207 protein-coding genes, 4 tRNA genes, 2 rRNA genes and 13 pseudogenes (2 of these 226 cut by a window edge) are annotated in these 229,105 nt (G+C 59.4%); 88 read left to right on the top strand and 138 right to left on the bottom strand.

Translation table 11 applies throughout. The annotated features are described in order from the left end of the window. The 3 genes and pseudogenes from minD to ACJ2A4_RS11960 form a co-directional block, all read left to right on the top strand. Positions 1-346 (top strand): annotated as a pseudogene (minD, locus tag ACJ2A4_RS11970) (septum site-determining protein MinD); it begins 466 nt to the left of the window's first position. A 4-nt stretch (positions 347-350) separates the two neighbouring features. After that, positions 351-629: a cell division topological specificity factor MinE gene (gene minE, locus ACJ2A4_RS11965; RefSeq protein ID WP_408872998.1), complete on the top strand. Its 279-nt coding sequence runs from the start codon at positions 351-353 to the stop codon at positions 627-629. Between the two features lie 60 nt (positions 630-689). Further along, positions 690-1,073, top strand: a pseudogene (locus ACJ2A4_RS11960) (YidB family protein); the annotation flags it as partial. Positions 1,074-1,145: 72 nt separating this feature from the next. Here the strand turns inward: ACJ2A4_RS11960 and ACJ2A4_RS11955 are convergent. Continuing rightward, positions 1,146-2,341 (bottom strand): annotated as a pseudogene (locus tag ACJ2A4_RS11955) (L-dopachrome tautomerase-related protein). Between the two features lie 258 nt (positions 2,342-2,599). On the opposite strand from ACJ2A4_RS11955, the gene ACJ2A4_RS11950 reads away from it, so the two are divergent. After that, positions 2,600-5,032 (top strand): TonB-dependent receptor plug domain-containing protein, encoded by a 2,433-nt coding sequence (locus ACJ2A4_RS11950; RefSeq protein ID WP_408872997.1) that lies wholly within the window; start codon positions 2,600-2,602, stop codon positions 5,030-5,032. A gap of 60 nt (positions 5,033-5,092) precedes the next feature. Here the strand turns inward: ACJ2A4_RS11950 and ACJ2A4_RS11945 are convergent, their stop codons facing one another. From ACJ2A4_RS11945 to ACJ2A4_RS11920, 6 genes and pseudogenes are all read right to left on the bottom strand, one after another. Continuing rightward, positions 5,093-6,109, bottom strand: coding sequence for an SDR family oxidoreductase (locus tag ACJ2A4_RS11945; protein WP_408872996.1), 1,017 nt, complete (start codon positions 6,107-6,109; stop codon positions 5,093-5,095). 141 nt (positions 6,110-6,250) lie between these two features. Beyond that, positions 6,251-7,252, bottom strand: a complete 1,002-nt coding sequence (gene holA / locus ACJ2A4_RS11940) for a DNA polymerase III subunit delta (RefSeq protein ID WP_408872995.1) — start codon at positions 7,250-7,252, stop codon at positions 6,251-6,253. Between the two features lie 14 nt (positions 7,253-7,266). Further along, a pseudogene (locus ACJ2A4_RS11935) lies at positions 7,267-7,937 on the bottom strand (hypothetical protein). Then, positions 7,937-10,534 carry a leucine--tRNA ligase gene (gene leuS / locus ACJ2A4_RS11930; RefSeq protein WP_408872994.1) on the bottom strand — a complete coding sequence of 866 codons (2,598 nt, stop codon included), beginning with the start codon at positions 10,532-10,534 and terminating at the stop codon, positions 7,937-7,939. Before leuS ends, ACJ2A4_RS11935 begins: the two are co-directional and overlap by 1 nt. A 7-nt stretch (positions 10,535-10,541) precedes the next feature. Then, positions 10,542-11,060, bottom strand: coding sequence for a DUF3576 domain-containing protein (locus ACJ2A4_RS11925; RefSeq protein ID WP_228124132.1), 519 nt, complete (start codon positions 11,058-11,060; stop codon positions 10,542-10,544). 134 nt (positions 11,061-11,194) lie between these two features. After that, entirely contained in the window at positions 11,195-12,307 is a 1,113-nt protein-coding gene (locus ACJ2A4_RS11920) for a hypothetical protein (RefSeq protein WP_408872993.1), read from the bottom strand. Between the two features lie 302 nt (positions 12,308-12,609). Between ACJ2A4_RS11920 and ACJ2A4_RS11915 the strand changes: the two genes are divergently transcribed. From ACJ2A4_RS11915 to acs, 8 genes are all read left to right on the top strand, one after another. Next, on the top strand, positions 12,610-12,825 hold the full coding sequence (locus ACJ2A4_RS11915; RefSeq protein ID WP_408872992.1) for a hypothetical protein: 216 nt from the start codon (positions 12,610-12,612) through the stop codon (positions 12,823-12,825). Between the two features lie 12 nt (positions 12,826-12,837). After that, entirely contained in the window at positions 12,838-13,107 is a 270-nt protein-coding gene (locus ACJ2A4_RS11910; RefSeq protein ID WP_408872991.1) for a hypothetical protein, read from the top strand. Positions 13,108-14,580: 1,473 nt separating this feature from the next. Next, entirely contained in the window at positions 14,581-14,745 is a 165-nt protein-coding gene (locus ACJ2A4_RS11905) for a hypothetical protein (protein WP_408872990.1), read from the top strand. A 68-nt stretch (positions 14,746-14,813) separates the two neighbouring features. Then, positions 14,814-17,072 (top strand): hypothetical protein, encoded by a 2,259-nt coding sequence (locus ACJ2A4_RS11900; protein ID WP_408872989.1) that lies wholly within the window; start codon positions 14,814-14,816, stop codon positions 17,070-17,072. A 184-nt stretch (positions 17,073-17,256) separates the two neighbouring features. Continuing rightward, on the top strand, positions 17,257-18,336 hold the full coding sequence (locus ACJ2A4_RS11895; RefSeq protein ID WP_408872988.1) for an IS5 family transposase: 1,080 nt from the start codon (positions 17,257-17,259) through the stop codon (positions 18,334-18,336). A gap of 177 nt (positions 18,337-18,513) precedes the next feature. Then, positions 18,514-18,651: a hypothetical protein gene (locus ACJ2A4_RS11890; protein WP_408872987.1), complete on the top strand. Its 138-nt coding sequence runs from the start codon at positions 18,514-18,516 to the stop codon at positions 18,649-18,651. Beyond that, positions 18,648-18,800, top strand: a complete 153-nt coding sequence (locus ACJ2A4_RS11885; protein ID WP_408872986.1) for a hypothetical protein — start codon at positions 18,648-18,650, stop codon at positions 18,798-18,800. Before ACJ2A4_RS11890 ends, ACJ2A4_RS11885 begins: the two co-directional genes overlap by 4 nt. A 676-nt stretch (positions 18,801-19,476) precedes the next feature. Next, entirely contained in the window at positions 19,477-21,384 is a 1,908-nt protein-coding gene (gene acs, locus ACJ2A4_RS11880; protein WP_408872985.1) for an acetate--CoA ligase, read from the top strand. A 20-nt stretch (positions 21,385-21,404) separates the two neighbouring features. On the opposite strand, the gene ACJ2A4_RS11875 is transcribed toward acs, so the two are convergent. Next, entirely contained in the window at positions 21,405-21,716 is a 312-nt protein-coding gene (locus tag ACJ2A4_RS11875; protein WP_408874167.1) for a hypothetical protein, read from the bottom strand. 160 nt (positions 21,717-21,876) lie between these two features. On the opposite strand from ACJ2A4_RS11875, the gene ACJ2A4_RS11870 reads away from it, so the two are divergent. From ACJ2A4_RS11870 to ACJ2A4_RS11860, 3 genes are read left to right on the top strand one after another with little or no spacing between them, the layout of a single operon-like run. Beyond that, positions 21,877-22,857 (top strand): AEC family transporter, encoded by a 981-nt coding sequence (locus ACJ2A4_RS11870; RefSeq protein WP_408872984.1) that lies wholly within the window; start codon positions 21,877-21,879, stop codon positions 22,855-22,857. After that, positions 22,854-23,321, top strand: a complete 468-nt coding sequence (locus ACJ2A4_RS11865) for a low molecular weight protein-tyrosine-phosphatase (RefSeq protein ID WP_408872983.1) — start codon at positions 22,854-22,856, stop codon at positions 23,319-23,321. The genes ACJ2A4_RS11870 and ACJ2A4_RS11865 overlap by 4 nt, the downstream gene beginning before the upstream one ends. 36 nt (positions 23,322-23,357) lie before the next feature. Then, a complete protein-coding gene (locus ACJ2A4_RS11860; protein WP_408872982.1) occupies positions 23,358-24,290 on the top strand; it encodes a 2-hydroxyacid dehydrogenase in 933 nt (310 codons plus the stop codon). 4 nt (positions 24,291-24,294) lie between these two features. Here ACJ2A4_RS11860 and ACJ2A4_RS11855 read toward each other — a convergent pair whose 3' ends face one another. The 13 genes from ACJ2A4_RS11855 to edd all read right to left on the bottom strand — a co-directional run bounded on the left by ACJ2A4_RS11855 (position 24,295) and on the right by edd (position 38,624). Next, complete coding sequence (locus ACJ2A4_RS11855) at positions 24,295-25,053, bottom strand: NAD kinase (RefSeq protein WP_408872981.1); 759 nt, start codon at positions 25,051-25,053, stop codon at positions 24,295-24,297. A gap of 166 nt (positions 25,054-25,219) precedes the next feature. Next, positions 25,220-27,259, bottom strand: coding sequence for a flagellar biosynthesis protein FlhA (gene flhA, locus ACJ2A4_RS11850; protein ID WP_408872980.1), 2,040 nt, complete (start codon positions 27,257-27,259; stop codon positions 25,220-25,222). A gap of 147 nt (positions 27,260-27,406) precedes the next feature. Further along, a complete protein-coding gene (gene fliN, locus ACJ2A4_RS11845) occupies positions 27,407-27,721 on the bottom strand; it encodes a flagellar motor switch protein FliN (protein ID WP_408872979.1) in 315 nt (104 codons plus the stop codon). 9 nt (positions 27,722-27,730) lie between these two features. Beyond that, entirely contained in the window at positions 27,731-28,381 is a 651-nt protein-coding gene (locus ACJ2A4_RS11840) for a hypothetical protein (RefSeq protein ID WP_408872978.1), read from the bottom strand. Further along, positions 28,381-29,394, bottom strand: a complete 1,014-nt coding sequence (locus ACJ2A4_RS11835; protein ID WP_408874166.1) for a flagellar motor switch protein FliG — start codon at positions 29,392-29,394, stop codon at positions 28,381-28,383. The genes ACJ2A4_RS11840 and ACJ2A4_RS11835 overlap by 1 nt, the downstream gene beginning before the upstream one ends. Further along, entirely contained in the window at positions 29,391-31,070 is a 1,680-nt protein-coding gene (fliF, locus tag ACJ2A4_RS11830) for a flagellar basal-body MS-ring/collar protein FliF (protein ID WP_408872977.1), read from the bottom strand. The genes ACJ2A4_RS11835 and fliF overlap by 4 nt, the downstream gene beginning before the upstream one ends. A 175-nt stretch (positions 31,071-31,245) precedes the next feature. Next, positions 31,246-31,983, bottom strand: coding sequence for a flagellar hook assembly protein FlgD (locus tag ACJ2A4_RS11825; RefSeq protein WP_408872976.1), 738 nt, complete (start codon positions 31,981-31,983; stop codon positions 31,246-31,248). Positions 31,984-31,998: 15 nt separating this feature from the next. Beyond that, a complete protein-coding gene (locus ACJ2A4_RS11820) occupies positions 31,999-33,348 on the bottom strand; it encodes a hypothetical protein (RefSeq protein WP_408872975.1) in 1,350 nt (449 codons plus the stop codon). A 184-nt stretch (positions 33,349-33,532) separates the two neighbouring features. Next, the gene (locus tag ACJ2A4_RS11815; protein WP_408872974.1) at positions 33,533-33,883 is read right to left on the bottom strand and encodes a hypothetical protein; all 351 of its coding nucleotides are present in this window, start codon (positions 33,881-33,883) and stop codon (positions 33,533-33,535) included. After that, entirely contained in the window at positions 33,880-35,457 is a 1,578-nt protein-coding gene (gene purH / locus ACJ2A4_RS11810) for a bifunctional phosphoribosylaminoimidazolecarboxamide formyltransferase/IMP cyclohydrolase (RefSeq protein ID WP_408872973.1), read from the bottom strand. The genes ACJ2A4_RS11815 and purH overlap by 4 nt, the downstream gene beginning before the upstream one ends. Then, complete coding sequence (locus ACJ2A4_RS11805; protein ID WP_194260389.1) at positions 35,454-36,017, bottom strand: metal-dependent hydrolase; 564 nt, start codon at positions 36,015-36,017, stop codon at positions 35,454-35,456. Before ACJ2A4_RS11805 ends, purH begins: the two co-directional genes overlap by 4 nt. A gap of 123 nt (positions 36,018-36,140) precedes the next feature. Further along, positions 36,141-36,764 (bottom strand): bifunctional 4-hydroxy-2-oxoglutarate aldolase/2-dehydro-3-deoxy-phosphogluconate aldolase, encoded by a 624-nt coding sequence (gene eda, locus ACJ2A4_RS11800; RefSeq protein ID WP_408872972.1) that lies wholly within the window; start codon positions 36,762-36,764, stop codon positions 36,141-36,143. Between the two features lie 12 nt (positions 36,765-36,776). After that, a complete protein-coding gene (gene edd, locus ACJ2A4_RS11795) occupies positions 36,777-38,624 on the bottom strand; it encodes a phosphogluconate dehydratase (protein WP_408872971.1) in 1,848 nt (615 codons plus the stop codon). 413 nt (positions 38,625-39,037) lie between these two features. Between edd and ACJ2A4_RS11790 the strand changes: the two genes are divergently transcribed. After that, positions 39,038-39,733: a YfdX family protein gene (locus ACJ2A4_RS11790; protein ID WP_408872970.1), complete on the top strand. Its 696-nt coding sequence runs from the start codon at positions 39,038-39,040 to the stop codon at positions 39,731-39,733. An 84-nt stretch (positions 39,734-39,817) separates the two neighbouring features. Here ACJ2A4_RS11790 and ACJ2A4_RS11785 read toward each other — a convergent pair whose 3' ends face one another. The 4 genes from ACJ2A4_RS11785 to aroQ are packed head-to-tail and all read right to left on the bottom strand — an operon-like array spanning position 39,818 to position 42,658. Further along, positions 39,818-40,387: an NIPSNAP family protein gene (locus tag ACJ2A4_RS11785; protein ID WP_408872969.1), complete on the bottom strand. Its 570-nt coding sequence runs from the start codon at positions 40,385-40,387 to the stop codon at positions 39,818-39,820. Positions 40,388-40,401: 14 nt separating this feature from the next. After that, positions 40,402-41,754, bottom strand: a complete 1,353-nt coding sequence (gene accC, locus ACJ2A4_RS11780; RefSeq protein WP_408872968.1) for an acetyl-CoA carboxylase biotin carboxylase subunit — start codon at positions 41,752-41,754, stop codon at positions 40,402-40,404. Next, positions 41,754-42,212 carry an acetyl-CoA carboxylase biotin carboxyl carrier protein gene (locus ACJ2A4_RS11775; protein ID WP_408872967.1) on the bottom strand — a complete coding sequence of 153 codons (459 nt, stop codon included), beginning with the start codon at positions 42,210-42,212 and terminating at the stop codon, positions 41,754-41,756. Before ACJ2A4_RS11775 ends, accC begins: the two co-directional genes overlap by 1 nt. Continuing rightward, complete coding sequence (gene aroQ / locus ACJ2A4_RS11770) at positions 42,209-42,658, bottom strand: type II 3-dehydroquinate dehydratase (protein WP_041112562.1); 450 nt, start codon at positions 42,656-42,658, stop codon at positions 42,209-42,211. Before aroQ ends, ACJ2A4_RS11775 begins: the two co-directional genes overlap by 4 nt. 153 nt (positions 42,659-42,811) lie before the next feature. On the opposite strand from aroQ, the gene ACJ2A4_RS11765 reads away from it, so the two are divergent. After that, complete coding sequence (locus ACJ2A4_RS11765; protein WP_408872966.1) at positions 42,812-43,435, top strand: septal ring lytic transglycosylase RlpA family protein; 624 nt, start codon at positions 42,812-42,814, stop codon at positions 43,433-43,435. Between the two features lie 24 nt (positions 43,436-43,459). On the opposite strand, the gene ACJ2A4_RS11760 is transcribed toward ACJ2A4_RS11765, so the two are convergent. Next, positions 43,460-44,371 (bottom strand): YihY/virulence factor BrkB family protein, encoded by a 912-nt coding sequence (locus ACJ2A4_RS11760; protein WP_408874165.1) that lies wholly within the window; start codon positions 44,369-44,371, stop codon positions 43,460-43,462. Between the two features lie 537 nt (positions 44,372-44,908). On the opposite strand from ACJ2A4_RS11760, the gene ACJ2A4_RS11755 reads away from it, so the two are divergent. Both ACJ2A4_RS11755 and ACJ2A4_RS11750 read left to right on the top strand, forming a co-directional pair. After that, a complete protein-coding gene (locus tag ACJ2A4_RS11755) occupies positions 44,909-46,048 on the top strand; it encodes a type III PLP-dependent enzyme (protein ID WP_408872965.1) in 1,140 nt (379 codons plus the stop codon). 132 nt (positions 46,049-46,180) lie between these two features. Next, the gene (locus tag ACJ2A4_RS11750) at positions 46,181-46,387 is read left to right on the top strand and encodes a molybdopterin-binding protein (RefSeq protein ID WP_408872964.1); all 207 of its coding nucleotides are present in this window, start codon (positions 46,181-46,183) and stop codon (positions 46,385-46,387) included. Between the two features lie 31 nt (positions 46,388-46,418). On the opposite strand, the gene ACJ2A4_RS11745 is transcribed toward ACJ2A4_RS11750, so the two are convergent. Next, the gene (locus tag ACJ2A4_RS11745; RefSeq protein WP_408872963.1) at positions 46,419-46,559 is read right to left on the bottom strand and encodes a hypothetical protein; all 141 of its coding nucleotides are present in this window, start codon (positions 46,557-46,559) and stop codon (positions 46,419-46,421) included. Between the two features lie 217 nt (positions 46,560-46,776). Between ACJ2A4_RS11745 and ACJ2A4_RS11740 the strand changes: the two genes are divergently transcribed. After that, a protein-coding gene (locus ACJ2A4_RS11740; RefSeq protein ID WP_408872774.1) for an IS3 family transposase occupies positions 46,777-47,963 on the top strand; the annotation gives its coding sequence in 2 pieces (ribosomal slippage) (positions 46,777-47,047 and positions 47,047-47,963; 1,188 coding nt in all). 21 nt (positions 47,964-47,984) lie between these two features. On the opposite strand, the gene ACJ2A4_RS11735 is transcribed toward ACJ2A4_RS11740, so the two are convergent. From ACJ2A4_RS11735 to ACJ2A4_RS11710, 6 genes are all read right to left on the bottom strand, one after another. Beyond that, complete coding sequence (locus tag ACJ2A4_RS11735; RefSeq protein WP_408872962.1) at positions 47,985-48,524, bottom strand: hypothetical protein; 540 nt, start codon at positions 48,522-48,524, stop codon at positions 47,985-47,987. 112 nt (positions 48,525-48,636) lie between these two features. Next, positions 48,637-49,149: a molybdenum cofactor biosynthesis protein MoaE gene (locus ACJ2A4_RS11730; protein WP_408872961.1), complete on the bottom strand. Its 513-nt coding sequence runs from the start codon at positions 49,147-49,149 to the stop codon at positions 48,637-48,639. Further along, the gene (locus ACJ2A4_RS11725) at positions 49,146-49,985 is read right to left on the bottom strand and encodes an NTP transferase domain-containing protein (RefSeq protein ID WP_408872960.1); all 840 of its coding nucleotides are present in this window, start codon (positions 49,983-49,985) and stop codon (positions 49,146-49,148) included. Before ACJ2A4_RS11725 ends, ACJ2A4_RS11730 begins: the two co-directional genes overlap by 4 nt. Continuing rightward, on the bottom strand, positions 49,982-50,464 hold the full coding sequence (moaC, locus tag ACJ2A4_RS11720) for a cyclic pyranopterin monophosphate synthase MoaC (RefSeq protein WP_062447451.1): 483 nt from the start codon (positions 50,462-50,464) through the stop codon (positions 49,982-49,984). The genes ACJ2A4_RS11725 and moaC overlap by 4 nt, the downstream gene beginning before the upstream one ends. A 45-nt stretch (positions 50,465-50,509) precedes the next feature. After that, positions 50,510-51,544 (bottom strand): GTP 3',8-cyclase MoaA, encoded by a 1,035-nt coding sequence (gene moaA / locus ACJ2A4_RS11715; RefSeq protein WP_408872959.1) that lies wholly within the window; start codon positions 51,542-51,544, stop codon positions 50,510-50,512. Then, positions 51,534-52,730 (bottom strand): molybdopterin molybdotransferase MoeA, encoded by a 1,197-nt coding sequence (locus tag ACJ2A4_RS11710; RefSeq protein ID WP_408872958.1) that lies wholly within the window; start codon positions 52,728-52,730, stop codon positions 51,534-51,536. Before ACJ2A4_RS11710 ends, moaA begins: the two co-directional genes overlap by 11 nt. 169 nt (positions 52,731-52,899) lie before the next feature. Between ACJ2A4_RS11710 and ACJ2A4_RS11705 the strand changes: the two genes are divergently transcribed. Together ACJ2A4_RS11705 and ACJ2A4_RS11700 are read left to right on the top strand one after the other, a co-directional pair. Then, positions 52,900-53,871: an XdhC family protein gene (locus tag ACJ2A4_RS11705; RefSeq protein WP_408872957.1), complete on the top strand. Its 972-nt coding sequence runs from the start codon at positions 52,900-52,902 to the stop codon at positions 53,869-53,871. After that, positions 53,868-54,464, top strand: coding sequence for a nucleotidyltransferase family protein (locus ACJ2A4_RS11700; protein WP_408872956.1), 597 nt, complete (start codon positions 53,868-53,870; stop codon positions 54,462-54,464). Before ACJ2A4_RS11705 ends, ACJ2A4_RS11700 begins: the two co-directional genes overlap by 4 nt. 36 nt (positions 54,465-54,500) lie before the next feature. On the opposite strand, the gene ACJ2A4_RS11695 is transcribed toward ACJ2A4_RS11700, so the two are convergent. Further along, complete coding sequence (locus ACJ2A4_RS11695; RefSeq protein WP_408872955.1) at positions 54,501-55,580, bottom strand: branched-chain amino acid aminotransferase; 1,080 nt, start codon at positions 55,578-55,580, stop codon at positions 54,501-54,503. Between ACJ2A4_RS11695 and ACJ2A4_RS11690 the strand changes: the two genes are divergently transcribed. Further along, the gene (locus ACJ2A4_RS11690; protein WP_408872954.1) at positions 55,579-55,824 is read left to right on the top strand and encodes a hypothetical protein; all 246 of its coding nucleotides are present in this window, start codon (positions 55,579-55,581) and stop codon (positions 55,822-55,824) included. The genes ACJ2A4_RS11695 and ACJ2A4_RS11690 overlap by 2 nt on opposite strands. 5 nt (positions 55,825-55,829) lie before the next feature. Here ACJ2A4_RS11690 and rpsI read toward each other — a convergent pair whose 3' ends face one another. Together rpsI and rplM are read right to left on the bottom strand one after the other, a co-directional pair. Continuing rightward, positions 55,830-56,321, bottom strand: coding sequence for a 30S ribosomal protein S9 (gene rpsI / locus ACJ2A4_RS11685; RefSeq protein ID WP_062496006.1), 492 nt, complete (start codon positions 56,319-56,321; stop codon positions 55,830-55,832). 10 nt (positions 56,322-56,331) lie between these two features. Further along, the gene (gene rplM, locus ACJ2A4_RS11680) at positions 56,332-56,805 is read right to left on the bottom strand and encodes a 50S ribosomal protein L13 (protein WP_408872953.1); all 474 of its coding nucleotides are present in this window, start codon (positions 56,803-56,805) and stop codon (positions 56,332-56,334) included. Positions 56,806-57,131: 326 nt separating this feature from the next. On the opposite strand from rplM, the gene ACJ2A4_RS11675 reads away from it, so the two are divergent. Together ACJ2A4_RS11675 and ACJ2A4_RS11670 are read left to right on the top strand one after the other, a co-directional pair. Then, positions 57,132-58,538, top strand: coding sequence for a hypothetical protein (locus ACJ2A4_RS11675; protein ID WP_408872952.1), 1,407 nt, complete (start codon positions 57,132-57,134; stop codon positions 58,536-58,538). Further along, on the top strand, positions 58,535-59,458 hold the full coding sequence (locus tag ACJ2A4_RS11670; RefSeq protein ID WP_408872951.1) for an SDR family oxidoreductase: 924 nt from the start codon (positions 58,535-58,537) through the stop codon (positions 59,456-59,458). Before ACJ2A4_RS11675 ends, ACJ2A4_RS11670 begins: the two co-directional genes overlap by 4 nt. Positions 59,459-59,488: 30 nt before the next feature. On the opposite strand, the gene ACJ2A4_RS11665 is transcribed toward ACJ2A4_RS11670, so the two are convergent. Continuing rightward, positions 59,489-60,910 carry a mannose-1-phosphate guanylyltransferase/mannose-6-phosphate isomerase gene (locus ACJ2A4_RS11665; RefSeq protein ID WP_194260406.1) on the bottom strand — a complete coding sequence of 474 codons (1,422 nt, stop codon included), beginning with the start codon at positions 60,908-60,910 and terminating at the stop codon, positions 59,489-59,491. 240 nt (positions 60,911-61,150) lie between these two features. Between ACJ2A4_RS11665 and ACJ2A4_RS11660 the strand changes: the two genes are divergently transcribed. Next, on the top strand, positions 61,151-62,083 hold the full coding sequence (locus ACJ2A4_RS11660) for a DMT family transporter (RefSeq protein ID WP_408872950.1): 933 nt from the start codon (positions 61,151-61,153) through the stop codon (positions 62,081-62,083). Positions 62,084-62,117: 34 nt separating this feature from the next. On the opposite strand, the gene ACJ2A4_RS11655 is transcribed toward ACJ2A4_RS11660, so the two are convergent. Further along, positions 62,118-62,193, bottom strand: a tRNA-His gene (locus tag ACJ2A4_RS11655). A gap of 101 nt (positions 62,194-62,294) precedes the next feature. Further along, positions 62,295-63,158, bottom strand: a complete 864-nt coding sequence (locus ACJ2A4_RS11650) for an SDR family oxidoreductase (protein WP_408872949.1) — start codon at positions 63,156-63,158, stop codon at positions 62,295-62,297. Positions 63,159-63,388: 230 nt separating this feature from the next. Between ACJ2A4_RS11650 and ACJ2A4_RS11645 the strand changes: the two genes are divergently transcribed. The 3 genes from ACJ2A4_RS11645 to ACJ2A4_RS11635 all read left to right on the top strand — a co-directional run bounded on the left by ACJ2A4_RS11645 (position 63,389) and on the right by ACJ2A4_RS11635 (position 66,847). After that, complete coding sequence (locus ACJ2A4_RS11645) at positions 63,389-64,843, top strand: SulP family inorganic anion transporter (protein ID WP_408872948.1); 1,455 nt, start codon at positions 63,389-63,391, stop codon at positions 64,841-64,843. 91 nt (positions 64,844-64,934) lie between these two features. After that, positions 64,935-65,585, top strand: coding sequence for a hypothetical protein (locus ACJ2A4_RS11640; RefSeq protein WP_408872947.1), 651 nt, complete (start codon positions 64,935-64,937; stop codon positions 65,583-65,585). A 74-nt stretch (positions 65,586-65,659) separates the two neighbouring features. Continuing rightward, on the top strand, positions 65,660-66,847 hold the full coding sequence (locus ACJ2A4_RS11635; protein ID WP_408872946.1) for an OpgC family protein: 1,188 nt from the start codon (positions 65,660-65,662) through the stop codon (positions 66,845-66,847). On the opposite strand, the gene hflX is transcribed toward ACJ2A4_RS11635, so the two are convergent. The 6 genes and pseudogenes from hflX to dusB all read right to left on the bottom strand — a co-directional run bounded on the left by hflX (position 66,828) and on the right by dusB (position 74,099). Next, entirely contained in the window at positions 66,828-68,141 is a 1,314-nt protein-coding gene (gene hflX / locus ACJ2A4_RS11630) for a GTPase HflX (protein ID WP_408872945.1), read from the bottom strand. The genes ACJ2A4_RS11635 and hflX overlap by 20 nt on opposite strands. After that, entirely contained in the window at positions 68,138-68,386 is a 249-nt protein-coding gene (gene hfq / locus ACJ2A4_RS11625; protein ID WP_062509763.1) for an RNA chaperone Hfq, read from the bottom strand. The genes hflX and hfq overlap by 4 nt, the downstream gene beginning before the upstream one ends. Before the next feature lie 48 nt (positions 68,387-68,434). Next, the gene (locus ACJ2A4_RS11620) at positions 68,435-69,847 is read right to left on the bottom strand and encodes a sigma-54-dependent transcriptional regulator (protein WP_408872944.1); all 1,413 of its coding nucleotides are present in this window, start codon (positions 69,845-69,847) and stop codon (positions 68,435-68,437) included. Continuing rightward, positions 69,837-72,150: pseudogene (locus tag ACJ2A4_RS11615) on the bottom strand (ATP-binding protein). Before ACJ2A4_RS11615 ends, ACJ2A4_RS11620 begins: the two are co-directional and overlap by 11 nt. A gap of 68 nt (positions 72,151-72,218) precedes the next feature. Continuing rightward, the gene (locus tag ACJ2A4_RS11610) at positions 72,219-72,959 is read right to left on the bottom strand and encodes a sigma 54-interacting transcriptional regulator (RefSeq protein WP_408872943.1); all 741 of its coding nucleotides are present in this window, start codon (positions 72,957-72,959) and stop codon (positions 72,219-72,221) included. A 24-nt stretch (positions 72,960-72,983) separates the two neighbouring features. Continuing rightward, positions 72,984-74,099: a tRNA dihydrouridine synthase DusB gene (dusB, locus tag ACJ2A4_RS11605; RefSeq protein ID WP_408872942.1), complete on the bottom strand. Its 1,116-nt coding sequence runs from the start codon at positions 74,097-74,099 to the stop codon at positions 72,984-72,986. Positions 74,100-74,229: 130 nt separating this feature from the next. Between dusB and ACJ2A4_RS11600 the strand changes: the two genes are divergently transcribed. Next, on the top strand, positions 74,230-75,039 hold the full coding sequence (locus ACJ2A4_RS11600) for an alpha/beta fold hydrolase (RefSeq protein WP_408872941.1): 810 nt from the start codon (positions 74,230-74,232) through the stop codon (positions 75,037-75,039). 4 nt (positions 75,040-75,043) lie between these two features. Further along, positions 75,044-75,895, top strand: a complete 852-nt coding sequence (locus ACJ2A4_RS11595; protein ID WP_408872940.1) for a sugar phosphate isomerase/epimerase family protein — start codon at positions 75,044-75,046, stop codon at positions 75,893-75,895. Between the two features lie 15 nt (positions 75,896-75,910). Here the strand turns inward: ACJ2A4_RS11595 and ACJ2A4_RS11590 are convergent, their stop codons facing one another. Continuing rightward, positions 75,911-76,147 (bottom strand): hypothetical protein, encoded by a 237-nt coding sequence (locus ACJ2A4_RS11590; protein ID WP_408872939.1) that lies wholly within the window; start codon positions 76,145-76,147, stop codon positions 75,911-75,913. Between the two features lie 116 nt (positions 76,148-76,263). On the opposite strand from ACJ2A4_RS11590, the gene ACJ2A4_RS11585 reads away from it, so the two are divergent. From ACJ2A4_RS11585 to ACJ2A4_RS11575, 3 genes are all read left to right on the top strand, one after another. Further along, the gene (locus tag ACJ2A4_RS11585; RefSeq protein WP_408872938.1) at positions 76,264-77,337 is read left to right on the top strand and encodes a quinone-dependent dihydroorotate dehydrogenase; all 1,074 of its coding nucleotides are present in this window, start codon (positions 76,264-76,266) and stop codon (positions 77,335-77,337) included. A gap of 162 nt (positions 77,338-77,499) precedes the next feature. Beyond that, complete coding sequence (locus tag ACJ2A4_RS11580; protein WP_408872937.1) at positions 77,500-79,926, top strand: DUF3772 domain-containing protein; 2,427 nt, start codon at positions 77,500-77,502, stop codon at positions 79,924-79,926. Positions 79,927-80,020: 94 nt separating this feature from the next. Further along, positions 80,021-80,506 (top strand): hypothetical protein, encoded by a 486-nt coding sequence (locus tag ACJ2A4_RS11575; protein ID WP_408872936.1) that lies wholly within the window; start codon positions 80,021-80,023, stop codon positions 80,504-80,506. Positions 80,507-80,536: 30 nt separating this feature from the next. On the opposite strand, the gene ACJ2A4_RS11570 is transcribed toward ACJ2A4_RS11575, so the two are convergent. From ACJ2A4_RS11570 to ACJ2A4_RS11560, 3 genes are read right to left on the bottom strand one after another with little or no spacing between them, the layout of a single operon-like run. Next, positions 80,537-81,550, bottom strand: coding sequence for a zinc-binding alcohol dehydrogenase family protein (locus ACJ2A4_RS11570; RefSeq protein WP_408872935.1), 1,014 nt, complete (start codon positions 81,548-81,550; stop codon positions 80,537-80,539). Between the two features lie 41 nt (positions 81,551-81,591). Then, the gene (ubiM, locus tag ACJ2A4_RS11565; protein WP_408872934.1) at positions 81,592-82,776 is read right to left on the bottom strand and encodes a 5-demethoxyubiquinol-8 5-hydroxylase UbiM; all 1,185 of its coding nucleotides are present in this window, start codon (positions 82,774-82,776) and stop codon (positions 81,592-81,594) included. A gap of 4 nt (positions 82,777-82,780) precedes the next feature. Further along, positions 82,781-83,383, bottom strand: coding sequence for a nitroreductase (locus ACJ2A4_RS11560; protein ID WP_062509781.1), 603 nt, complete (start codon positions 83,381-83,383; stop codon positions 82,781-82,783). A 199-nt stretch (positions 83,384-83,582) separates the two neighbouring features. Here ACJ2A4_RS11560 and hisB point away from each other — a divergent pair, with 199 nt between their 5' ends. From hisB to ACJ2A4_RS11520, 8 genes are all read left to right on the top strand, one after another. Beyond that, positions 83,583-84,179, top strand: coding sequence for an imidazoleglycerol-phosphate dehydratase HisB (gene hisB, locus ACJ2A4_RS11555; protein ID WP_408872933.1), 597 nt, complete (start codon positions 83,583-83,585; stop codon positions 84,177-84,179). After that, on the top strand, positions 84,176-84,580 hold the full coding sequence (locus ACJ2A4_RS11550; RefSeq protein ID WP_062509785.1) for a hypothetical protein: 405 nt from the start codon (positions 84,176-84,178) through the stop codon (positions 84,578-84,580). The genes hisB and ACJ2A4_RS11550 overlap by 4 nt, the downstream gene beginning before the upstream one ends. Beyond that, positions 84,565-85,203 (top strand): imidazole glycerol phosphate synthase subunit HisH, encoded by a 639-nt coding sequence (hisH, locus tag ACJ2A4_RS11545; RefSeq protein WP_408872932.1) that lies wholly within the window; start codon positions 84,565-84,567, stop codon positions 85,201-85,203. The genes ACJ2A4_RS11550 and hisH overlap by 16 nt, the downstream gene beginning before the upstream one ends. Beyond that, on the top strand, positions 85,200-86,552 hold the full coding sequence (gene hisA, locus ACJ2A4_RS11540) for a 1-(5-phosphoribosyl)-5-[(5-phosphoribosylamino)methylideneamino]imidazole-4-carboxamide isomerase (protein ID WP_408872931.1): 1,353 nt from the start codon (positions 85,200-85,202) through the stop codon (positions 86,550-86,552). The genes hisH and hisA overlap by 4 nt, the downstream gene beginning before the upstream one ends. Beyond that, positions 86,546-87,307, top strand: a complete 762-nt coding sequence (gene hisF / locus ACJ2A4_RS11535; RefSeq protein ID WP_408872930.1) for an imidazole glycerol phosphate synthase subunit HisF — start codon at positions 86,546-86,548, stop codon at positions 87,305-87,307. The genes hisA and hisF overlap by 7 nt, the downstream gene beginning before the upstream one ends. A 4-nt stretch (positions 87,308-87,311) precedes the next feature. Beyond that, a complete protein-coding gene (locus tag ACJ2A4_RS11530) occupies positions 87,312-87,713 on the top strand; it encodes a phosphoribosyl-ATP diphosphatase (RefSeq protein ID WP_011252065.1) in 402 nt (133 codons plus the stop codon). Positions 87,714-87,727: 14 nt separating this feature from the next. Further along, a complete protein-coding gene (locus ACJ2A4_RS11525; RefSeq protein ID WP_408872929.1) occupies positions 87,728-88,096 on the top strand; it encodes a histidine triad nucleotide-binding protein in 369 nt (122 codons plus the stop codon). Positions 88,097-88,144: 48 nt separating this feature from the next. Then, positions 88,145-88,220 (top strand) — tRNA-Glu (locus tag ACJ2A4_RS11520). 57 nt (positions 88,221-88,277) lie between these two features. Here the strand turns inward: ACJ2A4_RS11520 and ACJ2A4_RS11515 are convergent. From ACJ2A4_RS11515 to ACJ2A4_RS11435, 17 genes and pseudogenes are all read right to left on the bottom strand, one after another. After that, positions 88,278-89,306: a tyrosine-type recombinase/integrase gene (locus ACJ2A4_RS11515; RefSeq protein ID WP_408872928.1), complete on the bottom strand. Its 1,029-nt coding sequence runs from the start codon at positions 89,304-89,306 to the stop codon at positions 88,278-88,280. 17 nt (positions 89,307-89,323) lie between these two features. Further along, a pseudogene (locus ACJ2A4_RS11510) lies at positions 89,324-89,479 on the bottom strand (helix-turn-helix domain-containing protein); the annotation flags it as partial. Continuing rightward, entirely contained in the window at positions 89,472-89,672 is a 201-nt protein-coding gene (locus ACJ2A4_RS11505; RefSeq protein WP_408872927.1) for a hypothetical protein, read from the bottom strand. The gene ACJ2A4_RS11505 and the pseudogene ACJ2A4_RS11510, both read right to left, overlap by 8 nt. Next, complete coding sequence (locus tag ACJ2A4_RS11500; RefSeq protein WP_408872926.1) at positions 89,669-89,965, bottom strand: hypothetical protein; 297 nt, start codon at positions 89,963-89,965, stop codon at positions 89,669-89,671. Before ACJ2A4_RS11500 ends, ACJ2A4_RS11505 begins: the two co-directional genes overlap by 4 nt. Next, positions 89,962-90,147: a hypothetical protein gene (locus ACJ2A4_RS11495; RefSeq protein WP_408872925.1), complete on the bottom strand. Its 186-nt coding sequence runs from the start codon at positions 90,145-90,147 to the stop codon at positions 89,962-89,964. Before ACJ2A4_RS11495 ends, ACJ2A4_RS11500 begins: the two co-directional genes overlap by 4 nt. After that, positions 90,147-90,674 (bottom strand): hypothetical protein, encoded by a 528-nt coding sequence (locus ACJ2A4_RS11490; protein ID WP_408872924.1) that lies wholly within the window; start codon positions 90,672-90,674, stop codon positions 90,147-90,149. The genes ACJ2A4_RS11495 and ACJ2A4_RS11490 overlap by 1 nt, the downstream gene beginning before the upstream one ends. A gap of 238 nt (positions 90,675-90,912) precedes the next feature. Beyond that, positions 90,913-91,086 carry a hypothetical protein gene (locus tag ACJ2A4_RS11485; RefSeq protein WP_408872923.1) on the bottom strand — a complete coding sequence of 58 codons (174 nt, stop codon included), beginning with the start codon at positions 91,084-91,086 and terminating at the stop codon, positions 90,913-90,915. Continuing rightward, positions 91,083-91,676 carry a 3'-5' exonuclease gene (locus tag ACJ2A4_RS11480; RefSeq protein ID WP_408872922.1) on the bottom strand — a complete coding sequence of 198 codons (594 nt, stop codon included), beginning with the start codon at positions 91,674-91,676 and terminating at the stop codon, positions 91,083-91,085. The genes ACJ2A4_RS11485 and ACJ2A4_RS11480 overlap by 4 nt, the downstream gene beginning before the upstream one ends. After that, a complete protein-coding gene (locus ACJ2A4_RS11475) occupies positions 91,673-92,536 on the bottom strand; it encodes a recombinase RecT (RefSeq protein WP_408872921.1) in 864 nt (287 codons plus the stop codon). Before ACJ2A4_RS11475 ends, ACJ2A4_RS11480 begins: the two co-directional genes overlap by 4 nt. Before the next feature lie 4 nt (positions 92,537-92,540). Further along, positions 92,541-92,828, bottom strand: coding sequence for a hypothetical protein (locus ACJ2A4_RS11470; protein ID WP_408872920.1), 288 nt, complete (start codon positions 92,826-92,828; stop codon positions 92,541-92,543). A gap of 28 nt (positions 92,829-92,856) precedes the next feature. Next, entirely contained in the window at positions 92,857-93,045 is a 189-nt protein-coding gene (locus ACJ2A4_RS11465) for a hypothetical protein (RefSeq protein ID WP_408872919.1), read from the bottom strand. Next, positions 93,045-93,362 (bottom strand): hypothetical protein, encoded by a 318-nt coding sequence (locus tag ACJ2A4_RS11460; protein WP_408872918.1) that lies wholly within the window; start codon positions 93,360-93,362, stop codon positions 93,045-93,047. The genes ACJ2A4_RS11465 and ACJ2A4_RS11460 overlap by 1 nt, the downstream gene beginning before the upstream one ends. Next, positions 93,362-94,084, bottom strand: a complete 723-nt coding sequence (locus ACJ2A4_RS11455) for a phage antirepressor (RefSeq protein ID WP_408872917.1) — start codon at positions 94,082-94,084, stop codon at positions 93,362-93,364. Before ACJ2A4_RS11455 ends, ACJ2A4_RS11460 begins: the two co-directional genes overlap by 1 nt. Positions 94,085-94,436: 352 nt before the next feature. Continuing rightward, positions 94,437-94,844 carry a hypothetical protein gene (locus ACJ2A4_RS11450; RefSeq protein ID WP_408872916.1) on the bottom strand — a complete coding sequence of 136 codons (408 nt, stop codon included), beginning with the start codon at positions 94,842-94,844 and terminating at the stop codon, positions 94,437-94,439. A gap of 2 nt (positions 94,845-94,846) precedes the next feature. After that, positions 94,847-95,257 (bottom strand): multiprotein-bridging factor 1 family protein, encoded by a 411-nt coding sequence (locus ACJ2A4_RS11445; RefSeq protein WP_408872915.1) that lies wholly within the window; start codon positions 95,255-95,257, stop codon positions 94,847-94,849. Next, the gene (locus ACJ2A4_RS11440) at positions 95,232-95,855 is read right to left on the bottom strand and encodes a hypothetical protein (protein WP_408872914.1); all 624 of its coding nucleotides are present in this window, start codon (positions 95,853-95,855) and stop codon (positions 95,232-95,234) included. The genes ACJ2A4_RS11445 and ACJ2A4_RS11440 overlap by 26 nt, the downstream gene beginning before the upstream one ends. A 54-nt stretch (positions 95,856-95,909) precedes the next feature. Further along, complete coding sequence (locus ACJ2A4_RS11435; RefSeq protein ID WP_408872913.1) at positions 95,910-96,611, bottom strand: LexA family protein; 702 nt, start codon at positions 96,609-96,611, stop codon at positions 95,910-95,912. A gap of 98 nt (positions 96,612-96,709) precedes the next feature. On the opposite strand from ACJ2A4_RS11435, the gene ACJ2A4_RS11430 reads away from it, so the two are divergent. From ACJ2A4_RS11430 to ACJ2A4_RS11420, 3 genes are all read left to right on the top strand, one after another. Then, positions 96,710-96,934 (top strand): hypothetical protein, encoded by a 225-nt coding sequence (locus tag ACJ2A4_RS11430; RefSeq protein ID WP_408872912.1) that lies wholly within the window; start codon positions 96,710-96,712, stop codon positions 96,932-96,934. Then, entirely contained in the window at positions 96,927-97,400 is a 474-nt protein-coding gene (locus ACJ2A4_RS11425) for a hypothetical protein (RefSeq protein WP_408872911.1), read from the top strand. The genes ACJ2A4_RS11430 and ACJ2A4_RS11425 overlap by 8 nt, the downstream gene beginning before the upstream one ends. 75 nt (positions 97,401-97,475) lie before the next feature. After that, positions 97,476-97,985, top strand: a complete 510-nt coding sequence (locus ACJ2A4_RS11420; protein ID WP_408872910.1) for a hypothetical protein — start codon at positions 97,476-97,478, stop codon at positions 97,983-97,985. A 185-nt stretch (positions 97,986-98,170) separates the two neighbouring features. On the opposite strand, the gene ACJ2A4_RS11415 is transcribed toward ACJ2A4_RS11420, so the two are convergent. Genes ACJ2A4_RS11415 through ACJ2A4_RS11385 form a run of 7 tightly spaced genes read right to left on the bottom strand, consistent with a single transcriptional unit; the run spans position 98,171 to position 105,698 of the window. Continuing rightward, positions 98,171-99,250, bottom strand: a complete 1,080-nt coding sequence (locus ACJ2A4_RS11415) for an IS5 family transposase (protein WP_408872354.1) — start codon at positions 99,248-99,250, stop codon at positions 98,171-98,173. Positions 99,251-99,266: 16 nt separating this feature from the next. Further along, positions 99,267-100,316, bottom strand: a complete 1,050-nt coding sequence (locus ACJ2A4_RS11410; RefSeq protein ID WP_408872909.1) for an aldehyde dehydrogenase family protein — start codon at positions 100,314-100,316, stop codon at positions 99,267-99,269. Between the two features lie 11 nt (positions 100,317-100,327). Next, positions 100,328-100,744: a DUF2141 domain-containing protein gene (locus tag ACJ2A4_RS11405; RefSeq protein WP_408872908.1), complete on the bottom strand. Its 417-nt coding sequence runs from the start codon at positions 100,742-100,744 to the stop codon at positions 100,328-100,330. After that, positions 100,741-101,832 carry a glycosyltransferase gene (locus tag ACJ2A4_RS11400; RefSeq protein WP_408872907.1) on the bottom strand — a complete coding sequence of 364 codons (1,092 nt, stop codon included), beginning with the start codon at positions 101,830-101,832 and terminating at the stop codon, positions 100,741-100,743. Before ACJ2A4_RS11400 ends, ACJ2A4_RS11405 begins: the two co-directional genes overlap by 4 nt. Beyond that, positions 101,829-102,590, bottom strand: a complete 762-nt coding sequence (locus tag ACJ2A4_RS11395) for a lysophospholipid acyltransferase family protein (protein WP_408872906.1) — start codon at positions 102,588-102,590, stop codon at positions 101,829-101,831. The genes ACJ2A4_RS11400 and ACJ2A4_RS11395 overlap by 4 nt, the downstream gene beginning before the upstream one ends. Beyond that, positions 102,587-104,119, bottom strand: a complete 1,533-nt coding sequence (locus tag ACJ2A4_RS11390) for a phytoene desaturase family protein (RefSeq protein WP_408872905.1) — start codon at positions 104,117-104,119, stop codon at positions 102,587-102,589. Before ACJ2A4_RS11390 ends, ACJ2A4_RS11395 begins: the two co-directional genes overlap by 4 nt. After that, positions 104,106-105,698 carry a phytoene desaturase family protein gene (locus ACJ2A4_RS11385; RefSeq protein ID WP_408872904.1) on the bottom strand — a complete coding sequence of 531 codons (1,593 nt, stop codon included), beginning with the start codon at positions 105,696-105,698 and terminating at the stop codon, positions 104,106-104,108. The genes ACJ2A4_RS11390 and ACJ2A4_RS11385 overlap by 14 nt, the downstream gene beginning before the upstream one ends. A gap of 770 nt (positions 105,699-106,468) precedes the next feature. Between ACJ2A4_RS11385 and ACJ2A4_RS11380 the strand changes: the two genes are divergently transcribed. Together ACJ2A4_RS11380 and ACJ2A4_RS11375 are read left to right on the top strand one after the other, a co-directional pair. After that, entirely contained in the window at positions 106,469-107,758 is a 1,290-nt protein-coding gene (locus ACJ2A4_RS11380) for an MFS transporter (protein WP_408872903.1), read from the top strand. Next, positions 107,755-110,148: a TonB-dependent receptor gene (locus ACJ2A4_RS11375; RefSeq protein WP_408872902.1), complete on the top strand. Its 2,394-nt coding sequence runs from the start codon at positions 107,755-107,757 to the stop codon at positions 110,146-110,148. The genes ACJ2A4_RS11380 and ACJ2A4_RS11375 overlap by 4 nt, the downstream gene beginning before the upstream one ends. Positions 110,149-110,276: 128 nt before the next feature. On the opposite strand, the gene ACJ2A4_RS11370 is transcribed toward ACJ2A4_RS11375, so the two are convergent. Next, positions 110,277-111,473 carry an acyl-CoA dehydrogenase family protein gene (locus tag ACJ2A4_RS11370; protein WP_408872901.1) on the bottom strand — a complete coding sequence of 399 codons (1,197 nt, stop codon included), beginning with the start codon at positions 111,471-111,473 and terminating at the stop codon, positions 110,277-110,279. 363 nt (positions 111,474-111,836) lie between these two features. Between ACJ2A4_RS11370 and ACJ2A4_RS11365 the strand changes: the two genes are divergently transcribed. The 9 genes from ACJ2A4_RS11365 (at position 111,837) to ACJ2A4_RS11325 (ending at position 125,134) form a co-directional block, all read left to right on the top strand. Continuing rightward, positions 111,837-113,066, top strand: coding sequence for an acyl-CoA dehydrogenase family protein (locus ACJ2A4_RS11365; RefSeq protein WP_408872900.1), 1,230 nt, complete (start codon positions 111,837-111,839; stop codon positions 113,064-113,066). Continuing rightward, positions 113,066-114,433, top strand: a complete 1,368-nt coding sequence (locus ACJ2A4_RS11360) for an LLM class flavin-dependent oxidoreductase (protein WP_408872899.1) — start codon at positions 113,066-113,068, stop codon at positions 114,431-114,433. Before ACJ2A4_RS11365 ends, ACJ2A4_RS11360 begins: the two co-directional genes overlap by 1 nt. Before the next feature lie 52 nt (positions 114,434-114,485). After that, the gene (locus ACJ2A4_RS11355) at positions 114,486-116,933 is read left to right on the top strand and encodes a TonB-dependent receptor (protein WP_408872898.1); all 2,448 of its coding nucleotides are present in this window, start codon (positions 114,486-114,488) and stop codon (positions 116,931-116,933) included. Between the two features lies 1 nt (position 116,934). Continuing rightward, on the top strand, positions 116,935-118,230 hold the full coding sequence (locus ACJ2A4_RS11350) for an MFS transporter (RefSeq protein WP_408872897.1): 1,296 nt from the start codon (positions 116,935-116,937) through the stop codon (positions 118,228-118,230). Then, on the top strand, positions 118,227-119,120 hold the full coding sequence (locus tag ACJ2A4_RS11345) for a TauD/TfdA dioxygenase family protein (protein ID WP_408872896.1): 894 nt from the start codon (positions 118,227-118,229) through the stop codon (positions 119,118-119,120). Before ACJ2A4_RS11350 ends, ACJ2A4_RS11345 begins: the two co-directional genes overlap by 4 nt. Positions 119,121-119,141: 21 nt before the next feature. Next, the gene (locus tag ACJ2A4_RS11340; protein WP_408872895.1) at positions 119,142-119,672 is read left to right on the top strand and encodes a flavin reductase; all 531 of its coding nucleotides are present in this window, start codon (positions 119,142-119,144) and stop codon (positions 119,670-119,672) included. A gap of 255 nt (positions 119,673-119,927) precedes the next feature. Beyond that, positions 119,928-121,574, top strand: a complete 1,647-nt coding sequence (pgm, locus tag ACJ2A4_RS11335) for a phosphoglucomutase (alpha-D-glucose-1,6-bisphosphate-dependent) (RefSeq protein ID WP_408872894.1) — start codon at positions 119,928-119,930, stop codon at positions 121,572-121,574. 635 nt (positions 121,575-122,209) lie between these two features. Continuing rightward, a complete protein-coding gene (locus ACJ2A4_RS11330; RefSeq protein ID WP_408872893.1) occupies positions 122,210-123,601 on the top strand; it encodes an NAD-dependent succinate-semialdehyde dehydrogenase in 1,392 nt (463 codons plus the stop codon). A 240-nt stretch (positions 123,602-123,841) separates the two neighbouring features. Next, positions 123,842-125,134 carry an NAD(P)/FAD-dependent oxidoreductase gene (locus ACJ2A4_RS11325; RefSeq protein ID WP_408872892.1) on the top strand — a complete coding sequence of 431 codons (1,293 nt, stop codon included), beginning with the start codon at positions 123,842-123,844 and terminating at the stop codon, positions 125,132-125,134. Between the two features lie 70 nt (positions 125,135-125,204). Here the strand turns inward: ACJ2A4_RS11325 and ACJ2A4_RS11320 are convergent, their stop codons facing one another. The 3 genes from ACJ2A4_RS11320 to ACJ2A4_RS11310 all read right to left on the bottom strand — a co-directional run bounded on the left by ACJ2A4_RS11320 (position 125,205) and on the right by ACJ2A4_RS11310 (position 129,783). After that, positions 125,205-127,589 (bottom strand): TonB-dependent receptor, encoded by a 2,385-nt coding sequence (locus ACJ2A4_RS11320; RefSeq protein ID WP_408872891.1) that lies wholly within the window; start codon positions 127,587-127,589, stop codon positions 125,205-125,207. Positions 127,590-127,841: 252 nt separating this feature from the next. After that, a complete protein-coding gene (locus ACJ2A4_RS11315) occupies positions 127,842-128,918 on the bottom strand; it encodes a putative zinc-binding metallopeptidase (RefSeq protein WP_408872890.1) in 1,077 nt (358 codons plus the stop codon). Continuing rightward, positions 128,905-129,783, bottom strand: coding sequence for a transglutaminase N-terminal domain-containing protein (locus ACJ2A4_RS11310; RefSeq protein WP_408872889.1), 879 nt, complete (start codon positions 129,781-129,783; stop codon positions 128,905-128,907). Before ACJ2A4_RS11310 ends, ACJ2A4_RS11315 begins: the two co-directional genes overlap by 14 nt. Positions 129,784-130,158: 375 nt before the next feature. On the opposite strand from ACJ2A4_RS11310, the gene ACJ2A4_RS11305 reads away from it, so the two are divergent. Both ACJ2A4_RS11305 and ACJ2A4_RS11300 read left to right on the top strand, forming a co-directional pair. Next, complete coding sequence (locus ACJ2A4_RS11305) at positions 130,159-131,589, top strand: circularly permuted type 2 ATP-grasp protein (protein WP_408872888.1); 1,431 nt, start codon at positions 130,159-130,161, stop codon at positions 131,587-131,589. Next, positions 131,571-132,620, top strand: coding sequence for an alpha-E domain-containing protein (locus ACJ2A4_RS11300; RefSeq protein ID WP_408872887.1), 1,050 nt, complete (start codon positions 131,571-131,573; stop codon positions 132,618-132,620). The genes ACJ2A4_RS11305 and ACJ2A4_RS11300 overlap by 19 nt, the downstream gene beginning before the upstream one ends. On the opposite strand, the gene ACJ2A4_RS11295 is transcribed toward ACJ2A4_RS11300, so the two are convergent. Further along, entirely contained in the window at positions 132,607-133,434 is an 828-nt protein-coding gene (locus ACJ2A4_RS11295) for a DeoR/GlpR family DNA-binding transcription regulator (protein WP_408872886.1), read from the bottom strand. The two genes, ACJ2A4_RS11300 and ACJ2A4_RS11295, sit on opposite strands and share 14 nt — an antisense overlap. Further along, positions 133,431-134,219, bottom strand: a complete 789-nt coding sequence (locus ACJ2A4_RS11290; RefSeq protein ID WP_408874164.1) for a triose-phosphate isomerase — start codon at positions 134,217-134,219, stop codon at positions 133,431-133,433. Before ACJ2A4_RS11290 ends, ACJ2A4_RS11295 begins: the two co-directional genes overlap by 4 nt. A 302-nt stretch (positions 134,220-134,521) precedes the next feature. Between ACJ2A4_RS11290 and ybaK the strand changes: the two genes are divergently transcribed. The 3 genes from ybaK to ACJ2A4_RS11275 all read left to right on the top strand — a co-directional run bounded on the left by ybaK (position 134,522) and on the right by ACJ2A4_RS11275 (position 137,416). After that, entirely contained in the window at positions 134,522-135,001 is a 480-nt protein-coding gene (gene ybaK / locus ACJ2A4_RS11285) for a Cys-tRNA(Pro) deacylase (RefSeq protein WP_062500700.1), read from the top strand. Further along, a complete protein-coding gene (locus ACJ2A4_RS11280; protein ID WP_408872885.1) occupies positions 134,988-136,217 on the top strand; it encodes a DUF2075 domain-containing protein in 1,230 nt (409 codons plus the stop codon). The genes ybaK and ACJ2A4_RS11280 overlap by 14 nt, the downstream gene beginning before the upstream one ends. Before the next feature lie 74 nt (positions 136,218-136,291). Then, a complete protein-coding gene (locus ACJ2A4_RS11275) occupies positions 136,292-137,416 on the top strand; it encodes an SMP-30/gluconolactonase/LRE family protein (protein WP_408872884.1) in 1,125 nt (374 codons plus the stop codon). A gap of 22 nt (positions 137,417-137,438) precedes the next feature. Here ACJ2A4_RS11275 and ACJ2A4_RS11270 read toward each other — a convergent pair whose 3' ends face one another. After that, a complete protein-coding gene (locus ACJ2A4_RS11270) occupies positions 137,439-137,726 on the bottom strand; it encodes a hypothetical protein (RefSeq protein WP_408872883.1) in 288 nt (95 codons plus the stop codon). A 327-nt stretch (positions 137,727-138,053) separates the two neighbouring features. On the opposite strand from ACJ2A4_RS11270, the gene ACJ2A4_RS11265 reads away from it, so the two are divergent. After that, entirely contained in the window at positions 138,054-140,084 is a 2,031-nt protein-coding gene (locus ACJ2A4_RS11265) for a hypothetical protein (protein WP_408872882.1), read from the top strand. Here the strand turns inward: ACJ2A4_RS11265 and ACJ2A4_RS11260 are convergent. Beyond that, a protein-coding gene (locus ACJ2A4_RS11260; RefSeq protein WP_275877879.1) for an IS5 family transposase occupies positions 140,015-140,771 on the bottom strand; the annotation gives its coding sequence in 2 pieces (ribosomal slippage) (positions 140,015-140,447 and positions 140,446-140,771; 759 coding nt in all). The two genes, ACJ2A4_RS11265 and ACJ2A4_RS11260, sit on opposite strands and share 70 nt — an antisense overlap. 62 nt (positions 140,772-140,833) lie before the next feature. On the opposite strand from ACJ2A4_RS11260, the pseudogene ACJ2A4_RS11255 reads away from it, so the two are divergent. After that, positions 140,834-144,127 (top strand): annotated as a pseudogene (locus tag ACJ2A4_RS11255) (Hint domain-containing protein); the annotation flags it as partial. Positions 144,128-144,221: 94 nt separating this feature from the next. Here ACJ2A4_RS11255 and ACJ2A4_RS11250 read toward each other — a convergent pair. After that, on the bottom strand, positions 144,222-145,130 hold the full coding sequence (locus ACJ2A4_RS11250; protein WP_408872881.1) for a LysR family transcriptional regulator: 909 nt from the start codon (positions 145,128-145,130) through the stop codon (positions 144,222-144,224). A gap of 160 nt (positions 145,131-145,290) precedes the next feature. Here ACJ2A4_RS11250 and metF point away from each other — a divergent pair, with 160 nt between their 5' ends. Beyond that, positions 145,291-146,259 carry a methylenetetrahydrofolate reductase [NAD(P)H] gene (metF, locus tag ACJ2A4_RS11245; protein WP_408872880.1) on the top strand — a complete coding sequence of 323 codons (969 nt, stop codon included), beginning with the start codon at positions 145,291-145,293 and terminating at the stop codon, positions 146,257-146,259. Between the two features lie 304 nt (positions 146,260-146,563). Here metF and ACJ2A4_RS11240 read toward each other — a convergent pair whose 3' ends face one another. The 9 genes from ACJ2A4_RS11240 to ACJ2A4_RS11200 all read right to left on the bottom strand — a co-directional run bounded on the left by ACJ2A4_RS11240 (position 146,564) and on the right by ACJ2A4_RS11200 (position 153,794). Then, complete coding sequence (locus ACJ2A4_RS11240; protein ID WP_408872879.1) at positions 146,564-147,592, bottom strand: methionine synthase; 1,029 nt, start codon at positions 147,590-147,592, stop codon at positions 146,564-146,566. A gap of 27 nt (positions 147,593-147,619) precedes the next feature. Further along, positions 147,620-148,603: a DUF1852 domain-containing protein gene (locus ACJ2A4_RS11235; RefSeq protein WP_408872878.1), complete on the bottom strand. Its 984-nt coding sequence runs from the start codon at positions 148,601-148,603 to the stop codon at positions 147,620-147,622. Positions 148,604-149,317: 714 nt separating this feature from the next. After that, positions 149,318-149,677: a hypothetical protein gene (locus tag ACJ2A4_RS11230; RefSeq protein WP_408872877.1), complete on the bottom strand. Its 360-nt coding sequence runs from the start codon at positions 149,675-149,677 to the stop codon at positions 149,318-149,320. 11 nt (positions 149,678-149,688) lie between these two features. After that, a complete protein-coding gene (locus tag ACJ2A4_RS11225) occupies positions 149,689-149,829 on the bottom strand; it encodes a hypothetical protein (RefSeq protein WP_408872876.1) in 141 nt (46 codons plus the stop codon). Positions 149,830-149,861: 32 nt separating this feature from the next. Next, complete coding sequence (locus ACJ2A4_RS11220; RefSeq protein WP_408872875.1) at positions 149,862-150,389, bottom strand: recombinase family protein; 528 nt, start codon at positions 150,387-150,389, stop codon at positions 149,862-149,864. Positions 150,390-150,450: 61 nt separating this feature from the next. Then, the gene (locus ACJ2A4_RS11215; protein WP_408872874.1) at positions 150,451-150,672 is read right to left on the bottom strand and encodes a hypothetical protein; all 222 of its coding nucleotides are present in this window, start codon (positions 150,670-150,672) and stop codon (positions 150,451-150,453) included. A gap of 391 nt (positions 150,673-151,063) precedes the next feature. Then, positions 151,064-151,966, bottom strand: coding sequence for a ParB/RepB/Spo0J family partition protein (locus ACJ2A4_RS11210; RefSeq protein WP_408872873.1), 903 nt, complete (start codon positions 151,964-151,966; stop codon positions 151,064-151,066). Between the two features lie 68 nt (positions 151,967-152,034). Further along, positions 152,035-153,579: a hypothetical protein gene (locus tag ACJ2A4_RS11205; protein WP_408872872.1), complete on the bottom strand. Its 1,545-nt coding sequence runs from the start codon at positions 153,577-153,579 to the stop codon at positions 152,035-152,037. 129 nt (positions 153,580-153,708) lie between these two features. Further along, positions 153,709-153,794 (bottom strand) — tRNA-Tyr (locus ACJ2A4_RS11200). Between the two features lie 159 nt (positions 153,795-153,953). On the opposite strand from ACJ2A4_RS11200, the gene rlmB reads away from it, so the two are divergent. Further along, positions 153,954-154,712 (top strand): 23S rRNA (guanosine(2251)-2'-O)-methyltransferase RlmB, encoded by a 759-nt coding sequence (gene rlmB, locus ACJ2A4_RS11195; RefSeq protein ID WP_408872871.1) that lies wholly within the window; start codon positions 153,954-153,956, stop codon positions 154,710-154,712. A gap of 45 nt (positions 154,713-154,757) precedes the next feature. Here the strand turns inward: rlmB and ACJ2A4_RS11190 are convergent, their stop codons facing one another. Then, a complete protein-coding gene (locus ACJ2A4_RS11190) occupies positions 154,758-155,843 on the bottom strand; it encodes an alkene reductase (RefSeq protein ID WP_408872870.1) in 1,086 nt (361 codons plus the stop codon). 94 nt (positions 155,844-155,937) lie between these two features. On the opposite strand from ACJ2A4_RS11190, the gene ACJ2A4_RS11185 reads away from it, so the two are divergent. Further along, complete coding sequence (locus ACJ2A4_RS11185) at positions 155,938-156,237, top strand: ArsR/SmtB family transcription factor (protein WP_408872869.1); 300 nt, start codon at positions 155,938-155,940, stop codon at positions 156,235-156,237. An 8-nt stretch (positions 156,238-156,245) separates the two neighbouring features. Here ACJ2A4_RS11185 and ACJ2A4_RS11180 read toward each other — a convergent pair whose 3' ends face one another. Further along, positions 156,246-156,722 (bottom strand): TspO/MBR family protein, encoded by a 477-nt coding sequence (locus ACJ2A4_RS11180; RefSeq protein WP_062507862.1) that lies wholly within the window; start codon positions 156,720-156,722, stop codon positions 156,246-156,248. A 55-nt stretch (positions 156,723-156,777) separates the two neighbouring features. After that, positions 156,778-157,161, bottom strand: coding sequence for a hypothetical protein (locus ACJ2A4_RS11175; protein ID WP_408872868.1), 384 nt, complete (start codon positions 157,159-157,161; stop codon positions 156,778-156,780). Between ACJ2A4_RS11175 and ACJ2A4_RS11170 the strand changes: the two genes are divergently transcribed. Both ACJ2A4_RS11170 and rpoH read left to right on the top strand, forming a co-directional pair. Further along, entirely contained in the window at positions 157,160-158,128 is a 969-nt protein-coding gene (locus tag ACJ2A4_RS11170; RefSeq protein WP_408872867.1) for an RluA family pseudouridine synthase, read from the top strand. The genes ACJ2A4_RS11175 and ACJ2A4_RS11170 overlap by 2 nt on opposite strands. Before the next feature lie 244 nt (positions 158,129-158,372). Continuing rightward, a complete protein-coding gene (rpoH, locus tag ACJ2A4_RS11165) occupies positions 158,373-159,266 on the top strand; it encodes an RNA polymerase sigma factor RpoH (protein ID WP_062507856.1) in 894 nt (297 codons plus the stop codon). A gap of 57 nt (positions 159,267-159,323) precedes the next feature. On the opposite strand, the gene ACJ2A4_RS11160 is transcribed toward rpoH, so the two are convergent. Together ACJ2A4_RS11160 and ACJ2A4_RS11155 are read right to left on the bottom strand one after the other, a co-directional pair. Then, complete coding sequence (locus ACJ2A4_RS11160; protein ID WP_408872866.1) at positions 159,324-159,881, bottom strand: SDR family NAD(P)-dependent oxidoreductase; 558 nt, start codon at positions 159,879-159,881, stop codon at positions 159,324-159,326. Then, positions 159,841-160,098, bottom strand: a complete 258-nt coding sequence (locus ACJ2A4_RS11155; protein WP_408872865.1) for an SDR family NAD(P)-dependent oxidoreductase — start codon at positions 160,096-160,098, stop codon at positions 159,841-159,843. The genes ACJ2A4_RS11160 and ACJ2A4_RS11155 overlap by 41 nt, the downstream gene beginning before the upstream one ends. A 174-nt stretch (positions 160,099-160,272) precedes the next feature. On the opposite strand from ACJ2A4_RS11155, the gene ACJ2A4_RS11150 reads away from it, so the two are divergent. The 3 genes from ACJ2A4_RS11150 to ACJ2A4_RS11140 all read left to right on the top strand — a co-directional run bounded on the left by ACJ2A4_RS11150 (position 160,273) and on the right by ACJ2A4_RS11140 (position 162,733). Continuing rightward, entirely contained in the window at positions 160,273-160,923 is a 651-nt protein-coding gene (locus ACJ2A4_RS11150; protein WP_408872864.1) for an IclR family transcriptional regulator, read from the top strand. 147 nt (positions 160,924-161,070) lie between these two features. Next, positions 161,071-161,469, top strand: coding sequence for a GlcG/HbpS family heme-binding protein (locus ACJ2A4_RS11145; protein ID WP_408872863.1), 399 nt, complete (start codon positions 161,071-161,073; stop codon positions 161,467-161,469). 28 nt (positions 161,470-161,497) lie between these two features. Further along, on the top strand, positions 161,498-162,733 hold the full coding sequence (locus ACJ2A4_RS11140; protein ID WP_408872862.1) for an MFS transporter: 1,236 nt from the start codon (positions 161,498-161,500) through the stop codon (positions 162,731-162,733). A 254-nt stretch (positions 162,734-162,987) separates the two neighbouring features. On the opposite strand, the gene ACJ2A4_RS11135 is transcribed toward ACJ2A4_RS11140, so the two are convergent. Both ACJ2A4_RS11135 and gap read right to left on the bottom strand, forming a co-directional pair. Then, positions 162,988-164,202, bottom strand: a complete 1,215-nt coding sequence (locus ACJ2A4_RS11135; protein ID WP_408872861.1) for a phosphoglycerate kinase — start codon at positions 164,200-164,202, stop codon at positions 162,988-162,990. Positions 164,203-164,205: 3 nt separating this feature from the next. Then, the gene (gene gap / locus ACJ2A4_RS11130) at positions 164,206-165,228 is read right to left on the bottom strand and encodes a type I glyceraldehyde-3-phosphate dehydrogenase (RefSeq protein ID WP_408872860.1); all 1,023 of its coding nucleotides are present in this window, start codon (positions 165,226-165,228) and stop codon (positions 164,206-164,208) included. Between the two features lie 207 nt (positions 165,229-165,435). Between gap and ACJ2A4_RS11125 the strand changes: the two genes are divergently transcribed. Continuing rightward, complete coding sequence (locus ACJ2A4_RS11125; RefSeq protein ID WP_408874163.1) at positions 165,436-165,867, top strand: hypothetical protein; 432 nt, start codon at positions 165,436-165,438, stop codon at positions 165,865-165,867. A 3-nt stretch (positions 165,868-165,870) separates the two neighbouring features. On the opposite strand, the gene ACJ2A4_RS11120 is transcribed toward ACJ2A4_RS11125, so the two are convergent. Beyond that, positions 165,871-166,905, bottom strand: coding sequence for an exodeoxyribonuclease VII large subunit (locus ACJ2A4_RS11120; RefSeq protein WP_408872859.1), 1,035 nt, complete (start codon positions 166,903-166,905; stop codon positions 165,871-165,873). Between the two features lie 93 nt (positions 166,906-166,998). Here ACJ2A4_RS11120 and ACJ2A4_RS11115 point away from each other — a divergent pair, with 93 nt between their 5' ends. Beyond that, positions 166,999-167,397, top strand: a complete 399-nt coding sequence (locus ACJ2A4_RS11115; RefSeq protein ID WP_408872858.1) for a DUF4186 domain-containing protein — start codon at positions 166,999-167,001, stop codon at positions 167,395-167,397. 4 nt (positions 167,398-167,401) lie between these two features. Here the strand turns inward: ACJ2A4_RS11115 and ACJ2A4_RS11110 are convergent, their stop codons facing one another. Both ACJ2A4_RS11110 and ACJ2A4_RS11105 read right to left on the bottom strand, forming a co-directional pair. Next, positions 167,402-168,700, bottom strand: a complete 1,299-nt coding sequence (locus tag ACJ2A4_RS11110; RefSeq protein ID WP_408872857.1) for an amino acid permease — start codon at positions 168,698-168,700, stop codon at positions 167,402-167,404. A 53-nt stretch (positions 168,701-168,753) separates the two neighbouring features. Continuing rightward, positions 168,754-169,215: an Lrp/AsnC family transcriptional regulator gene (locus ACJ2A4_RS11105; protein ID WP_011252091.1), complete on the bottom strand. Its 462-nt coding sequence runs from the start codon at positions 169,213-169,215 to the stop codon at positions 168,754-168,756. Positions 169,216-169,338: 123 nt separating this feature from the next. Between ACJ2A4_RS11105 and ACJ2A4_RS11100 the strand changes: the two genes are divergently transcribed. After that, a complete protein-coding gene (locus tag ACJ2A4_RS11100) occupies positions 169,339-170,814 on the top strand; it encodes an aminotransferase class V-fold PLP-dependent enzyme (RefSeq protein ID WP_408872856.1) in 1,476 nt (491 codons plus the stop codon). A gap of 20 nt (positions 170,815-170,834) precedes the next feature. Here the strand turns inward: ACJ2A4_RS11100 and ACJ2A4_RS11095 are convergent, their stop codons facing one another. Continuing rightward, entirely contained in the window at positions 170,835-171,725 is an 891-nt protein-coding gene (locus tag ACJ2A4_RS11095; protein WP_408872855.1) for a transporter, read from the bottom strand. A gap of 76 nt (positions 171,726-171,801) precedes the next feature. Continuing rightward, a complete protein-coding gene (locus ACJ2A4_RS11090) occupies positions 171,802-174,273 on the bottom strand; it encodes a membrane-bound PQQ-dependent dehydrogenase, glucose/quinate/shikimate family (RefSeq protein WP_408872854.1) in 2,472 nt (823 codons plus the stop codon). A 429-nt stretch (positions 174,274-174,702) separates the two neighbouring features. On the opposite strand from ACJ2A4_RS11090, the gene ACJ2A4_RS11085 reads away from it, so the two are divergent. After that, complete coding sequence (locus tag ACJ2A4_RS11085) at positions 174,703-175,608, top strand: helix-turn-helix domain-containing protein (protein ID WP_408872853.1); 906 nt, start codon at positions 174,703-174,705, stop codon at positions 175,606-175,608. Here the strand turns inward: ACJ2A4_RS11085 and ACJ2A4_RS11080 are convergent. Continuing rightward, positions 175,583-175,963, bottom strand: coding sequence for an ArsC family reductase (locus ACJ2A4_RS11080; RefSeq protein WP_408872852.1), 381 nt, complete (start codon positions 175,961-175,963; stop codon positions 175,583-175,585). The two genes, ACJ2A4_RS11085 and ACJ2A4_RS11080, sit on opposite strands and share 26 nt — an antisense overlap. 210 nt (positions 175,964-176,173) lie before the next feature. On the opposite strand from ACJ2A4_RS11080, the gene ACJ2A4_RS11075 reads away from it, so the two are divergent. Next, positions 176,174-179,485 carry a Hint domain-containing protein gene (locus tag ACJ2A4_RS11075; RefSeq protein WP_408872851.1) on the top strand — a complete coding sequence of 1,104 codons (3,312 nt, stop codon included), beginning with the start codon at positions 176,174-176,176 and terminating at the stop codon, positions 179,483-179,485. A gap of 107 nt (positions 179,486-179,592) precedes the next feature. Here the strand turns inward: ACJ2A4_RS11075 and ACJ2A4_RS11070 are convergent, their stop codons facing one another. Continuing rightward, on the bottom strand, positions 179,593-180,903 hold the full coding sequence (locus ACJ2A4_RS11070) for a lipase family protein (protein ID WP_408872850.1): 1,311 nt from the start codon (positions 180,901-180,903) through the stop codon (positions 179,593-179,595). 45 nt (positions 180,904-180,948) lie between these two features. Then, complete coding sequence (gene ggt, locus ACJ2A4_RS11065; protein WP_408872849.1) at positions 180,949-182,709, bottom strand: gamma-glutamyltransferase; 1,761 nt, start codon at positions 182,707-182,709, stop codon at positions 180,949-180,951. Between the two features lie 149 nt (positions 182,710-182,858). Between ggt and ACJ2A4_RS11060 the strand changes: the two genes are divergently transcribed. The 3 genes from ACJ2A4_RS11060 (at position 182,859) to ACJ2A4_RS11050 (ending at position 187,725) form a co-directional block, all read left to right on the top strand. Further along, positions 182,859-183,800, top strand: a complete 942-nt coding sequence (locus ACJ2A4_RS11060; RefSeq protein ID WP_408872848.1) for a LysR family transcriptional regulator — start codon at positions 182,859-182,861, stop codon at positions 183,798-183,800. 32 nt (positions 183,801-183,832) lie between these two features. Next, positions 183,833-185,059: an MFS transporter gene (locus ACJ2A4_RS11055; RefSeq protein ID WP_408872847.1), complete on the top strand. Its 1,227-nt coding sequence runs from the start codon at positions 183,833-183,835 to the stop codon at positions 185,057-185,059. Positions 185,060-185,235: 176 nt separating this feature from the next. After that, positions 185,236-187,725 carry a TonB-dependent receptor gene (locus ACJ2A4_RS11050; RefSeq protein ID WP_408872846.1) on the top strand — a complete coding sequence of 830 codons (2,490 nt, stop codon included), beginning with the start codon at positions 185,236-185,238 and terminating at the stop codon, positions 187,723-187,725. A 42-nt stretch (positions 187,726-187,767) separates the two neighbouring features. Here the strand turns inward: ACJ2A4_RS11050 and ACJ2A4_RS11045 are convergent, their stop codons facing one another. After that, entirely contained in the window at positions 187,768-188,499 is a 732-nt protein-coding gene (locus ACJ2A4_RS11045; RefSeq protein WP_408872845.1) for an SDR family NAD(P)-dependent oxidoreductase, read from the bottom strand. A 135-nt stretch (positions 188,500-188,634) separates the two neighbouring features. Here ACJ2A4_RS11045 and ACJ2A4_RS11040 point away from each other — a divergent pair, with 135 nt between their 5' ends. Continuing rightward, a complete protein-coding gene (locus ACJ2A4_RS11040) occupies positions 188,635-190,323 on the top strand; it encodes a SulP family inorganic anion transporter (protein WP_408872844.1) in 1,689 nt (562 codons plus the stop codon). Here the strand turns inward: ACJ2A4_RS11040 and ACJ2A4_RS11035 are convergent. Beyond that, positions 190,310-190,660 (bottom strand): zinc ribbon domain-containing protein YjdM, encoded by a 351-nt coding sequence (locus ACJ2A4_RS11035; RefSeq protein ID WP_408872843.1) that lies wholly within the window; start codon positions 190,658-190,660, stop codon positions 190,310-190,312. The two genes, ACJ2A4_RS11040 and ACJ2A4_RS11035, sit on opposite strands and share 14 nt — an antisense overlap. A 154-nt stretch (positions 190,661-190,814) precedes the next feature. Between ACJ2A4_RS11035 and ACJ2A4_RS11030 the strand changes: the two genes are divergently transcribed. Further along, the gene (locus ACJ2A4_RS11030) at positions 190,815-191,744 is read left to right on the top strand and encodes a Dyp-type peroxidase (RefSeq protein ID WP_408872842.1); all 930 of its coding nucleotides are present in this window, start codon (positions 190,815-190,817) and stop codon (positions 191,742-191,744) included. On the opposite strand, the gene ACJ2A4_RS11025 is transcribed toward ACJ2A4_RS11030, so the two are convergent. The 6 genes and pseudogenes from ACJ2A4_RS11025 to ACJ2A4_RS11000 form a co-directional block, all read right to left on the bottom strand. Continuing rightward, on the bottom strand, positions 191,720-192,586 hold the full coding sequence (locus ACJ2A4_RS11025) for an NmrA family NAD(P)-binding protein (RefSeq protein WP_408872841.1): 867 nt from the start codon (positions 192,584-192,586) through the stop codon (positions 191,720-191,722). The two genes, ACJ2A4_RS11030 and ACJ2A4_RS11025, sit on opposite strands and share 25 nt — an antisense overlap. Before the next feature lie 38 nt (positions 192,587-192,624). Then, positions 192,625-193,458 carry an energy transducer TonB gene (locus ACJ2A4_RS11020; protein WP_408872840.1) on the bottom strand — a complete coding sequence of 278 codons (834 nt, stop codon included), beginning with the start codon at positions 193,456-193,458 and terminating at the stop codon, positions 192,625-192,627. Continuing rightward, positions 193,458-193,892, bottom strand: coding sequence for a TonB system transport protein ExbD (gene exbD, locus ACJ2A4_RS11015; RefSeq protein WP_408872839.1), 435 nt, complete (start codon positions 193,890-193,892; stop codon positions 193,458-193,460). The genes ACJ2A4_RS11020 and exbD overlap by 1 nt, the downstream gene beginning before the upstream one ends. 6 nt (positions 193,893-193,898) lie before the next feature. Next, positions 193,899-194,624, bottom strand: a complete 726-nt coding sequence (gene exbB / locus ACJ2A4_RS11010) for a tonB-system energizer ExbB (RefSeq protein WP_408874162.1) — start codon at positions 194,622-194,624, stop codon at positions 193,899-193,901. A gap of 158 nt (positions 194,625-194,782) precedes the next feature. After that, entirely contained in the window at positions 194,783-195,331 is a 549-nt protein-coding gene (locus ACJ2A4_RS11005; protein WP_408872838.1) for a hypothetical protein, read from the bottom strand. A 52-nt stretch (positions 195,332-195,383) separates the two neighbouring features. Continuing rightward, positions 195,384-195,782: pseudogene (locus ACJ2A4_RS11000) on the bottom strand (O-methyltransferase); the annotation flags it as partial. Positions 195,783-195,861: 79 nt separating this feature from the next. Here ACJ2A4_RS11000 and ACJ2A4_RS10995 point away from each other — a divergent pair. Then, positions 195,862-196,941 (top strand): IS5 family transposase, encoded by a 1,080-nt coding sequence (locus ACJ2A4_RS10995; protein ID WP_408872354.1) that lies wholly within the window; start codon positions 195,862-195,864, stop codon positions 196,939-196,941. 130 nt (positions 196,942-197,071) lie between these two features. Here the strand turns inward: ACJ2A4_RS10995 and ACJ2A4_RS10990 are convergent. From ACJ2A4_RS10990 to ACJ2A4_RS10980, 3 genes and pseudogenes are all read right to left on the bottom strand, one after another. Then, positions 197,072-197,284 (bottom strand): annotated as a pseudogene (locus ACJ2A4_RS10990) (methyltransferase); the annotation flags it as partial. A 104-nt stretch (positions 197,285-197,388) separates the two neighbouring features. After that, the gene (locus tag ACJ2A4_RS10985; protein ID WP_408872837.1) at positions 197,389-198,060 is read right to left on the bottom strand and encodes a tetratricopeptide repeat protein; all 672 of its coding nucleotides are present in this window, start codon (positions 198,058-198,060) and stop codon (positions 197,389-197,391) included. Between the two features lie 91 nt (positions 198,061-198,151). Further along, a complete protein-coding gene (locus ACJ2A4_RS10980) occupies positions 198,152-200,476 on the bottom strand; it encodes a TonB-dependent receptor (RefSeq protein WP_408872836.1) in 2,325 nt (774 codons plus the stop codon). Between the two features lie 354 nt (positions 200,477-200,830). Between ACJ2A4_RS10980 and pstS the strand changes: the two genes are divergently transcribed. From pstS to ppk2, 3 genes are all read left to right on the top strand, one after another. After that, entirely contained in the window at positions 200,831-201,808 is a 978-nt protein-coding gene (gene pstS / locus ACJ2A4_RS10975) for a phosphate ABC transporter substrate-binding protein PstS (protein ID WP_408872835.1), read from the top strand. 118 nt (positions 201,809-201,926) lie between these two features. Then, positions 201,927-203,360 (top strand): carbohydrate porin, encoded by a 1,434-nt coding sequence (locus ACJ2A4_RS10970; protein ID WP_408872834.1) that lies wholly within the window; start codon positions 201,927-201,929, stop codon positions 203,358-203,360. 122 nt (positions 203,361-203,482) lie between these two features. Beyond that, a complete protein-coding gene (ppk2, locus tag ACJ2A4_RS10965; protein WP_408872833.1) occupies positions 203,483-204,400 on the top strand; it encodes a polyphosphate kinase 2 in 918 nt (305 codons plus the stop codon). 111 nt (positions 204,401-204,511) lie between these two features. Here the strand turns inward: ppk2 and ACJ2A4_RS10960 are convergent, their stop codons facing one another. The 10 genes and pseudogenes from ACJ2A4_RS10960 to ACJ2A4_RS10915 all read right to left on the bottom strand — a co-directional run bounded on the left by ACJ2A4_RS10960 (position 204,512) and on the right by ACJ2A4_RS10915 (position 215,651). Next, a complete protein-coding gene (locus tag ACJ2A4_RS10960) occupies positions 204,512-206,269 on the bottom strand; it encodes a dihydroxyacetone kinase family protein (RefSeq protein WP_408872832.1) in 1,758 nt (585 codons plus the stop codon). A 21-nt stretch (positions 206,270-206,290) separates the two neighbouring features. Continuing rightward, entirely contained in the window at positions 206,291-207,313 is a 1,023-nt protein-coding gene (locus tag ACJ2A4_RS10955; protein WP_408872831.1) for an ABC transporter permease, read from the bottom strand. Then, positions 207,303-208,808 (bottom strand): sugar ABC transporter ATP-binding protein, encoded by a 1,506-nt coding sequence (locus tag ACJ2A4_RS10950; RefSeq protein ID WP_408872830.1) that lies wholly within the window; start codon positions 208,806-208,808, stop codon positions 207,303-207,305. Before ACJ2A4_RS10950 ends, ACJ2A4_RS10955 begins: the two co-directional genes overlap by 11 nt. A gap of 25 nt (positions 208,809-208,833) precedes the next feature. Beyond that, entirely contained in the window at positions 208,834-209,775 is a 942-nt protein-coding gene (locus tag ACJ2A4_RS10945) for a substrate-binding domain-containing protein (RefSeq protein WP_194260641.1), read from the bottom strand. A gap of 54 nt (positions 209,776-209,829) precedes the next feature. Then, on the bottom strand, positions 209,830-210,312 hold the full coding sequence (locus tag ACJ2A4_RS10940; RefSeq protein ID WP_408872829.1) for an RpiB/LacA/LacB family sugar-phosphate isomerase: 483 nt from the start codon (positions 210,310-210,312) through the stop codon (positions 209,830-209,832). 84 nt (positions 210,313-210,396) lie between these two features. After that, positions 210,397-211,224, bottom strand: coding sequence for a triose-phosphate isomerase (locus ACJ2A4_RS10935; RefSeq protein ID WP_408872828.1), 828 nt, complete (start codon positions 211,222-211,224; stop codon positions 210,397-210,399). A 121-nt stretch (positions 211,225-211,345) separates the two neighbouring features. Next, entirely contained in the window at positions 211,346-212,338 is a 993-nt protein-coding gene (locus tag ACJ2A4_RS10930; RefSeq protein ID WP_408872827.1) for a hypothetical protein, read from the bottom strand. A 3-nt stretch (positions 212,339-212,341) separates the two neighbouring features. Beyond that, positions 212,342-212,842, bottom strand: a complete 501-nt coding sequence (locus ACJ2A4_RS10925) for a glycerol-3-phosphate dehydrogenase C-terminal domain-containing protein (protein ID WP_408874161.1) — start codon at positions 212,840-212,842, stop codon at positions 212,342-212,344. 102 nt (positions 212,843-212,944) lie between these two features. After that, positions 212,945-214,050: pseudogene (locus ACJ2A4_RS10920) on the bottom strand (FAD-dependent oxidoreductase); the annotation flags it as partial. Then, positions 214,047-215,651 carry an FGGY-family carbohydrate kinase gene (locus tag ACJ2A4_RS10915; protein ID WP_408872826.1) on the bottom strand — a complete coding sequence of 535 codons (1,605 nt, stop codon included), beginning with the start codon at positions 215,649-215,651 and terminating at the stop codon, positions 214,047-214,049. The gene ACJ2A4_RS10915 and the pseudogene ACJ2A4_RS10920, both read right to left, overlap by 4 nt. A 231-nt stretch (positions 215,652-215,882) precedes the next feature. Here ACJ2A4_RS10915 and ACJ2A4_RS10910 point away from each other — a divergent pair. Further along, positions 215,883-215,999 (top strand): annotated as a pseudogene (locus ACJ2A4_RS10910) (IS5/IS1182 family transposase); the annotation flags it as partial. Positions 216,000-216,484: 485 nt separating this feature from the next. Here the strand turns inward: ACJ2A4_RS10910 and ACJ2A4_RS10905 are convergent. From ACJ2A4_RS10905 to ACJ2A4_RS10870, 8 genes and pseudogenes are all read right to left on the bottom strand, one after another. Next, a complete protein-coding gene (locus ACJ2A4_RS10905) occupies positions 216,485-217,564 on the bottom strand; it encodes an IS5 family transposase (protein WP_408872825.1) in 1,080 nt (359 codons plus the stop codon). Positions 217,565-217,600: 36 nt separating this feature from the next. After that, on the bottom strand, positions 217,601-218,251 hold the full coding sequence (locus tag ACJ2A4_RS10900; RefSeq protein ID WP_408872824.1) for a hypothetical protein: 651 nt from the start codon (positions 218,249-218,251) through the stop codon (positions 217,601-217,603). A gap of 66 nt (positions 218,252-218,317) precedes the next feature. Beyond that, positions 218,318-218,905 (bottom strand): annotated as a pseudogene (locus ACJ2A4_RS10895) (IS3 family transposase); the annotation flags it as partial. A 78-nt stretch (positions 218,906-218,983) separates the two neighbouring features. Next, positions 218,984-220,063, bottom strand: a complete 1,080-nt coding sequence (locus ACJ2A4_RS10890; RefSeq protein WP_408872273.1) for an IS5 family transposase — start codon at positions 220,061-220,063, stop codon at positions 218,984-218,986. Between the two features lie 77 nt (positions 220,064-220,140). Beyond that, a pseudogene (locus tag ACJ2A4_RS10885) lies at positions 220,141-220,799 on the bottom strand (IS3 family transposase); the annotation flags it as partial. A gap of 24 nt (positions 220,800-220,823) precedes the next feature. Beyond that, a complete protein-coding gene (locus ACJ2A4_RS10880; protein ID WP_408872823.1) occupies positions 220,824-221,477 on the bottom strand; it encodes a UvrD-helicase domain-containing protein in 654 nt (217 codons plus the stop codon). Next, on the bottom strand, positions 221,474-222,508 hold the full coding sequence (locus ACJ2A4_RS10875) for an ATP-dependent nuclease (protein WP_408872822.1): 1,035 nt from the start codon (positions 222,506-222,508) through the stop codon (positions 221,474-221,476). Before ACJ2A4_RS10875 ends, ACJ2A4_RS10880 begins: the two co-directional genes overlap by 4 nt. A gap of 29 nt (positions 222,509-222,537) precedes the next feature. Then, on the bottom strand, positions 222,538-223,767 hold the full coding sequence (locus tag ACJ2A4_RS10870) for an AAA family ATPase (RefSeq protein WP_408872821.1): 1,230 nt from the start codon (positions 223,765-223,767) through the stop codon (positions 222,538-222,540). A gap of 475 nt (positions 223,768-224,242) precedes the next feature. Here ACJ2A4_RS10870 and ACJ2A4_RS10865 point away from each other — a divergent pair, with 475 nt between their 5' ends. Continuing rightward, positions 224,243-224,431 carry a hypothetical protein gene (locus ACJ2A4_RS10865; RefSeq protein ID WP_408872820.1) on the top strand — a complete coding sequence of 63 codons (189 nt, stop codon included), beginning with the start codon at positions 224,243-224,245 and terminating at the stop codon, positions 224,429-224,431. Between the two features lie 13 nt (positions 224,432-224,444). Next, positions 224,445-226,127 carry a recombinase family protein gene (locus ACJ2A4_RS10860; protein WP_408874160.1) on the top strand — a complete coding sequence of 561 codons (1,683 nt, stop codon included), beginning with the start codon at positions 224,445-224,447 and terminating at the stop codon, positions 226,125-226,127. Here ACJ2A4_RS10860 and ACJ2A4_RS10855 read toward each other — a convergent pair. The 3 genes from ACJ2A4_RS10855 to ACJ2A4_RS10845 all read right to left on the bottom strand — a co-directional run. After that, positions 226,084-226,160, bottom strand: a tRNA-Met gene (locus ACJ2A4_RS10855). The two genes, ACJ2A4_RS10860 and ACJ2A4_RS10855, sit on opposite strands and share 44 nt — an antisense overlap. 52 nt (positions 226,161-226,212) lie before the next feature. Beyond that, positions 226,213-226,327 (bottom strand): 5S ribosomal RNA (gene rrf, locus ACJ2A4_RS10850). Positions 226,328-226,410: 83 nt separating this feature from the next. Then, a 23S ribosomal RNA gene (locus ACJ2A4_RS10845) occupies positions 226,411-229,105 on the bottom strand; it runs 40 nt beyond the window's last position.

Raw genomic sequence — 229,105 nt, 5'->3', positions numbered from 1 at the left:
TCGGCCTGCTCGACAGCAAGACCCAGAAGGCCGAACGGGGGAGAAGGTCGACAAGCATCTGCTTCTGACCCGTTACGACCCGGCCCGCGCCGCGCGCAAGGAAATGCTGAGCGTTGAGGACGTCCTCGAGATCCTCTCCATTCCGCTGCTCGGCATCGTTCCGGAAAGCGAGGATGTGCTGAAATCCTCCAATGTCGGTGCTCCCGTGACGCTCGCCGCGCCCACGAGCCTCTCCGCCCGCGCCTATTTCGAAGCAGCCCGTCGCCTGAGCGGCGAGAAGCTCGAGGTCTCGGTTCCAGTCGAGAAACGCGGTTTCTTTGACTGGCTCTTCAAGAGGGACGCATGAGTTCATGAGTTTTCTCTCAAACATCTTCGCCCGGCGGCAGCAGTCCAGCAGCGTCGCCAAGGACCGTCTGCAGATCCTGCTCGCGCATGAGCGTGGTGCGGGTGAGGCCGGTGAGTTCGATCTGATCCGCCAGCTCCACAAGGAAATCATGGAAGTGATCGCCCGCCATGTCGCCGTTGATCAGGACAAGGTCCAGATCAAGGTCGACCGTGGCAGCGGCTGCTCCATGCTCGAAATCGACGTCGAGGTTCCGCAGGAACTCAGCGGCAAGCGGGGTTCGTGATCCGGAGCCTTCCGGACACAACCCAGTTTTAGAGATACCGGCTGCGGCCCTGATGCCGCATCGGCAAGAGACGGAACAATACGGATGAGCGGCTTTCTCGGAAACCTCATGAACCAGGCTGTCGGCGCCATCGGCGGACAGCTGGGCGAAAAGTTTGGTGGCAGCATTGGCGACTTCCTCAAGGGAGATGGCCTGAACATGCTCATCAGCCAGGCCCAGAGCGCTGGCCTGACGGACAAGATCCATTCCTGGATCGGTAATGGCGAGAACCTGCCCATCACCACCGATGAACTGCGCAGCCTCCTGACGGATCAGCAGATCCAGATGATCGTCAGCAAGACGGGTCTGCCCGCCAACACGATCCTGCCGGCACTGGCACAGCTTCTTCCCGCCGCCGTGGACAAGCACACGCCGGACGGTCAGGCGCCCTCTACGACGGCCTGAAGCAGAACTTCTACAAAGAAGCTACAGAAAGCCCCGCTGGATGACTCCATCGGGGCTTTTTCGTATCCTCGATCAGGTTTTCTGCCCCTGCGGCAGGGCGTTGTAAGGTTGTGGCTGTTCGATCGGAAAGCGGATCAGAAGATAGGGCGTAACTCTGCGATCGGTCCCCTCGTTGAATGATGCGAGGCGGTTCCACTGCCCGAACGTGCAATAGACATGATCCGCTGTCGCAAAGATCCCGTCCGGAGACAGGGCCCGGGGATCGCGGAACATCATTTTGAACGAGCCATCCTGATCGCGCCGCAGGATGCAGTCATGTTCGTAATTCGTCGTATCGAGCCGGTCCCGATCATCCAGAGCCAGACCATCAGCAACCCCCTTCTCACCCTCGTCGCGGATCGCAGGGGCCAGAACCGCATCGTCCGATGCCGGATCGGCCAGAAGATCCACCGGCAGGCTGTAGAGCCGCCGACTGGTCAGAGGGGCGAAATAGAGGCGTTTCTCGTCTTTCGTCAGGGCAATGCCGTCGACCCCGCCGGATACGAGTTGTGGGTGACCGGGGATGTAGCGGCGGGGCTCCCCTTCCACGATCGTCAGAAAGCCGGTCTCCGGCAGGATGGCGGGATGCGTTGTCAGAACCCGGCGCGCCTGCTGGTCGCGACATCGACGATCACCAATCCGGGCTTTGTCCCGAAAGATGAGTCCGTCACGAAGACCGTTCCCTGCGCACCATGCGAGAGGGAAACCCGCAGGTCGTTCATGTGACTGTCCGACAGAAGCACGGGTGCCTTAAGGATGATCTTGTGGGCGACCCGGTTTGTTGCGGGGTCGATGCAGACGATCTTTGCCGCTCCCGGCTGCAAAGGGTGTCCGGCCCGCTTGCCGTCATCAATGACCCAGAGACGGCCCTGCCGATCCATTGTCATCCCATGAACGGAGACAAGACAATCTGCCGGAACATCTGCGGGCAGGCTCATGGCCGCGGAAGGATAAGGCATGACCTTTCCGTCCACGAGTTCCCCCAGCGTGGCGCCCTTGTGATCGACGGCATGACGGGGAAAACCGACAAACGTTCTGCCATCCGGAAGCACTACGATCCCCGAGGGGCCCGGGCCATCAAACTCGGCAACAATGTCGAGGTCTCCCAGAGTGCCTGTTCCATTGTCCTCATTGCCAGCGGCATGCGCCTGAGCGGCTGGCAATGCTGCCGAAACGGCAAGAGAGGCTGGGGCTGCCGAAGCGGCCCGCAGGAAATGACGTCGCTTCATGCACGAGCTCCCGTAATCCATTTACAAGACAAACCGTTTCCATAACGCCCGATCCGTGTAAGGAACGCCACAGCCCTGACAAAATGTGATCGAAATCTTTCCGGAAGCGGAAAATTGTGTTGACCTTCCGCAAATACGAAACAATTTTGTATTTCGTATAAATTACTAACTTATTGCGTGGTAAAAGTGCTGACCCAGCTTTCTCTTCGTCACCTGACCCTCCTGGGGACCTCTCTCCTTGGCTCTACGTTTGTCCTGATGACGGACGAAAGCCGGGCTGCGACCACGCAGTCCGTTCCGGTTCAGCACAAACAGGCCCATACAACACCGGTTACCAAAAAGACGGCGAAACCAGCCCCCAGACAGGTCGCAAGGCCCACGCCCGAGGTTTCGGGGGGTAGCGAGGCTGTGGTTGTGACGGGAACGCGCGAGTTCGGCAAGAAGGCCCGGGATTCGATCGCTCCGGTCGATATCGTCACAAATCGCCAGCTGACAGGGACTGGCCAGCCTACGCTGCGGGACTCTCTGGCGCTGCTGCTTCCATCCCTGACCGTACCGACTGGCGGTTTTGATGCCGGTGCCCTGACCGACAGCATCTCGCTGCGTGGCCTGAATCCCAACAAGACGCTGGTGCTTGTGGATGGCAAGCGCCGTCACACTACAGCCAACATCTATGCCGATGCCGGCCCGTCGCAGGGCTCGACACCTGTCGATATCGACATGATCCCCATGTCCATGATCGACCATATCGAAGTCCTGCGTGATGGCGCATCCGCCCAGTATGGTTCGGACGCCATTGCGGGCGTGGTCAACATCATCCTGAAAAAGCAGAACCATGGTCTGACCATGCGCTCGAACACCGGCATTACGAGCGAAGGCGACGGTTTCCAGCAGGGCGTGTTCATCGACGGTGGCGCGAACCTGAACAATCGTGGCTTCGTGCATATCGGTGGCGATTTCGTGCATCAGGACCATACGGTCCGCTCGGGTGCCGACAACCGGACCAATACTTACGTCAACCAGCTTCTGGGCCAGCCGGAGCAGACCCGTGAGAGTGTTGCCGTCAACGCGGGCTACGACATCACCGACAATGTGCAGGCCTATGCCAGCGCGACCTATGCGCATCGTCACGCGGAATCGTACCAGAACTATCGCCTGCCCTCCTCGCTCGCGAAATATCCCGGTTATTCAGCAATCTATCCGTATGGCTATGCGCCGATCGAAGAGCTGAACGAGAATGACTACGAGCTGACCGCAGGCTTCAGGGGAACGCTGGCGGGCTGGCACTGGGACGTATCGTCGGTCTTTGGCCGGGATTACGACGCCGTTAATGCCCAGAGCACGACGAATGTGGGTCTCTATGCGGCCACGGGTCAGACCCCGACCTCCTTCGCCGCACAGGCCTATAACGACACGCAGTGGACGAACAGCGTCGATCTCAGCCGCAAGTTCCGCACGTCCTTCTGGCCCTACGCCATCAACGTCGCGGGCGGTGCATCCTATCGCTATGAGGCCTATGCGATCGGTACGGGTTCTCCGGCCAGCTACACCTATTCCAGCTCGGACGGCTTTCCTGGCACCAACCCTGCCAATGCCGGCAAGTGGTCCCGTGACGTTGCGGCAGGCTATCTCGACATTTCCACGAACCTGATGAAGCACTGGCAGCTCGATCTGGCCGGGCGCGTCGAGCATTATACGGATGTCGGCAATACCAAGACCGGCAAGGTCTCGACCCGTTACGATTTCAGCCCGCGCTTTGCGGTCCGTGGTACGTTCAGCAACGGCTTCCATGCGCCGACGCTGGCGCAGGAACATTATTCGGCGCTGTCCGTCTCCCCGACGGCGGCAAGCGGCATCATCGCGGCAAACTCGGCCGGCGCACTTGCCAATGGTGCTTCGGCCCTGAAGCCGGAATCTTCCACAAGTGCTGAAGGCGGCATCATTGTCGAGCCGATCAAGAAGCTGCACGTCACCGTTGACGTCTATCAGATTGATTTGCGCGACCGGATCATGCCGGGTGGAACGATCTATGGAACACAGGCTTACCAGGCGCTTCAGGCTGACAATTACAATCTGCCCCCTGGTTCTGAAAACTGGACAGGCAGCCAGCTTGCCACACACTGGTTTGCCAATGTCGCCAATACCCGGACGCAGGGCCTCGACCTGACGGCGAACTACCCGACCGATTTCGGCCGTTATGGTCATGCGGACTGGGATGTTGCCATCAACCTGAACCGCACGCGTCTGCGCCATCAGGCCAACAGCATGACCGGTGCGCCTCTGCTGAATGCCCAGAATATCGCCTACATCACCACGGCCTATCCGCGCAGCAAGATCATCTTTGGTGGGACCTGGCGTTCGGCCCATAACAAGTGGGCCGTCTCCGTCCATGAGATCCGTTACGGTGAGACGACGTCCCAGCTGACCTATTACACGGGACCTTATACCTACTCCACGAGCCACTTTCTGCAGTTCCAGAACGTGCCCAAATGGACCACGAATGCGTCCGTTACGTACAATATCACGCCGAAATGGAGTGCCACGATTGGTGGCAACAACATCTTCGCCAAGTTCCCGTCAGTCGTGCCCGAAGGGAACCGCTATCTTGGCGTTCCCAAGTACTACATGAGCACGTCACAGCTCGGCATGAATGGCGGCTATTACTATCTGGACGTCTCGGCACGTTTCTGATCAGCCACAAAAAAAGCGGAAGGCTTCGGCCCTCCGCTTTTTTCATGGTTTCGATGACTGTTAGCCCGGAATGCCGGTTCCGCCGGTGGCTCCGAAGATCTGTCCGGTCAGGTAGCTGCCGTCCGTGCTGGCAAGCTGCACATAGAGCGGTGCGATCTCGGCGGGCTGGCCGGGGCGCTTGAGCGGGACGGTCGAGCCGAACTTCTCGACCGCGGACATGGGCTGGCCGCCGCTGACCTGAAGGGCCGTCCAGAATGGTCCGGGTGCGACCGCATTGACGCGGATACCTTTGGGGACGAGCTGCTTGGCGAGGCTCTTCGTCAGATCCGCAATGCCCGCCTTGGTGATGCTGTAATCCACAAGGATTTCGGAAGGATTATAGGCGTTGGTCGAGCTCGTATTCACGATCGAACTGCCCGGCGGCATATGCGGGATGGCCGCCTTGATGATCCAGAAAAGTGCATAAAGATTGGTCTTCAGAGTCCAGTCGAAATCCTCTGTCGTCAGATCGAGGATGCTCTCGTGGTAATGCTGACGTCCGGCGCAATTGATCAGACAGTCCAGTCCACCCAGCTCGCGCGCCGCATTGGCCACCAGCTTCTGACAGAATTTCTCCGAGCGGATGTCGCCGGGCAGTGCCACCGCCTTGCGTCCGGCACTCCGGATGAGATCCATGACTTCCTTTGCATCCTCTTCCTCAGCCGGAAGATAGGAGAGCGCCACATCAGCGCCTTCGCGGGCAATGGCAATGGCCGCGGCACGTCCCAGACCGGAATCTCCGCCCGTCACGAGCGCCTTGCGGCCCGCCATGCGACCGGATCCCCGATAGGAGGTTTCACCGTGATCGGGGCGCGGAGACATTCTGGAAGCAAGACCGGGCCATGGCTGCGGCTGGGCCTGAAAGGGGCCATCCATATAGCGCTTGGCAGGATCAGAGAGCGGAGGTGCTCCGTTCTCGGCAGACATGGAGGGATCGGCAGCTCTGGCCCTGCTTCCCGCTGCCACGGCGGCAGCAAGTCCCAGAGCAGCACCTTTCATAACATTGCGGCGGGAATCATCGGAATTCCGTTCAGTCATGGACCTGTCCTTTTCCGTTCTCCGCAAACCGGTCCATCCGGGCCAGCGCTGCGGATCATTGATTTCTGACGGAAAGGAAACAGTCTCGCGGAACAGGAAGTTGCCATAAAAACTCGGCTTCGCAGCCAGGTACCGATCTGATCAGACTTTCCTGACCGTACAGAGAGACGCGATATGGCGTCTGCACAGTGCCATGTCAGGCGATGCGCTCTGCTTGCAGGCCAGTTCAAAAGCCTGCGTTTCCTGCGCTGCCATGGCCAGTGCGGCAGGAGACCAGCGGTCCAGCGCCTGACCGAAAGCAGCCGTCCGTTTGAAGAACACGGGTGGCTTCAGGGCTTTCATGGCCTCGGCCCGGCCATGGCCCTCCTGCACGCTCTGCGCAACCTTCTGGAGCCGGACCAGAATACCCAGAACCGTCCGTGCGACAGCAACGGGATTGGCTCCGTCCGCCAGGGCACGTTCGAGCGCCTGATCGGCCATCATGCGATTTCCACACAGGGCGGAAAAAGCGGCGTCTTCCAAAGAATTGCCGCCAGCATCTCCCACGCAGTCCTGAACCGCCTGCAGATCAAGACGACCGCCCTCGCCCGCATAGAGGACGAGCTTTTCGATTTCGCCCCGCACACCACTGCGATCGGCGCCGAGCACACCCAGCAACCAGACCAGTGCATCACGATCGATTGTCACACCGGCCTGACCGAGTGCATCTGTGACGGTCTGGGATAATGCCCGCCCTTCTTCGGGATAGCAGGCAATGGATGCGACCTGTTTATGGGCTTCGGCCAGCGCACGCAGCTTTGAGCGCGCCGTAATTCCCGGTGCTTCGATAACGATCAGCGCGTCTGTTGCGGTCTCCAGCACCCGCTTGAACAATGGAGCTATGCTGTCCTGTCCATCCCGCACCCAGACGACGCGCCGCCCGCCGATCAGGGAGAGCGCCGTGGCTTCCTCTTCAAGCCGGTCCTGCGTTTCCCGGTCCAGCTGGGCGACCTGAAACGGATCATCGAGCGTTCCGGCTACCAGCCTGACGGCCTGAGCAGCGCGTTCGCGGATAAGGCCGGTGTCATCGCCATAAAGCACGATTGCCCGCCAGGAACCGGCATCGGCCAGAGTGCGCCCGATACTCCGTGCGTCGATCTTCACGTGGCAGACTTCACTTACTGCGGGGACGCGCTGGACGTACCCCGGGACAGACGGCCTGTTGCGGAAGCCGGGAAGCCGTCCACGCCGGTCCGATCGGTTGCTGCATTTCCGTTATCGTCGGGCATGCGGTCCGTATTCAGATAACGCGGCAGTTCGTCAGGCGCGGCCTTCTCGGGCATGTTGTGGTTGCGGAACCAGATCGCGATCTGCTGGGTCACGGTCTGGGCCAGGGTATCCGAAACACGCGCCTGAAGGGTTTCATCATTCAGGGTCTGGGCAAAATACTGCTCGAACGTAGTGTTGAAACCATCCAGCGTCGTTGCGTCACCCTGCGCCAGCATGCGCGGATTCTGTTCTACCGTAATAAGAACCCAGTGGGCCGAGCCAGTGCTTCGCGTACGACCGGAGGTGTTATCCTCATGGATATCGACCGCTTCCTCATTCATGCCGGAAGAGACTTTCAGCATGTATTTATGAGGATCCTCCGGCCCGGCGCCTGCCAGATCCTTCTGAAGAGCCAGACGCAGCAGCTGACCATACCGGCCTGGAATGTTGTCCACATAGATCTGGGCCAACTCTTCCGACATGTCGGTTTTCGGCGTCAGCTTTCCGTAGAGGGGGAAAAACCGCACCCCCCAAGAAAAAGACAGGCCGTGAGAAGAAAAATGCTGCGCCGGTCAGACATCAGCCGGCCACCACGAAATTGACGATCCGGTTCGGAACATGGATTTCCTTTACCAGCCGCTTTCCTTCCAGCAGACGGGCCACGTTCGGCTCGCTCTTCGCTGCGGCCAGTACGTCTTCCTTGGGCGCATTGGGCGGGACCTCGATGGTTCCACGCAGCTTGCCAAGGATCTGCACGCCGATCGTCACACTCTGTACAGCCAGCCATTTTTCTTCGGCTTCCGGCCAGGGACGTTCCACAACCAGCGCACTGCCCGGCTCCAGAACCGCCATCATGTCTTCCGCAAGATGCGGCATCATCGGCGCGGTCAGCAGACATAGCACGCGTGCCGCTTCACGGCGGGCCGCGGCAATGCCGGCGCCTTCGATGCGTTCGGCCTCGGCCAGTGCCGATGTCAGTTCATGCAGACGTGCCACGGCGACATTCGGCGTGAAAGCTTCAAGCGCTTCGCCGACTGCCACAATGGTCCGGTGCGTCACACGCCGCAGATCATCCCCAGCGGCACCATGCTCACTGTCAGCTGCGTCCCTAGCAGCCACGGCCGAGACAAGACGATGCAGGCGCTGACCAAAGCGCGCAGCCGCCGCGACACCCGAAGCCGTCCACTCCATGTCTCTCTCGGGCGGGCTGTCGGACAGCACGAACCAGCGGGCCGTGTCGGCACCATAACGCTCAATGATGTCGACCGGAGACACCGTGTTGCGCTTGGACTTGGACATTTTCTCGGACCGGCCGACCTGAACCGGCGTTCCGGAATCACGCCGTACGACACTGTCGCCCTGGCGTTCGACTTCTTCGGGATACAGCCAGCCACTGTCATCCCGATAGCTCTCATGCGTCACCATGCCCTGCGTAAACAGACCGGCAAACGGCTCGTCCACATCCAGGTGTCCGGTCTCGTGCATCGCCCGGGTGAAGAACCGCGCATAGAGCAGATGCAGGATCGCGTGCTCGATGCCGCCAATATACTGATCGACCGGAAGCCAGCCATTGGCCGCGGCCGGAACCGTCGGGGTCTCGGCATGCGGACTGGTGAAGCGGGCAAAATACCAGGAACTGTCAACGAAAGTGTCGAACGTGTCCGTCTCGCGAACGGCAGGCTTGCCACAGCAGGGGCAGGCCACATGCTTCCATGTGGGATGATGATCCAGCGGATTGCCGGGACGGTCGAATGTCACATCCTCGGGCAGAATGACCGGCAGTTGATCATCCGGAACAGGAACCGGGCCACAGGTTTCGCAGTGGATGATGGGGATCGGGCAGCCCCAGTACCGCTGGCGGGAAATCCCCCAGTCACGCAGGCGCCAGTTCACGACGCCCTTGCCAGCTCCCAGACCTTCAAGGCGCTCGATAACCTTCGTTCGGGCCGTTGCGGGATCCAGTCCGTCCAGAAAACCGGAATTGAAGAGAGTGGCGTCTCCGGAGACGGCCTTCTTGCCCAGCGTAAAGGTTTCGGCATCCTGACCGGCAGGCAGCAGGACCTGCGGAATTGGCAAATCATATTTGCGCGCGAAGTCCAGATCGCGCTGGTCACCGCATGGGCAGCCGAAGACGGCGCCGGTGCCATAATCCATCAGGACAAAATTGGCGATCCAGACTGGGGCGGTTTTTTCCGGATCCAGCGGATTGGCGACACGCAGACCGGTATCGAAGCCGCGCTTTTCGGCAGCTTCGATGGCTTCTTCCGAAGTCCCAAGGCGACGACATTCCTCAATGAAGGCGGCGGCCTGCGGATTGGTCTCCGCGACCTTGCGCGCCAGAGGGTGTTCTGCCGAAATCCCGATAAAGCTCAGACCAAAGAGCGTGTCCGGGCGCGTGGTAAAGACTTCAACGCTGTCCAGATCTTCATCATAGCCTGCTGGTGGCTGGTGCAGGGCGAAACGGACCCGCGCTCCTTCCGAACGGCCGATCCAGCGCTCCTGCATCGTCCGGACACGCTCAGGCCAGCGATCCAGCGTCTTGAGGTCATCAAGCAGGGGCTGGGCAAACTTCGTGATTTTCAGGAACCACTGGGAGAGCTTCTTTTTCTCGATCAGCGCTCCAGACCGCCAGCCACGACCGTCCACGACCTGTTCGTTTGCCAGAACCGTCTCATCGACCGGATCCCAGTTGACGAGAGAGTCCCGTCGCTCGACCAGCCCGGCTGCCAGCATGTCGGTGAACAGCTTCTGCTGCTTGCCGTAATATTCCGGCAGACAGGTCGCGATTTCACGATCCCAGTCCAGAGAGAACCCAAGACGCTGGAGCGTGCCGCGCATTGTGACAATGTTGTCCATCGTCCACTTGCCCGGATGGACGTTCCGTTCGCGAGCGGCATTTTCGGCCGGCAGACCGAAGGCGTCCCAGCCCATGGGATGCATGACGGCGAAACCACGGGCCCGCTTGTACCGCGCAACCACGTCCCCGAGCGTGTAGTTCCGGACGTGTCCAACATGAAGCTGTCCCGACGGATACGGGAACATCTCCAGCACGTAGTATTTCGGACGATCGGCAGGAGGCACATCCGGAACCGCGAAGATGTTCCGCTGCTTCCACTCTTCCTGCCAGAACGGTTCGCGATTTTGAAAGTCGAATGCGGGGGCTGTGGTATCGCTCATGTCTGACTCAGTTGTCCCGCTCGCCATTTTCGGCACGCAGTTGGCGTGCACGCGTCAGGATACGGGTGGTGATATCGGAGGTGGTGGTTGCCGAGACCGGGGTGTCTTCCCATTGCCCGTCTTGCAGAACCTGACGGAACACCGAAACCCGCAGGGCATCGGAACGCAGCCGGCGGTCCAGCACGTAGGCTGCGATCTTAAAACGCTCGTTCTGGCTGGCAGAAGGCTGATACCAGTCGGTCAGGATGACGCCGCCGACAGCATCGGCCGAAGCCAGTGGCATGAAGGACAGGGTGTCGATCGCCCCGCGCCACAGATAGGCATTCACGCCACCACGAAGCTCGTCGGCGCCGCCCTCGGCACCACGGTCCACGCCCAGAAGATGATTGCGGGGTGCTGTCAGGGTGCTGGGATCACGTCCACCACCACAGGCAGCAAGAGCGCCGAGCGCCAGAAATCCCAGAGCGAGACGGGTCGTCGGTCGGTGAAAGGGTCGAAGAACGGTCAACTGGATGCGAGACATCATGTGTGGTCCTGCGGGCCGCGCCAGGGCCGGTCACAAGCAAGGATGCAGACTGGCGAGGCCTGCAGCCGGCAACTTCTGTTTGTGTGTTCATATCGTGCCGGCGGCACGAGGCCAAGCACCTGTGAAAGATGTTCTTATCCCTTGGCGAGCCCGGCCCGGTCCAACGCATCCGCCAGCCTCTTCTGATGTGCTTTTGGTACGAAGGGAAACCTGCTGACAATTTTCGAAATTGTCAGATCCGGGACCAGACGCAGCAGGTGTCGGTGAACCTGCTGCGCCTCGTCAGGGAAATCACCGATCTCGATCAGCGCAATGAGATAGTAAACCAGCGAACTCGGACAGTCCGGGTACAGACCGGACATTAACCTGCCCATGGAAATTACTTCCTGATAATCATCTCCCAACAGCAGGATCATCATGAAAACCGGTCGCAGCAACTCCAGCAACTGGGATCGGCAGCCGTTTTCAAGAAGCTTCTTCACGGTGTCAGCTGCCGACGTTGCATTGCCCCGCAACAGATCCAGCACAATGACAGCCATCAGATAGTCTGAAGAATCCCTGTAATGCCGGTCGTTCCGGGAGATGCCTTCAGCCGCCTTCTGGGCGACCGAGAGCGCCGTGCTGTGCATGTCGGGATCATACATGAGGTATGCGGCAAGCAGGACCTCGACAGCATGAAGATCCGGCAGCAGCGAGACTGAGGCCCGGATCCTGCGAAGACCATGGGCAAACACCGCCTCCGCGTCTGCACTCCAGTCGTTCAGAAAGCGAACATAGCAGTGCAGCGCGTCAATGAGAGCAATGGCTCCGTCTTCTTCCTCAAGATCGGTAGCGTGTTCCAGCAGAACTCCGATCCTGCCAAAAAGAGAACTGTCGTGCCGCAGGAGGAGCATGAACGCCCTCAGCGCCATTCCCAGAGCAGAAAGTTCGGAATCCGGGCGCGCAGCAATCCGCCGGGCTTCAGCAACAAAAATGCTCCACTGCATCGCCTGTGCGGGTGCAAGCAGGCTGTTTTTTCCTGCATCCGGACCCTCGGACGGAAAATCGTAATGTGTTCCCCAGATGATGACACCACCACGCCGCGCATCCAGCACGCGGACGATGAGCCGGTTGTCCGTAGCGCCCTGCCCTCCGCGCAGGCTCCCGGAAATGATGTAATCCGTACCCCAGGCCCGATAGACCGCCGCCGCATTGACAGGATCGGGCTCAGAGGCCTTAGGGACAGAGAGAATGTCAAACGTTCCCATATGAACGAAAATGAGTTCCAACTGATCCCGCAGATCCTGCCCCTGCTCCGCAAGCGTTTCGTCGGAATATGATGGCGACAGAAAAACCAGCGAAATCCTTCGCGGCTCTGCAGATGAAGAATTCCGTGAGGCATAGTGCAACGGCAGGGCCAGCATTGGATCCGCTCGCGGCACGGGCGCGCTATAGGGCAAATCAGTCCCCCGGCTGGCAGAGCCGCCTGGGAGACATCGTTTGCCACTTCCCTGCCGTGACTGTCCGTCGAAATACTTGCAATCAGGGCCTGGGTCGCAGGAGCCAGAGCATGTCCTTCAACATCGCCAAACAGATGGGTCATCTGGTCGGCCAGTGCAGCTGCCCGTCCCTGGTCTCCACGATGGAGTGCCGTCTGTATCCTTGCGCGCCAGGCAATCTCGTTCAGGTTGTCAAACTTCAGCAGGCGCTCGGCCATGTTTTCGACCTGATCCGGATCGGTCAGTTCCCGAACGGCATTTTCATAAACGAGCTGAAGATGCGCTGACAGCCGTTCTCTTTGCTGGATGAGCCATTCATCCAGTGCGGGGTCCACGCCAGCCAGTTCGCCAAGCAACTGCTCGTCAGGCAGGGTGACGCTGTCAATCGTACGAACGCTGGCGGTCAGCAATCTTTCGGCATCGACAGAGGTCAGGGCCGGCTTCAGGGCAAGGGAATGCCGCTGGACGTCGATGACATCAACGCCCAGTGGACTCAGCGCATCCAGCAGGCGATGGATTTCCTGCCTGAGCGATGCGCGGGCCATATCCTCGGGACGCTGGCTCCATAACAATTCGGCAAGACGGGAACGCAGGACCGGTTTTCGATCTGAAAGGGCCAGAATGGCCAGAAGGGCCCGCGTTTTACCGCCGACCGGAAGGACGCTCTCACCCGTAAGGGTTCTCGCCTCCATCTGACCTATTAACTTCAGGCGCAGGAGCGTGGGGTCAGTCTCGCGGACGTGACGGGATGCGCTCTCCATCATCTTTGCCGCCCCCATGTTCAGCACCTTTCCCTGCGATGGAAAGAAACTCCGGGCCGCTTCAGTGTATCGTCGTAAGCAATGCAGATCATGGCAATTCTCAACCCAGTCAAACCTGCAACACCTCTGCAAAGGAGGTCTTGTGTAGGATGCCAGGCGCGAATGCGATCGATCCTACTCAGGATTTGGTACTACCAGAAAACAGATCACCTTTTTGATGGAAAAGAGGTGCCTTGCAAGGCTGCAACAGAAGCCTCGTCCGAAAGAGTAACCAGAAAAAAGTTTAGATAGCATAAACACGTCATGCCATCTTTTCTATTCCTGAGGCTTCTGCTGTTTCACAGGCCCCTTTTCCTGCCATCATCGCAAATGACGATGGTCCACAGATCTGTGCATGGGAAAACCGGCACGGTTGCAGAAACATTGTAACCGGAATATCATTGATCTGTTCGTCCGCGTAGCTCAGCAGGATAGAGCACAGGATTCCTAAGGTTTGAATTGGGCGCCATGATGGGAAACCGCATGGTGGATTTGCTCAAATTCGGGGAACGCTCTGATCGTCTTGATCGTGCCAATCCCGAGCCAAGCTTTCCGGCGTGCTGGAAAGAAGGTGTAGAGACTGTACGGGTGACACCTTGGCTTCCCTTGTCGGAGGTCGTGGTGAAGAGACAGTCCAGACCACGAACATGCCTTCAGGCATGGCGGTGAAAACCGAAGTGGTAAGAATCCTGGGGCCGGAGGTTCGAATCCTCTCGCGGACACCATACGAACAAAAGACCCGCATAAAACTACCGCTTTCCCCTACGTTTTACACTTTAGGAGATGCATCTTGCAGCGGTGATCAGCACCATTGCCTTTCGAGCCAGCTTTTCTTGATCAAAGGCGCGGACATATCGCTAAATCTCGGTCAGCGTCGTGTGGCCAGTGATCGCTGCGATCTGATGGCCCAAAAAGCTAGCTTCTGCCAGTCAACGCGCCGCTGCTTTTCGAGGGACGTTTAGGCTCAATCCAGCAGGCAGCCTGGCTTCTGACCGCTAGGCTTTGAACGCATATAGACACTACTGGTCGTGAAGGCCGCTCCGTTCTGACGTGCCAGGAACGTGGGCGTCATTATGTGCTGAGACAGTTCAACCTGAAACACGGCGTGGATAGGAATCAGCAAGGCCGCACCAGTCTTCTGCTACGTCACCGTGATCAGGTCGCTACGAATATGACGTGGTCCCATGCGTACCACGTCGCTGCGACGCTAGTCGGTATAGAGCAGAAGCGTCCGAGTCAGACGTGGGACATATCCAGACGGCCACCGATGAATTGCTGCGCTGGTGCAAGGCGACCGTGAACGAACATTTAGTTGAAGTGGACGGCGTAAAGATGCGCCACGTCCACGAACGGGACGTGTTCCTCGGCCTTGCCACAGTCCTGAAACTGGAAAACGGAGACGTCTGATAAGAAGCAATTTTATCCTGACCAGAAAAACCGCTATTGATAGACGACAACAAGCCTTACGAACCGGCATGACCGGAGTTATGAAAATGCGGCTATTCCATCTGATCCTTGCAGGAGCGCTTTTGGCCGCTCCATCAGCCTTTGCACAGAGCATGCCATTCTGGAAGTCTTATACCCAGACAGGAAGCCTCAGGGATATCATTCCTTCGGCAGGAAACGACAACTCGGTTGCGACGTGGTTCGGGAAAAAGATCGACGTCACCGGAGGCAAAGCAACGAACCTTGATCGAACTGGGGGTTCGGATAGTGGCACCAATATCAGCGCCGCCTATGTGGCCGCGACGTCTCCGCTCAAAAAGTACCTGTCAGCTTCAAAAACGAACCGGTTCACGGTCTACTTCGGAAGCGTGGCAAAGTTTCCCAATATTGCCCATGATGTACAGAGCACGCTCTCCACAGGCGACATCGGCCTTTATGAACATGGCACTGCAATGACAAAAGTGTCTGATACAGATCGCCAAGCAATTCAGAATACTTGGGGTATCACAGGGGCGAAAATCTCCCTGGCTTCAGGTGGTGGTGGAACAGGCATGGCTGAACTTGGCTGCTGCGACAAGCCGACCCAGACAAATCTCAACCAGTTCGGCGGTGCGCTGCCGGCTCTTGCAAACATGAACATCCCCGATAGTGATGGGGGGGATGGTGTTTCTGAGATCATGACGGATGCTGAGGAAGCCGAACTTGAAAAGAGTATTGGCGGAATTGCCAGCGCAGCACATAGCTCGCGCAGCATCGCCCCTGTAATGCGCCCCGATGGGGCCTTACCAGATTTATGGTCCACAAGTGCAATATATGCAAACGCACGAAAGCTGGTGATGGCCACAGGCGCTGTTGCTGTTGACGTTCCGCCGACTCTCGCCCTGAGCTTTCCTAGGATTGTGATGGATCAGTACGTCGATGAGATCAATTGGGCAATCCAGAACCATCTCCGCGTAACCTTGATTGTTTCTCCATACAAACTTGGTGCAGCAGGCTGCTCGTTTGACCCAGATTTTTTGCAGAATACGAAAGAGTTCATCTCGTATCTTCTTTCTAAAGGTCCGCCGCCGACTGAATATGTAGTTGAGGACTACTGTGATCCGCCAACTCCCAGTCAATATGTGAACGGCTCGACAGGAGACAGTGATCCAACCAGTACCAACCAAGTGGCACTGTATCTGTCCACGCTTCCAGTTTCTCCAATGGGAACGGCAAAACCAACAATTTCTGGGGGACTTTCCGAAGCGGATGCAGTGAATCAGGGAAATCTGTATTCGCCGCTCAACGTGACGAATATGGTTTTTGATGCTCCATATGCGCATACCTTAACCTCGATGCCACTCAATTCCATCAGCAATCTGATGAAGTATAACCTGTCGTCGCTTGGCGGTATGGCGTATCAGCAAAGTTCTAATGTCCAAATTTCGGGCGGTGGTATTTACAGTAATAGTCCGCTTAATATCACGCTGACCAACGGAAAAATCTTGGTTCAGGGTGACAATGCCGATCTAACCATTGCCGGTCCTGCGGGCAAAACGCAGCTTCGCAGCAATGATATTGACAAGTACCTGACGGTTTATGACCCTTATACTAATAAAGGAGGTGGGTTCCATTTCGGCGGCCCTAAGAATGCCAATGCAGCACAGCTTTATGCTGGAGGAGGTACGGACGACGCAAACAGTCTCACGCTGTCGTCAGGTGCAGAGATGAACTTCACGTTCCATGACGCCGAAGCAGGAAGCACTGGAAACTTCATCAATACAGGTGTTTCCAGAACCACAGGCATGTTCGCGGTCCAGAACTTCAGTAGCATCAATGACTGGGCCACTGGATTTCAGTGGGCTCCTCGCGGGGTATCCGAGGCTGATCGCCCTTGGGCCGCAAGTAGCGCAGACGGAACAATAGTTTATTTCCACATGAATAATGCCTACTACTCTGGCAGGCTGACGACTAATGGAGACATTGTGACCAATGGTAACTTGCTCACTGGTGGATCGCTAAAAATATCCGCAGGAGCATCTTTGGCGCTCGGATATGGAGCAGGAAAGACCCCTACCTACTTCACACCCGATCAGTACGGAAATACTGCAATCTCGGGAAGTATTAAAATAGATGGCTCGATCACTCTCGGACGCTTCACGAAAGCAGAGGTTCTTGGTTATCCGAACCCCGTTGAAGGTATGAAGCTGTACGACACTGATGACCATGTGGAAGTGACGTACCGCTGCCCAACTGGGACATCCTGCGGCTGGTTCCCGACACAGTACGGCTCGGCATTGTCAAACTGACCGTAGGCAAAGCACTTTTGGGCCGCCGGCCGATACCTGCGTCGATGACTATGAACGACGCATTACAGCATTGGAATAGGGCACATCCACGATCCGGATGAAGATGGAGGGTTCGAAAAACCCCCTGGTATTGAGGTCTGCTCTGTGATTCCATTTCTTCGGCGTTGATTGGGGATGGTGGAAGATGAAGCAGCCTGGTTTCTTTGATGTTGAAGAGCGGCTTGCTCGGCTGAGCGGGCTTGGCGATCAGCTGGAGGCCTTTTCCCGGACTGTGGATTTTGAGGTGTTCCGCCCTGATCTGGAGCTGGCTCTGGCCTATTCAGACGGAAGTAAAGGCGGACGTCCGCCGTTTGATCCGGTGCTGATGTTCAAAATTCTGGTCATCCAGACGTTGAACAATTTGTCTGATGAACGGACAGAGTATCTGATCAACGACCGCCTGTCGTTCATGCGCTTTCTGGGATTGGGGCTGTCGGACCGCGTGCCGGATGCCAAAACGGTCTGGCTGTTCCGCGAGCGTCTGACCCAGGCGGGTGCGATCGAAGGGCTGTTCAACCGCTTTGATGCGACCCTGCGCAACGCCGGGTATTTACCGATGTCAGGCCAGATCCTGGATGCCACACTGGTGGCTGCTCCAAAGCAGCGCAATACGAAGGCTGAGAAAGCGGATCTCCGGGCAGGACGTATTCCCGAAGACTGGCAGGACAAGCCCGCAAAGATGTCGCATAAGGATCGTCATGCACGATGGACACTGAAGTTCACGAAGGCGAAGCGGCAGGACGATGGAACCATACCGTCGAGCGATCTCGCCATCCCGTTCTTTGGCTACAAATCCCACGTCTCCATCGACCGGAAGTTTCGGTTCATCCGAAAATGGAAGACGACGGATGCCGCCGCCAGTGATGGTGCGCGATTGAGAGAGGGGCTGTTAGATAAAACCAATACGGCCTCAAGCGTTTGGGCTGATACAGCTTATCGCTCGAAAGCGAATGAGGACTTCATGGACAAAGAGGGTTTTGTCTCAAAGGTTCACAGAAAAAAGCCGCATCTCAAGCCTATGCCCCGACATATCCAGAAATCGAATGCTGGAAAGTCCGTGATCCGATCGCGCGTCGAGCACGTCTTTGCCGACCAGAAATCACAGACGGGATTGTTCATCCGAACTGTCGGTATCACCCGGGCCACCATGAGGATCGGGCTGGCCAATATCGTCTACAACATGCGCCGCTTCCTCTTCCTCGAAAGATTGAACGCGAGCGCATAGTCATCCAGCGGGAGAGCAGTCCCCGATCTGCTCAAAACGCAGATCAAAAGCTCCCCCAAAAACCGTCAATCAAATCGCCAAAAGCCTGAAATCACGAGCCAGGCGCATCAACCAACGGTTCTTCGATCCCTCCACGTGGATGGTGTGTTCTTCAACACATGGGGCACGCGTACCTTCATGCCTTGGGCAACCTTCACGCGGATCGCGGACGAAGCCTATGGCCTGCTGTCACGGGAGAACTGGTTGGGCGTGCCTGGCACAGCTCCAACTGGCGAGGACTTCGACGCCCTGCTGGCGGAAGTGCAGGCGGCATGAGAGCGCTGGTAGCCTGCGGGCTTCTGGCTCTCTCGGCCGGATCCGTCGCTCCCGTCACGATCAGTCAGGCCATCGCTGGCGTGCAGGCTGATCTGACGAAAGCTGGCGTCATGAGCGTGTCCAGAGTCCAAAGCTGGACGGCTGATTAGGCTGCCCGGTTTGATAACAATGTGCGGGCACTCCAGTGCACATCTGATCCGGTCCTGGCAATGATTGCCGGGCCGGTGACGATGGATCTGTCAGGGACGTTCAGCTAGTCGGGTCCGTGTCTTCGTCTCGGCTTCAAATCTTACCCCTGTTTTTGGGTTGCAGGCTGATTCCAGCCGGACCAAGAGTCAGACTCTGAATGTGCCGGTCGAGTTCGTTCCGTTGACTACCCTGCCCGATGCTGAAGCTGGACGACAGGCGGAATATGCCGGGAGATTACTCGACCAAAGTGACACCATCCGGGTTGAGGCGGAGCAGCGGATCGAAGCTGACCAGAAGGAACTGACTGTGTATGTGCGGCCGCTTGTTTCAGATCACAGCAGCAGCTGTATATTAGGGCCCGACCGCCCATGCGTGGGTGCGCATTATACGATCTGACATCAATCTGTTTTACAAAAATGCCCTAAGTCATTGATTTCAGGTAATGGAAAATCAGGCGCCTTACATGATAACCCATTGATAATCTTCACAAATAGTATGCCTCTCGCGCACACCATACTTCCTGCAACATTCTTTCTGCAGAGGTGGAAAATTTTCTCTATTTCCGATCGTGCAAGCCAAATATAACGGCATACCCGCTATATGGCGTTCGTCTTTCGTGCTTAAGGTTTCAGGTTTATGTCTTCGTCTCCTCGTCCTCATACATTCCGCCTGTCTCCGGTGGCCTATGAAGCCCTGACAGATCGTGCGGCTGCCGAGCCTGAGCTTTTCTGGGAAGGTGAGAGCAGACGGCTGAACTGGAGTGCCGAGCCCAGTCAGGCCTACTGCGAAAAAGAAGGCTGGTTTGCGGATGGGGCTCTCAATGCAAGCGTTAACTGCTTTGACCGGCACCTTGCGACACGCGCCGATCAGGCGGCTCTGATCTGGCAGGCAGAGGACGCCGATCGGGTCCTGACCTTCACATACCGGACCCTGCATGAGCAGGTTTGCCGTCTGGCGAATGTTCTGCTTAGCCAGGGCGTTCGGGCTGGGGATCGGGTGGCCATTCACCTTCCTTCTGTTCCCGAGGGCCTGATCGCCATGCTGGCCTGTGCACGGATCGGGGCCATCCATGTCGTCCTGTTCGGCGGCTTTTCTGCGGATGCCATTGCTGACAGGCTGGTCGATAGCGGTGCGGTTCTGGCTATTACCGCCAATATCGGTCGCCGGGGCGCCAAACGGATTGCGTTCAAGACAGCGCTCGACGCGGCTCTGGACCTGCGTCCGGACGCTCATACCGTCCGCCATGTTCTGGTCGTGAGCGTGACCGATGATGATGTGAGCATGCAGGCCGATCGGGACATGTGGCTTTCGCCTCTGCTGGAAGACGCTGCGCCAGACTGTGCTCCTCAGGACATGCCTGCTTCCGCCCCTCTTTTTCTGCTGTACACGTCCGGCAGCACCGGCAAACCCAAGGGCATCGTACACGGTACAGGTGGCTATCTGGTCTGGGCGTCCTATACGCACGAACTGGTTTTTGACCATCAGGAGGGTGATATCTTCTGGTGCACGGCCGATATCGGCTGGATCACAGGTCATACCTACGGCGTTTACGGCCCCCTGCTTAATGGCGGAACGGTCCTGCTGTTCGAGGGCATGCCCTCCCATCCCGGTCCGGGCCGCTGGTGGAATGTGCTTCAGGACCACAAGGTCACGACATTCTATACCTCTCCCACCGCCATCCGCGCGCTCATGCGCGAAGGGAACGATGTGGTGCAGCGTTACGACCTGTCCTCCCTGCGGGTGCTGGGGACGGTTGGCGAGCCTATCAGTCATGAGGCCTGGTCCTGGTTCAATGACCATGTTGGTGGCGGCCGTTGCGCCTTTGTCGATACCTGGTGGCAGACCGAAAGCGGCGGGATCATGATTTCGCCCGTTCCGGGCGCCGTCAGGGAAAAGCCGGCATCCGCAACGCTTCCCCTGCCCGGCGTGCATCCCGTTCTTCTGGACGAGCGCGGCGCTCCGAAGGAAGGGGCGACGGAAGGTGTGCTCTGTCTTAAAGGATCCTGGCCAGGACGGGCGCTCACGATCTGGAATGACGCAGTCCTTTTCGACCGTACCTATCTCCAGCCCTATCCCGGCTATTATTTCACGGGTGACGGCGCCCGGCGTGACGAAGACGGCTATTACTGGATCACCGGACGTGTAGATGACGTCATCAATGTTTCCGGCCATCGGATAGGCTCTGCCGAGATCGAAGATGCGCTGGCGACTGAACTGGCCATCGCCGAGAGCGCTGCAATCGGCATCCCGCATGACCTCAAGGGTCAGGGTATCGTTGTTTATGTCGTCCCCCGCGATGATGCTCCGGACGACCTGCATCTGCGGGCCGCAAAAGCCATCACGTCAAAGGTCGGGCGCTATGCCGCGCCCGAGCATATCCATGTCGTGCCGGATCTGCCCAAGACACGGTCCGGGAAAAGTGTCCGGCGCCTGCTTCGCAAGATTGCCTGTGGGGAAACCGAAGGCTTTGGCGATCTCTCTACCCTCGCCGATCCGGAAATTGTGGCAACACTGATCAACATCATCCAGGCTCCGAAGAACTGATCTGTCAGACCTGAAAAGCTTCAGATATCGGTCGTTCCGGCCGGTGTCTGAACAGGAATGAATGCGCCGCTCAGAAACCCGAATACGACGTGCAGGAAATAGACGCAGAAAGCTGCGGCCAGCAGGACTGCAAAAAGCCGCCCGAAAATCCTGAACGACGCCACGATCAGCCCGCCCAGAAGCAGGAACAGCAGCACCGTCTGTGACGTCCCCTGTATTCCCAGACCGGACAGCACGCTCCGCGCCATGACCTCAATGATGGCTACACCGGCTACAACCACGCCCAGCAGTCCGAGGATCAAACCCCATAACGTATCGAGTATGGATTGCATCACGTGATCTGGCACCATTTAAAAGAGGACAACATTACTCCACAAAGCCATTCTCCGCGGCTCTGGTCAACCGTCATCTGCCATGGGGATAGACGAATGTTGGAGCGACCGTTACGAAAGGTGATCCTTTCCTGACCGGATTTTCTTTCATGGGTCTTCTATGACGAACTCGCCTGCCCTGCTGCTGACGATCGTTCAGTCCATTCTCCCGATTCTCGTAACACTGGGATTTGGATATTTCGCGGCATTCCGAAAGGATTTTGATGCGCAGCAGGCTGGTGTTCTGACACGTCTGGTCATGCTGTATGCGCTCCCGCTGGAGCTGCTGGTATCCATCCTCAGCACCCCGCGCAATGAGGTTCTGGCAGCGGGGCCGGTTGCGGCACTGATCCTGCTGGCCATGATCGGTGGGTATGGCATCATCTTTGCCATTCTGCGCGGCGTTCTGAAACGCCGACTGGGCGAAGCGGCGCTGATCGCGATGACCATCACCGGCCCGTCTGTCCCCTTCATCGGCATTCCTGTTCTGGGACAGATCTTCGGACCGGCCAGTTCGGTTCCCATCTCGATTGCATCCCTCGCCATGAACCTGGTGCAGTTGCCCATCACCCTGATCCTGATGGGACATGACCGCGGCACCCGCCATCGGGTCGAGACCGCGAAAGAGACCCGCAGTGAACTTCGCGAGCTTTGCGGCCACCTGATGCACTCGTGCCGCGAACCGGTTGTGTGGGTGCCCATGATGGCACTTGTCCTGGTCAGTGCCGGCGCCTTCCTGCCACAGTTTCTCAAGGGCTCCCTTCTGCTACTTGGTCGCACGACAGGTGGCGCGGCGCTATTCGCATCAGGCGTGGTACTCTTTACCCGTCAGGTCAAATTCAGCCCGCTGGTCGGCGTCATCGTCACTGTCCGGAACATTATTATTCCCGGGATCATCTATACGCTTGCCAGAATGTGGCACCTTCCCCTGCCCGCACTACAGGAAAGCGTGCTGACAATGGCCATTCCCAGTGCCTCCATCAATGTCATCCTCGCCATGCGGTATCATGTTCTGGAACGTGAAATTGCATCCGTTCTGTTCTTCGGAACGTTAAGTTCAATCTTCACCATGGCGTTCTTCATTTGGCTGACAGGTGCATGACCAGTTTTCTTTTCGTGTGTACGGGCAATATCTGCCGCTCCCCCTTGGCAGAACTGGCCATGCGCCGTGAAGCCGAGCTTCGCGGACTGACCCTCGATATCAATTCTGCCGCAACCGGGCACTGGAATCTTGGCGAAGCGCCTGATCCCCGCGCCCGCGCCATTGCATCCCGACAGAACCTGGATGCGTCAGCGCTCAGGGCACGTCTGGTCACCGAGGATGATTTCTTCCGCTTTGATCATATCATTGCTCTGGACCGGTCCCATCTGGCGATCCTGAAGCAGATGCAACCCAAGCAGTCCAAAGCGCATCTGTCCCTGATGCTGGACCACCTTCCCGATCGGGCCGGACAGGACGTCATCGACCCTTATTACGGGCCGGACGAAGGCTTCATCACGACATGGCAGGATGTGGAAGCCGGATGTGCTGCCCTTGCCATAGCCAGTCTTGGTCCACGCCCCTGACTCTGACGATGTCAGCGAAACAAGAAGGAGAGTTGCATGTCATCCCGTCCCAACATCCTCATGATTGATTCCCTTTTTCCGGGCATGAAAGAGCGTCTGGAGCAGCATTTCATCCTTCATCCATATACGACGGTCGAGAACCTCAAGAGCATTGCTCCTGATATTCGCGGGATCACGACAGGGGGCGCTTCCGGCGTACCACCCGAAATCATGGACATCCTGCCCAATCTTGAGGTCATTTCCGTCAATGGGGTCGGTACCGACCGTATCAATCTGGATGAAGCAAAACGTCGAAACATCCGTATCGCTACAACCCAGAATACTCTGACAGACGATGTGGCCGACATGGCCGTTGCCCTGATGATGACAGTCATGCGGGGTATTGTCACAAATGATCAGTTCGTCCGTGCCGGGAAATGGCCTTCCGAACCTGTTCCCATGGGGCGCACCCTGACGAAAAAACGTGTTGGCATTGCAGGATTTGGTCATATTGGGCAGGCCATTGCCAAGCGCGTCTCGGCTTTCGGCATGGAAGTGGCCTACTTCAACTCACATGCCCGACCAGAGAGCAATTACCGCTTTGAACCTGATCTGAAGACACTGACAGCCTGGTGCGACGTGCTGATCCTTGCCGTTTCAGGCGGCCCACGTTCCGCCAACATGGTCAATAAAGACATTCTCGATGCCTTGGGTAAAGACGGATTTCTCGTCAATATCGCCCGCGGCACCGTTGTGGATGAGGCGGCACTCCTGAGCGCACTTCAGGAAAAACGCATAGCCGGCGCCGGTCTGGATGTTTTCCAGAACGAGCCGAACATAAATCCAGCCTTTTTCACCCTGACAAACACTGTTCTGCAAGCTCATCAGGCCTCTGCCACGATTGAAACCAGAACCGCCATGGCCAATCTGGTCGCAGACAATCTGATTGCCTATTTTACTGATAAACGCCTTCTGACACCGGTCATCTAAAACGTCAGGCGATAAACTGTTCGGCGATGATCCGTTCCGAAAGACCGTGATCAGGGTCGAACAGGATCGTGGCCTGACGCTCCCGGTCTTCTCGCACAACAACCTCGACAACATTGCGAATTTCAGTGAAATCGGCAACGGCAGCTGTCGCTCTCTTCTCCGTATCAAGCAGCGTCAACTTCACCACGGCGCTCGACGGTAGGAGAGCACCTCGCCAACGCCGAGGGCGAAAAGCAGAAATTGGCGTGAGAGGAAGAATATTGGCGCTCAAAGGTACAATAGGTCCGTGCGCCGACAGATTGTATGCCGTTGATCCTGCAGGCGTAGAAACAATGATGCCGTCGCAGATCAATTCCTCAAGGCGCGTCCGACCATCAATTTCGATCTTAATGCGGGACGTCTGACGCGTTTGCCGGAAAAGAAACACGTCATTGAAAGCCAGCGCACTTTTTACTGCTCCTGATACCGTCGTAGCTACCATATGGAGCGGGTGAAGAATCGAAGGCTGCGACTTCTCCAGGCGCTGCAAAAGGTCATTTTCATTCGCAGCATTCATCAAAAACCCGACTGTTCCGTAATTCATCCCATAGATGGCGATACTTTTGTCCAGGACCTTGTGCAGGGCTTCGAGCATAAAGCCATCACCCCCCAGACACACCACAACATCCGCGTCATGAAGCCGCACATTTCCGTACTTCTCGGAAAGCCGTTCGAGTGCAGCCTGAGCTGCATCAGTCGAGGAGGCTACGAAATGAATTTTCATAACGGAATCACATTAGTCCAGGTTCAGCGGAGACAATTTTCTCTACCATACTAACACCTAGCAGATTTCCCACCTTTGAGGCGCCTCACACGAAATGACAAACAGTTTGACTGAGGCAGCACGCAGTCAGGATAGATGGTCCGTCACTGCTTCCTTGGTCAGTCCATTAAATTGAACCTACAGTCCGAAGCTTGGCACGAGAAAAAATTTCCTCCTGAGCAATAACTGGCACTGATGGCTGGATACGTTCAATTATTCGTCTCAGTGGCAATCGGAGATTACGAGAAACCAGTATTACAGGGACTTCACCCTGCTTCATCGCGCTTTCCAGACAAAATCTTATCCGAGATACGAATTCATTCATTCTGGATGGAGGAAGATTGATATGTCGCTCCTCCCCTGAGTTAGAAAGGTTATCAAAGATGGACACCTCCCAGTCAGGGCTGAGCGACAGAATAGGAATATACCCCTGAGGGCTAGTGACTGACGCACTGATTTGACGTGCCAGCCTCATGCGGACATGTGAAACCAATGTCGGGACCGTCTTAAGACCTTGACTACATCCCTCCTGCAAAGCTTCCAAGATGCTGACCAAATCACGAATGGACACACGTTCGTCCAGAAGAGACTGAAGTGTTCTTTGAATCATTCCCACTGAAATCTGAGACGGAATCAGGTCAACAACAAGTTTCTGCTGTTCGCGAGGCAGTTCATCCAAGAGTTTCTGAGTTTCGGAATACGACAGAAGATCCGCCATATTGTCTTTGACGAGTTCGGTCAGATGAGTAATGATTACACTCGCAGGGTCTACAACCGTATATCCTTGAATGATTGCATTTTCTCGCAAACTCTGGTCAATCCAAAGCGCCGGCAAACCAAAGGCAGGCTCTTTTGTTTTTTCGCCTTCAATATGAGGCTCGCCCCCTTTGGGATCCATGGCTAAGAGTTTGTTAAGCCTGACGTCTCCGCGTCCAACTTCTATTTCTTTAATACATACTGAATAAGAATCAGGCGGTAGCTGAAGATTATCCTGAATACGCACCGGAGGCAGTACAAACCCCATATCACTGGCGATTGTTCTGCGCAGTATTTTAACTTTCTCCGTCAGTCGCGCATTCTCTCCACTTGCAATAGCCAGCAAGTTAAATCCCAACTCCAGTCGCAATAAATCGACTTTAAGACTTTCGGAAATCGGAATTTCGGAAGGAACATTGCTTTCAGGAGCCAAAACGGAGTCGCCATCGTTATCTTTATCAGTAACAGGGGACCGATATCTTATCCACGCCGCCGCTGCCGACAGTACCGCCAAGAAAAGAAAAGGAAATGTTGGCAGACCTGGCATCAAGGCCAAAACGACTGCGCTTCCGGAAGCCAGTGCAAGTGGTTTGGGATTGCCACCCAATTGCCTTACCAGCGCAACATCCGCTCCTCCCTCGGTCCCGCCTTTCGTTACGACAATACCGGATGCGGTAGAGACCAGAAGAGCTGGTATCTGAGAGACAAGACCATCGCCTATTGTCAAAGTTGTAAAGGCTGTGGCTGCATCTGATACTGACATTCCATGCCGGACAATACCTATAGTCAAACCACCGATAATATTAATAGCGGTTATTATAAGACTGGCGATTGCATCTCCGCGTACAAACTTCGCGGCGCCATCCATAGCTCCGTAAAATCCACTTTCTTCTTCCAACTCTTTACGTTTTTTGCGTGCGATAACGTCATTGATAGCTCCTGAAGACAGTTCAGCATCAATAGCCATCTGCTTCCCAGGCATTGAATCCAACGAAAATCTGGCAGCAACTTCCGCGATACGGCCCGATCCTTTTGTAATAACCATGAAATTAACGACGAGAAGAATGGAGAATAGAATAGCCCCAATAACGACGTCGCCTCCCATGAGGAAGCCACCAAATGCCGCCACAACATGCCCGGCAGCATATGCACCTTCATAACCGTGACTTAAAATCAGCCTCGTAGTCGCGACTTCAAGAGACAACCTCAAAAGGGTCGTCAACAACAATAATGTTGGAAAAGATGTAAAATCGAGAGGCCTGTTCAGAAACAAGGCAACCATCAAAACAAGAATAGATGAGGTTACTGAAAGTGATAAACCTATATCTAGAATAAATGTCGGAAGTGGTAAGACGAGTATAGACAAAAGCGCTGAGACAGACAGCGCAAGTCCTATATCCGAACCAGGCATCCAGGATTTTAGCGCTCTCACACTTGGCGGAATGTTGAAAGCTGAAGTCAGCCTCTCAACTCCAGATGACAAATTTTTCCCGATATTAGGCATTTTTTTCCAAGAGATTTCAGAGCGCGAATATGTTTTCTAGATAAGAAAATTTATTTATTTTTCTGATTTTATAATTTCAGTCATGGTTACACCAAGCCGGGTCTCGTCGACCATAACAACTTCCCCCCTTGCTATCAGTCGATTATTCACAAGTATATCAATTGAATCGCCAATCTTTCTGTCCAGTTCAACTACTGCCCCGCGCCCCAGCCGCAACAATTGGTTTATTGGCATTGTCGTGCGCCCAAGGACTGCACTTACAGTAACTGGGATATCATAAATGGCCTCTAAATCATTAGAGCCCAATGTTTTTTCAGGTGGAAAATCTTCCTTCTCCACATTGAAGTCTTCTTTATCCTGACCAAGCATTTTTCTCTCCTATTCAGTAGCTGCTTCTTCGCAAATAATAGAGATTATTTCTTGCACGACTTCGGATGAATTACGCGCCAGTTGACCCGTATCCCAAGAAATCATGAAATCTCCGCTTTTTAGACTTTCATCCAGTTGAATCTTCAGCTTTTGTTCAAATTCTCCCGGAAAATATTTCTTTATCCTTTCAAAAAATTCTTTAGAACAAGTTAATTTCAGGCAGCTAATTTTTTCCAGAGAAGGAATAATCGACTTAATAATTTTTTCAGAATTATCTAGCCCATGTCGATCTAAAACACTTGGAATAATATTTACAATAGTGTTTAAAATTATACCTGAGATCTCTCTAAATATATTTTTTTTGCATTCTTCTATTTTATTATTTATATCCCTCACCATGGATAATGCGTTTTCTTTAAATTTATTTTCTATTTCTAATTTTTCTCTATCAAAAATTTCTTTTTCTAGCCGCTTTCCTTCCTGAAGTCCTTTATCATAGTATTCTTGTAAAATTTCTTCAGATGGCTGAACATTTACCGGGATATCCAGAGGAACTGAAACATCTTCAGTTTTCTCTGGTTTGTTTTCAGGAGCGGCATCGAAATCTTCAATATAAAGTAAGTTAGAAAGTTCTTTTTTGCTAACATTCTCTCTATTCATCAGACTATCATCTCATTACCGGGTTGTTCTTGATCAATCAGATCAATTTCTCCCCGATCTACCAGGTCTTTTGCAATGAGAAGAATTTCATTCTGAGCCGCATCAACATCCTTTACTCGCACGGGGCCCAAATCCCCGATCTCGTCCATAAGAATGCGCCCGGCACGTTCCGACATAGAGGCGAAAAAGGCCTGTCTAAGTTTGTCGCTTGCTCCTTTGAGTGCCAATGGCAGACTCTCCCGAGGAATTTGGTTCAGTAGAGTTATCAGGCCTTCAGCAGAAAGATTAACAAGTTCTTCGAATGTAAACATAAGACTCTTAATCTGTTCTGCATCATCCTGACTACGCTCTTCCAAGGCAGTCATAAATCGACCTTCCAGGTGTCGGTCGAAATTGTTGAATATGTCAGCTAGGACTTCATGACTATTCCGGTTTATGCCCCGAGGAAGGTTGGAGACGAATTCTGATCTCAGCGTCTTTTCAACACTTTGAAGGACATTTTTCTGTATGGTTTCAGTCTTCAGCATTCGTAGCATAATATCTAACGAAAACTCTTCCGGGAAAAGCGCCAGAACTTTTGCAGCATGAGAAGGTTTAATTCTACTCAGGATAACCGCTACTGTTTGCGGATATTCATTCCTCAAGTAATTTGCCAGAACAGTTTCCGAGACATTTCCCAGTTTGTCCCACATCGTACGTCCGGCAGGTCCACGGATTTCCTCCATGATTGCCGCAGCACGATTAGCAGGCAGCGCGTTCTTCAGTAGTTTTTCCGTACTCTCCAAGTCACCGATCACGCCCTCAGCAGATCCCAGCCCTTGGCTGAATTCGTGGCATACCTTTTCAACGATATTGGAAGAAACAATGCCAAGTTGAGCCATTGCGGAGGAAATTTCCCTGATTTCCTCTTCATGCATCTGCTCAAACAGACGGGAGCAATTTTCCTCTCCAAGCGCCATCATCAAAATGGCTGCTTTCTGAACTCCTGAAATGTTTTTTTCCATATCCATTATCTCACTGCTCCTTCCTGAGAAGGCATCAACCATCCCCTGACCAAGGCAATACTTTCAGAGGGATGGGTTTCCACAAGGTCTACAACCTTCTGTACGGAAGAAGCTCTGATCCGGCCCTGTACACCATTAACAGAGACAGTCTCTTCCTCCGAAGACTGAGCATTGACATACGGTGCCTCAAGAAGAGGTGTTTTCTGTCTGTCAGCCTGATTGTCCGACAGGTAACCAGACGATGGCGTAGCGAAGCTAGCCGCCTGAGCACCTGCGTCTGAAGCTGGGAAGCTAAGCAAGCCAGGAACACTCCGCTCTCCCGGTGGCTTCAGAAGTGGCCTCACAACGAAGAACAGGACCATTCCCAGACAGGTTACGAACAGACCAAATCTTACGGCTTCCATTTGGTTCGAGTGAGTGAGGAATTTGCCCCAACCGGAAGCTGTCGGTCGCATTTCTGTATCTATGTCACTAAATTTCATTGACATGACTGTCACTACGTCGCCGCGACTTTGATCGAAACCAACCGCACTTTTTGTCAGTGCCGTCAGCCGGTTAAGTTCTTCCTGAGTACGCGGCTGCCAGGAGAAATGACCTTTTCCATCTGCCTGACTGACGCCATCGACCATCACAGCCATGCTTATACGGGCAATGCGCGGCTGGTCCTGAATCAGGGTGCGAACTGTCTTCCCGATTTCATAGTTGTTCGTCTGCTCCTGCCGGTTGCTCTGACTTCCATTTTGCTGCTGGCCGGCGTTCGCATTCGGCAGGTTATTTGATACAGTTGTATTTGTAGAACCTTGGGTATTGATGTTTTTTTCTGTTTTAGTCTGTTGCGAGCGAAGAACCTGTTGGTCAGGATCATAGTTTTCCTGAGTCTCACGGATCTGGTCATTATTCATAGTCACATTCGCCTCAACGCGTATGTGTCCCGGGCCTAATGACGAACCCAGCAGATCCTCAACTTCACGAGCAATACGCTGTTCAATCAGCTGGCGCTGCTCTTCGGGAGACTGGCCTCCGTTGGCTGCACCTTGCCCCTGTTTCAGAAGGACATGTCCACGATTATCGATCAGAGAGATATTGTGTGCATCAAGCCCGGGAACAGCGGCAGAAACGAGGTTCACAACTGCAGAGATACTCTCTTCATCAAGGCGACGTCCTCCATCCATCGAGAGAAGCACACTTGCCTGAGCATTTTGCTCATCGGTTGAAAAAAGTTCCCTGTGACGCAGGACAAGGTGAACCCGCGCATTTCGCACGCCATGAATGAGGCGAATTGAACGTTCGAGTTCGCCTTCAAGAGCCCGCGTTTCGTTAATGGTCTGTTCGAACTGCGTGGCAGTAAAGCTGTTCCCCTTGTCGAAGATCTCATAACCGACCGACCCGCCTGAAGGCAGTCCGGTTTGGGCCAGAAGCAACCGGGCACGAGCAACATCATCCTCAGGCACCATGATGGTGCTACCCTGATCCTGAAGACGGTATTTAATATGGGCTTTTGAAAGCTGGTCTACAATTTCTCCAGCTTCGTGCGCTTCCAGGTCGCGATACAGCAATCCGTTGGTGGCGTTGACGCCGTGCAGAACAAGAACTCCGAGCAGGATCAGCATGGCAGCCCCGACGCCGCCCAGCGCAGCCAGGCGCGGAAGTCCCAGTTGCTTGAGGTTTGTTAGCAGCGCTTTCACCGTTTGCTCTCTTCCTGTCTGTTCAATGAGCTGTCGTCATTACGACTTGCCTCAGCAAAGCCTCCCTGCCCTGGCCACATGCTCGCTTACCCCTAAAAACCGTACTTTCGATAATGCTCATTGTCGGACAGAAAGGTTAACGCGCGGCTAACAACACCATTATCGCGTCTCGGAATCAGGTGCCTGAAAAGCCCGTCAGATTGCTCATATCAATCGTTGCATTGCCCATGTCGACGTTCACAACAGACGCACTCTTAGAGACACCAGTGACCAGTCCTGTTACCGTTGTCGGAAGAGCGACACTGGTGCCGTCAGTAGAACTGCCTTCTACCGCGACAGTATAGGCGCCGTCGGTCATCTGAGTTCCGCTGTTATTCGTACCATCCCACTGCCAGGTATTGGTTCCTGCCGATGCATTTACTGTTTCGGATTTTACGACATTGCCGCTGCTGTCAGTGACAGCTATCGCGACGTCTCCAGCCTGAGGCGCTGTAAAGGACATGGAGGCCGAGCCGCTCTGCAGCGGCAGACTTGAACTGCTTGCGGTTGTCGTCTTGCCAATCAGGCTGACAGCCGACGCCATCTGGTTATCCTGTGTCGCAGAAATCAGGTTGGTCAGGTTGCTGTTGGTTTCCACCTGCTGCTGAACACCGGCAAACTGGGCCAGTTCGGCGGTAAAGGAATCGGTACTTGTCGGATTGCTGGGGTCCTGATGCTGCAGCTGTGTCGTGAGCAGGGTAAGAAACTGGTTGAAGTTGCCGCCCAGAGACGACAGGGACGTGCTGGAACTGCTTGAAGACGTCGATGTGCTGGACGAAGCAGCTGCCGCGTTCGTAGCCGCATTGCTTTTAGCCGCAGTAATTGCCTGGCTTAGAAGAGACGTGCCCGACGTTGTGCCAACGGAAGAGACCATGGTTCCAATCCTATATTAGACGGTAAGATCAACGACACCGCGCAGAACGCGGCGTTCATCTGTAGTGCGGGCGCTGACTGACGAGGCATTCCGCGACGAACCTGACTGCTGGCTATTGCCATCCTGCCGGTTGCCACCTGACGACATGTCAGAAAACGATGGTGTCGAAAGACTGATCTGGATGTCAGCCGAAACGGCGCCCTGCAGATCAGTCACGGAAGTCGAATTCTGGGCCAATGTCGCAAGCAGGGACGAGCGATCATCTTTAAGAGACTGATAGACTTCGGGATTATCGGTATTGATATGGATCCGGTGTTCCTTTGTCGCGGTTTCACCAATTTCCACATGCACCTTTTCATGGTTCCCAATATTCATTTCAATATGGGTTGTTGACGTTCCATCAGTAGTTTTCTGATAGAGCAGAGGCTGTTGCTCATCGTGACGAGAAACATGCTCTTCATCATTTGCCGCTTCCGCTACATTCTCCGCATGAGTGGCAGATGGTGTTTCTTTAGATGAGTCAGCAGGACTATTCTCGTCAGGGACAGCCTCCGTATGCGCCGATAGAGTTTTTTCTATCGTGATCAGTGGCTCCGGTGTGTCTGTGGCCGCTGTGATTGTATGATTTTCCGAGCCTGCCTCAGATGACTTATCATCCTGAACAGATGTCGGCTCTGCATTGACAACCGAAGAATTGGCGACACTGTCAACGGATGGTTCGCTAGATGATGCGTCCTGAGCAGACGCGACCTGCAGTTGTTCCTGGGGAGCAGAAGTCTCCTGCCGGGTAGAAACGGCATCAGATTTTTCCTGATCAGGAGCGTTTGAAGGCGCCTCAGAGAACTCGGACACATTCGTTGACAGCGTGACTTCCTTTGTTGCCGTCCGGGATGCACCTGCCTGCGATTTGCCTGCGGTCTCCGCTCCCTTTTGTTGCGGCCTTGGCTGCGATGTTGCCTTCGAACTGGTTTCGTTTGTCTGCCTTGTGCTTGAAGCGAGGGCGCTCTTTTGAGGAGCTGCCGATGATGCAGTTTTGGTGCTGACAGGCTGTTTTTCTGACGTATTACGGCCCTTGGCAGCAGAATTTGTAGATCCCTGTGCAACAGGCTTTGCAGACTGGGCTGCTGATTGTGCTTTGGACGACGGGTTTGCAGAACCGCTACGAGCTGTAGAACTTTTAGCCGCAGACGGGCTGCTCGTTGTTGTCCTGTGGGCAACTTCAGCATGGGCACGTGCCTGCTCATGCTCATAGCTTTTTAAAAAATCCTGAAAGCGCTCATTCGACGCTAACTGCGTCTGGGGTGAGATTTCACCGCGAGTCAGCCCAGCCGTTGATACAACTGCGGATGTCGTGACATGTGACAAGAAATGCGCCTCCGGCCCCGCAGAGAATGGGAAATCCGAGCTTTTCTTGGCACAAAAATTGTAAAGAAAGCGTTTAGCTACTCCGCCAGATCAGGACACAGAAAAAGCTGGCAAAAGGTTTTTCTGTGTCCTGAGGACTTAGCTATCCGACCGCATAACGGTCGTGGCAACCGTCTGGATGGTCTCAGGGATGGATCGCATCATAGGCCGGAGAGCCTGCGAACGGTCCCCGCGGAACTGTCGGAGCACTCGGGCAGACAGGAGGATTCCCTTCCAGAGCCAGAGCCTGCACCGTATGAGTTGTGGTCGAAACCAGTCCTCTGACCGCCAGTTTCTGGTTCAGCCGGACGACTGCCAGAAACTCGTCCGGAAGAATGACGGTCGTGCCATCGCGTAGCTTTACACCCGTGGGTGTAATACCGGAGACGATCCCCTGCACCACGGGAAGTGGCGACATGTCATAGGTGCAGGGCGCAGCTTCGGCTGCGGAGACGGACAGCGCCAGGATCAGGCTGGCGAAAGCGAGCTTTTTCAATGTCGGAAATGCCTCATGCCGGTGAATACCATGGCGATCCCGGCAGCATCTGCCGCGTCGATCACCTCCTGATCGCGAATGGAACCGCCCGGCTGAATCACAGCCACGGCTCCTGCTGCGACGACACTCTCGAGACCGTCGGCAAAGGGGAAAAACGCATCCGAAGCGGCAACCGAACCAACCGTCAGTGGTTCGTGCTCACCGGCTTCCTTCGCAGCGTCCTCGCTCTTGCGTGCCGCGATCCGTGCACTGTCCACACGCGACATCTGTCCGGCGCCAATGCCGACGGTGGCACCGTTGCGAACGTAGATGACGGCGTTGGACTTCACGTGTTTTGCAACACGGAAAGCGAACAGCAGGTCCTTCATTTCCTGTGCTGTCGGCGCGCGCTTGGTGACGACCTTGAGATCGGCTTCCGTGACGCGTCCCGCATCGCGGCTCTGTGCCAGAAAACCACCCGCAACGGAGCGGAATGCCAGCCCCTCGGCTGTCGGGTCGGGCATGCCTTCTGTCAGCAGAAGACGCAGGTTCTTCTTGCGGGACAGGAGCTCGATGGCGTCCGGATCGGCATCGGGAGCGACGATCACTTCGGTAAAGATCTTGCTAATTCTCTGCGCCGTTGCGCCATTCAGCGTGCGGTTGACCGCCACGATCCCACCAAAGGCTGAAACCGGATCGCAGCGCAGGGCCGCAATCCAGGCCTGCTCCAGCGTCGCAGCCGATGCCACACCACATGGGTTGGCGTGCTTGACGATCACAACAGTTGGGTCATCAAACTCGGCCACGGCTTCGAAGGCCGCATCCGTGTCATTGATGTTGTTGTAGCTCAGCGCCTTGCCCTGAAGCTGGCGGGCTGTCGCAACACCCGGACGCTGGCTTCCGTCACGATAGAAAGCCGCTTTCTGATGCGGGTTTTCCCCATAGCGCAGCAGATCATCGCGGGTGCCGCTCAGGGTCAGGACGGGAGGAAGGATCTCACCGGCCTGTTTGGCGAACCAGCGTGAAATCATGCTGTCGTAAGCGGCGGTATGAGCATAGGCGGAGGCCGCATAGTTACGCCGCTCGGCCAGAACCGTTCCCCCCTGCTCCAGCGATGCGATGACCGCGGCATACTGCTGGGGGTCTGTCAGGATCGCCACATGATCGAAGTTCTTCGCAGCGGCGCGGATCATGGCCGGGCCACCGATGTCGATGTTCTCGATGCAGTCCTCGTCCCCGGCGCCCGATGCTACTGTTGCAGCAAACGGATAGAGGTTCACACAGACCAGATCGATCGGCGCAATATCATGCTCGGCCATCTGCGCCACATGGGCGGGAAGATCGCGACGCCCCAGGATGCCGCCATGGACCTGCGGAACGAGGGTCTTGACCCGGCCATCCAGAATTTCCGGGAAGCCGGTATGTTCGGAGACATCCTTGACTGTCAGACCCGCTTCACGAAGGGCCTTTGCAGACCCTCCCGTCGAAAGCAGTTCCGCACCGTGGGCGGCAAGCGCACGCCCCAGTTCGATCAGTCCCGTCTTGTCAGAAACGGAAAGGAGGGCGCGACGGACGGGGAGTCGGGTCTCAGTCATGATGAGAATGAAATATCCTTCAAAACATGTCCGCGCAACCGCGAGTGATGCGCAGAAGGAGGAACATGACCCGGAAGCGGGCCATTTCCGGAAAATCCTGCCCAGCCCAGCAGGCAGAGGATGGGCACAAGAAGCATGATTTCCCCGATCCCGCCAGTCCGGACATAGGGCCAGAGCGAGAGTCGCGAGCGACTGAGAGGAGCCAGCAACTGGCAGCCGCCTGTCGGAAGATCCACGGCAATATGAGTCGCGGCGCCCAGCAGGAGCGCGCCCCAGGGACCATGCAGGCTTTCAGGCCCCATCAGGCCATTGATGATGGCAGCAGCCACCAGCAGCATTACCCCGGAATGGGTCAGACCGCGATGGCCAAAGGCCTTTGCCAGAAAACGGGAGAGAAATTTGAGCCGGCTGCCAAGCATGGAGCGCTCGGTATCAAGATCTGGCAGAAGGCTGCCCAGCAGGCCCGTACAGATGGAAAAAGGTTCAGGCGACAGCACATGCCAGCGCATGGCGCATAACACGGCAAAGCCACCGATCAGCAGATGGGAACGTCCAGTCACGCGCCCTTATGATCCGGTTCAGCACGTCCCGCAAACCATTTGTTCACAAAACGTTCACGGATGCCGCAACATAATGCGGACATCCGTGCGATGCTTTGCCGGATCAGGCCACAGGCAGCGCGTTCAGACCTGCAACAGGGCCGCTGCCGTTGCGCGCTGACGGATCTTGTCCGCATCGAACGCACCGGCCGTCACCCAGGAACCGCCGACACAGGACACGGACGGAAGCGCCAGCCAGTCTGGTGCGCTCTCTTCCGTAATGCCGCCCGTGGGACAGAAGCGGACATTGCTGCCGAACACGCTGGCGAGGCTCTTGAGCGCAGGAATGCCGCCATTCGTCACGGCCGGGAAGAACTTGAAGCGTGACAGGCCCAGATCCAGTCCACGCATGATGTCACCCGCATTGGCGACGCCCGGCAGGAACGGAACATCGTGCTCGACAGAGGCCTTTGCCAGCGCCTCGGTCAGGCCAGGGCTGACGATGAAGCGCGCACCGGCATTCACGGCGCGGTCCATATCGGACGGGTTCAGCACCGTGCCGGCACCAACGAGCGCACCGGAGACCTTCGACATTTCCTGAATGGCTTCAAGGGCACAGGGTGTGCGCAGCGTGACTTCCAGCGTGGACAGTCCACCGGCCACCAGTGCCTCGGCCATCGGACGGGCCTGCGCCACGTCATGGACCACCAGAACCGGCATGACCGGGCAGCGACCCATGACGGCATCGAGTTTGGCAGTGTCGATCATCAGAAATCTTCCTTAGTGAATGTCATCGCCGACGGCTTCGATCACGCGATCCATCTGGGCCAGCATCGCGGACCCTCCAGCCTCGGCCGGATCATGCACTGAACGCATCAGCGCGAACAGTTCGCGGCCCGTTCCCAATGCTGGGAGTGGCGGGGCAACCGGCTTGCGGCTCTCCCACTCGGCGGCATCTACCAGAACCTCGATCTGTCCCGTCACGGCGCAGACGCGGATCATGTCACCATCCCGCACGCGGGCGATCGGACCGCCAACCTGCGCTTCGGGGCCGACATGAATGGCGGCTGGCACCTTGCCGCTCGCACCGGACATGCGTCCATCCGTCAGCAGAGCCACCTTGAAGCCGCGATCCTGAAGAACACCCAGAGTCGGGGTCAGCTTGTGAAGCTCCGGCATACCGTTGGCTTCCGGTCCCTGGAACCGGACAACCACGACGACATCACGCTCCAGCTCACCGTTCTGATAGGCCGTGATGACATCATGCTGGTCCTGGAAAACCCGTGCAGGCGCTTCCACTGTCAGATGCTCGGCCGCAATGGCGCTGCTCTTGTAGATCGCGCGACCCAGATTGCCCGTCATCAGACGCATACCGCCATCGGGACGGAAAGGCGTAGCAACATCACGCAGGATATCGGTGTCCGTAGACGGCTTCGCATGGCTGTAGACGAGCTCGTCGCCTTCGAGCGAGGCACGGTGGGCGTAATCGGAGAAACCGCCACGCGAAACCGTCAGGATGTCTTTGTGCAGCATACCGGCGCGCGTCAGTTCGGCGATTACGGTCGGCATGCCACCCACGCGGTTGAACGCATTCACGTCCTCGGAACCGCTCGGATAAACACGGGTGATCAGCGGCACCGCGGATGAGAGGCGGCTGATATCTTCCCAGTCGATCAGGATACCGGCGGCACGGGCGATGGCCGGAAGATGGATCGAATGGTTGGTTGAACCACCCGTTGCCAGAAGTCCCACCGCCGCGTTCACGATGGCCTTTTCGTCCACACAATGCGCCAGCGGACGCACATCCTCGCCGTTCAGGCCAATTTCCGCCAGACGGTGAATGCCCGAGCGCGTCATGGCCTGACGCAGCTTCGTGTTGGGATTGATGAAGGCCGAGTCCGGCATCATCAGCCCCATGATCTCAACCATCATCTGGTTCGTATTGGCCGTGCCATAGAACGTACAGGTGCCCGGGCTGTGATAGGAGGCGTTTTCCGCTTCCATCAGTTCATCCTGCCCGACCTTGCCCTGTACATAGAGCTGGCGGATGCGCTGCTTTTCCTTGTTCGGAAGACCAGACGGCATCGGACCTGCCGGGATCAGCATGGCTGGGAGATGGCCGAAGCGCAGGGCGCCCATCAGAAGGCCCGGCACAATCTTGTCGCAGATGCCCAGCAGCGCCACACCTTCGAACATGCCGTGGCTCAGCCCGACAGCCGTGGACATGGCGATCACGTCACGGGAGAACAGAGAGAGCTCCATGCCTTCCTGCCCCTGCGTCACACCGTCACACATGGCGGGGGCTCCACCCGCGACCTGAGCCGTCGCACCAACTTCACGGGCGAACAGCTTGATCTGCTCGGGATAGCGGCCATAGGGCTGATGCGCCGACAGCATGTCGTTATAGGTCGTGATCACGCCGATATTGGTCCCGGTGGGACGCATCAGATCCGGTTTGTCGGGGCTGGATGCTGCAATGGCATGGGCCAGATTGCCGCAGGCCAGCTTGGGCCGGAGCACACCCTTGGCGCGGTTACGCTCCATCAGGGCGAGATACCGGCGACGGGAGACTTTCGAACGCTCGATGATACGGGCAGTCACGCTCTCGACGACGGAATTCAGAGACATCTGGAAATACTCGCTACTCGGCTGATGCCTGCAATGCGTTCAGGAAAGGCCGACTTTCCGGCGCAAGGCACGGTATCGTGATTGAGGCACCGTTCATACGGAATGCCCTTCCGCAGGGCAAGCCACCTGCCAAATGAAAACCCCGATATCACCATTTTTATTTCAAGGTGCAGCACTGTTTGGTTTCTAAGTTCCAAAAATAACATTGTCAGCGCAATAATACGAATTAGATGTGTTAATAGCCGTTTTCCGAAATCCCGCCCCCTTCCGGCAAAGGGCGCAATACAGGCTTGAATGCGCACTGCAAAAGAAGCCAGGTGGTCGGACAGTCACTAAATAATCGGTAATTTGCCCGATCTGTCCCCATGAAATATCCATACGGGTCAAAACCGAATATTCACGGAGTCAATATCATGAAATTCATTCCCGCCATGGCTGCGATTTCAGCCCTCGTCTGCGCAACACCTTTGGCCGGTGCCGCTTCACTTCATTCACACTGGGAGCAGTTCAAGGCACACCGGGCTTTTCACCATCTTTCTGCTGATGGACAGCGCGCCTTCCAGGACATCATGAGCGCCCGCGACATCCTTCAGTCCGGGGGCAAGCCCGAAGCCGCCATTCCGGCGCTTTATGACGCCCAGAAGCGCCTCGCTGCCGCTGAAAAGGCCGACAAGAAGTTTCAGGCCGCTGAGAGTGATCTTCACCCTGCCCCGCAGCATCCCGTTGCGGCAAACCATCAGCCTGTCACGGGCCAGACCGACTGGCTCCCGGTTGGCGGTGAGTTCATCGTGAATGAAACCCTCGCGCCCGAAAAAAAGACGGCTGTTGCCTCGGCTAATGCTCAGCTGAAATCCGGCAACACGGATCAGGCCGCCGAGACGATGAAGGTCGTTGGTGAAGATACAGACTTCATCCTGGCGCTCGCCCCCATCACGCCGGTTCAGGGTGCGGTCTATCGTGCGACCGTGTTCACGGAAGGTCATCATCCGCAGGACGCCGTTGACGCGCTGAACCAGGCTCTGGATTCGGTGATCTTCGTTTCCGAAAATGCCGTTGAATCACAGGCCCCGGCCACCGCAGCTCCGGCTCCGGCAACTGCCACGAAGTAATCTTCAAGGGCCCTGCCCTCAGATAAAAAAGCGCTGCAGGCCAGACCTGCAGCGCTTTTTTTGTGCCTGTTTTTCCAGAATATCTCAGCTCCAGGCGGAGCCCTGTGCCGGAAGCAGGATCGCATTTTCCATGGAAACCAGACCACCACCGATCTTCGGCGGCCACACACCACTGGCCACGGCCTGGGCCCGGATGTCGAGACGGGCATTCATATCTGCATAGGGCCAGATATGAGCCAGACGTGGCGTGCCCTCGATCGAGATCATCCCGCACAGCAGTGGGGACAGTTCCAGCCGTGCCGGAACCGCAGCGGCAAAAGCGTCTTCCACATTCCCGACCTGTCCGAGCTTCAGTTCATAGCAGCGCCATTCATAGATGCTGCCATGTTCCCCGGCCGGAAGCAGCGGAGAAATGATGCGCCAGCTTGTCACGTCAACTGTCTGAACAGCGTCTTCCGGTATTACCGCCAGCAGATCCGGGCGACCGTCCAGAAGCGCCGCATAGGTCTCGGCCGTCCGGAACAGGAAAACCCGGTTCAGAACACCGATTTCGCTTGTCCAGACGGCAATCCCGTCACGCTCCGAGAGAGCAGAAACCACTTTCGGCACCTGTCCGATCCGGACATCGAGAATAATGGTCTCTGCATAACTCATGAACTGACTCCGGGTTATTTTGCTGCCTGATGGGCAGCGACAAAGTTCTCCAGCCAGTGGATCGTATAATCCCCCTTCTGGAAAGACGGATCCGCCAGGATCTTCTGATGCAGCGGAATGACCGTTTTCACACCGTCAACCACGCATTCGTCCAGCGCACGCTGCATGCGGGCAATGGCTTCGGCGCGGGTCGGAGCATGAACGATCAGCTTGGCGATCATGCTGTCGTAGTAAGGCGGGATGCGATAGCCAGCGTAAATGGCGCTGTCCATGCGGACACCCAGCCCACCCGGAGCATGGAACACCTTGATCGTGCCGGGGCTCGGCATGAAGGTTTCCGGGTCCTCCGCATTGATACGGCACTCGATCGCATGACCGGACATCCTGACGTCAGCCTGCGTGTAACCGAGCGGTTCACCGGATGCGATGCGGATCTGCTCGCGCACGAGATCCACATTGCAGACCATTTCCGTCACCGGATGTTCGACCTGCAGACGCGTGTTCATCTCGATGAAGCAGAACTGACCGTCCTGATACAGGAACTCGAGCGTTCCGGCATTGCGATAGCCCATGCGTGAGAGGGCCTCGGTCGCGGTGCGGCCGATTTCCTCACGCTCGGCATCCGTCAGAGCCGGCGAGCCGGCCTCTTCCAGAAGCTTCTGGTGACGGCGCTGGAGCGAACAGTCACGCTCGCCGAAATGCACGACATTGCCATGCGCATCGCCAAGGATCTGAAGCTCGATGTGACGCGGGCGGTTGAGATACTTCTCGAGATAGACCTCGTCATTGCCAAAGGCCGCACGGGCTTCGGCACGGGCCACCGACCAGGCTTCCTCGATGTCGTCCGCCGTCATCGCGACCTTCATGCCGCGTCCACCGCCACCGGCGGCAGCCTTGATCAGAACCGGATAACCGACCTTCTCGGCGACTTCACGGGCGGCCTGCAGATCCGGCAGTGCGCCGTCAGAGCCTGGCACCAGCGGCACGCCGAGCGCGCGCATGGTCGTCTTGGCCGTGATCTTGTCGCCCATCGTGCGGATATGCTCGGCCGTCGGGCCGATAAACGCGAGGCCATGTTCTTCCACGGTCTCGGCGAATTCGGCATTTTCCGACAGGAAGCCGTAGCCCGGATGAATGGCGTCCGCGCCCGTGATCGTCGCGGCCGAGAGAATGGCAGCCACGTTCAGATAGGAGTCGCGTGCGCTCGGCGGACCGATGCAGACGGCTTCATCGGCAAGACGCACATGCATTGCATCGGCGTCGGCCGTCGAATGCACGGCAACGGTTTTGATGCCCATCTCGCGGCAGGCGCGCTGGATACGCAGCGCGATCTCGCCCCGGTTGGCAATGAGGACCTTGGAAATCATTACTCGATGATCGCCAGGGCTTCGCCGAACTCGACCGGCTGACCAGACTCGACCAGGAATTTCGTCAGCGTACCAGCGCGGGGCGCCTTGATCTGGTTGAAGGTCTTCATGGCTTCGATCAGCATGATCGTCTGACCGGCAGCAACCGGCTGGCCTTCAACGGCGAATGACGGGGATGCCGGATCCGGCGTGAGATACGCCACGCCGACCATCGGGCTCGGAACCATGCCTGGATGCTTGGCCGGATCTGCCGGAGCGGCGACGGCCACTGCAGCGGCCGGGGCAGCAGCAGGTGCCGCAGGCGCGGCGGCCGGAGCAGCAGCCTGGACCACACTGACATTGCGGGCCACGCGGATCCGGCTGTCAGCTTCGGAAATCTCGATTTCGGTCAGGCCGGTTTCGGTCAGAATATCGGCCAATGCCCGAATGGCATCCTTGTCCACGAGCATACGGCTCATCCTTCGTCTTCGATCATGTCGGTTATTGCCTGAAGCGCGTGCGCGTATCCCCTGACGCCGAGGCCACAGATCACGCCGATGGCGGCCTGCGAGACGTAGGTGTGATGACGGAACGGCTCCCTGCGATGGATATTGGAAATGTGAACCTCAACCACGGGCAGCTCGACCGCCAGAAGCGCATCGAGCAGGGCAATCGAGGTATGTCCGTAAGCGGCAGGATTGATCACGATTCCGTCTGCACGGCCGCGACATTCCTGCACCCAGGACACAAGCTCACCCTCTCCGTTCGTCTGGCGGAAATCAATGGCGACATCAAGCCGTTCGGCAGCCTGAATACACACCTGCTCAACGTCGTCGAGCGTGGCGTGACCGTAGATTCCGGGCTGGCGAAGACCCAGCATATTGAGATTCGGACCGTTGAGAACGGTGATCAGAGGGCGTTTCATCTGGCCGCGCGATAGCACTTTCGGAGCTGTCATGAAAGCGTCATTGCCCTATTGCTGCCGTCTTCAGGGCGTCCAAAAGGGGACAGGGCCGCATTTTTATGCTATCCGGCAGGAACTGAGCCCGTCCCGTTCACTGGAGAAGAACCTGATATAGTGCGCCTTGACCTGTCTGCCCTTCGCAAACCCTTCCGTTTCATTCCACTGCGCAGCATGACGTTTGCCGTCGCTCTCGCAGGGCTTGCCGGTCATCACACCGCTCATGCGAGTGACGATTCCGCAACCGATGGAACGCCAAAGACAAGCTGGGCAGAGTCCGTGCGGACCGCACTGGCAAACCGTGCACATCAGGCAGCCCACGCCTGGTCCCAGCATGGCGTCGCCAGCTGGTATGGACGGCATTTCCACGGACGGCGCACGGCAAGCGGGAAGGTTTTCAACACGAACGACCTGACGGCGGCGCACCCTTCCCTGCCGATCGGTACGAAGCTTCTTGTAACGTCGCAGGATACGGGTCGTTCAGTCGTGGTAACAGTGAATGACCGTGGCCCATTCAACAGCCGCATCATCGATCTGTCCCATGCCGCAGCTGCAAAGATCGGCATGCTCGGCGCAGGCACGGCTCATGTCACGATTGCGAAAATGACCGAGATGGCGCCGTCCATGCAGCCCACCACCGAGCCAGAAGTAGCGGAAGCCGACCCTTCGGACACCAGTGCACAGGCCATTCAGGCCGCAGGCAGCACGGGCTCCCAGCGGACCACGCATCATCACCGCTGATATCTGGGTAAGGCCTGAAGTCTTTCAGGCCGCTCCAGTTTGCGGCGGCACAGCCTGACTCTGACCGGCCCGGGCTTCAAGGGTGGCGTTCAGTTCCGCCCCGAACAGTACGACATACGCACTCACGAAAAACCACATCATGATGGCTGCGACCGCACCGAGAGGTCCGTAGGTTGCGCCATAACTCGCGAAATGCGCGACATACCACGAAAAGCCGAGCGAGGTTGCGACCCACAGGAGCGTCGCCAGTGCTGACCCCGGGAAAATCCAGCGCCACTTCGTATGCACACGGCAGGGCGCAAAACGATAGAGCAGCGTTACGGCAATAAAGACAAACAGTAGCATCAGGATCGGCGCAAGCGTGTGCACGACCATGGGCGCGCCATAGGATAGGAGCAGATCAATCGGGAATGGCGGATCGCTCAGGAAGCTGACATGACGCGGCAGGTAATCCACGAGAGCTGGCGCCGCCACCATCAGGGCAAGTGTGAGCGCTGCCCCCACAACAGCCATCAGCGTGGTTGAGAGCGCAATCGCCTGGAACTTCAGAAAACTGCGGGTTTCCTGCGCATTATAGGCCATATTGAGCGCCGACAGGACGGACTTCGTACTCGCGGAGGCCGACCACAAAGCTACCGACAGTGAGAAGATCAGCCCGATCGTAAGCGACGAATGCGGCTGGGAAATCAGCTCATGAATCCGGTCCCCGATTAGTTCATAGGCCGAGGGCGGCAGAAGATGACGGAGTACTTCGAGCTGCGGCTCGACCGTCTGAAGGTCAAAGGCCAGACCGTACAGGGAGATCAGGCTGGAAATGGCAGGAAAGAGCGAGAGCGTGGCATAAAACGCGCATCCTGCCGCAGACAGGGATGTCTGGCTGGACCCCACTTCGGCAAAGAGATGCTTTGCGACAACCCGCCAGGCAGCATGATGCAGCCGGTCTGGAGCCGCCGGATCATTCGGTTGCGTCACAGCACCGGGCTTCTCAGGCTCCGAAGATCCGGCTTGATCCGGCACGGCATGGGAACCGGAGATGGTCGCAGACTCGGATGTTAAACTCACGCAGGGTGTCCTCGGCAGTTTCCTGTTGGGGGCAGCGGTCGATCTCGTTTCCCCTGATCCCGATGGCTGGTGAAGACCATTCCGGATCAGAACGATACGAGCCAGTACCTACGCGAAAGAGGCCTTCCGCGTTCCGAATTCGCCCTGATTCAGCCTCTCAATATTGGCAAAAGCGTCACAATGCAAAATTATCGGTTGCATGATGCGGGGTTTGGTCCCATATGCCCCCCTCACGCAGCAACGCACGTGCCACTGGCCCACTCGAGGTTACGCAACGACGTCAAGCGTTCTGGCCTTCAGGAATCCACCCGTTACGGATTCCCGCTATTCGCCGGTCCGTTCGACCGTTTCGCAACATACTCGCAGGGCGACATCGTTCCCTGACGAGTTCGGTTCTGGGAATTGAGTGTCATGACTCCCAAAATCACCCGTTTCCTTGCCGAGCAGCAGCCGGCAACCCCCTGTCTCGTCGTCGATCTCGACGTCGTGGAGACGCATTACCGTGCCCTGCATGATGCCATGCCGGAAGCGAAGATCTATTACGCCATCAAGGCCAACCCGGCCCCGGCCATTCTCGACCGTCTCGTCGGTCTGGGCTCTTCATTCGATGCCGCATCCCTTGCGGAAATCCGGATGTGCCTCGACGCAGGTGCAACGCCGGACCGGATCTCCTACGGCAACACGCTGAAGAAGGCCGAATGGATCCGTGAAGCGCATGATCTGGGTATCGACCTCTTCGTGTTCGACAGCATCGAAGAGCTGGAGAAGCTCGGCAAACACGCTCCCGGCGCACGCGTTTTCTGCCGCCTTGCGGTCGAGAACGAAGGCGCGGACTGGCCGCTGTCGCGCAAGTTCGGCACCACTCTGAACCATGCCCGCAACCTGATGCTGCACGCCCGCGATCTCGGACTGAAGCCTTATGGCCTGTCCTTCCATGTCGGCAGCCAGCAGACGGGTGTTGCCGCCTATGATCATGCGATCGCCAAGGCAGCGGGGCTGTATCATGATCTGCGTGCACAGGGCGTGGACCTTCAGATGCTCAATCTGGGTGGCGGCTTCCCGACGCATTACCGCGAAAACGTGCCCTCCGTTCAGGACTTCGCCGACACGATCCATGCGTCCCTGAAAACGCATTTCCCGGGCGGCGCACCCGAAATCCTGCTGGAGCCAGGCCGCTACATGGTCGGGCAGTCCGGCGTGGTGTCGAGCGAGGTCATTCTCGTCAGCCGTCGCGGTGGCGCTGCGGGTGATCCGCGCTGGGTCTATCTCGATATCGGGCGCTTCGGTGGTCTGGCCGAGACTGAAGGCGAAGCCATCCGCTACACCTTCCGGACGTCCCGTGACTCTGAGGATGCTGTACGCTCCCCCTGCGTCGTGGCGGGTCCAAGCTGTGACGGCGTGGACATCATGTATGAGAAGAACCGCATTCCGCTGCCGGATTCTCTTGAATGTGGTGACCGTATCGAGATCCTGGCCACAGGCGCCTATGTCTCGACCTACTGCTCCGTCGGCTTCAATGGCTTCCCGCCCCTGACCGAGCATTACATCTGAAAATTGCCGCTCCGGACCTTTCAGGGTCCGGAGGCACTTTCCACCTCCGGCGTCACTGGACGCAGGCGGACGGCCTTCCGATATGAAGCGGACAGACATTCCTGTCTGCCATTCCCGTTGGAAGGTTTTTTCATGAAGCTTAGTGCACGCAACCAGCTCAAGGGCCGGATCACAAACATCCTCAAGGGCGCGACGACGTCTCACATCACAATCGACGTCAATGGCACGGTCATCACCAGCGCCATCACTAATGAAGCCGTCGCTGATCTGGGGCTTGAGGTCGGCAAGAAAGCCTATGCCGTGATCAAGGCCTCCAGCGTCATGGTTGGCGTGGACTGACCTTTCTGCGAAAGCGCCTTTCCGGGAGACGTTATCCCTGGAACGGCGCTTCCAGCCCGGATTGATACCCCAGGGCTGACAAGAGATCGTCGGCGGAGATTTCGAGATTCAGGCAGGCCAGCCAGCAGAATCCGACCACGCCGACAGCCAGCAGCAACAGACAGACCGTCATGTGTTCCAGCTCCTCAAGCCCTCTGGGAGGCGCCGCTGCGCGAGCCCGGTTGGGGCGTGTGCCCAGCGACATCATCAGTGCACCATCCGGTTTGCGTCATGCAGCGGACCGCTATCCTGCGGCCACAGAACCCGCATCCGCGACGGACTGACAGAGGTGGACCCGGTTTTTCAGACAGGGCGATAAGCTATAATCCGACCTGAGAGAGGACGGGTTTATGGGCAAGGTTACGCGGAAACGATATTCGGCGGAGTTCAAGTCGCGGGTTGCGCTTGAGGCGATGCGGGGCGAGCAGACGCTGTCGGAGTTGGCGTCGAAGCACGGCGTGCACCAGACGATGATTGCCCAGTGGAAGCGCCAGGCAGTCGAGGGCATGGCGGGCATCTTCTCCGGCAAGGCGGCACCGGAGGCGGCGGCCAGCCCGGCCGACGTGGAGAAACTTCACGCAAAGATTGGCCAATTGCTGGTGGAACGGGATTTTTTGCGGGATGCCTCTGTGCGGTTGGGCATGCTCAGAGGCGGCAAATGATCGACCTGAAGCGGCCTCGGCTTTCCGTGGTGCGGCAATGCGCGCTGCTGCAACTCAACCGGTCGTCCGTGTATTACCGGCCGGTGCCGGAGAGTGAGGGCAATCTTGAACGGATGCGGCTGATCGACGCGCAGTTTCTTGAGACACCCTATTACGGGTCGCGGCAGATGACCCGGCATCTCAGGCGGCTCGGCCATGATGTCGGGCGCAAGCGTGTCCGTCGGCTGATGGCGACGATGGGGCTGCGGGCGATCTATCAGAAGCCGCACACGACGATACCGCATCCTGGGCATCGCAAATATCCGTATTTGCTGCGGGATCTGGTGATCGATCGCCCCAATCAGGTGTGGTGCTCGGACATCACCTATATCCCGATGCAAAAGGGTTTTCTGTATCTCGTGGCGATCATGGACTGGTCGACGCGCAAGGTTCTGTCCTGGCGGCTGTCGAACACGATGGATGCCGAGTTCTGCATCGAGGCGCTACAGGAGGCCCTGATCCGCTACGGCGCACCGGAGATCTTCAACACGGATCAGGGGTCACAATTCACGACGTCCCGGTTCACGGACGTGCTGCAAGCGCGCCAGATCCGCATCAGCATGGACGGGCGCGGCCGATGGCTCGACAACGTATTCATCGAGCGCCTGTGGCGATCCCTGAAATACGAATGCGTCTACCTGCACGCGTTCGAGACCGGTTCGGAACTGCGGGCCGGGCTCACTGCATGGATCGCGCATTACAACGGGCAGCGTCCGCATACGGCACTGGCTGGACGCACGCCCGATGAGGCGTATCATGACGCGCCGACGCCCTCTGGTCCGGGGTTAACCCCGGACCAGAGGGCCAACAGCAGCGCCGTCAGAATGGCGGCATAACAACAACCGGGTATAGCTTATTCAAACCCAAAAACTGTCCGAACGGACGGGTCCACCTCTGACCGAACGCCAGCGACTGATCGACGACAATGCGCCGCCACCGGAAATCGTGGTCTCGTCCTGAAGCAGTTTTTTCGGCAACCAATGTCCCGCTCCGGCCAGACAGTCGGCCAGTAACGTCAGGGCCATCGCAAGGCATCCCTGCACGAAGCGGTCCGGAAACACCTCCGCCAGAAGTACGAAAACTTCCCGCTGGCCCTCATTCTGGGCTGCGATGATCCCGCGCAGAAACCGTTCTTCCAGCGCCGTCAGGGACTGCATGCCCGGCGCATTCACGGCAAGAAGCGGTTCATCTGCCGCTTTCAGATGATAGGTCGCATCCGCAAAGGCCCCTTCCGCCGCATCAAGGGCCGGGCGGAAGCAGGCGGGAAACAGGCCGTCGGTCGTTTTTGTCTCGGGGCAGCTTGGCAAGCGGTAATGGCTGATGAGGCAGCGGATGCTCCACAGCGCGAGGCGTTCACAGCAGCAGAGGTCGGACAGGGAAAGCGACAGCCGTGTCATGGGAAAACTCCGAATCAGCAGAACCAGAGTCACCCTAATTGAGAATGATTTGCAATTACAACTTAAAAACGCTCCGCAGGGCATAAAGATACGGCCCTGCGGAAACGCTCAATCAGTGATGATGGTGGCCGCAGCTTCCATGATCGTGGCCATGGTCATGATCGTGATCATGCGTCCCCGTCTCCGAGGCACGCGGCGCGATCTGGCAGTGATGGCAGGCCACCCATTCGGCATCTCCGTCCAGATAGTGCTCTTTCTTCCAGACGGGCACGCGATGCTTGATCTCGTCGATGATGTAGCGACAGGCCCGGAATGCGGCATCCCGATGCGGTGCCGAAACCCCGATCCAGACGGCAACATCCCCGACCTTCAGGCTGCCCGTGCGGTGCATCGCCACAGCCTGGCTGATCTCGAAACGCTCCAGAGCCTCGGCGACGATCCGCTCGCCTTCGAGCTGGGCCAGCGCCTCATAGGACTCATATTCCAGACCATCCACCGGACGGCCCTCGTTCCTGTTGCGGACCCAGCCTTCAAACGTGCAGAACCCGCCTGCCTCAGCCAGATGCAGATCCTCACGCAGCACGTTCAGATCCACGGGCGCGGACGCTATACGAAAGCGGCTCATCCGCCTGTCACCGGCGGAATGAACACGATATGGTCCCCGTCCTTCAGAGTCTGTGTCCAGGGCGCAAAATCGCCATTGATCGCCACGCGAAGTTTCGAGGCTTCGAACGGAAAAGCGTATTTCTCACGCAGTTCCTCGTACAGCGGTCCCACGGTCGCGAATGAGGTCTCAAGCGACTGCTCCCGCGTTCCGGCCAGCTCCCGGAGCTGAGCGAAATATTCCAGTGTCAGGCGAATCATCGGCCCTCCCGGCAGATCCTTCAGACGCCGGGACGCATCCTCGCGTTCCTCCGGCGTATTGATGTTGTCGAGTGCGCCACGGCTATGCGGCTCCAGCAGCTTCGTCGGGCTATTGATCAGCAGCTTGCGCGGACAGATGCGCCCACCCGCGACCTGCTTTTCCAGTCGATCAAGCGCTTCCGGCTCCCAGATGGCGCAGAGCGGTTCGGGCAGACCATCATGCTCGCTGCGATAGGACACGGCCACATGCTCCCCGGCCCGCGCAGCGATCAGAGTGTCGAGCGTGCCGCGATCCAGCATCGGCAGATCACACGCCAGAACCAGCCAGGCCACATCCGGATAAGCCCGATGGGCCGACAGCAGACCCGCCGCCGGTCCATCAACGTCCACCGTATCAACGATCTGCGGAAAACTGGAGCGCAGCGGATCGGACGTCTGATCCGGCCTCACCGATATAAAACACCGGTCCACAACAGGCGTCAGAACCTCAAAAGCCGCCTGAAGCTGCGGCTTGCCGTGATAATCGAGTGCGGCCTTGTCTATTCCCATGCGTTTGCTGGCACCGCCTGCAAGGATCAGGCCGTAAAGTGGTGTCATGATTCAATCCGCTGGAAGTCGCGCTTGCCGCCGGCCTTGCCCATCAGCCGGACCTCGCGGATGACCATGTCATGGGACATGGCCTTGCACATATCGTAGATTGTCAGCGCGGCCACGGAAGCCCCGGTCAGCGCCTCCATTTCCACGCCCGTGCGTCCCTTGCACGAAACCCGGCAGTCGATCACCGCCTCATCGCCTTCGATCGTGATGTCCACCCGGCAGCCACTGAGCGAGAGCGGATGACACAGCGGAATGAGCTGCGATGTCGATTTCACGCCCATCACGCCTGCAATCTGCGCCACGGTCAGCACCGCACCCTTGGCTGTCATGAACCCGGCATCCGACAGGGTCCGCGCCATCTCGGACGGGAAAACCAGACGCGCCTGGGCATGCGCGCTGCGTTCCGTCACATCCTTGCCGCTGATATCGACCATGCGCGGATCCTCGCCGCGCTCGTTGACATGGGTGAGCGTCTTCATCGTCTTCGATCTCCCGGTCTGGTCACCGAATTCTGGCCACCAATTCTAGCCGCCGATATAGTTCATCTCGATGCGGCGTCGTGCGGGCGCATCCGAAGAAGCGGCCCGTTCCTCACTATACCTGTCCGTCCGGCGGCGCCACACCCCGCCTAGAAGGTCCCGCAGGGCTGCGTCGTCCGCATCGCTGCGTAAAAGCGTGCGCAGATCCGTCCCTTCCGAGGCGAACAGGCAGGTATAAAGCTGCCCTTCCGATGACAGCCGCGCACGCGAACAGTCCCCACAGAAGGGTGCGGTGACGGAAGAAATGAAGCCGACTTCTCCAGCCCCGTCGCAATAGCGGTACCGCTGGGCCACTTCCCCACGATAATGCGCATCCACAGGCTCGAGCGGCCAGCGTGCATCAATCCGCTCGCGCAATTCACGTGACGGTACAACCTCCGCCCGCTCCCAGTGATTGCGCGTTCCGACATCCATGTATTCAATGAAGCGCAGCACGACACCGCTATGACGGAAGCGTTCGGCCAGAGCCTCAACACCCACATCATTCAGTCCACGTTGGACGACGGTATTAAGCTTCACGCCTCCGGAAAATCCAGCCTGTGCGGCGCTGTCGATCGCATCCAGAACCGGCTCAAGCTGCGCACGGCCGCCACTCATCCTTGCAAACACTGCCGGATCCAGACTGTCGAGACTGACCGTCACGCGGTTCAGTCCGGCCTCTTTCAGATCCCGGACATGACGCTCCAGCAGGACGCCATTGGTGGTCAAGGCAATGTCTTCCACGCCTTCAATGGCAGCCAGACGCGCCACGAGGTCCGGCAGCTTCGGACGCAGCAGCGGCTCCCCACCCGTCAGGCGCAGCTTGCGGACACCAAGCGAGACCGCCACGCGCGCCACACGCTCGATCTCGTCGAAGCTCAAACGCTCTTTCGGTTCCAGAAAGCGGAAATGCTCGTGATAGGTCGCTTCCGGCATGCAGTAGGGGCAGCGGAAATTGCAGCGGTCCATAACGGAAATCCGCAGATCATGCAGCGGACGGCTGAAGCGATCGGTCAGAACAGGCGTCGGGTTACCAGCCATAAAACATCGCAGCTGTTCCGCGAGGGGCGATACCATCACCGCGCGGCAGTTCCACAAATCCGTCCGTGGACGCCAGGAAGCTGAAATCGCCAGAGGTCGGCATCGGGCACGGCGTTGCGAGAGCCTGTCCCGTAGCGTCATGGCGGACTTTGACTGGCAGGAAACGGGTGAGCGTCGGGATCAGATCGGCCTCTGCATCGAGCATGACTGTATAAGGTTCGGGACGGCATAACCCCTGCCCGGCCAGAAGCATGGGCATGACATACCGCACGCCACAGGTCGTGGCGGACACCGGATTGCCCGGCAGACCAAACACGCGCTGTCCCTCTGGCCCCACACCAAACCATAGCGGCTTGCCCGGGCGCTGCGCCACCTTGTGGAAGACCCGCTCCACCCCGATTTTCGACAGTGCCTTGGGAACGTGATCGAACGCCCCCATCGAAACGCCGCCGCTCAGGATCAGGACGTCATGACGCAAGAGCTGTTCGCGCAGGGCCACGATCGTCTCCGCGAGATCATCGGGAACAACGGAACGCTCGATGCAGTTGAACCCGCGCGACAGCAGCGCACCCGACAGGGCGTATTCATTGGAACGCCGGATTTCCCAGTCCCGCACGGGCGCGCTGACATCTACAAGTTCATCCCCGGTTGCGACGATCCCGATGGAGGGAATGCGGGACACCGTGACATGCGCGTGACCATTGCCCGCCAGAACCGCAAGCGCGGGTCCATTCAGACGGCATCCGGGGGCCAGAAGCTCCGTACCCGCCGCACAGTCGGAACCCCGGCGATGGATGAACTGCCCCTTGCGCGGCTCATATCCGTCCTCAAAGCGGATCAGCCGGCCTTCACGAACCAGACGCTCCACCGGAACAACCGTATCCGCCCCTTCAGGTAAAACGGCCCCTGTCATGACTTCAAGACACACATGCCCTTCCGGGAGCGGTTGCCCTGGCGCTCCGGCACGCTGGACTCCATGCGACACCAGCGTCGGGCCGGTGCCGTGACGGAAGGCAATTCCGTCCATCATTACGCGGTCATAGGGTGGCTGGGCGCGTTCGGCGCGGATCGTCTGCTGGAGGATGCGCCCGGCCGCCATCGTCAGATCAACCGTCTCGGTTCCGAAGCTGCCGGCATAATCCAGCACCAGCTCCATGGCCCGTGTAACGCTCAGGAGTTCACTCATTTCCGCTCCGGTCGCTGCCGTGTCTGTTCCGCTGGCTGAAATGCCGACGCTGCATACCCTGCCGATATAGACCTCACGGCCCCCGGATCAACAGTCTGAGGGCGAAAGGGTATGTCATAATCGTCTTTGGCGTTACCCTTATGCCACCAAAGAGCATCAGGGACCCTCCATGACGGCCACGGCACAGTTCTCTCCCCTTCCCCAGTGGCCAGCTTACGGCCTGACAGACGACCTGTTTCCTACACTGGAACGCTGGTCTGCCGAGGGGAAACGCGCAGCTCTGGCAACCCTAGTCAGCATCACGGGGTCATCACCCCGCCCGCTCGGCAGCGAAATGGCGATCTGCGAGGATGGCGAGGTTCAGGGTTACGTTTCCGGAGGCTGTGTGGAAGCAGCCGTGCGCGCAGAAGCACTGGACTGCCTGAAAGACGGACAGCCACGAATGCTGGACTATGGCGCGGGCAGTCCCGTTCTGGACATCCAGTTGACCTGTGGCGGCCGGATCGGGATTTTCGTGCGCGCCCTGCCTGACCTTGCAGCCCATGTCGCCACTCTCAAGGCGGCCCGGGAGACCCGCAGGCCGGTCACACTTCTGACCGATCTTGACACCGGAGCCATGCAGTTCTGCTCGGAAGCCCGTACCACCGGTCTGGAAGGAAGGACGTTCGCCCGCCAGTACCTCCCGCCCCTCCGGCTGATCCTGTCCGGCGGGGACCCGATCACCCTTGCGATCCTGACCCTCTCCGGCCTCATGGGACTCAAAACCATCCTGCTGCGCCCCTACGGCCCGCCCGAGCCCCCGCCCGGCCTGTCACCCGCGCGCTATATCCGTGGCAGTCTGGAGGCCGCCCTTCCCACACTTGCGCTCGATCGCTGGACGGCCGTTTACAGTCTGACACATGACGCCCGTTCTGATCTGACGCTCACTGCTCATGCCCTGAAATCCGAAGCCTTCTGCGTCAGTATTCTCGGAAGCCGGCGCAAGATTCCGGGCCGCCTTGAAGCGCTGAAAACAGCGGGGGTTCCGGAAGTCGCATTCAGCCGACTGCACTTGCCCGCAGGACTGGAGATCGGCGCTCGTACCCCGATGGAAATCGCACTTTCCATCCTGACCCAGATGATTGCGACACGTCCCCGATGATGCACCATTCCGCCCTTCTGCTCGCGGCCGGAGGCAGTACGCGCCTCGGTCGCCCCAAACAGCTTCTGAACATCGGCAGGGTTCCTCTGGTCCGTCATATGGCGGAGCTTCTGCTGGCAACACAGCCCACACGCCTTGTTGTGGTAACCGGCGGCGCAGAAACGGGCGTATGTGAAGCGCTTGCGGGTCTCGACAGTGTCACGGTTCAGAACGAAGACTGGCAGACCGGCCTCGCATCCTCGCTCAGATGCGGCCACCGGGTGCTTGCACAGGACAACGTTCCGCTCCTGATCGCCGGAACGGACCAGCCCCGCCTGACAGAGAGCCATCTCCGCGCACTTCTGGAGCACGGAGCGATCGGGAAAGATGTGGTGACGGCTTATGGCCCGGAGAGCCGTGGCATTCCGGTTCTGCTGAGCCCGGCCACACAGCAGCGCATTGAGGCCCTGCATGGTGACACCGGTCTGCGTCAGCTCTGGAAAAACGCTGAGACCGCTCCGGTGCTCGTCGATGCGCCGGAACTTGCTTTTGACATCGACACACCGGCCCAGCTTGTGGCCGCGATCCGCGCCGGATGGATTGATCCGGACTGAAAAAGCCGGGTTCCTGAGGAACCCGGCCTGTCATTTTCAGGAGATGCGGTGGATCCAGCCATGGACGTCGTTCGTCCGGCCGCCCTGCACATCCGTCAGAGACTTCTTGAGCTGCTGCGAGACCGGTCCCGGCGTCTTGCCGTCACCAAACACGGCCTCGCCCGTCGGGCGCACAAACTTGCCGATCGGCGAAAGAACTGCTGCCGTACCGCAGGCGAAGGCTTCCGTGTACTTGCCCGAAGCCGCACCAGCGAACAGCTCGTCGATATCGACCGGCTCTTCAACCACTTCAATTCCCTGATCAGCAGCAAGCTGGATCAGACTGTTGCGGGTGATGCCACGCAGGATGGTGCCACCCAGCGGCGGGGTGACGATCTTGCCGTCCTTGCGAACGAACATCACGTTCATGCCGCCCATTTCCTCAACGAAGCGACGCTCGCGCGCATCAAGGAACAGGACCTGATCGCAGCCCTTGTCCTTGGCTTCGGCCTGGGCAATCAGGCTGCCGGCATAGTTACCGCCGCACTTGGCCTCACCCGTACCGCCAATGGCAGCGCGCGTGTAGTGTTCGGACACCCAGACGGACACGCAGCCCGAGCTGAAATAGGCGCCCACCGGACAGGCGATGACAATGAACAGATATTCCGTCGCCGGCTTCACGCCGAGGAACACTTCGTTGGAAATCATGAACGGACGCAGATACAGGCTCTGCCCGTCGCCGGACGGCACCCAGTCCTGATCCACGCGCACAAGTTCATCCACGGCCTGAACGAACAGATCTTCCGGCAGTTCGGCCATGCCCATGCGACGGGCAGACGCGGCAAAGCGCGACGCATTGGCTTCAGGGCGGAAGGTGGCGACATGGCCGTCCTTCTCACGATAGGCCTTCATGCCCTCGAAGATCTCCTGCCCGTAATGCAGGACCGTCGAAGCCGGATCAATGCTCAGCGGACGGCGCGGCGTGATCTTCGCATCGTGCCAGCCTTTGTCGGCGGAATAGCTGATGATGGCCATGTGATCGGTGAAGACGCGGCCAAAGGCCGGATTGGCCAGCAGTTCCGTCCGCTTCACGGGATCGATGGGGGTATCGGTCTTTTCAATGATGAAGGTCGTCATGAGGAAAGCATCTTCCGAAGATTCTGGTCTTAAAAACAGCGAACGCACTCTGCCATACATGCCTGACGCTGGCGATATGGAAAGGTTATTTCTTTTGAAATTAATTTATAGACCGAAAGATGCTTACAGCGGCTATTTTGAGGTTTTTTATTTCTCGAAAAATAATCCCATGGCCGTCCCCGTATACCGGGCACAAAAAACCCGGCCATTTCTGGCCGGGTTTTCCGTCGTTCGAAAAGGCTGAAAAAATCAGCGCTTCGAGAACTGGAAGGAACGACGTGCCTTCGCACGGCCGTACTTCTTACGCTCGACAATACGGCTGTCACGCGTCAGGAAGCCGGCAGCCTTCAGGATGCCGCGCAGGCTCGGCTCGTAATACGTCAGCGCACGGGAGATACCGTGACGGACGGCGCCAGCCTGACCGGACAGACCACCACCAGTCACCGTGCAATACACGTCGAACTGGTTGTAGCGGTCGGAAATCAGGAACGGCTGCGTCAGAAGCATGCGCAGGACCGGACGGGCGAAATACGTCGTGACCGGACGGCCGTTGACGATGATGTCACCCTTGCCAGGCTTGATCCACACGCGGGCCACGGCGTCTTTACGACGGCCGGTTGCGTAGGAACGGCCCTGGGCGTCACGCTTGACTTCGTGAACCGGGGCAGCGTTGGAGGTAACGGCAGGAGCAACGCTCGCAAGGTCCTGCAGCGTGCCGGTGCGCTCTTGGGTCTCGGACATGATACAGGCCTTACAACTCGTGGGTTACGGTGTTTTTGCGGTTCATCGCAGCAACGTCCAGCTTGACAGGCTTCTGGCCGTCATGCGGATGCTCGGAACCGGCATAGACATACAGGTGCTTCATCTGGGCGCGCTGCAGAGGACCACGGGTGATCATGCGCTCAACGGCCTTCTCGACAACTTCACCCGGGTTCTTGCCCGTGAGACGCTGCGTGATGGTGCGCTCCTTGATACCGCCCGGATGACCCGTGTGGTAGTGGAACAGCTTCTGGCCGACCTTGTTACCCGTCAGAACAACCTTCTCGGCGTTGATGACGACGATGTTGTCGCCGCAATCAACGTGCGGGGTGAACTGCGGCTTGTGCTTTCCGCGCAGGCGGGTGGCGATGATGGTGGCGAGACGGCCGAGAACGAGCCCTTCGGCGTCGATCAGCACCCAGTTCTTCGTCACCTCCGCTGGCTTCAGCGAACGTGTGGTCTTCATTAGTGACATTCCAGCTTGGGGCACGGCCAGGAGCCGCACCGTGGATGGCGCTTGCAGCGAAAACGATGCCCGAAAGCACCCTTTCCTCCGGCGAAGCGGATCAGGTGGGGCCTTATTGCCGTCCTCAGCGCGCACGTCAAGCCCCGTTCACACATTGAATTATGTGATTCGCAGCAGTTTTCCGCCGTTTTCGGCCATGCGGTATCCAGTTACCGCAACAAAAACGACGTCTGCATTGCCCCCCGGCACGACAATGGTATCCTGCCAACACGCAGACCGTTCGCGCCCGACACCTGTGCGGGACCGTTTCAGACAGGAACATCAACGTGAAAAGACCCTGGCTCACGGCGAGCCTGATTTCGGTAATTGCCGTCATGGGCATGGCTGGCGTGCACCATGAGGCCCATATGGAACTGGTCCGCGGCCTGTCGAGCTTCCGGGCCGCGCTCCCACCGGGCACGACATTCACCTATGGCAGCGCAAAGCCGGCGATTCTCTCGCTGGGCGCAACGCTGACGGACATCACCCTGCGGGACGGCTCCATCACCCTGCGCGCCACCCGGATGCGGCTGGGCCATCCCCGCCCCACGCCGAACGGCGGCCTGTCGATCCGTTCGGTAGAAGTCCGCGAGCCATTCCTTCAGACCCCGACCCAGATCATCCATGGCAGCACCCTCAGCCTGCGCCAGCTGATACTGCCGCCCTCACGCCCGCCAGCAGACGGACAGTCCCGGATCGATCTTGCGCATATTGCCTTGGCCCATGGTCAGGTCGAGCAGTTCTCGGTGCAGAATCTTGCGCCCTCGCCATCGCCCGGTCCGATCAACGTCCACGGCCTGTTTGCCAGCCGCATCACGCTGGACAATTACGGCCCTGCCCTTGTCACCACCCTGCGCAGTGATGGCGCAACCCTTGCCTATGAACGGACCGTCCACACACCGGGGCAGGACCCGCAGCTTGTCAGCGGACAGGCGAGTCTGGAGCGGCTGGATCTGAAACAGAAGGACCTTGCGGCGCAGATTGCGGCTGTATGGGATCATCACCCGCTGCCTTCGCATATGCCTCCCCCGCAGAGCTTCGCCGCCCACAATTTCAGGCTCAGCATGACATCGGGGACAATCCGCCTCGATGATCTGCATGGAACGGGAACCCTCGAGAACCAGACGGCCACTTTGACGCAGGACGTGAAGGGCTTCCATTTCCAGAGTGACGAAAAGCTCCCCTTCCCGATCAACGGGGCGAAGTCGGCCGCTCATTATGTGCAGGTCTCCAATCTGGCGGAACACACGTCACAGACCAATGCGACGCTCACGATCCCCGACTTCATGACGCTCAAAGCCGATGCCCGCATTATCCAGACAGATTTTGCAAACGGCCATTCCGCACCGCAGCAGATTTTGCAATCCACCGCGCTCCAGAACATGACCGTCTCGCTGCAGGGCGACAGGCTGCTCGATACCGGTTTTGCTCTCTCTGCCCGACAGGCCGGAAATGGCACGACCGCGGATCAGCTTCGCCAGAAGAGCAGTCAGGTTCTTCAAGGCGTGCTTTCGGTCAATCCTGCACTGGGCCCTGTCTCGGATTATGTTGCCAATCCGGCAGGCCGTACCCTGACGATAGCTTATGCTTCCAGAACGCCGATGTCCCTGAAGCTTCTCAACGAGGCTGTGTCCTCTCCGGCCGCGATGATGGCCTTTCTCACATCCCCTGACCTGAAAGCTTCTGCAGAATGACGACCGGTGACATTCCGAAGCCCGCAGCCCCGGCAGTTGGTCCGGTCTGCATCATCGGTGCAAGCGGCCGCTCGGGATCGGCGCTCTGCCGCGCGCTTCTGGCCGAAGGTCAGAAAATCATCGCCGTTGTGCGCAGTCAGGGTAATCTTGCACCCGACATCGCCCAGGCCTGCCTTGCTGTCCGTATTGCTGACCTGACGGACAGCACCACGCTTCCACTTGCATTCGAAGACTCAGCAATCGTCGTCAATACGGCCCATGCGCGCCATCTTCTGGCCATTCTGGCGGCCACGAAAGTCCCTGTCGTCGCCTTGGGCAGTACGCGCAAGTTCACGCGCTGGCCAGACGATCATGGACGCGGCGTTCTGGCGGGCGAAGCGGCGCTGAAAGCCGATGGACGGCCTTCAATCATTCTTCATCCGACCATGATCTATGGGGCGCAGGGCGAAGACAACGTGCAGCGGCTGGCCAAGCTTCTGGAACGCCTGCCGGTCATTCCGCTCCCGGGCGGCGGTCGTGCACTGGTGCAGCCCATTGACCAGCGGGATGTGACACGCTGTCTGGTCTCGGCCATTCATCTGATCCAAGAGGGTAAGGTCACAGGCCCGGAAAGCATCGTAATCGCCGGGCCGACTGCGGTCGCCTACCGGACATTCGTACGCATGGTGCTGTATTTTGCAGGCCTTGGCGGGCGTCCCATCATGTCCCTGCCGGGATGGCTGCTGATGGCGCTGTCGCACATAACGCGCCATATCCGCAGGCTGCCACAGATTGCGCCGGAAGAAGTCCGGCGGCTGCTGGAAGACAAGAACTTTGATGTGGGCCCGATGGAAAGCCGGCTGGGTGTCATACCCGTACCGCTTGCCAACGGACTTCATCACCTGTTTGGACGCCGGTCGCATCAGAACCGGGAACCCTGATCCTCAGCGGATCAGGGCCTCCGCACCGGATCAATTGCGGGAATAAACATCCTCGATCCGGACGATATCGTCCTCGCCCAGATAGGGCCCGGACTGCACTTCGATCAGCGTCAGCGGGATCCGGCCCGGGTTTTCCAGCCGGTGCACACAGCCCAGCGGCAGATAGATGCTCTCGTTTTCACGCACCATGAGCTGGTCGGCATCACGGGTCACGAGCGCAGTGCCTCCCACGACAACCCAGTGCTCGGCGCGATGGAAATGCTTCTGCAGCGAGAGCTTCTGACCCGGCTCGACCACGATCCGCTTCACCTGGAACCGGTCTGCCTGAATCAGACTCTCATAGAAGCCCCAGGGACGATACATGCGGTTATGGGCCACTGCTTCCTTGCGTCCTGCCTTCTTCAGGCGGCTGACCATGTGCTTGACGTCCTGCGCCCGGTCACGATGCGAGACCATGACGGCATCCTGCGTCACGACCACGACCAGATCCTCGACACCGGCGACCGTGGCAACAATTCCGTCTGAACGGACATAGCAGTTGCGCGCACCATCGAGGAAAACATCCCCGAACGTGGCATTTCCGGCTTCGTCCTTGGACGTCAGTTCCCACAGTGCATCCCAGCTGCCGATATCCGACCAGCCGAATGTTCCCGGCACCACAGCCGCACGCTTCGTCCGCTCGGCCACGGCATAATCCACGGAAATATCCGGTGCCTGACGGAAGCTCGCGTCATCGAGACGGTCAAAGTCGAGATCGCTTTTGCGGGTCCGGACAGCCTGCCCGACATGCTCGTAAATCGACGGTTCGAAACTCTCTATCTCGGAAAGGAACACGCCGGCCTGCGTAACGAACATGCCGGAGTTCCATAGATAGCGGCCGTCGCGGAAAAACGTTTCTGCCGTAGCAACATCAGGCTTTTCGACAAAGCGCGACACTTCATAAACGTCCTCCAGCCCCGGCAGAGCCGCACCGCTCTCAATATAACCGTACCCCGTCTCGACACGCGTCGGCTTCATTCCGAACGTGACGATCCTTCCCTGGGCCGCAGCGGCGACAGCATGTTCCAGCGCGGAATACAGCGCTGCCTCATCGGTAATGGCTGCGTCGGCGGCCATCACCCACAGAATGGCGTCAGGATCGGTCTCGGCAACGAGGAACGCCGCAGCGGCAATGGCCGGTGCCGAATTGCGACCCACAGGTTCAAGCACGATCCGGGCATCTTCGATGCCGACATCCCGCAACTGCTCTGCCACGATAAAGCGATGTTCGGCATTACAGATCACGATCGGCGCAGCCAGCCCCGCCCGGGCACCCCGCAGCGCGGTCTCCTGGATCAGGGTCTTATCCGACAGGAGCGGCCAGAACTGCTTGGGATAGCTGCTGCGCGAAACCGGCCACAGACGACTGCCTGACCCGCCGGAGAGAATGACTGGAACGATCTTCTGGGACATGAGGGCTTACGCTTTTTCATCCACGTGTATGGGGGCCATAGGGCCTGCCCAAAGGACCGGCACCATACATGAAGGCAGCGGCCTTTCCAATTTGGGCTCCTCACCGCCCCAACTGCATGGACACTCCAAAGGAAGGAGGAAAATGCCAGATATACATTCTGACACATTGACTGCCAGCGTCATGGGGTCTTCTTATTCCTCCGAAAGAGGGCATGGATCTGCCCGCGGAGAAACACATCCATGAAGCAGAACATTTTCTCCTCAGGTATCCTGCTGGCGCTTCTGGGCTATGCCGCTTTCTCGATCAGCGATGCCTGCTCGAAAGGACTCGCCGGGCATCTTGATCCTTTTGAAGTTGCGTTTTCAGGCGGTGTGTTCGGCTTCATTCTGCTGCCCTTCATCCGCCGTCCGGACGAACCCTATTCCGACATCTTCGCGACAACGCGCCCGGGCATGTGGATCCTGCGCGCCGTTTCGACATTCGTTTCAACGGCTGCCAGCGTCATGGCCTTCATGCTGCTGCCCATGCCAGAAGCCCTGTCGCTGATGTTCCTGATGCCGTTTTTCGTTACCATCATCTCCGTGACGATCCTCAAGGAAAAGGTCTCGTTCTGGACCTGGCTTTCCGTCGCGGTCGGATTTCTCGGTGTGCTGATCGTCCTGCGGCCCGGCGCACGGACATTCCATCTGGGCCATGTCTGCGCCATCGTCGCAGCCCTCGCCAATGCCAGCAGCGTCGTGGCGTACCGGCTGGCGGGAGACGGGAGCGCACGGCTTTCCCTGTTCGGATCAAGCCTGTTCGGCCCGCTGATCGGCGACGGCCTGCTCATGATCACCCATGCGTCCTGGCCACATGGCCTGAAGGTCTGGGCCATCCTGTTCGGATACGGCTTTCTCGCCGCTCTGGGTCAGCTTTTCATGATGATGGCCACAGCCGTCGCCCCCGCGAACCGGGTTGCCCTTCCGCAATACAGCCAGATGGTCTGGGCGGTTGCGTTCAGCTACCTGCTGTTTCACCAGCCGCTGGACACCTGGACATTCGTCGGGATCATCGTCGTGACGCTTTCGGGAATGCTGAACTGGATCCGGCAGAAACTGCGCTTCGAGCGCATGGCGCTGGAAGGGCACTGGGAGCACCGGCATCACCATGAGGTCGATGCAGCAAAACCCTAGGACCGATATTCAAATTTTTTGGCGAGAGGATTGCTGGGGCGAATGACGGGGATCGAACCCGCGACAACCGGTACCACAAACCGGCGCTCTACCAACTGAGCTACATCCGCCACACAGCGACGCATTCTCTAGAGGAAGGTGGGGGCTGTCGTCCAGTCCCCTGAAGCAATTTTTTTCATGCTCCAGGTTTTTCCGACGGCCCCACCCCGGATCAGATCACCGGGGTACCACCGGTGACCGCAATCGTGGCACCGGAAACGTAGCTGGCCTCGTCGCTTGCAAGGAAAACATAGGCCCCTGCCAGTTCTGCCGGCTGCCCCGGGCGCTTCATCGGCGTATCGGCGCCAAAGCGTTCCACGTGTTCGACATCCATGGTCGCGGGAATAAGCGGCGTCCAGATCGGGCCAGGGGCCACAACGTTGGAGCGGATTCCCTTCTCGCCCAGCAGCTGGGCCAGACCGCCGCTGAAGTTCTGGATGGCGCTCTTGGTCGCGGAATAGGCCAGAAGCTTCAGCTTGGGCTGATCGGCATTGACCGAAACCGTATGGATCAGCGCACCGCCCCGCGGCATGTGCGGCAGGGCCAGACGCGACAGCCGGAACGCGGAGCCGGCATTGATGTCGAATGTCTTGTCCCATTCCTCTTCACTGACATCCGCCAGTGAGGACCGTTCGATCTGGAAGGCAGCGTTATTCACAAGAATGTCGATCTGCCCGAATTCCGCAACCGTGCGGTCTACGAGTTCCGCACAGATGTCACGGTCCCTCAGGTCTCCCGGTACCAGAAGAGCGCGCCGGCCTGCCTTTTTGATCCAGTTCTCCGTTTCGCGGGCATCATCCATTTCCTCGGGCAGGAAGGAGATCACGACATCCGCGCCCTCACGGGCGAAGGCGATGGCAACAGCCCGTCCAATCCCGGAATCGCCCCCCGTGATGATCGCAATTTTTCCACGCAGCCGGTCATGACCGACATAGCTCTGTTCGCCATGATCGGGTTTCGGCGTCATGAGGGACGTCTGTCCCGGAATGTGATCCTGATGCGGCGTGTTGAACGGCGGGGACGGATAATTGGCCATGATAATCTCCGGATGTGGAATGGTCAGTGCGGTCCCAACGCAGCGACGCCTCCGGATGTTCAATTCGCAACACCAACGTCCTTCCGGAAAGTCTTTGGGGCATTGTCCGTGCCTCATGGTCATTCCGCATCTTCAATCCTGAAGCGAGCCGGGTTACACTGTACGTCTCATTGCCGCGCCGGGCCTGAATACGTCGCACCCTGTTCACGCCCTACGCTCAAGGATCCTGCATGACTCCCGCTCTCTATCGTCGCCAGTGGGCACAGAACCCGCTGCGCGAAGTGCTGGCCGGAATGGTCGGCACCTTTGCCCTTATCCCCGAGGTCATTGCCTTCTCCTATATTGCCGGCGTCTCCCCGGCCGTTTCGCTGTTCGCGTCCTTCGTCATTTCCGTCTCGATCGCCATTTTCGGCGGCCGTCCGGGCATGATTTCGGGTGCGGCCGGTTCGGTGGCTCTGGTCGCAGCACCGCTGGTTCACGCTCATGGCGTACAGGCCATGCTGCTCGCGACGCTGGTGGCCGGTGCGTTTCAGGTCGTGTTCGGTATGCTGCGTCTTCAGGCCGTCATGCGGTTCGTACCCGCCGAAGTTCGCACGGGCTTCGTCAACGCACTGGCCATCATGATCTTCTCCGCGCAGGTGCCACAGATGCTGGGCGTGACCTGGCACACCTATGCGCTGATCGCGCTGGGCCTCGTTATCATCTATCTGCTGCCCCGCCTGTCTGACGCCATCCCTTCGCCGCTGATCTGCATCGTCATTCTGACAGCCATCACGATGCTGCATCCGATGCCGGTTCATACCGTCTCGGATCTTGGTGATCTGCCAACCGGCCTGCCCAGCCTGACCTTCCCGCATATCGCCCTGAACTGGGCCACATGGTCGGTCGTGCTGCCTTACGCATTGGCCATGGCCGCCGTTGGTCTGCTGGAATCCATGATGACGGCCTCTGTTGTTGATGACATCACCGACACCCATGGCGACCAGCGCATGGAATGCACGGGCCTCGGCATTTCCAACATTCTCGTCGGCGCATTTGGCGGCATTGCAGGTTGCGGCATGATCGGCCAGACCGTCGGCAACCTGCGCTATGGCGGACGCGGACGTCTGTCCACCTTCACCGCCGGCGCGTTTCTGCTGGCCCTCATGGTCCTGCTGCATCGCTGGGTCGGGCAGGTTCCAATGGCTGCCCTTGTCGCCATCATGATCATGGTCTCCGCCAGCACGTTCTCCTGGAGCAGCCTGCGCGACCTGACCCGCCATCCGCGCCTGTCCAGCCTGACCATGCTCGTCACCGTCGCCGTGGTCGTCATGACCCACGATCTGGCTGCCGGTGTTGCGGTTGGTGTCATGCTCTCGGGCGTGTTCTTCGCCTGGCACGCTGCAAAACTCCTGCGCGTTACGGAAGAGCGGACGGGCGAGACACTGACATACCGGGCCTCCGGACAGGTCTTTTTCGCATCCGCAGACAGCCTGTCCGATGCCATCGACTACCATACGGATGCCAAAACCGTGGTTCTCGACCTCACCCATGCCCGTTTCTGGGACATCACCTCGGTACAGGTTCTGGAAAAGATCATCGGCAAGCTCCAGTCCCACGGCCATACGGTCGAAGTCATGGGACTTCATCACGACCAGCACGGCATCATCGCCACGCAGTCGAATGAGAGCCTGCTCGCACTGTAAGGGACGGCAGGAGCTGAAATCGCAAAACCGTGCGGATGCCTGACTGTTATAACGGCATCCCCGAGCGATCCGGAGAGACGCGTTGCGCAGCATGATTGATTTCAGTTCCTGGCACAGCCTGCTGGCCACCCTGATCGGGCTGGCGCTTTTCACGCTGATCGGTGTCGGCATCCGTCTGCTGACGATGCTGACCATCCAGCAGCGCCGGGAGCGCATGAACCGCCAGATCAACGAGCGCCTCCGCGTCCTGATGGCCGCCTATCGCACGCTGGGTGGTTCGTTCACCGGCACCCTGCTTGTGGATCCGACGCACAAGCGGGATCTGGGGCCTGACCAGCTTTCCGGCTCGGACCGCAACCGCCGCATCCGCGATGCCGTCGAAGCCGCGCTGTCCGACATCATCCTGCTTGGAACGGAAGAGCAGGTCCGGATGGCGGGCCGCGCGGCCACGGAGCTCGTGGCCGGACGCCCTGTCCCGACCCATGATCTGGTAGTATCCCTGCGTAACTTCATCTGCAAGGCCCTGAACCTTGAAAGCCTGCCCTCCGATCTCGTCCTGCCCGAACAGGGGCCTGCCCGCCCCTCCTCGAATGGTGGAAACAAAGGTGAGGGCAAGGAAGGCGGAAAAGGTGGCGGCGGAGGCGGAGGTGGTGGTGACGGCGGTGGAGGCGGCGGCATGGGCATGCAGGGCGGAACGGACCCGGCCCTGCACCATCCGGAGACGGACAGTCACAGTCTGTAATTCCGTCCAATCTTTAATCCGACCGTAACGAGTCACCCATACCCCTGCCCCCGTACTGACGCTAAGAAGAAGTCATGGAGCCGCCCCAACCGCCCCCAGCAGCTTTAGCGCGCAAGAATCCCCGCGATCACCGTGTGGATGCGCTGCGCGGCATCGCCCTGTTGATGATGCTCGTGGATCATGTTCCCGATGATCTGCTCAACCGCATCACCATCCGTAATTTCGGTTTTGCGGACGCGGCCGAGATCTTCGTCATGCTGGCGGGTTATGCGTCCTATCTGGCTTATGGCCGTCTGATCGACCGGCAGGGCTGGAAAACCGGCATCCACCGCATTTTCGGGCGCTGCGTCAGACTGTATCTGTACCAGACCGGTATGACGCTGGTTTTCGTCTGGACCGTGCGCCAGTGGCGGCATTACCAGCCACTGCCCGAATACACGATCGAGCCCCAGCTTGCGCACGGCTATAGCTGGCTGTGGCGTATCCTGACCTTCGATGCCCTGCCGAGCTATCTGAACATCCTGCCGCTTTACGTCGTGCTTCTGGCGCTATTTCCGCTGATCTACTGGGTTCTCAAACGCAGTGTATGGCTGCTGCTGGCGCTCAGCATCGGTATCTGGGCCATTGCCAATCTGGACCCGCGCATCACCATCCCGAACTGGCTCGATCCCAATGGCTGGTATCTCAACCCGTTCGGCTGGCAATTTCTCTATATCCTGGGGATTCTGGGCGCCGTCTGGGCCTCGAAACACAATGGCGATCTGCCGTATCGCCCCTGGGCCAAAGCCCTGTGCCTGATCTATCTGGCGGGCGCGTTCGTGCTGTGCTTTCCGTATGAATACTGGCACGTCCCGTTTCTGCGGATTTTTCCGGCCCCGCCCGATACCGGCAAATCCACGCTCGCCATCTGGCGCCTGCTGGACATCATGGCGATCTTCTATCTGGTGCAGTCCTCCAAGGCCCTGCGCCGCATTTCAGCCGACCGGATCGGCCAGAGCCTCGCTTTGCTCGGGCGCAACTCGCTGGAAGTATTTGCGTGCAGCACGGTGCTCGACCTGCTGGGTCGGCTGATGTTCGCAAGCTTCGGCATCGATCTGTGGGATCAGCTCGTAATGAATGTAGTCGGCCTTGGCCTGACCTACGCGCTGGCCATTCCACTGGACCGCGCCCGTCAGCGCGCCAGAGCCGCCCGCCTCTCTCCCGGCGCTGCACAGGCTGTGTCAGCGCCCAAAGAGGAAGGTCTCAGGCTTCCGGGCGGATGATCCGGTCCGGGTGAAGCAGTTCGAACCGCTCCAGATCGGCTGAGAAAAGACGGACCTGCACGTCCATCCCGTCTTCGCGATCCGTCCGGCCGACCACTTCGCCATGCTGGTAAAGCCAGGCGAGGGCTGCGCCATCCGTGATCGGAAGACGCACATCCACGGATTTCATGGAACGCGTCAGGTACTGGTCCAGGATCTCGAACAGATCCGGCAGCCCCTCGCCCGTGATGGCCGAGATCGCCACTGCGTTTTCACGCTTCGGCACGGCCTCAACGCCGCCCACCAGATCGGCCTTGTTCAGCACCTCGATCGTGCGATCCGGCCAGTGCGCGTCGAGCATCCCGTCCCGCACCATACCGTCCAGCACGTTGAGCACGTCCGCCCGCTGCGCCGCACTGTCAGGATGCGAAATGTCACGCACATGCAGGATCACGTCCGCCTGCGCTACTTCCTCAAGCGTCGCACGGAAGGCCGCAATCAGTTCCGTCGGCAGTTCGCTGATGAAGCCCACCGTATCGGACAGGATCACATTGCGGCCTGAAGGCAGTCGCAGTCCACGCATGGTCGGGTCCAGAGTCGCGAAAAGCTGGTCCTGCGCGTGAACGGATGCCCCTGTGAGGGCATTGAACAGCGTGGACTTGCCGGCGTTGGTGTAACCCACAAGAGCCACGACCGGAAACGGCACGCGCTTGCGGGAGTCACGATGCAGCCCGCGCGTCCGGCGGACCTGTTCCAGCTCTTTCTTGATCTTTCCGATCCGCTCGGCCAGCATCCGGCGATCCGCTTCCATCTGCGTTTCACCCGGACCGCCAAGGAAGCCGAAGCCACCGCGCTGGCGCTCAAGATGGGTCCACAGCCGCACAAGCCGCGAGCGCTGGTATTCCAGATGCGCCAGCTCGACCTGAAGCACACCTTCACGGGTTGCTGCGCGCGCGCCAAAGATATCGAGGATCAGCCCCGTCCGGTCCACGACCTTGCAGCCCAGGGCCTTTTCGAGATTGCGCTGCTGACCGGGAGACAGGCGCGCATCAATGACGACCACATCCACGTTATCCAGCTTGACCGCTTCGGCCAATTGCTCGACCTGACCGCTTCCCAGCAAAGTCGCCGGACGGCGCGCGCGCAGCAGAATGGCCGCCTGACGCACCACCACAAGCCCGATCGACGCTGTCAGGCCGACCGCTTCCTCAAGCCGTGCATCGGCCGCGCGGATTTCCTCCTGCGGTCCCGACTTCTCCCAGGGCAGGATGACAGCCGCACGGGTTGCAGGTTTTTTGGTGTCGAAACCGCTCAAAGTTCTTCTTCCACAAAATGGGACATGGCCGCCACCGGCATGATCGTGCTGACGGCGTGTTTATAGACAAGCTGCACATGACCATCACGGCGAAGCAGCAGGGTCTGCGCGTCCGACTGGGCAACAATGCCCTGAAGCTTCACGCCATTGACCAGAAAAACGGTCACGGAGGCTTCCGTCCTGCGCAGATGATCGAGAAAGACCTCCTGCACGGCACGCGCAGAAGAGGAAGGTTCTGAAGTCACGCTGTTATCAGTCGACTGAAGGAAAAGGAGAAAAGCCGGCGCTTCATCTCAGCTGCTCACCGGCGTGGAGGCCGCGCCCGAACGCTCGTCATTCGTCGTCACCCCAAGCTGCTTGAGCTTGCGATGCAGCGCACTGCGCTCCATGCAGACGAAACTGGCCGTGCGGCTGATGTTACCACCAAACCGCATGAGCTGCACCTGAAGATACTGCGTCTCGAACAAATCCCGCGCTTCCCGCAACGGCAGGCTCATGACGTCCGCGCCGGAATTGAGGCGCGTCATGGATGGCGCGCCCTGGCTGATGGTGGCCGGCAGCATGTCGGCCCGGATCGGATCATTCCCCGTCCCCGGCATCATGATCAGCAGCCGTTCCATCAGGTTGCGCAGCTCGCGCACATTGCCCGGCCATTCATAGGACTGTAGCGCCGCGAGCGCGTCCACGGAGAGTTCCCGAACGAAAAGGCCCGATGACTGCGCGCAACGCTCAAGGAAATGCCTCGCCAGCCCCGGAATATCCTCACGCCGCTCACGCAGGGACGGCACCCGCAGAGGGACGACCGCGAGACGGTAATACAGGTCCTCGCGGAAGCGATGGGCGGCAATTTCGGACTGCAGGTCGCGGTTGGTGGTGGCGATAACGCGGATGTCCACTTTCACCCGCGTATTGCCGCCCAGCCGCTCGAATGTCTGGTCCTGAAGCGCACGGACGATCTTGCCCTGCGTCTCGGGCGGCATGTCCGCAACCTCATCGAGCAGCAATGTGCCGCGATGGGCCCGTTCCAGCACGCCGCGGCGCATCGGCTGGCCGTTCTCGCCTTCGAGGCCGAAGAGTTCTTCCTCAAAGCGGTTGGGTGCCAGCGTCGCGCAGTTCAGGGCGATGAACGGCCCTTCCGCACGGCGGGAGCGTGCATGGATCATGCGCGCCGCAACTTCCTTGCCCGATCCGGCCGGACCACTGATTAGTACGCGCGAATTGGTGGGGGCGACACGCTCGATCTGGGCACGAAGGGCCGAAATGACGGCACCGTCCCCCGACAGCGTCGTTTCCGGACCCGCCCGCAGACGCAGTTCCGCATTTTCCCGGCGCAGGCGTGCCGCCTCAAGCGCACGGCGCACCACGACCAGAAGCCGGTCCGACTGGAACGGTTTTTCGATGAAATCATAGGCCCCGAGCTTGAGACTGGACACCGCCGTCTCGATCGTTCCGTGACCCGAGATCATCAGCGTCGGCAGGCCCGGCTCTTCGGCCTGGAAGATCTTGAGCAGTTCGATCCCGTCCAGCCGGGATCCCTGAAGCCAGATATCCAGAATCGCCAGCGACGGACAATGCGCACGGAAAAGCTCAAGCGCCTGATCCGAATTGGCAGCCGTCCGGGTCTTGTAGCCCTCGTCGTTCAGAATGCCCTCGATGAGGAACCGGATGTCCGGTTCGTCATCGACGATCAGGATCTCATGTTCCATCTGCTGCCCTCATGCTCTGGTGGTCCGTTCCACCCGGGACATGGCTCTCCTGCTCCCATAACGGCAGGGACAGGGTAACGCGCGTTCCCCGCTGCCCGGTTAAGCCACGGGAGTCGTCTGGTTCCCGATCAGTGAGCTGAAGCATCCCGGAATGGTCCTCCATGATCTTCTTGACGATCGCAAGGCCGAGGCCGGTGCCCTTCGCCTTGTGGGTTACATAAGGCTCGGTCAGCCGGTGGCGTTCCACCGTCGGCAGGCCGATCCCGTCATCTTCTATGTCTAGCAGGACATGCCCGCCGCGAATGTGCAAGCCCACCACAATGTGTCCAATTGGCTGCACTGGCTGTCCGGGAGCGTTTTCTCCCGGTTTTCCGCGGCCTGCCATGCTGATGGCATCGGCTGCATTCTGTAGCAGATTTGTCAGGGCCTGGCCGATGAGTCGCCGGTCACAGCGCACGATCGGCCCTGAAGGCGGCAGTCCGGTCGTCTCGAACACGATTTCGGGATGGGCATTCCGCTGGAGTACCAACGCCTCCCGGCAGAGCCTTGAGAAGTCTTCCGGCTGCATGACGGGCTGCGGCATCCGCGCAAAGGCGGAGAACTCGTCCACCATCCGCCCGATGTCTCCAACCTGCCGTACGATCGTGTCCACAAGCTGGGTGTAGGTCTCGGGATCGGAATGGATTTCCTTGAGGAAGCGCCGCTTGAGACGCTCTGCCGCAAGCTGGATCGGGGTCAGCGGATTTTTGATCTCATGCGCCACGCGACGCGCCACATCCGCCCAGGCCGCCTTACGCTGTGCGGACTGAAGATCCGTGATGTCATCGAAGGTCACGACATAACCCGCGACATCCTGCCCCCGCAGTTCCGCCACAACACGCACAAGAAGCGTGCGTCCGGCACCGGCTCCTGCGCCGTCACCCGGTCCGCCCGGGCGCTGTGCGCCTTCCGTATCCACTTGGATTTCAGCGGTATGGACACGCTCGGGCGCCATACGGGCCGCATCGAGCAGCGTCGAGAACTCCGGCACCCGGTCCGTCAGCTTCATCCCGATGGCAGGCTGGAGATCACGCTGGAGCACGCTGGATGCTGCCCGGTTTGGCAGTTCGATGACCTGCATCCGATCCAGCCCGATCACGCCAGCCGAAACGCCTGCCAGCACGGTTTCGGTAAAACGGCGGCGTTCGTTGATCTGGTCGTAGGCCTGCATCAGTTCGGAACGCTGGCTTTCGAGCTGGTCCGTCATGCTATTGAAAGCGCGGGACAGACCCGTCACCTCGTCATCCTTATCCCGTCCTGCATCTTCGGGGACCGGAACGCGCACACCAAGATCGCCCTTGGAAATCCGCTGTGCGGCAAGAATGAGCAGGCCGAGCGGATTGGCGATACGGTTGGCCAGCGCCAACCCGGTCAGCATTCCGACGGCCAGCACCAGCAGGCCCATCAGAGCGAAGATAACTGCGAACAGGACCTGCGTTTTGCCGCGATTGGTGATCAGCCGCTGGTAATCCGCCACCAGTGCATCTGTCCGGCGCATGTGTTCCACGACATCCGGATCGACCGGGCGCGTGATGACCAGCATGAGGCCGGAATTGCCGCCCAGTGCCACCACGGCGCGCACTTTCCGCTGGTCGGGACGGTCAAGAATGACTGCCTCGCCGTGCTGCGCCAGTTCGACGACCGATTTTGGTGGCAGGGGCGGCGCAGTCGTCATGTCGGCATCGCTGCCAAGAAGGCCACCGACCGCCAGAACCTTGTAAGTCAGCGGATCGAACACCTCTGCATCCGTCAGACCACGCTCGGTAACCTCATCGTCCAGGAATTCCTGAAGACGGGCGGGGTCGTGAAAAAGATCGATCCCGCGGGAGAAAAGCTCATCGTTCTGGACGGTGATCAGCGTGTTCGCGAGCGCGAAGGCCTCGGTCCGGGCATTGTCATTGTGTTCGCGCAGATAGCCGACTGCGACAGACCGGGCCTCGGTCAGGGCATCATTCACACGGTTGGAGAACCAGATTTCCACACCGTAATGGAAGAACAGCGTCGCCACTGCACCCACCACGATGGTTGGCGCAACCGCAACAATCCCGAACAGCGTAATAAGTCGGACATGCAGACGTGCGCCGGCCAAACCAAGCCTGCGTTCGGCGACCATCCGCCCGATCTGCACCACGGCCGCCGCTGCAATCAGCATGAGCATGATGAAGTTCGAGCAGGAAGACGATCGCCTGCACCTGCGGACGATGCGCCAGAGACATGCCGCCCGACAGCACGACGAACGTCGCAAAGGCGAGCACCAGCGCCATGACTGTCAGAAGAACCGCCCCATTGGCACTCGTCAGCCTTGCGAACAGGCGCCTCAGGGCAGGAAATCTCACTCGTCGATGCCTTTCGGGATCGTGATGTCGAGCTCACGGATCCGCTTGTGCAGGGTATTGCGGTTCACACCCAGGATGGCGGCGGCGCGCAACTGGTTGCCGCAGGTCCGGCGCAGGACCATTGTGATCAGCGGTCGTTCGACCTCGCCCACCACACAGGCATGCAGATCACCCGCCCCGTTTTCCAGATCGCCCTCAAGATATTCAGATAAAGGCCGTTCCAGCGCCCGCTCCAGCCCACGGGGACGCGCAGTGCCCATTCCGGCTGCCAGACGACAGACCGCGCTGATCCGCTCCGGCCCCAGACGCTGCGCCGACGGCAGCGCCGACAGCCAGCGATGCAGGGCGGCGGACAGCCCACCCTGTCGGAGCAGAAGAACGGGATCATGCCGGCTCCCCGCAATCACACGCAGATCCGTGTCCTCCTGTGCCAGCCAGTCCATGAACCGGTCCTGCATCAGCGGGCACAGACAGTCGATCTCATCCAGCAGCAACGTGCCGCCCTGCGCCTGCTGAATCCAGCCGGCCTCGCCGTTGCCAAAGAGCGCCGCTTCACGCAGCGCACGCGGCGTGGCGGTCAGGGCTGCAATCACGAACGGATTCTGCGCACGCGGACTGTGACTGTGAAGCCGCCGGGCGACGTCCTGCCGGTCCAGCCGGGACGCCCCATACAGAAAAACCGGATGGCAACCCTGCTCGACCAGACCTGAAGCGGACGGCTCCGTCATGGTTGCCATAAAAGCGCGGAGCGGCTCACGCCCTCACGCCGCTTCACGCGTGCCGTCGCGGCTCAGACTGCCCGTCGGGCCAGCCTCACGGTTGCGCACGACACCGGCGTCGATATGGCGGTCATAGAATGCGGTCAGCAGCGCAGTGGCCTCGGCGGCGCTCTCGACACCATTGATGGTGGAGCGGAACGTCGCAGAGCCCGGCAGCCCAGCGGAATACCAGGACACATGCTTGCGCGCGAGACGCAGGCCGGGCCGCTCACCGAAATGGTCGAGCATCATCCGGTAATGCCGCAGGGCGATTTCTTTCTCGGTCGCCAGATCCGGGTCCGGTACATCTTCACCGGTCCGCAGGGACTGGGCCACCTGTGCCGTAAACCAGGGCCGTCCGTAACAGCCCCGCCCGATCATGACTCCATCGGCCTGAGACTGATGCAGCGCCTCACGCGCGTCACGGATGGTGTTTATATCGCCATTGACGATGACCGGCAGCGAGACCGCATCCTTCACCGTTTTGACGAAACGCCAGTCCGCCGTGCCGTTATAGAACATCTGCCGCGTGCGACCATGGACCGTCACAAGCCGGATGCCGCTCTCTTCCGCGATCTTCGCCAGACGCGGTGCATTGAGCGAATTGTGGTCCCAGCCCATGCGCATCTTGAGCGTCACCGGCACATTCACGGCCCGCGCAGTCGCTTCGAGCAGCTTTCCGGCCAGAACCTCGTCCCGCATCAGCGCAGAACCAGCCATCTGCCCGATCGCGACCTTCTTCACCGGGCAGCCGAAATTGATGTCGATGAGGTTCGCGCCCCCATCCACCGAAATCTTCGCCGCCTGCGCCATGGCCTCGGGATCACATCCGGCCAGCTGGACCGCATTCGGCCCGCGCTCAGCCATCCGCGCCATGCGCATGGTGTTCTCGTTCTCGCGGATCATCGCCCAGGACGCGATCATTTCCGACACGACAAGCCCTGCCCCGAGATCGCGGGCAAGCTGACGGAACGGCAGATCCGTGACACCCGAGAGCGGAGCAAGGATCACCGGATCCTCGATCACCACGCCCTGCCCCAGATCGATGGGTTTCAGAACACGGTTCGGGGGTGCTGCGGCAGGTGCATCAGAGGCGGCGGAAGGAGCAGAAGCAGTCATGGCAGGGTCAATTTACCGTCCTGCTCCCGCAAGCGCAAACGCTCCTTTGCACGCAACCCGCCCCCATGTCCGTGCGCTATGACCCGGACAGTCTTCACGCCCCTTTCCGCCACCCTTCATGGAGAAGAGCATGCCGCACATCACGACCAGCGACAGAACCCGCATTCATTACGAAGAGCAGGGACACGGGCGCCCCCTCGTCATGATCCACGGCTGGACCTTCTCGGGGCGCTTCTTCCATCGCAATGTCGGCCCGATCTCCGAACAGGCCCGCGTCATTACCGTCGATCTGCGTGGTCACGGACGTTCCGAAAAGCCGCAGCATGGCTACCGGATTTCCCGTCTCGCCGCCGATCTGCGGGACCTTCTGGTTGCGCTGAACCTTCAGGATGTCACGGTTCTGGGTTGGTCGCTGGGCTGCCCGATCATCTGGTCATATCTGGAACTGTTCGGCACCGAACGCATCCGCAATGCTATCTTCGTCCAGCAGACCCCGAAGCAGTATTATTCCGCCGAGTGGAAGCTCGGACACGCCGCCTGCTACGATCAGGCCGGTCTGACAGCCGTGCAGCAGCAGCTCACCCTGACGCCCGAAGAGTTCGACAAGGGCAATCTGGAAAGCTGCATCTGCCATCCGCTCCCGGACGATGAAAAAGCCTTCCTGCTCCGGGAAATGGCACAGAGCCCGGCTTATGCCCGCAGCGCCATGATGGCCGATCACACAACGCAGGACTGGCGCGACATCATCCCCCGCTTCGCCATTCCGGCCCTGATGATGATTGCGCGCAAGGACAAGGTTCTGAACCCGGAAGGGCCTGCCTGGGTGGCACAGCACATGCCCAACTGTCGGGGTGTGGACTTTACGGACAGCGCCCACATGATCTTTCTCGACGAGACCGAGAAGTTCAATCGCACCGTTCTCGATTTCATGAAAGGCTGAACCCATGACGACACTGCCCTTCAGCTTCGGCATGAATGAGTTCACGACCCAGCCCTGGTCGTTCGAGGAAGACGTCACCCGCTATTGCGAGCTTGGCGTGGATGCGATCGAGATCTGTGAAGCCAAACTTGATCAGAACCGCATTGAAGAACAGATGCGCCTTGTGAAAGAGAGCGGCCTGACCGTCAGTGCCGTGCAGCCTGCTGTCCGCACCTTTTTCGGCAGCGCCATGGTGCCCGAGCCCGGCGCGACTGAAGCCCGCGTTGAACGCCTGACCCGGAGCCTGAAGACGCTGGCCCCGCATGTGCCGGGCAGCGTTTTCGTCACTAATACCGGCGCACCACCCAAGGGCAATATGCGCCGCACCATGGACGAGACGGTGCGCTATCTGCGGGACCTCTGCCCACTTGCGGAAGATCTGGGCGTCTCCCTGTCACTGGAACCGCTGAACCCGACCTCGGTGAATACCGAAAGTGCGATCTGGACCATTGAACAGGCCATGGACATCATCGATGGCGTTGGACACTCCGCCATGGGTCTGTGTCTGGATTACTGGAACATCTGGCAGCAGAAGGACGTCTGCGCGGCCATCCGTGCTGCGGGTAGCAAGATCAATGTCCTTCAGGTCAGCGACTGGCGCACGCCCTATTCCGCCGCGGACCGTCTGATTCCCGGCGATGGCTGTATCCCGCTTCATGAAATGCTGCATGCCACATGGGATGCGGGTTTTCGTGGCGCCTGCACGGTGGAAATCTTCTCGTCCGGCGTACCGGACAGTCTTTATGACCGCGACCTGAGCGAAGTCATCCACTTCTGCCGCGAAGGACTGGATCAGGCCTGGGCGAGCGCGTCCTGATTTTCGGCCTGTCGATCAGTCTATCGGACCGATTTCCTCGCGGTGCCGCTTCAGACCATCCTGCGTGATGACGAAACGCCCGTCATCCCGCAGTTCCGACAGACCAAGCCGCTCCAGCCGCTCCAGACAGGGCTGGTCCTTCAGCCCTGTCGGTCGTCCCGTCGAGGCGCAGAGCAGCAACCGGTGCAGCGTGGAGCGGCAGCAGGTCTCAAGATAAGGCTCGTCATAGGATTCAGTGGATGCGTTGGACATGCCTTCGCATCTATCGCGTCCCCGTTCCCCCGCCAAGACAAATGAGCCCTCAACGGTGCAAGGCCGGAGCGCGAAGCTGATGCGCCGCACCGAAGATTAGGGTATGGAAACAACTCATGATCGACCTCGGAACGCTCGTCACCCCCCTCCTGCACCGCTTCGACACCGAAACGGCGCACGAACTCGCCATCCATTCCCTAGCACTCGGACTCGGCGGCCACGCCCCGAAGGACGTGCCGGCCCTCTCGACCCGCACGCTTGGCCTGCGCTTTCCCAACCCGATCGGCCTTGCCGCCGGGTTCGACAAGGACGCCCGCGCAATCCGTCCGCTGGCAAAGCTGGGCTTCGGCCATATCGAGGCCGGGACCGTGACGCCCCGCCCCCAGCCTGGCAATCCCGGCCCCCGCCTGTTCCGGCTGGTCGAGGACGGCGCGATCATCAATCGCATGGGATTCAATGGCTGCGGCGTGGACCGCTTCTGCCGTCGTCTCGCCCGCCTGCACCGCCCGATGCCCAATGGCAGGATGCGCGGCCCGACCGTCCCGCTGGGCGTGAATATCGGGATCAACAAGACCGGCTCCGACCCGCTGCGGGACTATCCGAACCTCGTGGCCCGTGTGCGCCCCTATGCCGACTACATCACAATGAACCTGTCGTCCCCCAACACGCTGGGCCTGCGGGATCTCCAGTCGGCAACGATGCTGAAAGAGCTTCTGGACGCCATCAACACCCGCAATCCGGAGCGCCCGCCGCTTCTGGTCAAGCTCGCGCCCGATCTGGACGACAGCTCCTACGAGCCGATCCTTGAAGCCGCGATCGAAGGTGGCGCGCAGGGCCTGATCCTGACCAACACGACTATCGCCCGTCCCGCGACCCTGCATGATCCGGCGGCCCGCGAAAGCGGTGGCCTCTCCGGCCGTCCTCTTGCACCGCGTTCGCGCGATGTCCTGCGGATCGTCTCGGGGCTGAACAAGGGCCGTCTGGCGCTGATTTCCTGCGGTGGCATCGAGACAGGCGAAGACATTCTCGCGCGCATCCGCATGGGCGCGGATATGGTGCAGATCTATTCGTCCTTCGTGCTTCAGGGCCCTGGCATCCTGCCCCGTATGAAGACGGAACTGCTCGACGCCATGCGTCGGGACGGGTTCGAGACGATTGCCGACGCCCACGGCGTTGACCGCCCGGCCTGAACCCACTCTTCAGGCATCGACCAAGGCATCTTTCCCATCCCGGAAAGGTGCCTTTTTCGTCTCCGTCTGCCTGATGAACAGGCCCACGGATATGTGATGATCGAACCCCCGCCCCTGCAAACCGTTGAAAATCCTTCAAGACACTGGACGGAATACCCACGCATGACCAAACGGCTTGTCGCGCCTGCCTCTTCAGACTTCCCGCGCTGGCGCTCCGGACCCGCTTTTGGACATGCGCTGGGATGTGTTTTTCTGGCTCTGGGACTGCTCTGCGCCGGACTGCTTCCTGCCCAGCCAGCGCTGGCCGCTGCACAGACGACGGCACAACCTTCCAAGGATGCGCCTAAAGACAACGCCAAGGACACGTCATCCGATCCCGGAAGCAATGCTGGCCTTGGGTGGAACGCGGTCTCTGCGTCCATCGACCATCAGCTTGATGACAGCGCCACGGTTCTGCGACAGGTCTTTGCCACGCTCAACCGCAAGGACGCGAATACGGGCAACAGTGAGCTCGACGACCTGTCGTCCCAGGTCCAGAAGGTCCAGCAGAACACGCAGGATGCGGTCACCCAGATCCAGTCCTATGACAGCATCACCGAATCTTTCCTGAAAATTCTTGGTCCCAAGGCCGCGGAAAACGAGGATCCGTCCGTCACGGCACAGCGCCAGCGGATGCAGCAGAACTCGCAATCCATAAAATCGGCGCTGATGCGGGCCAAGCTCTATAATCTTCAGGCCCAGCAGCTCAACACGGCCATCAATGCCCGTCGCACACGCCTGCAACACGCAGCCCTGTCTGAACGCACGGTCTCTCCGCTCGCCCCGCGCTTCTGGAACACGCTCCTGACCGAGCGCGCGGAGAACCGCTATTCTCTCCATGCGGGTGGCGTCCTGTCCGACTGGCTCTACCTTCTGATCGGCTGCGCGATCACTTTCGCGGCCATCGGTCTCAGTTCGCCGCTGATCCTGCGTCTGCTCAAGCGCTGCGGGGCCCATTTCCGCCCGGCGACGGAAGACAGCGTGAAGGAAGCCCTTTCCAGCAGCATCATCGCTATTACGCTGAATGGTGCACTGGAAGCACTGATGGCCACGCTGGTCTGGTTCATCTGGGCTGCAGCCGCTCTTCCTGATGGTGGCGGTCCGATCGGCGCGATCATTGGCGAAACAGTCCCTGTCTGCGGTTTCATCATTGGTGCCGGATTGCCGATTTTCGGTCGCAGCGGTGTCCTCGCCCAGGGCAATCCGGGCGAACGCAAGGCCCTGCGTGGCGTGGACTGGATTCTTGCCGTCAGCATCCTGCTGCTGGATCTTCTCCGGGCCTTTCAGGCTCAGGATGCTTTTGGCCAGACCCTGCAGCTTCTGCTGGAAATCGTGTTTTCGATCGCCATTGCGGTCTGCGCCGTGGATACTTTCCGCAGGCTTTGCAACCAGAACGATACCCGCGGCTTTGCACCGTCTGCGCTGGGTGTCTCCAGTCTGCTTCTGGCCGTTACCGTCATTTCCATCTTGCTGGGCTATGTGGCTTTTGCCTTCACTCTCAATGGGTGGCTGCTGTCGCTGGGCACTGGTGTTGCCATCGTCACGCTGCTGGGCCTGTGCTGGCGTGATGTTCTGGACCGCCTGTTTTCCGAGAACGGCTTTTTCAGCCGCCGTCTGGTTCTGCTTGGACTGACACAGCGGCGCCTGTCCCAGATCAGCGTTATCCTCTCCGGTCTTGGCAATGTGCTGCTCCTGCTCCTGCTGTTCTCCATCGCCCAGACGGATGGCAGCTTCAGCGTTGCGGACATCACCAATCGACTCTGGCTGCTCTTTGTTGGCAACACCATCCATGGCGTGAAGATTTCGCTGGATATTGTGGTGCTGGCCATTGTTCTGGTCGTGGCAGCCTATTACGCCATCCGCCAGACCCGCGCCTGGATCCGGGACCGCTTCTTTCCCACCACCCGGCTGGATATCGGCAGCCGTACTTCGATCCTGAGCATCTTTACCTACTGCTCCTGGATCATGGTTGGCCTCGGCATCCTGTCCATCGCCGGTGTGTCCGTGCAGAACCTGACCTGGGTGGTCAGTGCCCTCTCCGTTGGTGTCGGTTTTGGCCTGCAATCCATCGTGCAGAACTTCGTCTCGGGCGTGATCCTGCTGGCGGAGCGGCCTGTCCGCGTAGGTGATATGGTCGAGATCGCGGGAACACGCGGTGACGTCAAACGCATCAGTATCCGTGCCACCGATATCGGCCTGAGCGATGGCTCGATCATGATTGTCCCGAACTCCCAGTTCATCACGACCAGCATCAAGAATGCCACCCTGAGCGGTGCCACGGGCGTCCTGACCCTGACGTTCAAGATTCCTCTGACGACTGATCCGGAAAAAGCGAAGGCCATGCTGCTCGAAGTCGCAGCCCATCGTGACGAAGTCCTGTCGGCCCCCTCACCGAAGGTCCGTGTCAGCGCCATCGCCGGCGACAGTCTGACCATGACCCTGAGTGTTGCACTGGTCTCCGCCCGCGATGGTGGCAGTGTTCAGGATGCCATTCTCTTTGACGTGTTCCGTCGTTTTCATGCCGAGGACGTCGCCATTACGACAGCATGATCTGAAAATACTTTCCGAGACTCCAGTCGATACTCGATTTTCCAGCGGAGTGGCTCTAAGGTCACTCCGTTCAGAGAGGCCAGGATCAGAACCGATGCCGTCCCCGACAAATATTTCCGGAGAAAAGCCAGCCGGACAGGTCTTTCACCTGCCTGTCCGCTCAAAGATGCTTTCCATGGCGGAAGCGGCAGCCCATCTGGGCCTGCCCGAACGCCGGATGAAGCTGCTGTCGCTTCTCGGAACGGGACCGGCCCGCACGCAGACGCCGGACGGAAAAATCGCCTATCGTCGCGAGGATCTGGAACTCTACCTCACCGCCCTGCATGAAAAGGCCGATATTTCCGGTACGGAAATGACACGCCGCCGCTCACAGGCGGCCGCATCCCGCCAGCGTGCGCTGGAACTGGTGCAGATCGGCAACCGTACCGGTTTTCCCGATCCGGACCCGTTCATGATGCTGGCCACGGGCGCAGAAGCCCGCCAGCACGCCTGCTTTTTTATTATCAAGGTTATGGCGCTGTTCGGACTGATCATGCTCTGCATCTCGTCCACCCCGCTACTCCGGGCGCATTTCAACTGACAGATCAGCCTTGACCTGTCAGTTAAACCTTCATTCAAAACCGCAGAGTACGACCTTTCCGATCCCCTTACCGCTTTCGAGCAGTTCATGTGCCCGGCGCAGATTGGCAATGGTGATCGGCCCCAGCACTTCATGCAGCGTTGTCTTCAGCAGCCCGGCTTCCACCAGCGATGCGACCTGACCCAGGATCTTTCCCTGCGCCGCCATATCCGGCGTTTCAAACATCGGCCGTGCGAACATGTATTCCCAGTGCACGGACAGGGACTTGCGCTTGAACGGCATGATGTCGAATTCGCCCGGATCATCAATCAGCGCCAGCGCCCCCTGAGGCGCCAGAGACCGCACGATCGCGTTGCGATGCTCACCAGACGCCGTCAGCCCCGCAACATAACGCACCTGCGGAATCCCGATCCGGGCCAGTTCCTGATCAAGCGGCCGGCGATGGTCAATGACATGATGCGCCCCCATCTCGCGACACCAGTCCGTCGTCTCCGGACGAGACGCCGTGGCAATGACTGTCAGCCCCGTCAGACGGCGGGCAATCTGCGTGAGGATTGAGCCCACACCACCAGCACCGCCGATGATCAGGATCGCCTCCGGGTTCTCCATGTCACCCAGCCGCACGCCCAGTCGGTCGAACAGCAGTTCCCACGCCGTCAGGGCCGTCAGCGGCAAGGCAGCCGCTTCGGGATCGGACAGGGTCTTTGGTGCGCGTGCAATCAGACGCTCATCAACGGCCTGAAAACGCGCATCGCTCCCCTGCCGCTGCGCACTGCCAGCGTAAAAGACGCGGTCCCCGGCCCGGAAACCCCGAACCTGCCCACCGGTCGCAACAACCGTTCCCACGGCGTCATAGCCAAGCACGCGGGGTTCATCGCCCGGCGGGTCCATCGACCGCAGTTTCGTATCTACGGGATTGACCGAGACAGCCTGAATTTCCACGACCACATCCCGTGGCCCCGGAACGGGGGTCGGGATATCGAGTTCGACCAGCGCATCGGACTCGTCCATGCGGGTTGCGCGTCTGTGCCCGAAAGCTTTCATTGGAGTGATCTCCTAACTCGAAAAGAGCGCAGCCGGATGCGTCAGCCGTGGCGATCCATCAGCATGTTCGTCACCGCCGCCTTGAATGGCAGAAGACGGTTGGCAACAGCCAGTCCGGCCCGCCGTGCCATCAGGAACGGTGGCTCATCACGGGTATAAACCGTTGCAATCGCATTGGTTGCTGCAAAGAGCGGTGCGGTCGCCCGACGATGTGTCCGCTCGAAACGCGCCAGGACGGACGGATCACCCGCATCCCCCGGTCCGTCTGCAATCGCCCGCGCCAAGGTTTCCTGTCCCTTGAGGCCCAGATTGAACCCATGCGCCGTGATCGGATGCATCCCCACGGCAGCATCGCCGATCAGCGCCAGTCGTGGTGCCTGAAAGCGATGCGCATAGACCGCCTTGAGCGGATAGACGCAGCGTGCGCTCTCAAGCGTCATCTGTCCCATCCGTCCCTGCGTGCGGGCCGTAATGTCTTCACTGAACGCTTTGCCATCCAGCGCCTTGAGACGCGCGATTTCATCCGGCTCCAGCGTCAGAACGAGCGAAGAGCACGATCCCGGACGTTCATCGGGAGCAACAGGCAGGAGGGCAATCGTCTGCCCCTCGTCGAACCACTGGAGCGCGGTATTTGCATGGGATTCCGGATGCCGCATCCGGCAGACCATGATGTTGCGCTGGAAATCATGAACGATCGCGCCAATTCCGGCTTCGGCCCGCAGGCGTGAGAAACGCCCATCGGCGGCAACCAGCAGATCAGCCTCGATGCGCTCACCATTGGCCAGTACCACACCCGCAGAGCGGGTATCATGCCACGAACTGGCAATGGCTTCTCCGGCCCGGATATCCACGCCCGGCGTCCGGGCAGCAACACGATACAGGGCACGGCGGATCAGATGGTTTGCGACCATGTGTCCCAGCGCATCAGGCCCATCGGACGGGGCATCGAACAGAAGAGGCGGACTGCCGGTCTTTCCTGTTTCAATGCGGGCCGTGTACATCGGACAGATGCTGCCGGAGGGAATTTCGTCCCAGGCGCCGATCGCCTTGAGCCATTCCGACGCATGATGCGTCAGTGCGATTTCCCGGCCGTCAAAGGGTGGATCGGCCAGCACATCCACTGGCGACCGCTCGACAACGCAGACCCTGCGTCCGTCACGCCCAAGCGAAATGGCACAGGCAAGACCAACCGGGCCGCCACCGGCAACAATGACGTCGTAACGCATCGGATCAGCCGGCATCTGCAGGGAACTTGATGGCGTCTCCCTTCCAGATGGCCATGTAATCGTCGATGTCGGGGCGCTTGCGCTCATCCGAATGCTTTGCCGGTGTGCCTACAAACAGGAAACCGGCCAGACGGTGCGGCTCGGGCAGACCCAGCGCCTCAAGCAATGCGCGATCCTCACAGAACGGACCCGTTACCCACATCCCGCCGAATCCGGTCGCATGGAGCGCATTCAGGACGTTCATTGCTCCCGCTGCCACGGCCATTTCCTGCTCGATGACGGGGATCTTGCCTTCCGGCTGCAGATGCATGCCGAGTGCGATAATCATCGGCATGTTGGCAAAGCGATGATGCCGCTTGGTCTTCTTCGCCGCAGGAGCATCGGGCTCCTGCCGGCCCATGGCTTCCACCACGAGATCGGCAAAGGCCTCACGGTGCTTGCCCTTGATGACCGTATAGCGCCAGGGCCGCATCTTCCCGTGATCCGGCGCACGCAGGCCAGCGGACAGAATGGTTCGCAGTTCATCCCCCTTCGGCGGAGGCTCGACGAGATGGTCCGTCGAGGCGCGGGAGAGAAGGACGTCGAGGGGGGAATGATGATGTGCCATAATGAAGAAATATGGCCCGATCTCCTCGCCCCGCCAAGGGCAATTTCCAGAGTCCTTCCGATCAAGGCACAGTGAGCCTTGGTTGCCCCTCAATCCGCGAGGACGGTTCGGACAAAGAAGACGCCCATAATGGGGTTTTACGCCTTAGCCTCCACGGAGAGCGTGGAAATCCGCCTCATGCTGGTGTAGCAGGAAGAACATGAACGAAAGCCGCCACGCCCGCCTGCATCGCGCCACCAGCGAAACCGACATCACTCTTGCCCTCACACTCGACGGCCAAGGCCGCTCCGACGTGGACAGCGGCATCGGTTTCTTCGACCACATGCTGACGGCACTGGCCAAGCATGGTGGCTTTGACCTTGAGCTGAAAGCCAAGGGCGACCTGCATATCGACGACCATCATACCGTCGAGGATGTCGGCATCGTCTTCGGGCAGGCCTTCCGTCAGGCCATCGGCGACAAGCGCGGCATCGAGCGTTTCGGCCATGCCCTCGTGCCGCTGGACGAAGCCCTGTGCGAGGCGGTCGTTGATATTTCGGGCCGCCCCTACCTGGCCTGGAACGTCGTCTTCCCGCGCGAAAAGATCGGCACGATGGACACGGAACTGTTCGAAGAGTTCTTCCGGGCCTTCGCCATGTCCGCCCATATCGCCCTGCACCTGACCTGCAAGGCGGGCACCAATGCCCACCACATCGCGGAAAGCGGCTTCAAGGCCGTTGCCCGCGCCCTCAAGGTCGCTGTTTCGCACGATCCCCGCTCGGCTGGCGCCATTCCCTCCACCAAAGGCGTGCTGTGAAGCTCTACATTCCCTGCACGAAACCGGACGCCGCCGGACCGCAGATGCCTGTCATGGTGCAGGACGGATTTTCATGGCGCGTCCTGTTCTTCGGCTGGTTTGGCCTTCTGACCTACGGCGCATGGATTTCCGCCCTGCTGGCCGCAGCCGCCACCATGATCACGCTGCATGTTTTCATGGGCTTCTGGTCCCGGCTGGACCTGATCGTGGCCATCCATGCCGTACTCGCCAGCTTCACGGCTGAGATCCGCCTGTGGGAACAGCGTCTGAACGGCCGCGTAACCGGCACGCCGATCGCAGCCCCCAGCCGGGACATCGCCCTCCTGCGCTGGATGGACCAGCAGCACTACGCCGCCCCTTACGGCAGCACATCTCCGGAGTTTCCATGCGCGTCGTCGTAATTGACTACAATGGCGGAAATCTCGCCTCGGCCGCACAGGCAGCCCGCAAGGCCGCAATCCGCAAAGGGATCGAGGCCGACGTCGTCATCTCGCGCGACGCGACCGACATCCTGAACGCAGACCGCCTGATCCTTCCCGGACAGGGCGCTTTTGCCGACTGCGCACAGGGTCTTGGCCCCGAACTGCGCAACATGCTCGAAACCGCGACCGCCAATGGCACGCCGTTCCTCGGCATCTGCGTCGGGATGCAGCTCATGTGCGAATACGGCCTCGAACATGGCCGCACCGAGGGACTGGGCTGGATTTCCGGCAATATCCGCCGCATGGACGAGGCCGCAAATGCCGGTCTGCGCCTGCCACACATGGGCTGGAATACGCTTGACTTCACGCCCGGCGCGCATCTGCTAACGGATGGCCTCACGCCCGGCAATCACGGCTATTTCGTCCATTCCTATGCCCTGCATGACGGTGTGGACAGCGATCTGGTCGCAACCGCGCAGTATGGCACGCAGGTTCCGGCCATCGTCGCGCGCGGCAACCGCTGCGGCACGCAGTTCCACGTCGAAAAGAGCCAGGATGTCGGTCTGACGATCCTCGGCAATTTCCTGCGGTGGACCTCATGACCATCACCTGTGAACGCGTTGTCTCGCCGCTCTCGCCCGAAGATCTGGACGCGCTGATCGAGGCCACGTCTGCCGGTATTCTGGACGGCGGCGGCTTTGGCTGGCTCCAGCCGCCCGGCCATCAGGCTTTGGCCCGTTATTTCGAAGGCCTGCTGCTGGTGCCGGAGCGCAGCTTTTACCTCGTGCGTGAGAACGGCGTAATCTGCGGTGCGGGCCAGCTCGTCCGTCCGCCTTCAAGTTATGAAGCCCATGCCGCGACCGCCAATCTGACAGGCTTCTTTGTTGCCCCCTATGCCCGCGGCCGCGGTCTGGGACGCGCGCTGCTGGAAGCCATGCTCAAGGGCGCGAAGGCCATTGGCTGCAAGGTTGTAAACTGCGACATCCGCGAAACGCATGTCGCCGCTATCGGGCTGTTCCGGTCGTTCGGTTTCGAACACTGGGGGACCCATCCCTATTATGCACGGATCGGAGGGCAGACGGTGCGCGGACTTTTTCTCTCGAAACTTCTGGCAAACGAGAACGAGGCCGCCCGCTGGCAGTCCAGCATCGCCATGCCCGACACCAGCAGCGCGGCTTCAGACACAATGACCGATACACCCGCCCCGGCTCACGGCCTGACGCTCTACCCGGCCATCGATCTCAAGGATGGCGCCTGTGTCCGTCTGCGTCGTGGAGAAATGGAAGACGCCACCCATTATTCCGACGATCCCGGCGCACAGGCCAAGCTGTTCGCGGAAGCCGGCTGCCGACACCTGCATGTCGTGGATCTGAACGGTGCGTTCGCCGGTCGTTCCACCAACATTCCGGCGATTGAATCCATCGTGAAAGCCACGAACCTGCCCGTGCAGCTCGGTGGTGGCATCCGGGACATGGCCGCCATTGAACGCTGGCTCGAAGCCGGCGTCTCACGTGTCATCCTGGGCTCTGTGGCCGTCAAGGACCCCGAACTGGTCCGTCAGGCCGCCCGCGCTTTCCCGGGCCGGATTGTCGCCGGCATCGACGCCCGACAGGGGCGTGTCGCTACCGAAGGTTGGGCCGAAGTGTCCGAACTGGAAGCCAACGATCTCGCCCTGCGCATGGAAGATGCCGGTGTTGCGGCCGTGATCTTTACCGAAATCACGCGGGACGGCATGCTGGCCGGACTGGACCTTGAACAGACCGCGGACATGGCCCGTCGTCTCTCCATTCCTGTCATCGCCAGTGGTGGCGTCGGCAGTCTGGAGCATCTCAAGGCCCTGCACGATGTCGCCCGCGACGTTCCGGGCATTTCCGGTGCGATTGTCGGCCGTGCCCTGTATGATGGCCGTATCAAGCTCAAAGACGCCCTGGACGTCCTCGGCTCATGCTGAAACTCCGCGTCATCCCCTGTCTGGACGTCAAGGACGGCCGCGTCGTCAAAGGGGTGAATTTCGTCTCCCTGCGCGATGCGGGTGATCCGGTCGAGCAGGCCAAGCTTTACGACGCTGCCGGTGCCGATGAACTCACCTTCCTCGACATCACTGCCAGCGTCGAAAACCGCGATACCATCCTCGACGTCGTCCGCCGTACGGCCGAAGCTATCTGCCTGCCCCTGACCGTCGGCGGTGGCGTGCGCACCTGCGAAGACATGCGCCGCCTGCTTCTGGCGGGGGCGGACAAATGCGCCGTCAATTCCGCTGCTATCAAAAACCCCGCCCTGATCCGCGAAGCGTCCGAGCGCTTTGGCAGCCAGTGCATCGTTGTCGCCATTGATGCCCGCTCCAACGGCAAGGGCGGCTGGGAAGTCTATGCCAAGGGCGGTCGCGAACCTACGGGTCTGGACGTTGTGGAGTGGGCAAAGAAAATGCAGGATCTGGGAGCCGGCGAAATCCTGCTGACCAGCATGGACCGCGACGGCACGCGTGCAGGTTTCGATCTGGATCTGCTTCGTGCCGTCTGCGGCGCAGTGACTGTTCCGGTTGTCGCTTCGGGTGGCGTGGGTGAACTGCAGCATTTCGTGGAAGGCGCAGAAGTCGGCGCAAGTGGCCTTCTGGCGGCAAGTGTGTTCCACTTCGGCCAGTTCCGTATCGATGAAGTCAAGAACGCGCTGAACAAGGCCGGACTGCCGGTCAGGCTTGGAGAGTAAGACCATGGGAAAACCCGCCACCAAACCGGCCCCGAAGCCTTCGAAGCAGCAGGACGACAAGAAGTCCGACCTTCAGCAGGAACTGGTCCTCCAGCGCCTCTATGACACGGTCCAGTCCCGCCGTGGCACTGACCCGTCCCTCAGCCATTCCGCACGCCTGATGGCCCGCGGCCGCAACAAGATCGCCCAGAAATTTGGCGAGGAAGCGGTCGAATGCCTGATCGAGGCGGTCAACGGTAACCGCAAGGAACTCATCGGCGAAAGCGCGGACGTGCTGTACCACCTGATCGTCATGTGGGTGGACGCCGGCGTCTCTCCCGAAGACGTCTGGACGGAACTCAAGCGCCGTGAAGGCACGAGTGGCATTGCCGAAAAGGCGGCTCGCCCCAAGGAAAAGCTCGGCTGAAGAGGAAGCAGACCATGACCTACGATCCCGGCAACATCTTCGCTCGCATCCTGCGCAAGGAAATCCCGGCCCGCACCGTTTATGAAGACGACTTCGCGCTCGCCTTTCACGACATTGCCCCGCAGGCCCCGATCCATGTTCTGGTCATTCCCAAGGGGCCATACGCCTCCATCGCCGATTTCGGCGCAACCGCCTCTCCTGACGAAATCACGGGTTTCTGGCGTGCTGTCTCGAAAATTGCCGAAGAACAGGGCCTCACGCGCGAAGGCTTCCGTCTCATCAGCAATTCCGGCCCCAATTCCGGGCAGGAAGTCCCCCATTTCCACGTCCACCTTTTTGGTGGCGCGGCTCTTGGGCCCCTGCTGACACAAAAAACTTCCTAAATAAGACTTGCCAAGACGCGAGGGGCCGACTATCAAGCCCCTCGCCTCGTCCCATTCGTCTAGAGGCCTAGGACACCGCCCTCTCACGGCGGCAACAGGGGTTCGAATCCCCTATGGGACGCCAAGGAAAACCGCCAAAAACTGAATTACCCACAGTGCGCGTTCTGGTCCAGATGGACCACTACAGGGAAAAGTCATCTGCGATTGAGCGCAGATATGACGGGTCGAATTTGCGATAAACCCGCCGCAACGTGTCCGGATCTGTGGCCAGCCAGTCCGCTGCTTGATCAATCGGCACCTTGTCCATGGCAAACCAAGACGCAACGCTATGCTTCAGGTGATGGGGCGTTGGGCGCCATGTCAGTCCGGCACGCTCGCAAGCCTTGTTGAAAGACCATCGCAACCCATTGGGAATCGGCTTGCCGTGCCAATGGACCACATAGTCGCCATTGCTTAACTTGAACGCCTCTTCCATCTCCTTCCGCAACGCCTTGGTCATGGGAACGATGGCACGGCGCTTGCCAGTCAGTGCGCGGCCTGGCTCCTGAAAGTCGATCAGCCCCGTCTGCCAGTGAACGCGATCCCATGTCAGAGCGAGGATCGATCCCTTCCGCGCACCGGTGTAAATGGCAATGGCCATGAAGGTCCGAACGTGCGGTGTCTCACAGGCGTCGAGTAGCCTCTTAGCTTCGTCCTTTGTCAGGAATTGGTCTCGTGGTGCGCTGTCTCGTGGTGGCTCAATCTCTGGCGGCCGCACAAGAAATTCATCCTTCCATGCACGGCGCAGGCTGGCGCGCAGGACATTGAACTCGCGCCGTAGTGTGCCAGGCGAGACAAGATCAGCTGTAACCTTGCCGCCCTTCTTCTTAAAGCGCGTCGCAGCATACCGGTCCCATTCTCGCTGGTTGATCTGGTCGACACGAAGATGGCCCAGACTCTCATGCAGGGGTATGACCGCCTCTTCCAGCCGCTTGAGCGCTGATACCTTGCCGCGCCTGCTATCCACATAGCGTTTCAGGCAGTCGGCAAAGGTCATTTTGAGGGGAGCCTTTTCAAGCTCCCCCTCGAAGTCAGCTAGCGCCTGGCGAGCGCTCTTCTCGTCCTCAGTGCCTGTCGAAAGTCGCTTCCGCTTTCCTTCTTCCCACCAGACGATACACCATTTCCCGCGTCGCAGTTCGAGGTGCGGCTTGTCGTTCCGTGCGCGGGGCAATGGTAACTCCTGATGTAATCCTGAAAGGCTTCTTCGGTGACGCGGGTATTCTTCGGAATGCGGTAGGCTGCCAGACGTCCGGCCCGGATTGCGCGGCGTACTGTTTCCGGATGTTGGCCAGTCCTATCTGCTACCTCTTGGATAGTGAGGTAGCGCTCCAGCGTTTCACTCATCACCCCCTCCCTTCCGCGCTATCGTCCACCCCATACGGTCCAGCTCAACAATCACCCGCTCTGCATGCTCAAGATCGGGATCGAACCACTTGTCCACGTAGTATTCGCCGTCTGGATAATTGACCTGCAAGCCTGCGTCTCGAAGCGCTGATCTCATGTCGCTTGCTACGGCGGTTCTGACTTCTGCACTCATCCCCGTTCCTCCGCGTCCATGGCTGCAAGGGCTTTTCTCAATAGGCGGCGATTGACAGCACGCGGGAATTCTCGATTGAACTCATCTTCGCAGAATGTACCCAACAAGATCACGGTGTCTTGCTGCTCACACTCCGCCTCATGATCTCTGATTACAAACCACGGCTTGCCATCGCGCTCGTATTGGAAGCCTCCGATTGCACTGTCTCCCCATCGGGGGTCACGCCATTTTTGGGCCGAAATCATGGCATTTACACCAATCTCCAGCCGCTCCGTATCCGTCCGCCCGCTCATGCCGGGTCTCCTGCGGGCTTGCGTGCCTGCGCTTTTTCAAACTCGGCTATGGCTTGCTCAACTCTAATTTCTGCCTTTGTGAGAGCATTGATGCGCTCCTGAGCCAGCACGATGCCTCGCTGTTCGTCCGCGATCTGGATGCGGATGGCCCGTGTAGCGGCGTCCATGACATTCTTGTCCATCACACCCCTCCCTCGCGTGTGAGGGCGGCGCGGCTGTCATCCATGAAGCGTGTCGGGGAATGAATGACAGGCCGGGCGCTACCGGGGTTCATTGCCTGTATCTGCTTTTTAAGCGCGTCCCGCTCACCTTCCAACTCCTTCACCCTCGCCTCCAGCGCGGCGACGTTAGCGGGGCGAGTGTAGAGGGGAACAGGCCATGTGTTATCAGGATATCCGTACAGGTTCTGGACACGCATCCCTTTTCCTGAAGCTAGATACTCCAAGCCGCCATGGCTGACGTATCCGACCGGCTCCTGCCCTTCCGCATCCTTCCGGCGCTGTTCCGCTGCGCCTCGGGCTTCGGCTTCATGTACGACTTCAGATGCCCATTCATAGGCAATATCGCGCCCCATTCCTGTGTCGATCCAGTCGTTTGCTATTGCCCTGATCTGCGCATCCCGCGACCGGAACGCACTGCTCTGCACTTCACGTCCTCGGGCCATCATTTCGTTCAGCATGGCGTCGGTATCGTCGTAATCGTGGCTCATTTCGTGGCGCTCCGGACGGCATGGATGCAACACTCGACTGCGACGGCATATGAAATATCAGTCGGGTCAGAAGCCACATCTTCCAAGCGCTCTCCCTCACAGGCTTTCACGCACCGCTCCCTCTCCGCCGCCACAGCCTCGGCAAGCTGTTCGGCTGTGTAGAGGGGCGACCCATTAATTGGGGGATGGAATGAAAGATAACGTCCATTCATCCAAGCGGCCGGTTTCATCTCACTCATCACGCACTCCACTTCTCAGCATTCAGCAAGCCGCACTCGCGGCGGATTTCGTTGTCGTCGTGGCGGAGGTCGGCAAGGCACGGCACCGATGCCGCGCGCTCGATCCGGTCCAGCAGGAGAGAGCGCGCAATCACGTCGCTCAGGTCCTCATTGATCTCGCGGGGGTTGGTCATGCTGCCTCTCCCATGCGCTTCATCTCGAAGTAGATCCGAGCGCATGCCCGGACATCGACCAGGGCGTCATGCGCGCCCTCAAGCGTTTCGCCGTAGAAGTGCTGGATGCACTCTTCGAGCTTCGGCGCTTTGGGCTTGATGATCCCGGCCGCACGCATGCGGGGCGTCGGCGGCAGGTTCACCAGAGGCGCTGCGGCCTCCATCGTGCAGAACTGCGCTTCCGGCAGCTTCCACTCTGCACGCTTAGCGCGGGCATACATCGTCGCCACGATCTGCCGGTCAAACTGAATGTTGTGCGCTACCAACAGGTCGGCGCGGCTCGTCAGGTCATAGAACAGGACCGATGCCACCTGCTCCCGGATGCCGTAGCGCGCGGCCTTCTCCGTCGTGATGCCGTGGACGGCTGCGGCACCGTCCGGCACCGTCCAGCCATCCGGACGGATGATGACGTTCACGCACGCCTCCTCCTGTCCGTGGTCGTCTGTCAGGATGGCCGCGAGCTGCACGCAGTGCGGCTGATCCTCATGGCCGGTCGGAAGTCCGGGCTTTGCGATACCATTTGTCTCCGTATCAAAGAAGAGGATGCTCATGCCGGCATCTCCTCGGCCGGGACTTCTGCGTTGGCGTCGGCCTGCTGGCGCTCTTGTTCGACCAGAACACCATAACGATCTGCAATCAGATCTTTCGCTGCCTCCTGCACATCGGAAGGTATTGGGGTGCCTTGCTCACTAAGTTTGCTGACACGCCTCTTCCACTTTTCTTCAACGGCAAGAATGTTGTCCGTGCTTTGTGCATGCATCACCCACGCCTTGATGACTGCCAAATGGTCTACTGGAGGATCCTCTTGGATCTGCTGGCGTTTGGGCGTGACATCGACCGGCCCCTGATTGGAAACGCTCTTGCGGAAATCGTCCTGCGGAATGTCTCCAGCTTCCTCAGCCGTGATCAGGCCGCGCAGCACGTCCGGGAAGGCATCACGAAGAGCGAAGCCACGGGCGCGCATCTGGAGCATACGCTTCGGGTACTGCTTCCACGGTCCCTGTTTAGTCCACAGGGCCGCATCTTTCGCATCCTGCACACTGAACCGGGCTTCAACCGGGGACTTGCCCTTGCGTTTGGCGACACAGATGGCCGTCATACGGTCCCCCTCGCCCTCCATCGTCTCCACCACGTCGTCGCAGACCGGAGATGCCTTTACGAGACCAAGAAGAGCATCGCCCCAGACGCTCGGACGGCCATTGATGACGGCGATATTCTGCATGGACTGCATCGGCGCCAGGCCAAGCTCAGACCCCATCTGAACCGCGATCAGAATAGCGGACGGCTTTCCTATATAATCCTTCGGGACCATGCCGCTCCCAGCCGCGATTTCGGCAAAGCGCATCAGTTCGCTGAAGCTGTTGATCTGGATTGCAGGTGCATGCCCCTGCGTGGTCGTAACTGCGTTCATGGCCTCAAGCCTTTCCTGCAATGATGGTGGGGTTGCGCAGAACGCGCGCTACGATCCGGGACAGTCTGGCAACGGTCTGGCCTTTGATCTGCCGGTCCACGTCGAGCGCGATGTTCGCGGCATCGAGATAGCGCTGCCAATGCAGGTCATGCTCTGCCTGGTCGCCTGCCATATCGGCCCGGCCTGCGGCATTCAGGCTTACACAAGCGGCCTTACGGAACTGGCGACGCTTCATTTCCAGATACGGGACATGAGCTTTGGACACAGTTCGGGCGTTTGCTGTTTCACGCATTTCAGAAATTCCTAGGTTTATTTACCGGTCAGACGGTTTCGAGGGTTCTTGCGCTGATCTCGTGCCGGAGATTGATTGCCGAGCGCCCCAGTCTGAACTTCACGTCGAATACTTCATCGGAGTTCAGGTGCTTGAGGGCTTCTGCGACGTCCGGGCGCATCATGAAGTTGCGGGCCGCGTGCATATCGCTGATGGCTTTTTCGAGAGCTGAGGACATCACGCCGCCGCCTCGAACTGAGCGACCCAACGCTTGCACCATTCCAGTGCACGGTCGTCGCTTTCGCTATGACGGGCCACCTGTCCGGCGCGGATCTGGCCATCAGACATCTTGTTGTAGATGCCGAGGCCGGTCTGTTCTTCGAAGATGGCAAAGTTGGGCGTCTCGTGTAGCTTGCGGACTGTACCCATTGGGCCGGGATATGAAGCTATCCACTTCTCGAAATTGATGGTCCGGACAAGCGGAAATCCGAAGTCATTCAGCAGAGGCGATGCATTGTCGCGCGCACTCTGTGAGAAATTGTCAGGATGGCACATCAGTTCTGCCCCATCTCAAGAGCCAGCCGAGCCATGCCTTTCGGCGTGACATAGACCTGCTGCGTGCTGATCTCTTCGCCTGCGCTGTTCGTGTAGGTGACGTACTTCACATCCAGCAGACCAGCATCGACTTTCGCGGAATATGCGTGCCACTTGCCGTTCGGTGCACGGAACGTCCACTTCTTCTCCCGCAGCAGCTCAATACCGCGCTTGGAGCCAATGTGGAGCGCCTTTCCGACTTCCCGCAGGATCGTGCGGCCGGTCGAGTTGGCGAAGCGGTCGAAGCCTTCTGCCTTTGGAGCGAGGATCGCCCTCTCCGCCTCAAGCGCAATCACCTTCTCGGTGTATCCGAGAAGCGTCTGGCGGAGGAAAGCCGGGTCGCTCAGGTCGATGGCCGGGGCCGCGTTGTAGCTGCCCGTCTTGCGGATACGCGGAAGGATTTCTCCTACCACCTTTTCCTCAAAGGCTTCGGCTGATGGCTTTTTGGAGCGAAGGATCAGACGATAAACGTCACGCTCCGGGATCATCTTCACGTTTCGGACCTGACCCGTCATTTCGACGGGGTAGGTCTTTGCGGCTTTGCAGTGTTTGCGGACTGCCTGATCGGTATCGGCGTACCCCAGAGCAGCGGCGACCTGCGATGCGGCAAACTGCGGCTCTCCATCGAGCAGCGCAGCCACCACATCAAAATCTTCAAATCGGAAAAGTGTGATCTCTGTCACGAGCGTTTCTCCCTCGCCGCTTCGTGCGGTGTGTGGAGACTATGTATGATGCATCACACCTCGTCAAGCATTAAATATGATACATCATACCCGTTCAAACAAAAAGAAACCCGGCCGGAGCCGGGTGTCTCTTAGCTCACTGGCCGGGGCGGCTCCTGCATGGGTGGAGGCCCCTCGTCCGGTGGCGGATATGGATTGGGCTGCGGTGGTCCGGGAGGACTTGGCACGGGTGCTGGTGGCTGACCGCAGGCAGCTCAAACGAAGGCCATAGCCGTCTTTTATTGAGAGGCAATTATTGATAATCGGAGAAAACATAATCAAAGAAGAGGTTTTCTTCCGAATCAACCGTTGATTAGGTATTTTCGGAAACAGTCAGCCCAATACGTTTCGCAGTCCTCCATTCAGAGAATTCTGGTTCGTTGGTCTTATATTGAAATTTCAACTGACGGGCGGGTACTGGAAGAACTTTTATCGGCGGCAAATCAAGTTCGCCAACATCATATGGTAAGTCAGAAAAATCTGCTTCGTCTTCTGCAATAACTTCTTCCCCATCTAGAAGACGGAGATATAATATACCACGCCAATTAGGTTTTAAGCGGTAATTGATCCACAAAGATATTACAACAGGAAGCGAGGGATTTCGTGCGGCGACTTCTCCACTGAATACGCCAATTAAATTCATTGTGCCTTTCATCTCCCGACGTGCTTGCTCACACATCAGAACATGCATTTCTATGACACCATAATTTTCACGCGTCATTTTCAAACTCTATCTGATTCAGCATTATTTTTTCTTGGCACAATATTTGCAATATTGCTCTGGTCAGCAGCCTGGCAAATGAACATAAGGTTGTTGGTATGATTTTGAATCACATTTGATTCAGCATCAATTACAACAAAATTATCCGGTTCTGGTGTTTTTAGGTTAGACCAAGGCTCTCTATTCATAGCGGCATAGAGTTTTGCTACGGTTTTGAGTGTAGGGTTCCCTTGTAACCTCATCCATTTACTAATAGTCGATGGATCGACATCAAGGTCGGCAGCCATTTTTTCTTGAGTAAGCCCTTTCCGAAACGCCTCTTGTTCAAATGTTTCAGATAGAGCTGCCTGCAATTCTTCGAATAGCCCTGCTTGAGCCATCTCGAACTTATTGAGGACGATTCGAAAGGACATTTTGGGTTTCCGCTCCAAGAATAGGATTCAATGCAGGTATGCCAAGTTCCCTGATATAGGCAGAGACAAGATCAACGTAGGGCTTCCACAAGTCAGAATTTTTTTCATCATGCAGAACATTTGCATCAGCCATCGCGTGAATGACAAAGCAGTCCTTAAAAGGGAACCACCCAAACAATCTTACATCCAATGTTTTCAGTTCCCATATACCCTCTCCAATAGGTCGCAAGTTGCGTAGATCATAAGGATAGACCATTTTCCTGCCGTCAGAGAAAAACCGAATTCTTGCCCAAATCTGCTCAATCGGCGGCACGCTGTCGGGATCACCTACGCTCAGACGAGTTAATTCCTGCTCAAATTTTTCTGAAAATTCGCGCGTTACCCATATATGGCGCCAGTAGCCCCGCTTGAGCGGTGGATCCACTTCGGCTCGATCAAATCTGGCCTCCTCAAAATTACGACCATAACATGCAATATATTGCATGTTATGGTTGAGCCGCAAGCCTCCTTGGAGTCGTGGGCCCACCTCTCCGCCGTATGGCACGCTCAATTCCTGCAATTTGCAAATCTGATTGCTGAGTGTTTGGCTACGCGCCATTTGGCAACCAACTCGTTGATCTTCACTCCCAAGTTCACTTCTTAACGCCCCGGTTCACGAGAACGATGCCTTTGGGTTCGCCTGATAGCTCCCCACAACTAGCGCCTGGATTGCCACCTCCGGTACGCCTGCATGATCGTGACCATCCTGAGGCGGTAGGACGACGGGTGTCTGAAATGCCGGGTCCCAGCTCTGCGGCCAGAGGATCACCGTTCCATCATCCCTGATCTGCACGGCCTTCACCGTAGCTTCGTACTGGTCCGTCTTGCTGCACCGCTGAACCGCAACCACGAAGTCACCTGTTTTAGGCAACCGTCCGAGATCACCGAAATTGATGACCACGACCACGGAGCCTTCCGGGAAGACCTTGTTCATGGACTGGCCGCAGACCTTCAAGCCGTAGCGGTGGAAGCCCTGGTAAGCTGTGTCGATCGGCACGGTGATTGCGTACCAGTCCACGGCCGGCCATTCGATAGCCTCACGCCAGACACCTGCCTGTACGTCGCCGCGGACTTCGATCTGGGTGGTATGGATCGGGGTGACGGATGCCCCTTTGCCTAGAAGGTCATCAAGTTTGCATCCAAGCGCCGTCGCGATTTGCGTCAGTTTCCCAGTCTTGGGATCAAGAGACCGGCCCTCGATAATATCTCGTACATAGGTGGGCCCTACCCCAGCCTCCTTCGCGAGGCGCTTGGGGTTCGTGTTCTGCGCCTTCATCATCTGCTCGATAATGGCTGCTGAGGGGTGCCTTTCCATAGTGTGAACTATCCCACAACAGGCTTGCGGTCGAAAAGGTGCGACACATCACACCTAGTGCTTGACGTGGTGTGACGTATCACAAGATCATCCGCTTCATGAGCAATCATACCAAACTCATCCGAGAGATTGAGGATTACGTCCATCGCCGTGGGATCGCGGAGACGACGTTCGGGCGCATGGCCGCTGGAGACACCTATTTCGTCTCTCGGCTGCGCAAAGGTGGTTCCCTTCTGGTCCGGACCGAGGAGCGCGTCCGCGATTTCATGAAAAGGCCCCTCCCCACCCGTCCGAAGCGCGCAAAGGAGCCAGCACATGTCTGAAAAAACGCGGATTGCGGCACTGAAGGCCGCTGTCTCAGTCCCGCAGGTGCGAGACAGCGGCATGGGAAGCACTCTCGAAGCAGCTGCCGCGCTGGACTACTGGTTAACCTCCGGGCCAGTCCGTACTCCTATTCGGCGCGCTCTGAGGGGCTTTGGCAAAGCTGGGAAGTGGTTTCTTCTCGGGCTTTATTGCGGCATCGACCGCTTGGGCAGCCTCTTTAAGCGTCGAAGCAATGTAAGCTCGATCGGCATCGCAGCCATGGAAGCTCGTTCCGCTGGATTTTCCGTCGATCTGGGCGAAGGCGATAAAGACGTTCCAGATCAGTCCCTCGCGGGTCAGGTTTTCACTCATTCCAGTTCATCCTCTGTAGTGGCAGATGGTGAAAGCGGGGACTCGGTTGCCGCCGATCCCCGCAATGACGCTACGTCCGATACTTCCGCGAAGGGAGTCCGGGATGATGGTTGATTTCGCTTCTATTGCCTTCCGCACCCTGTCCTTCGCCGCGTTCGTCCGGGCGCATTTTGCCGGGAGGGTTGCGTGATGGCTGAAAGCTTCAAGTGGAAGCCGCGCCTTCCCGAGCTGGAACGCCTGATCCGCGAAGGCAAAACCCGCGCCCAGCTCGCGGACCATTTTGGCGTGGCAGAAAATGCCCTTGGTGCCACGATCCGCCGTTATGGCCTGAACGGTCTGTCGCCAAATGACAGCTCCACAGGCGATGCATCTTCTCGTGCCCGTATCGACTGGACGCCTTTGATGCCGACCCTGCTCGAAATGATGGAGCGAGAAGAAACCGCTTCCGCCATCGCCGAAAGGCTGGGCGTCTCAACGGTTGCGCTCTCTGCCGCCATGGAACGCCAGGTCCCGAAGGATCTCCGCTCCAAGTGGAAAGCTGCACGTCAGCGCGCTCTGAACCCGAAGACTGAACGCACACCGCCGATCCTGCGGCCGCCGCTGGCGCCGTTCTCTAACGTCTCTTGGCGGGCGCTGTTCGACGGTAACCCGCCTCCCGTGCCGGACTTCGCGTTCGGTCCGGGCGGTCGGATGCACTGAGGCTCACCCCCAGATGTCCGCCCCGATCAACATCGCCAGTTTGAGCGCCAGGTGGAGGGATCGAAGAACCCTTGATTGATACGCTTGGCTGGTGATTTCAGGTTTTTGGCGATTTGATTGACTACTTTTGGGTTCGTTTTCGATCTGCGTTTTGAGCAGATTGAGTGCTGCCCCCCGCTGGATTGCTATGCATTCGCGCTGATCCGCTCCAGGAAGAGGAAGCGGCGCATATTATAGACGATATTGGCCAACCCGATCCTCATGGTGGCCCGCGTTATGCCGACGGTTCGGACGAACAGCCCGGTCTGTGATTTCTGATCAGCAAAGACATGCTCGACACGCGACCGGATAACGGACTTTCCGGCGTTGGATTTCTGGATATGCCTGGGCATAGGCTTGAGATGCGGCTTTTTCCTGTGAACCTTCGAGACAAAGCCCTGCTCCTCCATGAAGTCCTCATTCGCTTTTGAACGATAGGCCGTGTCAGCCCAGACCGTTGAGGCCGTATTGGTTTTATCCAGCAGCCCCTCTCTCAATCGCGCGCCATCACTGGCGGCGGCATCCGTCGTCTTCCATTTCCGGATGAACCGGTATTTCCGATCGATGGAAACATGCGATTTATAGCCAAAGAACGGGATGGCGAGATCGCTGGAGGGCATGGTTCCATCATCCTGCCGCTTCGCCTTCGTGAACTTCAGTGTCCAGCGCGCATGACGATCCTTGTGCGACAGCTTTGCGGGTTTGTCCTGCCAGTCTTCAGGAATACGTCCTTCCCGAAGATCGGCTTTCTCTGCGTTGGTGTTCCGCTGCTTTGGAGCAGCTACCAGTGTGGCATCCAGGATCTGGCCTGACATCGGTAAATACCCGGCGTTGCGCAGGGTCGCATCAAAGCGGTTGAACAGCCCTTCGATCGCACCCGCCTGGGTCAGACGCTCGCGGAACAGCCAGACCGTTTTGGCATCCGGCACCCGATCCGAAAGTCCCAGACCAAGGAAACGCATAAAGGAGAGGCGATCGTTGATCAGATATTCCGTCCGCTCATCAGACAAATTGTTGAGCGTCTGGATCACCAGAATTTTGAACATCAGCACCGGATCAAATGGCGGTCGTCCGCCTTTACTTCCGTCAGAATACGCCAGAGCCAGCTCCAGATCAGGGCGGAAGACTTCAAAATCCACAGTCCGGGAAAATGCTTCGAGCTGATCACCAAGCCCGCTCAAGCGGGCAAGCCGTTCTTCAACATCAAAGAAACCCGGCTGCTTCATCTTTCATCATCCCCAATCAACTAAGGGGAAATGGAATCACAGAGCAGACCTCAATACCAGGGGGTTTTTCGAACCCTCCACCCGTCAGCGCCAGCCAGGGCATGAAAATGTCAGTATCGAGCAGGGCATGCAGCCCTTCCACCTGCGTGAATATGGTCACATCCCCGACCGTCTCCGCACGACCACCCGCAGCCTCAATCTGTCCTACCAGTGCCGCAAGCCGCGCACGGCCGACGTTGTCACATGACAGAGCCGGTTTTTTCACCAGCATGAATCGCAGCAACGCCAGAAGCGCCGCCTTATCCTCGTGATGGACGAAAACCCGGTGCGGCGCGATGCACGTCGCACCGTTGTTCAGACGGGCACCATAGACAAGCCGGCGAGCCACGTGCTCCAGATCCGCTCCCGGCAGCACAAACACCGGGTCCACCCCTGAAAGCTCCATGATCGTGGGGGTCAGCGTCTTTGCCGCCTCCTGAAGAACACTCCGCCCCGTCTGCGCCGATCCGGTAAGCACGATCAGATCAAAGCCCGCAGCCACTGCCTCTGCCCCTGAACCCGTCGGTAGAACATTGCACAACGCAGACGGAAAGCCCGCCTGCACCAGCAGATCCGCCAGCAAGCGAGTTGCCGCCTCGCCACCCGGAGCCGGCTTCAGGGCCACCGCATTTCCGGTCACCAGAGCCTGCAGAAGCTGGATCCCGGGCAGCATCAGCGGATAATTCCCCGGCGCCAAAATCAGAACCGCTCCGAAAGGCCGCCGCTCCACACGTGACGTGACCCCTGGCAGCCACAGAGGCCGGCCCCACATGCCGGCCTTGCGCTCACGCAGAACTTTTTCGGCATTCCGTTCAAGAAACCGACATGCTGCCAGTAAAGGCAGCAGTTCAACCGTCAGCGTCTCCACAGCCGGACGTTTTGGAAACAGATCCGGCAGCATCCGCCATCTACGCTGCAGAAGACGCCTGAAACGTCCGACCAGACGCAGTCGCACAGCCATCGGAACCGCATCCCAAAGCTCTGCCGCCCGTCTCAGCCGTTCGACCGCATCATCGGGCAGCGCCATGCATCCGGCCTCTATTTCGTTCTCAGCGCCACGGAGACGGCGCTGTTCTGCGTTCCAAGAGAAAACGCCGCATCGGCAAACCGGGGCGGCCCGAAATGCATTGGGGGATTGCGCGAAAACCCCAGCGGCTCTTTCGGCATCCCCAGAAAATTCGTGTCCAGCTTCTGATTGGCATTGCGATCCTGAAAGACCTGAACCGCATAAACTCCGGGGCGGACGTCCCCGAACGTCACGCTGACCTGCCCCGCCCGGGACGGCGCAATGGCATGATACCCGCAATCCGGCTGCAGGAACTCCGCCTTCGTACAGACAGCCACGCGAATGTTCCCCGTCTCATCCGGAATATTCGTCACCGTCACATCAAGAGCAGCGGCCCGCGCAATGCAGGGCAGCAGCAGCAAAAACATCGTCAAAGGCAGTTTCATCATACAGACCTCCGTGGATAGGACCGTCCCCGCCAGTGCGGCGCATGCCCCAGATATCCGCCAATCAGTGCCTGCCACTGAAGCAGAAGCAGTATCGCCGTCCCAAGGGGCGCCAGCACAACCGTGCCCCAGCCCTGCCGGAAGCGGTACGAGATCAGCCCGCGTGTCAGAAGCGATAGCCCGGCCGCCAGCCGGGACACCCGCGTTGCGGGCAGCACGAACGGCAGGATCTGCGCCGCGCCCAGCAGTCCGGTCCAGACCGGCAGTCCGCGAGGCGTCGCCATGCCTTCCGTCGCGTTTTTCAGAAGCCCGTTCCAGACATCTGCCGCCCGGTGATACATCCGGCATGACGCGATATCCGTCGCATCAAACAGCATTGTCCGGAAGCCAGCGCTCCGAAACTGCCGTGCAAGCGCAAGCCCGTCATGCAGCCGGTCGCGGATGGCAGCATGCCCCCCACTCACCCGATAAGTACTGCGTCTTACGAGAACGAGCTGCCCACAGGCCGCGGCAAACTCCGGCTTCCGCCCGGTGTCGAATACCATCGGCAGATACCCCAGCAGCAGGACATGAATGAACGGCAGCAGCAGCCATTCCAGAAATGTCCGCGTCACCTGCCGGGGCACACCACTGAGAAACGCAATTTCAGGCTGCTCTGACATCAGGGCGGAAAGCCGCGCCAGCGCATCGGGCCGCAGCCGCACATCCGCGTCCACAAACAGCATCAACTCATTCCGAGCAGCATCTCCCAGCAGCGCACAGGCATGGCTCTTGCCACACCAACCTTCCGGAAGGTCCGGCGCCTGCAAAATCCGCAGCCGAGGGTCCGTGGAGGCCCGCAGAATATCCAGCGTCCTGTCGCTCGAATGATCGTCCAGCACGATCAGTTCCAGCTCCACCCCCTGACTGGCCAGAACCGTGTCGATCGCCCCCTGGATGGTGTCTTCCTCATCCCGCGCCGGGATCAGCACAGAGACCTGCCCATGCCCGGATGTGTCCGGAAGCCTGCGTAACCGGCCGAGATTCAGCAGCGTCATGACAAACGGCAGAAGAGCCGCGCCGAATGCCAGTTTCTCAAGCTTCCGGGTCATGGATCATGCCGGGGCTGAAAATTCTCCCGCCGCACCCACTGCCGGACCCTGCGTCCCAAATCATAAATGCCGTCAATCCCCGCCTGCCCCTGCACAAACGTCGTAAAACGCGACGCATCACGCATGCACGCATCCTGGGTCAGCGTATCCATCGTCTCCGTCAGGGCCTCCTCCATGCGTGTCGTCACACTGCGCACACCCTCCCCCTCGCCCACAGACACCGGTGCGCCGAACCTGAGCAGCAGTTCCGGCCGGCTCTCGTTCCAGAACGGATATTCGATCGCCAGCGGCACAAGCCGGACCGAAGGCATATGCCGCACCAGATGCGCAAATCCCGGCTGAAGCCGGATGGGCCGGACACGACTGTCAGTAAAGTGCCCCTGAGGCGTAATCCACAAAACATTACCCTGCCGCAGCACATCCCGCGCCACCCGGACAAACTGCCGAAGCGACTGCGAATCATCCGGATCAACCGGTATCAGCCCCGCCTTTTCCAGCAGCGGGTAGCGACGCAATGCCGCAGCCTCCATCGGCCCGTAGCCGTGACAATGCCCGAAAAAATGATGCTGCAACCACGCAAAAACCGCCGGATCCCACCACCCCGGATGGTTCGCACACACGACAAGAGGCCCGCGATGACGCAATACCTCGCCATTTCCCGACAGCCGGACCGCATTGAAACGCCGCTCAATCCCCCGACGCATCCCCCGCGAAACAAGCGCGGCCACCAGCAGATGACGCCCTCCGGGCGCTGTCATGATGCGCGCGCTTCCGCCATGTCATGATCGGCACAATCCGCCGCAATCCAGCCCGACATCAGCGCCATCGGCATTCCCGCCCCCGGATGCGCGGAGCCGCCCGCAAGATACAACCCCGGCACGTCCACTGAACGGTTCGCAGGCTTGAACGCCCCGTTGAGACGCCCATGGCTCGCCAGACCGTAAATCGCCCCGCGCAGCGTCGAATAACGCTCCTGGATATCGAGCGGCGTCAGATGATGCTCCACCCTGATCCGATCTTCCAGATCAGGCATTCTTCCGCAGCGTTTCAGCTTGTCCAGAATGACCTGTCGATATCCCGGAAACATCTCCTGCCAGTCCTGACCGCGATGGATGTAGGGCGTGTGCACCAGAACATACAGCGCCTCGCCCCCTTCCGGCGCCACATCCGGATCAGTCCGTGACGGTGCCGCGAGATAGCAGGTCGGGTCCGGCGCAGGTACGCCCCGGCGATAGATGGCGTCGAACTCTTCTTCCGGGTCCGCGGAAAAGACAAAGTCATGATGCGCCAGATGATCGTAGGTACGATCCAGCCCCAGATACAGCACCACACCCGAACAGGCTGGTCTGCGCCGCTTCCACTGACGCTCGAACCCTGAGGCCGGAACATGCGCCAGCAGTTCCCGCATTGTGCGCACGCTGTCCATGTTGGAGATGATTACATCCGCTTCCAGCACATCATCTTCCGATGTCAGAACTCCACAGGCCCGCCCGTTCCGCGTCAGGATCCGCTGCACTCGGACCCCGGTCCTGAATTCGGCTCCGAGTTCTTCGCCAAGCCGGACCAGCGCTCCCGGAACGGCACGCGTGCCCCCCATCGGATACCAGACCCCGTCATGGCTCTGCATGTCGGCAATCCCCAGCAGCACGGCCGGCGCCTGAAACGGGTTGGAGCCCACATACTGCGTCAGATGATCCAGCATCTGGGCCGCCTGGGGATTATGGATGCGCTTGCGGATTTCCCGCGCAAACGTGGAGTCCATTCGCAGTCGCAGCACATCGCGCAAAGTCGCAAGCGTGAAGGTGCTGCGCAGATCCATCGTATCCGCAATGCCGCCCACGCTTTTCCAGAAGAAAAACCGTTCGGACGTCTCATGCAGTTGACGGCTGGTTTCCATCAGGTCGCGATATCCGTCGCCATCCCCCGCACACAGGCTTTCCAGAACCTGCGCCATCCGTTCCGCATTTTCTTCCAGATCAAGCGTCTGCCCATCCTCGAAAAAGCAGCGCCACTGCGGATCAAGCCGACGCAGATCCAGCCGCTCATGCATATCAACGCCCGCTTCGGAGAAAACACGCTCCAGCACACGCGGAACGGTCAGGATCGTCGGCCCCATATCGAAGCGATAGCCGGCCTCCCGCCATTCCGCAGCCTTGCCCCCCAGCCACTCATTGGCCTCAAGCACGGTCACCTTATGACCACGCGCTGCCATCGTGCAGGCTGCCGCAAGCCCGCCCAACCCGGCGCCAATGACAATGACGGACGACTTCTCATCAGGACGTGACATGGGTGGCCCCTTTCCGGGAACGCCGTTTGAAAAACGCAAAGCGCCTGCGGGGTGCGAGATCCCGGATCACCAGATCACTGCTGATCCGCGCGCCCTCAAAAATTACCGGAAGCCCACTGCCCGGATGGGTTCCCCCACCCGCCAGATAAACGCCCCGGATATCCTCGAAACGGTTATGCGGCCGTCGGTGCAGCATCTGCCCCAGATTATGCGCCAGATTGAAAACCGCCCCCTTGTGAACGTCATAACGCTCCTCCCAGTCGGTCGGCGTTATGATCTTCTCAAAGCGGATCCGCTTCTCGATATCTGTAAACCCGGCCTTCTCCAGACGCGCCATGACAAGGCTGCGGGCCTGTGCCCGTGTTTCATCCGTCCAGTCCACACCGCCATCACGCAGATGCCCGACCGGCATCAGGACATAGAGCGTGGAATGCCCCGCAGGCGCCTGATCCGGATCGGTCACACAGACATTCTGGATGTAGAGGGACGCCTCCTCGGACAGCATTTCCCCGGCCTCGATTTCAGCGAAATTCCGATCATAGGATTCCGAAAGGAAAATCGTGTGATGCCCCTTGTCCGGCACACTTCCTTCGATCCCGAGATACATCATGAATGTCGAGCAGGAATATTTCTTCTGCTCGATGGACCGGTTCTTCCACCGACGGCGCTTGCGATCCGGAACCAGCTTCGTCATCGCCCGCCCGAAATCGGCATTGATGATGACGGCATCCGCCCGCTCAGGCCCCTGATCCGTCAGCACCCCCGTTGCGCGCCCCTTACGGGTCAGGATCTCGCGCACGGGTGTATTCAGACGGATCTTAACCCCAAGCTGTTGCGCCGCCTGCCCCATGGCCTCCATGACAGCCATCGTTCCGCCAACGGGATGATAGATGCCGAATTCATGCTCCATGAAACTCAGGATCGTGAACAGGCTCGGGCATCTGTAGGGCGACATGCCGAGATATTTGCTCTGGAATGAAAAGGCGAGCCGCGTCCTCGGGTCACGGAAATACCGGCTCAGATCCCGATCCACCGAAGACAGCGGCCGCAGCTTCGGAAAAGCCCGCAGCATGTCCGGCCGCAGCAGATCCAGCACACTGTTGAAAGGCCGCTGCAGAACAGGAATGAAGTTGCGGAACTTGGCACGGTTATCGACCATGAAATCCCGAACCCGCCCGGCATCCTGCACATCAATCCGCGCGATCTCACGCTCAAGCACGTCAATATCGGACGTGACCTTCAGGGAGGGCCCATTTTCAAAAACCAGATCATAGTTTTCGTCGAGTTTTTTGAGGGTGATCGTATCTTCCATCCGCAGCCCGCAGCGCGTGAAGATGTCCCGAAGGATCTGGGGATAGAGAAAGAATGTCGGACCGGTATCGAACCGGAACGCCCCGGCCTCCGTCTCACCCTCAATCGCGGAAGACCGTCCGCCGAGCTGACCGTGCCGCTCATAAAGCGTGACGTCCGCGCCCTCATGGGCCAGCAGCATCGCCGAAGCCAGCCCGCCCGGCCCTCCCCCAACAATCGCAATCCGTCGGCCAAGAAGGGAACCGGACTTCACTACAGGCCCTGGCATCAAACCGTCATTCCCATTCTGGCCTTTTCTACCTGACGATCGCATCCATTCCCTGGACATGATGCGCGGTGAAACTTTGCAATGCGATCACACCTCAACTCATGAAAAGATATTTCGTTGCATGCCATGCAGTATTCTGCGCCTGAAAAATAACAGTAGTAGAAATCAAGAAATCGACTTCTCTTTCAAAAAAATCGCACTCTGTAATTTGTTGAACTCAGGATACAGTGACAAAAGGGCAGTCAGCCCAGCCGATCACGCGGCAATCCGGTCTCGGAAGGCCACACATGCTACGAGGGCGCTGTTATTTCCCGATTTCGACTTCCCGCAAAAGTGACGGCTTTCTGCACGCCCGACTGATGGATGATATCGCCCAAGCGAAGAGTCCGCGATTTCACGGATCAAATGAATACTTATGATTTTATAGGGTCCGGCTTTTGCGAAATCTGCCGCTTAGGGAACTTACAGCGCCAACATATTTTGTAGCTCTGATTGATACCGCTTTTCTGACGCAGGTCACAGCAGCTGTGGGGCAGTTTTTCCACAATCAATCATGCTGTCCTGACACTCGAACGTTTCATGGAATTTCCTCTGATCCTGCGCACAGCCAAGCGGCGACATCCTGAACCGGTTCCAACGGCATACGGCCAGAGTCTGTCTCAATCAGCCATGCCGCTGCGACGCCTGATCACGCGCCTCATCCGGGAGGAAACCTGCTCCAATCCTGCCAGCATCAGGCGTGTGGAAATCTGCCTGTGGGAGCCCACAGCATGACTGTCATTCCGGGCTGGCGGCGGCGTCTGAGTGTTTCGCTGCTCGTGATGGCAGGATGCATCAGTTACATTGATCGCGCGGCCCTCTCCATCGGCAACACCGCCATCATGTCCAGCATGCACATGTCCTACACCGGCATGGGCTGGCTGCTATCCGTGTTCGCCTGGGCCTATCTCGTCAGCCAGATTCCCGCAGGGCTTCTGGCCGATCGTCTGGGCGGGCGAATGCTGCTCGGGGCCGGTCTGTGCGTGTGGTCCTGCGCCCAGATCGGCTTTGGGTTGATGCCGAGCGTGGCGGGGCTGTTCGTGTGCCGGATCCTGCTCGGCATAGGGGAGTCCCCGCTTTTTCTGGCGGGGACACGCGTGCTCGTACGCTGGTTCCCGCCTGCGGAGAGAGGAACGGTCATCGGGCTTTTCAACGGTTCGGCGGCCCTCGGGCCAGCGCTTGCCCCTCCTCTGCTGCTGGCGATCATGGCCTTCCAGGGCTGGCGCGGCATGTCGGTCAGCATCGGCGTGCTCAGCCTGCTGCTCGGGCTGGTCTGGGTGCTCTATTACCGCGATCCGACAACCCAGACATCCACACCTTCCCGGCCGCCGTCCGTCCTGCGCGATGATCTGGGATATCTCCTGCGCCAGCGCTCCAGCTGGATCGTGACTGCCGGTTTTGCCGGCATCATCTACCTGACCTGGCTATATGCGACGTGGCTGCCCGCATGGCTTCAGTCCGCCTATCATCTTACTGCCACACAAGCCGGGCTGCTCTCGGCCCTGCCCCAGATCTGCGGTTTCGCCGGCAACCTGACGGGTGGCCTGCTTTCAGATCGCCTGATGGCGCGGGGTTTGGGACGACTGGAAGCCTGCCGCCGTCCGCTCGTTCTCTCGATGATTATGGCAGCCATCATGACCGGGCTGACCGCGCTTGATACCAGGCTGACCATTTCAATGGTCTTCATGGCCGCCGCCCTGTTCGCGGGCGGGGTCGCCATGAGCACGGGATGGACGCTGGGAACCGTCATTGCCGCAGAGCATCGCGTTGCGACGCTTGAGGCCATCCAGAACACGGGAGGCTCACTCGGTGGTGCGCTGGCCCCTGTCGTGACCGGCATCATGGTGGATCACTTCAGATCCTTCGCGCCTTCGATGCTTGTTGCCTGCGGCGTAGGGCTGACCTGCGCTGCCATCTACCAGTTCGGACTTCGTGAAACGGATGCATCGGACAGTCACGCTGCGTTCCCCATGCCCCCTTTCTCCCTGCCGACGCCGGCAAACCAAGGAACGATCAAATGATCACGCGACAGGCTCTCACGCTTTCGACCGTCCTCAGTGGCGTGGCAATGATCCCCGCTCTCTGTCCGGGGCTTCTCTCCAACCCGGCTCGCGCAGCCGACACATCCGGCAGGACGACAGAGGCGCCGTCCCGGACGCCCCATGCTGCTACCGCTCCGAAAACTGCCCGGAAAGCCCCGGCGAAAAAGGAAGTCCGCATTTCCGGACATGACGAGGCGATTACCGTCTTCGGCCATGGCTCCACACGCCAGATGACCAGCATTACACACAGCATAATGCTGCAGAGCGCACCGGGAACCTCGCCACTCAAAGTCCTGAGCCAACTGCCCGGCGTCGTCTACCAGTCCGCCGATCCGTTCGGTGCCTATGAATATTCCAGCCAGATCTTCATGCGCGGTTTCAGCCAGTCCCAGCTTGGCTTCACGCTTGATGACATCCCGCTCGGAGACCAGCAGTTCAACAACTACAACGGTCTGAGCGTGACGCGCTCGATCATCTCCGATGACGTCGACGGGGTGGATGTCTCGCAGGGTGCCGGTGCGATTGATGTCGCCTCCACCAGCAATCTGGGCGGTGCAATCCAGATCCATTCCCTCGACCCCGCCCACAAACGCGGCGGGACGGTCAGCCAGACCTTCGGCAGCAATTCCGCAATGCGCACCTATGTGCGGCTGGACAGCGGCGACCTCAACAAGTCCGGAACACGCTTCTACGTGGCCTATGCCCGCACGAACATGAATCTGTGGAAGGGCGGCGGCTACGATTATTCCGATCAGGTAAACGCGAAGATCGTCCAGCCGCTGGCGCGGGGATCGTCCATCAAGGCGTTCTTCGACTGGAGCTCGACACAGCAGTTCGACTACCAGGACATGACCATGAACTACCTGCATACGGTCGGTCCGAACCTTGCGAACTACTATCCGGATTATACGGCAGCCTATCAGGCAGCGCAGGGCATCTATCGCCCGGCATTGCAGAAAACCAATGATCCGTATGACGCAGCCTATTATGCCGGCACGGCCAACCGCGTCGATTATCTGGGTGGCCTGACGCTGGACGAGAACTTCACGGACCGGCTGAACTGGAAGACCACTCTCTACGGTCACGCCGATACCGGCTACAGCACCTGGACCACACCTTACATGCCGTCCCCGAATGGCGCGCCGCTGTCACAGCGTATCCAGACGCCGGAAATCGCACGCGGCGGGTTCCAGACCGCGCTGACCTATAAAATCGCGCGCCATACGATCAATGCCGGTGTCTGGTACGAATACGGCAATTTCAACGAAAGCCGCTATTTCACCGAGGCCCCGGTTCTGGGACAGGGCACGCTTGGCAATCCGACGACGGGCTTTCCCACCAGCAAGGTTTTTGCCCAACCCTGGCAGGAAGCCTTCTCAACCAATACGTTCGTGTTCCATCTTCAGGACACCTACCGGATCACGAAGACCCTGACGGTCAATGCGGGCTTCAAGTCCATGATCGTGAATGCCGGAAACAGCGTTCCGACGCAGAGCCTCGCCATCAACGGCACACAGATCGCGCAGGGGCGGCTTGAGGCTTCCAACGCGTTCCTGCCGCAGGTTTCGGCCAACTGGCGCTTCCTGCCGCATCATGAACTGTTCTTCGACGTCTCACACAACATGCGCTCTTTCCCCGAGGACGGATACGGCACCAATGTCTCCGCAACGCCTTGGACGTCTTCGCAGAGTGCTTTCCAGAGCACAAAGAGCACGCTGCGCCCCGAAACCGACTGGGTCTATGAAGGGGGCTACCGCTACACGACGCCGTTCCTGAGTGCCTTGGCCTCCCTGTACCGGATCAACTTTTCCAACCGTCTTCAGCTGATCAACAGCCAGTCAGGCATCAACCCGATCACGGCGGTCGAGAACGTGGGCGGCGTGACAACGAACGGTGCGGAAGCCAGCGTCACGATCCGGCCGGTCGACGGGCTGTCGATCTACAACTCGTTCTCCTACGCCCACTCCACCTACGATCAGGATGTCACGACTGCATCCGGTGTGGAGGCGACACGCGGCAAACTCGTGCCGAACTATCCGCAGTTCATGTACAAGGGAAACATCACCTACCGCATCGGCGGCTTTGAGGTGCATGTCGATGGGACTTACCTGTCGAGCCGGCAACTGACCTACACGAACGATCTGCACGTCCCGGGCTATTTCCTCGCCAATTTCGGGGCACGCTACAATTTCGGGAATATCAGCGTCCTCAAGGGGCTGACGGCAAGCCTGAACATCTACAATCTTGCCAACAAGACCTATGTTTCGACGACCAACGAGCTTGGCAACAATTTCGTCAATACCGGATACAATTACTTCCTGATGGGTGCGCCACGTCAGTTCTTCGGAACCATCAGTGCCCATTTCTGAGGACAGCACGGCCTGTGTCCTGTTCGCGAACTCGATCGCCGCTCGCCTGTTTCAGGGATCGTCGACCGACGGTGAGATCGGCAGGGCCTAAGGACACGAGCACGCGAGAGGCCAGAGCCTCTCTATAACTACTGATAAAGCCCGGGCTTAGGATCCCACCCCGTCAGAAGGTTCCGCCCAATTTCCTCGTGCTTCCACTCCACCGGATCATGCAGGGACAGCGTCCTTGCATCCCGCCAGTAACGGTCCAATCCGTAAGCCGCATCCGTCACCCGCGCACCCAGCGCCGCCATGAGATCCGAACTCGCCCGAAGTGCGGCCCGTGACGCCGCAGACCGCGCCGCATAAACCGGAATGGCCACATCCGTCCGCGTACACTCTCCGCGTTCGAACGCATCCAGCAATCCGGCCGCAACCCGCACACTCGCACATGCCGCCGCCAGTTCCGCACCGATTTCTCCGAACAGTCGACGCACCAGCAGATCATCCGCTGCCGCTTCCACACCCGCTGATGCCCAGGGGCGGCTGTGCTCCCGCGCAAATCCGATGCCAGCCTGCAGGGCCGCCAGTCCGATCCCTGCCAGGATCATCGAAAACCCGTTCTGATAGCGCAAAGGTGCATGGATCTGCGGCTTGGACTGCGCCGTCAGCACCGACCATTCCGGCTGCGTCAGGACATGCTCCAGAACCACACTTCCGGAATCCGTTGCCCGCTGCCCCAGCCGGTTCCAGTCCTCTCCGAACCGGATCCCTTTCGTCCCCGATGGCAGTAAGTCCAGCCGCACCGCCTCCGCCACCACGTCATAGGACGACACCAGCAGCAGATCCGCCCCCACAGCTCCGGTCGCATAAATCTTGCGCCCGTCAATAAGATGCCCTGCCCCTTCCGGCCGCGACACCACATGTCCAAAATCGACCGCGCGCTTTCCGTTCTCCGAAATCGCCATTCCAATAATGGCGTTCTCCGAACAGATCCGCTCCGCAAGCCGTCGGGAAAACTCCGGAGATGCGACGGACAGCAACTCCCGGACCGCATCGTCATGCACCTTGTAAATCTGCGCCACGGACGGGTCCGCCATCCCGAGTTCCAGAAAGAGTTCCTGCGACAGGGCCTGCGAAAATCCAAGGCCCCCAAGCGAGACCGGTAGAGGTGCTCGCATCAGTCCGCAGTCTTTCAATGCCTGGATGCTGGCCCGTGGATAGCGTCCGATGCGGTCATTTTCCGCGGCCCAGGGCGCAATTTCACGCTGGATGACTTCTCTCAGCGTTCTGAAAAACTCCTCAAGCCCGGCCGGCGCCGAACAGCACGGGACAAGACTGTGCACGGCTCCAAACACCTTCCTGAAAGACTGATCCATCCGTCCTGCCCGCCTTCTGCCCGGTTGCTGTTCTTTGATGATCCCATCCCGGCATCATCTGCACACTGCCCACGACCGTACAGCGTCCTGCCCGAACATGCATCCGGCAGCGCCGTGACCCCGTTATAACCTTTTCGTTTAGTGTTTTTAACAAATAACTATCCTGTTGACGGAACAAAAGAATCACGACACTAATTCTTATATCCTCAATAAATACGAAAAGGTTTAGTTTTATGTCTGCAATGCTGTCCTGTTCCTGTCCTCCGATGATGCCGGGCTTCTCCCCGCTCTCACGCCCCTTGTTCGGACCGCACGCCACAGGCAGATCCCATGACCTATATCTCCGCTCCGCTTCCTGACCTTTCCCTTCTCTGGGGACAGGATGCCCGTGAAACCACACCGCTTCACGACCGCTTCGCTCCCGTTTTCGAGCAGATCCGCAGACAGGCGCTGCACGCCGAACTGAACCGCGAACTGCCCTTCGACCAGATCCGTCTTCTCAAGGACAGCGGCTTTACAGCCCTTCGCGTTCCCGTCGCCCATGGTGGCCTGGGCGCCAGCCTTGAAGATCTGTTCTCCCTCATCACCGTACTGGCCACGGCCGATTCAAACGTCGCACAGGCGCTCCGGGCCCATTTTGGCTTCGTCGAGCATCTGCTGTCAGAACCTGCCGGCCCCTACCGCACAAAATGGCTCAACCGTCTTGGTGCCGGACAGACCGCCGGTGCCGCCGCCGCCGAAGGCCCGGCCTCCAAACGCGATCTGTTCAGCACGACCCTGTCCCGGACCGATGGCCAGTGGGTCATCAACGGCTCCAAGTTTTTCACCACCGGCTCGCTTTACTCCGACTGGCTGACCGTGACCGGCACCACGGAAGACGGCCAGACCGTCAAGACACTGGCTGCCCGCAACGATCCCGGCCTTGAAATCGTCGATGACTGGGATGGCATTGGCCAGCGACTGACCGCCAGCGGCACCGCGCATTTCCGCAACGTCCACACCGAAGAAGACGATCTGCGCTACGGCAACACGGCCTTCCCGCATTCGCAGGCTTTCTTTCAGCTCTACCATCTCGCCACCGTCGCCGGCATTGCGCGTGCCGCCGCAACAGATGTCGCGGACGCCGTCCGCCGTCGCAAACGCACCTTCAGTCACGGCAATGCAGACCTTCCCGCCGAGGATCCGCAGATCCTTGAAGTCGTCGGGCATGTGTTCAGCGGCGCCTACATCGCCGGGGCTGCCGTCGAACGCGCCGCCCGCGCCATTCAGGCCGTCGCGGACAGCCCGGCTCCGGAACTGGATCTCACGGTTGCCCGTGCTGAACTCGAAGTCTGGCAGGTTCAGGACCGTATCCTGCCGCTGGTTCTGGAAGCCACGACGGCCCTGTTCGATGCACTGAGTGGCGGGGCCACTTTGCGCGTCGCCGGACTGGACCGGCACTGGCGCAACGTCCGCACGCTGGGCAATCACAACCCTCGCGTCTATCGCACGCGCGTCGTCGGAGATTACGCTGTCAACGGCACTCTTCCGCCAGTTCAGTGGCGCGTGGGAGTGGCATAATGGGACAGCATATCATCCTCAACGGCTTCACCATGGCCACGGTCTCGCACCTGAATTACGGGCTGTGGCGCCATCCCGCTGATCAGACCCATCGCTATAAGGACATCAGCTACTGGACCGAACTGGCCCGGACGCTCGATGAGGCCGGGTTTGACGCCCTGTTCATCGCAGATGCGCTTGGTCAGATCGACGTTTACGGCAACAGTCCGGACGCGGCTCTGAAACATGGCATCCAGTCCCCGCTGATCGACCCGCTCCTGCTGGTCTCCGCCATGGCCGCTGCCACAACGTCGCTCAGCTTCGGCATTACGCTGTCCACGACTTACGAACATCCCTATCTGCTCGCCCGCAAGCTCACGACCCTCGATCATCTGACGAAGGGGCGTCTGGGCTGGAACATCGTGACCTCGCAGCAGGAAAGCGCGGCCCGCAATCTCGGGCTGGATCATCAGATCCCGCATGACGAACGCTATGACCGCGCCGACGAGTTCATGGATGTCGTTTACAAGCTTTGGCTGAAATCCTGGGAAGAAGACGCCGTCATCCGCGGCCAGACGGCTTTGGGCGAGTGGATCTATACCAATCCGGAAAAAGTCCACCCCATCCGCCATGACGGCCGGTACTATCGCGTTCCGGACGGCCACACCGCCGAGCCCAGCCTGCAGCGTGTTCCAGTTCTTCTTCAGGCCGGCGCCTCTGCCCGTGGTGGCGCTTTCGCGGCCAAACATGCGGAAGTCATTTTCGTCGTCGGGGCCGGAGCAGAAGGGACACGCAAGAATGTCCGGCGCATCCGCGAGGAAGCCGCGCAAGAAGGCCGCGATCCCGACAGCCTGCGCTTCATCTGCGCCGCCGCCGTCGTGGTGGGCGAGACGGAAGAAGAGGCCATCCGCAAATTCGCGGAATACAAGGCGTTCTATGACGCGACCGGTTCGCTCATCCATTATTCCTCCATGACGGGCGTGGATTTCTCCAAGAACCAGGCGGACGAGGTCCTGACCTATCGCCCGACGGAAGCCAGCCAGTCCGTTCTCGAACAGTTCGACCCCGCCATCAGCGGCCGGTCCTGGACCATCGCCGAAGCCACGAGCCCGGCGGAAGGCTTCGGGCGCGCCAAGACTTTCGTCGGCAGCCCGGAAACCGTCGCCGACCAGATCGAACGCTGGCTCGAAGAGTCAGAAACCGACGGGCTGAACCTGATCCAACTCGTCAATCCGGACAGCTACAACGACTTCATCCGCCTCGTCCTGCCGGAACTGAAGCGGCGCGGTCGTATCAAACCCAAACCCGGCAAGACCCTGCGTGAAAGCCTCTTCCCGCAGAACCCATCCGCACATCCAGCCGCCGATCATCCGGCCTGGCGCTGTTGATCCTCCCAAGACCTGAAAATCCCCGTTTCCTGTATCTTGTGAGTGTCTCTCCATGCCCGCTTTTCCGTTTTCGAGCCGCATTCCCAGCGGCTCCGTTTCCCTGATTGCCCTGCTGACCCTCTCGGTCAGCACGCATGCTTTCGCAGATACAACAACCACCAGGCCCGGTGAGAAGCCCCGTCACACCACACCGACAACACCTGCTCACAAACCTTCCACAAAACCGCATGCCGTAACCTCCCACAGCACCGAAAACATCGGCGTGGAAGGACACCGGCAGGCGAACTGGGTGTCCAATCCCGTCTCCGCCGTCACGATCCGCGAATATGCGGCCGGAACCAACCCGCTCAAGGCCCTGACTAGGCTGCCGGGCGTGCTGTTCAATTCGGGCGATCCGCAGGGCGTGAACACCTGGCAGAACTCGTTCCTGATGCATGGTTTCGACCAGAGCCAGATCGGCATGACGCTGGATGGCATCCCGCTCGGGGACCAGCAGTTCAGCAACGTCAACGGCCTGAGCCCGACATCGGCCATTTCGTCCGAAAACATCGAGCGCATGGACGTCTCGGCCTCCACGGGTTCGGAGAGCGTGGCCAGCACGTCCAATCTGGGCGGCACGGTGCAGTTCATCTCCCGCGACCCCTCCCACAAACGCGGCGCCAGCGTAAACCAGACCTTTGGCAGCAACGCGACGTATCGCACCTTCCTGCGCCTCGAAAGTGGCGACCTGAATCCGCAAGGCACGCGCTTTTATGTGTCCTATGCCCGTAACGACACCACAAAATGGCGTGGCGGACAGGACCAGTTCATGCAGCAGGTCAACGCGAAAGTCCTCCACCCGATCGGGCAGGACAGCCGCATCACGGCCTTCTTCGATTACTCGGACCTGCAGATGCAGAACTACCAGGACTACAGCCTGGATATGTTCAACAACGGTGGCTACGCGATCGACAACTTCATCGGTCAGCCCGGCGGCTACGAAAAAGCCTACCGCCTTGCACTGGCCCAGCGTGGTTTGCCCGGCGGACAGGTTCCGGCGGCCTACGCGAATCTCAAGAGTCCCTATACCGCGTCCTATTATGAGGGCGCACAGATGCAGCATTCCTATGTTGGCGGCGTTTCGGCCGATCTTGCCCTGACCGACCGCCTGCGCTGGCAGAGCACCGTGTATGGGCACCGTTCCTACCAGCGCGGTTCGGTCGCAAGCCCGTTGATCGCCTCACCCAATGGTGCACCGCTGATCGATCAGGTCACGCAACCCGATACGGACCGCTTTGGTTTTACGACGTCCCTGTCCTACCGCATCGCGCATAACGTGCTGAATGCCGGGATCTGGTACGAAAACACCCATTTCGATATCAGCAAACCGCTCTATCAGGAGCCCCTGCTGGAAGACGTGCTCAACGGCACCGCAACGCCGGTCAATGGTCTCGATAATCTCAAGAACCCGTTCCAGAACGGCTATCGGCAGGTCTTCAACACCAATACATTCGTTGCCTATTTTCAGGACACCTACCACGTCACCAACACCATCGCGTTGCATGCCGGGTTCCGTTCCGTCCTGAACACCACGCGCGTCGGTGCGCTCGCCAACTGGGAAACCTACACCCGCACCACCGCCATCGCAGGCGGCGATTCCCTCACTTCCAGCAAACCTTTCCTGCCGCATTTCAGCGGGGAATGGCGCTTTGCTCCCGGCCATCAGCTCTATTTCGACGTCGCGGAAAACGTGAAGGTCTATCCGGTCTCGGGCTATAACAGCGGCTCGTCACCGTTCTCGACCTCACAGGCCGCCTATCTGGCGTCCAAAAGCACCCTGCGCCCTGAAACCGACTGGAACTTCGCGGGCGGCTACCGCTACACCGGCCGCCTCGTCAGCGGGTCGCTCTACGGCTACCACACGATCTTTTCAAACCGTCTGCAGCGCATCTCCACCGGCCCGACAACACAGCCCTACACCACCATCCAGAATGTCGGCGGTGTAACGATGAGTGGCGTGGACGGTGCCGTCACACTCACGCCCGTCAAGGGACTGAGCCTGACCAACAGCATCAGCTACAACCATGCCGTCTATGACAATAACATCACCCAGACCGTCAACGGATCGCGGGTGACCTACAACATCCGCGGCCAGCAGGTCGTGGCCTATCCGCGCCTCATGTACCACGCTGATCTGTCCTACACCTGGCACGATCTTCAGGCGCATATCGAGGCCCAGTATGTCGGCAAGCGGAACCTCAGCTACACGGGTGACACGAAAGTCCCGTCCTACTGGCTGACCAATTTCGGCGCCCGCTACGACCTGAGCAAACAGCTCCACCGCCTGTCCCATACGGGCTTCCTCCAGCACCTCTCGCTGGACTTCAACGTCTATAATCTGACGAACGTGAAATACATCTCCACCATGGGCCAGAACGGCTATCCCATGGCCGGCGATTACCAGTCCGTCGTCCTCGGTGCGCCACGCCAGTATTTCGGCGCCGTTCATGCGGATTTCTGACATGCAGACGACGTTTCCCGCAGTGCCCCTCCTGCCCGCAAACCGCCTGCCCCGAAGCTTCGCCCTCCAGTATGCCGGGCTTCTGGTCTTCATGATCGGAGACGGCGTCGAGGTCGGCTATCTGTCGCCGTTTCTGGTCCAGACAGGCCAGAGCGAGCATTTCGTCGCCCTCCTTTTCACGGCCTACGGACTGGTCGCAGCTTTGGCCGCATGGTTCTCGGGCTTGCTTTGCGACATCTTCGGTAGCCGGACCGTCATGACGGCGGGCCTGCTGTTCTGGATCCTCCCACAGCTCCTGTTCCTCGGCGTGGCCATCCCGGCCCACTCTCCCACCCTCCTGCTGCTGACCTACGGGTTGCGGGGCGCGGGCTATCCGCTGTTCTCATACGGACTGCTGACCCTGCTCGTCACCACGATCCGGCAGGACCGGCTGGGCCGCGCCGTCGGGCTGTTCTGGTTCTGCTTCACCTGCGGCCTGCCCACGGTCGGATCCATCGTGGCCCAGCTTCTGCTGCCGGTTTACGGGCAATACGTCACGCTCTGGATCGCGCTTCTCGGCGTCGGAGCGGGGGGCGTGCTTGCCGTCCTGCCGCTGCCAGCGACCCCGCGGGCACAAACCGGCAGCCTGAAAGACATTGGCCCTACCCTGCGCGAAACAGTCCGCCAGATCCGCCTCAATCCCGGCGTCGGACTGGCGTGCATCGTGCGCGCGGTCAATTCCAGCGCCACGCATGGCCTGATCGTCTTCATGCCATTCTTCTTCACGGGCCACCTTGGTCTGTCGCAGGACGTGTGGATCCGGTTTCTGGAAATCATTTTCGCCAGCAATATCGTCTTCAACCTGCTGATCGGTTTTGCCAGCGACTACATCTCCTGGCGCCAGACTGTCATCTGGTTCGGCGGCATCGGCAGCGCACTGAGCTGCATCGGGCTATACTGGATCCCGCTGCTCTACGCCCAGAGCAGCCTGCTTGCGGTTTACGCTTCCGCCGCAATCTTCGGCATGACGCTCGCCGGATATGTGCCGCTCTCGGCCCTGACCCCGTCCCTTCTACCGGACCACAAGGGCATCGCCATGTCCCTGCTCAATCTCGGCGCGGGCAGCAGCGTCTGGATCGGGCCGTTCATCGTCTACGCCTTTGAAGGCGCCGTCGGCACGCAGGGGATCATTCTCATCTACGCCGCGCTCTTTCTGGCCAGCGCCATCCTTACCTTCTTCATCACGCCCCCGCCTCTCACGCGACCTGACCGCACCAGCAGTCACACCCTCCCCCAGTCCGAAGGAGCCCCCTCATGACGCAGCTTAAGGCCGAAAAGGTCACATCCCGCATCGGCGCCATCGTCCACGGCATCAATGCCCGCGAGCCTTTGTCTGAAGAACACAGGGCGTTCCTCCATGAGGCCCTGCTGCGCCACAAGGTGATCTTCCTGCGCGATCAGTTCCTTGATGACGCCCAGCACGAAACGCTCAGCCGCGTCTTTGGAGACCCGATCCTCCATCCGACCATCCCCGCCGCTGACGGCACGCCCTATACGTTCGAGCTGAACTCCCGCAACGGCCGCTCCACGGATTCCTGGCACACGGACGTCACCTTCGTTCCCGCCTATCCCAAGGCCTCGATCCTGCGCGCGATTACGATCCCGCCCTATGGTGGCAGCACACTCTGGGCCAACACTGCCACCGCCTATGACGACCTGCCCGCCCCGCTGCAACAGCTCGCCGATACGCTCTGGGCCGTTCACGGCAACGATTACGACACCAATTTCTACAAATACGACACGCGCCATGAAGAGATCGCCGATTTCCGCGCCCGCTTCATTTCACGCATCTACGAGACGGAACATCCCGTCGTCCGCGTCCATCCGGAAACCGGCGAGCGCACGCTGATCCTGGGGCATTTCTTCAAGGAAATCCGCGGCATTCCCACACAGCATGCCAACCGGCTGCTGGAAATCTTCCAGTCCTACATCACGCAGATCGACAATACTGTCCGTTGGAACTGGAAGCCCGGGGACGTCGCCATCTGGGACAACCGCGCCACCCAGCATTACGCCACGGCCGATTTCGACACCCATCCCCGCCTCCTGCGCCGGATCACGGTCCGCGGAGACATTCCCGTCAGCATCACAGGGGAACAGAGCCGCCTGCTCAAAGGCCCCGATGACGGCCAGAACCTTGATCACTGATCCAACTGAAAGGACCTCTCCATGCTGAACACTCCCACGCCCGACACTCCCGCCGCACAGACCGTCACTACCACGGCGTTCCGCGATGCCATGGCGCATCTTGCCGCTGCTGTGACGATCATCACGACGGACGGTCCGCACGGCCGCTTCGGCATGACTGCCTCTGCCGTCACCAGCGTCACCGATACACCGCCAACCCTTCTGGTCTGCATTAACCGCTCGACCCGTTCCCATGACGCGTTTCACGCGCATGGCCGCGTCGTCATCAACATCCTCAGCGGCGAACAGCAGGACATCGCGGGCCATTTCGCCAGCCGTCACAAAAGCATGGAAGAGCGCTTCGCCGCTGCCCCGTGGGAGCCCGATGCCCATGGACAGCCGGTACTCCACAACAGCCTCGTCAGCCTGTCCTGTCAGATCGACCAGAGCCAGGATGTCGGCACACATTCCGTTCTCTTCTGCCGCATCGAGGCCATCACACAGGCTCCGGCGCCCACATCCGGCCTCCTCTGGTTTGACCGGAGTTTCGCGACCCTGCCCCTGATATCGTGATCGTCCCTTCCTGCGGCATATGCACAGCACACGATCAATGGGACATTGGTGACAGCCCGGCTTCCGGTCAGAAAGTCACCAGAGCCGTCGCCTGACCGTGCTTCTCACAAACTTCACAGAACTGACGTGTCTCTCTGGACATCAATCCGGATACACGTTTTCCTGCCCGAACGACGCGCCCGGACCGGGCGTTCATGCGTTATGGCCGTTAACCGACGGCAATGCCCAATGGCGAATGCAAGGATATGTGAAGCAATGGCCCATCTCAGCCCCCTGGCCGGAAAAAAACTTCCCTCTGACCAGCTGACCGATATTCCCGCCCTGATCGCAGCCTATTATGACCGCAAGCCCGACCCTTCGATTGCCACGCAGCGCGTTTCGTTCGGCACTTCCGGCCACCGGGGCTCTTCGTTCCATACCAGCTTCAATGAAAACCATATCCTCGCCATCTGCGAAGCCATCTGCCGCCATCGCAAGGCCGAGGGCATTGACGGCCCGCTCTTCATCGGCATGGACAGCCACGCCCTGTCCGGCCCGGCGCAGAAATCCGCCATCGAGGTTTTTGCAGCCCACGGGATCGATGCACGGATTGACGAAAACGGCGGCTACACGCCGACCCCCGTCATTTCCCATGCCATCCTGACCTACAACAAGGGCCGCACCACGGGTCTGGCCGATGGTGTGGTCATCACGCCGTCACATAATCCGCCTTCCGATGGTGGGTTCAAATACAACCCGACCAATGGTGGGCCGGCTGATACGGCCATCACCAAGGCCATTCAGGACATGGCCAATGACTTCCTTGCCAATGATCTGAAGGACGTCAAACGCCTGCCTTACGAACAGGCGCGGCAGAAAGCCTGCATCAAGGGCTACGATTTCATCACGCCTTATGTGAACGATCTGGACTCCGTCATCGACATGAAGGCGATCCGCGATGCCGGTGTGAAGATCGGTATTGATCCGCTGGGCGGGGCTGCTGTGGCTTACTGGAAGCCCATCATCGAGCGCTACGGCCTGAACGCCACCGTCGTCAGCGATGTGGTAGACCCGACCTTCTCTTTCATGACCGCTGACTGGGACGGACAAATCCGCATGGACTGCTCCTCTCCCTACGCCATGGCGCGTCTGATCGAGATGGGAGACCGTTTCGACGTGGCCTTCGCCAACGATACCGACGCCGACCGTCATGGCATCGTCGCCATGCCCGACGGGCTGATGAACCCGAACCACTATCTTGCAGTGGCGATTTCCTACCTGTTCCGGAACCGCCCGGACTGGAGCCCGGAACTGGGTGTGGGCAAGACGCTCGTCAGCAGCGGGTTGATCGACCGCGTGGCAAAAGACATGGGCCGCAAGCTCGTTGAAGTGCCGGTCGGACTGAAATGGTTCGTCCCGGGCCTGATGGATGGCTCGCTGGGCTTTGGCGGTGAGGAAAGCGCGGGCGCAACCTTCCTGCGTCGTGACGGCACCGTCTGGACCACGGACAAGGACGGCCTCATTCTGGGCCTGCTGGCCGCCGAGATCACGGCCAAGACCGGCAAGAACCCGAGCGCCCATTATCATGAAATCATCGCCCGCCTCGGCACGCCCTATTACGAGCGCATCGATGCCGCCGCCAATCCGGAACAGAAGGCCAAGCTCAGCAAGCTCACGCCCGAGCAGTTCCCGCTGGAGACGCTGGCGGGCGACAAGATCATCAGCAAGCTGACCCGTGCGCCGGGCAATAATGCGCCGATCGGTGGACTGAAGGTCGTGACCGAGAACGGCTGGTTCGCCGCCCGTCCTTCCGGCACGGAAGATGTTTACAAGATCTACGCCGAGAGCTTCGTCAGCGAGGAGCATCTGCGCGCGATCCAGCAGGAAGCGCAGGACGCCATCTCCAAGGTCTTTGCTTCCTGAACCACGCCTATCCCCGGGATATGACGCATGTCCCGGGCCACTGCGCCGCGCCCGGACGACACTGTTCCTGAGGCCGGGCGACTCCCTTTTCGACTCTGAAAAGCCCTCCTGCGCCGCCTGAAAGCGCTACCGGACTCCGTCCTCCGAAGAGAAAATCCTGACATTCCGAATGGGCCGGTTTTCTCCATAATTTCAGCAGTTTTACGCATCCCGGAACCTGCGCGCGCCATGGGCACGCGATGGCGCTTCACACCCATGTGATGCCCGCGCTCTGGTAATCAGTCGGGATATGGATAATACCCGTTTCTGACACTGAGTGTCATATTTAGACAACAACCTGCCACTCGACAGTCTATCTGTTTTCAGTCCGGATAAAGGATAAAATGGATGTTGAAGACAAACCACAAATCCGCGATGTCCTTTGAGGACAAAGCGGCCAGTGCGTCCTCTTCATTCCATTTTCTCCAGACAGATACTTCTTCTGTTCTTTCAGAAACGCACCCTGTCCATCCCGGACATTCTGCACCCGGTCCCGAACTGGAAACCTGTTTGCTCCCCCAGATGATGACGGGAAAAGCCATCCGACCGGCCCTGTCGCGGCCGCACGCCTTTTCCCAACCGGCAACGAGGTAAACATGGCCTACGCAACGACAAATCCCTACACCGGCGAAGTCCTCAAGACCTTCCCGAACGCGACGGATGAAGAAGTCCAGGCTGCGCTGACAGACGCTTACAAGGCCTTTGAAAGCTGGCGCGATACCTCCTTTGCCGAACGCGCAAAGATCATGAAGACCGCCGCCGAAATCCTGCGCCGCGACATCGACAAATATGCGCGTCTCGGCACGCTCGAAATGGGCAAGCTGTTCAAAGAATCAAAGATGGAGATCATCCTCTCCGCCGAAATCTTTGAATATTATGCCGAGCACGCCGAAGAGCTTCTGAAGCCCGAGACGCTTCCGGTTGCCAATCCGGCCGAAGGCAAGGCGACCCTGGTTCACGAACCTCTTGGCATCGTGCTGGCCATCGAGCCGTGGAACTTCCCGTTCTATCAGGTCGTCCGCATCATCGCGCCGCAGCTTTCGGCCGGTAACGCGGTCCTGCTCAAGCACGCCTCCAACCTGCCGCAGTGCGCCGCGATCTGCGAAGACCTGATGAATGAGGCCGGACTGCCCAAGGGCCTGTTCCGTAACCTCTATCTTGCTCGTCCCCATACGGAAATGATCCTGAATGACCCCCGCGTCTGCGGCGTGGCGCTGACGGGTTCCGAGGGTGCAGGTGTCATCATCTCGGGAACGGCCGGCAAAGCGCTGAAGAAAGCCACGATGGAACTCGGCGGCGCCGATGCCTTCATCGTGCTCGACGATGCGGACGTCGAAAAGGCCGCGAAATGGGCGGTCCTCGGTCGTCACTGGAATGCCGGACAGGTCTGCGTCTCCGCCAAGCGCATCATCGTGGCCGACGCAATTTATGACCGCTTCCTGGATCTCCACAAAAAGGGTGTTGCCGAACTCAAGGCTGGTGATCCGATGGATCCGTCCATCACCCTGGCCCCGCTCTGCTCGCAGGGTGCGGCGGATGATCTGCGCAAGCAGGTCGAGGAAGCCAAGAAGCACGGCGCCAAGGTCGAGCCCCTCGGCGCTCCGGTCCCCACCAAAGGTTCCTTCTTCCAGCCCCTGCTGATGACGGGACTGGACCAGAACAATGAAGCCCGTCACTGGGAGTTCTTCGGCCCGGTCACGCAGCTTTATCGTGCCAAGGACGAAGCCGATGCCATCCGCATCGCCAATGACTCTCCCTATGGCCTGGGTGGCGCCGTCTTCACGAAGGACGAGAGCCGTGGCGCCCGCGTGGCGTCGAAGATCCGCACGGGCATGGTTTACGTCAACCATCCGCTGATCCCCAAGGCTGACCTCCCGTTCGGAGGCATCGCCCGCTCCGGCTATGGCCGCGAGCTGGTGGGCCTGGGCATCAAGGAGTTCGTGAACCACAAGCTCATCAACATCGTGGACATCGACGCTCCGATCTGAGGACGTCGATCAGGGCGGGAAACAGGATTTTCCCGCCCATCACGGCGTTTTGAAAATCAGCTTGTCAGTACTTGATATGTGATGAGTGTGTATTTCAGTCACCTGAATATGATTTTCATAACAACCTGAAGATCAATACTACACCCCAAGTATTCATATCCGCCACCAGAGAGCATGGCAGATATTTCTTCCCTCGTAACTTTTCTGTTGCCCACTCCTCACACGGAGGCCTGAAAACCGATGGCGTCTCGATCTGAAATTCTGATTGTCGGTGGCGGTGTTGCCGGTCTTTCCCTCGCAACCCGCCTTGGCAAATCGATGGGAAAACCCGGAAAGGCGCGCATCACGCTGATCGACAAGAGCTTTTCCCATGTCTGGAAACCGATGCTGCACTGCTTTGCCTCCGGCACGGTCAGCAACGAAAACGACAAGGTGAACTTCATTTCCCAGGCCAGCGGGCACCATTTCGAGTTCTGGCCCGGCGAGGTCGCCTCCATTGACCGCGAGAAGCGCGAAGTCGTTCTCAGCCCGCTTCTGGAAACCGACGGCACCGTCATTCTGGAAAGCCGGCGCATGAAATACGACACGATCGTCATCGCGATCGGCAGTACCGCCAATGATTTCGGCACGCCCGGCGTCAAGGAACACTGCATGTCCATCGACAATCTCGTGGACGCCAATGCGTTCAACGAGAAGTTCCGGATGGAGCTGCTCCGCGCCTTCGCCAACAATTCCGAACTGGACATCGCGATCGTTGGCGGCGGTGCCACCGGCGTCCAGCTCGCCGCCGAGCTTCACAAGGCACTGGAAATCGTGGGGCCCTACAACCTGCATGCGTTCGGCAAGGCCCCGCCCAAGCTGCATGTCACGCTCCTACAGTCCGGCGCGCGCATCCTGCCCGCTTTTCCGGAATCTGTCTCCGCTGCGGCACAGCAGGAACTCGAACATATCGGCGTTACCGTCCGCACCAATGCGCGTGTCGCGGCGGCCGATGAGCATGGGTTCACGCTCAAGGACGGGTCCTATGTTTCGGCCAAGTTGCGCGTCTGGGCCGCTGGCGTCAGGGCCCCTGAGGTCACGACCGCCTATGGTGGCCTGACGATCAACGGGACCGGTCAGATCCTCGTCAATCCGAACCTGTCCTCCATTGATGACGATCGGATTTTCGCCATGGGAGACTGCTCCTTCATCCAGGACGATCCCCTGCCCGCCACGGCGCAGGTCGCCCGCCAGCAGGCTAGGCACCTCGCACACCATCTGCCTGCCTGGATCGAGCGTGGCCAGAAGGTTCCGGGCTGTATTTTCCACAATAAAGGCGCGATCGTGGCTCTGGGAAAATACAATGGCTGGGCGGCCCTGCCCGGCGGCACTGTCTGGGGAGGAGGAATCTCGCACGGCTTTTCGGCGCGGATGGCCCATCTCATGCTCTATCGCCAGCACCAGATCGAGTTGTTCGGCTATTACCGGGGGCTGATGTCCCTTTACTCCGACTGGGTCGAAACCTTCGTCCGCCCTTCCGTGCGGCTGGACTAAGCACCATCTGCGCCTGCGTACCCCGCCTGACAGCAAAAAAGCCCGCGGCCTACACCACGGGCTTTTTGTCCTAGAAGTCCGCCCGCACGCTTCCGAAGAACATTCGAGGCGCACCGATCTGCATGGACTGGTCCGTCAGCGCACCCGAGGCGATATCCGCCGGATTGCCGTTCTGACCCATCGTGGAAATATAGCGCTTGTTCGTCAGGTTGGAGCCATTGAACGCGACCGTCAGGTTTTTGATGGCGCCAAGGTAGCGGTTGTACTTCTTCATGTTTCCGAAGCTGTACTGCACGCCCACATTCGTCAGCCAGTAACCGGGACTTTTGACGTCTCTCGTGTAGCTGTAATTGCGCGTGCCGGTGTAGCTTCCATCGGCATAGGCCGTCATGCCGTGCCATTCGTAAGAGACGCGTCCCTTGTACATGAAGCGCGGATAATTGACGACCTGCTGCCCTTTCGTCGCATAGACCGTGGAGCCGCTGACAAGGTTCTGATCATAGACGCCATGGTTGTAGCTGACGGAATTGGTCAGCGCGAAACCGCGGAACGGCATCAGTGTCAGACCTGCATCAATGCCATTCATCGTCACGCCACCCACGTTCGAAACGGCCGAAATCGGGTTAACGACCGGCCCTTCAGTGATCTGCTGCAAACGGTTGTTGTAGTTCGTCCGATAGGCATAGACCGTCGCGGCGACCAGTTTGCCCGTGTAGCGATAGCCGATCGCATAGGTCCAGGCCGTCTCCGGACGGATCGAGGATTTCGTATCATCATAGGCGGTCTGGGAGACCGCAAAGGGCGAGTTCGAGAGCTTGTAGCCGGACTGCGCATAGGTCCGGGCATTTTCCGAAATATCAAAATACAGCTCATGGTCCTTCAGGAAATGCCAGTCCGCGCTGATATGCGGCAGAAACGGCTTGGCCACCGTCAGACTTTCCCCGCTCGTAACCGCAGCCCCGGCGCCGTAATAGTCCTGGTTCAGATAGCCATCGCCCACGCGGGTCGTGCTCAGCAGGGACTTGAAGCCGAAATGCAGGGCCAGGTTCGGCAGCACGTTATACGTGTCCTGCACGAAGGCCGTGAACGTGTTGGTGTTGTAGTTCTGGTTGAAGATCTGTGCGAACGGATCGCGCCACTGGGTCAGCGGATCATGCACCTTTCCCTGAACCACACCATTCACGACCGCCGGCTGCGCATAGGCGTTCATGGGCGACATGTAGCTGTTGTTCTCGTACCAGACACCCGCGCCGATATGATTGCGCGCAATATCGTAATGCAGTGCCGAGACGATACCGAAACGTCGGATTTCCGGCTCTTTCAGCAGTTCGCTGACCGGCGATCCCGTAGGTGACGGATAATATGGCGTCGCCCAGGAGGTCTGGTTTCGCTCGCCATGCCCGTAAGCCGTGGTGTTCCAGGTCAGACGGTCTGTCAGGCGCAGATCGGCCTTGATGCCGCCGAACGTATCGACCGTATTCGCGCTGCCATCATAATAGGCTGCATCCTCCGGATCATCGAGCGTGCCGATCTTTCCCGAATAGATCCCGTTCGCCGCGTTTACGGCTGCGATATAGCCGGAATTGCTGCCGTTCTCGTAGCTCGGCAGGCCATAACCCACCCGGTTGATGATCTGCGGCGAGACATCCGGGTAGGTGTTCTGGTGCAGGTCGCTCCAGTCGAAGAACGCAGAAATCGAGCTGTCATGGCCGATTGGCTGCACGAGTTTGGCGTTCACCTGCTGCATGAACTGCTCGCCATAGCCCTTCCACATCCCGCTGTCGTTGCGCATGTAGGACGTGTAGAACTTCGTACCGCTGGAATTGAGCTTCCCGCTCTCGAAGCGCAGGAAGGTGTGATAGGTGCTGTAGCTGCCGAAACCCGCCGCAGCCGTGCCGCCCATCTTGTCCGACGGGATCATCGAGACATAGCTCAGCCCGCCGCCCAGATTGTTGCTCGCGGCCATGCTTTCCGCACCGGCTGACTGCAACACGTCAATGCGCGCCACGTTCTCCGACGAGATCGCCATGATCGGGTTCAGACCGTTATAGTTTCGGAACGTCATTTCCCCGAGCGGCATTCCGTCGAGCGTCATGCCGATTTCCTGCTGCTGGAAGCCGTGCATGAAGACCTGCATGCTCCATGTGTCGAGGCCCTGGGCATCGCCGGACTGGAACACGACGCCCGGAAGCTGGGCGATGACCTTCATCGGATTGGTCCCGGCTGGTGCCTCCGCGAGCATTTTCTGGCTGACCGTCTCGACTGTGCCCCGTGGTGAATGCTGCGCCACAACAGCCATGTTTTCCGCGCTCTGGCTGACATACGGGCCTGCGGCACGATGCTTCGACACCGGCGCGACATGGACCGGCCTGCGGGCAGGATGATGTCCCGTCTCCCGATGCGTCACCGCAGCCAGAACGGCTGGAGAAAACCCGGCCGACAGCACTGTCGTCACCGATAAGATAACACGCAGAAAGGCGGACCGCATGCACATAAACCGTTTTACCTCTTTGTCGCGCTGACATTCCCTGAAGCGGAACCGCATCTCCGCCAGCACCCCGCAACGCCTTCAGAAACCCGTCCGTCCAACCATCTGGGTTCCGGAACGGATACGACATTTTTCAGGAAAGCACACCGTTTCCCGACGCCACAGTCTGAAAAACTGGACAGGACGCCAACACATCCCGGTGAACCCGGACGCCAGCCGTCAGCCCGTCTGGCTCTCGCGGATCAGGCGGTGAATGAATGCCAGCTTGTGCATGACCCCTTCCGTCAGCACGAACGGATAGAAATCCGCCAGCCCCATGGAGCGGTTCAGACTGTTCACCGCATAGGTCAGCGGCAGCCAGGCCTGCATGATGTCCTCGAAGGATGCCTCGGTATACGGATCGCCAAGCTTGCGCCCCGAAGCCCGCCCGATCCCCTTGACGATCGGATTAACACTCACCCCGAATGCACAGGCGGTCTCCAGCGTGGAGACGATATGCAGGTAATGCGCCCAGGTCTCCGCAAAATCTTCCCAGGGGTGCGACGTCGCATAAATGCTGATATGACTGTCCTGCCAGTTGGATGGCGTCGGGCTGTCATAATAGGTCTGAAGCGCCTGCTGGTAATCCGCACGGTCATCCCCGAACACCGCCCGGCACTCATCAAGCCGTCCGGCATCCCGCACCAGCAGGTTCCAGTAATAATGCCCGATCTCATGCCGGAAATGGCCCAGAAGCATGCGGTAATATTCCCCCATCTCGACACGCATGCGCTCACGTGACGCATCATCCGCCTCACGCATGGCGAGCGTGATGACGCCGTTGGAGTGCCCCGTCATCACCGATGATGAACCGTCTGGCGGGTCATCGAGAAAATCGAAGACCAGTCCGTTTTCCGGGTCTTCCCGCCGGTCGCGGATCGGCAGTTTCAGCCGCAGTAGCGTGTAGAACAGCCGGTGCTTGGCCACTTCGATCTTGCGCCACCGCTCCAGGTTTTCCGGGATCGCAAGGTTCGGGATCGTCCGGTTGAACCGGCATGCAAAACAGAATGGCTTGCCACCTGCCGCGTCAGGCCCCGTGAGCCAGTTGCAGACGTCATAATCATGGTTCGAGCAGTAAAGCACCCGCTCCTGCTGCGCCGACGGCTCCAGAGGATGCCAGAACCGCTCTCCTGCCGGGTCCAGCGCCGTCAGCAGCGAACGGTCCGGCAGATACCCGATCGGATGCCGGCAATGCTCGCAGACCGTGTTTTCAAAAAAGAGAATCTGCCCGCAGGACTGGCACTCAAAGAGCTTCATGGGATCGCATTACACCGGGTTTCCCGATTATGGCCAGTTCCGGCACATTTCCTGCGGATGCAAAAGACGTCGCCCGCATCGTCACGTCAAACGTCGTCCGACACCGGTCCAGCAGCCCCGAAACCGGAGCCGCCTCCTCAGGGCGCCCGGCTACCGCGAGCGGAATATGATGCTGCGCCACCACCAGCCCCGATGTCGTATCGAAACCGATCCAGCCTTCTCCCGGAATCCAGGCCTCGGCCCAGGCATGAAGATCGCATTCCAGCCCACCCGCCTTGTCCGGCTGGATCAGATATCCGGACACGAACCGTGCCGAAAACCCCAGATGCCGCAACACAGTGACCAGCAGCCACGCACTATCCCGGCACGATCCGCTCTCACGTTCCAGCGTCTCTTCCGGTGCCCACACGCCGGGCTCGAGCCTGCGCTGGTAGGTCAGGCGTTCCGCCACAGCCCGGTTGAGTTCTGCCACCGCTTCCGAAGTACCCTCTGTCCCCGCCGGACGCCAGGCTTCCACAAAGCGCGACACCTGTGCCCCGGCCGCATCGACATCCCGGTATGCCGTACAGACCGGCGCTTCCGCAGCCAGCATGCTACCCTGCCGGGCCCGCAGATCCACATCCATGCTGACCGACACGTCAAACTGCGTCACACGCTCCGGAACCCGGATTTCCGCCACCCGATTGCCATACGTATCCTGCCGCCAGACCACATCCGCACCTTCTGGCGAGACATCCAGCGCATAGTTCCGTACCGCGGATCGCACCTGCGGCACCGGACACAGGCGCACGGTCTGACGTCCCAGAAACACCGGCCGGTCGTACTGGTATCGGGTCTGGTGGCTCAGGACGACGCGGGAAGTCATGTTCAGGAGGCCCTGTGGAAACGGTTTCAGACACCTGCTTTCAGACACGAGATTTTCGGGCCATCCCGTTCCGCCAACCATGGGGTCTGACATCAGTCGAACACTCACCCTATCAGTCTTCCCGGGAACCGCAACAATTTCCGCCCGACTTTTCCTGATCCGTCCAAACGGCAAATTTCCCGCTTGGCAAAGTGCTGGAATCTTGCTCCGTTAATAAAATATCGTAATGAACCGGCGCGGCTGATCGGATATTTTCGTCAGCAGGCAGCGCCGGCGAAGAACAGGGTGGTGAGGCAGAAAATGAACAGGCCGGTTTTGCAGTCTCCCATCCCCTCCCCGGCCAGCGCCGCAGCAGCTCCGGCCGCGAAAGCAGGCATGTTCGCTGCCTACGACACACCGGATTTCTTCTGCGAACTCATGCGGCGAACAGACGAGATGCCGCCCCCGCTCCAGACCGTCCGCGACCGCCTTGCAGGCTTCGACCTCGACGAACTGCGCCACCGTATCAGCACGGCCGAAGCGCAGCTTTATCGTCTGGGCATCACCTTTACCGTCTATTCCGACCGCGAAGCGATCGACCGCATCCTGCCTTTTGACATGATCCCCCGTGTCCTTACGGCTGCGGAATGGGACCATATCGAGCGTGGCGTGCAGCAGCGCGTCAAAGCACTCAACCTGTTCCTGCGCGACATCTACCATGAGCGCCACGTCCTGCGGGACGGCATCATTCCCGCCGATCTGGTGCTCAACAATCCGAATTACTGTGAAGCCATGGCCGGCGTGCGCGTCCCCGGCGATGTCTATGTCCATATCAACGGCACCGACCTGATCCGCGACCGCAGCGGCCGTTTCATGGTGCTCGAAGACAATGCCTGCACCCCGTCGGGCGTCTCCTACGTCATTGAAAACCGGCACATGATGCTACGGCTGATGCCGGATCTGGCGTCGGGCATGCCCCTGCGCTCGGTCGAGGAATATGACCTCAAACTGCACCAGACGCTCTGTGAGGTCGCACCTGAGGGCGTCACCGACCCGCAGGTCGTGCTGTTTTCGCCCGGCATCTACAATTCCGCCTATTTCGAGCATGTCTTTCTGGCCCGCGAAATGGGCGTCCCTCTCGTCGAGGGCAAGGACCTAATCGTCGAGAACCACCGCGTCTACATGCGCACCGTCGCAGGCCTGCGCCCTGTCCATTCGATCTATCGCCGGCTGAACGACGAGTATCTGGACCCGCTGGCGTTCAACCCCGACAGCATGCTCGGCGTTCCCGGCCTTGTGGAAGCCTATCGCCGCGGCAATGTCACGCTGGCCAACGCGCTCGGAACCGGTGTGGCGGATGACAAGGCGGTCTATGCCTACATGCCGCGTCTCATCCGCTATTATCTGGGCGAAGATCCCATTCTCGACAGCGTCCAGACCAATATCTGCGCCGAGGAGGAAGGACTGGCCTACACGCTCGCCAATATGGACAAGCTGGTCATCAAGCCTGTCGGCGAGTCCGGCGGCTATGGCCTGCTGATCGGCTCACAGGCCACGCAGACCGAACTGGACGAGTTCCGCGCCAAACTGCTCGAAGACCCGTCCAACTATATCAGCCAGCCCGTCATCGACCTCTCCGTTTCTCCCACGCTCTGCCCCAGTGGCGTCGAAGCCCGCCATGTGGATCTCCGGCCTTTCGCCCTGACCGGGAAGAACACATGGATCCTGCCCGGCGGCCTGTCCCGCGTGGCCCTGCGCAAGGGCTCGCTGGTCGTCAATTCCTCTCAGGGCGGCGGCTCGAAAGATACATGGGTGATGGCCCGATGACACACACCAGCGCACGCTTCCCAGCAATGCTCGCCAATCTCAACACGCTGCTGTCACGCTATGGCGAGAGCATGATGTGGCTCGCCCGTTATATGGAGCGGATCGAGAATCTCGCCCGTCTTCTGGAAGTCACGGAAGCCTTCGTCCGCAACCCCGATGGTAGCCCTGGCTGGGATTCCATCCTTCAGATCAACTCCGACGAGGACCGTTACGCCGCAAGCCATCCGCTTCCCGCGACGGAAGAAAACATCCTCGCCTTCTACATCACGGAAAGTACGAACCCGACCTCCATCCGCGCCATGGCCCACATGGTCCGTGAAAACGCCCGCTCGGCCCGCCCCTTGATTTCCACCGAGATGTGGATGCAGCTCAACGTCTTCACCCGAAGCATGATGGAGCTCTCCACGCCGGACATCCGGCGCCATGGCCTGTCTGGCTTGTGCAACCGCCTTAAACAGGACTGCCAGACCCATTTCGGCATTACCGAAGGCACGCTCTACCGCGATCAGGCCTGGCTGTTCTATCTGCTCGGGAAGTATCTGGAACGCTCCGACCAGATCACCCGCCTGATCGACATCCGCTATCATACGCTCCTCCCCAGCGGGGAGACTTCCGGTTCGCAGATGGACATTACGCAGTGGGGATCCGTCCTGCGCTCGGCAGCGGCGTATCATGCTTTCCGACGCCTGCAGCCTGTCACAACCACACCGACCAATGTCGTGGGCTTCCTACTCAAGAACGAAGGCTTTCCCCGCTCCCTGATGCTCAACCTGCGGCAGGTGGACAGTACGCTCTCCGCACTCTCGACCCATTACAACCTGCGTCATCAGTGCGGGCCGCTTCAGGAACGCATCATCAACCTGCGCGCCACGCTGGAGGATCAGACCGCCGAAGAGATCATCTCCCGCGGTCTGCATGAATACATGACCTATATCCAGGACGAACTCGCGGCATTGCAGGCGGAAGTCTCGATGACATTCTGGCCTGCGACGCCGCTCACTGGCCGGCAGGAGGCGGTCATCCCACAGTAATACCGGCCTGTGGGGCGGGGTACGATACCGGAGCGATCTTCAGCATCACACCGGCGTCCTGCAGCATCCGGGCGCAGTCGGGATCAAGGCCCTCATCGGTAATCACCATGTCAAATTCGGACAGCATCCCCATGCGGCTCATGGCCGAGATGCCGAACTTCCGGCTGTCCGCCAGCAGCACCCGGCAGTCCGCCATCGCCATCAGCGCCCGTTTGGCGCGGATAATCTCCTCGTCCTGATGATAGACCGTCAGCCCATGTATGGCCGCAGCCGAGACGAAGGCCCTGTCGATCCGCATGGAAACCACGCTCTGCTCGCAGACCATTCCCACAAAAGCATCGAAAGTCGGGCTGTAATGGCCACCCAGGCCGATCAGGCCGACCGTCTCGCAGGGCCCGAGACGCATCCCCAGCCCCAGACTGTTGGTCACGACCGTGAGCGGCGCGACTCCGGACAGGCTCGCGGCCATGAAGCGTGCCGTCGTGGAATCATCGAGGGCCACTGTCTCGCCCGGGCTGATCATGGAGGCCGCGAGTGTTGCAATCGCCTGTTTCTGCGCAACGGCCTGTCGCGCCCGGTACATCACGCTTCCCGGTTCGCTGACACTCGGAAGCGCCGTGATGTTTGCCCCGATCCGCCGGATCATTCCCTGTGCGGACAGAGCCAGCAGATCCCGGTTGATCGAGGCACGGCTGAGCGAAAACCGCTGCAGCAACTCCCCGACCGGCACCGCACCCTGCTCCATGACATAATCAAGGATGCCACGCCGACGGGCAGACAGAGCCTGCCCTTCCATGAGCAGGGCGTTCATCATGCGTTGACCCGGCCAGAAACCAGTTCGCTCACACGGGCAACCAGCTTCATGAAATCCGCGGGATCCCAGCCGGCCCGGCCGATCAGCACTCCGTCAACATCGGGCAGCGCGACGTAATCGCAGATATTGGTCTGCGAAACACTGCCACCATACAGCAGCGGAATCCGCACACCGCTTTTCCCCGCGATCTCCCGCACCACGGCCCGCAGCTTCGTATGGATCCCGGACACGAACGATGCCTCCGCCGGACGTCCTGCCGATCCGATGGCCCAGACAGGCTCGTAGATCACGACCACGCGCCCGAGATCTTCCTGCGAAACACCATGCAGGGCAATTTTCGTCTGACGCGCCAAGGTTTCCTGCGAAACCCCGAACTCGAATTCATCAGCCGTATCGCCAATGCAGATCAGCGGTCGCAGACCATGCCGCAGCGCTGCGTGCACCTTCCGGTTCACCGTCCAGTCCGTCTCACCGAAATGCTGCCGGCGTTCCGAATGTCCGAGCAGGACGGTGGATGCCCCGCATTCGGCCACCATCGGCGCTGAGATCTCCCCGGTCCAGGCGCCGCTGTCCTCCCAGAACATGTTCTGGGCCCCCACCATCATGGGACTGTCCTGAAGCACCGAGCAGACGTCCCGCAGGGATGTCGCAGGCGGCGTCAGGAAACACCGGAGGCCTTCGGGCGGACGGAAGGTGGAAAGCGCCCGGGCCGCCGCAATGGCTTCGGCCGGCCCCTTGTTCATTTTCCAGTTCGTCCCGATCCAGACGCTCTTCTGATCCACGATTAACCTCCCGACAGGCTCTTAACGGGCCGACTGCTCATGCCGATTCTCCCGGACCTCGACATCTCAGGAATATCTTTACCGCTAAACTATAACAAAGAAAAAGTCATTCTTCTCAAGAAGAACGATACATCCAAAAGGTTCCCGAACGATTGCATCCGAACTTCACAGGGCCTGCATGTTGCCAATCCCGGCCTGTGCCGCCATAAAGTTTGCAAACTATTGCAGGTCATGCCGGAGCTGCTTTCCAAGGGATTTCAGTCATCCGGCGCGTGCAGACCTGCTGCTGGCAACGGAGCGCTCACATGACCCGCGAAACAGCTGCAACGGCCTTTCTGGCAGCGAAAAACATTCCTTTCAGCGTCCATGATTACGAATACGCCCCCAATGGCGGGCTGATCGGGATGCAGGCGGCCGAGGCCATCGGTGTGGCACCCGAAGATGTGCTCAAAACGCTGGTGGTCGAAGTGGACAAGAAGCAGCCGGTCTGCGTGGTGGCCCCTGCCCATCAGCGGATGAACCTGAAGAAGGTTGCGGCGCTGTTCGACGGGCGCAATGCGCGGATGATGAACCCTGAGAAGGCGCAGGAGCTGACGGGATTCCAGTCCGGCGGGACCAGCCCGTTCGGCTCGAAAACGCCGATCCCCGTGGTCATCTCGCAGGACGCCATGCCGCGCGAGCATGTCTATATCAATGCGGGCGGTCAGGGTTTTGTCGTGCGGATCACGCCGGCGGACGCCCAGCGCGCCACGGATGCCAAAGTGGCCGATATTGCCGCGGACTGAGCCGCGTGACCGCTTCCCCCATGGCGCTGGACAATGCCGCGACGCACAAGCTCTCCCCGAGCTTGCGCTGTCCGGGCCGCAGACGGAGCTGCTGCATCGGGTGGTGTCGTTCTGCGAGCGGCATCAGGCGGATGACAGCGCGCTTTTCGTCATCGAGGGTGCGGCGGGCACGGGGAAGAGCGTTGTCCTGAACGCGATTTTCAATACGCTCCAGACCCGGGCGCGGAGTGGCGCGGCGGATGATCCGCTGCGCGGTCTGCGGAACATGGTGATCGTTAACCATCCGGAGATGCTCAAGCTCTATCGCAATATCGCGGCCACCATGCCCAACCTGCGCAAGAGCGATTACGAACGCCCGACGACCTTCATCAACAAATTCGCGAAAACCGGAAAACGCGCGGATATCGTTCTGGTGGATGAGGCGCATCTGCTGCTGACGCGGCCGGACCGTTACAACCATTTCGCACAACAGAACCATCTAGAAGAAATCCTGCGCTGGGCGCGGATCGTGGTGGTGGTGTTCGATCCATTGCAGGTCCTGAAGTTCAAGAGCCACTGGTCCACCGATCTTCTGGAGAGTTTCCGCAGAGGCCGTCCTTCAGAGACATTCCATCTCGACACGCAGTTCCGTGTTTCGGCCAGTCCAGCGACATGCTCGTGGATTGATGCGCTGGGACAGGGGGAGATCCTGCCGCGCCCGAAAGATCCGTCCTTCGATCTGCGCATCTATGATGACTGCGCGAAGCTCTATGCGGATCTGTGCGCGTGCAATGCGAAATACGGCCTGTGCCGCCTGCTTTCGACCTATGATTATCCCTATACGCTCAACGGTGAGGATCATTTCATCACCGAAGGCGATTTCCGTCTGCGCTGGGACCGCTCCCTGCCAACCGAGAAACTGCCCTGGGCGGAGCGGCCGGATACGATCGACGAGGTGGGGTCGGTCTATACGATCCAGGGGTTCGATCTGAATTATGCGGGCGTCATTCTCGGGCCGTCGCTGTTCTATGACGCGAAGAACGACCGGATCGGGGTGCGGCCGGAGCGTTATGAGGACAGCGCGGCGTTTCAGGGACGCGACGGGATTGCAGCGCCGGAAGAGGCGAAGAAGCGTGTCATTCTCAATGCCCTGAACGTCATCCTCACACGCGGCATCCACGGGCTGTTCCTGTACGCCCATGATCCCGCCCTGCGGGAACGCCCGCTGCGAACCTGACCGCGCTGCTCGCGTTTGCGTGAGTTGTCATACCGCAGTCGCTCTGGTTCTTTGCGACAAAGGAGATTTCAACCATGCCCCGTCAGACCATTCTGGCCCTCACCGTCAGCGCCGGTCTCGCCGCCCTGTCCGCTGCGTCCCCCGCCCTCGCCGCCCAGACGGTGGACAAGGGGACGCTCCCGTCGGGCAATGTGCAGATCATCGGGCGTTTTCCCAACGCCCAGCCTTCCGGTATTGCGGTCCTGCCCGATGGACGCCTGGTGCTTGGTTTCCCCCGCAGTGCACATGAACATTCCGGCCCGCGTCTGGCGCTCTACGTCAATGGCAAGCTGACACCCTTCCCCGATGCAGCCGCGCAGGAGCAGTTCGTTTCCCCGCTTGGCATGACGGTTGATGCGAAGGGGCAGCTCTGGGTTCTGGATGAAGGCATGGTGGCCGGAACGGGCACGGTTGCAGGCGCACAGAAGCTTTTCCGCATTGATCCCGCCAGTGCAAAGATCGCACAGGTCATTCCGCTTTCCGCACCTGCCCTGCTGCCGGACAGCCACGTCAATGACGTCCGGATCGACCTGACGCATGGTACGGCGGGCACGGCCTTTATCACCGACAGTTCGACCGGCGTGCATCCGGCGCTGGTCGTCGTCGACCTGGCGACGGGACATCAGCGGCGCGTCCTTGGTGATACGGTTCCCGTCATGCCGCAGCCCGGATTTGTTGCGATGATGGATGGTGTCGCAGGACGTTACGATCCGGACCACGCCATCCTGCCCCAGGGTGGTGCGAACGGCATTGCCATCAGCCCGGACCAGCAGACACTTTACTGGCAGCCGCAGACCAGCCGCCGCCTCTATTCCGCACCGACCGCAGTGCTGTCCGATCCGAAAGCCAGCGAAGCGACGCTGGAGCGGGCCGTGAAGGATGAAGGCGAAACCGGCATGGGCGACGGTATGGCAACCGGGCCGGACGGGTCGCTCTACATCACGGATGATGAGCGTCATGCCATCCTGCGCCGCAAGCCGGATGGCGAAATGTCCGTTGTGGCCCATGATCCGCGCATGACCGAACCCGATGGCCTGGCCTATGCCAATGGCGCCCTCTACAGCACGATCGGCCAGTGGGCCCGGCTGTCGGTCTTCCATGATGGCAAGGATCTTGAAGTCATGCCGTATATTGTCGTGAAGATCGCCCCGCTGAACTGAAGCCATCCGACGCCGGGAGCGCTCACCAGCCTTCCGGCGTCAGTCCCATACGGCCCGTCCCAATTCCGTTCGCGGAACCCAGACCGGATTGCGGGCCAACCCCATAATTCCCTGCACCGCCAAAGCCCGTTCCAACACTGACGGCCCCGTGGATTTTGTGATCCGGCCGGGAAGAGTCCGCCTGTTTGTCGGAGCCACTGGTAACCAGCGGCCTCAGCAGCGCGGACCGGCTGTCCGTCGGCTGCGGGCGTGGATGCGAACATCCTGCCAGCCCGACCAGAATCATCATGATGAACATATGCGGCTTCATGCGGACACAGACTCCCTGATCAGTTCGCGCCTGTAATAGCGGACATCCGCACCCGCGGAAGCAACGAACCATTACGCTTGCAGGTATTTTAGTGCCTGGACGCGCTTCTTTTTCTGAAAAAACGAGGACTTTTCAGGGGGAAATCCGGCCCTGCACACAAGATATGTTTCGTTATTTTATTGAAATGAAAAGACATAAAATGAAGCTTTCATGATTAATACCGTATTTTTATCGAAACATATTGACTCTTTTTTATACATTCACCGAAATTCATGTTTGCTTTTCAGTAATCATCCCGGGGAACGCCCCTCGTCAGGATAGAGTTCAATGACGTCGAAATTTCTTATTAATGAATTCATGTTCAATCCAAGTGTTTCTGGTGATCCAGATGAATTTATTGAAGTAAAAGGCGATGCCAACACCGATTACAGCGCCTGGTCCCTGATCGTTGTCGATGGTGACGGCACCGCAGCGGGCAAAATCGACAATGTTTTTACAGTCGGCGTCACAAACAGCGATGGCTACTGGGTCACACCTTTTCAGACGAATGCGCTGCAGAACGGCACGCAGACTGTTCTTCTCGTCAAGGATTTTACCGGCAAGACCGGCGATGATCTCGACACGGCCAATGCCGGAACCTTCACATCAACACCATGGTCCGAAATCGGGGACACGATCGCCGTCTCCGATGGCGGCAAGGGCGATCCGACCTATGCCGGAGCCCCGGTCCTGACGGGTTCGATCATCAACGGCGCCTCGCGTATTCCTGATGGCACCGATACGGACAGCACCTCGGACTGGGTTGCGGATGATCCGTCCCTCGCCGGGATTGACGGCTATGGCACCGTTGCCGCGGCAGGCACGGTTCTGGTCACGCCGGGGGCAGCAAATGACGGTACATCCTCCGGCGGAAGCACGGGCGGCGACACTGGCGGATCGGGTTCAGGTGGTTCCGATACGGGTGGCTCGAGCGGCGATACCGGAGGTTCGGGCACGGGGAGCGACACGACAACCCCGCAGGACCTGACGATCCAGCAGATCAACGGCACCGGCTATTACAGCCCGTATGCCAATGCTTCTGTCATGACTACGGGCGTCGTGACTGCCGTGGATACGAATGGCAGCCTCGGTTTCTGGATCCAGCAGTCCAACCCGGACAAGAACACGGTCGGCAGCTCGGGCATCTTTATCTATGCGGGCAAGACGGCGACACTTCCGACAGTAGGCGAGACCGTTTCCGTAACCGGCACGGTCACGAACTATTCCGGCATATCCTGGAGCAAATCCCTCACCCTCCCGGAAATCAACCTCGTCTCCTACACCGATACCGGCGCGGCCTATGTGAACACCACGCCTGTCGTGGTCGGTCAGGGTGGCCTGACAGTTCCGGCCGCGTCCTATCTCGGTGACCTGACGCAGGCGATTAACCTGAACACGAGCACGGCCTCTCTCAGCCCCGACACCAATGCGCTCGATTTCTACCGTAACCTGATCGGGCAGGTCATTACGATCCATGATGCCGTGGCTGTCGGCGCCACGGCTTCGAACGCAACCTGGGTCGTGCCGGATGGCGGCGATGGACTGCTAACGCCGACCGGCGCTCTTCAGGAAACGGCCGACAGCGTCAATACGCAGCGGATCGAACTCTATTACGACAGCGGTGTCACACCGGGCTCTGCCATCAGCGCGGAAGTCGGGGACAAGCTGGGCGATATCACGGGCGTTCTGACCTATTACAACGGCGTCTATGAACTGGTCCCGACCACACAGGTCACGGTCTTGCATACCGACACGCCAGCCCCGGTCACGTCCCTGCACAAGGACGATCAGAACCTGCTGGTCAGCGACTACAACATCGAGAACTTCAACGCGCTCGACCCGGCCAATGCGGACCGCCTGAAACAGGTTGCACAAATCATTGTCAGCAATCTCGACAGCCCCGACGTGCTGGCGCTTCAGGAAATCCAGGACGACAGTGGCACGACCAATGACGGCACCGTCAGTGCATCGCAGAACCTCGCGGCCATCGTCAAAGCCATCGCGGATGCAGGTGGGCCGACCTATTCCTGGGCCGAGGTGGACCCGACCAACAACGCCTCGGGCGGCGTTTCGGGCGGCAATATCCGCAGCGTTTTTCTCTACAACCCCGAGCGTGTCAGCCTCGCAGCGCCCGTCACGACCATCGGTGACGAGGAACTGGCCAGCGGTACGTTCAAGAACACCCGCCTGCCTCTGGTCGGCACGTTCGAGTTCAATGGCCAGACGGTGACACTCGTTAGGCTCAGGACTCATAGCCAGAACAAGACGGTTGCGGCGAGGCAGACTGCCGAGAAGAAGACGGTCGGGCATCTGTCATAGCGTGTTGCGACCCGTCTCCAGTCCTTGAGCCTGCCGAACATGATCTCGATACGGTGGCGTCTTTTGTATTTCCGTTTGTCGTATTTGACCGGTTTTGCACGAGATTTTCGACCAGGAATACAGGGTTTGATCCCTTTCTCCTCCAGGGCCTCTCTGAACCAGTCAGCGTCATAGCCCCGGTCTGCCAGCATCCATTCGGCTGGTGGCAGACTGTCCAGAAGGGCAGCGGCACCAGTATAATCACTGATCTGACCTGCTGTCATGAAGAAGTCGAGCGGACGTCCGTTCCGGTCGGTGACAGCATGCAGCTTCGTATTCATCCCGCCTTTGGTCCGCCCGATCAAACGGCCTGAGCCCCCTTTTTAACCGCAGGCTCGAAGCCGTGCGATGTGCCTTGAGATAGGTCGCATCAATCATGATTGTCTGAGGCTCTGCCTTGCCAGTAGCCAGTCCCTCCATCATGCGGATGAATACCCCCATAGCGCTCCAGCGCTTCCAGCGGTTGTAGAGCGTCTTGTGTGGACCGTATTCCCGGGGCGCATCACGCCAGCGCAGACCATTTCTGTTCACGAAAATGATCCCGCTCAACACACGACGATCATCAACGCGAGGTTTGCCATGGCTCTTCGGGAAAAAGGGCCGCAGACGATCCATCTGCTCCTCCGTCAACCAATACAGGTCACTCATCTTCAGTCTCCTCACAGAGGCTGAATCAGATTTCCGCAATCATATCAATGGGTCCTGAGCCTAACGTGCATCTGTCGTCGCAGGCCGGCAGCAGCGAGCTTTATGGCGCGACCCAGCCGCCCGTAAACCATGGCGGCACGACGGATACGGTCAACAACCGTATCGCGCAGGCGCAGTACATCACGAACTACGTCAACGGTCTGCTGACCAGTGATCCGACCGCCAAAGTCGGCATCCTCGGCGATTTCAATGACACCGAATGGAGCGACGCCCAGCAGGTCTATGCCAATGCCGGCCTGACGGACATGAGCACCACGGAAGACCCGTCCAACCGCTACACCTATATCTTCGAAGGCAATGCGGAATCGCTGGATCATACGATCGGCAGCGCGGATTTTGCCAGTGCGGGCCAGCTCGAGACGATCCACGTCAACACGGGCTCCCTGACCGGCGAGTCAGATCACGATCCGTCCGTCACCCTGCTCGCAATGACGGATTACAACGCCACGAACGGCGCCGCCCTGTCTGACATTACCCTGGCGTCCGGCAAGACAGCCGCGGTCCATAGTGGCAGCACGGCCTCGAACATCTCGGTCGGCAATGGCAGCCGTCTGGCGCTGTATTCCGGCAGTACCGCCAGCAACATCGCACTTGCCAGCGGTGCCAAAATCGACCTGCCGGAACTCGCCTGGTCCAGCAATGCCACCACGACCCTGACGGATCCGTCGACCCTTCAGATCACCAACGGCACCAGCACCTATACGATCGGCCTCGATGGCGCCTATGACGCCGATTTCTTCAGCCTCGCCTCCGACAGCAGCGGCGGTACGATGCTGCTTGCAGAAGGTACACCCTGCTATTGCCGCGGCACGCTGATCCTGACAGATCGGGGTGAAGTGCCCGTTGAAAGCCTTCAGATCGGCGATCTGGTCCAGACGGCCACAAACGGCCTGCGCCCGATCCGCTGGATTGGCCGTCGCAGCTATTCCGGCACCTTCGCCAATGGCAACCGCGACATTCTGCCGGTCGTGTTCCGTCGTGGATCGCTCGGAGAGGGCCGGCCGCATCAGGATCTGTCGGTCTCGCCCCTGCATGCCATGTATCTTGATGGCGTTCTGGTTCCGGCCGTTCTGCTGGTGAATGGCAGCACCATCCTGCAGGCCGAGCGCATGGATGAAGTGGCCTATTTCCATGTCGAGTTGGAACAGCATGACATCATCATCGCCAACGGCACACAGTCCGAAACCTTCGTGGACGATCATTCCCGCGGCATGTTCCATAATGCCGGCGAATATGACGTCCTTTATCCGGATGCCGCCCCGGTTGCAGCCCTCTACTGCGCTCCGCGCGTCGAGGAAGGGGCACAGCTTGAGGCCATTCGCAGCCGCCTGAACCCGACGCGACGGAAAACCGCAACGTTTACGCCGCTCGAAGGCTATCTGGACGCAGCCACCCACAGCCATGTCCGAGGCTGGGCCCGCGTGCCCGGCAGTGACCGGCCCGTACGCCTGCAGATCGTCGATAATGGTGTGGTTCTGGGTGAAGTTCTGGCCAACCAGTCCCGGGTTGATCTTGGTGGCGACTGCGGGTTCCATTTCGACATTCCAGGCGGTCTTTCTCCGCTGGAGCGCCACGTTCTGGAAGTCCGCCGGGTCGACGATCACGCCCCCCTCGCCCATGTGCCCTGGATGATGGATCAGGCAGAGGAGAAGCCGCGTCAGGCCATCGTGGCGTCTACTCCCGTTGTCCCGATGGATGGCTGTGTCGATAGCGTCACCCGCAGCCGGATCACGGGATGGGTCTGCACCCCGACCATGCCTGATGAGGCGGTGACGCTCCAGATTGTTGATAATGGCGTCCCCCTTGCCACCGTGGTCGCCAATGGTCGCCGGCCGGATGTTGCGCGTACCGGACGGCCGATGCTGTGCGGCTTCGACGTCCTGTTACCTGGCGGCCTGTCTCCGATGACACGCCATGTTTTGGAAATCCGTCGCAGCTGTGACGGCGCACTTTTAGGCGAGCCGCAGGTTCTCGAAGCGGCAGATTCTTTCGACGCCGACATGACCCGCAGCATCGCGCGTGCCGTGGCCGCTGCAGCAGAAGATCAGACGGGCGATCAGGTCCTGTCTTTCCTGCTCGCACAGGTGGAGAAGCTCCGTCAGATCCGTGCGGAAGCAACAAGCGGCACCACACAGGCTGCCGTCGGAACCGCACGCCGTCGCCGCGGCATGACCACACCGGCTTCCATCCAGCGCCGGCGTGCTTTGGTTATTGATGGCCAGTATCCGATGGCGAAACGCGATGCCGGATCGCAGGCCATCCTGTCACACATGGCGGCGCTCGAAGCCCTCGGCTACGAGGTCAGCTTCGTCGCTGCCGACCAGATGGACCGGGTGTCTGCGCTGGACACGCTGCCAAACGTGAACGTCCTCGGGCAGCCGCTCTTCGCATCTGTCGAAGACGTGCTGCGCCGTCAGGCGAACAGCTTTGACGTTGTATATCTGCATCGCGAGGACATCGCGACGCGCTACATGGCACTGGTCCGTCGCAACCAGCGCAAGGCCCGCGTGCTCTACAGTGTCGCGGACCTGCACTTCCTGCGTCTGGCCCGTCAGGCCGCGGTGCAGGGCCGGCCGGAACTGATGGCACAGGCCAACCAGATGCGTATCGCGGAATACAGGGCCGCTCTTCAGGCCGATGCCGTCCTGACGCATTCCGAAGCTGAAGCCGACCAGCTTCGCAGGGATCTGCCACAGGCCAGCGTGCATGTGGTTCCCTGGGCCATTCCTGCCCAGACAGGTTCATCTGGCGATCGCAGCGGCGTGGTGTTCGTCGGCAATTACGCGCACGCGCCGAATGCCGATGCCGCCCGCTGGCTGGTGGAGGAGATCATGCCCGCGGTGTGGGCAGCCGATCCAACCATCTGCTGCACACTGGTCGGCGCGGACATGCCTGAGAGCATCCAGGCCCTCGCCGATGACCGCATCCAGGTTCTCGGACATATCCAGGATCTGGGTGCCGTGCTCGCAGCCCATCGCCTGAGTGTCGCACCTCTGCGTTTCGGCGCCGGCATCAAGGGCAAGGTTATCGAAAGCCTCGCCTCCGGCCTGCCCTGCGTCATGACGCCTGTAGCGGCCGAAGGTCTCGCACTGCCCGGCGATCTTCAGGACCTTGTTCAGGCCGATGCAGTCACGCTGGCTGACCGGATCGTGGCCCTGCACAATACTGCAGACCTGTCCGGACTGGTCGCAGCCGGTCAGGCTTATGCAAGCATGACATTTTCCATAGACGCCGTGACCACGGCACTCGAACAGGCCGTGAAGTGCCATCAGCCGGAACTGAAAACAGCCATCTGACCAACCATAATCCGGACAGGGCGACCTGTCCGGATCAACAGATGAACCTGTCTGTAGAGCTTTTTCCAGATGGCAGGCCGATGATGAATATCAGCTACGAATTCTGAGTCTCTTCCCGGGGCTCGGCGGCAAATTTTATGAAATCGGCGAGATACTGGATATCGTCGTCCGTCTCTCGCCGTCCGAGAAAAATCTGTTTTGCAATCCCGTTTTTCCCCAGCCTTATCGCATGGAGATCATAGCGTGAGGCATATTCTTCCACGAGCCAGCGCGGAAGAACTGCAACCCCTCGCCCATGCGCGACCATGACCAGCATGATGTCAGTTGTTTCGATCTGCTTCTGCTGGCGCGGCGCGATACCGGCGGGCTGGAGGAACTGGGTGTAAATATCCAGCCGTTCAGACGGTACGGGATAGGTAATGAGCGTTTCGCTGGCAAGCTGTTCCGGCGTGATGTGCTTTGCGCCGTAAAGTTTGTGACTGCTTCCCACAACGAGGACCAGCTCATAGTCGAAGACAGGTGTGAAATTCAGCTCGGGCTTGTAAAGCGGGTCGGGCGTCACGAGAATATCGATCTCGTTACTCAGCAACGCTCCGATACCGCCAAACTGGAACTTCTGTCGCACATCAACGTCCACTTTCGGCCAGCGCTCCAGATATGGCGAGACAACGTTGAGGAGCCATTGATAGCAGGGGTGGCATTCCATCCCGATCCTCAGGGTACCGCGTTCGCCATTGGCAAACTGTTCCAGCCTTTCTTCCGCCAAAGAAAACTGTGGCAGCAACCGGTTGGCCAGAGAAAGCAGCCACTGACCGGCCTGCGTCAGCACCAGCGAGCGCCCCTCGCGCCGCCATATCTTCACACCAAGCTGGAACTCGATCTTGCGGACAGCGTGACTGAGCGCAGGCTGGGTCAGATTCAACCGTGCCGCTGCCGCTGTTAATGAGCCTTCCCGGGCGACCTCCCGGATAATCATCAGATGGTTGCGTTCGAGAATGCCCATGTCTCACCGGTTAGATGCATCAAATTCATGTATTCATGAAAACATATCATTTATGCGCATTATCCGGAACGGTTATCTGGAGACGGTCCCAAGCACATCCGGATCCTTTCTCCATGCTCATCTCCCGCCAGTCCACCATTGTCATTTCGGGGGCGCTGACATGAATTCGGAGCTGAAACGCAGGACTTCCGAAGAAGAAAGCGGCTCCCTGCCGTTCTGTGGCTCTGGCCTGCCCGTTCCTGTCCTCTCCTTCGAGTTCATTCCCCCAAGGACTGAGGCGATGGAGCGGCGTCTGTGGGCGTGCATCCGCCGTCTGGCGCCTCTCTCGCCCCGTTTCGTATCGGTGACGTATGGTGCCGGTGCAAGTACACGGGACAGTACATACGCCACCGTGCTGCGTCTTCAACAGGAAACAGATCTGGCTCCAGCCGCCCATCTGACCTGTGTGGGAGCATCGCGTGAGGAAATTGACGACATTGCCCGTCAATACTGGGAGGCCGGAATCAGGCATATCGTGGCCCTGCGTGGCGATCCGCCTGCGGGAGGGACTGGCTATACGCCGCATCCGGATGGGTATGCCTATGCCAGCGATCTCGTTGCGGGCCTGCGCCGGATTGCGGATTTTGAAATCTCTGTCGCCGCTTATCCCGAAGGACATCCTGCGGCTTTGAGTCCAGAGGCCAATCTCGACAATCTCAAACGCAAGCTCGATGCCGGAGCGACGCGGGCCATTACCCAGTATTTTTTTGAGGCCTCGACCTATCTGCGTTTTCTGGACCGCTGTCTGGCAGCGGGCATTACCGCGCCGATTGTACCCGGCATCATGCCGGTATCGGATTATGATCAGATCGCGCCATTTTCGAAAATGTGCGGAATAACCGTGCCATCCTGGCTGACGCATTTGTTCGAAGAAACCTCAGGCAACCCGGAATTGCGTCGGACCATCGGCAGCCTTGTCGCCGTTGAGCAGATCCGTGCCCTGCAGGCCAGAGGCGTCAATGAGTTTCACGTGTCTACATTGAACCGACCTGATCTGAGCTACGCAATTGCTCATATTCTTGGCGCGCGTCCGACGGGTTCGCTCAAGCAGGCTGACAGTTCCGGACAGCAGGACAAGACTGATGACTGATCAACCACGGAACAAGCAGGGTAATATCGAAACTGCCGCCTTGAGCCGCGGCGATAAAACACAAAGTGAATCCCGCACGCCATTTCTGACATGCGATGAACCGGAAGACACTGACCCGGAAGGTGGAAAACCGTGGGAATGTCCCTGCTGCGCGATGCCGTGGGGCTTATGAAACGCTTTTGCCGGAGATATTTCTGCGCTCCAGACATTGATCAGAACAGGAAGCGACTGAGAAGCGTCAGAATGTCGTCTGGTTTTCCGGGCATGAACGCATTACTGCGTCATGCACCGGGTATCGGGCTCGTCAGGCAGAAAGCTCTTTGCGAATGATCTCTGCACCAGCGCCAAGAGCTTTCAGCTTTCCCCGGGCGACACGACGAGACAAAGGGGCCATGCCGCAATTGGTGGAAGGGTAGAGCTTGTCCGCGTCCACAAACTGCAGAGCTTTTCTCAGAGTGGCGGCCACCTCTTCTGGTGTTTCAATAGTGTTGGTTGCCACATCAATGGCACCGACCATTACCTTCTTGCCGCGGATCAGTTCGATAAGATCCATCGGAACACGGGAATTCTGGCATTCCAGAGAAACCAGATCGATGCTGGATTTCTGCAGCTTGGGAAAAATCTCCTCATACTGCCGCCATTCTGCACCCAGACTGTTTTTCCAGTCGATATTGGCTTTGATGCCATATCCATAACAGATATGGACCGCGGTTTCGCACTTAAGCCCCTCGACAGCCTTTTCCAGAGTAGCCACACCCCAGTCATTAACCTCGTCGAAGAATACATTGAATGCAGGTTCGTCGAACTGGATGATGTCGACACCGGCAGCTTCCAGTTCCCGGGCCTCCTGGTTGAGAATCTTTGCAAATTCCCAAGCGAGCTTCTCGCGACTTTTGTAGTGACCGTCATAGAGCGTGTCGATCATGGTCATGGGACCCGGCAACGTCCATTTGACCGGCTTGTCTGTCAGCGACCGCAGAAACTTCGCATCTTCGACAAAGACGGGCTTTTCACGCGCTACGGCATCCACAACTGACGGCACGCTCGCATCGTATCGGTTGCGAATCTTGACGGTCTGCCGGTTCTCGAAATCCACGCCGCTGAGATGCTCAATGAACGTCGTAACGAAATGCTGGCGCGTTTGCTCGCCATCGCTGACGATATCGATCCCGGCACGGTTTTGATCGTCCAGCGTCAGGTGCAGCGCATCCTGTTTGCCTTCAATCAGTTCTTCACCCTGCAGCTTCCAGGGGGACCAGAGAGTTTCCGGCTTCGCGATCCAGGAAGGCTTGGGCAGGCTGCCAACGGTCGAGGTCGGGAGGAATCTTGTCATGGTTAATGGCCTTGTGTGGTCAGGTAATCAGGCGGAATACTGAGCAGACCACTGCTCAAGAATATCCTGGTGTGGCTTGATGAAGGTCTCTTCGGTGAATTTTCCCTGCGCCACTGCCAGCTGGCTGCGTTCTTCACGATCATAGACAATCTGGGTTGTCGAGAAGTCCTGATGTTTCAGGCTGGGCTGATAGCAGCCTGCCGCCGGCGAATTGGCATTATAGATCTCAGGGCGATAGACCTTCTGGAAACATTCCATCGTGCTGATGGTGCTGATAAGCTCCAGATCGGAGTAATCTGAAAGAAGATCATCAACGAAATAGAATGCCAGAGGTGCAGAACTGTGAGGCGGCATGAAATACCGCACCTTCATACCCATTTTTTCAAAATACTGATCTGTCAGAGAGTATTCGGGCTGTTCGTATTCAGAACCCAGAACCGGATGATAGTTTTCGGCTCTGTGATAGGTCCTGTTACTTGAAACGCTCAGGCAGATTACAGGCATTTTTCTAAATTTTTTCTTGTATTCATCAGAAGATACAAAGGATTTGAACAGATTCCCATGCAGGTCGCCAAAGCGATCGGGAACACTGAACTCAGAACGGGCTTTATTGTGATTCAGCAGAAGAACACTGAAATCGTAATCCCGGACGTAGGAAGAAAAATTGTTCCCGACAACACCGGGCATGCGCTCATTTCGGAGTTTATCAATAATAGATGTGCTGAGAATCTCGATTAATGGGAATGTTTCATGCTCGCCACGGAAATTGGCAACCATCTCGACAGAAATGATATCCAGCTCAACAGCATAACGATCTGCTCTGGTGTTGTCCCAATGCGCCAGTGCATTGAAACGGTTATCAATCATCTTCAGAACATTGCGCAAATTTTCCTGACGATGCGAACCTCTGGCTAGATTGGCGAAATTCGTTGTCAGGCGGGTATCATTTGACGGACAATAGTCCTCGTCAAATCGGGTTTTCTTTATATTGAATCTGAAATCCATAGTCATGTTCTGCGTGACCTTGCTATGCAGGAAATTCTCATGCCCATTATTTCGAACATTGCGAGAATTTATTTATTTTATAGTTCTGCGGCACTGCTCTGCATGCCATGTACGCCAAGAAGCGTTGCTCGTTGTTATGCCTGAGCCGTTTATTGAACAAAAATGATTTTATTTCATTTATATATGAATTTTGCTCATGAATTAAGGGACGGCAAACATTCGGTAAGAGGATCATTTTGTCCTCCTGCAGTTCCGCTTTCGCAAAATTCAGCAGCTCTCTGGTAGCCGCTCCTGAAGCAACAGCTGTGCCAGTTTGCCTTGCCACGCTTAAGGAACATGGCCAGCCCGATGTGAGCTTTCTTATGATTGATTTGCGTTATTGCGAACCGCTCAGATATCTGAGCCCCAAATCAGATCATGGGGTAGATCGGTGCCTGACCCATAACGCAATTAGATTTTATGAGAAAAATGAGGGGACCTGGTGGAGAGAGTTGGACTTTCCACAAATCGGTCATTTTCCGCAGAAAACTGCCAAAAAACCAGTGACACTCGCAAGTTAACTCAACGTCACTGACGTTCGATCCTGCTTTGGTCAGGACATAACGGAGCCTTAGAGTTTCCTCAAGGAAATCCTTATGAGGCCTGATTTTCTTTAGTGACGCTCATGCTCCCACTGACAAATAAGTCAAACATGAACTTCCTGTAATCTTTGTTAGCCTCTCAGGCACCCAATGGCCGCACCAAGGACCGGACAACGCCCTCACCCGCTTCCGTGAGCTTCCAGACCGTGATGCCCTTCTCTGGCTCATCACATTTGACCACAAGGGCCACTTGCCGAGGCTTCCCGTGATCCAGACCCGCAAGGTTCGCCAGAAGGCCATGCACACGGGCCTTATCGGTCTGCATGAGGAAACCATAGTGCCGTGAGCGCATCATGGGCTCTGCATGGACATGAAGGAGCAATTCCAGATGGCGCACGTTCAAGCCCGCATCACCTTCCTGTCTGGACGCTGCAATGGTCTGGAAGGCTCCTGCAAGCCGCTGGGTTGCTACTCGTTCGGGTGGTAGGTCAATTTGCATGGTATTCTCCTTTATAGGCTTGTGTTTGATTGTTCGTCTGTCTCAACTGTCTTCAGCACCCGCACGACAGCCGTTGGCGTCCATTTAAGGTGCCCTCGGCTCGTCTTGATGCCTCGGCTTTCCAGTTCAGACGCCACAGTCCGCAAGCTCATGCCATTGGACTGTAGTTCCTCAATCAGCGGCTTTATGGTCTGGGCGTATCGTCTGGCCTTCTCAGATGCGGCCTGACGGGCTTTTGTCTGGTCTGGTACAGGACCGCCCCGATACCCCCCCAGACTTTCCCTCGGGCCTTCGCCGCTGTTAGAGCCTGTTTTGTCCGCTCAGAGATTGTGCGCCTCTCCTGCTCGGCTACAGCCGCATAAATGTGCATCAGGAAAGGGTCCACGGATTTGCCCAGTTCAGTCACGATGAACGGGACACGCTCTGCCATCAGCCCGGCGATAAAAGCCACATCTCGACTCAGACGGTCCAGCTTGGCCACAATCACCGGACAGCCGAGCGCCTTGGCTTTCCTTAGGGTTTCCGCAAGGACCGGGCGACGGGAAAGAGCGTCAGCACCTTTGCCTGTCTCGACTTCTTCAGCCCACTCCACAATCTCAATGTCTTCAGCCTGCGCGAAGCGGGTGATTGCACTCCGTTGGGCGTCCAGTCCCAGCCCAGAGCGCCCCTGCTTTTCAGTGCTGACACGGATATAGGCAAGGGCACGGGGCATATGTACTCAATCTCCTGAACGGACGTTGTGCGGAGTGTGTACGGTTACGATTGGCGGGTTGTCAACCTCGGTCTTTGGCTTTTGCTGCTAGTGCAGCTTTGTTCGCTTCGTTGGTTTCGTGCAGAAATGTCAGGAACGGGCTTCGGCCGTGCTGTTGTCGTGCAATCCGGTCCTCAAGTATCCTCTTGGCCTCGGCTACTAGCATCTCCATTTCCTCATCAATCGCTTTTAGTTCGTCTGTCTGGTCCGTCATCATCTTCTCCACTGTTTTGTTGTTTCTCACCGTTCTGCTCCTGCACAAAAGAAGCGGACCCCTAATCCAATTGGGGGTCACGGGACTCCAAACGGGCCACCGCGAGGGCATGACGCGGTTCCGGGTTCGGTTCCAATTCGGGGGCTAAACCCCGCGTTGTTTTGTTGTTCGATCCAGACGAGCGGCGTGGGCATTTTCGGGTTTTGGGGTTTTCGGGCCGATCTCCCTATATCCGATATAGCGTGTTCGTCCGTTCAGTCTTTTCAGCCACGTCTCCCTTCCGGTCCTGTGGGTATGGTGGTTTCTCAAGGGTTTTTCGGTACTACCCCCCGCCTCTCGTTCTTTAGAAGTGTTAAATTTCAACACTAGACCATGAAAAACCCCAGTTTCTCTATGGCTCCGACCATCCCGAAGGGTTCATTTAGAAGGCCACGGCCTCCTCAAACTCATCTTTAGGCATCCGTGTCCATGCCCTCTTGGCCGCGTCTTCCATCGCGAAGGCAATGGCCCGTGCAGCCCGCTCATCCCCAGCATCGCTTGCCATCTGGACCAGCTCAAGGACCGCCTCAAGGTAGGGTCTAGCTTCCCCTTCAAAGTCCCTGAACTCTGCCTTGAATACTGGCCGCTCGTCCTCTTCCTCGGTCTCTCCTTCAGGGTCCCAGTGTGCCTTTATGACCTTGAAAACCTCCGGATGGTCTTTCTCAATCCAGTTCCGTGCCGTGAACTTTGAGACGGCCCCACCTGTCCCTTGTAGGGCGATCTGAGCATAGCTTTTGGGAGTGCCGTCCGCGCCCTTCCATTCTCCCGCTTTCAGGAACGCACTTAGGGCTGTCCGCCTGTCCTGCTTTGATGGGCGTTGGCCGTGTGTGGCATTGGATATGGAAGACCTGAGAAGTGCCTCTTTCCTCGTCATGTCCGTGATGACCGCTGGTATTAAGCCCACATCTGCTTGTCTGTACGCTGCCATGCGGTGAAAGCCCGCAATCAGGAAGCAAGCCTTCGCTCCTGAAGCCTTGTCATGAAGTCTGGCCAGTTCAACGGGCGGTAGTTCAGCCCCGGACCGGATAGCCGTCCTCAGGTCTCTTACATTGCCCGCGTTGAGTCCTGACGGGTTCTTGTCTGTCTTCGCCCGCGTCTGAAACGCCAAGTGGACGTGGAAAGCTCTCTCATTATCCGGGATCATGTGGACCTTCCCGGCCTCTAGGTTCTCCGTCAAGTGCGTCCGGCAAGTGCTGATCTTGGGGATTGCCACCCTCTTGATAGCTTTCGACCTCGTTCCCTTTGTTCTCTGGGCCAGTGTGTCCGGGTTCGTCGGGTCGCTCAAATCTCTGTTTCCTGTGTCATGCTGTTATATTTCCTACCTTCATGGTCTTCCTGTTGTTCAAGCCTTTCCTAAAGAGCGTTCCTGACCGCCTCAGGTATCCCCTTCTCCACCACCCCGAGCACAGCCCGACTGTACAAGTCCCATCCAAGGTCTTTCGCTGCATAAGTGTTCCCGGCAAGGGATATGGGTTTATGTCCTGTGAGGTGGTCGCGGACCAGTTCCGTACAGGCAGCCGCTCCGTGAGCATTGGCCTGCTCTGAGCAGGTGATGAAGCTCCGTCTGAAGCTATGAAAGTCCACAATTTTGTCGGACTCTCTTCCCAAAACGTCTCTACGAAAATCCGTGAAGCGTTGGGAAACGACATGACTACGCTTCCCTCCTGTTCCTCCGGGTTTGCACTCAGGGAACAGCGGGGCATCTGTATTTCCCTCTCCAGCTTCCTTCAGGCGTCTGGCAATGATTGGTTGCACAAGAGGATGGAGCGGTATGCGCCTGATGGAGTTCTTTGTCTTGGCTTCCTCATCGGTCACTTGGATGCCCCAGAGCTCTCCTTCAGTTCCGTCTCGGTTGAGCACCCGTCCAACGGTTAACGAAGCGAGTTCATTCAGTCTTGCCCCCGTCAGCAAGGCGAGACGCATCAGGTCACGGATAGCCGGACCCCACGCCCATCTCCGTTTCTCATCAGGGTCCGCACTTAGGAGACGGATCAGTTCATCCTCGGTGAAGGGTCGCACCTCAGTTTTCTTCTTACCAGCCTTCCGCTTGAGGCCAGCAGTCGCTCCATTCCACGGGTTGGGGCCTTTCAGAATGTGCTTCTGGATAGCAAAAGACCACATACCTTTCAGTGATGATATTCGGCAACTGACTGTCTTTGCTGCTTTATCCTGATCGTTCAGAAGCCATTCTGCAAAGCCCCCCAAGACCATCTCGGGAATATCCTCGATAACCTGAGCGCGAAGGAAGCCCATGAGGTCTTCAGGTTCCTCAAGGTCCTGAGAATGGGCCAGATAGCGAGAGAAGAGGTTAAACGCGGCCCGGTCTAGCGATATGGCGGAAGGTCCCACTTCGCTCTCCCTGTCCTTCATCCAGCGGTCCATCACCAGAGCGAACGGTGTCCGTGCACCCGTTGCTATCTCCCGGAAGCGGGTCTGATACCTTGCCCCGTCCTTTCCCGCATGGTCGAGCTTATGCGCTCTATCTTCCAGAAAGCAGTCCATACCTTCCACAACGCGATCTCTTGGGCTTTCTGAGATGCCGGTGTTCTCGTCATAGAAGTCATCAGTATCAGAAGCAGACGCGATCTTTCGCCGGGCCTCCAATGCCTCAGTTAGCATCAGTTCCTCGTCCAGCCAGTCCGGCACGTCAACACCATGAAGAGGCGCCAGTCCTGCATCCACCAGCCTCCTGTTCAGTTGCTTCCTGATTGCCTCAAGAGCGGCATCACGAAGCCTCAGGGCGTCCTTATGTGTGCGTGTCTGGAGCGATTTGAGGATGTCTTTTCGGGTTCCTGTCCGGGAGCCCAGAACCTCACCGGCATCCTGCCAGCGGTCTTTCGGGATGATGAAGCGGACATAATAGAGTCCATCCCGTTGTGTCAGATTAGCCATATCCATGCCGCCTTCTATCAACGAAGGCAGGACCGAGCCATAGCATCAAGGTGACGCTAGACCAGTGACGCAGCGTTAACCTGACGTGACGCTAGCTTTGGCTAAGTGCTTGTTTTTCTTAGGAAAGAGAGGACCTGGTGGAGAGAGTTGGATTCGAACCAACGTAGGCGTACGCCAGCGGATTTACAGTCCGCCCCCTTTAGCCACTCGGGCACCTCTCCGGGTCGGCGGTTGGGATATGGCGGATTGACGGCTATGTCAATCGCCTGTTGTCGATTATATGCTTTTTTATGGCCAGAAGATCTCCCTCCCGTTCCGCTCCCGACCGTTCCACGGATCGCTCCTCCCCTTCCACCGGCAGTGCCGATCACGGTACCCATATGTCTGGAGGCCGCACCAGAGAACGGGGCGGCCGTTCCGGTCGTGGTGGTGCCACAAGCTCCGGTCCCGGTTACTGGATTTACGGACACCACGCCGTGCAGGCGGCTTTGGCCAATCCTGAGCGTGTCATCCACGACTTTCTGGCCACGCGCGAAGCCGCAGCTTCTTTCGGCAATGCGTCCCGCAAACCGCAGATCGTGGACCGTGAGCGGCTGGACCGCCTCTGTGAGCGTGATGCCGTGCATCAAGGCGTCTGCCTGCGGGTCGAGCCTCTGGAAACGCTGGCCATCCCGGACATCGTCGAACGGACCGGTCCGGTTCTGGTGCTCGATCAGGTGACGGATCCGCGCAATATCGGCGCGATCCTGCGATCCGCCGCAGCCTTCGGAGCCGCTGCTCTTCTCGTGCAGGATCGCAATGCGCCGCAGGAAAGTGGTGCCATGGCGAAGGCCGCGTCGGGCGCGCTCGACGTTGTGCCGATCCTGCGTGAGGTCAATCTCTCCCGTGCCTTACAGGCGCTTCAGGCCGAGAATTTCTGGGTCGTGGGACTGGATGCCGGGGGCACACGACTGGATGGCAAGAGCTTTGCCGGGCGCCGCGTGGCGCTAGTGCTTGGAGCCGAAGGCGCCGGGCTGCGTCGTCTGACGCGCGAGACCTGCGACGAAATCGCCAGTGTTTACATGCCCGGCGACATGGAGAGCCTGAACGTCTCCAATGCCGCGGCCGTAGCACTCTACGAACTGGTCCGCCCGGTCTGAACGGGCAGCTTCCGGGAGCAATGTCTGCTCCCGGAAAGACCTGTTTCAGTCAGAGCGGGACGTGGCGAACGGATAGTCCGTGTATCCTTCCGGTCCCTGACTGTACCAGGTCTTGATATTGTCAGGCTGAAGCGCAATCCCCTTGGCGAAGCGTTCTGGCAGGTCCGGGTTGGAGATGAACTTCCGACCGAAGGCAATTGCATCGGCCTTTCCTTCTGCCAGCGCCGCCTGTGCTTCCTCAAACGTGTAGTCCTGATTGAGCACCAGCGGACGCAGGAACACCTTGCGGATCTGCGGTGACAGTTTTGGCTGGTCCGTTTTTCCGAATGTCCCGTTAGGTCCGGGTTCGCGCAGTTCGAGCCAGGCAACGCCCAGATCCTGAAGCAGCTTTGCAGCCGGTACGAAGACCGTCTCCGGCGCGCTGTCGATGCAGCCCTGCGTGTCACCATTGGGAGACATGCGCACACCGGTCCGTTCAGCACCAACAGCGGCAATGACACGTTCGACTACCTGACGCAGGAAGCGTGTGCGGTTTTCGGGGCTGCCACCATATTCGTCAGTGCGTTTGTTCGTGCCGTCTTTCAGGAATTCGTCGATCAGATAGCCATTGGCGGCATGGATCTGCACTCCGTCGAAACCGGCACGGATCGCATTGCGGGCAGCATTCTCGTAGTCGCCCAGAATACGGCTGATATCTGCTGCATCAATGGCCCGGGCCTGTTCGAAAGGCTTTTTGCCTTCGTAGGTATGGACTTCGCCCGGAGCCGTGGTCGCAGAAGACGAGACCGGCTGTGTCCCGGTCACGGAGGAATGGACCATGCGCCCCATGTGCCAGAGCTGGCAGACGATCTTGCCGCCCTTGGCATGGACCGCCTCCACAACCGGTTTCCAGGCCTCGACCTGCTCATCCGTCCAGATACCCGGAGCGAATGGCCAGCCCAGACCTTCGCGGGAAATGCCTGTAGCTTCGGTGATGATCAGCCCGGCACTGGCACGCTGGCCGTAATATTCCGCCATGAGCGGGGTCGGAACCGCTTCTTTCGTGGCACGTCCGCGTGTCAGCGGCGACATCACGATACGGTTCTTTGCGTGAATGGGACCGAAATCAATGGGATCAAAAAGCGTTGGCATTATCTGTCTCCTGCAACCAGGTCATCCTGTTGTTCGATAACACCCGAACAAAGCAACTGTTGCGATAAAACCTCAGGAAAGGGATAAGAACGCCATGGCTGCCTGTGACCATCCCGCCCCCGAGACGTTTGAACTGACCGTGGTATTGCGGGCCCTCGCCGATCCCGCGCGGCTGGACATCGTGCGGCATCTGGAGCGCGTCGGGGAGGCAAACTGCGCCACGCTGATCGGGACACGGCCCAAATCCAGCATGTCGCATCATTTTCAGGTGCTTCGGGAGAGCGGGATCCTGCGGACGCGGATCGAAGGCGTCCAGCACCGCAATTCCCTGCGCCGCGAGGAACTCGACGAGCGGTTCCCCGGGCTACTGGCGGCTATCCTCAGCGCGCCTTAAAGCAGGTTTCAGTTCCTGCGCCAGATCTGCTCATGGATGCAGGTTGCAAAGATCAGCCAGACGAAGAACGGCACCTGCATTGAGGCCGCCTTGCAGTCCACCTTGTGTGCCGTGCAGATCGAGGCACCGGACGTCATGATCAGGCCAATGCAGATCGCAAGACCGGTCCCAAGCTGGCGCTTGCGGAACACGAAGAACGGGAAGCCCGCCACGCCTGCGACACACAGTGCCCACAGAACAAGCGCCGCAGTCCGGCAACAGGACTTCTCGGCCCGCAGCAGCCGGTAACCCGACCAGGCCAGCAGCCCGTCGAGCACAGTCCAGATCACGGCATAGGCCGGACCAGGCGGATTGAAATGCGGCTTGTTCAGATGTTCGTACCAGCGGCGGGTCGCTTTATCATCAGCCGGGCTGATTTCCCTGGCTGCGTACTGAACCCCGAACACCGTGCCGGCCGCCACGACCGCATCAATCAGACGTCCCATAATCCCTGATCCTTCATAAATCCTGCTGCCCTAACGCGGCAGCAGGGCTCACGGTTCAGGGAGACGGGGACGCAGATGGGACAGGCGTCCCAAAATCGAGCTCGGCGGCGATCTTGCCGGCTTCCGGATTCCACAGCAGGACACGGTCACTGCCCGCACCACTCAGCGTCACCGCCATCAGACCATCCGGACGGGCCGTGACCGCCGTGATGTGCTCGCCCGCGCCAAGCGGAAGCGCCAGACGCGAAAAGCCGCCATCAGCCAGCGGTACGGTCGCCGTGACGCTCGGGCGGGGATGCAGAAAACGGTAGGCAATCACGCCGATCAGTCCGAAGACGGCCGCGATGATCAGCACGCCCATCAAAATTACGGCGGCCAGAAGCGCTTTTGGCGTCTGCGACTCGCTGTTCGCCATTTCCTCGGCTACACCCTGTGTCATGTCTGATCCTATTTCCCCATTCCGCCTTGTTGTCGATGCATCCACGGCTGGCCAGAGGGCCGACCGGGCGCTGGCGGACGCCATCGGCACGGTTTCCCGCTCCCGGGTCAAGGCCCTGATTGAAAGCGGCAATCTTTCCGTCAATGGAAAGACGGTCTGCGAGCCCGCGGAAACGCTGCGCGACGGTATGGAAATAGTGCTGACATTCCCGGCTCCCACCCCTGCCCGGCCGGTCGCCGAGCAGATCCCGCTCAATATCCTGTACGAGGACGACGATCTGATCGTGCTCGACAAGCAGGCCGGGCTCGTCACCCACCCTGCCCCGGGGAACGAGACCGGCACGCTAGTTAATGCGCTGCTCGGGCATTGTGGGGAAGGATTCGAGGGCATTGGCGGCGAGAAACGTCCGGGAATCGTGCATCGTTTGGACAAGGATACGTCCGGCCTGATGGTCGTGGCCAAGACGGCGATGGTCCATAACGCGCTGTCGGACGCCTTTGCCGCCCGTAACATCGACCGCGCTTATCTGGCCCTTGCCTGGGGGCTGCTTCCTGCCGAGGGCGAGTTCGACGGCAATATCGGCCGCGACAAGCGGGATCGCAAACGCATGGCGGTCGTGGGCAGCGGCGGCAAGGTCGCCCTGACACGGTTCAAGCTGATCGAACCCTATCAGGCCGCCGTCTCCCTGATTGAATGTCGCCTGGCCACTGGACGGACCCATCAGATCCGTGTTCACCTTTCGAATGCAGGCCACCCCCTGCTGGGAGACCCGGTCTATCTGCGCCGGATTCCCGCAGCGGCGCGGGGTCTGTCGCAGGATGCGAAGGAAGCGGCCCTTGATTTCCCCCGTCAGGCGCTCCATGCGACCCGACTCGGATTCATCCATCCGCGGACAAAAAAGCAGCTTTCTTTCGAAACAGCCCCTCCCGAAGACTTCCAGGCCTTGAAAAAGCGACTGATCGGCTAAACCTTCAAAGGCCATTGACTTTTTTGGCTGAGCCTGTCATAAACAACTCATCCGACGAGCTGACGCGCCGCCGGAATGGATCGTACCACCAGAGGTCGCCCAGTCCGGGGGCTGACGGTCGGGGACGTGAAAGTCCTTCCCAATGCGTCACCTGGGTCAGACGGAACTATCCCGTCGCCGGTCCGTATGAGTCTCCATCTCATCCGGATGCGGGTTAAGCCCCGGGCGAAAGGAGTCGAAGATCATGGCATCCCCAGCCGTCATTTCAGTGGGTCCCGAGAACAATCTCACCCGCTACCTTCAGGAAATCCGCAAGTTCCCGCTGCTGACGCCGCAGGAAGAGCTTGATCTCTCCCGGCGCTGGCGCAAGGACGAAGATACGAGCGCGGCACACCGCCTCGTCACCTCCCATCTGCGTCTCGTGGCCAAGATCGCCATGGGTTACCGTGGGTATGGCCTGCCGGTGAACGAACTCATCAGCGAGGGCAATATCGGCATGATGCAGGCCGTGCGCCGGTTTGATCCGGAGCGTGGCTTCCGTCTTGCCACCTACGCCATGTGGTGGATCCGTGCCGCCATGCAGGAATATATCCTGCATAGCTGGTCGCTGGTGAAGATGGGCACGACCGCCGCGCAGAAGAAGCTGTTCTTCAACCTGCGTCGCCTCAAGGGGCAGATGCAGGCCATTGATGACGGCGATCTGAAGCCCGAACAGGTCAATTCCATTGCAACCACGCTCGGCGTGCCGGAGCAGGACGTGGTTTCGATGAACCAGCGTCTGGCTGCGCCCGACCACAGCCTCAATGCGCCGCTGCGCATCGACGGTGAAGGCGAGTGGCAGGACTGGCTCGTGGACGATCACGAGAACCAGGAACAGACCTACGCCGCATCCGAAGAGTTCACGGGCCGCAAGGCCCTGCTTGATCAGGCCCTGATGACGCTGAACGAGCGTGAGCGTCATATCCTGAGCGAGCGCCGCCTGAAGGAAGAGCCTTCCACGCTGGAAGAACTCTCCCATCACTATCATGTCTCGCGTGAGCGTATCCGCCAGATCGAGGCCCGCGCGATGGAGAAGCTTCAGAAGGCCATGGCCGCCGAAGTGGAACATCGCCGCCGCGAAAACGGTCTTCAGGCCTGAGTTGACACAGTCTCCGGGAAACCCCGCTGAAGTTCTGCTTCAGCGGGGTTTTTCATGTCAGGACATTGGCGGCTGACCGTTGGAGGCTGATGTGCCACCATCCACGGCGACCGTGGCACCCGTGACAAACCCGGCCTCCGGGCTGGCCAGAAACACGATTACCGGCGCCACATCCTCAGGCTCACCCAAGCGGCCGAGCGCCGTACGTTCGATGAAACGCTTCGCCTTTTCCGGATCCTCCACCAGCGCCTTGCCCATGGCCGTGCGGCACAGCCCTGGATTGACTGCATTGACGCGGATTCCATACTTCCCCAGATCCAGCGCCAGAGAGCGCGTCAGATTGACCGCGCCGCCCTTGGCCGCGTTATAGGCCGGGAAATTCCAGTCCGCGCCCATGCCGGAAATCGAAGCCACATTGACGATGTTACCCTTCGTCTTCTTCAGATGCGGAATGGCCATCCGTGAACAGTAGAAAATGCTGCTCAGATCAATGCCGATGACCCGGCTCCAGGTTGCATTGTCAATCTCGTCCGGCTGTCCGGGAACGGCGATGCCTGCGTTGTTCACCAGCACATCAAGCTGCCCGAAATGCCCGATGGCAATGCCCGATGGCACGGCTGAACATCTGCTCGACCGCCTCCGGATCGGACACGTCGCATGTGATGGCAAGAGCATTGTCGGCGAACTGCTCTGCAACCGATTTCAGTGTCTCCGCATCCTTGTCCACCAGAACAACACTGGCGCCTTTTTCGTGAAACCGTGTTGCCGTTGCCTTGCCAAAGCCCGAAGCGGCTCCGGTGACGATTACGGTTTTGCCTGCAAAGTCTTTCACGGACATGCTCCCCTGTCTGTTGCATCGGACAGGAAAACGATGCTGCGTCTTCCTGCTTACGCCATTACAAGACGCTTCACGCAGGCCGGGTTCTGTGCTGTCAGGGTTCTTGACCGGGGAATGTCCAGATATTCATCTATGGTGAACTCAGGCCTGCCAGACCGGAAGAAATCCATGACCAGAGCCCCGCGCATGATCCAGTCCATCGAACGCTCCGCCGCGATCCTTGAGATCATCGCGCAGGAAGGCGGCGGGGCACGGCTTCAGGATATCGCTGCAATTTCAGGCATCGGAAAAACCACGGCCCACAACATCCTCCAGACGCTCACGCAGCTCGGCTACGTCCAGCGGAGGCCGGGAGACATGCGCTATCATCTGGGTGGCCGCGTGCTGAACCTCTCCCGCATTGCCGGTGACGATCACGTCCTGCGCACTCGGACGCGTCCCGCCCTTGAAGCTATTGCGAAAGACAGCGGTGCGACGGTGTTTCTCGGTGTCCCAAGCGGGGACAAGGTTGCCTATCTCGACATTCTCAATCCCCATGATCCCGACATGGCCAACGCACTGATGCAGGAGCGTGAGACACTGGAAGGCTCCGCCGTGGGGCTGGTCTGGGCCGACGCGTTCTCAGCACCCGCACCCATGCCCTCGACGGCGACAGCCTCAGCCGCATCGAGGATGTCAGGATCAAGGGTTATTCCCTCGACCTTGAGACATTCCGGCCCGGCTAGAACGCCGTGGCCATTCCCTGGCGCGAGAACGGCGAAGTCCGAGCGAGCATCTGTGTCAGCGGACCAGCCGAAACCCTTCCGCGTCATCGCCTGATCCATCTGAGCTGGATGATGATGAAGCAGGTTGAAAAGGCGCAGGTTCAACAATGCTGGACAAATTGATTTTTCACGAATTTGCCAATTTCATCCTCTGACGACACCGATAGTCTCCGCCATTTCCTCCGCGAAACAGGCCGAGACCATGAAACTTTCCATTGCCACCACCATGCTGGAAGCTGCCCATGCCGAGGCGGCACGCCTGAACGTCGCCGTCTGCATCTCCATTCTCGATGAGGGCACCTGGCCCATGGCCATGATCCGCATGGACGGAACCCCTCTGGGCGCCATCGAGGTCGCCACCAAGAAAGCGCGCACTTCCGTCCTGTTCCAGATGGACAGCGTCGATTTTGCCGAGGTCGGCAGCCCCGGCGGTAAAGCCTACACACTCGAAAATACCAATGGCGGTCTTACGAGCTTCGGTGGTGGCGTTGTACTGAAAGCCGCAGACGGTTCCATCCTTGGTGCCATTGGCGTATCAGGCGCCAGCGTTGATGAAGACATCGCCATAGCGCGTGCCGGCGCCGCAGCACTCAGCACCTGATCTGACATCCCATCAATGGTCCCCCCTCATGACGACTGACACCATGACCGCGCCAGACGCCACGATACAGATTTCCGCGCCGCATGGCCGGACAGCCGCCCTCCTGACTCTCACCTTCGGCACATTCGTCGTCGGCACGGGAGAGTTCGCCATCATGGGCATGCTTCCAGAGTTCGCCCACTCCCTGGGCCTGTCTCCCGCCGAGGCCGGATATGCCGTTACGGCCTATGCGCTCGGCGTGGTCATCGGCGCCCCGCTGATCACGATCCTCGGTGCGCGGCTGTCACGCCGGGAGCTGCTCCTGCTTCTGCTGATCCTGTTCTGCTTCGGAAACATGCTCAGCATCGCCATGCCAACGCCCGGACTGGTTGAAGTCGCACGCTTCATCACCGGCCTGCCCCACGGGGCACTGTTCGGGATTTCGGCACTGGTCGCCGCTTCCATGGTGGAACGCTCAAGGCGCGGCTGGGCGGTCGGGCGCGTACTGTCCGGCATTGCGATCTCAACCCTGATCGGCGCGCCCTTTTCGACCTTTGCCGCCAATCATTTCGGCTGGCGGATGGCCTATCTGATCATCGGGATCTTCGGGTTCGTGACGTTTCTCGGCGTCTGGCGCTACATCCCGGCCGACACCCCCAACCGCAAAAACTCGCCTCTGCGGGAAGTGACCGCCATCGGCAATACGCAGGTCCTGCTGACCCTGCTGACGGCCGCCATCGGCTTTGGCGGCATGTTCGCGATCTACACTTATCTGACCAGCGTGCTTCAGAACGTCACGCATGTTCCGGAATGGCAGGTCATGCTGTTCATGGTGATCTGGGGCTTCGGGATGCTCGCAGGGGCCAATATCGGTGCCTGGATCGTGGACCGGAACCTCGATATCGCAGCTCTTCTGGCGCTCGCAGGAAGTGCCGTGGTCATGATGGCCTTCCCCGTCCTGCTCCATAACGGTCCGGCGCTGATGGTGGATGTCTTTCTGGTCCCGGCCTTCGTAAATGCCCTTGGCCCGGCGCTTCAGACCCGCCTGATGGATTTTGCAGGCGATGCGCAGACACTGGCCGCTTCGCTGAACCATTCCGCGTTCAACATCGCCAATGCGCTGGGGGCCTCTTTAGGTAGTGTCCTGCTGGCCCACCAGCTCGGCTATGGCTCACTCGGCTTCGGCGGGGCGATCCTCTCGGCGTCCGGACTGCTCGTCTATCTTCTCGCGATGCTGGTGCTCAGGCGGAGCGGACAGATCGAAACCCGCGGCGCAATCGACTGAGCGTCGCACAACCGGATCAGTAGTACATGCTGCTCCCATGTCTTGGAGGAGACAGCAGCATTCCAGCGGGACGCCCGCTGCGGATGGGATCTCCGGTCGAAGGCGGAGCAGGCGGTTTCGGGGGCTGGTTGTACGCCTGACACCCAGCGAGACTGCACAGCAGGCAACAGCCTGACAGGAACTTCCTCAACATCCGCCTTCCCTTGCAAAGCGCATAAAAAAAGCCGGGAAGGTGCCCCTTCCCGGCTTTTGTCTTATTCGAGCCCCAGATCGTGGCCCGCAGAGCGAAGCACCTCAATCCCCGGAAGGATTTTGCCCTCCAGCCATTCGAGGAAAGCGCCCCCTGCCGTGGAGACATAGGTCATCTTGTCCACAACGCCGGCATGACGCAGGGCCGAGACCGTGTCACCACCACCGGCGATCGTCTTGAGCTTGCCTTCTTCCGTAAGCTGCGCGGCATACTGCGCAACCTCGACCGTCGCCTTATCGAATGGCGCGATCTCGAATGCACCAAGCGGGCCGTTCCAGACCAGCGTCTTGAGCGTGTCCAGACGGTCCCGGATCAGCTCGACCGTACGCGGACCGGCATCAAGGATCATGGCATCGTCCGGGACTTCGCCGATCAGGCAGGTCTCGGTCGGGACATTGGCCTTGAACTCACGCGCCACGACGGCATCGACGGGCAGGACGATCTCGCAGCCTTTTTCCTGCGCGAGATGGGCGATCTTGCGCGCCGTCTCGTGCATGTCGGCTTCCTGCAGGGACTTGCCCACATTCATGCCTTCAGCCGCCAGGAACGTGTTGGCCATCGCGCCCGTGATGAACAGCGTGTCCACCTTCTCGATGACATTCCCGATAAGGTCGAGCTTCGTCGAGATCTTGGAGCCGCCGATGATCGCACCGACCGGACGCTCCGGATTTTCCAGAGCGGCGGACAGGGCGCTCAGTTCGGCCTGCATCAGACGTCCGGCGAAGGACGGCAGATCGCGGGCCACGCCTTCGGTCGAGGCATGGGCACGGTGCGCGGCCGAGAACGCGTCGTTGACGAAGATATCGCCATTCTGCGCCAGAGCCTTGGCGAACTGCGGATCATTGGCCTCTTCACCCGCATGAAAGCGCGTGTTTTCGAGAACGATGATATCGCCGTCGGCCATGGCACCCACAGCCGCTTCCACGGCCGGACCGACACAGTCGGCCACGAAACCGATCGGCTGGCCGAGGATCTGGCCAAGCTTCAGCGCGATCGGACGCAGGGACATGGCCGGGACGACCTGGCCCTTCGGGCGGTCGAAATGGCTGAACACCACGACGCGCGCGCCCTTGTCAGCGAGTTCGCGGATGGTAGGGGCAACCCGCTGCAGACGAGTGTCATCGGTGATGACGCCGTCATGCATCGGAACGTTGAGGTCGGCGCGGACCAGCACGCGCTTGCCGCGTGCGTCCACACCATCAAGGGTGCGGAAGGCCATCACTCAGAGACTCCCGAACAGGGCGGCCGTGTCGGCCATGCGGTTGGAGAAGCCCCACTCGTTGTCGTACCAGGCGCAGATGCGCACCAGCTTGCCGCCATCGACCAGAGCGGTCTGCGTGGCATCGAAGATGGAGGATGCGACGTCATGGTTGAAGTCTGAGCTCACCAGCGGGGCCGTGTTGTAAGCCAGGATACCCTTGAGCGGGCCTTCCGAAGCGGCGGCGCGGACTGCCTCGTTCACCGCTTCGACGGAGGCCGGGGCGTTCTGGGGCACGAAGTCCAGCGAGACGAGCGAGACGTTCGGCGTCGGCACGCGGATGGCGGTGCCGTCCAGCTTGCCCTTCAGATGCGGGAGGACCAGACCGACGGCCTTGGCAGCACCCGTAGATGTCGGGATCATGTTCAGGGCAGCGGCGCGGGCGCGGCGCGGATCCTTGTGCAGGGTGTCCACCGTGCGCTGGTCGCCCGTGTAGGAATGGATCGTGACCATGTAGCCACATTCGATTCCGAAGGCCTTGTCCAGAACGGACGCCACGGGAGCGAGGCAGTTCGTGGTGCAGGACGCGTTGGAGATGATCTTCATGTCCGGCGTCAGAACGTCGTTGTTCACGCCATACACGATCGTCGCATCAACATCCGTTGCCGGAGCGGAAATCAGGACGCGCTTCGCACCGGCTTCCAGCAGGGCAGACGCCTTTTCGCGAGACGTGAACAGACCCGTGCATTCCATCGCCACATCGACGCCCTGGAAGGGAACCTGTGCCGGGTTGCGCTCGGCGGACACCTTGATCGGGCCATAGGTGCGGCCATTGGCTTCGATGATCAGGGTGTTGCCCTCGGCGCGGACCGTTCCCGGAAGACGGCCGTGGACGCTGTCATGGGCCAGCAGATGTGCGTTGGCCTCGACCGAGCCCAGATCGTTGATGGCGACAACCTCAACATCCGTCCGTCCGCTCTCGATGATGCCACGCAGCACCAGCCGTCCGATCCGCCCGAAGCCGTTGATCGCGATTTTTACAGCCATGACCTGCCCTACTCCGTTCCTTGAAAACTCGGGCATCTTCCATAGCACCGCCACAGCGGAGCAACAGGGGGCATCAACAGTTTTTCATGAAGTTGACTTTATAATCTTGCTCAAAGCCTCCGTTCCTGCGACGGTTCCGCGCGATATGGCACCTTTTGTCCGACATTTCCGTTCGCCGCGGGGTCCTGCGCCCGGTCCGCCCTCTTGATGGGAGGGCTGCTGCTGGCTGTGCCCCTGCTCTCGGGGTGCAAGCTGCTGGACCAGCGCACGTTCAACCCGAATGCGGGCAAGCCGCCTCACCCCTATATTCCGCCCGCCCCCCCGGCTCCGCCGCCGCATGCCCCGTTCCTATCGGTTTCCGAGGGAACCCCGGAATCCGAATATGGCCCCATCGTCGAGCGTGCTGCGAAGGCCGCCCTATCACGCAAGCCGAACGTGCTTTTCATCGTGCAGGCCTTTGCCCCGCCGCAGCCGACCCCGGACGCTCAGGCGCAGGCCCTGACGGACGTGACCAATCATCTGGCCGCTCTGGTCGCAGCACATCTTGCCAAAGCCGGCGCCCAGCCCATCCAGATTGAAATGCACGCCACGACCGATCCGTCAGCCGCCAAGCCTTTCGTCCGCGTCGACGTCCGCTAAGGGTCAGAACAGCCGAGGCAAAAGCAGCCCCAGCGCCACGCCAACCGCGAGCAGGATCAACCCGTTGCGCAGACGTGTTCCGATCGGGGTCCGCTCCGGCACGACAGTCTGCGTCACGCTGTCGCGCAGGGCGACCATTTCTTCCTGTTGCGCCCGGGCTTCTTCCTGTTCCTGCCAGACCCGGCCGCTCATGCGTCGGATGTAATGCCCGGCATCAGCGGGCGTTGTTGCGGCATGGTCCACGACGCGCTCGGCCAGGGTCCGGTTCGCCGTATGGCCCAGCCCCAGAACGCGATGCGCGGGACAGACGGCCAGCGCTTCCAGCACCTGCGGGTTTTCGAACACCACGAAATCGGACACGTCCCCGCCCCCGCGGATCAGGACGATGATGTCTTCCCGACAGGTCCGGATTGCCTCTGCCAGACGGCCGGGATCATTCATGGCCGTGGGCAGGCTTCGCACACGTTCCGGGCGGCAAGCCCCACCGAGGGCCTGAAGGAAATCCTCGGCCACCAAGGCGCTGGACGCCGCTGAATGGATCAGCAGGAGCCGAGCATCCGGCCGCGTGGGATAGGGATGAAACGCGCAGGGCAGTCCGCGCAGGACGTCCAGAACGGAACGCTCGACGCGTTCGATTTTCTGGCGGCCGGGATCGTGAAGTTCCACGGCCACGACCTCGAAGCGCAGCACGACCTGCCCGCGATACTGTCGGGCGCGCAGCATGCCGGTAACATGGACATGATCGCCGGGGCCCACTTCCGCCCGCGCCAGAATGGATTTCTGCACTTCGAGAGCCAGGGTGGTCCCGAACTGCGGATCGGTCAGGGGGAGCTGATAATATTTGGGATAGGCATTAGGCGCGGCATCGCCGAGCTGTCCCGCCACGACCAGCGGAAAGCCCCATTCATCGAAAGCGGCACAGATCTCATCCAGCCGGGCAGAGAACAGGTCCTGCACCTGAAGCGGAGAGAGGACTGTCAGTGTTGTTGTATCTCCCGCCGCGGAAGATGAGCGGGAGCGTCTCGGAAAAGCGTCCATTCGTTACCATATGGAGAAAGAACAAATGTTCTTACAGGGGGCTGAGGCCCTCTCACGCGATTTTTTGCCTGTTTTTCAGAAGGTTGTGGGCTGGTGAGCCGATTTGATCCCGAAGAGCTGTTCGAACGTCTTGCCCGGTCCCGGTTCCGCACCCGCTTTCATCTGGACGATCAGGCCCGACTCTATCTCGAAAGCCGGGGCCTTGATGCCGTCATGGAGCATGGAGCGGCCTTTATTGCCGAACGTCTGGCTCCGGCCCATCCGCCCCGCGATGGCAAGCAGACGCCCATGCGCGGTCATCCGGTCTTTATCGCGCAGCATGCCACCGGTGCGTGCTGCCGGAGTTGCCTGTCCAAATGGCATGGCATGGCGCCGGGAAAGGCGCTGACGGCGGAGCAGCAGGCGCAGATCCTGCTTGTGCTGCGAAGCTGGATCGAGCGGGACTTTGGACGGACCGTGCCCAGCACCCCGGCTCAGGGGGCGCTCTTCTAAAGGCTCAGTCCGGCTGACGGCGCGGCACAAACCGCTCCGCCAGGAAGATCAGCAGGAGTGCCGCCGCACCCAGCACGATCTGCGAACGCGTTTCGGGCTGGATCAGCATGGCGATCAGCGTGCACCCAATCAGCACCAGAGCCGCATAGGCCTTCCAGGGCGATTCCGGCACAATTTTCAGGCGTCCCGCCACGATCATGGTGTTGTTGAACACCATGAACCCGCCCGTAAGACTGACTAGCAGGCCGAAGATCAGCGTCGGCGAGAGCACGGCCACGGCGGCCACCAGAATGGACGCCATCGCACTGACCAGAATGGCGCGGCGGGGAAGTTTCGTGAACGCATCCACCGTCAGGAACGAACCCGGCGCAGAGCCGGACTCCGCCAGTTCGTACAGGATGCGGGACGTCACATAGATCCCGGAATTGAGGCTGGAGAGGGCTGCGGTCATCACCACGACCGCCAGCGCCACATCCGCGAACGGGACATGCAGCCGGTGCAGCACCAGCAGGAACGGGGAATAGCCCGACACCACATCGCTCCAGGGCACCAGACACAGCACGAGCGCAATGGAGACGAGATAGAACCCGCCGATCCGCAGCGCGATGGAGCGCGTGGCGCGGACGATGTTCTGCTCGGTATTGTCGGATTCAACGGCCGCAACGGTGGAGATTTCGCTGCCGCCCATCGAGAACAGGATGGTCGGGATCACGGCCAGAAGCGCCAGCCAGCCATGCGGCAGCAGCCCCCCATGCGCAAACAGGTTGTCATGCACGGGAATGGGACGGCTCAGCAGCGCCCAGATGCCGATGCCGATGAAGCAGACGATTGCCAGAACCTTGATGGCGGAGAACCAGTATTCGAACTCGCCATAGCCCTTGACGGACATGAGGTTCACGCCCGTCATCAGCGTCATGATGAGGATTTCCAGCACGGCATAGGGCAGCGGAATATAGGGCGCGAGCATCGTCGCTACCGCAATGACTTCCACGGCGATCGCGATGATCCAGGTCAGCCAATACGCCCAGCCGGCGACGAAGGCCGCGCGGTTGCCGAGCGCATACTGGATCTGCCGCAGGAACGACGCGCGGCCCGGCACCTTCAGTGCCAGATCGCGCATCATCAGATTGACCAGGAACACCAGCGTTCCGGCAAGCGCATAGGACAGCAGCACCGCAGGGCCACCCAGCGAGAGTGCCGCGGACGCCCCGATGAAATATCCCGCCCCGATCACCCCTCCCAGGGCGATCATGACGACATGGCGCGTACGCAGACTGTGGGCAAGCTGGTCGGGCTGGCTCATGGACAAGGGGTTTCCTGCTGTGGACGGGAGAGGCGTTTTAAAAGAAGGACGCTTCAGACCGGAAGGTCCCTGTTGTCCGCCAGGGTTTCCATAGTCATGTACGAGGTGATGGCATCAAGCTCCACCTTGCTGATGATCTGCTGATAGACACGATCGAAATCGTTCATGTCGCAGGCCACCACCTTCAGAAGATAATCGTATTCACCCGCGATCCGATAAAAATCAACTATGTTCGGTATCGAACCGACCACCTTGCGGAATGTCTCGAACCATTCGCGCGAATGATGACGTGTGCGCATCAGCACAAAGACCGTCAGGGTCAGGCCCAGCGCGGAGGCGTTGAGCCGCACCGTATCATGGGCGATCACGCCGTCCTCGCGCAGGGCGTTCAGCCGCCGCCAGCAGGCATTCTGCGACAGGCCGACCTTCTCGGCGAGTTCACGCTGGGAGGGGGTGCCCTGCTTTTGCAGGATTCTCAGGATCGCCCTGTCCGTCTGATCGAGTTTTCTGGCCATATCGCATCATATGACCACAAAAAGGATTTTTCATCCTCAAAAAAGCAGCGGTTTTCACTCTTTCCGTCGGTCTATCGTCCTTCCATTACGCAGGGCCATCACGGACGGGGGGAACATCGCGCCATGGAAACGATCGGCAATCTCGACAACAGCACCGCCATTCTCGAACAGTTCGAGCAGACGCTGCGCAATAACGGGCTGGCCGCACTCGCCAAGGGCGTGATCGGGGATGGCGCGAAGTTCTCGACGCCGTTCGGCACGCAGTCCCTGCTCTATGCCGATTATGTTGCCTCGGGCCGCGCACTGAAGCAGATCGAGACGTTCATCATGGACGAGATCCTGCCATTCTACGCCAACAGCCATACCGAAGCGTCTTTCTGCGGCGCCTACATGACGCGCCTGCGCAACAGCGCCCGCGCCATGATCGCCCAGTTCTGCCATGCCCCCTCCCCCGATTTCACGACCATCTTCATGGGCAATGGCGCCACGGCCGGGCTGAACCGCCTTGTCCATCTGCTGGAAATTCCGGCCCTGTGCGAAGCGGGAAAGCGCCCGACTGTTTTCATCGGCCCTTACGAGCATCACTCCAACATCCTGCCCTGGCGTGAGAGCGGTGCGGAGATTGTCGAAATCCCCGAAGCCGCCGAAGGTGGACCGGATCTGGGTGTTCTGGAACAGACGCTAAAGGCCTGCCCGGCGGATCGGCTGAAGATCGGTTCCTTCTCGGCTGCATCCAACGTGACGGGTATTTTGACGGATGTGAATGCCGTCACGGCCCTGCTCAAGCGTTACGGAGCGCTGTCCATCTGGGATTATGCCGGGGCCGGGCCGTACTGTCCGATCGACATGCAGCCCGGCACACCGTTTGAAAAAGATGCGGTCGTTGTGTCCTGCCACAAGTTCATCGGTGGCCCGGCAGCGTCCGGCGTGCTGATCGTGCGCAATGCCGCCATGCCCCGCACGACGCCTGTCCTTCCGGGCGGCGGCACAGTACGTTTCGTCTCGCCTTGGAACCACGATTACACCGCAAACCTCGCCGCACGCGAAGAAAGCGGGACGCCGAACGTGATCGGGGATATCCGCGCGGCGCTGGCGTTCATCGTCAAGGACGTCATCGGTGAGGCGTACATGGCGCAGCGCAATGCCGAACTCCGCGCGCGGGCCGTGAAGGCCTGGGGCACCAACCCGGCGATCGAGATCCTTGGCCATCCGACCGCCGATGCCCTTCCGATTTTCTCGTTTCGCATCCGCGATGTGAAGAATAGTGGCTTCATTCACCAGCAGCTTTTCACACGCATGCTGTCGGATCGTTACGGCATTCAGGTCCGCGGTGGCTGTGCCTGCGCGGGGCCGTATGCGCATCGTCTGCTGGGAATTGACGAGGATGAATCCGGCCTGATCCGCAGCGCCATTCTCTCGGGTCAGGAAATCGAGAAGCCCGGCTGGACGCGCCTGAATTTCAGCGTGCTGATGGATGATGGCAAGGTCGAGCGCATCCTGAACGCCGTCAATGAACTCGCCAGCAATCCCTGCGAGACGGCGGCGCAGTATGACTGCGACATCACCACGGCGCGTTTTCGTCCGAAAGCCGCTGCCTGAAACAGGCCGCGAACACGGTCTCAGAACAGATAGGCGATCTTCATGTAATAGGCGTTCGTTTCCGCCACGTTGCGCCCTTCGACGGAATGGGAATAGCGCGGCGTGATCGACAGGCGCTTGGTGACGTAGATCATCGCACCGACACCCAGTGCCGTCTCGCGGCTGCTGGAATTGGCGACCCAGAGGTTGGACGTGTTGTCATGCATGCCGCCGCTGTTCTGCCAGTCGAGTGAGAAGAACGGCTCAAAGCGGGACGAGGCTTTCCAGCTGAAACGCAGGTTGGTGTAGAATACGTTTCCGGCTGAATAGCTGTGATCGCCGTTGCGGTGTTTGGTCGAACTCACGACGCTGCCCAGATCGCCGTCGAAGCTGAAATGCTTCCATTCGTAGTCAAAGATGATGCTCGACAGGTTGGCCCAGTAATGCATCGCCATGGAATCCCGCGTTCCTGACGGGGTTTCCATGAAGGTCTGAATGCCGAGCGTACTGTGCTTGTTGGGCTTGAACCATCCGGCCGGTCCGACGATCGTCGTACCCAGGCCGCCCCAGTTCTGCCCGTTGGCAAGTGTATAGGCCTCGGACTGGATCAGCTCGAAGGCGAAGCTGACATGCGGGATCGCGTCGAAACTGCGGAAATGCACGTATTTCGTCATGCCGCTCCAGGTATGACTGCCACCCCGCGCCCGGCGCTGGCCGCCACTGTCATAGACCGAATCGGCCGCGTTTCCGTCACCGTACTGCACGATCACGTTGAACGGCTTGAAGTCCACCGGAAGGTCGTATTCATGCGGCCCGATGATGGCCAGTGGAATATCCGCGGCATGAGCGGCAAAGCCAGGAACGAGAGCGGCGGCAGGGAGCCAGACAGTCAGGGCACCAAAGCGCACTCCGAGCGTGAATTTGCGATGCATGACGTGAATTTCCATAGACATTAATAAGAGAGTGGAGCGTGCCCGCAGGGGACACGCTCCATCCGGGATCGGACGATCAGTGCGCCTGTGCGCCCTGATCCCCGTCCAGGGAATAGGCGATGATATAATCACCGCTGCGGGTGCCAAGGCCCCCATGACCGCCTGCGGCGATCACAACATACTGCTTCCCGTCAATTTGATAGGACATCGGGGTCGCCTGTCCGCCTGCGGGCAGACGGTCCTGCCAGATGACCTTGCCGTTCGACATGTCAAAACCGCGCAGATAATCGTCGGCCGTGGCCCCCATGAAGGAGACGCCGCCCTTGGTCACGACACTGCCGCCGATGTTGTACATGCCGGTCGGAAGCGGAAGGTTGTTATGCGTCCGGAAAGGACCCGTGTCGCGCGTGGTGCCGACGGGGTGCTGCCAGACGATCTTCTTCGTCACCAGATCGATGGCCGTGATCGTGCCCCAGACCGGTCCTTTACAGGGGATCTCGAGCGGATTCAGCCACGGGCTGGTATAGGCGATGTACGGCGTGCCGTAATCCGGAGACACGCTCAGCGCATCGCCCTTGGCTTCCGGCTTGTCGCCCTGGCCGTTCCACTTCGGCAGGATGCCGGCGTTTTCAGCCTTCTGACGATGCTCCAGACGGATCCGGAACGGCAGGTAGCTCGCATTGGCGATCAGCAGTTTGCGCTGCGGATCGATGGAAGCGCCCTGCCAGTCAACCACACCATAGAATGCCGGATAGACGATCGTCGTCTTGCCAACATGCGGCGGCGTGAACTGACCTTCGTAAGCGGACTGGCGGAACTGGATGCGGCAGATCATCTGATCCAGCAGCGTCGCGCCCCACATGTCGCTTTCCTTGAGGTCCGGCGGCGTCAGGGACGGCAGACCGACAGCGAAAGGCTGCGTCGGGGAGACATGGTCATCCGCTGCAACGCCCGCGGTCGGAACCGGACGTTCCTCAACCGGGTAACCCGGAACCGGCTTGCCGGTACGACGGTCCAGAACAAAGAACTCACCGCGCTTGGTGGTCTGGATCAGAGCAGGAATGTTCTCGCCATTCGGACCCGGCAGATCAACCATGGACGGGCCAATGGCCAGATCCATGTCCCACAGATCGTGATGCACGGTCTGGAAGGTCCAGCGGCGCTCACCCGTCTCGATGTCGAGAGCAATCGTGGCACTGGAGGTTGCATCGTCGAACGGACGGCGCGAGCCACCCCAGTTGTCCGGCGGGGAGTTACCCATCGGCAGATAGAGCAGACCCAGATCCGGATCGGCCGTGTAGACGCCCCAGGCATTCGGCGTGTCACGCGTCAGCTCGTCGTTCGGGCCGGGCTTCCAGTTTTCCGGGTTGTGACCGGCATCCCAGGCCCATTCGATTTCGCCCGTGATCGGGTTGAACGCACGGATTGCACCGGAGGGTTCGAAATTCGCCTGGTTATCGAAGATCCAGCCGCCCAGAACCACACGATCCTTCACCACCAGCGGCGGCGACGTCACGAAGTGGAAGCCGTGCGGAACATGACCGAGATACTGGCGCAGGGAGATGAAGCCGTGCTCGCCGAAGTCTTCACAGGGCTTGCCGGTTTCGGCATCGACAGCCAGCAGGCGCACGTCGCCGACCGGGGAGAAGATGCGCTTCTGGCAGGCCTTGGACCCGTCCGGAGCCTGATAGTCGTCAGCAGCCTTATAGTAGGAGACGCCACGGCAGGCCAGATAGACGTTCGCGGCCAGATCGGCGGCAGCCGGCTTGGGATCGAACTTCCACTTCACCTTGCCGGTCTTGGCATCGAGCGCCATGACCCAGTTATGCGGCGTGCACAGATAGAGCGTGTCATCGATCTTGATCGGGGTGACCTCAAGATTGAACTCGTGGCCCTGATCCGGTCCGGCAACCACACCTTCGTCGGCCTTCTGGACGTCACCCGTGCGGGTCACCCAGGCGCGCTTGAGGCTGCTGACATTCGCCGGCGTGATCTGTGCCAGCGGGCTGTAGCGGTCACCGCCCACCGTGCGGCCATAGGCTGGCCAGTCAGCTTCCGGGGTGTCCTTGGCCGTCAGGTCGGACTGACCTGTCGCCGCCATACGGTCTGCGGGAAGCGTGCCGTTGATGGAGTAGGACGTGAAGCAGCTCGCGATGATCGCAACCATTGCGATGGCGGCAGAGCCGAGCAGTTCGCGCTTGTCCGACACCCAGTTATGACCGGTGCGCCACACCCATGGCAGCAGCATCCAGGCTGCGATGCCGACAAGCGTGAACAGACGGACTTCCAGGCCCCAGATGTCGAAGCCGACCTCAAGAACGGACCAGATGGTCGCCACCAGCAGAAGTGCTGCATACAGACGCGCGCCCAGCAGCGGGTTACGGAAGCTGATACCAGCAGCCGCGAGCATCACGAGGCCCGCAAGGGCATAGAACCACGAACCGCCGAGAATGAGGAGATATCCTCCCCCTCCCAGCAGGAAAAGCCCGACAAGCGCGAGCAGGATAGAGGTTAATGGAGACATTACCCTCTGGAGTGAAGCAGACATGACACCTCGTTCTTGCGAAAAACGAAAACCATTCTATCTGAAATGATTTGTCTTTCCTGATCATCGGCGGAACGCGATACCGTTTGCGCTCCGTCATGGCTGTGGCGGACGGGACAGTCCTGTTCGTACGTCAGGAGTAGCACTAGGCAGCGCTTGCAAAAGCGGCGGCTTTCATGCCTGTTTCCGGTCCGATCCACAGCACTGAACCGAAAAAGAGAGGAGTGTTGCGTTACCGATGGCCTGCAAGAACACATACCCGGCACGCAACGCTTCGCCTTTTCCAGAAATCGTCATTCCCGAATGTGTCCGGCACGGGCTATCCCGCATCGTTGAACGCTCACCCGATTGTGACCGTCTGCGTCGCACCTGTCGCAATTCTGCGACAGTTTTCTGGCACCTGGTGCCAAATTATGCCGGATGCGGGGCCTCATGAGCACCGCCACTACCCGCACCTGCCTTTCGGATTCATGGGCCCGGTGCTCCACGAACTACAATCTCGACCCGTCCGAACGCTGGGAGACCCATGTTCTCAGCCAGCCCGAACTGCGTTTTGTCAGTGGTCGCACGCAGCGCCTGATCCAGAGCGCCGTGCCGGAAATGCAGCGCCTGCACACGCTGGTTGATCCACTGGACTTCACGGTCCTGCTGGCTGACCCCACAGGCATCGTCCTCTCCCGCCACACCCAGCGCAGCAAGCTCAGCGGCTGCCGGCGCTGGCGCTTTCAGGCGGGCGCAGTCTGGAACGAACAGAATGCCGGCACGAACGCCATCGGCACCTGCCTGCGGGAAGAACGCCCGGTCATGGTCATGCACGACCAGCACTGGCGCCTGTGTTTCCGCAAACTGACGGGCATGGCGGTGCCGGTCTATAATTCCATTGGAGAACTGGCAGGCGCGATCGACATCAGTTCATTCACGGCCGAGACCGTCCTGCCGGTCGCGCCCCTTCTGATGGACGCCCTGCTGACAACAGCCCGGCGCGTGAAGGAGAAGCTGTTCCATGACCGCTTTCGGCAGGACATGATCGTCACACTTGGACCTTCAGCATCCTCGTCAGCAATGCTCGTCGCCCTGGACCGGGACGGTCATATCCGGGGGGCAACCCATGCCAGCCGCCAGCACATGAACTGGCCGGAAGGCGAACTATCCGATCTTCCGGCACTGTTGCCCCTGCTCGAGACGCAGGAAGAGCCCAGCTTCCGCAAGGCGGAAGCACAGGTTATCCGCTCTGCCCTGGTGACGGTACATGGAAATGTCAGTGCGGCCGCACGCCTGCTGGGGGTGAGCCGCTCCACGCTTCACCGCAAAATCAGGGTGCTCGCTCTGGATCACTGAATCCAGCCAGAGTCGCGGCATAATCGTCCGGACGGAATCCGACCAGCAGGACATCCGGACCTTCGAGAACAGGCCGCCGGATCATCGCCGGATGTTCCAGCATGAGCGCCACCGCCCGCTCTTCATCAATATTGTCCCGAACCTCCGGCGCCAGTCTGCGAAATGTTGTTCCTGAACGGTTCAGGAGCTTTTCCCAGCCCAGACGTCCGACCCAGTCTTCGAGCCGCGACCGCTCCAGTCCATCCTTGCGATAGTCATGAAAAGTCACGGAAATCGCATGATCCGCCAGCCATGCCCGGGCTTTGCGCATCGTGTCGCAGCTGGCGATTCCATAGATTGTAAGAGTCGCGGTCATACGGTCTGTTCCCGGTCTGCAAGAGGTGTTTCCGACGGATGAACCGCCGGTCCTTCCTTTAAAGACATACCACTGCCTGCCTCACAAACTGATGAAGCCCCTCTCCGGTCAGTCACATTTTGTTGGAAAATCCAAAAAACACGTTGTTAATTTTTTTCTGAAGTGCATAGTTAACAAACTATTAACCACCTGTCGTGGAGCGGGCATACCATGAGCGAACAGACAGTGACATCTGGCCAGACGGTCAGCGGAACCACAATTTCCAGCGGCGATACCCTGATCATCGCTTCTGGTGGCACTGCGGTGGACACGACCGTTCCCGATGGGGGCAATCTTGACGTCCTCGGCGGCGGCGTCATTTCCGGTACCGCAATCTCCGGTGCAGCGGACACCGAAGACCAGAAGCAGTCCGTGATCGTCCGCAGTGGCGGATCCGCCGTGGACACGACCGTGTTCCATGACCAGTTCATCGTCCTCAACGGCGCAACGGCTTCGGGCGTGGTCCTGAATGACGGCGGCATGACCGTGCAGGGCGATGGCTCCGCAACAGACGTTACCGTCAATTCGCAGGGCAACTACGCGGTCTATGTCGATGGCGGCACGATGACCAACACCATCATCAACAATGGCGGTGGCATGGTCGAATACAGCGATTCCGGTGACCACACCGGCAAGGGCGGCTCGTCCTACAACACGGTCGTCAACAGTGGCGGCTTCGACGTCGTGCTGAGCGGCAAGTCCGTCAACGAGACCGTCAACTCGGGCGCTTACGAGCAGCTTTATGCCAATGGCGTAGCCAGCAGCACGACCCTGTCCGGCGGCAAGCTCTATGATGCGGGTTCGGCTCTCGACACCACGATCAACGGCGGCACCCTGACGGTTGAAGCCGGCGGCAGCGCAACCGGCACCCAGAACACCAGCGGCTGGTCCGTCGTCGAAACCGGTGGCGTCACGAGCGGCGCTGTCATCAACGGCCGTGCAGCTTTCCAGAGCGTTGCTTCGGGCGCCGTGGACTCCGCCTCCTCCATCATCAACGGTGCCAAGGAATGGCTGGCCGGAACGGCCGTCAATGACGTGGTCTCCGGCGTTGGCGAACTGCATATCGCATCCGGTGCCGTCGCATCCAACACGGCTGTCAGCACGCACGGACATGAATATGTCAGCGCAGGCGCTGTCGCTTCGGGCTCGACCGTGTCCTATCAGGGCATGGAATTCGTGGACGGCATATCGCAGAACGCCACGCTGTCCACCAACGGCCTCCAGATCGTTTACGCTGATGGCCTGGCCAACAATGCCACGCTGTCGACGGGTGCAGTCCAGTACGACAACGGCATTTCCCAGAACACGGTTCTGAACTCGGGCGGCGCTGAAGTTGTCGGCCAGTATGGTCTCTCCTTCGACACCACCATCAATAACGGTGGCACCGAGACGGTGAATGCCGGCGGCACGGGCGTCAGCGAAACCGTCAACAAGGGCGGCGTTGCAGACGTCCTGTCCGATGGTCGCACCTACAACACCAACGTGACCGGTGGTGTGGAAAAGGTCGAGGCCGGCGGACGCAGCGTCAGCACCAACCTGAAGAGCGGTAGCGAAGTTGTCAGCTCCAGCGGCCAGGCCATCCAGACCAACGTCAGCGGCGGCACCCTTGTGGACTCCGGCCTCGCAGACGGCACCGTCATCACTGGCGGCTCCATGACCGTCGCAAGCGGTGGCTTTGCCAACGCCACGACTGAAACCACGGGCAACATCACCGTTCAGTCCGGTGGTTCGACGGTTGGCACGCTCCTCAGCGGCGGCCAGGCTTTCGAGACGGTCCAGGCCGGTGGCGTCGAGAACGGCGCAACGGTCATCCGCGGCCATGAATGGGTTGCAGGATCGGCCTTCGGTGACAGTGCCACGACGCTCGGCAAGATCGACGTCCTCTCCGGCGGCTACACCAGCGGCAGCACCATCACGCGCCACGCTCACGAGACGATCAGCGCAGGCGGCACGGCCGTCGGCACCGTCCTCGACCAGCAGGGCATGGACTATGTGTATGGCGCTTCCATCAGTGCCACCGTCGAAGGCGGCAGCCAGCAGTTCATCAGCGCAGGAGGCACGGCCAGCGAGACGACGGTTGGCAGCGGTTCCATCCAGTATGACGGCGGTCGCACCGATCACACCGTCCTGCAGAAGAATGCGTTCGAGACGGTCCTCTCCGGCGGCGTTGCTGACGAAACCAGCGTTGCTTCCGGTGCCTGGCTGACGGTCGATGCCGGTGGCGAGATCGACGAGACAATTCTTGCAGTCGGTGGCCATATCGACATCGACAGCCTGCAGTATGCCGGCGTGGCCAAGGCCGCCATCAACGGTGACACGCTTGTCGTTACCGAAGGCGACACGAGCTACACGATCGACCTCGAAGGCGACTATTCCGGCTACCATGCCGATCTGACCGAAGACCGCGATGGCAGCACGGTTGTCACGCTCGCCAAGGGCAGCGAGATCTGCTTCCTGCCGGGCACGATGATCACGACGCCTTCCGGCACCACGGCTGTCGAAGCCCTGCGCATCGGCGACACGGTTACGGCCTGGGTCGATGGCAGCCCCGTCAGCCGCAAGATCACCTGGGTCGGCAGCAAGCGCGTCCGTGCACAGGGTGGCGCCTCGGCTGACCTCTCCGGTCATCCGGTTCGTATCCTCAAGGATGCGATTGCTGCGAACGTGCCGAACAAGGACCTGCTGGTTACGCCGGAACACTGCCTCTTCATCGATGGCCGTTTCGTCCCGACCCGTATGCTCGTCAACGGCCGCTCGGTGTTCTACGACCGCTCCATCAGCGTCTATGACTACTTCCACATCGAGACGGAAAATCACTCCGTCATCATGGCGGATGGCATGCTGACCGAGAGCTATCTCGACACCGGCAACCGTCGCACCTTCACCCAGCACGGTGAAGTCGCAAGCCTCGGTGGCCGTCAGAAGAGCTGGGAACAGGACGCTGCCGCAGCCCTGACCGTGGACCGCGCAACGGTGGAGCCGATGTTCCGCCAGATCGCGGACCGCGCCATCGCTGCCGGTCTGGAAAACCATGAGGCTGCTGCCGAACTGACCCAGGATGCGGATCTGCATCTCGTGGCCGATAACGGTACGGTCATCCGTCAGAGCCGTGAGGCCGCTGGCCGGGCGATCTTCATGATCCCTGCCGACGTGACGGCAGTCCGCATCGTCTCCCGCACGGCCCGTCCGTCCGAGACGGTTGGACCGTTCGTTGATGACCGTCGTGAACTGGGCGTTCTGGTCGGCGATGTCGTCCTGTACGACTCCCGCGCCACGCGCTCCATCACGTCGCATCTGACGCAGGCCGATTTGGATGGCTGGCAGGTTGCCGACGACGCCACCTGCCGCTGGACGGCTGGCAATGGCCTGCTGATGCTCGGTGAGCGTGATCAGGACAGCCTGGCCCTGCTCTCCATCGAGATCCGTGCCGCCGGCCCGTATCTTGCAGACAGCACCGTCGAGACTGCTGCCCAGTTCGCCTGATCCTTCAGGCTCCGCGGCGTTCCTTCACGGGATGCCGCGGGACAGAAAAACCCGGGAGAGGCCTCGCCTTTCCCGGGTTTTTTCATGCCTGACGAAGTAGCGCCCGATCAGTTGTTCCAGCGGACACCGGCGAGCGGCTTCTCCAGCCTGGAGATCGGCTTGATGGTCCGGCAGTTCCCGCGCGGCTTGACGCCTTTGAGCAGGCTGAGCGCGAAGGGTACGGAATCATCGGCCGAGACATTGACCGCGCCGTTATGGGTCAGGCCCGGATACTGCTTCCAGGTCACGGGCGTTCCGGCGTCGCACATCGCGGCGACCGCATCATACTGCTGGGACACGCCGGCCTCGTCATCCGCAAGCCCCGTCCCCACGAAGACCGGCATCTTCAGATGCGCGTCCGGGATGGTGAAAGCCGTATCGAAACCCTGTTCCAGCGGCGAGCGGTCGCCGGTGAAGACGTTCTCTTCCGTCATGTCATGGGCGTTGGTGTATTTGAATAGATCGCCCAGGCAGGACTGACGCGCCTGATGGGAGAGCTCTTTTCCCTTCTCCGTCATGAACTGCCGCACATCCGCTTCCGGATGCAGGCTGGTCATGGAGCCTTCAACCGTCAGGATGCCATAAGACGCCGACATATGCGGGGATTCCGGATTGTCACGCGTGATCTGCGGGTGGGTCGTGTTGGTCGGAACATGGAACGCGATCACGACGCCCGTCGCCACCGTGCCCAGAACATGCAGGTCCGGCGCATATTGCGGAGCGAGCCAGCCCGTTCCGAGAGCTGCTCCGCCACCCTGCGACTGCCCCACAAGGACGATCTGGTTGCGCAGCGTGCCCTTGTACTGCTGAAGCGAGGCCCGCAGCCCGTTCAGGACACTGTAGCCTTCGGGACGATACATCAGATACGGGTGCGGTCCCGGCGTTCCCAGCCCCTGATAATCACTGGCAACCACGGCAAAGCCCGCAGCCAGCCAGCGGTCCAGATAGGCCCGGTCCCGCGAGAAATAGCCGCGCCATGAGGGGGCGCAGATATCGGCAATCCCGGTCGTGCCATGTTCCCAGGCCACGATCGGCCAGCCACCCTTCGGCGGTGTGCCCTTCGGGAAGATGATCTGCCCGGAGACGGCTACAGGCGCGGGCTCGCCGACACCGCTGACGGATGTGTAAAGCGTGCGGACAGCCAGACCGGCATTGTCCGGCAGGTGCTTGCCCTGAATTTCCTCGGTGCGGATCATGTTGCCCGGCCCGGACGGAAGCTGTGCCGGCGGCTGATAGAAGGCGCTGACGCCACCATCGCCATGCGGGCGGTCCGGCTCGACTACTGCGATCTGCTGTTTCGGTGCGGGCTGCGGCGTGGCGCAGGCGGCGAGCGTTCCCAGTGCGCTGGCACACAGGAAAAGACGGGCAGGAAACTTCATGAGGCTCTCCAGCGGATGGGAAGGATATCGTTGAAGGTCAAAGGCTTACTGGCCGAAGGCGACACCGTCGCGATGGGGATCGCCCCAGCCGGTGAGCCCGTCCGGACCAATGGTGATGGCCTGCACGGCGGCATTCATCACGGCAGCATGCGGGTGATGGCCCATGCTCTCAAGCGCGGATTTCAGCTCCGCGGCTGCCGTGCCGTGTTCCAGCTCTTCCGCACGGTTCTGCGCGCCGATGCGCGGCTGTTCGATGGCCGTGCGGATGTTCTGCCCCCAGGCGAGATGGCCGACCAGCGTCTGCACCACGGAATCAATGATCCGCGCGCCACCGCCAGCGCCCACGATCACTTCAGGCTGGCCATCCGCGCCGAATACGATGGTCGGTGCCATCGTTGTGATGGGCCGCTTGCCGGGGGCCGCGATATTGGCGACCGGCTGCCCGTCCACGACAGGATGCGTTGCGAAATTGGTGATCGCGTTGTTGAGGACGACACCGTCCACCACGATATCCGCCCCGAAGTTGAGATTGATGGTCGTGGTGAAGGACAGCGCATCTCCGGCAGCGTCACGAATGGCCAGATGCGTCGTGGCGGGCACCGTCATCGCATCCGAAACCGGAAGACTGGCCAGACAATTCTTCAGCACGCCTGGACGGACCTGACCTGCCGCCTCACCTTTCGAGACGAGAGCCGCACGCGCGTCCAGATAGGCGGGGCTCAGCAGTTCATCCGTCGCAACGGGCGTGTAGTCGGGGTCGGCGGCATATTTGCGGCGGTCGGCCTCTGCCAGACGCGAGGCTTCGAGCAGAAGATGCGCGGCCTCGACGCTGCCGGGGCGGTACTGGCCGATCTTCAGACGATCAAGGATCGCAAGCTGCTGGAGCACGGACAATCCACCTGCGACCGGCGGGGCAGCGGAGCAGATGCGGCGGCCAAACGCCTCGACACAGAGCGGCGCGCGTTCGCGGACCCTGTAAGCTGCCAGATCCTTCGGCGTGATGTGTCCCGGATACGGCCCTGTCGCCACGGCAGCAGAAATTTTGCGCGCGAAAGCGGGTCCGTAGAAGTAGTCCGCGCCCTTTGCCGCCACCTGCGTCAGCGTCTCGGCCAGTGCCGGATTGTGCAGGATCGTGCCTTTGGGCAGCGGATGACCGTCCGCATCGAAATAGGCCTTGAAGCTGGCTTTCTGCGCCAGTTCCGGGCGTTCCGTCAGGACGAGATGCAGATAGCCGGGCATCGCATAGCCATTGCGGGCCGTAGCAATGGCGGCCTGGAACAGATCGGCCCAGGGGAGCTTGCCGTAACGTTTGTGCAGCAGCTCCAGCGTCCGCAGTGTGCCCGGGACGGCTACGACGCGTCCGCTGCGCTCCAGCAGGGCGTGAGGAATGGCGTGCCCGTCCGCGTCATGCGCGTAATCCTGCGGCACGATGGCAGGAGCGGCTGCCAGACCATCATAGAACGAGAGCTTTCCAGCGCCCTTGTCCCAGTACAGGATCGTGGACCCTCCCCCCAGACCGGACGCCTGCGGCTCGACCACGGCCAGCATCATCTGCCCCGCAATGGCGGCATCAACCGCACTGCCACCGCGGCGGATCACATCCATCGCGGCCTGCGAGGCCAGCGGATTGGCGGTGGCGGCCATGGATGTCGTGGCCGTGCTGGGCCGGGCAACCGGAGCCGTACTGACAGCCGCATGATCCGTCTGCGCACATCCGCCCAGCGCCAGTGTCTGCATCAGTCCCATCATGCCGAACACGCCGCACAGGCTGGCCCGGCGACGGCTGAAAAGACGGTTGCGAGCCAATGGACGGGATGCAGGAAATGCTCTGGAATGCATGATGCAGCACATACTTTCATGGTCGGAACGGAAAACATCGTAACAGGATCGTTACGGCCTTCAATCGCCCCGATAAATGCTGCTATGATGGAAACATTATCAACCAGCGGTTTGCAATGAACGTTTTTCAGGCCATGACCACCTTCATGGCGGTCGTCGAGACAGGAAGCATGACCGCCGCCGCAGAACGCTGCGGCATTTCCCCCACCATGGTGGGCAATTACGTGCGCCTTCTGGAGGAACGTCTGGGCACGAGCCTGCTGCGTCGTACCACGCGCCGGCAGAGCCTCACGGCGTTCGGAGCCGTCTATTTCGAGAAATGCCAGTCCATTCTCAAACTGCTGGATGAAACCGAACATCTGGCACAGGTCGCGCAGACCCTGCCCTCCGGCACCCTGCGCGTCACGGCCTCGGTCACTTACGGCACCCAGAGTGTCACCCCCTGTCTGGCGCGGTATCTGGCCGAAAATCCGTCCGTGGATGTCGATCTGGTGCTGACGGAACGCAGCGTGGATCTGACGCATGAGAAGTTCGACATCGCCATCCGCCTGGGCGTGCCTGAACCATCCTCACTCATGTGCCGCCGGCTGACGGATTACCGCATGACGCTGTGTGCGTCTCCGGAGTATCTCGACCGCCGGGAGGAGCTTCTGGTGCCGCAGCAGCTTGCGACGCATGATGCGCTGGCCTTTGCCTACACGTCCTCATCGCCCTGGCACTGGGCGCGTCATGAGTGGCACTTCGAAAGCCCCAAGGGGCGCGTGACGGTGGAAATGCGCCGGCGTGGGCTGTTCAACAGCACGCAGGCCATGCGACGCGCGGCTCTGGGCGGGCTGGGCATCGCGATGCTGCCGACCGATCTGGTGCAGGACGATCTGAAAGCCGGAACGCTTCAGGCGCTCCTGCCGGACTACACCCTGCCCTCACGGCCGATCTATCTGCTGTATCACAAGGAACGCTACAGCGCGCCGACGCTGCATTCCTTCATCCAGTTCATGATGCGCAATCTTGGAGACCGCCAGACCGGGTCAGGGCAGATCGGGCCCGGCGCATCATGACCACCGGCGACAGGCTTCTCCCGCGACCCGGGATGACGCTGCCTGTCATCGCCTCCATTCTCGGCAACATCATCGAATATTATGATTTCGTAATATACGCATCGTTCTCGGCCTCCATTGGTCGGACATTCTTTCCGTCCGGACTTGCGCTGTCGCAGGTCGCCCTGACCCTCGCCACTTTCGGCTTCACCCTGCTCGCCCGCCCCGTCGGCGCCATCGTTCTGGGGATCTGCACGGACCGCAAAGGTCGCACCTTCACGATGATCCTGTGCATCCTGCTCATGGCGCTGGGCAGCCTGCTGATCACAATCACGCCCGGCTATCAGACCATTGGAATTGCCGCACCTGCCCTGATCGTTACGGCGCGCCTGCTGCACGGTTTTTCCCTTGGCGGAGAATTTGGAAGTGCCACCTCCTTCCTGATCGAACAGGCGCCGGGTCATGAAGCGCGGGCCGCAAGCTGGCAGGCCATCGGGCAGATCATCGCTTCACTGACCGCAGCCATCGTCACACTCACCCTGACATTCCTGCTTCCGGTACAGGCCTTTGACAGCTACGGCTTTCGCATCGCCGCCGGGCTTGGTGCGCTTGCAGGCCTGGCGGCTCTGATCCTGCGCTTCAGGCTTATTCGGGACCAGCCTCCTGCCCTGCCGGTCACATCGCCTCCCCCTTCCCCTTTCCTGCGTCGTGAGAACCTGCTGCGCACGGTCGCCGTCATGGGTGCTGTCGCTCTGGGCAGTGGCATCACTTATCTCGGCATCTACATGCCGCATTATGCCCGTTTGCACTTTCATGTCGCCGCATCCCACGCCTATGCCTCGGCGCTGCTGACCTATGGCGGACAGCTTCTGTTCACACCCCTGCGCTGGAAACTTGCCGATCATTTCGACAGGACCCACAGCATCCGGCCCATGCTCCTGTCCTGCGCAGTCCTGTTCTGCCTGCCCTGGCCGATGTTCCGGCTGGTCGCATTCTGGCCCGAGAGCATTCTGCTGATGCCACTGCTCTTCAATGTCGCAGGACTGCTTTATTTCGCAGCCCTCGACGGCTTCATCGGCATGCTATTCCCCGACCGCCTGCGCGGACGTGGTCTGACAATCGGCTATTCCTTCGGGGTGGTCCTGTTCGGCGGTCTGGCCCCGCTGACAAACGCCGCCCTCATGTCATGGAGTGGTACGGAGCAGGCCCCAGCCTTCTATCTGGGCCTGACCGCACTGATCTCCGCAACGGCGATCTTCCTGTCACGACGCCTGATCTGACAGGCGAACGTTCCGGAGTTTCCATATTGCCATGACGCAATGGAAACCTCTGCTTCATGACAGACTATGAAACTACCAATTTTTCCTTGGGAATGTTCTTATGAACGCCTCCTTTATCTCAAGCCACAGATTCATAACGGTACCGTAGCGTTAGTTTTTTCAGGATCCCGCCAGAAATGTCTTTCAGAATCCCCTCTCCGTCAGGCCCCGTGCGTCCCAGCCGACTGCCCGCGTTCTCCTTTCTGATGGGAAGAGGGAAAAAATTTCTGGCGGCTGCCACGATCCTCAGCGGCGCAACCGTTCTGGCCGCAAATGCGGCCTGTGCCGAAGACGCCACGAAGCCCAAGCACAGCCGCAAGACGGCTCAGCACGCACCACGCACCGTGGCAGAGCCCAGGGGTGGCCAGGAATCCATCAGCGTTCTCGGACAGCGCGGTCAGGCCCCTGGCGGCGGCATGATGCGGGTGGAAACGGCGGCGCGTTCGGTCCAGTCGGTCACGCAGGCCTATATCGAGATGCAGAGCCCGACCAGTTCTCCGCTTGACCTCATCAAGAACCTGCCCAGCGTCAACATTTCGACGCCAGATCCTTCCGGTAACGAAGGCGGCTCCATCAGCAGCCGTGGCCTGTATGACAACGACATCGGCTTCCTGCTCAACGGCATGCCGATCGCCAACGGCTCCTCAACGTCTGCGTCGAACTTCATCCAGAACTACATCGACAGCAACAACATCGCCTCGGAATCCATGACGCCGGGTTCGATCTCGGTTGAAGATCCGCTGACCTCCGCCGCGGCTGGTGCGCTGAGCATCACCACCCGCGCACCTTCGCAGAAATTCGGCGGTTTCGTCTCCGGAAGCTACGGCTCTTTCAACACATCGCGCGAATTCATCCGTCTGGACAGCGGCGAGATCGGCCATTCCGGGATCACGAGCTATGCCTCGTTTTCGAACATGCATTCGGACGCCTGGCGCGGTTCGGGCACCAGCGAGCGCAAGCACATGGATTTCCGGATGACCAAAAAGATCGGTGAGCGCAGCGCCGTCGATCTGTTCGTGGGCTACAACCACTCGTTCTATTACCAGAACCGCTATCCCACGATGGCGAACTTCTACGCGGACAAGAACGGCCTGCCGGTCACAACCCCCATCAGCTACACCGCGACTTTCAGCGCGACGTCCCCCAGCAGCTATTACGGCACGCATGGCTCGGACAAGGACCAGTTCTACGCGTCCCTGCCGATGCATTTCGCGCTGAATCATCTCTTCAGCGTCACCATCACACCATACTATCAGCGCGGCGCCATCACACTGAACAGCGCCTCGCGCCTGCAGGAAGGCCATACCTATGCGGGAACGGCCCTGCAGAAGGTTGACCTGAACGGTGACGGCAAGATCAGCACGGCCACGCGCGCGGCCGTCTCGAGCAATGCCATGTCCCTCAACCAGCAGGGCGGCGTCGTCGCCAGCCTGCACTGGCATGGCGAGAACAACGATGGCCAGATCGGCTACTGGCACGAGGAGAATTCCTATTCCCTCAAGACGCCTCTCTCGCGAATGAACCAGGTCACGGGTGCCCAGCCTTCGGACACGGATACGGCCGCCTATTACCGCACCACCAGCGGCAACATCTATTATTCGACGAACTATCTCGGCTCCTACAGCCTCAATTCCGGCTTCATAGAAGACACGCAGCACTTCCTGAACCGCACGATGTCGCTGACCGGCGGCATCAAGGTTGTCTCCGAAACGCTGCGTGGACAGGACTTCCTGACCAGCACGGCCAGCCGCTCGAACCACACCTTCGTCTCACCGATGCCGCGCATGTCCTGGTCCTGGGACTTCGCACCCCACCACCAGATCTACATCAATGCCGAGGGCGATTTCCGCGCACCGTCCCCCGTCAATCTCATCACGCGTTACAGCACCTCCACGGGTGCGATGACCACCTCGGGGGCCAATGTAAAGCCACAGTATTCCATCAAGGAAGAGCTGGGCTACCGCTATACGGGTAACGTGTTCCTGGCGGATATCAGCGTCTACAAATTCAACGTCACCAACCGCCTGCTGTCGCTCAACACCTACAGCAATGACGTACCTGTCAGCACAACGCTCAACACGGGTGGCGAGACGATCCGCGGCGTGGACCTGATGCTGTCCACCAAACCGCTGTTCCACCGCTTCCGCCCGTATCTGTCGTTCGAATACCTGCACGCCACAATGGACAACAACCTGCCGGTTGCTGCGGATAACGGCTCGATCGACTATCTGAAGACCAAGGGCAGGACGCCGATCATGACACCGAAGTTCATGGGCAGCATCGGCCTGACCTATACGGAAGGTCCGTTCTTCCTGAATGCCAGCATCCGCTACACGGACAAGCAGTATTCCTCGTTCATGAACGACCAGGCCATGCCGTCCTATTTCTCGGACTCGCTCGCTCTGGGCTACCACCTGCCGAAGTTCTTCATCGCGCAGTCGCCGGTCTTCAAGCTGAACTTCACCAACCTGACCGGCCAGTACAAGCTGGGTGGCGTCTATAATTTCTCGGAAAACGCCCGGGCGACGACGGGTGTGTACGGCAACAAGATCGCTGCGGATTCCGCGCCGTCCTACTATATCCAGCCGCCCTTCTCGATGATGGGTTCGCTCTCCACCAGCTTCTGAAGCAACGACGGCTCCCTCACAGCGAGGGAGCCGTTTTCGGTCTCAGGCGACGAGACCGCCATCCACCAGGATAGACGCACCCGTGATGTAGGATGCATCCGGGCTGGCGAGGAACGACACGGTGCGGGCAATATCATCGACCTTGCCGTAGGATTCCGTGGCCGTGAACTTGCGGATGACGGCAGCGGCCGCGCCATCCTCGGGATTAAGATCCGTTGCGATCGGACCGGGCTCGACGACATTTGCCGTAATACCCTGCGGACCGAGATCCCGTGCCACACCCTTCGTGAAACCGATCAGACCCGCCTTCGTCGCCGCATAGAGCGAGATGCCCGGGAACGGCGCACGTTCACCGAAGGCCGAGCCGATATAGATCAGGCGGCCACCCGTTTTCATGTATTTCAGGGCCTCGACCGTCTCAACCATCGCAGCGCGCAGATTGAGGTTCAGGACATCCTCAATCTGCGTGACGGTCATCTGGGCGATCGGGCCATAGGGATAGATGCCCGCGTTGCACACGAGTGCGTCCAGACGTCCGAAGGCTTCATGCGTCTTCGTGATGGCTGCGATATTGCCATCCGTGCTGCCGCCATCGGCCTGAACGGCGACGGCCTTGCGGCCCAGTGCCTCAACTTCCGAGACGACTTTCTGCGCGGCTTTTTCGTTGCGGGCATAGGTGATGGCGATATCAAAGCCATCCTGCGCCAGCTTCAGCGCGATCGCCGCGCCGATACCGCGTGATCCACCGGTAATGAGCGCTACTCTCTGGGTCATGATCCTGTTCCTTCTGACTGCACTGACGAAAGATCCGTCTTTAACGCCCGGATCATGAGGCATTTTCGGGTTGGACCCAACCACCTGTTGGACATTGTGAAGACATCCCTCCAGCAAAGGCCTAGAACACATCTCATGTCGGAACAGCAGAACCCCACCGGTCCCCGTCGCGGCTGGACGGATATTGTCGCAGGTCTTTCCCTTGCCTCGGTGAATATTCCGCAGGTTCTGGGCTATACGCGTATTGCGGCCATGCCAGCGGTGACGGGGCTTTATACGGTCCTGCTGCCACTTGTGGCCTTTGCAGCATTCGGTTCGTCACGTCATCTGGTCGTGGCCGCTGATTCCGCGACGGCCGCCATTTTCTCAAGTGCCATCGGCAAGATGGCGCCCCCAGAAAGCGCGCATTACATCGCGCTCGTCAGCATGACCGCACTCCTCTGCGCGGCACTTCTGCTGGTGGCGCGGATCTTCCGGCTGGGCTTTCTGGCGGATTTTCTCTCCCGCACCGTGCTGACGGGATTTCTGGCCGGGGTGGGCGTACAGGTCTGCATCGCCATGCTGCATGACATGCTGGGCGTTTCGGTCAGCGCGCATAATCCGCTGGTGCAGGCCTATGAGACCTTCCGCCAGATCCCGCATGGGAGCCTGATGGTCGCGGGGCTGTCGGCGGTGACGGTCGGCATTCTCATGACCGAGCAGCGCCTTGCGCCACATCTGCCCGCCGGGCTTTGCGTCGTAATCGGTAGTATTGCGCTGAGCATGGGGCTGAACCTGTCCCATCACGGTGTTCCGACACTGGGGCATGTTGCGGGCGGGCTGCCGCATTTCGGCCTGCCAGATGTTTCCTGGAACGAGCTTCTGGCCCTCCTGCCCGTCGCGGCGTCCTGCGTGTTCGTCATCATCGCGCAGAGTGCGGCCACGTCCCGGGTCTTCGGGGAGCGGTTTCATGAAACCGTTGATGAGGACCGCGATCTGCTGGGGCTGTCTGCCGCCAATGTGGCCGCGGGACTGAGCGGGACCTTCACCGTCAATGGCAGCCCGACCCAGACGGCCATGGCCGTGCGCTCCGGTGCCCGCACGCAGGTGGCACAGGTCACGTTCGCCTGCGTGACGCTCATGGTGCTGCTGTTCCTCACACGCCCGCTCGAAGCCCTGCCCCGCTGCGTTCTGGCGGGGATCGTCTTTACCGTTGCGGTCGGCATGATCGATCTGAAAAGCCTGCGCGCGATCCGGCAGGAAAGCCCCGGTGAGTTCTGGCTGGCCGTTACGACCGCCGCCGTCGTTGTGGGGGTTGGCGTCGAGGAAGGCATTTTCCTTGCCATCGCGCTCTCGCTGTTCCGCCATGTCCGGCACAGCTACGAGCCGCATACGATGGTGCTGCAACAGTCCCCGACGGCCGGGGTTCTGGAAGCCCTGCCCGCAAAGGATGGGCTGGAAAGCGCGCCCGGGCTGATCGTCTTCCGCTTCTGCGCGGATCTGTTCTACGCCAATTCGACGCGCTTTCGGCAGGATCTTCTGGATCTGGTGGAGCATGCGCCCCATCCCGTCCGCTGTGTCGTACTGGATGCGAGCCCCGTCACCGACATCGACTATTCCGCCGCCGCTGACCTGCGGGACCTGATTGCACAACTGCACCAGCGTGGCATTGCGCTGCTCTTCGGGCGGGTGAGCGGCTATCTGCGCGCCGATATGGACCGGCATCACATCACCCCAGCTCTTGGGGACGGCAATATCTACGCCGAACTGCATACGGCGCTGAAAGCCGCCCACCAGATCCTTGGGGACATTGCTGTGTCCCCATCGCCCGTCAGGCCTTCCTGACGAACTCGGATTTGAGGTTCATCGCGCCGATCCCGGGAATCTTGCAGGCGATGTCATGCCCGTCGCCACCGTCCGAAAGACGGATGTTCTTCACTTTGGTGCCGCTCTTGACGACCATGGACGAACCCTTGATCTTCAGATCCTTGATGACCGTCACGCTGTCGCCATCCGCCAGGACATTACCATTGGCGTCGCGGATCTCGCCGGAAGTCTCGCCACTGTCCGCAGAAGTCTCGGCCGGGTTCCACTCATGGGCGCATTCCGGGCACATCCACAGCGCACCATCCGGATAAACATGTTCGCACCCGCAGACGGGGCATTTCAGATTGCTGTCCATGATCGGCCTTTCTCGTTTGTGGCCGGACCCTACTGCACGCGCAGCACATTTCAAAACGGAGCTCGCCCGTTTTCATAATCTGTTCCTTCAGCGCACGGCGCGCTATCAACGGTGCCCGACACCATCATGCAATGCTGACGGAAAGACCGTTCCCATGCCCGACCCCACGCCCCAGCCCGTTGCCGCGCCCCTGACCCGAGCTGCCATTTTTCTGGTCCTGAACATCCATCCCGGCACGGATGCGGAAAAGACCATCCGCAGCCTTTGCGCGGACCTTTCGGGTCTGCGCCGCACGGTGGGTTTCCGCGATCTGAACGGGCAGCTTTCCTGCGTCCTCGGCTTCGGGTCTGCCGCCTGGGACCGTCTCTTTCCCGGTCCGCGCCCGAAGGAACTGCATCCGTTTCAGGAAATCAAAGGCGTCCATCACGCCGTTTCCACGCCCGGCGACATGCTCTTTCACATCCGCGCCACGCGCATGGATATGTGCTTCGAGATGGCCAAGCTGGTCATGGACCGCCTGCGCGGCGTCTGCACGGTTGTCGATGAAGTCCATGGCTTCAAGTATTTCGATGACCGGGATCTGATCGGCTTCGTGGACGGCACGGAAAACCCCGAGAACGCCGCAGCCTGTGAAGCCGCGATCATCGGCGATGAAGATCCGGCTTTCAAAGGCGGCAGCTACGTCATCACCCAGAAATACTTCCACGATCTCGACGCCTGGAACACCCTGCCGATCGAAATGCAGGAAAAGATCATCGGCCGCAAAAAGCTCTCCAATGTCGAGCTTGATGATAAAACAAAACCCGCTTACGCGCATAACGCGCTGAATGTCGTGACGCGTAACGGCAAGCAGGTCGATATCCTGCGTGACAACATGCCGTTTGGTGAAGCCGGAAAGGGCGAGTTCGGCACCTATTTCATCGGCTATGCCCGCTCCCCGTCCGTGACCGAGGAAATGCTGCACAACATGTTCGTCGGCAAGCCGGAAGGGAATTACGACCGCCTGCTGGATTACAGCCGCCCTGTCACGGGTTCGCTGTTCTTCGTCCCGTCAGCCGATTATCTGGACGATATCGACGCCTGATCGCGCAGGCAGGTCTGAAGGTCCGTCGCACCCCGCAAGGGCGTGCGCGGACGCTCATAGCGTCCGTCCACAAAAATCCCCGTCATCGTGGCATAGGACTGCGCGGCTTCGGAGCAGAAGCCGTTACGACGATAGAATTCCGGCCATTCCGGACGCGGGATTTCGTCGACTGTCACATCCCGCTCCAGCACGGCGCTGAGTGCGGTTGCGACGTCTTCCGGCGTATAGGTTTCGGGGCCTTCGATGCTGTAAGTGCCCGTCTCTTCCACTGGCGCGACCAGAAGACGGGCCGCCAGTTCGCCTACATCCTGCGGCGCGACCATCGGGGCTTTGAGATCCTTTGGCAGGAGGCTGGGAAATACCCCTGACTGCCGCGCAGTGGACAGGGCGCCGAACCAGTTGCTCATGAAATACGCCGCTCTCACGATACAGAGCGGCACTCCCGTTTCCCGCGCGCCTTGCTCGAAAGTGTACAGGCTCCCGAGATCCCCACAATGCGGGTTATCCTGCGCACCATAGGTCGATTGCACGACGATCTTTTCCAGAGAAGCTCCCCGGACGGCGTCCAGAATGGACTGGATCGTGCGGCGTTCTTCGCGGTCCACATCCAGCGCCGGGCTGGCGGGCGGGTTCAGCAGAAAAGCGCGCCGGGCTTTGCAAAAAGCCGCCGTCAGGGCCGCCGTATCGTGAACATCGAGCACGGCCACGCTGGCTCCGAGGGCAGACCATGCAGCGGCCTGTTCCGGACGATGCAGGACGACAGTGATTGCCCGCCCCTGCTCCAAAAGACGTCTGGCGACCGTGCTCCCCACATGTCCTGAGGCGCCGAGAACGATATCCATGTCATTTCCCCCTGCACGCTGTTTAGGGGGAAAGCGGATCAGTGTTCCAGATAGAACTCGATGGGAACCGTCAGGGACAGCGGATCGCCCTGCACACTGTCGGGCGGAATGGGCAGCGGTTCGGCACGGTGGATCAGGGCCAGCGTCTCCGCATCCAGCAGGTCATGCCCCGCGCTGCGTTTGAGGCTGGCGCTCAGGACATGGCCTTTGCGGTCCATGACGAAATGCAGCAGGGACGTTCCTTCCTGATGCGTGGACTGGGCTTCCTGCGGATAGCGTTTGAACCGTTCCAGACGCGCCAGAAGCTCCCCCTGCCAGGTCACGGGATCATGCGACGCATGGCTGGACGTGGTGGCCGAAGCGGCGCTCGGGCTGGTCGTGGGCGGGGCTTCCACAGTGCGCGGGGCCGTCGTCTTTTCCGCAGGCGGCGCTTTGACCGGAACGGGCGGAAGCGGCTTGTGGACACTCGGCTTGTGCGGCCTGATCTTTTGCGTCTTGGGCACCGGAACCGGCGGGGTGGGCGCAGGGCTTGGCGGCGCTTCAACCTTGGGCGGATCTTCCGGCTGCGGCTCCGTCGAGGCCACTGCCTGCTGCGGACCGGGATCGACATCCTGCTGCGGGGCCGGAACCGGCGCGGGGACAGGAGCGAGATCGATGCTGATCGCAGCCGGGGGCGGCTCTGCCGCCAGAATGGGCTGGGGATGGGCGGACGTCACTGCCCAGAACAGGACAGCCCCCGTAAGGATGACAACACCCAACGCGGAGCCACCCCAGAGCCTTGCACTCCGGCGATCTTCCAGACGGCAGGTCGCCGCGTACCATTCCCGAAAACTCGGCAGCGTCGCTTGCGCGGAGATCAGCCCGTCCGACATCAGGGCGTTGTTCCGGTCGTCTGGCCCTGCAACGTCACGAGCGCCACCTTGAGATAGCCCGCGCTTCGCAGATGATCCATGACGTCCATGAGCGTGCCGTAATCCACCGTCTTGTCGGCGCGCAGGAAGATGCGTTCGTCGCGGTTGCCCTTGGTCGCGGCGGCGAGCGCTTCCGTCAGTTGCGCGGCGGGCACGTCGTTTTCGCCGAGGGCCAGATTGTGGTCCGCCTTGACGGTCAGGAAAACAGGTTCGTCCGGCCGGGGTGCTGTCTGCTGCGTGGAGGATGGAAGATCGACGGGCACGTTGACGGTGGTGAGCGGGGCCGTGACCATGAAGATCACGAGCAGCACCAGCATGACGTCGATAAACGGCGTGACGTTGATTTCGTGCACTTCAAGCACGGTTTCGTCCGCATGGCGGATCCGGATGGCCATGGAAGCTTACTCTGCCGCAGCCAGCGTATCGCGGCCGAAGCGGAGCACCTTGCCACCAGTGATCCCGCGCGCCAGATCCCGCGAAACGAGGCGCATCACGAGCGACGTCAGATCTGCGACACAGGCGCGGCAGGCTGCCGTCTGGCGGGCGAGATGGTTGTAGATCACCACGGCCGGAATGGCGGCGACGAGACCGAGTGCCGTGGCCAGAAGCGCCTCGGCAATGCCCGGCGCCACCACCGCGAGACTGGTGGCATGCGCGGCCGCAATGCCCGTGAAGGACGACATGATGCCCCAGACCGTGCCGAACAGGCCGACGAACGGAGAGGTCGCACCGATGGTCGCAAGAACGCCCGTCCCCCGCATCAGGCGGCGGCCTTCAGCGGCTTCCAGCCTTTCAAGATGCAGCACGATGCGCTCCTTGATGCCTTCACGGTCGCCGGGAATGTCCTGCGAGCGCTGACGCTCCACTTCGACGGCCATGACCATCGCATGTGCGATACCTGAGCCCGATCCGGTGCGCGTCCATTCCTCGCCGATATCCAGTGTCTCGGCGTCTTCGAGCGTGATTTCCGACTTCTTCAGACGTGAGCGCAGGCGCTGGAGTTCGATGGATTTGGCAATGAAGATTGTCCAGGTCACGAGCGAGGCCATCGCAAGGATTGTCATGACGCCCCGCACGACCGGGCCGGCGTCGAGAAACATCTGCCAGGGGGAAAAGCTAAGGGACATCACGGCACCTGTACGGATCACGGGAAGACTGATCCGACGATAATGAGACTCATTCTCACTATCAAGAATGATTCGGGGGATCTTCCGTGTCGTATCGTGTCCGCAGTCCTGAGAGGGCCCTCATAAAAAAAGCCCCGGTCAAACCGGGGCTTTATGTCTCACTCCTGATGCGGATGATGGCCGCTATGGCCCGGGCCGCCAGCATGCGAATTTTGCAGCGCTGCAACCACGGCGTCATTGACCGGATGCCCCGAGGCTTTTGCAATATCCTCAAGCGTCTGATCCCCTGACCCGACCGTATAGCCCTGCGCCTGAAGCCGATGAACCAGTCCGTCCGCGTCCATATGGACCAGCGGGGCAAGCTGCGTGAGCGGCGCATGTTCCAGAACCGGCAGGGCCATGAATTCCGTCTGCCTGTTGCCCGCATGGCCACTGGGCGCCTGGAAGAAGAACGGGATGCAGGCCGCAAACGCGATGATCAGCGGCACATACAGCGTCTTGCGACGGGCGTAATTGACCAGCGAGGTCCAGTTCTTCACCAGATGCAGGATGAAGGGTGCGAGAAGCACCATGCTCAGCCATTCATGAATGGGATGAAACGCTGTTGGCCCCCAGTGGAAGAACAGCGCCACGCCCGTGACGCCGGAGACAATGAAGAACCCGGTCGTCAGTGGGGTTCCGTATCGATTCATGAATGTCTTGAACATGTTGCTTTCTTGTGCCGGGACACGCCCAGACGCAGGTTGAGTTAAAAGGGAATTACTCAGGACAATACCGGCTGACTTCGAGCCCCGTCCCCACAGGTAGGGGCACGCTCAGCATGTGCGGGATTGCACGAACGGCCTTCCGATATTTCTGTGCATCCTCGCCACCGGGAATACGCATGTTGTCCGCAACGATAATGGCGCCCGGACTGAGTTTCGGCAGAACGGCCTCAAGACAGGGCACGTACAGGTCCTTCCACAGATCCATCAGGACGAAGTCGATGCCTTCATCCATCTGTCCGATCAGCTCCAGCGCATCGCCGTGGTGAAAATCAACGTAGTCCGAGAGCCCGGCGCGTTCGGCCATGTCACGGGCATAGGCGATCTTGTTTGGCTCAAGCTCCATCGTCACCAGCCGTCCGCCCGCACTGCGCGCAGCCTCGGCCAGCCAGATGGAGGGTTCGAAAAACCCCCTGGTATTGAGGTCTGCTCTGTGATTCCATTTCCCCTTAGTTGATTGGGGATGATGAAAGATGAAGCAGCCGGGTTTCTTTGATGTTGAAGAACGGCTTGCCCGCTTGAGCGGGCTTGGTGATCAGCTCGAAGCATTTTCCCGGACTGTGGATTTTGAAGTCTTCCGCCCTGATCTGGAGCTGGCTCTGGCGTATTCTGACGGAAGTAAAGGCGGACGACCGCCATTTGATCCGGTGCTGATGTTCAAAATTCTGGTGATCCAGACGCTCAACAATTTGTCTGATGAGCGGACGGAATATCTGATCAACGATCGCCTCTCCTTTATGCGTTTCCTTGGTCTGGGACTTTCGGATCGGGTGCCGGATGCCAAAACGGTCTGGCTGTTCCGCGAGCGTCTGACCCAGGCGGGTGCGATCGAAGGGCTGTTCAACCGCTTTGATGCGACCCTGCGCAACGCCGGGTATTTACCGATGTCAGGCCAGATCCTGGATGCCACACTGGTAGCTGCTCCAAAGCAGCGGAACACCAACGCAGAGAAAGCCGATCTTCGGGAAGGACGTATTCCTGAAGACTGGCAGGACAAACCCGCAAAGCTGTCGCACAAGGATCGTCATGCGCGCTGGACACTGAAGTTCACGAAGGCGAAGCGGCAGGATGATGGAACCATGCCCTCCAGCGATCTCGCCATCCCGTTCTTTGGCTATAAATCGCATGTTTCCATCGATCGGAAATACCGGTTCATCCGGAAATGGAAGACGACGGATGCCGCCGCCAGTGATGGCGCGCGATTGAGAGAGGGGCTGCTGGATAAAACCAATACGGCCTCAACGGTCTGGGCTGACACGGCCTATCGTTCAAAAGCGAATGAGGACTTCATGGAGGAGCAGGGCTTTGTCTCGAAGGTTCACAGGAAAAAGCCGCATCTCAAGCCTATGCCCAGGCATATCCAGAAATCCAACGCCGGAAAGTCCGTTATCCGGTCGCGTGTCGAGCATGTCTTTGCTGATCAGAAATCACAGACCGGGCTGTTCGTCCGAACCGTCGGCATAACGCGGGCCACCATGAGGATCGGGTTGGCCAATATCGTCTATAATATGCGCCGCTTCCTCTTCCTGGAGCGGATCAGCGCGAATGCATAGCAATCCAGCGGGGGGCAGCACTCAATCTGCTCAAAACGCAGATCGAAAACGAACCCAAAAGTAGTCAATCAAATCGCCAAAAACCTGAAATCACCAGCCAAGCGTATCAATCAAGGGTTCTTCGATCCCTCCAGATGCTGGAATAGCCGTAGGATGTTCCCAGTTCGAGGATAGTGGGCTTGTCCAGAGACCGCGCCAGGATGCTGATGAGCTGTCCGGTCCGGCGCCCTACCGCCAGAAACCGCTCCGAGTTTGGCCGCTGAACCCCGGCGATCCGCTCCTGCCGTTCGGCTTCAAGCCGTTCGTGATAGAGTTCGAGAACCTGTGTGACACGATCATCCATGAGAGTGTTTCCTTTCTCCAGATGTCCATCCTGTCACGGTTTCAGACGCTGTCACGTCACCATTCTGTATGAAAGAAAAACCGTTTGTAAGGAGCTGTTTCAGGTCAGGCTGCATGGAACGCCCTCTTGTCTGAAGACACGGCGTACTTCGCCAGACACCGGCTCAGAACAGTCTGAAAAACAAGTTTCTGCACATATGGCCGGATCAGACCAAGCACGCCTTCGGGCACACCATCGACTGCCGCATCCAGCGCTTTTGCGAACGCCTCCGCCGCATCGGACCATTCGCCGTCCTCCAGTGAAAGCCGACCCAGATTGAGCCATGCCCAGCAATCGCCGCCCTCGGCCGCAGCCAGATAGAACTGGCGCGCGCCTTCCGGATCAGGCTTCCCTTCCGGTGCGGTCCCCTCTTCATGCATGAGCCCCAGCATGTTCAGCGCCTTCGCGTTCCCGGCGCGGGCCGCATCGGCATAAAGCCGGTACGCCCGACGGTGATTCTTCGGCACGCCCTCTCCCGTGAAAAAGAGATCGGCCAGATTGAACATGGCCCATCCGTCTCCGCCACGTACGGCGGCCTCGAAGCAGCATGCCGCCAGTGACGGATTGCGCGTCACACCCCAGCCGCGCTCATAGGCACGGCCCAGCATGTTCAGCGCAACCGGATGACCGCTCCGTGCGGCAATTGCGAAACAGGAAAAGGCCTCTTCCGCACATCCCGCATCAAGATGGGTCTGTGCCAGGATCAGCTGTGCCTTCACCTGCTGCGGCACAGGCATAGCAGGATGCAATATCCCGTTATCCTGACAGTCCTGTGGACCTGATGACATCACGTTCCTCATGAAGCCCGGTCATTCATGACAGGTCGGTTCAGAACCCGACGCCGAAATTGCCCATGAACGTCCGGCCGGACTGCGGCACGGCGCGGCCCGTATTGAAGGCCGAAGCATAGTTCAGGTGATCGGACAGGTTGTTGGCGTTGAACTGCACATGATACCGGCCGTACTGGTAGGAAATCATGGTATTCAGCGAGAAATTATACGGCACGCGGGCCGTATTCGCCTCGTTCGCCCAGTAGCCGGAGCTGTACTGCGCGCCACCACCGACACTCAACTTGCCCTGACCCGGCTTGAGCAGCAGCGGAGACAGATTATAGGACGTCCAGACCGAGAAATTGTTATGCGGAAGCTGCGGCGCCTGTTTGCCGGCCGTGGTAGAGGAATTGGTCACCTTGCCGCCCATGTAGGAATAGGCGCCGTAGATTTCCCAGTCCTTCGTGATCTTGCCCGTCAGGCTCAGTTCAGCGCCGCGGATTTCACGCCCGGTTCCTGCATCCTGGAAGCCGGTGATGACATTGCCGCTCTCGTCATAGGTGTACGAGTTGTTCTGCTCGATCTGATACAGCGCCGCCGTCATGCCCAGATGCTTGTTGAGGAAGTCCATCTTGGTGCCGACTTCAAACAGGTCGCTGCGCTGCGGCTTGAGGTTTCGGCCGTTGACCGGAACGTCCCCGATGCTGGACTGCGTCGTCACCTCGGACGCCACATCCGTCCCGACCGGTTTGTAGGAGCGTGAGAACGTGAAATAGACGCTCTTGTTGTCGTCCACGTCATACATCAGGCTCGCAGACGGGCTGAACTTGCTGGACGACTGGGACTGTGTTCCCGCAGAAGATGCGGCAGCGCTCCAGTAAGTGCTCTCATAATTACCCCAGCGGAACGTTCCGAACAGGGACAGGCGCTTCGTAATATGGATCTTGTCCGCCAGGAACAGGCCCAGATCGCGGAAATCCGCCGTGCGATGTCCCGAAGACGGCCAGGTAATGTAGGTATTCGGTGCCGAATAGTATGGATTGCGGATCGTCTGGTCGTTCATGCGGTTCACATAAGTGCCCATGATCCGGTCATCCTTGGTGTAGTTGATGTCCACACCCGCACTGATGTCATGCCGCAGGAAGCCCGTATTGAACTTCGCCCGCGCCATCATGACATTCTGGATGCCCCAGCCATCCTGATTATAGGCCGCACCACCGCCCGCACCATAAGCCAGCGCCGGATTGCCACCCGCCAGGAAGGACGTGGCGCATGCCCCGGTGCAGGCATTCGGGTTCGATGCGGAATAGTCACGATGATAATGCGTAAAGCGTGTATCGTTGTTGAACGTCAGCCAGCGCGCGATCTGTGACGAGAACTTCGACGTCACCATATGGATGTTCGAATTATCCATATTGAAACTGCGCGCATAGCTCGTATCGCGGGCCAGTCCATGGCTCGTGATCGGAGAATAAATGCCGCCGATCTGGATCATCGGAACACCGTAATCCGGCGTGCCACGGCTGCCGAGCCACTGGTAATTCAGGTGATAGGTCGTCTTCGTCCCGATCCCGAAACCAAGATCCGCCGCCACGCCATAACGGTCCGTGCGGATATTGTCGCGGTCAGCCACGTCCTGCTTGTTGTACATGCCGTTCACGCGCAGAGCCGTGTGCTTGCCAAGCTGGTAGTTCACATCCGCCGTACCGCGATACTGCATGCCACTGGCGAAGGTCTGGTCCAGATCATAATGGTTGCCCAGATGAGCCTTCTTGAGCGTCTGGTTGATCACACCACCCACATTGCCCGCACCGAAATACTGACCGCTCGGCCCCTTGATGACTTCGACGCTCTCGGTATTGAACGTGTCCCGCACATAGGTTCCGAAATCCCGCAGACCATCTTCATAGATGTCGCCACGCGCCTGCTGGCCGCGGATACGGAACTGGTCCCCGTTCAGACCGCCATTACCCTCGCCCGTGGACATCGTGATGCCCGGAACATTGGCGAGCGCCTGGTCCAGCGTAAACAGACGCTGCTGGATAATCAGATCCTTCGGCACGACGCTGATGGTCTGCGGCGTATCACGAACCGTACCCGGCATACGCCCGATATCGAGAGACGTGTTGTTCGTATTGCTACTCTCGACGTCCGCCTGACCGTGCACCCGCACGGCAGACAGATTGATCGTGCTGTCGGTCGCAGTCGTTCCTGCCGTGTCCGTTCCATCCTGCGCCTCGGCCTCGCCGGCTTCGGCCACACCCAGCCCTGCACCGAGTGCGAGCATGACAAGGGCAGACCATTTCTGGCCTGAACCTTCACGGGAGGACCGGAAAGACGTGCCCGACAGGGAGGAGAGCGAAAAATCGTTTTCTTGCGGCATGCAACACCTGAACTCTGGAAACTACGCCACAGACCTTCCGACAGCTTTTCATCCGATCGGACCAGGTGCTGCTCCCTGCGACTGAAACACCCCTGGTTTCAGCCTGCGCACCCATGATCCGCTATCGGAAAAGAAACCGTCGCGACGTTCTGACTGAGCCCTGTTTCCCTCACTCCAGTTGTTAATGCAAATGATTCTCATTAGCAATATTGTGTAATACTGATGCTGTGTCCCGGTCGCCACACTTCCAGACTGCAAACCGCACAGACGGCCATGGCCATGACATTCCCTGCAATGATACTGACAGCACAGCCAGAACATCCAAGCGGAGCGTGGTCGGACGTGTTTCATCATGTGAAGTTTCTCGCGCGCGGCATGAGCGCTGTCTTTGCCCTCATGATCTGCGGGACCGCATATTCCGCCGATCTGACAGGCGCCGGTTCGAGTTTCGCCGCCCCCCTTTACCGGGGATGGGCCGATGGAATCCATCATCAGACCGACCTGTCCCTGACATATCAAAGCCTCGGTTCCGGTCAGGGGCAAAAGCGCGTCATGGCCCGAAGCGTGGATTTCGGAGCGTCCGACCTGCCACTTCCGGGCAGGGTTCTGGATGCAGCAGGCCTCTACCAGTTCCCGACGGCAATCGGTGCGATCGTAGTGGTCATCAATGTTCCCGGAATTGCAGCCAATCAGATGAAACTGGACGGCCCCACACTCGCCGCGCTGTTCGATGGCAGGATCACCACATGGGCCGATCCGCGTCTGCGGGCGCTCAATCCCGGTCTGCGGCTTCCGGATCTGGACGTACTGCCCATCCACCGCGAAGAAGCCTCCGGCACCAGTCATATCTTTACGGATTATCTTCACAGCGTCGCCCCGGACTGGAAAACCGGCATGTGGGCCGATGGGGCGGAGGCACAGGGTAATGACGGCGTTGCAGCCAGCGTGCGTCAGTCGATCGGGGGCATTGGCTTTGTGGAATATGCCTTTGCGCGGCGGGACCGGTTGAACACCGTGAAGCTGACAAACCGGGCGGGCCAGTTCGTTGCGCCGGGAACAGACGCATTTGCAAGTGCGGCTCTCAGCGCAGACTGGCCCCATGCAGACCATTACGCCGTAAATCTTCTGAATGCCCCCGCACCACAGGCCTGGCCGATCATGAGCGCGACCTTTGCACTGGTCCCTCTCCACCCGACGAACAAGACGACAGCCTCTGCCACAAAGGTCTTTTTCAGGTATGGCCTGAAGCAGGGTGACGATATTGCGCGGGATCTGGATTACGTGCCGTTACCCGCGCCCGTAAAAGACAGGGTTCTCTCCGGCTGGCCCTGAATATCTGGTTTTGAGCGCCTGATCCTGAGCGGACGTCATAATAACTTCACTTCCCATCCCCCTCCCCTTGCTGTAAATGGTCGGAACATTCCAGCACCTTGGGTAAAGGGGGCCCGTCTTGTCAGACCGCGTTCCGGATCGTTGGCATCTGGCCGGTCTGTGCAGTATTCTGGGTTTGCTGATCGGAACGGGACACGCGGCCACAGCGCCGCTGGTGACGGATGTTCTGCCCTCCGGTGTGCCGCTGCCTTCTCCCGCGCCCGGTTTTGTCCTGCCGCCTGAAGATACCGGCACCGAGCTTCTGGGCGATGCAGGCGGGGCGCGGTCCTGGCTGGCCCGCAAGGGGATCCGGTTCAATCTTCAGGATGTCGAGGAAATCTGGGGCCTGACCTCGGGCGGACAGCATCCCGGCCCGACCTATGATGGCATGACGGCCGCGACCCTCCTGCTGGAAACGCGGCGCGCTTTCGGCTGGCATGACGGGCTGCTCAATATCAGCGCCATTCAGGTGCGGGGACGTTCGCTTGCCGGAGAGCGCCTTGGGTCGCTGAACCCCGTCAGTGGTTATGATGCAGGTCGCACGACGCGTCTGTTCGAGCTCTGGTACGGGCAGGGATTTTTTGGAAACCGGCTGGATATCCGCGTTGGCACGATCGATCTGGATACCGAGTTCCTTGTCAGCCAGAACGCGTCCCTGTTCCTGAATGCCAGTTTCGGCTGGCCGCTTTCGACGTCCAGCAATCTCTATTCGGGCGGCCCGTCATGGCCGTTTTCCGCCGTCGGCACACGGATCAAATGGTCCCCCGCCTATCCGCTCGTGCTCATGCTGGCCATCACCGACGACAATCCGACCAAAGGGCCGTTTTACAGCGACATCAGCCCGACCCGCATCGACCCGTCGGGCACAACCTTTTCCACCAGCGGCGGCACATTGTTCATGGGGGAGGCACAGCTCTGGGTGGATGCCGCCCAAAGTCTTTCGGGAAAGGACGCACCCGCCCTTCCGGGAACATGGAAAATCGGCGGCCTGTACGATACCGGGCGCTTCCCCGACCCGCGCTACGACAGTCATGGCGGCCTGCTCGGCAGTCCCGACAGCACGGGAAAGCCGCTGTATCATTCCGGAACCTGGCTGGGATATGTCGTGCTGGATCAGGCCCTGTGGCGCACGGTGAGCGAGCCCGTAAAGGCGATCAACGCCTTCGTCCGCGCCACTCTCGCCAGCGGGACGCGCAACCGTTTCACGACGGAAGTGGAGGCCGGTCTGACCTTTCAGGGCTTCGTCCCGTCCCGCCCCAATGACGTGATCGGGATCGGCTGGGGCACCGGGTTTTACAGTCACCGCGCCAAGGAAAACGCGCGGGACGTCATCCGCCTGTCGGACAGTTCGGGCAGGCTTCTGGTGCCGGAACATCATATCGAACTGACGTGGCAGCTCCCCGTGCGGGACTACATCACCCTTCAGCCGGACTTCCAGTATTTCTGGAACCTCGGCGGACAGGAACCGGAAAAGGGGCGGTTTCCGCATCCCGCGGCGCCGTTCTGGGACTGAACATGACCACCACGTTCTGAAAACCTGCGTTCTGATTTCAATTAACTTTCAAACTTCGGCGCCCCTGTGCCCGGTAAGGTTCCGTTCACGGCCCGTGATGCCGATGACAAAGGAACCAATCCATGACGCAGGACAACGATTTCGTGGGCCTTTCGCCAGACGAACAGGCCCGGGAGCGCATGCGCTACGAAATCATCGATGACCTGGATGAGGAATTCGAGCTCTCCCTGGAAGAAAACGAAGGGAAAGGCCTCGATCCTGCAGAACGTGTCTTCCGTCGCACCTATTTCCGCGAGCTGATCCGCCTCCAGGGCGAGCTCGTCAAGCTTCAGGACTGGGTCAAGGCCACGGGCGAGCGCATTGTCGTCGTGTTCGAAGGGCGTGACGCTGCCGGCAAGGGGGGCGCCATCAAGCGCATCACCCAGCGCCTGAACCCGCGCATCTGTCGCGTCGCCGCCCTGCCCGCCCCGAATGACCGCGAGCGTACGCAGTGGTATTTCCAGCGCTATGTGACCCATCTTCCGGCAGCGGGCGAAATCGTCCTGTTCGACCGCAGCTGGTACAACCGCGCGGGCGTCGAGCGCGTCATGGGGTTCTGCACGGAGGAGGAATACGAAGAGTTTTTCCGCTCCGTTCCGGAATTCGAGCGGATGCTGGTTCGCAGCGGCATCCGGGTCATCAAATTCTGGTTCTCGATCACCGACGAAGAACAGGAATCACGCTTCCGCGCCCGCATCGAAGACCCGCTGAAGCAGTGGAAGCTCAGCCCGATGGACCTTGAAAGCCGCCGCCGCTGGGAAAACTATACCCTGGCCAAGGAAGTCATGCTGGAACGATCCAGCATTCCCGAAGCCCCGTGGTGGGTTGTCCCGGCGGTCGACAAGAAGCGCGCGCGCCTGAACTGCATCGCGCATCTGCTGTCCCTCGTGCCTTACGAACCCGTCAGCCGCCCCGAAGTCGTTCTACCGGAACGCGTGTTCCATCCGGATTATGAACGCGAACCCACGCCCGATGATATGCTCGTTCCGGAACGCTACTAGGCCGGGTGCGGAAACAGTGTAAAGTGTAACACGTCACAGCTGAGAGCAGAGCCACGGACCAAATTCTGATCTATGGCTCTGCCCCGACAGGAAGCAGCTTTCCTGTAAAACCTAACCCACGCGACTGGTCAGGGGAGGCTCCTCTCCCACAGATGCCAGACCCGCTTTCAGATCCTCGCCCACGATCCGCGCACAAAGCGCGAGTGAAAGCGCACCTGCATCGGGATGTCCCTTGCTGCGCTCGCCATGCATTTTCGCACGGCCCATCCGCGGGAGCAGATCGCGCGTGGCCTGCGCCGCTTCATGAGCCGCTTCTGCCCCGATCCGCCAGGACTCCACAAGCCCATGCCCGGCGGCCAGAGCCTCTTCCATCGTCTCGACGAACGGTACCAGCGCATCCACGAGCGTCTTGTCGCCGGGTTTTGCGCGACCAAGCTCCATGATGCGCTCCATGCTGTTCCGCGCACCGCCTGAAAGCTGTTGTGCATCGGGCAGGCTATTGTCATCGAAGGCCAGACTGAACGCCCGCAGCCCCTCGCCCCAGAGCGCCCCGGATGTTCCCCCGGCCCGGTCTGCCCAGGCATCCGCAGCAGAAGCCAGAACCGTTGCAGGACCAGCGCCGGCATCTGCCGCAGCCCGCGCCACTTTCGCCGCCGCCGCTGAGCCACGCGCCATACCCTGACCATGATCCCCGTCGCCCGCCACGGCATCAATATGCCCGAGATCGGACTCCACCTCTGCCAGTGTCGTTGCCAGATGATCCATCACGGCTGCCACACATGCTCCACCCCGACGCCCCTGCGCCGTCCCGGAGCGCATGTACAGAACCTCTGTCTCTTCTGGCACTTCAAGCCGTGTGATCCCGTCTCCGGCCAGCAGACCATGGCTCAGCGCAGCAGACTGCACAGGCGAACGCCAGTACTGCTCCAGATCTTCATCCAACCAGGTCAGCGTCAGCGAACAGCCCGCCATATCAAGGCTCGTGACATACTCGCCCACCAAAGGCGCCACGAGCGTCAGACCTGCCTTTTCGAACATTGGCACCAGCCGGTCCCACAGAACGAACAGCTCTTCCTGCTTGGTGCTGCCCAGACCATTCAGCAGGACGGCCACCCGGCGCGACGCCCCTTCCGGAAGCTCTGCCAGCAGGCGGTCGAACAGGAGATGCGCCAGATGCTCCGGATCCGGAACATCCTGCTCGTCAATGCCCGGTTCGCCATGCACGCCCAGCCCGAGCGCCATGCGGTTCTTCGGCACTTCGAACAGCTTTTCCTTCTCGCCCGGAAGCGTGCAGCCGTCGAACGCCACGCCGAACGTGCAGGTCTGACGGTTTACCCGCTGCGCGACTTCCTCGACTTCATCGAGCGTCAGCCCCGCCTCGGCCGCAGCGCCTACGATCCGGAAAATCACCAGATCACCAGCAATTCCGCGCCGCTTCTCACGTGTGGCGGCATCAGAGCTGGCCACATCATCCGCTGTCGCCAGAACGCGGACGTCATAGCCTTCTTCGCGTAGCCGGTCCGCCGCGATACCAAAATTGAGCACATCTCCGGCATAGTTGCCGTAGCCGAGAACGATCCCACCTCCCAGATCGGCCTGACGTGCGATGCTCTTGATGGCCTGCGTGGAGGGCGAGGCGAAGATATCCCCCGCCACTGCCGCATCGCCGAAGCCCGGTCCGACATAGCCCGCAAAGGCCGGATAATGTCCCGAGCCCCCGCCAAGGACGACGGCCACCTTGCCGCGGCGGCCCGGCGTGGCCCGAAGCACACCGCCGCGCACGTGGCGTACGAGATCGGGATGAAGAAGGCTGAACCCCCGGAGGGCGGACGCTGCGAAAGTCGATGCGTCACCGCAGATCTTGGTCATGGTACGTCTCCGTGTCAGATTTCAGACGGCATCGCGGTTGAGGTAGCGGCGGGCCAGCGCATCGAAGGAAATCGCCAGCACGACGATCCCTCCGCTGACGACCGACTGCCAGTACGGCGAGATGCCAAACAGAACGATGATGTCTTCGATGATGCCGATGATGACGGCGCCCAGAACCGCGCCGATCGGGCTGCCAATGCCACCCGTCGTCGCCACGCCACCAATGACGGCTGCGGCAATCGGCCCCAGCACCCAGGTGTCACCGATGGAAGGCTGGGCTGTGCCCAGACGCGCCACCATCAGGATGCCTGCCAGCGCCGAAAGGAACCCGGCCAGCGCGAAAGCGCCCATGCGGATCGCATTGACCCGGATCCCCAGCATCCGCGCCGCATCGGGATTGCTGCCAATGGCGTAGATGTAACGTCCGACCGGGGTGCGCAGCATGACGAACGCCACGATCGCCAGACAGACCAGCAGCACCAGGAACGGCACCGGCACTCCCATTACGAGCCCACGACCAAGGAACGTGATGTCCCGCGGCACACCCGTGATCGCAACGCCCTTGGTCGCCACCAGATTGGCGCCGCCATACACGCCGGCCATGCCGATCGTCAGTACCAGCGAATGCAGACGGAGCTGCGTGATCAGCGCGCCGTTCAGCAGGCCGCATGCCCCACCCATCAGCAGGCACAGACCCAGCGACAGCCAGGGATTGAGCCCGAGCTGCACCATCAGGATGCCGCCCACCACGCCCGCAAGCCCGCCGATCGCGCCCACGGACAGATCAAGCTCGCCGAGGATCATCAGGATGGACTGGCCGATGGTGACCAGCCCGATAAAAGCCAGCGCCCGGGCGATGATGACCATGTTGAAGGTCGTCAGAAAATGCGGCGAAAGCGCACAGGACGCGCCGAAAATAATGACGAGCGCCGCCACGACCCCACCCAGCGGATTGACGGCCAGACGGGAGATGAGCGCCTTGAGCGGCGGCAGTTTCGGCGGCTGCTGCGAGGGTGCTGCCGGAACGGTGGTTTCAAGCGACATGACGGTTCTCCGGGGCGCCGATGATCGCGCCGACAAGCGTGTTGACGTCAGTAGTGGCCTGATCGAACGATCCCGTGATCCGGCCGGAATACATGGTGATGATCCGCGAAGCGCAGCGCTGGAGCTCGGTCATTTCGGAGGAGACGAGAATGATCCCCACGCCCTCTTCCGCGAGCTGCTGCATGATGCGGTAGATCTGGAACTTCGTGCCGATATCGATGCCCTTGGTCGGCTCGTCGAAAATCAGCACCCGCGGCCGCCGCGCCATTGCCCGGCCGATGATCGCCTTCTGCTGGTTTCCGCCAGACAGATGCGCGATTTTCTTGCCCGCCGAGGACGTCCGCACATCGAACTGCCGGATCGTATCGGCCACGACCTCGTTTTCACGCGCCGAGGAAATGATCCCGCCGCGCTTCATGCGGTCCAGAACCGAGAGGCTGATATTCTCCCGCACACTCAGGAGCGGGAAAATGCCGTGATGCTTGCGCTCTTCGGAAAGGTAAACCATGCCCAGAGCCACGGCCCGATCGGTGCGCCCCTTCGGGATTTCCTCGCCTTCGAGGAAGGCATGACCACCCGTCGAGCGCAGATATCCGAAGATCGTCTGCATCAGCTCCGAACGTCCGGCCCCCACAAGCCCCGCAAACCCGAGAATTTCCCCGCGTCGCAGAACAAAGGATGCATCCGAGAACCCCGGCCCCGACATATCTTTAACGCTCAAGATGACGTCGGACTCAGTCGCGACCACGCGAGGCTGGAACTTCTCCTCAAGCGGCACCGAACTGCCCGACATCAGCCGGATCAGCTGGTCCTCCGTCATTTCCCGCATTGGATAAGTGCCCACACTGCGGCCATTGCGCAGCACCGTCACCGTATCGCCCAGCGCAAAGATCTCTTCCATCTTGTGCGACACGAACACGATCGCGCAGCCATCGTCGCGCAGTGTCCGGATGATGCGGAACAGGTGCTCCGTCTCATTCGCCGTCAGCGACGATGTCGGCTCGTCCAGGATCAGCACCTTGAACTCTTCGCGGCACGCTGCCCGTGCGATCTGCAGAAGCTGCTGGTCCGGCACGCTGATCCGGTTCACGAACTGCCCCGGCTTCGCATGAATGCCGAACCGCTTGATCAGCTCCGCCGCAGCCTTTTCCATGGCCCGGCGCGATACCGTCAGATGCCCGAACCCGGAGCGGTTGAACGGCATGAACATATTCTCGGCAACCGTCATCGGCCCGAACAGGTTCAGCTCCTGCGGCACATATGCGACTTTCTCGAACAGCGTCCGGTCATGCAGCGCATCGTGGCCTTCGATCAGGACAGCCCCCTCATCCGGCACGACCAGCCCGGTCAGCGTCTTGATGAGCGTGGACTTTCCAGCACCATTTTCCCCGGCCAGAATATGGATCTTCCCCGGTTCCAGCGTCAGATCGACATGATCGAGCGCCACCACACCAGGATAGGTCTTCCGAACGGCTTCAATCTGAAGAACTGTCATGACCGTCACTCCCTGTCATGCCGCGTCAGAGGCTCTTGGCCGTCAGAAGATCAATGCCGGTATCGATGTATTTGGGCGTCTTCTGCCCCATCGCCCGCTGCCAGGCCGACACGACGGCCCAGTAGCCCTGCATTTCCGGACGGCTGGATGCAGAGGACTCAGCAACGCCCTCCTTGATGAGCTGGATCATGTCATTGAGGTTATCGAGCCCCACTTCCTTGACCTTGCCCGTCTTGCCTCCTTCGCGAATGGCCTGTCCCACGCCCACTGGCCCGGAGGCATCACACTCAACCCATCCGACCAGATCCGGATGCGCCTGCATGATGGCGGATGCCTGCTTCTGCGCGGTCTCGATGCTGTCATTGTCCACGCCGGTCGCCACGACCTTCATATCCGGGTATTTGGCAAAGACCTTCTTTTCGCACTCGGCCCGCAGCGTATGGTTCGGTGCTGTCGGCACCCCCATCATGATCGCCACTTCACCTTTCTTGCCGACCAGGTTCGCCAGCCGCTCGGCCGCCATCGTGCCCTGCTCGCAGAAATCCGCGCCCACTGCGGTGATGTCCATGCCTTCGGGCGGCAGGGAATCAAACACCGTCATGGGGATCTTCTCGTCCACCGCCTCGTCCATCGTGGCGCGGTTGCCCTTCTCGTCCAGCAGATCGAGGATCAGCCCGTCCGGATGGGTCGCAATGGCACGCTCGATGATGTCGTTCTGGGACGACACATCCGCCGTCTGCGGCGCGCGGTATTCGATCTCGACCTTCCGCCCCGTCGTCTGCGAGATCATCGCCGCAGCCGCCTGCGCCCCGTTATTCGCCTTGTCGAACCACGGATGAACCGTTTTGGGGATCAGCACGAACCGCAGAGGCGCGCTGCTATCCGCCGCATGGGCCTGACCTGCCGCCAGCGGCGTCAAAAATGGCGCAGCCGTCAGCATTGCGGCAAAAGCAAATGCCGTTTTCATAATCGTATTCTTTCAAAGAACCCGCCGGATCAGTTCCGGGCGGGAAGTTTTACTTCAGCAACTTGCGCCGACAGGACTCTGCTGGCGGTATTTCTTTCCTAATGCATCAATGCCCGCGACATTCTTCGCCGAAGCACTGCGCGGATCGAACGTGCAGGCCAGCCAGGCTTCGGCAATGGATTTCGCGACTTCCGGCCCGATGACACGCGATCCCATCGTGATGATATGCGCGTTGTTCGACAGTGCCGCCCGCTCGGCGGAATAGGTGTCGTGAGTGAGCGCAGCGCGGATGCCAGGGATCTTGTTGGCGGAAATGCACACGCCAATTCCCGTCCCGCAGCACAGGATGCCCCGGTCGAAATCTCCATGCAGAACCGCCAGCGCCACGCGCTCGCTCAGTTCCGAATACAGTTCCACACGCTCTTCATCAGGCTGGGACATGTCGATGACAACATGGCGCCCGAGCGTCGAGAGATGCTGAACCAGAAGCCGTGCCAGACCTTCGCCGGCACTGTCTCCACCAATCGCAATACGCATGAGTGTTCTCCGTCTCTTATAGTTCAGTCAGACTGTTCCGCCCGGGAACAGGATTGATGCCGCGGCACTTTGACGTGGCCGTCATCACGCCGCGATTTTGCGGGAAACCAGTTCGCTCACACTGCCCACCAGCTTCATGAAATCCGCAGGTTCCCAGGCGGCTCGCCCGACAAACACACCGTCCACATCGGGCAGTGCGACGTAATCGCGGATATTCGCCTGCGAAACGCTGCCGCCATAAAGCAGCGGGATCCGCACGCCGCTCTCAGCCGCCATCTCACGCACGACAGCCCGCAGCTTTGTGTGGATTTCGGATACGAACGGTGCTTCAGCTGGACGCCCCGCCGATCCGATGGCCCAGACAGGCTCATACGCAATCAGCACGCGCCCCAGATCCTTCTGGGACACGCCATGCAGCGCAATTTTCGTCTGACGTGCCAGCGTCTCCTGCGAGACCCCGAACTCGAATTCATCAGACGTATCACCAATGCAGATCAGCGGCCGCAGACCATGCTTCAGCGCGGCATGGACCTTGAGGTTTACCGTCCAGTCCGTCTCGCCGAAATGCTGCCGGCGCTCCGAGTGGCCGATCTCGACGATGGACGCTCCGCACTCGGCAATCATCGGCGCGGAAACTTCCCCGGTCCAGGCGCCGCTGTCCTCCCAGTGCATGTTCTGCGCGCCCACCATCAGCGCACTGTCTTCCAGCACCGAACACACATCCCGCAGGGACGTGAAGGGCGGGATCACAAATGACTGGATCCCCTCGGGTGGCTGGAACGACTCAAGCGCCCGCGCCGCGGCAATTGCTTCGGCCGGCACCTTGTTCATCTTCCAGCTTGTCCCGATCCAGACAGTCTTCTGATCCACAACCGACCTCCCGAAAGACTGCCCAACTGGCTGAATGCTCATGCCGATTTTCCCAGCCCCACTGATATCCAGAGCACTTTAGCGCTAAACAATAACACTACAAATGTTATTATCTCTAAAAATAACGATATGATCGAAAGGTTCCCATCCCCTCACGCGAACGTCAGGCTGCCCGCTCCAGCAGGACAGCTTCCGTCACCACACTGTCGATCTCCACATCGCGCCCGGCAACCAGTCCGCGTTTGCCCATTTTCTCATGATAGAGATGGGTTGCTTCCATGGGGGACAGAGCGCCATCCGTCACGCTGCGCATGGCTTCGATCAGCAGAACGGGATCATCCGCATCCACGATCTTGCGACCGAACAGGGCGGCACGGGCCCCGCAGCACTGGGCCTGATGCAGAAGTTCCAGACAGTCGCGGGTTGTGCCGCTTCCGCCGCCCATGATGCCCACGATTACCGACGGGTCGAACTCGCAGAGCTCCGTCAGTGCTTCCGCGCCATTGAACGGAACCTTGAGGAAAACCGGCCGCTCTTCACGCCGCAGCCCGGCCAGACAGCGGACGATCATGTCATTGAGGAAAAAGCCCTGATCCGCACGGGAAATCCGCCCTTCATTGGGATTGAAAACCTCAAGGAAATAGGAAAAGCGCCTCTCTGCCGCTTCCTCGCGAAAGCTTGCGAATTCTTCAAGCGCTAAGCTGTCCTGATCGGCATCGCCATTGAACGTCATGGAGTACAGGCCGAGATTGGTCTGTGCCTTTTTCAGGGACGCCGAACGGAATGGAACCGATTTCTGGGTCTGATAATTGCTGCCCCGACCGCGCCACAGATCGGTCGTATCATTGGCGCGGATCGCCGACTGGATGCGCGTGCCTTCAAAAGCATCTTCCTGAACCAGCGTCTCTAGGATTGAAGCCGAGGTCAGCATGATATCCACGATATCCTGACTGAGGATCGTCCTGATCACATCGACATATTCCCGCCGTGTGCGGAAACGGGACCGCTTTTCCTGCACAGGTGACGGATGACGCTGCAGACCCGTGGCGCTGATCCCGGCGGCCATGTCTAAATCCTTGGCGTCTGCAAGAATGAAGTCGGTCCGGCTGTCCTGACCGGAGACCATGCGGGCAATCTTTTCTTCATAACGGTTCATGGTTCATGCCCTCAGGGCTGTGTGTGACAATGATGCTGCGGGCAGCTCACCCTTCAGCTGATGACGATCCTGCCCTTCCTTCCAGGTCTGCTGGCACTGCTGTTCCATCTCCTGCGCATTCCAGCCGAGCGCTTCCCCGACAATGCTCCCCGCTTCGCGCACGACGTCCGGTGTCAGAAGGCCACTCAGGGCAATCGGCGTGCGACGGAACAGGACATCCGACAGCGTCCGCACCAGTTCATCCGTGGCGATGAATGCCAGTTCACGGCGCGTATAGGTGGGCAGGCTGCGCAGCGGCGCATCCGGCTGCTCCTGGCAGAACACCGCAAAGGCCCGCGCGCGGGAGCCGTACCGCTCCAGCAGCAGCGCCGCTCTGTTGCGCGGAAGACCATATGTGACGAAGAACTCGTCCAGATAGGAGGAATACCGTTGCGGCTGGGGGTAGTCGCGACCGCCACCGATCGGGAAATCCCGCGTGGACAGGCGCCGTTCCACGCTCAGCATGTCCAGCACCCTGTCTGCGGTTTCTTCAGCCAGACCACGGAACGTCGTCCATTTTCCGCCGACCAGAGACAGGAGCGGCGTGCCGCCCACAACGTCTTCATGAATAATATGATCGCGACTGATGGCGCCCGGATCGGCCGCATTGGTCGCAGGCAGCGGACGCACACCGCTATAGCGGTAAATCACATCGTCTGCGCCAAACCGGAATCCCGGAAACAGGCCGCCAAGCATGCGCAGCATGTAGTCCTGTTCGTCATCCGTGCAGACGGCGCTGTCAGGATTATCAATCCGCAGATCCGTCGAACCGACAAGGACATGACCATAGAACGGATAGGCCAGACAGATGCGTCCATCTGGCGTTCCGAAATACATCATGCGGCCATTCAGCTCTCGCAGAAGCCCTTCATGGCGCAGGAGAAGATGGCTGCCCTTCGTTCCGCCGATATAACGGGTCGGATGCCCCAGAACGCTGTTGATCCGATCAATCCACGCGCCCCCGGCATTGACGATGATCCGCGGCCGTACATGGCGTGTCTCGCCGCTTCGCTCATCACGGAGAGTCAGAACACCATCCGTAAAGGACAGCGGCACTGTGTAAGTCGAAACGGCGCAGTCCGTCCCCACATCAAGCCCGTCGCGCACGCATTCATAGCCGAGACGTTCCGGCTGGGTGATGGCGGCATCATAATACTGCGCCGTCGCCATGACATCCGCTGCCATATGCGGCCATTCCTCGTGCGTCCTGCGTTTGAGGAACAGGCTGTGACGGGGCATCACACGGGCACGCCGCCCGAGGAAATCATAAATCTGCAGCCCGGCTTCCAGAACGAGCGCGCCCCGATCTGTCATTTTGCCGCCCAGCCCCAGAAACTTCCGGAACGAAGGAATGATACCGCCGAACCAGGACCGGATCGGCAGGACGGTTGGCAGCGGCTTGACCACATGCGGTGCGTTGCGCAGCAGCAGGTTCCGCTCCAACGTGGACTGCGCTACGAGCCGAAATTCACCGGTCTCAAGATATTTGATGCCACCGTGAATCAGGCGGGATGGCGCGCATGATGCACCGGAACAGAAGTCCCCCGATCCACCAGAAGAACGCGCAGTCCCTGCAAGGTCAGTTCGCGGAACAGGCCAGCCCCGTTGATCCCGGCCCCAATGATCGCAACATCGAACGCCGCATTGTCCGTAATGCCAGCAAGCCCGTTCATGGCCGGGCCTCCTGCGGGATGAAGCCGATTGCAGCATAGTTCAGGACAACGCCCGCCTCCACGGCAACTGGCTCCGGAACGGACTCGGCCTGCGCTGTTCCGCCATCATAAAGATCCGACCAGAAAGGCCGCATGGCCTGGGTCAGGGCGACGTAACGCCGGAAGATCCCATCATAAATGCGACGCCATTCGCTCTGGGGCGTGTAAATCTGCATCGGGATGGTCTGGGCGGAAACGGCTTCCTCCAGGTCGACATAACGCCCAATCGCGACGCTGGCGGTCAGGGCAGCGCCAAGCGCACCAGCCTCCCGCACTTCCGGGATTTCCACATCCGAGCCCAGAATATCGGCAAACATCTGTGCGATCACAGGCTGCCCACTGCCGCCGCCGGACACGCCAATCCTGCGGACCGGGCCTGTCTGGCGCAGCGCATCGACATGTTCACGATGATTGAAGATCGTGCCTTCCACCATTGCCTGGAACAGATCCGCACGATCATGCCAGGACTGCACCCCGAACAGCGAAGCGCTGGCCGGCACTTCATAAGGCGAGCCGAACAGAAACGGATGATAAAGCGGCACCTGATGACGCCCGCCCGGCTTCGAAAGACGGCTTTCCATTTCCGCCGAGAGCTGCCGGGCCGCGTCTTGTTCCTCAGGCTTCAGAAGTTTCGCCAGCCATTCGAGATTGCTGGAGGACGCCGGCGAAATTGCCATGCAGTTCCACAGACCACGACGATATCCGGCGCGACAGGCCCAGCCTTCGCCGATGACCGGCCGATCCCGGAACACCTCGTTGATCGAGAATGTTCCAGCCGTGATGGAAAGATCATCGGCCTGAGTATATCCCATTCCGACTGCTGCAGCCGTAACATCATGCAGCCCGACCGAAACGGGCGTCCCGGCTTTCAGGCCGGTCAGGGCTGCGGCCTCGGCTGTCAGAGTACCACCGCTTTCGCAGGACAGCCGCATTTCCGGCAGCGCGCGGCGGATGCCCTGCAATCCCAGGATTTCCAGCAGTTCGTCGCTGTAATCCTGCGTATGCAGATCCGTGAAAGACGTGCTGGCTTCCGTCAGATCCGTCGCAATCTCACCCGTCAGACAGTAACGGATCCAGTCCTTGGCAAAGATAACCGATCCGATTGCTGCATAACGCTCCGGCTCATTTTCCCGGATCCAGGCCAGAAGCGTATTGGCCGAATAGGCATAGGGTCGCTGTCCCGCCACCGGGAGAACCAGATCTGATATCCCATCGCGCTGCCACCGCTCGTGCAACGCCGTGGCACGACTGTCGAGCGACATGATCCCACGGCCCAGCGGTCTACTTGAGCGGTCAAGTAGAAAAACGCCATCTCCATGCGCAGTTAGGCCAATTGCGGCAATGGCCGAACCGTCAAGCCCGGCATCCGCCAATGCATCCTGAACCGAACCCGTCACGGCTTCCCAGGCCTCGTGCATGTCGCGCTCAACGTGATGAGGCCGGTCCATATGCTGTGTAACCCGGTGACGCCCTGTCCCCATGATCGCACCGGTCGGCGAAAACACGACGGCTTTCGTCGTCGTGGAACCACTGTCGATCCCAATGGTGAAATCCTGGCGCATTGAACACCCTCCAGACGGCGTGACTGATCATCAAGCGATCACAACGATGAGCACCCATAACATTATTTGTGAGATTATGAACACATTTATCTGTGATTTATCACTATTTAATGTGACAAATACCGTCAGATCGCACAGGACGTTGGCAGATAACCCGTGAAAATATCAGTCGGCTCAGGATCATTAAATTGATCCAGGAAATCTGATGCAGGCTCTGCAAGGAGACTGGAAATGAGTGTCTTGTCCTGGCTGACGCACAAGCAGATGGAGCGTTTGCGGCCGTTTTTTCCCAAGAGCCATGGACACCCTCGGGTTGATGATCGCCGCGTATTGAGTGGGATGATGTTCAGCAGGCTCAAGGAGAAGTGGCGTATCGCCACACGCTACCACAGACGCCCGACCGTATTGTTCTCGGCCGGCCATCTGTCTCGCTGCAACCGTGATCTTCTGGCCATGAATTCTGAGCCTGGGTTCTGGCTACGCGTCCTTTGAATATCAATCAGCCCGCTTCCTTTGATAATGAAGAGCGTCCTGCTCGCTTGAGCGGGCTGATGGGGCTTTGGATTTTTTCAGTCTGGCTGACTGAGCGCCCGAAGGGCATTGGCCCGTTCATTTGACGAAAGACCCGTAAGTAATGCCCCGCACTGGTCATCGGACAAATGATCACAGTGACTGGCAATGAGCTGAATCGCTCCCAGCTGGAGGGATCGAAGAACCGTTGGTTGATGCGCCTGGCTCGTGATTTCAGGCTTTTGGCGATTTGATTGACGGTTTTTGGGGGAGCTTTTGATCTGCGTTTTGAGCAGATCGGGGACTGCTCTCCCGCTGGATGACTATGCGCTCGCGTTCAATCTTTCGAGGAAGAGGAAGCGGCGCATGTTGTAGACGATATTGGCCAGCCCGATCCTCATGGTGGCCCGGGTGATACCGACAGTTCGGATGAACAATCCCGTCTGTGATTTCTGGTCGGCAAAGACGTGCTCGACGCGCGATCGGATCACGGACTTTCCAGCATTCGATTTCTGGATATGTCGGGGCATAGGCTTGAGATGCGGCTTTTTTCTGTGAACCTTTGAGACAAAACCCTCTTTGTCCATGAAGTCCTCATTCGCTTTCGAGCGATAAGCTGTATCAGCCCAAACGCTTGAGGCCGTATTGGTTTTATCTAACAGCCCCTCTCTCAATCGCGCACCATCACTGGCGGCGGCATCCGTCGTCTTCCATTTTCGGATGAACCGAAACTTCCGGTCGATGGAGACGTGGGATTTGTAGCCAAAGAACGGGATGGCGAGATCGCTCGACGGTATGGTTCCATCGTCCTGCCGCTTCGCCTTCGTGAACTTCAGTGTCCATCGTGCATGACGATCCTTATGCGACATCTTTGCGGGCTTGTTCTGCCAGTCTTCAGGAATACGTCCTGCCCGGAGATCCGCTTTCTCAGCCTTCGTATTGCGCTGCTTTGGAGCAGCCACCAGTGTGGCATCCAGGATCTGGCCTGACATCGGTAAATACCCGGCGTTGCGCAGGGTCGCATCAAAGCGGTTGAACAGCCCTTCGATCGCACCCGCCTGGGTCAGACGCTCGCGGAACAGCCAGACCGTTTTGGCATCCGGCACGCGGTCCGACAGCCCCAATCCCAGAAAGCGCATGAACGACAGGCGGTCGTTGATCAGATACTCTGTCCGTTCATCAGACAAATTGTTCAACGTCTGGATGACCAGAATTTTGAACATCAGCACCGGATCAAACGGCGGACGTCCGCCTTTACTTCCGTCTGAATAGGCCAGAGCCAGCTCCAGATCAGGGCGGAACACCTCAAAATCCACAGTCCGGGAAAAGGCCTCCAGCTGATCGCCAAGCCCGCTCAGCCGAGCAAGGCGCTCTTCAACATCAAAGAAACCAGGCTGCTTCATCTTCCACCATCCCCAATCAACGCCGAAGAAATGGAATCACACAGAACAGCTCAGAGCCAAGGGTTTTTCGAACCCTCCAATTTGGTCAAACGGCACTCTGAGGAACTGCTCGATCGCTTCGTCCCTTGCTGAGCGATCATCCTCCTCATTTTCTTCCGAAAGAAGCCTGGAAGTTTCCTTTCCAATACTGGAGTACAGAGCTTCAGGAATTTCGAAAAGGCCGCTCCTTGCAATTTCTTGGAGCAAGTCGCCGAAGGTGGCGTTGTTCGCCTTCCCTTTCTCCTGTAACGCCGCCACTGCAGCATGAACCATAGACAAATGGGCTGCTTCATCCACAACTGTACGCAACACCTTCGCGCTAAGGAGTGGCGACAATGTTCGCACGATGCGCGCAATTGTAAACTTGTCTTCTCTCGCGTCGATGAGCGGTAGGATTTTACCAGAAAATAGGCTCAGTATTGGCAAAGACCCATCAAGTAGTCCGGTTCGGAATGGATTGAAAGTTTGTAAAGAGCTGAATAGTTCGTCAAATCCTAGACGGCGGGCAGCCATTCGGTGTTCAAGGATCAGATCCTTTGAGCCGCCTTTCTCAATCCATTTCTCGTCGCCCGTTGCGCTAGCCATCGCTGCGCGTATGCGCGCTTCCACTGCTGGCTTGTTTGGTGTGGCCGCCGGCAGAATGAACATGCGCACAGAGGTGGACCCGTCCGTTCGGACAGTTTTTGGGTTTGAATAAGCTATACCCGGTTGTTGTTATGCCGCCATTCTGACGGCGCTGCTGTTGGCCCTCTGGTCCGGGGTTAACCCCGGACCAGAGGGCGTCGGCGCGTCATGATACGCCTCATCGGGCGTGCGTCCAGCCAGTGCCGTATGCGGACGCTGCCCGTTGTAATGCGCGATCCATGCAGTGAGCCCGGCCCGCAGTTCCGAACCGGTCTCGAACGCGTGCAGGTAGACGCATTCGTATTTCAGGGATCGCCACAGGCGCTCGATGAATACGTTGTCGAGCCATCGGCCGCGCCCGTCCATGCTGATGCGGATCTGGCGCGCTTGCAGCACGTCCGTGAACCGGGACGTCGTGAATTGTGACCCCTGATCCGTGTTGAAGATCTCCGGTGCGCCGTAGCGGATCAGGGCCTCCTGTAGCGCCTCGATGCAGAACTCGGCATCCATCGTGTTCGACAGCCGCCAGGACAGAACCTTGCGCGTCGACCAGTCCATGATCGCCACGAGATACAGAAAACCCTTTTGCATCGGGATATAGGTGATGTCCGAGCACCACACCTGGAGGGATCGAAGAACCGTTGGTTGATGCGCCTGGCTCGTGATTTCAGGCTTTTGGCGATTTGATTGACGGTTTTTGGGGGAGCTTTTGATCTGCGTTTTGAGCAGATCGGGGACTGCTCTCCCGCTGGATGACTATGCGCTCGCGTTCAATCTTTCGAGGAAGAGGAAGCGGCGCATGTTGTAGACGATATTGGCCAGCCCGATCCTCATGGTGGCCCGGGTGATACCGACAGTTCGGATGAACAATCCCGTCTGTGATTTCTGGTCGGCAAAGACGTGCTCGACGCGCGATCGGATCACGGACTTTCCAGCATTCGATTTCTGGATATGTCGGGGCATAGGCTTGAGATGCGGCTTTTTTCTGTGAACCTTTGAGACAAAACCCTCTTTGTCCATGAAGTCCTCATTCGCTTTCGAGCGATAAGCTGTATCAGCCCAAACGCTTGAGGCCGTATTGGTTTTATCTAACAGCCCCTCTCTCAATCGCGCACCATCACTGGCGGCGGCATCCGTCGTCTTCCATTTTCGGATGAACCGAAACTTCCGGTCGATGGAGACGTGGGATTTGTAGCCAAAGAACGGGATGGCGAGATCGCTCGACGGTATGGTTCCATCGTCCTGCCGCTTCGCCTTCGTGAACTTCAGTGTCCATCGTGCATGACGATCCTTGTGCGACAGCTTTGCGGGTTTGTCCTGCCAGTCTTCAGGAATACGTCCTGCCCGGAGATCCGCTTTCTCAGCCTTCGTATTGCGCTGCTTTGGAGCAGCCACCAGTGTTGCATCCAGGATCTGGCCGGACATCGGGAGATAACCGGCGTTCCGCAGGGTCGCGTCAAATCGGTCAAACAGCCTTTCAATGGCACCCGCCTGTGTCAAACGCTCACGAAACAGCCAGACCGTTTTGGCATCCGGCACGCGGTCCGACAGCCCCAATCCCAGAAAGCGCATGAACGACAGGCGGTCATTGATCAGATACTCTGTCCGTTCATCAGACAAATTGTTCAACGTCTGGATGACCAGAATTTTGAACATCAGCACCGGATCAAACGGCGGACGTCCGCCTTTACTTCCGTCTGAATAGGCCAGAGCCAGCTCCAGATCAGGGCGGAACACCTCAAAATCCACAGTCCGGGAAAAGGCCTCCAGCTGATCGCCAAGCCCGCTCAGCCGAGCAAGGCGCTCTTCAACATCAAAGAAACCAGGCTGCTTCATCTTCCACCATCCCCAATCAACGCCGAAGAAATGGAATCACACAGAACAGCTCAGAGCCAAGGGTTTTTCGAACCCTCCACCTGATTGGGGCGATCGATCACCAGATCCCGCAGCAAATACGGATATTTGCGATGCCCAGGATGCGGTATCGTCGTGTGCGGCTTCTGATAGATCGCCCGCAGCCCCATCGTCGCCATCAGCCGACGGACACGCTTGCGCCCGACATCATGGCCGAGCCGCCTGAGATGCCGGGTCATCTGCCGCGACCCGTAATAGGGTGTCTCAAGAAACTGCGCGTCGATCAGCCGCATCCGTTCAAGATTGCCCTCACTCTCCGGCACCGGCCGGTAATACACGGACGACCGGTTGAGTTGCAGCAGCGCGCATTGCCGCACCACGGAAAGCCGAGGCCGCTTCAGGTCGATCATTTGCCGCCTCTGAGCATGCCCAACCGCACAGAGGCATCCCGCAAAAAATCCCGTTCCACCAGCAATTGGCCAATCTTTGCGTGCAGTTTCTCCACGTCGGCCGGGCTGGCCGCCGCCTCCGGTGCCGCCTTGCCGGAGAAGATGCCCGCCATGCCCTCGACTGCCTGGCGCTTCCACTGGGCAATCATCGTCTGGTGCACGCCGTGCTTCGACGCCAACTCCGACAGCGTCTGCTCGCCCCGCATCGCCTCAAGCGCAACCCGCGACTTGAACTCCGCCGAATATCGTTTCCGCGTAACCTTGCCCATAAACCCGTCCTCTCTCAGGTCGGATTATAGCTTATCGCCCTGTCTGAAAAACCGGGTCCACCTCTGATAGCCATCCTTCAGAATGTCTTGCATCGCCGGTTTAGTGCGGATGAAATCACTACTTATCTCCAGCACCTCAGCGTGACTCAGAGAATCCCGCCCCCGATTATCTGTGTCGGGGCTGTAAACAAATCGGGTTATCGTATCAAGACGCATCAGCCGACTGGTCTTCGCCGCAATGTCGGCCTGTCGATCGATCGAAGCCTGTGACCCAGCGCGTCCCCTTGCTTCTTTGGCTCGTAAATCGTCGATATCAGCCGCCAGTGCGTGCCTGAGCCAATCACGAATATCGTGGTTGAAACCTTCTATCACTGACCATGCAAAAGCGTGAATGGTTGAAACGGCGATAATCGGATCGAATTGAGTGCGGCGGATAATCTCATCGCGTGCGGCCTTGGTGTAGGTTATGACTGCGACACGCCGATTATGCAAACGGAGTTCATGTGCAAGGTTAAGTCGTATATAGTCGAGCGCCTTGACAAGAGATCGTGTTTTTCCAGAACCTGCGCCGGCAAATAGAAAGAAACTCTTGGGTTCAGTCAGACTGAGGCAACCGACAATCTCGTCATCAACGTGATTATCAAGCGAATCTATGCCTGCTGGGACAATAGTGCTCATGCTGCTACCGCTGCAGCCGTAGCTGCCGCCTTCGGTGCCAGGTCGTTTTCTTTGCGCTTAAGTTGCTCAATAAGCCACTTAAGTCCGTAATCAATATAAGTAGGCACTATCAACCTATCGACATCATCCGAATAAAGAAGTTCCAGAGCAAAGTCAGCCTTGTCACCACTTCCAATAGCTTTACGAACTTTTTCGGTTAGGTCGGTGAGGTCGGTTGCACCGTCAACACAACGTCGGAAGCTTCCCGCGATTCCAGTTCCCGCACGCCCCTTAAAGAAGTCGGTATTCTGATAAAATAACGCGTCTTCAAAGGTATACGCCAACGCTTCGCTTGTCAGGCCTTTGAAGGTGACCGTGGTAGGCAGTTGATAGGCTGCGCGAACAGCGAAGCCACTAGCGTAGACAGTCTCCTTTTTACCTTCCGGTAAATCTAGAAGCGTATCAACATCCACGATTTTTGGCACCCACGAGCGTAGCGTTTCGTTACGAGCCTCCTGTTTGCTGGAACGCGCTACGGGGACGGCGACATTGCTGGTCGCATCTTTTGCATCCAAATCGGTGACGATCAGCGTCGAAAGACCTAAATACTCAATGAGCTTTCTCAAGCGGTGCGCATGACTCCCACCGATTTCTAACCAAGAGATATAGCATCTGCGCAGATAGTCGTAAGCCTCTCTTTCTTCTACAAAGTGGGGAACAAGGATGCGCTCCGCAGAGCCTTCAATCAGGACTGCGCCATCAGCGAAGAAAAGATCGCAATGCGTTGCCTTAAGATACCTGCTGACAAATTTTCCCGTTTGGTCGCCCGGCCCAAAAACGGCACTCAGATTGACTACGGATGCCGTCGGCACAGCAGTCTTGGTCATTACCGGCAAACGACGAAAATACCGCAGCGACGAAAATTCGCTCGCGTGGGCCACGTGACTTGAATGAGTACTGACCACCAACTGCGTGGTTAGGCCTCCATCTTCCTTTAGATCCTTATGGTTTCTCAGCACTCTGTAAGCGTGCTTGATGAATACTTGCTGCACTTGTGCATGCAGATGAGCCTCAGGTTCTTCTACCAAAACCAAGTGAAGCGGGGGGGAGCGGTCAGCGTCGCACTTTCGCCACTGGAAGCCTTGCCCTCCTTCATCCAGCCGTCACGAAAGCCCATCAGGGCGAAAACCATCGATACTAGATTCTGGTAACCCAGACCGTTCGAATCTTCCGGCAACCGAAGAACCGTACCTCCCGTAGATGCCACGACGTACTGCACAGCTGACGCGTGGTTCAAACCGTCCTGAATACGGAAGTTCGTAGCAATAGTAAGCTTCGGGTCTGTAACACCGGGATATCCGAGTCCTTCAAGCTCTCCGAGGGCTTTTTCGAAACAGTCGGTCAGGCGAGCATCAAAAACCCCACGAGCATTTTCGAGCGCGTAGAGCGCCTCTATGTCGGAAACAGCTGGGGTATCCTGCGGATCTAGGTGCCTATCGTAATAAGTCCGTAGCTGAGTTGAGAGTTTTCTGCTCATACGGCCGTCGACTTGGGCACCAGTCGCCTCTCCATCGCGAGACGATCTAGACGCTGATATTTGCCCAAAGCCACGCTGGGCACTAATCTCATCAATCTGTATCAAACCATCGAGTGGATTTCCGTCAACGGGTTCGCTCGCTGCGGCAATATCCTGAGGTCTTGCTACACCATCGACCGGATCCACCAGTTTGGTTGGATCGAGGAGATAAGCACGGACTTTGAAATGGCGCCCCATGCGGCGATCTAGGTAATCGATCAGATTTTGCGGCCATAAGCTTACACTCTTGCTGGCGCTGCCGGCAATCTGAGCAGCCTTCAGTGTTTCAGCAGATTTGATACGGGCCTTGAGAAAATCGGCCTGGAGAGCGGAAGGGTCCTCAGGTTCAAATCTCAGCCGGACGCCAAGAAGGCCCCCTCTCCATTCGAGCGTGGGGATGAGCTTCTGCACATAGTGAAATTCACCACTTGGCACCGCTAACCAAATATCAAGGAACGGAACAACCTCAGTCAGACAAGGATCAGGCAGTTCAGCACTTGCCGCAAGTGCCGCTTCCCAACAAGCCCCAGCGTCGTTTATGGCCTTCCAGTTACAGAGCGTGAAATCGTTAATCGAAAATAATCGCTGATCTAATAAAAAGCGACGCAATGCGGTCATAGCAGAAGTCTTACCGCTATTATTAGCTCCAACGAAAATCGTTTTATCTTTTGCGAAGTCCACACGAACTGAGAATAGTTTGCGGAAATTGCCGATCTCGATCTGATGGATATGCATTGTCTTCTCCCCGCAGCACAGTAGAGGTCGCGAGGCAGAAAATCAATTACAGCACCGGACGCACGCTAATTAGTCATAGAGGCATTGAGTGGTCCTTACGCGCAAAGAAGCTTCTCTCTGCGCGAGCGAGCACAATCAGCAGATCGCGCTGCCTCGGTACCCTAACCCGCAGGACGCAACAGCCCTTCCCGGCCAGCGCCTTCAAAGGCAAGGAGGCGGAGACGTCTCACTCATCCGTGCTACTGGAAGAACGGCATTCCCGCATCGTTCATGATCCACCCTGCCCCTTCGTGACGCCGCCGTAAGCAAGTATTTGTACGACGCGCCTGTATCCGGGACTACCCATAACTACGATTCCGTACGCTGGAGTACTCAGGATTACGCTTTCGCACATTGCGTATTTCCATTGAAATAACAGTCATCTGTCCGGATCGTGTGCCTGTTTTCCTTGCCTTACGGTCGGAAGAGAGCAACGATGACGGACAGACCCAGCCAGTCCATTGCCCCGGCGTATCGGCCACCCGAGCCCGAGTTGCGGCTCGTCCTGCGCCCCAACACTCCCGACCCGCGTCTGGTGGCGCTGGTCCGCCTCATGGCCCGTCGCGCGGCGCGGGACTGGTTCCGGTCGCAGCAACAGGAGCAGTGCCGCCGCTCCGGACCGTAAGGGATGCCTCGTCATGAAGGTCGCGCTCTACGCCCGCTATTCGTCCGACAACCAGCGCGACGCCTCGATCGCCGACCAGCTTCGCGTCTGCCGCACCCACGCGGAGAAACAGGGCTGGAGCATCGTCGAGGAGTATACCGACCACGCGATCTCTGGCGCCTCCCTGATGCGGCCTGGTATCCAGGCGCTGATCGCTGATACGCAGCGCGGACGGTTCCAGATCGTGCTGGCCGAGGCGATGGACCGCCTGTCCCGCGACCAGGAGGACATCGCCGGCGTCTTCAAGCGCATGAACTATGCCGGCGTGCGGATCGTCACTCTTTCCGAGGGCGAAATCTCCCATCTCCATGTCGGTCTAAAAGGCACAATGAACGCCCTCTTCCTGAAAGACCTGGCCGAGAAGACCCATCGTGGCCTGCGCGGGCGAGTGGAACAGGGCAAGTCGGGCGGCGGCAACGCCTACGGCTATGACGTGGTGCGCAGGCTCGACGCCAATGGGGAGCCGATCCGGGGCGACCGCACCATCAATCCAGCGGAAGCCGACGTGGTCCGTCGCATCTTCCGCGACTTCGCCGCCGGGCTGGGACCGCGCGCCATCGCCTTCCGTCTCAACGACGAAGGCATCTCCGCACCGGGTAGCGGTGCCTGGGGCTTCTCGACCATCGATGGCAACCGGCTACGCGGCACCGGGATCCTCAACAACGAGATGTACGTGGGCAGGCTGGTCTGGAACCGCCAGCGTTTCATCAAGGATCCCGACACCGGCAAGCGCCAGGCCCGCCCCAATCCGGAAGCCGAGTGGGTGATCCAGGAGGTGCCAGACCTGCGGATCGTCGATCAGGACCTGTGGGACGCGGTTAAGGAGCGCCAGGCCAGCGTCAGCGCCAGCCGAAACACTCTCGATGCGTCATCGCCCGACCATTTCCGGGAGAAACGCCGTCCCCGCTATCTGTTCTCTGGCCTGAGCAAATGCGGCGGCTGCGGTGGCGGCTATTACATGATCTCCGGCACACTTCTGGGCTGCTCGACGGCGCGCAACAAGGGCACCTGCGACAACCGGACCAATATGCGCCGCGAGGAACTGGAGCGGCGCGTGCTCGACGCCCTGCGTCACCACCTCATGGACCCGGACCTGTTCGCCGAATTCTGCTCGGCCTTCACCACCGAGATGAACCGACTGCGCATGGAGGCATCGGCCGACATCGGCGCAGCGGAATCAGAACTGAAGCGGGTCGAGCGCGACATCCAGCGCCTGATGGATCTCTACCTCTCGGAAGCCATTTCGATCGAAACGGTCAAGGAACGCGGATCAAGGCTCGAAGCCCGCAAGGCAGAGCTGACAGCGTTCCTCGCGACCGCCGAGGCGCCGCCTCCCCTGCTCCGTCCGCAGATGGCGGAGTTCTACCACCGGCAACTCGCGCGGCTGCACGACATGCTGCATTCCGAACTGGACGAGAAACGCCAGGAGGCCGCCGAGGTGATCCGCTCGCTGATCGAGGCGATCATTCTCACGCCATCCGACAAGGGCCTGCAGATCGACGTCCGGGGCGATCTCGCCGGCATCCTGACAGTCGCATCAGGCAGCGGACAAACGAAAACCCCAGTCCGTTTCCGGACTGGGGTTCGTGATGCGTTCGCATCGCAAGTTCAGATGGTTGCGGGGGCAGGATTTGAACCTGCGGCCTTCAGGTTATGAGCCTGACGAGCTACCGGGCTGCTCCACCCCGCGGTGGTGTTTTTGATGTTGGGGATTTGTTGTGGTGTGTTGGGTAGGCTGGGGGACCTGGCGGCGACCGACTTTTCCGCACCTTAAGGTGCAGTATCATAGGCGCTGAGGGATTTCACGGCCGAGTTCGGGATGGGATCGGGTGTAGGGCCCTCGCAATGGCCACCAGGTCTTCCAGCCCACCCTGTCTTTTGAGAGAGGGTGGTGGTTGGTGCGTTGTGAAGAGTGTGGCTGATTTCTGTGCATGTGTTTTGGAGTGAGAAGTATGAGCGATTAGGACCGGTTAGCTGCATGCATTACTGCACTTTCACACCCGGCCTATCAACGTGATGGTCTGTCACGGCTCTATGAGACCTCGTTTTGAGGTGGGTTTCCCGCTTAGATGCTTTCAGCGGTTATCCCGTCCATACTTAGCTACCCGGCTGTGCCACTGGCGTGACAACCGGTGCACCAGAGGTATGTTCATCCCGGTCCTCTCGTACTAGGGACAAATCCTCTCAAGTCTCTTACACCCACGGCAGATAGGGACCGAACTGTCTCACGACGTTCTAAACCCAGCTCACGTACCACTTTAATCGGCGAACAGCCGAACCCTTGGGACCTGCTCCAGCCCCAGGATGTGATGAGCCAACATCGAGGTGCCAAACCTCCCCGTCGATGTGAACTCTGGGGGAGATCAGCCTGTTATCCCTAGAGTACCTTTTATCCGTTGAGCGATGGCCCGTCCACGTGGGACCACCGGATCACTATGGCCGACTTTCGTCTCTGATCGAGCTGTCACTCTCACAGTCAGGCGGGCTTATGCCATTGCACTCGACAGCCGGTTTCCGACCGGCCTGAGCCCACCATCGCGCGCCTCCGTTACACTTTGGGAGGCGACCGCCCCAGTCAAACTGCCCACCATGCAGGGTCCCGGACCAGGCTTACTGGTCTCGGTTAGACATCAGAAAAATTCAGGGTCGTATTTCAAGGATGGCTCCACCCAAGCTGGCGCCTGGGTTTCAAAGCCTCCGACCTATCCTACACAGAATGTCTCTGATGCCACTGCAAAGCTGCAGTAAAGGTTCATAGGGTCTTTCCGTCTGACCGCGGGTACCCCGCATCTTCACGGGGAATTCAATTTCGCTGAGTCGATGCTGGAGACAGTGGGGAAGTCGTTACGCCATTCGTGCAGGTCGGAACTTACCCGACAAGGAATTTCGCTACCTTAGGACCGTTATAGTTACGGCCGCCGTTTACCGGGGCTTCAATTCAGTGCTTGCACACCTCCTCTTAACCTTCCGGCACCGGGCAGGCGTCAGGCCCTATACGTCATCTCACGATTTCGCAGAGCCCTGTGTTTTTACTAAACAGTCGCTACCCCCTGGTCTGTGCCACCCAATCATGGTTGCCCACGGTTGGGTCTCGTTTATCCCGAAGTTACACGAGCAATTTGCCTAGTTCCTTCAGCATCGTTCTCTCAAGCGCCTTGGTATTCTCTACCAGTCCACCTGTGTCGGTTTCGGGTACGGTCTATACGCCAGAGCTATTTCCTGGAATGATTGAAAAGCCTGTTCAATCCGTTAAGGACAGACAACATCTCTCATTCGTCACTTCTGGCAGGCCCAGTAATATTCAACTGGTTCCCATCGACTACGGCTCTCGCCCTCGCCTTAGGGGCCGGCTCACCCTGCGTGGATTAACCTTGCGCAGGAACCCTTGGACTTTCGGCGACAGTGTTTCTCGCACTGTTTGTCGCTACTCATGTCAGCATTCGCACTTCCGATATCTCCAGAGAGGGTCACCCCGTCTCCTTCGCAGACTTACGGAACGCTCCGCTACCGCGCATACAAAGTATGCACCCACAGCTTCGGCACGTGGCTTGAGCCCCGTTACATTTTCGGCGCAGGGTTTCTAATAGACCAGTGAGCTATTACGCTTTCTTTAAAGGATGGCTGCTTCTAAGCCAACCTCCTGGTTGTTTTGGAATCCCCACATCCTTTCCCACTTAGCCACGATTTAGGGGCCTTAGCTGGTGGTCTGGGCTGTTTCCCTCTCGACAATGGACCTTAGCACCCACTGTCTGTCTGCCGGGCTATACTCCTGGGTATTCGGAGTTTGGTTAGGTTTGGTAAGGCTTTGGGCCCCCCTAGCCCATCCAGTGCTCTACCCCCCAGGGTAAACACCCGACGATCTACCTCAATAGATTTCGCGGAGAACCAGCTATCTCCGAGTTTGATTGGCCTTTCACCCCTAGCCACAGCTCATCCCCGACTTTTTCAACAGGCGTGGGTTCGGCCCTCCAGTGCGTGTTACCGCACCTTCAGCCTGGCCATGGCTAGATCACTCGGTTTCGGGTCTTCTGCCAGCAACTCATTCGCCCTATTCAAACTCGCTTTCGCTACGCCTACACCTAACGGCTTAAGCTCGCTGCAAACAGAAACTCGCTGACCCATTATACAAAAGGTACGCCGTCACCCCATAAGAGGCTCCGACTGCTTGTAGGCGTCCGGTTTCAGGTCTCTTTCACTCCCCTCATCGGGGTGCTTTTCACCTTTCCCTCACGGTACTTGTTCGCTATCGGTCACTAAGGAGTATTTAGGCTTGGAGGGTGGTCCCCCCATGTTCAGACAGGGTTTCACGTGCCCCGCCCTACTCAAATCCTCATCAGAACACTACGCTTACGGGGCTATCACCCATTCTTGCCGGACTTTCCAGACCGTTCAGCTTCTTCCTGATCAGGCATTGGCCTGCTCCGCGTTCGCTCGCCACTACTAGCGGAATCTCTGTTGATGTCTTTTCCTCCAGGTACTGAGATGTTTCAGTTCCCCGGGTTTGCCTCATACACCTATGTATTCAGTGCATGATCCTCTTGCGAGGGGGTTGCCCCATTCGGACATCCACGGATCAAAGCCTGTTCGCGGCTCCCCATGGCTTTTCGCAGCGTACCACGTCCTTCATCGCCTCTT

Origin of the sequence: Gluconobacter roseus (assembly GCF_046058915.1) — a bacterium.
GTDB classification, from domain to species: domain Bacteria; phylum Pseudomonadota; class Alphaproteobacteria; order Acetobacterales; family Acetobacteraceae; genus Gluconobacter; species Gluconobacter roseus_A.
The sequence above is the reverse complement of the archived record's forward strand: the minus strand, read 5'-3'. Positions and strand labels throughout refer to the sequence as shown.

Bases quoted from the DNA above. Each gene is read 5' to 3' on its own strand.
- aroQ (WP_041112562.1), bottom strand. From the start codon at position 42,658: ATGAAACGCCCTCTGATCACCGTTCTCAACGGTCCGAATCTCAATATG.
- ACJ2A4_RS11460 (WP_408872918.1), bottom strand. From the start codon at position 93,362: ATGTGCCATCCTGACAATTTCTCACAGAGTGCGCGCGACAATGCATCG.
- ACJ2A4_RS11050 (WP_408872846.1), top strand. From the start codon at position 185,236: ATGTCTTTCAGAATCCCCTCTCCGTCAGGCCCCGTGCGTCCCAGCCGA.
- ACJ2A4_RS11345 (WP_408872896.1), top strand. From the start codon at position 118,227: ATGACGCAGCTTAAGGCCGAAAAGGTCACATCCCGCATCGGCGCCATC.
- ACJ2A4_RS11635 (WP_408872946.1), top strand. From the start codon at position 65,660: ATGGAGCCGCCCCAACCGCCCCCAGCAGCTTTAGCGCGCAAGAATCCC.
- ACJ2A4_RS11825 (WP_408872976.1), bottom strand. From the start codon at position 31,983: ATGGTCTCTTCCGTTGGCACAACGTCGGGCACGTCTCTTCTAAGCCAG.
- ACJ2A4_RS11610 (WP_408872943.1), bottom strand. From the start codon at position 72,959: ATGGCAACCATGACGGAGCCGTCCGCTTCAGGTCTGGTCGAGCAGGGT.
- ACJ2A4_RS11330 (WP_408872893.1), top strand. From the start codon at position 122,210: ATGGCCTACGCAACGACAAATCCCTACACCGGCGAAGTCCTCAAGACC.
- ACJ2A4_RS11315 (WP_408872890.1), bottom strand. From the start codon at position 128,918: ATGAAGCTCTTTGAGTGCCAGTCCTGCGGGCAGATTCTCTTTTTTGAA.
- ACJ2A4_RS10905 (WP_408872825.1), bottom strand. From the start codon at position 217,564: ATGAAGCAGCCTGGTTTCTTTGATGTTGAAGAGCGCCTTGCTCGGCTG.
- ACJ2A4_RS11420 (WP_408872910.1), top strand. From the start codon at position 97,476: ATGGCTGAAAGCTTCAAGTGGAAGCCGCGCCTTCCCGAGCTGGAACGC.
- ACJ2A4_RS11040 (WP_408872844.1), top strand. From the start codon at position 188,635: ATGTCGGAACAGCAGAACCCCACCGGTCCCCGTCGCGGCTGGACGGAT.
- ACJ2A4_RS10860 (WP_408874160.1), top strand. From the start codon at position 224,445: ATGAAGGTCGCGCTCTACGCCCGCTATTCGTCCGACAACCAGCGCGAC.
- ACJ2A4_RS11395 (WP_408872906.1), bottom strand. From the start codon at position 102,590: ATGACAGCGCCCGGAGGGCGTCATCTGCTGGTGGCCGCGCTTGTTTCG.
- ACJ2A4_RS11205 (WP_408872872.1), bottom strand. From the start codon at position 153,579: ATGGATATGGCTAATCTGACACAACGGGATGGACTCTATTATGTCCGC.
- rplM (WP_408872953.1), bottom strand. From the start codon at position 56,805: ATGAAGACCACACGTTCGCTGAAGCCAGCGGAGGTGACGAAGAACTGG.
- ACJ2A4_RS11525 (WP_408872929.1), top strand. From the start codon at position 87,728: ATGACCTACGATCCCGGCAACATCTTCGCTCGCATCCTGCGCAAGGAA.
- ACJ2A4_RS11485 (WP_408872923.1), bottom strand. From the start codon at position 91,086: ATGACCAACCCCCGCGAGATCAATGAGGACCTGAGCGACGTGATTGCG.
- ACJ2A4_RS11360 (WP_408872899.1), top strand. From the start codon at position 113,066: ATGGGACAGCATATCATCCTCAACGGCTTCACCATGGCCACGGTCTCG.
- ACJ2A4_RS11945 (WP_408872996.1), bottom strand. From the start codon at position 6,109: ATGACTGAACGGAATTCCGATGATTCCCGCCGCAATGTTATGAAAGGT.
- ACJ2A4_RS11365 (WP_408872900.1), top strand. From the start codon at position 111,837: ATGACCTATATCTCCGCTCCGCTTCCTGACCTTTCCCTTCTCTGGGGA.
- ACJ2A4_RS11230 (WP_408872877.1), bottom strand. From the start codon at position 149,677: ATGCAAATTGACCTACCACCCGAACGAGTAGCAACCCAGCGGCTTGCA.
- ACJ2A4_RS11385 (WP_408872904.1), bottom strand. From the start codon at position 105,698: ATGCCAGGGCCTGTAGTGAAGTCCGGTTCCCTTCTTGGCCGACGGATT.
- gap (WP_408872860.1), bottom strand. From the start codon at position 165,228: ATGGCTGTAAAAATCGCGATCAACGGCTTCGGGCGGATCGGACGGCTG.
- ACJ2A4_RS11005 (WP_408872838.1), bottom strand. From the start codon at position 195,331: ATGTTCAAGACATTCATGAATCGATACGGAACCCCACTGACGACCGGG.
- ACJ2A4_RS11150 (WP_408872864.1), top strand. From the start codon at position 160,273: ATGACCAGAGCCCCGCGCATGATCCAGTCCATCGAACGCTCCGCCGCG.
- ACJ2A4_RS11310 (WP_408872889.1), bottom strand. From the start codon at position 129,783: ATGACTTCCCGCGTCGTCCTGAGCCACCAGACCCGATACCAGTACGAC.
- ACJ2A4_RS10930 (WP_408872827.1), bottom strand. From the start codon at position 212,338: ATGAACCGTTATGAAGAAAAGATTGCCCGCATGGTCTCCGGTCAGGAC.
- ACJ2A4_RS11425 (WP_408872911.1), top strand. From the start codon at position 96,927: ATGTCTGAAAAAACGCGGATTGCGGCACTGAAGGCCGCTGTCTCAGTC.
- ACJ2A4_RS11355 (WP_408872898.1), top strand. From the start codon at position 114,486: ATGCCCGCTTTTCCGTTTTCGAGCCGCATTCCCAGCGGCTCCGTTTCC.
- ACJ2A4_RS11505 (WP_408872927.1), bottom strand. From the start codon at position 89,672: ATGAGTGCAGAAGTCAGAACCGCCGTAGCAAGCGACATGAGATCAGCG.
- ACJ2A4_RS11450 (WP_408872916.1), bottom strand. From the start codon at position 94,844: ATGACGCGTGAAAATTATGGTGTCATAGAAATGCATGTTCTGATGTGT.
- ACJ2A4_RS11410 (WP_408872909.1), bottom strand. From the start codon at position 100,316: ATGGCGCTGCCCGATGATGCGGTCGAACGGCTGAGACGGGCGGCAGAG.
- ACJ2A4_RS11145 (WP_408872863.1), top strand. From the start codon at position 161,071: ATGAAACTTTCCATTGCCACCACCATGCTGGAAGCTGCCCATGCCGAG.
- ACJ2A4_RS11090 (WP_408872854.1), bottom strand. From the start codon at position 174,273: ATGTCTGCTTCACTCCAGAGGGTAATGTCTCCATTAACCTCTATCCTG.
- ACJ2A4_RS11190 (WP_408872870.1), bottom strand. From the start codon at position 155,843: ATGCCAACGCTTTTTGATCCCATTGATTTCGGTCCCATTCACGCAAAG.
- ACJ2A4_RS11100 (WP_408872856.1), top strand. From the start codon at position 169,339: ATGGAAACGATCGGCAATCTCGACAACAGCACCGCCATTCTCGAACAG.
- ACJ2A4_RS11785 (WP_408872969.1), bottom strand. From the start codon at position 40,387: ATGAGTTATGCAGAGACCATTATTCTCGATGTCCGGATCGGACAGGTG.
- ACJ2A4_RS11445 (WP_408872915.1), bottom strand. From the start codon at position 95,257: ATGTCCTTTCGAATCGTCCTCAATAAGTTCGAGATGGCTCAAGCAGGG.
- ACJ2A4_RS11295 (WP_408872886.1), bottom strand. From the start codon at position 133,434: ATGATGAACGCCCTGCTCATGGAAGGGCAGGCTCTGTCTGCCCGTCGG.
- fliN (WP_408872979.1), bottom strand. From the start codon at position 27,721: ATGCTTGGTCAGGATAAAGAAGACTTCAATGTGGAGAAGGAAGATTTT.
- ACJ2A4_RS11790 (WP_408872970.1), top strand. From the start codon at position 39,038: ATGAAATTCATTCCCGCCATGGCTGCGATTTCAGCCCTCGTCTGCGCA.
- ACJ2A4_RS10925 (WP_408874161.1), bottom strand. From the start codon at position 212,842: ATGCTGAGCGTGGAACGGCGCCTGTCCACGCGGGATTTCCCGATCGGT.
- ACJ2A4_RS10890 (WP_408872273.1), bottom strand. From the start codon at position 220,063: ATGAAGCAGCCTGGTTTCTTTGATGTTGAAGAGCGCCTTGCTCGGCTG.
- ACJ2A4_RS10870 (WP_408872821.1), bottom strand. From the start codon at position 223,767: ATGCATATCCATCAGATCGAGATCGGCAATTTCCGCAAACTATTCTCA.
- ACJ2A4_RS11235 (WP_408872878.1), bottom strand. From the start codon at position 148,603: ATGACTATGGATTTCAGATTCAATATAAAGAAAACCCGATTTGACGAG.
- ACJ2A4_RS11095 (WP_408872855.1), bottom strand. From the start codon at position 171,725: ATGCATCGCAAATTCACGCTCGGAGTGCGCTTTGGTGCCCTGACTGTC.
- ACJ2A4_RS11470 (WP_408872920.1), bottom strand. From the start codon at position 92,828: ATGCGTGAAACAGCAAACGCCCGAACTGTGTCCAAAGCTCATGTCCCG.
- ACJ2A4_RS11300 (WP_408872887.1), top strand. From the start codon at position 131,571: ATGGGTGATGGCCCGATGACACACACCAGCGCACGCTTCCCAGCAATG.
- ACJ2A4_RS11075 (WP_408872851.1), top strand. From the start codon at position 176,174: ATGAGCGAACAGACAGTGACATCTGGCCAGACGGTCAGCGGAACCACA.
- ACJ2A4_RS11705 (WP_408872957.1), top strand. From the start codon at position 52,900: ATGACGGCCACGGCACAGTTCTCTCCCCTTCCCCAGTGGCCAGCTTAC.
- ACJ2A4_RS11020 (WP_408872840.1), bottom strand. From the start codon at position 193,458: ATGTCGGACGGGCTGATCTCCGCGCAAGCGACGCTGCCGAGTTTTCGG.
- ACJ2A4_RS11665 (WP_194260406.1), bottom strand. From the start codon at position 60,910: ATGTCCCAGAAGATCGTTCCAGTCATTCTCTCCGGCGGGTCAGGCAGT.
- ACJ2A4_RS11045 (WP_408872845.1), bottom strand. From the start codon at position 188,499: ATGACCCAGAGAGTAGCGCTCATTACCGGTGGATCACGCGGTATCGGC.
- ACJ2A4_RS11055 (WP_408872847.1), top strand. From the start codon at position 183,833: ATGACGCTGCCTGTCATCGCCTCCATTCTCGGCAACATCATCGAATAT.
- ACJ2A4_RS11240 (WP_408872879.1), bottom strand. From the start codon at position 147,592: ATGACAAGATTCCTCCCGACCTCGACCGTTGGCAGCCTGCCCAAGCCT.
- ACJ2A4_RS11585 (WP_408872938.1), top strand. From the start codon at position 76,264: ATGATCGACCTCGGAACGCTCGTCACCCCCCTCCTGCACCGCTTCGAC.
- ACJ2A4_RS11405 (WP_408872908.1), bottom strand. From the start codon at position 100,744: ATGATGAAACTGCCTTTGACGATGTTTTTGCTGCTGCTGCCCTGCATT.
- ACJ2A4_RS11110 (WP_408872857.1), bottom strand. From the start codon at position 168,700: ATGAGCCAGCCCGACCAGCTTGCCCACAGTCTGCGTACGCGCCATGTC.
- ACJ2A4_RS11950 (WP_408872997.1), top strand. From the start codon at position 2,600: ATGACGGACGAAAGCCGGGCTGCGACCACGCAGTCCGTTCCGGTTCAG.
- ACJ2A4_RS11120 (WP_408872859.1), bottom strand. From the start codon at position 166,905: ATGGACGCTTTTCCGAGACGCTCCCGCTCATCTTCCGCGGCGGGAGAT.
- ybaK (WP_062500700.1), top strand. From the start codon at position 134,522: ATGACCCGCGAAACAGCTGCAACGGCCTTTCTGGCAGCGAAAAACATT.
- ACJ2A4_RS11415 (WP_408872354.1), bottom strand. From the start codon at position 99,250: ATGAAGCAGCCGGGTTTCTTTGATGTTGAAGAACGGCTTGCCCGCTTG.
- ACJ2A4_RS11275 (WP_408872884.1), top strand. From the start codon at position 136,292: ATGCCCCGTCAGACCATTCTGGCCCTCACCGTCAGCGCCGGTCTCGCC.
- ACJ2A4_RS11865 (WP_408872983.1), top strand. From the start codon at position 22,854: ATGACCAGTTTTCTTTTCGTGTGTACGGGCAATATCTGCCGCTCCCCC.
- ACJ2A4_RS11035 (WP_408872843.1), bottom strand. From the start codon at position 190,660: ATGGACAGCAATCTGAAATGCCCCGTCTGCGGGTGCGAACATGTTTAT.
- ACJ2A4_RS10945 (WP_194260641.1), bottom strand. From the start codon at position 209,775: ATGAAAACGGCATTTGCTTTTGCCGCAATGCTGACGGCTGCGCCATTT.
- pgm (WP_408872894.1), top strand. From the start codon at position 119,928: ATGGCCCATCTCAGCCCCCTGGCCGGAAAAAAACTTCCCTCTGACCAG.
- ACJ2A4_RS11855 (WP_408872981.1), bottom strand. From the start codon at position 25,053: ATGAAAATTCATTTCGTAGCCTCCTCGACTGATGCAGCTCAGGCTGCA.
- hisH (WP_408872932.1), top strand. From the start codon at position 84,565: ATGCGCGTCGTCGTAATTGACTACAATGGCGGAAATCTCGCCTCGGCC.
- ACJ2A4_RS11775 (WP_408872967.1), bottom strand. From the start codon at position 42,212: ATGAGCCGTATGCTCGTGGACAAGGATGCCATTCGGGCATTGGCCGAT.
- ACJ2A4_RS11350 (WP_408872897.1), top strand. From the start codon at position 116,935: ATGCAGACGACGTTTCCCGCAGTGCCCCTCCTGCCCGCAAACCGCCTG.
- ACJ2A4_RS11305 (WP_408872888.1), top strand. From the start codon at position 130,159: ATGTTCGCTGCCTACGACACACCGGATTTCTTCTGCGAACTCATGCGG.
- ACJ2A4_RS11560 (WP_062509781.1), bottom strand. From the start codon at position 83,383: ATGGCACATCATCATTCCCCCCTCGACGTCCTTCTCTCCCGCGCCTCG.
- exbB (WP_408874162.1), bottom strand. From the start codon at position 194,624: ATGTCCCTTAGCTTTTCCCCCTGGCAGATGTTTCTCGACGCCGGCCCG.
- ACJ2A4_RS10960 (WP_408872832.1), bottom strand. From the start codon at position 206,269: ATGACCAAGATCTGCGGTGACGCATCGACTTTCGCAGCGTCCGCCCTC.
- ACJ2A4_RS11340 (WP_408872895.1), top strand. From the start codon at position 119,142: ATGCTGAACACTCCCACGCCCGACACTCCCGCCGCACAGACCGTCACT.
- ACJ2A4_RS11925 (WP_228124132.1), bottom strand. From the start codon at position 11,060: ATGATGTCTCGCATCCAGTTGACCGTTCTTCGACCCTTTCACCGACCG.
- ACJ2A4_RS11570 (WP_408872935.1), bottom strand. From the start codon at position 81,550: ATGAAAGCTTTCGGGCACAGACGCGCAACCCGCATGGACGAGTCCGAT.
- ACJ2A4_RS11600 (WP_408872941.1), top strand. From the start codon at position 74,230: ATGCCGCACATCACGACCAGCGACAGAACCCGCATTCATTACGAAGAG.
- ACJ2A4_RS11030 (WP_408872842.1), top strand. From the start codon at position 190,815: ATGCCCGACCCCACGCCCCAGCCCGTTGCCGCGCCCCTGACCCGAGCT.
- ACJ2A4_RS10915 (WP_408872826.1), bottom strand. From the start codon at position 215,651: ATGCGCCAGGATTTCACCATTGGGATCGACAGTGGTTCCACGACGACG.
- ACJ2A4_RS11125 (WP_408874163.1), top strand. From the start codon at position 165,436: ATGGGAGGGCTGCTGCTGGCTGTGCCCCTGCTCTCGGGGTGCAAGCTG.
- edd (WP_408872971.1), bottom strand. From the start codon at position 38,624: ATGTCTCTGAATTCCGTCGTCGAGAGCGTGACTGCCCGTATCATCGAG.
- ACJ2A4_RS11530 (WP_011252065.1), top strand. From the start codon at position 87,312: ATGGGAAAACCCGCCACCAAACCGGCCCCGAAGCCTTCGAAGCAGCAG.
- eda (WP_408872972.1), bottom strand. From the start codon at position 36,764: ATGATCGACACTGCCAAACTCGATGCCGTCATGGGTCGCTGCCCGGTC.
- ACJ2A4_RS11690 (WP_408872954.1), top strand. From the start codon at position 55,579: ATGAGGAAAGCATCTTCCGAAGATTCTGGTCTTAAAAACAGCGAACGC.
- rpsI (WP_062496006.1), bottom strand. From the start codon at position 56,321: ATGTCCGAGACCCAAGAGCGCACCGGCACGCTGCAGGACCTTGCGAGC.
- ACJ2A4_RS11490 (WP_408872924.1), bottom strand. From the start codon at position 90,674: ATGAGCCACGATTACGACGATACCGACGCCATGCTGAACGAAATGATG.
- ACJ2A4_RS11650 (WP_408872949.1), bottom strand. From the start codon at position 63,158: ATGGCCAATTATCCGTCCCCGCCGTTCAACACGCCGCATCAGGATCAC.
- ACJ2A4_RS11060 (WP_408872848.1), top strand. From the start codon at position 182,859: ATGAACGTTTTTCAGGCCATGACCACCTTCATGGCGGTCGTCGAGACA.
- ACJ2A4_RS11270 (WP_408872883.1), bottom strand. From the start codon at position 137,726: ATGAAGCCGCATATGTTCATCATGATGATTCTGGTCGGGCTGGCAGGA.
- ACJ2A4_RS11495 (WP_408872925.1), bottom strand. From the start codon at position 90,147: ATGGACAAGAATGTCATGGACGCCGCTACACGGGCCATCCGCATCCAG.
- ACJ2A4_RS11645 (WP_408872948.1), top strand. From the start codon at position 63,389: ATGACTCCCGCTCTCTATCGTCGCCAGTGGGCACAGAACCCGCTGCGC.
- ACJ2A4_RS11080 (WP_408872852.1), bottom strand. From the start codon at position 175,963: ATGACCGCGACTCTTACAATCTATGGAATCGCCAGCTGCGACACGATG.
- ACJ2A4_RS11070 (WP_408872850.1), bottom strand. From the start codon at position 180,903: ATGAAGTTTCCTGCCCGTCTTTTCCTGTGTGCCAGCGCACTGGGAACG.
- ACJ2A4_RS11180 (WP_062507862.1), bottom strand. From the start codon at position 156,722: ATGGGACGTCTGATTGATGCGGTCGTGGCGGCCGGCACGGTGTTCGGG.
- ACJ2A4_RS11900 (WP_408872989.1), top strand. From the start codon at position 14,814: ATGACCGGAGTTATGAAAATGCGGCTATTCCATCTGATCCTTGCAGGA.
- acs (WP_408872985.1), top strand. From the start codon at position 19,477: ATGTCTTCGTCTCCTCGTCCTCATACATTCCGCCTGTCTCCGGTGGCC.
- ACJ2A4_RS11595 (WP_408872940.1), top strand. From the start codon at position 75,044: ATGACGACACTGCCCTTCAGCTTCGGCATGAATGAGTTCACGACCCAG.
- ACJ2A4_RS11390 (WP_408872905.1), bottom strand. From the start codon at position 104,119: ATGTCACGTCCTGATGAGAAGTCGTCCGTCATTGTCATTGGCGCCGGG.
- ACJ2A4_RS11590 (WP_408872939.1), bottom strand. From the start codon at position 76,147: ATGTCCAACGCATCCACTGAATCCTATGACGAGCCTTATCTTGAGACC.
- ACJ2A4_RS11695 (WP_408872955.1), bottom strand. From the start codon at position 55,580: ATGACGACCTTCATCATTGAAAAGACCGATACCCCCATCGATCCCGTG.
- ACJ2A4_RS11660 (WP_408872950.1), top strand. From the start codon at position 61,151: ATGAAGCAGAACATTTTCTCCTCAGGTATCCTGCTGGCGCTTCTGGGC.
- ACJ2A4_RS11250 (WP_408872881.1), bottom strand. From the start codon at position 145,130: ATGGGCATTCTCGAACGCAACCATCTGATGATTATCCGGGAGGTCGCC.
- ACJ2A4_RS11225 (WP_408872876.1), bottom strand. From the start codon at position 149,829: ATGAGCTTGCGGACTGTGGCGTCTGAACTGGAAAGCCGAGGCATCAAG.
- ACJ2A4_RS11915 (WP_408872992.1), top strand. From the start codon at position 12,610: ATGTCCTTCAACATCGCCAAACAGATGGGTCATCTGGTCGGCCAGTGC.
- ubiM (WP_408872934.1), bottom strand. From the start codon at position 82,776: ATGCGTTACGACGTCATTGTTGCCGGTGGCGGCCCGGTTGGTCTTGCC.
- ACJ2A4_RS11745 (WP_408872963.1), bottom strand. From the start codon at position 46,559: ATGACGGTCTGTCTGTTGCTGCTGGCTGTCGGCGTGGTCGGATTCTGC.
- ACJ2A4_RS11885 (WP_408872986.1), top strand. From the start codon at position 18,648: ATGAGAGCGCTGGTAGCCTGCGGGCTTCTGGCTCTCTCGGCCGGATCC.
- ACJ2A4_RS11140 (WP_408872862.1), top strand. From the start codon at position 161,498: ATGACGACTGACACCATGACCGCGCCAGACGCCACGATACAGATTTCC.
- ACJ2A4_RS11670 (WP_408872951.1), top strand. From the start codon at position 58,535: ATGACGACCGGTGACATTCCGAAGCCCGCAGCCCCGGCAGTTGGTCCG.
- ACJ2A4_RS11135 (WP_408872861.1), bottom strand. From the start codon at position 164,202: ATGGCCTTCCGCACCCTTGATGGTGTGGACGCACGCGGCAAGCGCGTG.
- exbD (WP_408872839.1), bottom strand. From the start codon at position 193,892: ATGGCCATCCGGATCCGCCATGCGGACGAAACCGTGCTTGAAGTGCAC.
- ACJ2A4_RS11220 (WP_408872875.1), bottom strand. From the start codon at position 150,389: ATGCCCCGTGCCCTTGCCTATATCCGTGTCAGCACTGAAAAGCAGGGG.
- ACJ2A4_RS10955 (WP_408872831.1), bottom strand. From the start codon at position 207,313: ATGTCGCTTGAAACCACCGTTCCGGCAGCACCCTCGCAGCAGCCGCCG.
- ACJ2A4_RS11380 (WP_408872903.1), top strand. From the start codon at position 106,469: ATGACTGTCATTCCGGGCTGGCGGCGGCGTCTGAGTGTTTCGCTGCTC.
- ACJ2A4_RS11580 (WP_408872937.1), top strand. From the start codon at position 77,500: ATGACCAAACGGCTTGTCGCGCCTGCCTCTTCAGACTTCCCGCGCTGG.
- minE (WP_408872998.1), top strand. From the start codon at position 351: ATGAGTTTTCTCTCAAACATCTTCGCCCGGCGGCAGCAGTCCAGCAGC.
- ACJ2A4_RS11500 (WP_408872926.1), bottom strand. From the start codon at position 89,965: ATGAGCGGGCGGACGGATACGGAGCGGCTGGAGATTGGTGTAAATGCC.
- ACJ2A4_RS11480 (WP_408872922.1), bottom strand. From the start codon at position 91,676: ATGAGCATCCTCTTCTTTGATACGGAGACAAATGGTATCGCAAAGCCC.
- ACJ2A4_RS11265 (WP_408872882.1), top strand. From the start codon at position 138,054: ATGACGTCGAAATTTCTTATTAATGAATTCATGTTCAATCCAAGTGTT.
- ACJ2A4_RS11730 (WP_408872961.1), bottom strand. From the start codon at position 49,149: ATGAGCCGCTTTCGTATAGCGTCCGCGCCCGTGGATCTGAACGTGCTG.
- ACJ2A4_RS11840 (WP_408872978.1), bottom strand. From the start codon at position 28,381: ATGAATAGAGAGAATGTTAGCAAAAAAGAACTTTCTAACTTACTTTAT.
- moaC (WP_062447451.1), bottom strand. From the start codon at position 50,464: ATGAAGACGCTCACCCATGTCAACGAGCGCGGCGAGGATCCGCGCATG.
- moaA (WP_408872959.1), bottom strand. From the start codon at position 51,544: ATGGCTGGTAACCCGACGCCTGTTCTGACCGATCGCTTCAGCCGTCCG.
- ACJ2A4_RS11710 (WP_408872958.1), bottom strand. From the start codon at position 52,730: ATGAGTGAACTCCTGAGCGTTACACGGGCCATGGAGCTGGTGCTGGAT.
- ACJ2A4_RS11430 (WP_408872912.1), top strand. From the start codon at position 96,710: ATGAGCAATCATACCAAACTCATCCGAGAGATTGAGGATTACGTCCAT.
- accC (WP_408872968.1), bottom strand. From the start codon at position 41,754: ATGATTTCCAAGGTCCTCATTGCCAACCGGGGCGAGATCGCGCTGCGT.
- hisB (WP_408872933.1), top strand. From the start codon at position 83,583: ATGAACGAAAGCCGCCACGCCCGCCTGCATCGCGCCACCAGCGAAACC.
- ACJ2A4_RS11440 (WP_408872914.1), bottom strand. From the start codon at position 95,855: ATGGCGCGTAGCCAAACACTCAGCAATCAGATTTGCAAATTGCAGGAA.
- ACJ2A4_RS11640 (WP_408872947.1), top strand. From the start codon at position 64,935: ATGATTGATTTCAGTTCCTGGCACAGCCTGCTGGCCACCCTGATCGGG.
- ACJ2A4_RS11620 (WP_408872944.1), bottom strand. From the start codon at position 69,847: ATGGAACATGAGATCCTGATCGTCGATGACGAACCGGACATCCGGTTC.
- dusB (WP_408872942.1), bottom strand. From the start codon at position 74,099: ATGACTGCTTCTGCTCCTTCCGCCGCCTCTGATGCACCTGCCGCAGCA.
- ACJ2A4_RS11700 (WP_408872956.1), top strand. From the start codon at position 53,868: ATGATGCACCATTCCGCCCTTCTGCTCGCGGCCGGAGGCAGTACGCGC.
- ACJ2A4_RS10940 (WP_408872829.1), bottom strand. From the start codon at position 210,312: ATGCGTATTGCGATTGGTGGAGACAGTGCCGGCGAAGGTCTGGCACGG.
- ACJ2A4_RS11375 (WP_408872902.1), top strand. From the start codon at position 107,755: ATGATCACGCGACAGGCTCTCACGCTTTCGACCGTCCTCAGTGGCGTG.
- ACJ2A4_RS11875 (WP_408874167.1), bottom strand. From the start codon at position 21,716: ATGCAATCCATACTCGATACGTTATGGGGTTTGATCCTCGGACTGCTG.
- ACJ2A4_RS10880 (WP_408872823.1), bottom strand. From the start codon at position 221,477: ATGAGCACTATTGTCCCAGCAGGCATAGATTCGCTTGATAATCACGTT.
- ppk2 (WP_408872833.1), top strand. From the start codon at position 203,483: ATGACGCAGGACAACGATTTCGTGGGCCTTTCGCCAGACGAACAGGCC.
- ACJ2A4_RS11870 (WP_408872984.1), top strand. From the start codon at position 21,877: ATGACGAACTCGCCTGCCCTGCTGCTGACGATCGTTCAGTCCATTCTC.
- ACJ2A4_RS11475 (WP_408872921.1), bottom strand. From the start codon at position 92,536: ATGAACGCAGTTACGACCACGCAGGGGCATGCACCTGCAATCCAGATC.
- ACJ2A4_RS11085 (WP_408872853.1), top strand. From the start codon at position 174,703: ATGAGCACCGCCACTACCCGCACCTGCCTTTCGGATTCATGGGCCCGG.
- ACJ2A4_RS11735 (WP_408872962.1), bottom strand. From the start codon at position 48,524: ATGACACGGCTGTCGCTTTCCCTGTCCGACCTCTGCTGCTGTGAACGC.
- ACJ2A4_RS11185 (WP_408872869.1), top strand. From the start codon at position 155,938: ATGGCTGCCTGTGACCATCCCGCCCCCGAGACGTTTGAACTGACCGTG.
- hisA (WP_408872931.1), top strand. From the start codon at position 85,200: ATGACCATCACCTGTGAACGCGTTGTCTCGCCGCTCTCGCCCGAAGAT.
- ACJ2A4_RS10950 (WP_408872830.1), bottom strand. From the start codon at position 208,808: ATGACAGTTCTTCAGATTGAAGCCGTTCGGAAGACCTATCCTGGTGTG.
- ACJ2A4_RS11750 (WP_408872964.1), top strand. From the start codon at position 46,181: ATGAAGCTTAGTGCACGCAACCAGCTCAAGGGCCGGATCACAAACATC.
- ACJ2A4_RS11575 (WP_408872936.1), top strand. From the start codon at position 80,021: ATGCCGTCCCCGACAAATATTTCCGGAGAAAAGCCAGCCGGACAGGTC.
- ACJ2A4_RS11170 (WP_408872867.1), top strand. From the start codon at position 157,160: ATGTCTGATCCTATTTCCCCATTCCGCCTTGTTGTCGATGCATCCACG.
- ACJ2A4_RS11175 (WP_408872868.1), bottom strand. From the start codon at position 157,161: ATGACACAGGGTGTAGCCGAGGAAATGGCGAACAGCGAGTCGCAGACG.
- ACJ2A4_RS11920 (WP_408872993.1), bottom strand. From the start codon at position 12,307: ATGGGAACGTTTGACATTCTCTCTGTCCCTAAGGCCTCTGAGCCCGAT.
- ACJ2A4_RS10865 (WP_408872820.1), top strand. From the start codon at position 224,243: ATGACGGACAGACCCAGCCAGTCCATTGCCCCGGCGTATCGGCCACCC.
- rlmB (WP_408872871.1), top strand. From the start codon at position 153,954: ATGTCTGGAGGCCGCACCAGAGAACGGGGCGGCCGTTCCGGTCGTGGT.
- ACJ2A4_RS10900 (WP_408872824.1), bottom strand. From the start codon at position 218,251: ATGTTCATTCTGCCGGCGGCCACACCAAACAAGCCAGCAGTGGAAGCG.
- hisF (WP_408872930.1), top strand. From the start codon at position 86,546: ATGCTGAAACTCCGCGTCATCCCCTGTCTGGACGTCAAGGACGGCCGC.
- purH (WP_408872973.1), bottom strand. From the start codon at position 35,457: ATGACTGAGACCCGACTCCCCGTCCGTCGCGCCCTCCTTTCCGTTTCT.
- ACJ2A4_RS10980 (WP_408872836.1), bottom strand. From the start codon at position 200,476: ATGCCGCAAGAAAACGATTTTTCGCTCTCCTCCCTGTCGGGCACGTCT.
- ACJ2A4_RS11025 (WP_408872841.1), bottom strand. From the start codon at position 192,586: ATGGATATCGTTCTCGGCGCCTCAGGACATGTGGGGAGCACGGTCGCC.
- rpoH (WP_062507856.1), top strand. From the start codon at position 158,373: ATGGCATCCCCAGCCGTCATTTCAGTGGGTCCCGAGAACAATCTCACC.
- flhA (WP_408872980.1), bottom strand. From the start codon at position 27,259: ATGCCTGGTTCGGATATAGGACTTGCGCTGTCTGTCTCAGCGCTTTTG.
- ACJ2A4_RS11400 (WP_408872907.1), bottom strand. From the start codon at position 101,832: ATGACCCGGAAGCTTGAGAAACTGGCATTCGGCGCGGCTCTTCTGCCG.
- ACJ2A4_RS11465 (WP_408872919.1), bottom strand. From the start codon at position 93,045: ATGTCCTCAGCTCTCGAAAAAGCCATCAGCGATATGCACGCGGCCCGC.
- ACJ2A4_RS11755 (WP_408872965.1), top strand. From the start codon at position 44,909: ATGACTCCCAAAATCACCCGTTTCCTTGCCGAGCAGCAGCCGGCAACC.
- ACJ2A4_RS10985 (WP_408872837.1), bottom strand. From the start codon at position 198,060: ATGCCTGTGCCGCAGCAGGTGAAGGCACAGCTGATCCTGGCACAGACC.
- ACJ2A4_RS11435 (WP_408872913.1), bottom strand. From the start codon at position 96,611: ATGGAAAGGCACCCCTCAGCAGCCATTATCGAGCAGATGATGAAGGCG.
- ACJ2A4_RS11895 (WP_408872988.1), top strand. From the start codon at position 17,257: ATGAAGCAGCCTGGTTTCTTTGATGTTGAAGAGCGGCTTGCTCGGCTG.
- ACJ2A4_RS11325 (WP_408872892.1), top strand. From the start codon at position 123,842: ATGGCGTCTCGATCTGAAATTCTGATTGTCGGTGGCGGTGTTGCCGGT.
- ACJ2A4_RS11105 (WP_011252091.1), bottom strand. From the start codon at position 169,215: ATGGCCAGAAAACTCGATCAGACGGACAGGGCGATCCTGAGAATCCTG.
- ACJ2A4_RS10995 (WP_408872354.1), top strand. From the start codon at position 195,862: ATGAAGCAGCCGGGTTTCTTTGATGTTGAAGAACGGCTTGCCCGCTTG.
- ACJ2A4_RS10935 (WP_408872828.1), bottom strand. From the start codon at position 211,224: ATGAGCATTCAGCCAGTTGGGCAGTCTTTCGGGAGGTCGGTTGTGGAT.
- metF (WP_408872880.1), top strand. From the start codon at position 145,291: ATGAATTCGGAGCTGAAACGCAGGACTTCCGAAGAAGAAAGCGGCTCC.
- ACJ2A4_RS11890 (WP_408872987.1), top strand. From the start codon at position 18,514: ATGCCTTGGGCAACCTTCACGCGGATCGCGGACGAAGCCTATGGCCTG.
- ACJ2A4_RS11725 (WP_408872960.1), bottom strand. From the start codon at position 49,985: ATGACACCACTTTACGGCCTGATCCTTGCAGGCGGTGCCAGCAAACGC.
- ACJ2A4_RS11860 (WP_408872982.1), top strand. From the start codon at position 23,358: ATGTCATCCCGTCCCAACATCCTCATGATTGATTCCCTTTTTCCGGGC.
- leuS (WP_408872994.1), bottom strand. From the start codon at position 10,534: ATGAGCGATACCACAGCCCCCGCATTCGACTTTCAAAATCGCGAACCG.